Source organism: Methylocaldum sp. GT1BB (assembly GCF_051027545.1).
GTDB lineage: Bacteria > Pseudomonadota > Gammaproteobacteria > Methylococcales > Methylococcaceae > Methylocaldum.
In genome coordinates this window covers 692,318-920,000 of record NZ_CP194902.1, presented here as the reverse complement: position 1 = coordinate 920,000, position 227,683 = coordinate 692,318, and the positions used below count along the sequence as shown (strand labels likewise).

The 227,683-nt window shown below is 58.2% G+C and carries 198 protein-coding genes, 2 tRNA genes, 2 rRNA genes and 1 riboswitch (2 of these 203 cut by a window edge); of the genes, 100 read left to right on the top strand and 102 right to left on the bottom strand.

The features are described from left to right. Both ACR2TX_RS05330 and rrf read left to right on the top strand, forming a co-directional pair. Positions 1–525, top strand: a 23S ribosomal RNA gene (locus tag ACR2TX_RS05330) (it extends 2,366 nt beyond the left edge of the window). 95 nt (positions 526–620) lie between these two features. Further along, positions 621–733, top strand: a 5S ribosomal RNA gene (gene rrf / locus ACR2TX_RS05325). A gap of 494 nt (positions 734–1,227) precedes the next feature. Here the strand turns inward: rrf and ACR2TX_RS05320 are convergent. Both ACR2TX_RS05320 and ACR2TX_RS05315 read right to left on the bottom strand, forming a co-directional pair. Next, positions 1,228–1,413, bottom strand: coding sequence for a hypothetical protein (locus tag ACR2TX_RS05320; RefSeq protein ID WP_077732818.1), 186 nt, complete (start codon positions 1,411–1,413; stop codon positions 1,228–1,230). A 266-nt stretch (positions 1,414–1,679) separates the two neighbouring features. Beyond that, positions 1,680–1,868, bottom strand: a complete 189-nt coding sequence (locus ACR2TX_RS05315; RefSeq protein WP_077732817.1) for a hypothetical protein — start codon at positions 1,866–1,868, stop codon at positions 1,680–1,682. Positions 1,869–3,481: 1,613 nt separating this feature from the next. On the opposite strand from ACR2TX_RS05315, the gene ACR2TX_RS05310 reads away from it, so the two are divergent. Next, positions 3,482–3,940 (top strand): SRPBCC family protein, encoded by a 459-nt coding sequence (locus ACR2TX_RS05310; protein WP_434110622.1) that lies wholly within the window; start codon positions 3,482–3,484, stop codon positions 3,938–3,940. 157 nt (positions 3,941–4,097) lie between these two features. Here the strand turns inward: ACR2TX_RS05310 and ACR2TX_RS05305 are convergent, their stop codons facing one another. The 3 genes from ACR2TX_RS05305 to ACR2TX_RS05295 all read right to left on the bottom strand — a co-directional run bounded on the left by ACR2TX_RS05305 (position 4,098) and on the right by ACR2TX_RS05295 (position 5,911). After that, the gene (locus ACR2TX_RS05305; protein ID WP_133718036.1) at positions 4,098–4,445 is read right to left on the bottom strand and encodes a hypothetical protein; all 348 of its coding nucleotides are present in this window, start codon (positions 4,443–4,445) and stop codon (positions 4,098–4,100) included. A 321-nt stretch (positions 4,446–4,766) separates the two neighbouring features. Further along, positions 4,767–4,931 carry a DUF1328 domain-containing protein gene (locus ACR2TX_RS05300; RefSeq protein WP_077732814.1) on the bottom strand — a complete coding sequence of 55 codons (165 nt, stop codon included), beginning with the start codon at positions 4,929–4,931 and terminating at the stop codon, positions 4,767–4,769. Between the two features lie 176 nt (positions 4,932–5,107). After that, entirely contained in the window at positions 5,108–5,911 is an 804-nt protein-coding gene (locus tag ACR2TX_RS05295) for a hypothetical protein (RefSeq protein WP_077730803.1), read from the bottom strand. 749 nt (positions 5,912–6,660) lie between these two features. On the opposite strand from ACR2TX_RS05295, the gene ACR2TX_RS05290 reads away from it, so the two are divergent. Continuing rightward, positions 6,661–7,368 (top strand): CHRD domain-containing protein, encoded by a 708-nt coding sequence (locus tag ACR2TX_RS05290; RefSeq protein ID WP_434131475.1) that lies wholly within the window; start codon positions 6,661–6,663, stop codon positions 7,366–7,368. Between the two features lie 233 nt (positions 7,369–7,601). Here ACR2TX_RS05290 and ACR2TX_RS05285 read toward each other — a convergent pair whose 3' ends face one another. From ACR2TX_RS05285 to ACR2TX_RS05275, 3 genes are all read right to left on the bottom strand, one after another. Continuing rightward, the gene (locus tag ACR2TX_RS05285) at positions 7,602–8,771 is read right to left on the bottom strand and encodes a zinc-dependent alcohol dehydrogenase (protein ID WP_434110619.1); all 1,170 of its coding nucleotides are present in this window, start codon (positions 8,769–8,771) and stop codon (positions 7,602–7,604) included. 66 nt (positions 8,772–8,837) lie between these two features. Further along, the gene (locus ACR2TX_RS05280; RefSeq protein WP_434110617.1) at positions 8,838–9,719 is read right to left on the bottom strand and encodes an SRPBCC family protein; all 882 of its coding nucleotides are present in this window, start codon (positions 9,717–9,719) and stop codon (positions 8,838–8,840) included. A gap of 21 nt (positions 9,720–9,740) precedes the next feature. Next, positions 9,741–10,175 (bottom strand): GlcG/HbpS family heme-binding protein, encoded by a 435-nt coding sequence (locus ACR2TX_RS05275; RefSeq protein WP_077730808.1) that lies wholly within the window; start codon positions 10,173–10,175, stop codon positions 9,741–9,743. Between the two features lie 265 nt (positions 10,176–10,440). Here ACR2TX_RS05275 and ACR2TX_RS05270 point away from each other — a divergent pair, with 265 nt between their 5' ends. From ACR2TX_RS05270 to ACR2TX_RS05250, 5 genes are all read left to right on the top strand, one after another. Further along, a complete protein-coding gene (locus tag ACR2TX_RS05270; protein ID WP_077730809.1) occupies positions 10,441–11,466 on the top strand; it encodes a class I fructose-bisphosphate aldolase in 1,026 nt (341 codons plus the stop codon). 221 nt (positions 11,467–11,687) lie between these two features. After that, positions 11,688–12,215, top strand: coding sequence for a GbsR/MarR family transcriptional regulator (locus ACR2TX_RS05265; RefSeq protein ID WP_086133436.1), 528 nt, complete (start codon positions 11,688–11,690; stop codon positions 12,213–12,215). Between the two features lie 57 nt (positions 12,216–12,272). Next, a complete protein-coding gene (locus tag ACR2TX_RS05260) occupies positions 12,273–13,553 on the top strand; it encodes an NAD(P)H-binding protein (RefSeq protein ID WP_086133437.1) in 1,281 nt (426 codons plus the stop codon). Next, a complete protein-coding gene (locus tag ACR2TX_RS05255; protein WP_077730812.1) occupies positions 13,553–14,023 on the top strand; it encodes a DUF2269 family protein in 471 nt (156 codons plus the stop codon). The genes ACR2TX_RS05260 and ACR2TX_RS05255 overlap by 1 nt, the downstream gene beginning before the upstream one ends. Before the next feature lie 12 nt (positions 14,024–14,035). Then, positions 14,036–14,644: a DUF4166 domain-containing protein gene (locus tag ACR2TX_RS05250; RefSeq protein ID WP_077730813.1), complete on the top strand. Its 609-nt coding sequence runs from the start codon at positions 14,036–14,038 to the stop codon at positions 14,642–14,644. A gap of 55 nt (positions 14,645–14,699) precedes the next feature. On the opposite strand, the gene ACR2TX_RS05245 is transcribed toward ACR2TX_RS05250, so the two are convergent. The 3 genes from ACR2TX_RS05245 to ACR2TX_RS05235 form a co-directional block, all read right to left on the bottom strand. Further along, on the bottom strand, positions 14,700–15,578 hold the full coding sequence (locus ACR2TX_RS05245) for a general secretion pathway protein GspB (RefSeq protein WP_156881342.1): 879 nt from the start codon (positions 15,576–15,578) through the stop codon (positions 14,700–14,702). Between the two features lie 16 nt (positions 15,579–15,594). After that, on the bottom strand, positions 15,595–17,298 hold the full coding sequence (locus tag ACR2TX_RS05240; RefSeq protein WP_434131473.1) for an AAA family ATPase: 1,704 nt from the start codon (positions 17,296–17,298) through the stop codon (positions 15,595–15,597). 279 nt (positions 17,299–17,577) lie between these two features. Further along, the gene (locus tag ACR2TX_RS05235; protein WP_133718047.1) at positions 17,578–18,030 is read right to left on the bottom strand and encodes a hypothetical protein; all 453 of its coding nucleotides are present in this window, start codon (positions 18,028–18,030) and stop codon (positions 17,578–17,580) included. 252 nt (positions 18,031–18,282) lie between these two features. Here ACR2TX_RS05235 and ACR2TX_RS05230 point away from each other — a divergent pair, with 252 nt between their 5' ends. After that, positions 18,283–19,350 carry an extracellular catalytic domain type 2 short-chain-length polyhydroxyalkanoate depolymerase gene (locus ACR2TX_RS05230; protein WP_434131472.1) on the top strand — a complete coding sequence of 356 codons (1,068 nt, stop codon included), beginning with the start codon at positions 18,283–18,285 and terminating at the stop codon, positions 19,348–19,350. A gap of 206 nt (positions 19,351–19,556) precedes the next feature. On the opposite strand, the gene ACR2TX_RS05225 is transcribed toward ACR2TX_RS05230, so the two are convergent. Next, the gene (locus ACR2TX_RS05225; protein WP_077730818.1) at positions 19,557–19,979 is read right to left on the bottom strand and encodes a glycine zipper family protein; all 423 of its coding nucleotides are present in this window, start codon (positions 19,977–19,979) and stop codon (positions 19,557–19,559) included. Between the two features lie 318 nt (positions 19,980–20,297). Between ACR2TX_RS05225 and ACR2TX_RS05220 the strand changes: the two genes are divergently transcribed. Further along, positions 20,298–20,897, top strand: a complete 600-nt coding sequence (locus tag ACR2TX_RS05220; protein ID WP_086133441.1) for an OmpA family protein — start codon at positions 20,298–20,300, stop codon at positions 20,895–20,897. Between the two features lie 119 nt (positions 20,898–21,016). Here ACR2TX_RS05220 and ACR2TX_RS05215 read toward each other — a convergent pair whose 3' ends face one another. The 4 genes from ACR2TX_RS05215 to ACR2TX_RS05200 form a co-directional block, all read right to left on the bottom strand. After that, entirely contained in the window at positions 21,017–21,850 is an 834-nt protein-coding gene (locus ACR2TX_RS05215) for an OBAP family protein (RefSeq protein WP_077730893.1), read from the bottom strand. A 365-nt stretch (positions 21,851–22,215) separates the two neighbouring features. Then, on the bottom strand, positions 22,216–22,665 hold the full coding sequence (locus tag ACR2TX_RS05210; protein ID WP_077730820.1) for a cache domain-containing protein: 450 nt from the start codon (positions 22,663–22,665) through the stop codon (positions 22,216–22,218). Between the two features lie 335 nt (positions 22,666–23,000). Then, positions 23,001–24,134 (bottom strand): GNAT family N-acetyltransferase, encoded by a 1,134-nt coding sequence (locus tag ACR2TX_RS05205; protein WP_434131471.1) that lies wholly within the window; start codon positions 24,132–24,134, stop codon positions 23,001–23,003. A 672-nt stretch (positions 24,135–24,806) separates the two neighbouring features. Then, entirely contained in the window at positions 24,807–25,115 is a 309-nt protein-coding gene (locus tag ACR2TX_RS05200) for a hypothetical protein (RefSeq protein WP_077730822.1), read from the bottom strand. A 401-nt stretch (positions 25,116–25,516) separates the two neighbouring features. Between ACR2TX_RS05200 and ACR2TX_RS05195 the strand changes: the two genes are divergently transcribed. After that, positions 25,517–27,538: a PAS domain S-box protein gene (locus ACR2TX_RS05195; protein ID WP_434131469.1), complete on the top strand. Its 2,022-nt coding sequence runs from the start codon at positions 25,517–25,519 to the stop codon at positions 27,536–27,538. Positions 27,539–27,721: 183 nt separating this feature from the next. On the opposite strand, the gene ACR2TX_RS05190 is transcribed toward ACR2TX_RS05195, so the two are convergent. After that, positions 27,722–27,904, bottom strand: a complete 183-nt coding sequence (locus ACR2TX_RS05190) for a hypothetical protein (protein WP_077730824.1) — start codon at positions 27,902–27,904, stop codon at positions 27,722–27,724. Positions 27,905–28,901: 997 nt separating this feature from the next. Further along, positions 28,902–29,654 carry an aquaporin Z gene (gene aqpZ, locus ACR2TX_RS05185; protein WP_077730894.1) on the bottom strand — a complete coding sequence of 251 codons (753 nt, stop codon included), beginning with the start codon at positions 29,652–29,654 and terminating at the stop codon, positions 28,902–28,904. A gap of 190 nt (positions 29,655–29,844) precedes the next feature. Between aqpZ and ACR2TX_RS05180 the strand changes: the two genes are divergently transcribed. Continuing rightward, a complete protein-coding gene (locus tag ACR2TX_RS05180) occupies positions 29,845–31,029 on the top strand; it encodes a hypothetical protein (protein ID WP_434131468.1) in 1,185 nt (394 codons plus the stop codon). A 5-nt stretch (positions 31,030–31,034) separates the two neighbouring features. Here the strand turns inward: ACR2TX_RS05180 and ACR2TX_RS05175 are convergent, their stop codons facing one another. Next, entirely contained in the window at positions 31,035–31,319 is a 285-nt protein-coding gene (locus ACR2TX_RS05175) for a glycine zipper family protein (RefSeq protein ID WP_077730826.1), read from the bottom strand. Between the two features lie 23 nt (positions 31,320–31,342). Further along, the gene (locus ACR2TX_RS05170; protein ID WP_077730895.1) at positions 31,343–31,762 is read right to left on the bottom strand and encodes a Rap1a/Tai family immunity protein; all 420 of its coding nucleotides are present in this window, start codon (positions 31,760–31,762) and stop codon (positions 31,343–31,345) included. A 307-nt stretch (positions 31,763–32,069) separates the two neighbouring features. Here ACR2TX_RS05170 and ACR2TX_RS05165 point away from each other — a divergent pair, with 307 nt between their 5' ends. From ACR2TX_RS05165 to ACR2TX_RS05145, 5 genes are all read left to right on the top strand, one after another. Beyond that, positions 32,070–32,507: a MerR family DNA-binding protein gene (locus ACR2TX_RS05165; RefSeq protein ID WP_077730827.1), complete on the top strand. Its 438-nt coding sequence runs from the start codon at positions 32,070–32,072 to the stop codon at positions 32,505–32,507. Between the two features lie 10 nt (positions 32,508–32,517). Further along, on the top strand, positions 32,518–33,024 hold the full coding sequence (locus tag ACR2TX_RS05160; protein ID WP_434131466.1) for a DUF4396 domain-containing protein: 507 nt from the start codon (positions 32,518–32,520) through the stop codon (positions 33,022–33,024). A 36-nt stretch (positions 33,025–33,060) separates the two neighbouring features. Beyond that, positions 33,061–33,882, top strand: coding sequence for a class I SAM-dependent methyltransferase (locus ACR2TX_RS05155; protein ID WP_434131465.1), 822 nt, complete (start codon positions 33,061–33,063; stop codon positions 33,880–33,882). Between the two features lie 230 nt (positions 33,883–34,112). Beyond that, entirely contained in the window at positions 34,113–35,840 is a 1,728-nt protein-coding gene (locus tag ACR2TX_RS05150) for a copper resistance system multicopper oxidase (RefSeq protein ID WP_434131464.1), read from the top strand. A gap of 4 nt (positions 35,841–35,844) precedes the next feature. Beyond that, on the top strand, positions 35,845–36,558 hold the full coding sequence (locus tag ACR2TX_RS05145) for a copper resistance protein B (RefSeq protein ID WP_434131462.1): 714 nt from the start codon (positions 35,845–35,847) through the stop codon (positions 36,556–36,558). A 116-nt stretch (positions 36,559–36,674) separates the two neighbouring features. Here ACR2TX_RS05145 and ACR2TX_RS05140 read toward each other — a convergent pair whose 3' ends face one another. The 4 genes from ACR2TX_RS05140 to ACR2TX_RS05125 all read right to left on the bottom strand — a co-directional run bounded on the left by ACR2TX_RS05140 (position 36,675) and on the right by ACR2TX_RS05125 (position 40,596). Continuing rightward, positions 36,675–37,871 (bottom strand): hypothetical protein, encoded by a 1,197-nt coding sequence (locus ACR2TX_RS05140; protein ID WP_434131461.1) that lies wholly within the window; start codon positions 37,869–37,871, stop codon positions 36,675–36,677. 373 nt (positions 37,872–38,244) lie between these two features. After that, entirely contained in the window at positions 38,245–38,784 is a 540-nt protein-coding gene (locus ACR2TX_RS05135; RefSeq protein ID WP_156881976.1) for an IS630 family transposase, read from the bottom strand. After that, a complete protein-coding gene (locus ACR2TX_RS05130; protein WP_434111134.1) occupies positions 38,781–39,302 on the bottom strand; it encodes a helix-turn-helix domain-containing protein in 522 nt (173 codons plus the stop codon). Before ACR2TX_RS05130 ends, ACR2TX_RS05135 begins: the two co-directional genes overlap by 4 nt. A 43-nt stretch (positions 39,303–39,345) precedes the next feature. After that, on the bottom strand, positions 39,346–40,596 hold the full coding sequence (locus tag ACR2TX_RS05125; protein WP_434131458.1) for a glycosyltransferase family 4 protein: 1,251 nt from the start codon (positions 40,594–40,596) through the stop codon (positions 39,346–39,348). A 22-nt stretch (positions 40,597–40,618) separates the two neighbouring features. On the opposite strand from ACR2TX_RS05125, the gene ACR2TX_RS05120 reads away from it, so the two are divergent. The 3 genes from ACR2TX_RS05120 to ACR2TX_RS05110 all read left to right on the top strand — a co-directional run bounded on the left by ACR2TX_RS05120 (position 40,619) and on the right by ACR2TX_RS05110 (position 43,087). Continuing rightward, complete coding sequence (locus ACR2TX_RS05120; RefSeq protein WP_434131457.1) at positions 40,619–41,308, top strand: CDP-alcohol phosphatidyltransferase family protein; 690 nt, start codon at positions 40,619–40,621, stop codon at positions 41,306–41,308. 4 nt (positions 41,309–41,312) lie between these two features. Further along, entirely contained in the window at positions 41,313–42,062 is a 750-nt protein-coding gene (locus tag ACR2TX_RS05115) for a class I SAM-dependent methyltransferase (RefSeq protein WP_086133449.1), read from the top strand. A gap of 110 nt (positions 42,063–42,172) precedes the next feature. After that, positions 42,173–43,087, top strand: coding sequence for a methyltransferase domain-containing protein (locus ACR2TX_RS05110; protein ID WP_077730900.1), 915 nt, complete (start codon positions 42,173–42,175; stop codon positions 43,085–43,087). Positions 43,088–43,300: 213 nt separating this feature from the next. On the opposite strand, the gene ACR2TX_RS05105 is transcribed toward ACR2TX_RS05110, so the two are convergent. Together ACR2TX_RS05105 and ACR2TX_RS05100 are read right to left on the bottom strand one after the other, a co-directional pair. After that, positions 43,301–44,740, bottom strand: coding sequence for a sensor histidine kinase (locus ACR2TX_RS05105; protein WP_434131455.1), 1,440 nt, complete (start codon positions 44,738–44,740; stop codon positions 43,301–43,303). A 142-nt stretch (positions 44,741–44,882) separates the two neighbouring features. After that, positions 44,883–45,605 carry a response regulator gene (locus ACR2TX_RS05100; protein WP_434131454.1) on the bottom strand — a complete coding sequence of 241 codons (723 nt, stop codon included), beginning with the start codon at positions 45,603–45,605 and terminating at the stop codon, positions 44,883–44,885. Positions 45,606–45,823: 218 nt separating this feature from the next. Here ACR2TX_RS05100 and ACR2TX_RS05095 point away from each other — a divergent pair, with 218 nt between their 5' ends. Then, positions 45,824–46,321 (top strand): Spy/CpxP family protein refolding chaperone, encoded by a 498-nt coding sequence (locus ACR2TX_RS05095; RefSeq protein WP_434131453.1) that lies wholly within the window; start codon positions 45,824–45,826, stop codon positions 46,319–46,321. An 81-nt stretch (positions 46,322–46,402) separates the two neighbouring features. Here ACR2TX_RS05095 and ACR2TX_RS05090 read toward each other — a convergent pair whose 3' ends face one another. From ACR2TX_RS05090 to ACR2TX_RS05065, 6 genes are all read right to left on the bottom strand, one after another. Continuing rightward, positions 46,403–47,365, bottom strand: a complete 963-nt coding sequence (locus ACR2TX_RS05090; protein ID WP_434131452.1) for a class I SAM-dependent methyltransferase — start codon at positions 47,363–47,365, stop codon at positions 46,403–46,405. Beyond that, positions 47,320–47,694, bottom strand: coding sequence for a 6-pyruvoyl trahydropterin synthase family protein (locus tag ACR2TX_RS05085; RefSeq protein ID WP_077730838.1), 375 nt, complete (start codon positions 47,692–47,694; stop codon positions 47,320–47,322). Before ACR2TX_RS05085 ends, ACR2TX_RS05090 begins: the two co-directional genes overlap by 46 nt. A 17-nt stretch (positions 47,695–47,711) precedes the next feature. After that, positions 47,712–48,737: a zinc-dependent alcohol dehydrogenase gene (locus ACR2TX_RS05080; protein WP_077730839.1), complete on the bottom strand. Its 1,026-nt coding sequence runs from the start codon at positions 48,735–48,737 to the stop codon at positions 47,712–47,714. Continuing rightward, positions 48,737–50,050 (bottom strand): GTP cyclohydrolase II, encoded by a 1,314-nt coding sequence (gene ribA / locus ACR2TX_RS05075; RefSeq protein ID WP_346425849.1) that lies wholly within the window; start codon positions 50,048–50,050, stop codon positions 48,737–48,739. Before ribA ends, ACR2TX_RS05080 begins: the two co-directional genes overlap by 1 nt. Positions 50,051–50,262: 212 nt before the next feature. Continuing rightward, positions 50,263–50,700, bottom strand: coding sequence for a GlcG/HbpS family heme-binding protein (locus ACR2TX_RS05070; RefSeq protein ID WP_077730841.1), 438 nt, complete (start codon positions 50,698–50,700; stop codon positions 50,263–50,265). A 200-nt stretch (positions 50,701–50,900) separates the two neighbouring features. Continuing rightward, complete coding sequence (locus ACR2TX_RS05065) at positions 50,901–52,019, bottom strand: DUF3080 family protein (RefSeq protein ID WP_434131450.1); 1,119 nt, start codon at positions 52,017–52,019, stop codon at positions 50,901–50,903. A 20-nt stretch (positions 52,020–52,039) separates the two neighbouring features. Between ACR2TX_RS05065 and ACR2TX_RS05060 the strand changes: the two genes are divergently transcribed. The 7 genes from ACR2TX_RS05060 (at position 52,040) to ACR2TX_RS05030 (ending at position 57,640) form a co-directional block, all read left to right on the top strand. Continuing rightward, positions 52,040–52,975: a lysylphosphatidylglycerol synthase transmembrane domain-containing protein gene (locus ACR2TX_RS05060; protein ID WP_086133454.1), complete on the top strand. Its 936-nt coding sequence runs from the start codon at positions 52,040–52,042 to the stop codon at positions 52,973–52,975. A 256-nt stretch (positions 52,976–53,231) separates the two neighbouring features. Beyond that, the gene (locus tag ACR2TX_RS05055; protein WP_434131449.1) at positions 53,232–53,819 is read left to right on the top strand and encodes a DUF3450 domain-containing protein; all 588 of its coding nucleotides are present in this window, start codon (positions 53,232–53,234) and stop codon (positions 53,817–53,819) included. Beyond that, a complete protein-coding gene (locus tag ACR2TX_RS05050; protein ID WP_434131446.1) occupies positions 53,816–55,060 on the top strand; it encodes a MotA/TolQ/ExbB proton channel family protein in 1,245 nt (414 codons plus the stop codon). Before ACR2TX_RS05055 ends, ACR2TX_RS05050 begins: the two co-directional genes overlap by 4 nt. 50 nt (positions 55,061–55,110) lie before the next feature. Continuing rightward, positions 55,111–55,596: a MotA/TolQ/ExbB proton channel family protein gene (locus tag ACR2TX_RS05045; RefSeq protein ID WP_347258062.1), complete on the top strand. Its 486-nt coding sequence runs from the start codon at positions 55,111–55,113 to the stop codon at positions 55,594–55,596. Further along, positions 55,593–56,027: an ExbD/TolR family protein gene (locus ACR2TX_RS05040; protein ID WP_077730847.1), complete on the top strand. Its 435-nt coding sequence runs from the start codon at positions 55,593–55,595 to the stop codon at positions 56,025–56,027. The genes ACR2TX_RS05045 and ACR2TX_RS05040 overlap by 4 nt, the downstream gene beginning before the upstream one ends. Further along, positions 56,024–56,833 (top strand): energy transducer TonB, encoded by an 810-nt coding sequence (locus ACR2TX_RS05035; protein ID WP_077730848.1) that lies wholly within the window; start codon positions 56,024–56,026, stop codon positions 56,831–56,833. Before ACR2TX_RS05040 ends, ACR2TX_RS05035 begins: the two co-directional genes overlap by 4 nt. A 270-nt stretch (positions 56,834–57,103) precedes the next feature. Then, on the top strand, positions 57,104–57,640 hold the full coding sequence (locus ACR2TX_RS05030; protein ID WP_156881318.1) for a PepSY domain-containing protein: 537 nt from the start codon (positions 57,104–57,106) through the stop codon (positions 57,638–57,640). A gap of 56 nt (positions 57,641–57,696) precedes the next feature. Here the strand turns inward: ACR2TX_RS05030 and ACR2TX_RS05025 are convergent, their stop codons facing one another. Beyond that, entirely contained in the window at positions 57,697–58,491 is a 795-nt protein-coding gene (locus ACR2TX_RS05025; RefSeq protein ID WP_156881317.1) for a hypothetical protein, read from the bottom strand. Here ACR2TX_RS05025 and ACR2TX_RS05020 point away from each other — a divergent pair. Together ACR2TX_RS05020 and acpA are read left to right on the top strand one after the other, a co-directional pair. After that, positions 58,490–58,765, top strand: coding sequence for a hypothetical protein (locus ACR2TX_RS05020; RefSeq protein ID WP_240502546.1), 276 nt, complete (start codon positions 58,490–58,492; stop codon positions 58,763–58,765). The genes ACR2TX_RS05025 and ACR2TX_RS05020 overlap by 2 nt on opposite strands. Beyond that, the gene (gene acpA / locus ACR2TX_RS05015) at positions 58,749–59,999 is read left to right on the top strand and encodes an acid phosphatase (RefSeq protein ID WP_434131443.1); all 1,251 of its coding nucleotides are present in this window, start codon (positions 58,749–58,751) and stop codon (positions 59,997–59,999) included. The genes ACR2TX_RS05020 and acpA overlap by 17 nt, the downstream gene beginning before the upstream one ends. Before the next feature lie 252 nt (positions 60,000–60,251). Here the strand turns inward: acpA and ACR2TX_RS05010 are convergent, their stop codons facing one another. Next, entirely contained in the window at positions 60,252–61,745 is a 1,494-nt protein-coding gene (locus tag ACR2TX_RS05010) for a MinD/ParA family protein (RefSeq protein ID WP_077730852.1), read from the bottom strand. A 545-nt stretch (positions 61,746–62,290) separates the two neighbouring features. Here ACR2TX_RS05010 and ACR2TX_RS05005 point away from each other — a divergent pair. Together ACR2TX_RS05005 and ACR2TX_RS05000 are read left to right on the top strand one after the other, a co-directional pair. Further along, entirely contained in the window at positions 62,291–63,583 is a 1,293-nt protein-coding gene (locus ACR2TX_RS05005; protein ID WP_077730901.1) for a Ni/Fe hydrogenase subunit alpha, read from the top strand. Positions 63,584–63,611: 28 nt separating this feature from the next. Further along, on the top strand, positions 63,612–64,283 hold the full coding sequence (locus ACR2TX_RS05000; RefSeq protein ID WP_434131440.1) for a DUF2959 domain-containing protein: 672 nt from the start codon (positions 63,612–63,614) through the stop codon (positions 64,281–64,283). A gap of 609 nt (positions 64,284–64,892) precedes the next feature. Here the strand turns inward: ACR2TX_RS05000 and ACR2TX_RS04995 are convergent. Both ACR2TX_RS04995 and ACR2TX_RS04990 read right to left on the bottom strand, forming a co-directional pair. Beyond that, a complete protein-coding gene (locus tag ACR2TX_RS04995; RefSeq protein WP_434110562.1) occupies positions 64,893–66,263 on the bottom strand; it encodes a sensor histidine kinase in 1,371 nt (456 codons plus the stop codon). Between the two features lie 549 nt (positions 66,264–66,812). After that, a complete protein-coding gene (locus tag ACR2TX_RS04990) occupies positions 66,813–67,724 on the bottom strand; it encodes a bestrophin family protein (protein ID WP_434131437.1) in 912 nt (303 codons plus the stop codon). Between the two features lie 57 nt (positions 67,725–67,781). On the opposite strand from ACR2TX_RS04990, the gene ACR2TX_RS04985 reads away from it, so the two are divergent. Further along, positions 67,782–67,967 (top strand): YbdD/YjiX family protein, encoded by a 186-nt coding sequence (locus ACR2TX_RS04985; RefSeq protein ID WP_434110558.1) that lies wholly within the window; start codon positions 67,782–67,784, stop codon positions 67,965–67,967. 53 nt (positions 67,968–68,020) lie between these two features. Here the strand turns inward: ACR2TX_RS04985 and ACR2TX_RS04980 are convergent, their stop codons facing one another. The 3 genes from ACR2TX_RS04980 to ACR2TX_RS04970 form a co-directional block, all read right to left on the bottom strand. Next, positions 68,021–68,281 (bottom strand): hypothetical protein, encoded by a 261-nt coding sequence (locus ACR2TX_RS04980; protein ID WP_077730857.1) that lies wholly within the window; start codon positions 68,279–68,281, stop codon positions 68,021–68,023. A 285-nt stretch (positions 68,282–68,566) separates the two neighbouring features. After that, a complete protein-coding gene (locus ACR2TX_RS04975) occupies positions 68,567–70,138 on the bottom strand; it encodes a SulP family inorganic anion transporter (protein ID WP_434131434.1) in 1,572 nt (523 codons plus the stop codon). A gap of 67 nt (positions 70,139–70,205) precedes the next feature. Next, positions 70,206–70,874 carry a carbonic anhydrase gene (locus ACR2TX_RS04970; RefSeq protein WP_077730859.1) on the bottom strand — a complete coding sequence of 223 codons (669 nt, stop codon included), beginning with the start codon at positions 70,872–70,874 and terminating at the stop codon, positions 70,206–70,208. 112 nt (positions 70,875–70,986) lie between these two features. Between ACR2TX_RS04970 and nhaR the strand changes: the two genes are divergently transcribed. Then, positions 70,987–71,883, top strand: coding sequence for a transcriptional activator NhaR (gene nhaR, locus ACR2TX_RS04965; RefSeq protein ID WP_086133462.1), 897 nt, complete (start codon positions 70,987–70,989; stop codon positions 71,881–71,883). 443 nt (positions 71,884–72,326) lie between these two features. On the opposite strand, the gene ACR2TX_RS04960 is transcribed toward nhaR, so the two are convergent. From ACR2TX_RS04960 to ACR2TX_RS04905, 12 genes are all read right to left on the bottom strand, one after another. Further along, complete coding sequence (locus ACR2TX_RS04960; RefSeq protein WP_077730861.1) at positions 72,327–72,572, bottom strand: hypothetical protein; 246 nt, start codon at positions 72,570–72,572, stop codon at positions 72,327–72,329. Continuing rightward, complete coding sequence (locus ACR2TX_RS04955) at positions 72,572–74,326, bottom strand: Hsp70 family protein (protein WP_077730862.1); 1,755 nt, start codon at positions 74,324–74,326, stop codon at positions 72,572–72,574. The genes ACR2TX_RS04960 and ACR2TX_RS04955 overlap by 1 nt, the downstream gene beginning before the upstream one ends. Next, entirely contained in the window at positions 74,323–74,976 is a 654-nt protein-coding gene (locus tag ACR2TX_RS04950) for a nucleotide exchange factor GrpE (RefSeq protein WP_077730863.1), read from the bottom strand. Before ACR2TX_RS04950 ends, ACR2TX_RS04955 begins: the two co-directional genes overlap by 4 nt. Beyond that, the gene (locus ACR2TX_RS04945; protein WP_434131428.1) at positions 74,973–75,299 is read right to left on the bottom strand and encodes a J domain-containing protein; all 327 of its coding nucleotides are present in this window, start codon (positions 75,297–75,299) and stop codon (positions 74,973–74,975) included. Before ACR2TX_RS04945 ends, ACR2TX_RS04950 begins: the two co-directional genes overlap by 4 nt. An 8-nt stretch (positions 75,300–75,307) precedes the next feature. After that, a complete protein-coding gene (locus tag ACR2TX_RS04940; RefSeq protein ID WP_434131425.1) occupies positions 75,308–77,731 on the bottom strand; it encodes a tetratricopeptide repeat protein in 2,424 nt (807 codons plus the stop codon). 348 nt (positions 77,732–78,079) lie between these two features. Further along, on the bottom strand, positions 78,080–79,270 hold the full coding sequence (locus ACR2TX_RS04935; protein WP_434131422.1) for a methyl-accepting chemotaxis protein: 1,191 nt from the start codon (positions 79,268–79,270) through the stop codon (positions 78,080–78,082). A 92-nt stretch (positions 79,271–79,362) separates the two neighbouring features. After that, entirely contained in the window at positions 79,363–80,373 is a 1,011-nt protein-coding gene (locus ACR2TX_RS04930; RefSeq protein ID WP_434131419.1) for a quinone-dependent dihydroorotate dehydrogenase, read from the bottom strand. A 12-nt stretch (positions 80,374–80,385) separates the two neighbouring features. Next, a complete protein-coding gene (locus tag ACR2TX_RS04925) occupies positions 80,386–81,093 on the bottom strand; it encodes a (5-formylfuran-3-yl)methyl phosphate synthase (protein WP_434131417.1) in 708 nt (235 codons plus the stop codon). Then, the gene (locus ACR2TX_RS04920; protein ID WP_434131414.1) at positions 81,090–81,668 is read right to left on the bottom strand and encodes a DUF447 domain-containing protein; all 579 of its coding nucleotides are present in this window, start codon (positions 81,666–81,668) and stop codon (positions 81,090–81,092) included. Before ACR2TX_RS04920 ends, ACR2TX_RS04925 begins: the two co-directional genes overlap by 4 nt. Beyond that, positions 81,665–83,068 carry a DUF6513 domain-containing protein gene (locus ACR2TX_RS04915; RefSeq protein WP_434131411.1) on the bottom strand — a complete coding sequence of 468 codons (1,404 nt, stop codon included), beginning with the start codon at positions 83,066–83,068 and terminating at the stop codon, positions 81,665–81,667. The genes ACR2TX_RS04920 and ACR2TX_RS04915 overlap by 4 nt, the downstream gene beginning before the upstream one ends. A gap of 366 nt (positions 83,069–83,434) precedes the next feature. After that, positions 83,435–83,824 carry a type II toxin-antitoxin system VapC family toxin gene (locus ACR2TX_RS04910; protein ID WP_347259121.1) on the bottom strand — a complete coding sequence of 130 codons (390 nt, stop codon included), beginning with the start codon at positions 83,822–83,824 and terminating at the stop codon, positions 83,435–83,437. Beyond that, positions 83,821–84,018, bottom strand: coding sequence for a type II toxin-antitoxin system VapB family antitoxin (locus ACR2TX_RS04905; RefSeq protein ID WP_434131409.1), 198 nt, complete (start codon positions 84,016–84,018; stop codon positions 83,821–83,823). The genes ACR2TX_RS04910 and ACR2TX_RS04905 overlap by 4 nt, the downstream gene beginning before the upstream one ends. Positions 84,019–84,443: 425 nt before the next feature. On the opposite strand from ACR2TX_RS04905, the gene dsr1 reads away from it, so the two are divergent. Further along, the gene (dsr1, locus tag ACR2TX_RS04900; RefSeq protein ID WP_434131407.1) at positions 84,444–88,268 is read left to right on the top strand and encodes an anti-phage defense-associated sirtuin Dsr1; all 3,825 of its coding nucleotides are present in this window, start codon (positions 84,444–84,446) and stop codon (positions 88,266–88,268) included. Positions 88,269–88,735: 467 nt separating this feature from the next. On the opposite strand, the gene ACR2TX_RS04895 is transcribed toward dsr1, so the two are convergent. After that, on the bottom strand, positions 88,736–89,227 hold the full coding sequence (locus ACR2TX_RS04895; protein ID WP_434131404.1) for an REP-associated tyrosine transposase: 492 nt from the start codon (positions 89,225–89,227) through the stop codon (positions 88,736–88,738). Between the two features lie 152 nt (positions 89,228–89,379). On the opposite strand from ACR2TX_RS04895, the gene ACR2TX_RS04890 reads away from it, so the two are divergent. The 7 genes from ACR2TX_RS04890 (at position 89,380) to ACR2TX_RS04860 (ending at position 97,400) form a co-directional block, all read left to right on the top strand. Continuing rightward, the gene (locus ACR2TX_RS04890) at positions 89,380–90,387 is read left to right on the top strand and encodes a stage II sporulation protein M (protein WP_434131401.1); all 1,008 of its coding nucleotides are present in this window, start codon (positions 89,380–89,382) and stop codon (positions 90,385–90,387) included. Continuing rightward, entirely contained in the window at positions 90,377–91,882 is a 1,506-nt protein-coding gene (locus tag ACR2TX_RS04885) for a hypothetical protein (RefSeq protein ID WP_434131399.1), read from the top strand. The genes ACR2TX_RS04890 and ACR2TX_RS04885 overlap by 11 nt, the downstream gene beginning before the upstream one ends. 3 nt (positions 91,883–91,885) lie before the next feature. Continuing rightward, the gene (locus ACR2TX_RS04880) at positions 91,886–93,253 is read left to right on the top strand and encodes a DUF4350 domain-containing protein (RefSeq protein WP_434131396.1); all 1,368 of its coding nucleotides are present in this window, start codon (positions 91,886–91,888) and stop codon (positions 93,251–93,253) included. Positions 93,254–93,527: 274 nt separating this feature from the next. Continuing rightward, positions 93,528–94,511 carry an AAA family ATPase gene (locus tag ACR2TX_RS04875; protein WP_156881658.1) on the top strand — a complete coding sequence of 328 codons (984 nt, stop codon included), beginning with the start codon at positions 93,528–93,530 and terminating at the stop codon, positions 94,509–94,511. Positions 94,512–94,523: 12 nt separating this feature from the next. Next, on the top strand, positions 94,524–95,834 hold the full coding sequence (locus ACR2TX_RS04870; RefSeq protein WP_077730878.1) for a DUF58 domain-containing protein: 1,311 nt from the start codon (positions 94,524–94,526) through the stop codon (positions 95,832–95,834). Positions 95,835–95,860: 26 nt separating this feature from the next. Beyond that, entirely contained in the window at positions 95,861–96,667 is an 807-nt protein-coding gene (locus tag ACR2TX_RS04865) for a BPSS1780 family membrane protein (protein ID WP_434131393.1), read from the top strand. Positions 96,668–96,671: 4 nt separating this feature from the next. Further along, complete coding sequence (locus ACR2TX_RS04860) at positions 96,672–97,400, top strand: RDD family protein (protein WP_434131390.1); 729 nt, start codon at positions 96,672–96,674, stop codon at positions 97,398–97,400. Between the two features lie 125 nt (positions 97,401–97,525). Here ACR2TX_RS04860 and ACR2TX_RS04855 read toward each other — a convergent pair whose 3' ends face one another. The 4 genes from ACR2TX_RS04855 to ACR2TX_RS04840 all read right to left on the bottom strand — a co-directional run bounded on the left by ACR2TX_RS04855 (position 97,526) and on the right by ACR2TX_RS04840 (position 102,397). Further along, positions 97,526–97,741, bottom strand: coding sequence for a hypothetical protein (locus ACR2TX_RS04855; RefSeq protein ID WP_086133479.1), 216 nt, complete (start codon positions 97,739–97,741; stop codon positions 97,526–97,528). Positions 97,742–97,967: 226 nt separating this feature from the next. Further along, positions 97,968–99,014 carry a magnesium transporter gene (locus ACR2TX_RS04850; protein ID WP_347257810.1) on the bottom strand — a complete coding sequence of 349 codons (1,047 nt, stop codon included), beginning with the start codon at positions 99,012–99,014 and terminating at the stop codon, positions 97,968–97,970. Between the two features lie 1,247 nt (positions 99,015–100,261). Beyond that, a complete protein-coding gene (locus ACR2TX_RS04845) occupies positions 100,262–101,791 on the bottom strand; it encodes a hypothetical protein (protein WP_434131388.1) in 1,530 nt (509 codons plus the stop codon). 132 nt (positions 101,792–101,923) lie between these two features. Beyond that, positions 101,924–102,397: a hypothetical protein gene (locus tag ACR2TX_RS04840; protein WP_156881663.1), complete on the bottom strand. Its 474-nt coding sequence runs from the start codon at positions 102,395–102,397 to the stop codon at positions 101,924–101,926. Between the two features lie 814 nt (positions 102,398–103,211). Here ACR2TX_RS04840 and ACR2TX_RS04835 point away from each other — a divergent pair. From ACR2TX_RS04835 to ACR2TX_RS04825, 3 genes are all read left to right on the top strand, one after another. Then, positions 103,212–104,030 (top strand): EcsC family protein, encoded by an 819-nt coding sequence (locus tag ACR2TX_RS04835; RefSeq protein WP_240502549.1) that lies wholly within the window; start codon positions 103,212–103,214, stop codon positions 104,028–104,030. 116 nt (positions 104,031–104,146) lie between these two features. Further along, the gene (locus tag ACR2TX_RS04830) at positions 104,147–104,440 is read left to right on the top strand and encodes a DUF5132 domain-containing protein (RefSeq protein ID WP_077730885.1); all 294 of its coding nucleotides are present in this window, start codon (positions 104,147–104,149) and stop codon (positions 104,438–104,440) included. A gap of 2 nt (positions 104,441–104,442) precedes the next feature. Next, on the top strand, positions 104,443–104,919 hold the full coding sequence (locus ACR2TX_RS04825; protein ID WP_077730886.1) for an HMA2 domain-containing protein: 477 nt from the start codon (positions 104,443–104,445) through the stop codon (positions 104,917–104,919). Positions 104,920–104,977: 58 nt separating this feature from the next. Here ACR2TX_RS04825 and ACR2TX_RS04820 read toward each other — a convergent pair whose 3' ends face one another. Further along, positions 104,978–105,568, bottom strand: a complete 591-nt coding sequence (locus tag ACR2TX_RS04820) for an HNH endonuclease (RefSeq protein ID WP_077730887.1) — start codon at positions 105,566–105,568, stop codon at positions 104,978–104,980. Positions 105,569–105,937: 369 nt separating this feature from the next. Here ACR2TX_RS04820 and ACR2TX_RS04815 point away from each other — a divergent pair, with 369 nt between their 5' ends. Further along, a complete protein-coding gene (locus tag ACR2TX_RS04815; RefSeq protein WP_434131384.1) occupies positions 105,938–108,145 on the top strand; it encodes a primosomal protein N' in 2,208 nt (735 codons plus the stop codon). 141 nt (positions 108,146–108,286) lie between these two features. Continuing rightward, on the top strand, positions 108,287–109,039 hold the full coding sequence (locus ACR2TX_RS04810) for a rhomboid family intramembrane serine protease (protein ID WP_077730889.1): 753 nt from the start codon (positions 108,287–108,289) through the stop codon (positions 109,037–109,039). A gap of 35 nt (positions 109,040–109,074) precedes the next feature. On the opposite strand, the gene ACR2TX_RS04805 is transcribed toward ACR2TX_RS04810, so the two are convergent. Next, on the bottom strand, positions 109,075–110,556 hold the full coding sequence (locus ACR2TX_RS04805; protein WP_086133483.1) for a lipopolysaccharide biosynthesis protein: 1,482 nt from the start codon (positions 110,554–110,556) through the stop codon (positions 109,075–109,077). Positions 110,557–110,880: 324 nt separating this feature from the next. Here ACR2TX_RS04805 and ACR2TX_RS04800 point away from each other — a divergent pair, with 324 nt between their 5' ends. The 6 genes from ACR2TX_RS04800 (at position 110,881) to ACR2TX_RS04775 (ending at position 118,482) form a co-directional block, all read left to right on the top strand. After that, positions 110,881–113,259 carry a phosphoketolase family protein gene (locus ACR2TX_RS04800; RefSeq protein ID WP_077730891.1) on the top strand — a complete coding sequence of 793 codons (2,379 nt, stop codon included), beginning with the start codon at positions 110,881–110,883 and terminating at the stop codon, positions 113,257–113,259. A gap of 70 nt (positions 113,260–113,329) precedes the next feature. Next, the gene (locus tag ACR2TX_RS04795) at positions 113,330–114,529 is read left to right on the top strand and encodes an acetate/propionate family kinase (RefSeq protein WP_434131383.1); all 1,200 of its coding nucleotides are present in this window, start codon (positions 113,330–113,332) and stop codon (positions 114,527–114,529) included. Positions 114,530–114,935: 406 nt separating this feature from the next. Beyond that, positions 114,936–115,721 (top strand): bacterial ammonia monooxygenase, subunit AmoC, encoded by a 786-nt coding sequence (gene amoC / locus ACR2TX_RS04790; RefSeq protein WP_077732835.1) that lies wholly within the window; start codon positions 114,936–114,938, stop codon positions 115,719–115,721. A 136-nt stretch (positions 115,722–115,857) separates the two neighbouring features. Beyond that, positions 115,858–116,601 (top strand): bacterial ammonia monooxygenase, subunit AmoA, encoded by a 744-nt coding sequence (gene amoA, locus ACR2TX_RS04785; RefSeq protein WP_086132856.1) that lies wholly within the window; start codon positions 115,858–115,860, stop codon positions 116,599–116,601. A gap of 110 nt (positions 116,602–116,711) precedes the next feature. Beyond that, entirely contained in the window at positions 116,712–117,956 is a 1,245-nt protein-coding gene (amoB, locus tag ACR2TX_RS04780; RefSeq protein ID WP_086132855.1) for a bacterial ammonia monooxygenase, subunit AmoB, read from the top strand. Positions 117,957–118,406: 450 nt separating this feature from the next. Further along, positions 118,407–118,482 (top strand) — tRNA-Thr (locus ACR2TX_RS04775). Between the two features lie 34 nt (positions 118,483–118,516). On the opposite strand, the gene ACR2TX_RS04770 is transcribed toward ACR2TX_RS04775, so the two are convergent. The 12 genes from ACR2TX_RS04770 to ACR2TX_RS04715 form a co-directional block, all read right to left on the bottom strand. Next, positions 118,517–119,992, bottom strand: coding sequence for a RimK family protein (locus ACR2TX_RS04770; RefSeq protein ID WP_077730720.1), 1,476 nt, complete (start codon positions 119,990–119,992; stop codon positions 118,517–118,519). A 1-nt stretch (position 119,993) separates the two neighbouring features. Continuing rightward, complete coding sequence (locus ACR2TX_RS04765) at positions 119,994–121,103, bottom strand: GNAT family N-acetyltransferase/peptidase C39 family protein (RefSeq protein ID WP_086134663.1); 1,110 nt, start codon at positions 121,101–121,103, stop codon at positions 119,994–119,996. A gap of 130 nt (positions 121,104–121,233) precedes the next feature. Further along, positions 121,234–122,421, bottom strand: a complete 1,188-nt coding sequence (metK, locus tag ACR2TX_RS04760; protein WP_077730722.1) for a methionine adenosyltransferase — start codon at positions 122,419–122,421, stop codon at positions 121,234–121,236. Next, positions 122,418–125,558: a cation-translocating P-type ATPase gene (locus ACR2TX_RS04755; protein ID WP_434131380.1), complete on the bottom strand. Its 3,141-nt coding sequence runs from the start codon at positions 125,556–125,558 to the stop codon at positions 122,418–122,420. Before ACR2TX_RS04755 ends, metK begins: the two co-directional genes overlap by 4 nt. Before the next feature lie 132 nt (positions 125,559–125,690). Next, positions 125,691–126,992, bottom strand: a complete 1,302-nt coding sequence (guaD, locus tag ACR2TX_RS04750) for a guanine deaminase (RefSeq protein ID WP_434131378.1) — start codon at positions 126,990–126,992, stop codon at positions 125,691–125,693. A gap of 35 nt (positions 126,993–127,027) precedes the next feature. After that, on the bottom strand, positions 127,028–127,834 hold the full coding sequence (locus ACR2TX_RS04745) for a TIGR01458 family HAD-type hydrolase (RefSeq protein ID WP_086134664.1): 807 nt from the start codon (positions 127,832–127,834) through the stop codon (positions 127,028–127,030). Positions 127,835–127,964: 130 nt separating this feature from the next. Next, the gene (locus ACR2TX_RS04740; RefSeq protein WP_077730726.1) at positions 127,965–128,837 is read right to left on the bottom strand and encodes an HDOD domain-containing protein; all 873 of its coding nucleotides are present in this window, start codon (positions 128,835–128,837) and stop codon (positions 127,965–127,967) included. Between the two features lie 301 nt (positions 128,838–129,138). Continuing rightward, positions 129,139–130,539, bottom strand: a complete 1,401-nt coding sequence (locus ACR2TX_RS04735; RefSeq protein ID WP_168183850.1) for a diguanylate cyclase domain-containing protein — start codon at positions 130,537–130,539, stop codon at positions 129,139–129,141. A gap of 620 nt (positions 130,540–131,159) precedes the next feature. Further along, a complete protein-coding gene (locus tag ACR2TX_RS04730) occupies positions 131,160–132,500 on the bottom strand; it encodes a sigma 54-interacting transcriptional regulator (RefSeq protein WP_077730728.1) in 1,341 nt (446 codons plus the stop codon). Next, positions 132,497–132,883 carry a response regulator gene (locus ACR2TX_RS04725; protein ID WP_077730729.1) on the bottom strand — a complete coding sequence of 129 codons (387 nt, stop codon included), beginning with the start codon at positions 132,881–132,883 and terminating at the stop codon, positions 132,497–132,499. Before ACR2TX_RS04725 ends, ACR2TX_RS04730 begins: the two co-directional genes overlap by 4 nt. Then, positions 132,858–134,990 (bottom strand): PAS domain-containing sensor histidine kinase, encoded by a 2,133-nt coding sequence (locus tag ACR2TX_RS04720; RefSeq protein ID WP_077730730.1) that lies wholly within the window; start codon positions 134,988–134,990, stop codon positions 132,858–132,860. Before ACR2TX_RS04720 ends, ACR2TX_RS04725 begins: the two co-directional genes overlap by 26 nt. 43 nt (positions 134,991–135,033) lie before the next feature. Beyond that, the gene (locus tag ACR2TX_RS04715) at positions 135,034–136,590 is read right to left on the bottom strand and encodes a glucan biosynthesis protein (RefSeq protein WP_077730731.1); all 1,557 of its coding nucleotides are present in this window, start codon (positions 136,588–136,590) and stop codon (positions 135,034–135,036) included. A gap of 214 nt (positions 136,591–136,804) precedes the next feature. On the opposite strand from ACR2TX_RS04715, the gene ACR2TX_RS04710 reads away from it, so the two are divergent. The 6 genes from ACR2TX_RS04710 (at position 136,805) to ACR2TX_RS04685 (ending at position 143,321) form a co-directional block, all read left to right on the top strand. Then, positions 136,805–137,569 (top strand): Nif3-like dinuclear metal center hexameric protein, encoded by a 765-nt coding sequence (locus ACR2TX_RS04710; protein ID WP_086134671.1) that lies wholly within the window; start codon positions 136,805–136,807, stop codon positions 137,567–137,569. 6 nt (positions 137,570–137,575) lie between these two features. Further along, the gene (locus tag ACR2TX_RS04705) at positions 137,576–137,950 is read left to right on the top strand and encodes a GIY-YIG nuclease family protein (RefSeq protein WP_077730733.1); all 375 of its coding nucleotides are present in this window, start codon (positions 137,576–137,578) and stop codon (positions 137,948–137,950) included. Continuing rightward, complete coding sequence (locus ACR2TX_RS04700; RefSeq protein ID WP_168183851.1) at positions 137,944–138,444, top strand: GNAT family N-acetyltransferase; 501 nt, start codon at positions 137,944–137,946, stop codon at positions 138,442–138,444. Before ACR2TX_RS04705 ends, ACR2TX_RS04700 begins: the two co-directional genes overlap by 7 nt. 153 nt (positions 138,445–138,597) lie before the next feature. Continuing rightward, positions 138,598–138,972: a hypothetical protein gene (locus ACR2TX_RS04695; RefSeq protein ID WP_086134673.1), complete on the top strand. Its 375-nt coding sequence runs from the start codon at positions 138,598–138,600 to the stop codon at positions 138,970–138,972. A gap of 258 nt (positions 138,973–139,230) precedes the next feature. Continuing rightward, positions 139,231–139,695, top strand: a complete 465-nt coding sequence (locus ACR2TX_RS04690; RefSeq protein WP_077730735.1) for a metallophosphoesterase family protein — start codon at positions 139,231–139,233, stop codon at positions 139,693–139,695. A gap of 242 nt (positions 139,696–139,937) precedes the next feature. Beyond that, positions 139,938–143,321, top strand: a complete 3,384-nt coding sequence (locus tag ACR2TX_RS04685; RefSeq protein ID WP_434131371.1) for an EAL domain-containing protein — start codon at positions 139,938–139,940, stop codon at positions 143,319–143,321. A 9-nt stretch (positions 143,322–143,330) separates the two neighbouring features. Here ACR2TX_RS04685 and ACR2TX_RS04680 read toward each other — a convergent pair whose 3' ends face one another. Next, entirely contained in the window at positions 143,331–143,756 is a 426-nt protein-coding gene (locus ACR2TX_RS04680) for a hypothetical protein (RefSeq protein ID WP_434131369.1), read from the bottom strand. A 187-nt stretch (positions 143,757–143,943) separates the two neighbouring features. Beyond that, entirely contained in the window at positions 143,944–145,263 is a 1,320-nt protein-coding gene (locus ACR2TX_RS04675) for a M18 family aminopeptidase (protein ID WP_434131367.1), read from the bottom strand. A gap of 99 nt (positions 145,264–145,362) precedes the next feature. Between ACR2TX_RS04675 and ACR2TX_RS04670 the strand changes: the two genes are divergently transcribed. The 6 genes from ACR2TX_RS04670 to ACR2TX_RS04645 all read left to right on the top strand — a co-directional run bounded on the left by ACR2TX_RS04670 (position 145,363) and on the right by ACR2TX_RS04645 (position 150,595). Next, a complete protein-coding gene (locus tag ACR2TX_RS04670) occupies positions 145,363–146,982 on the top strand; it encodes a multiheme c-type cytochrome (protein WP_086134676.1) in 1,620 nt (539 codons plus the stop codon). A gap of 7 nt (positions 146,983–146,989) precedes the next feature. Further along, positions 146,990–148,009 carry a hydroxylamine oxidation protein HaoB gene (gene haoB / locus ACR2TX_RS04665; protein WP_434131364.1) on the top strand — a complete coding sequence of 340 codons (1,020 nt, stop codon included), beginning with the start codon at positions 146,990–146,992 and terminating at the stop codon, positions 148,007–148,009. Positions 148,010–148,096: 87 nt separating this feature from the next. Beyond that, positions 148,097–148,426, top strand: coding sequence for a PilZ domain-containing protein (locus ACR2TX_RS04660; protein WP_434131362.1), 330 nt, complete (start codon positions 148,097–148,099; stop codon positions 148,424–148,426). Between the two features lie 113 nt (positions 148,427–148,539). Continuing rightward, complete coding sequence (gene ccmA / locus ACR2TX_RS04655) at positions 148,540–149,169, top strand: cytochrome c biogenesis heme-transporting ATPase CcmA (protein ID WP_077730739.1); 630 nt, start codon at positions 148,540–148,542, stop codon at positions 149,167–149,169. 5 nt (positions 149,170–149,174) lie between these two features. Beyond that, positions 149,175–149,843 carry a heme exporter protein CcmB gene (ccmB, locus tag ACR2TX_RS04650; protein WP_077730740.1) on the top strand — a complete coding sequence of 223 codons (669 nt, stop codon included), beginning with the start codon at positions 149,175–149,177 and terminating at the stop codon, positions 149,841–149,843. Between the two features lie 5 nt (positions 149,844–149,848). Further along, positions 149,849–150,595 carry a heme ABC transporter permease gene (locus tag ACR2TX_RS04645; protein WP_077730741.1) on the top strand — a complete coding sequence of 249 codons (747 nt, stop codon included), beginning with the start codon at positions 149,849–149,851 and terminating at the stop codon, positions 150,593–150,595. 176 nt (positions 150,596–150,771) lie between these two features. Here the strand turns inward: ACR2TX_RS04645 and ACR2TX_RS04640 are convergent, their stop codons facing one another. Together ACR2TX_RS04640 and ACR2TX_RS04635 are read right to left on the bottom strand one after the other, a co-directional pair. Continuing rightward, positions 150,772–151,050, bottom strand: a complete 279-nt coding sequence (locus ACR2TX_RS04640) for an Lpp/OprI family alanine-zipper lipoprotein (RefSeq protein WP_077730742.1) — start codon at positions 151,048–151,050, stop codon at positions 150,772–150,774. A 122-nt stretch (positions 151,051–151,172) separates the two neighbouring features. Then, entirely contained in the window at positions 151,173–151,727 is a 555-nt protein-coding gene (locus tag ACR2TX_RS04635) for a L,D-transpeptidase family protein (protein ID WP_434131357.1), read from the bottom strand. A gap of 114 nt (positions 151,728–151,841) precedes the next feature. Here ACR2TX_RS04635 and ACR2TX_RS04630 point away from each other — a divergent pair, with 114 nt between their 5' ends. After that, complete coding sequence (locus tag ACR2TX_RS04630) at positions 151,842–153,476, top strand: alpha-D-glucose phosphate-specific phosphoglucomutase (RefSeq protein WP_156880143.1); 1,635 nt, start codon at positions 151,842–151,844, stop codon at positions 153,474–153,476. A 57-nt stretch (positions 153,477–153,533) separates the two neighbouring features. Here ACR2TX_RS04630 and rsmA read toward each other — a convergent pair whose 3' ends face one another. The 4 genes from rsmA to lptD are packed head-to-tail and all read right to left on the bottom strand — an operon-like array spanning position 153,534 to position 159,439. Then, positions 153,534–154,316, bottom strand: coding sequence for a 16S rRNA (adenine(1518)-N(6)/adenine(1519)-N(6))-dimethyltransferase RsmA (rsmA, locus tag ACR2TX_RS04625; RefSeq protein WP_434131355.1), 783 nt, complete (start codon positions 154,314–154,316; stop codon positions 153,534–153,536). Continuing rightward, a complete protein-coding gene (pdxA, locus tag ACR2TX_RS04620; protein WP_434131353.1) occupies positions 154,313–155,311 on the bottom strand; it encodes a 4-hydroxythreonine-4-phosphate dehydrogenase PdxA in 999 nt (332 codons plus the stop codon). The genes rsmA and pdxA overlap by 4 nt, the downstream gene beginning before the upstream one ends. After that, positions 155,308–156,657, bottom strand: a complete 1,350-nt coding sequence (locus ACR2TX_RS04615) for a peptidylprolyl isomerase (protein WP_086134684.1) — start codon at positions 156,655–156,657, stop codon at positions 155,308–155,310. Before ACR2TX_RS04615 ends, pdxA begins: the two co-directional genes overlap by 4 nt. Positions 156,658–156,673: 16 nt before the next feature. After that, complete coding sequence (gene lptD / locus ACR2TX_RS04610) at positions 156,674–159,439, bottom strand: LPS assembly protein LptD (RefSeq protein ID WP_077730748.1); 2,766 nt, start codon at positions 159,437–159,439, stop codon at positions 156,674–156,676. 217 nt (positions 159,440–159,656) lie between these two features. Between lptD and ACR2TX_RS04605 the strand changes: the two genes are divergently transcribed. From ACR2TX_RS04605 to ACR2TX_RS04595, 3 genes are read left to right on the top strand one after another with little or no spacing between them, the layout of a single operon-like run. Beyond that, positions 159,657–160,673: an aminoglycoside phosphotransferase family protein gene (locus tag ACR2TX_RS04605; RefSeq protein ID WP_434131350.1), complete on the top strand. Its 1,017-nt coding sequence runs from the start codon at positions 159,657–159,659 to the stop codon at positions 160,671–160,673. Continuing rightward, positions 160,670–161,371 (top strand): N-acetylmuramate alpha-1-phosphate uridylyltransferase MurU, encoded by a 702-nt coding sequence (murU, locus tag ACR2TX_RS04600; RefSeq protein WP_434131348.1) that lies wholly within the window; start codon positions 160,670–160,672, stop codon positions 161,369–161,371. The genes ACR2TX_RS04605 and murU overlap by 4 nt, the downstream gene beginning before the upstream one ends. Position 161,372: 1 nt before the next feature. Continuing rightward, the gene (locus ACR2TX_RS04595; RefSeq protein WP_205780787.1) at positions 161,373–161,723 is read left to right on the top strand and encodes a DUF4870 family protein; all 351 of its coding nucleotides are present in this window, start codon (positions 161,373–161,375) and stop codon (positions 161,721–161,723) included. Between the two features lie 128 nt (positions 161,724–161,851). On the opposite strand, the gene ACR2TX_RS04590 is transcribed toward ACR2TX_RS04595, so the two are convergent. Together ACR2TX_RS04590 and argH are read right to left on the bottom strand one after the other, a co-directional pair. Continuing rightward, the gene (locus ACR2TX_RS04590) at positions 161,852–162,478 is read right to left on the bottom strand and encodes a histidine phosphatase family protein (protein ID WP_240502538.1); all 627 of its coding nucleotides are present in this window, start codon (positions 162,476–162,478) and stop codon (positions 161,852–161,854) included. Next, entirely contained in the window at positions 162,475–163,872 is a 1,398-nt protein-coding gene (gene argH, locus ACR2TX_RS04585; RefSeq protein ID WP_077730751.1) for an argininosuccinate lyase, read from the bottom strand. The genes ACR2TX_RS04590 and argH overlap by 4 nt, the downstream gene beginning before the upstream one ends. A 208-nt stretch (positions 163,873–164,080) precedes the next feature. Here argH and ACR2TX_RS04580 point away from each other — a divergent pair, with 208 nt between their 5' ends. The 5 genes from ACR2TX_RS04580 (at position 164,081) to prsT (ending at position 171,932) form a co-directional block, all read left to right on the top strand. Then, a complete protein-coding gene (locus ACR2TX_RS04580) occupies positions 164,081–164,488 on the top strand; it encodes a bacteriohemerythrin (RefSeq protein WP_077730752.1) in 408 nt (135 codons plus the stop codon). A 169-nt stretch (positions 164,489–164,657) separates the two neighbouring features. Next, complete coding sequence (pgi, locus tag ACR2TX_RS04575) at positions 164,658–166,298, top strand: glucose-6-phosphate isomerase (RefSeq protein ID WP_086134686.1); 1,641 nt, start codon at positions 164,658–164,660, stop codon at positions 166,296–166,298. A gap of 209 nt (positions 166,299–166,507) precedes the next feature. Beyond that, complete coding sequence (locus tag ACR2TX_RS04570) at positions 166,508–167,191, top strand: O-methyltransferase (protein WP_077730754.1); 684 nt, start codon at positions 166,508–166,510, stop codon at positions 167,189–167,191. A 472-nt stretch (positions 167,192–167,663) separates the two neighbouring features. Continuing rightward, positions 167,664–168,563, top strand: coding sequence for a PEP-CTERM sorting domain-containing protein (locus tag ACR2TX_RS04565; RefSeq protein ID WP_156880141.1), 900 nt, complete (start codon positions 167,664–167,666; stop codon positions 168,561–168,563). 573 nt (positions 168,564–169,136) lie between these two features. Further along, positions 169,137–171,932, top strand: coding sequence for an XrtA/PEP-CTERM system TPR-repeat protein PrsT (gene prsT / locus ACR2TX_RS04560; RefSeq protein WP_434131346.1), 2,796 nt, complete (start codon positions 169,137–169,139; stop codon positions 171,930–171,932). Positions 171,933–172,135: 203 nt separating this feature from the next. Here prsT and ACR2TX_RS04555 read toward each other — a convergent pair whose 3' ends face one another. Together ACR2TX_RS04555 and ACR2TX_RS04550 are read right to left on the bottom strand one after the other, a co-directional pair. Next, on the bottom strand, positions 172,136–172,807 hold the full coding sequence (locus tag ACR2TX_RS04555; protein WP_434131345.1) for an acyltransferase: 672 nt from the start codon (positions 172,805–172,807) through the stop codon (positions 172,136–172,138). 70 nt (positions 172,808–172,877) lie between these two features. Then, complete coding sequence (locus ACR2TX_RS04550; protein ID WP_077730758.1) at positions 172,878–174,143, bottom strand: glycosyltransferase; 1,266 nt, start codon at positions 174,141–174,143, stop codon at positions 172,878–172,880. A 681-nt stretch (positions 174,144–174,824) separates the two neighbouring features. Between ACR2TX_RS04550 and ACR2TX_RS04545 the strand changes: the two genes are divergently transcribed. Continuing rightward, the gene (locus tag ACR2TX_RS04545) at positions 174,825–175,988 is read left to right on the top strand and encodes an ABC transporter permease (RefSeq protein ID WP_205780788.1); all 1,164 of its coding nucleotides are present in this window, start codon (positions 174,825–174,827) and stop codon (positions 175,986–175,988) included. Positions 175,989–176,020: 32 nt separating this feature from the next. Beyond that, positions 176,021–177,232 carry an ABC transporter permease gene (locus ACR2TX_RS04540; RefSeq protein ID WP_133717517.1) on the top strand — a complete coding sequence of 404 codons (1,212 nt, stop codon included), beginning with the start codon at positions 176,021–176,023 and terminating at the stop codon, positions 177,230–177,232. A 111-nt stretch (positions 177,233–177,343) separates the two neighbouring features. On the opposite strand, the gene ACR2TX_RS04535 is transcribed toward ACR2TX_RS04540, so the two are convergent. Further along, positions 177,344–178,114, bottom strand: coding sequence for an outer membrane lipoprotein-sorting protein (locus tag ACR2TX_RS04535; protein ID WP_077730761.1), 771 nt, complete (start codon positions 178,112–178,114; stop codon positions 177,344–177,346). 326 nt (positions 178,115–178,440) lie between these two features. Here ACR2TX_RS04535 and ACR2TX_RS04530 point away from each other — a divergent pair, with 326 nt between their 5' ends. Both ACR2TX_RS04530 and ACR2TX_RS04525 read left to right on the top strand, forming a co-directional pair. Further along, positions 178,441–179,118, top strand: coding sequence for an ABC transporter ATP-binding protein (locus ACR2TX_RS04530; protein ID WP_077730762.1), 678 nt, complete (start codon positions 178,441–178,443; stop codon positions 179,116–179,118). Positions 179,119–179,150: 32 nt separating this feature from the next. Further along, positions 179,151–180,593, top strand: coding sequence for a DUF1302 family protein (locus ACR2TX_RS04525; protein ID WP_434131342.1), 1,443 nt, complete (start codon positions 179,151–179,153; stop codon positions 180,591–180,593). 33 nt (positions 180,594–180,626) lie between these two features. Here ACR2TX_RS04525 and ACR2TX_RS04520 read toward each other — a convergent pair whose 3' ends face one another. Next, positions 180,627–182,609 (bottom strand): ThiF family adenylyltransferase, encoded by a 1,983-nt coding sequence (locus ACR2TX_RS04520; protein ID WP_434131339.1) that lies wholly within the window; start codon positions 182,607–182,609, stop codon positions 180,627–180,629. A gap of 108 nt (positions 182,610–182,717) precedes the next feature. Between ACR2TX_RS04520 and ACR2TX_RS04515 the strand changes: the two genes are divergently transcribed. The 6 genes from ACR2TX_RS04515 (at position 182,718) to ACR2TX_RS04490 (ending at position 189,409) form a co-directional block, all read left to right on the top strand. Next, positions 182,718–183,470 carry a PEP-CTERM/exosortase system-associated acyltransferase gene (locus ACR2TX_RS04515; protein ID WP_434131336.1) on the top strand — a complete coding sequence of 251 codons (753 nt, stop codon included), beginning with the start codon at positions 182,718–182,720 and terminating at the stop codon, positions 183,468–183,470. A gap of 375 nt (positions 183,471–183,845) precedes the next feature. Beyond that, positions 183,846–184,505, top strand: coding sequence for a GNAT family N-acyltransferase (locus tag ACR2TX_RS04510; RefSeq protein WP_077730766.1), 660 nt, complete (start codon positions 183,846–183,848; stop codon positions 184,503–184,505). 451 nt (positions 184,506–184,956) lie between these two features. Continuing rightward, a complete protein-coding gene (locus tag ACR2TX_RS04505; protein ID WP_434131335.1) occupies positions 184,957–186,102 on the top strand; it encodes an efflux RND transporter periplasmic adaptor subunit in 1,146 nt (381 codons plus the stop codon). A gap of 22 nt (positions 186,103–186,124) precedes the next feature. Further along, complete coding sequence (locus ACR2TX_RS04500; RefSeq protein ID WP_434132416.1) at positions 186,125–186,817, top strand: ABC transporter ATP-binding protein; 693 nt, start codon at positions 186,125–186,127, stop codon at positions 186,815–186,817. Positions 186,818–186,828: 11 nt separating this feature from the next. Then, positions 186,829–187,989 carry an ABC transporter permease gene (locus ACR2TX_RS04495; protein WP_077730769.1) on the top strand — a complete coding sequence of 387 codons (1,161 nt, stop codon included), beginning with the start codon at positions 186,829–186,831 and terminating at the stop codon, positions 187,987–187,989. 253 nt (positions 187,990–188,242) lie between these two features. Continuing rightward, positions 188,243–189,409 carry an ABC transporter permease gene (locus tag ACR2TX_RS04490; protein ID WP_077730770.1) on the top strand — a complete coding sequence of 389 codons (1,167 nt, stop codon included), beginning with the start codon at positions 188,243–188,245 and terminating at the stop codon, positions 189,407–189,409. Positions 189,410–189,492: 83 nt separating this feature from the next. On the opposite strand, the gene ACR2TX_RS04485 is transcribed toward ACR2TX_RS04490, so the two are convergent. Next, positions 189,493–189,978, bottom strand: coding sequence for a DUF5063 domain-containing protein (locus tag ACR2TX_RS04485; protein WP_434131333.1), 486 nt, complete (start codon positions 189,976–189,978; stop codon positions 189,493–189,495). Positions 189,979–190,387: 409 nt separating this feature from the next. Here ACR2TX_RS04485 and ACR2TX_RS04480 point away from each other — a divergent pair, with 409 nt between their 5' ends. Beyond that, positions 190,388–191,980 (top strand): hypothetical protein, encoded by a 1,593-nt coding sequence (locus ACR2TX_RS04480; RefSeq protein ID WP_434131331.1) that lies wholly within the window; start codon positions 190,388–190,390, stop codon positions 191,978–191,980. Between the two features lie 17 nt (positions 191,981–191,997). On the opposite strand, the gene ACR2TX_RS04475 is transcribed toward ACR2TX_RS04480, so the two are convergent. Further along, entirely contained in the window at positions 191,998–192,480 is a 483-nt protein-coding gene (locus ACR2TX_RS04475; protein ID WP_434101492.1) for an MEKHLA domain-containing protein, read from the bottom strand. 504 nt (positions 192,481–192,984) lie between these two features. On the opposite strand from ACR2TX_RS04475, the gene ACR2TX_RS04470 reads away from it, so the two are divergent. Next, positions 192,985–193,719, top strand: a complete 735-nt coding sequence (locus tag ACR2TX_RS04470; protein WP_240507063.1) for a hypothetical protein — start codon at positions 192,985–192,987, stop codon at positions 193,717–193,719. 29 nt (positions 193,720–193,748) lie between these two features. Here the strand turns inward: ACR2TX_RS04470 and fusA are convergent, their stop codons facing one another. From fusA to ACR2TX_RS04425, 9 genes are all read right to left on the bottom strand, one after another. After that, a complete protein-coding gene (fusA, locus tag ACR2TX_RS04465) occupies positions 193,749–195,803 on the bottom strand; it encodes an elongation factor G (protein ID WP_434131328.1) in 2,055 nt (684 codons plus the stop codon). A gap of 352 nt (positions 195,804–196,155) precedes the next feature. Beyond that, the gene (locus ACR2TX_RS04460) at positions 196,156–196,452 is read right to left on the bottom strand and encodes a hypothetical protein (protein WP_086134699.1); all 297 of its coding nucleotides are present in this window, start codon (positions 196,450–196,452) and stop codon (positions 196,156–196,158) included. Positions 196,453–196,691: 239 nt separating this feature from the next. Next, on the bottom strand, positions 196,692–198,494 hold the full coding sequence (gene atzF / locus ACR2TX_RS04455; protein ID WP_434131325.1) for an allophanate hydrolase: 1,803 nt from the start codon (positions 198,492–198,494) through the stop codon (positions 196,692–196,694). Then, positions 198,491–202,135 carry an urea carboxylase gene (uca, locus tag ACR2TX_RS04450; protein ID WP_434131322.1) on the bottom strand — a complete coding sequence of 1,215 codons (3,645 nt, stop codon included), beginning with the start codon at positions 202,133–202,135 and terminating at the stop codon, positions 198,491–198,493. The genes atzF and uca overlap by 4 nt, the downstream gene beginning before the upstream one ends. A 167-nt stretch (positions 202,136–202,302) precedes the next feature. Further along, a complete protein-coding gene (locus tag ACR2TX_RS04445) occupies positions 202,303–202,953 on the bottom strand; it encodes an urea amidolyase associated protein UAAP2 (protein ID WP_434131319.1) in 651 nt (216 codons plus the stop codon). 10 nt (positions 202,954–202,963) lie between these two features. After that, positions 202,964–203,695, bottom strand: a complete 732-nt coding sequence (locus ACR2TX_RS04440) for an urea amidolyase associated protein UAAP1 (protein WP_434131317.1) — start codon at positions 203,693–203,695, stop codon at positions 202,964–202,966. Positions 203,696–203,779: 84 nt separating this feature from the next. After that, positions 203,780–204,628 (bottom strand): ABC transporter ATP-binding protein, encoded by an 849-nt coding sequence (locus ACR2TX_RS04435; protein WP_434131315.1) that lies wholly within the window; start codon positions 204,626–204,628, stop codon positions 203,780–203,782. Positions 204,629–204,633: 5 nt separating this feature from the next. Further along, positions 204,634–205,458: an ABC transporter permease gene (locus ACR2TX_RS04430; RefSeq protein ID WP_434131312.1), complete on the bottom strand. Its 825-nt coding sequence runs from the start codon at positions 205,456–205,458 to the stop codon at positions 204,634–204,636. A gap of 64 nt (positions 205,459–205,522) precedes the next feature. Next, on the bottom strand, positions 205,523–206,518 hold the full coding sequence (locus tag ACR2TX_RS04425) for an ABC transporter substrate-binding protein (protein WP_434131310.1): 996 nt from the start codon (positions 206,516–206,518) through the stop codon (positions 205,523–205,525). Positions 206,519–206,581: 63 nt separating this feature from the next. Next, a riboswitch (guanidine-I (ykkC/yxkD leader) is annotated at positions 206,582–206,688 on the bottom strand. A gap of 353 nt (positions 206,689–207,041) precedes the next feature. On the opposite strand from ACR2TX_RS04425, the gene ACR2TX_RS04420 reads away from it, so the two are divergent. Continuing rightward, positions 207,042–208,343, top strand: coding sequence for a porin (locus tag ACR2TX_RS04420; protein WP_434131308.1), 1,302 nt, complete (start codon positions 207,042–207,044; stop codon positions 208,341–208,343). Positions 208,344–208,553: 210 nt separating this feature from the next. Here ACR2TX_RS04420 and ACR2TX_RS04415 read toward each other — a convergent pair whose 3' ends face one another. The 6 genes from ACR2TX_RS04415 to ACR2TX_RS04390 all read right to left on the bottom strand — a co-directional run bounded on the left by ACR2TX_RS04415 (position 208,554) and on the right by ACR2TX_RS04390 (position 218,440). Beyond that, positions 208,554–208,784 carry a hypothetical protein gene (locus ACR2TX_RS04415; protein ID WP_086134707.1) on the bottom strand — a complete coding sequence of 77 codons (231 nt, stop codon included), beginning with the start codon at positions 208,782–208,784 and terminating at the stop codon, positions 208,554–208,556. A 91-nt stretch (positions 208,785–208,875) separates the two neighbouring features. Continuing rightward, entirely contained in the window at positions 208,876–210,660 is a 1,785-nt protein-coding gene (locus ACR2TX_RS04410; protein ID WP_434131306.1) for an acyl-CoA dehydrogenase C-terminal domain-containing protein, read from the bottom strand. Positions 210,661–210,662: 2 nt separating this feature from the next. Beyond that, positions 210,663–213,002, bottom strand: a complete 2,340-nt coding sequence (locus tag ACR2TX_RS04405) for a 3-hydroxyacyl-CoA dehydrogenase NAD-binding domain-containing protein (RefSeq protein WP_434131304.1) — start codon at positions 213,000–213,002, stop codon at positions 210,663–210,665. 53 nt (positions 213,003–213,055) lie between these two features. Beyond that, entirely contained in the window at positions 213,056–214,192 is a 1,137-nt protein-coding gene (locus tag ACR2TX_RS04400; protein ID WP_434131301.1) for a thiolase family protein, read from the bottom strand. 177 nt (positions 214,193–214,369) lie between these two features. Beyond that, positions 214,370–216,088 (bottom strand): AMP-binding protein, encoded by a 1,719-nt coding sequence (locus ACR2TX_RS04395; protein ID WP_205780789.1) that lies wholly within the window; start codon positions 216,086–216,088, stop codon positions 214,370–214,372. A 42-nt stretch (positions 216,089–216,130) separates the two neighbouring features. Next, positions 216,131–218,440, bottom strand: coding sequence for an alpha/beta fold hydrolase (locus tag ACR2TX_RS04390; protein WP_434131299.1), 2,310 nt, complete (start codon positions 218,438–218,440; stop codon positions 216,131–216,133). Positions 218,441–218,596: 156 nt separating this feature from the next. On the opposite strand from ACR2TX_RS04390, the gene yjgA reads away from it, so the two are divergent. The 12 genes from yjgA (at position 218,597) to ACR2TX_RS04330 (ending at position 226,364) form a co-directional block, all read left to right on the top strand. Beyond that, a complete protein-coding gene (gene yjgA / locus ACR2TX_RS04385) occupies positions 218,597–219,115 on the top strand; it encodes a ribosome biogenesis factor YjgA (RefSeq protein WP_156880132.1) in 519 nt (172 codons plus the stop codon). Positions 219,116–219,124: 9 nt separating this feature from the next. Next, positions 219,125–220,393 (top strand): TIGR03790 family protein, encoded by a 1,269-nt coding sequence (locus tag ACR2TX_RS04380; protein ID WP_434131296.1) that lies wholly within the window; start codon positions 219,125–219,127, stop codon positions 220,391–220,393. Positions 220,394–220,451: 58 nt separating this feature from the next. Beyond that, on the top strand, positions 220,452–221,477 hold the full coding sequence (locus tag ACR2TX_RS04375; protein WP_434110451.1) for an MraY family glycosyltransferase: 1,026 nt from the start codon (positions 220,452–220,454) through the stop codon (positions 221,475–221,477). 12 nt (positions 221,478–221,489) lie between these two features. After that, the gene (locus tag ACR2TX_RS04370) at positions 221,490–223,370 is read left to right on the top strand and encodes a nucleoside-diphosphate sugar epimerase/dehydratase (protein WP_156880164.1); all 1,881 of its coding nucleotides are present in this window, start codon (positions 221,490–221,492) and stop codon (positions 223,368–223,370) included. 60 nt (positions 223,371–223,430) lie between these two features. After that, positions 223,431–223,859, top strand: a complete 429-nt coding sequence (gene rplM / locus ACR2TX_RS04365; protein WP_077730788.1) for a 50S ribosomal protein L13 — start codon at positions 223,431–223,433, stop codon at positions 223,857–223,859. 20 nt (positions 223,860–223,879) lie between these two features. After that, positions 223,880–224,272 (top strand): 30S ribosomal protein S9, encoded by a 393-nt coding sequence (gene rpsI, locus ACR2TX_RS04360; protein ID WP_077730789.1) that lies wholly within the window; start codon positions 223,880–223,882, stop codon positions 224,270–224,272. Positions 224,273–224,310: 38 nt separating this feature from the next. Then, positions 224,311–224,384 (top strand) — tRNA-Gln (locus ACR2TX_RS04355). 397 nt (positions 224,385–224,781) lie between these two features. Further along, positions 224,782–225,030: a BrnA antitoxin family protein gene (locus ACR2TX_RS04350; RefSeq protein ID WP_434132414.1), complete on the top strand. Its 249-nt coding sequence runs from the start codon at positions 224,782–224,784 to the stop codon at positions 225,028–225,030. Between the two features lie 235 nt (positions 225,031–225,265). Further along, entirely contained in the window at positions 225,266–225,502 is a 237-nt protein-coding gene (gene relB, locus ACR2TX_RS04345; protein WP_205780907.1) for a type II toxin-antitoxin system RelB family antitoxin, read from the top strand. 27 nt (positions 225,503–225,529) lie between these two features. Further along, positions 225,530–225,757 carry a type II toxin-antitoxin system RelE family toxin gene (locus ACR2TX_RS04340; RefSeq protein ID WP_434132411.1) on the top strand — a complete coding sequence of 76 codons (228 nt, stop codon included), beginning with the start codon at positions 225,530–225,532 and terminating at the stop codon, positions 225,755–225,757. A gap of 111 nt (positions 225,758–225,868) precedes the next feature. Next, positions 225,869–226,090, top strand: a complete 222-nt coding sequence (locus ACR2TX_RS04335; protein ID WP_156880129.1) for a hypothetical protein — start codon at positions 225,869–225,871, stop codon at positions 226,088–226,090. Positions 226,091–226,169: 79 nt separating this feature from the next. Next, positions 226,170–226,364: a hypothetical protein gene (locus tag ACR2TX_RS04330; RefSeq protein WP_434131295.1), complete on the top strand. Its 195-nt coding sequence runs from the start codon at positions 226,170–226,172 to the stop codon at positions 226,362–226,364. A gap of 712 nt (positions 226,365–227,076) precedes the next feature. On the opposite strand, the gene ACR2TX_RS04325 is transcribed toward ACR2TX_RS04330, so the two are convergent. Beyond that, positions 227,077–227,683 carry the 3' portion of an aldo/keto reductase gene (locus ACR2TX_RS04325; RefSeq protein WP_156880128.1) on the bottom strand. The gene runs 239 nt beyond the window's last position, so only the last 607 of its 846 coding nucleotides appear in the window; its start codon lies off the right edge, out of view — the gene reads right to left on this strand; the stop codon is at positions 227,077–227,079.

The following is a 227,683-nucleotide window of genomic DNA, read 5'->3' as shown; positions in this document are numbered from 1 at the left end:
TAGGTCCTAGTGATCCGGTGGTTCTGTATGGAAGGGCCATCGCTCAACGGATAAAAGGTACTCCGGGGATAACAGGCTGATACCGCCCAAGAGTTCATATCGACGGCGGTGTTTGGCACCTCGATGTCGGCTCATCACATCCTGGGGCTGTAGCCGGTCCCAAGGGTATGGCTGTTCGCCATTTAAAGTGGTACGCGAGCTGGGTTTAGAACGTCGTGAGACAGTTCGGTCCCTATCTGCCGTGGGCGTTGGAGATTTGAGGGAAGTTGCTCCTAGTACGAGAGGACCGGAGTGAACGAACCTCTGGTGTTCCGGTTGTCACGCCAGTGGCACAGCCGGGTAGCTATGTTCGGACAGGATAACCGCTGAAAGCATCTAAGCGGGAAGCCCCTCCCAAGATGAGATCTCCCTGGGACTACGAGTCCCCTGAAGGGCCCTGGAAGACCACCAGGTTGATAGGTGGGGTGTGGACGGTCAGTAATGGCTGAAGCTAACCCATACTAATGGCCCGTGAGGCTTGACCATATAACACCCAAACCGTTTGGGTGATGACACAAACGCCGTGTACGTTGTCCGAGTGAAGAGCTAAAAAATAAAAGCTCGACTCAAAACCAGTTTTGCCTGGTGGCCAGAGCGAGCGGGAACCACCCGACCCCATCCCGACCTCGGAAGTGAAACCGCTCAGCGCCGATGATAGTGCAGATCCCTGTGCGAAAGTAGGTCACCGCCAGGCACCTCTTACCCAAAGCCCCGTCGCCTAAATGGCAACGGGGCCTTATTCTTTTGTCGCTGCTCAGTGTCATTGACACGAGACCGTCTACCGGTGACGCCAATGTATTGTTAGCTAAACTATCGACGCGATGCATTCGTGTGGCTGCTGACAGGCGATGCAGTCACACTTACCTCCATCGCAGCGAGTTGAGCATTCGGGTGTGAACGTATAGGGATAAAAGGTATCGCTATTAGCGCAGTTGATCGAATAAAATGCTGTTCAGGGAAGATCGATGTTTTTCATTAATTGACCGGTCCATACTCCTTCCCCAAATTTCTTACACTATAGTCGTTTCAAGCTTCGCCCAAATCGGCAAGCATTGTTACCGGCGCGGAATTTTGTCGCATTTCCGGATGCTGCCGCGCGAGACGTATTGCAGACAAAAAACCCGGTCGAAGCCGGGTTTTCTGCGTACGCCGGTCGTCTCGAATACCTTGATCAGCACTGCTCCACAGTTATTTTGTTTGTTGCTCAACCTCTTTTTTGGTCTCCTCATAAGCATCATAAGGCACGCTAGACATTTCTCGACCTTTCAACAAAAGAACTCCAACAATCACCACGATAATCAATCCGCCAATGTAGAACCAGAAATAATCTTTCTTAGGTTGTTCCGGCTGCCCTTGTCCTGGTTGTTGTGCCATCTTGCTAACCTCCGCTGGTACAAAAAAGAAAAATTGATCACACCCAATTGCTCGGTATGCTGCACTCGGCTTGCTCACGTTGACAGAGACTATTACCCTACGGAATTCGCTGCGACGCAACTAAGTAGAATTGCTTACAGGACGCCGAAGAAGTAGGGAAAAGCTCAACTACTTCGCTTTTCGCTTAGTCCTTCGAAATGCGCGATCCGGAGCCAATGGCTGGAAGAATTTCGCTCGAGCCCGCAACGTGAGTCGTTCCGGGGCAGCTAATCGGCCGAAAACATCGAATAAAGGCCGTAAGCCAGTCCCACCCACGCCAGAGTTCTTACGATTGGCAGCCCCAAAAGAACCAAGCTACAGATGACAACCAAGCTCAAACCGCTCCAGGTGCTCTTTTCCGTTAGCCGATTCACAAGCCAATGGGAGGGGGCGGATTCAGATCTTCTTTCTGCCATGGTTTTTCTCCTTGTCGATTGTGTCGCCATTTTTTGCAAAACCTTTTGGGACTTCCGAGTCACCAAAAGGAGCAAAAACTTGGCGACAAGTTATTGCCTGCGGCGCCCCGGACGCCCTGCGTTCGACCGGTCCCGACCCGACAAGGGGTCGGAACCTGGCTCCACAATGGCTCGACGCCCGGTCGCGATGCCTTGTGGATGGCCTACGACCGTTGCTAACGCAACGACCTTCGGCCATCCACCCGGCGCTCGGGCTTCCGGGGACTACTCGACTCGCTCGCATTCGCATCGCTCCATGTCTCGCAGCGGCTGTATTTAAGCTCAGATCGAAACTTGAGCGTGGCACCGCGTTAAGAGCCAATTTTGAAAATCTTAGGCATCCATTTAGGGCAAAATGCGAAAGGCGTAAAGAGACGAGACGGAATATGCGAAGCAGCAAACCAAACCGGATTTTCGGAAAGCCACGTACAAATAATCACCTCGTACGACTCTTTCGCAATTGTAAATATGACCTCGGCTAGTCAAGGTAGTTGCCCGAGCGTTTCACCCTATGAATCCGAAAATGCTCTGATCGGAGCTGCTTTCGACACCGGATACAAGAACTTAGTGAAGCTACCGATGTCACTTTAGATGAGGCAATGCATCGCTTTTTAGGGATGGAGCTTCACGATCCTCAATCTGAAAGGAGATAAGCTTATGAAAAAGCTGATTGCCGTTGGCCTAGTTTGGCTTTCGCTCGCCTTCGGTGGCTGTCAGAACGAGACAACTCCAACCAGTCCCGGCGGTCCCGGTGGCGGCAGCCCAGCCGAGCCGCAGCCAGGACAAGCTCCAAGCGAGCGTTAGTCCGAATCGTTGAGTTTCAATTGAAAAAAAACAGAATTCACCGCTTTGAGACCTGCTGTTTACAGCGGGTCTTTTTTTGTCTATCGATATCAAGAATAGAGAGTTCTTATACCCGAGAACTTATTAAAATTACTTCGCCAGTTATCTGGCGAGCTTATGCCGGAAGCAATGGTGGCAGTCAGGGCATCTGAAGATCAGTAGCCGGCGCCGGACCATCATCGGCAGGCTGGGGCCGGGGTGCGGTGTCGCGCACTTTTTCCCCGGCGGGCGGATTTCTGCCGAAGGTGTTGTAGAAAGCCGAGCGTGACCATGGTCAGCAACGTGTGATGATGAGTGATGAGGTTTGATAATGAGATTGAGTCCATCAAGGTGGTGTAAATTCCGAGGGTGAACCCAGTGTCGGTTATGTGTTGGTTTAAGCGGGCAGTGCCGCGAGGTCGGCGTTCCCCGGGGCCAATTAGACCGTGCAGATAAACCGGTGCCAGTGCTGCCGGGATTCATGTCCTAACGTATCCCAAAAGGGAAGCAGTCAATCCGCTATTTCCTGTTCCCAATGCGTATCCATAACCAGATCAACCGGATGGTTGAATCAAAAATCTGGCGAAGTAGTGCTAGGAGATATCGGATTGGCGTATAAGAATCTGCATGAACTGCCTTTGCACTCGCTAGGTCCAACTTTACGTCCACGGGTTCGGCAGGATCACCGTGTGTCTTTAACGTAGTAGGGTTGTTACATTGAATTCAGCCGACTCAATCCGAGGAGACCGGACATGGCTAGTCTGCACAAGTCCATCGAGATCGATGCGCTGGCACAGGTCGCTTACCACCAATGGTTGCAGTACGAAGAATTTTCCGAGTTTATGGACAACGTCCAGGAAGTCCGCCGTATCGATGACACGCATCTACGTTGGCGCGGCGTGATCGCCGGCAAGCCGATAGAGTGGGTTACTGAGGTTGTCGAGCACGTGCCGGGAAGGCGCATCGTCTGGCGAAATTCGGAAGCTGCCGATACTCATGGCGTAATTATGTTCGAACCTCTGAATATGGGGCGTACCCGGATGACTTTGGACATCGAATACCAACCCGAAAGTCTGGAAGAAAAGATCGGCGACGTCCTCGGCATAGCGGAGGCTAACTTGGAGGATGATCTTCAGAACTTCAAGGAATTCGTCGAATCTCGTGGCAGATACACTGGGGGTCCAGACCCGAACTCCGTCAGTCCGGCCTGATTCTGAGGCTAATCGTATTATTGACCGTGCTGGTGATGCTCTACCGGGTCGGAGCGCGAAGTCGACGCCTTTGCGAGACCGCGGTGACATGTTTGTCCGTGCGCGGTCACGCAAAGGCCCCAAGATCAGTAGGCTGTCGATAAATTGATCCGCCGACCTATATTACCGTCGAGAGAAATCCGAACGTGAGCAGCGTCTTATTTCCTTCCCGGCCAACGCTTAGGGCCGAGAATAGGTAATAATCGTGATAGTCGTAGAGCTCCAAATCGTGCTCAACTGTAAATGAACTGGGTATGCGGTCGAGTTCGATTGCTTTCGTAAAGTGCTCTTCTTTAGCGGGATTATTCAAGAGCATTAGTTCACCGACAATCAGCGCGACGCCCAGAGCCAAACGCCGTAATTTTTGTTTTTCGGTGCCGAAACGGGTGAGCGTACCGCATTTTCGACATTGAAAAAGTTTTTCATAGTTTCGGTGGCCACATTCTTTGCATTCTACGAGGGACATGCACTCAATACCTCAAGCCAAACAAACAGCAAAATTTTTCCTCGTTCGTGAGGAATACCGGCCAGAATCCGCAGAAGGCTAATGAGTTAGCGGAAGCCGGCGACACGCCAGTTTAGCAGGAATGTAGACGCTATGTGGCACTGGGAGGGTTATTACGACCGCGACGAAGTGCAGCGCCCATTCGGACGCACGTAATGTATGGTCGCTGGCGGCTGATATTCAGCTGTGATGAGTTGTGGGTAAATTCCGCAACGACTGTACGCTGGGCAACAGCCGCTGGACGGGCAGCGGCTGCCAAATAAAGGTTCGAAGTCCCCGCGTCTAGACAGGGGGACGGCGGCCCATCAAGAAAAAGACCAGAGCTAAGATCAGTCCGACAACGAACAATATCCAAGCGATATTGACCGCCGTGCCGGCTATGCCGCTGAATCCCAGAAGGGCGGCGATAATGGCGATGACGAGGAAAGTAACTGCCCAACCTATCATGGCATATCCTCCGTGGTTGGTTATTGCACTTCACCGGGCGATGAAATGTGGATGCAATAAATAAGACAAGCGTAAGGCCCGCTTTGCTCAATCGATATCTTTCCGGCACGTGGCCCCGTTCTGACAGAAATCATGCGATAAGCCGACGAGGCCGACCGAGTCGGTACGGTCGGCCCCTAAATTCGGGATACCGCTGTTTGCACCTCATCAAGCCGATTCGCCGCCTTGGCGGAGATCCGTCGGTTTTCGGTGATACCCAAGAAAATGTCTCGGAACATCACGTAATTCACGGCGATCCAGAAGCCTTGAACGATGGGAATGAGCGGATACAGCCCGAATGCTGTGAAAACCAGTACGCTCGCAAAAGAAAAGGCGGCTATCATGAGAATCGAGCTCCGATTCAGCGCGGCGCCATGTTGTCCGTATGCGAGCGCCCTGATGAAGCCTGCACCTAGACTCCGCAATGGATAAAGAAAGCCGAGGCCGACGGGTAAGATCATTGCCCATTCGATAAGATTATTTCCGCTTTCTTCATAAACGTGCGCGAGTTGCGTCGACAAATCGCTTTCACCGTAAGTGTTTGCCGTTTTGGCAGAAACGACTCGACTGCTCTCATTGGCCACGGCTGCCGCTTTGCTGGCGGTGATAGCCATGTTCAGGGGAATGGTCGTCAGAAACACGAACATGCCTACCTGAAAGGCGAATTTGACTGCGTCGCGGAACAGCGAACCGAAACGCGAGCTCATTCCTATCCAATCGGACTCATGATCCACCACCACCGCGAGATTGAACCCGAGCGCGAGTGTCAGATATCCCGCAATCGGTTCCGCAGCGCCCGCGGCGCCGGTAACCAGGCAGCACACGGTCATTACGGCAATCCATACCGGCCATTTCCGCGAAACCAGCTCAAACCCCTGCTTGATCCAGTTTCGCCACGCATCGGGAGACGCCTGTCTGGGTTGGATAAAACCGTTCGCCATGAATAAACCTCGCGCAAGAGCATCGTAGAAAATTGGCGGCACAGTTTACAACACGCCTGGCCCGGTCAACGACGTGGTAACACAGTATTGTTAATTGGTGATCGATCGGCATTCCGTGGTGGCGCTCCAGAGCGGCGTCTTGCAATTCACCAAGGCTGGGTCAACGAATTTCGCGTGCCATGCTTGGAGAAAGCGGCCTGTCCTCGCGACGAAACCGCAGATTTGTGTTCGCGCGATCGGCGGCTTCGGAGCCGAAGTATATTTCGACGCTCGATAGTTCATGCCTATCGGAACCGATTCTTTCAATCTCGCGCATTTGTCCTTTCACCTCTCGCGTGATGATGGGGACAATCGTGGCCGAAACGCCGACAGTAATTACCAACCTTATCCGTTCGCAACCGGTGCAATTGTGATCGTGCGTTATTACCCCGCGGAATTGCCCTCCCGGTGCGGCCGATGTTCGTCATTGCATCGCAGCGGAAAACAGCGCCGACAATATTGCCCGATATCTTGGAACGCAGCGGTTTGGTCCAATGACATATCTACCTCTGTCTCAGATAATTTACTAATAAGAAAAACACTGTTTCGCAAATGAGGAAATCTGTGTCGGAACGGAAGCACCTGTAGCAACATCGAATCACAGAAGAACAAGAGGGCAGGTCCGTAAGTCTGGATTTACTTACAGAGTTGTAATCGTTCTCGAAGTGGTGTGTCACCGGGAACAGAGGATTTACACGGAGGATAGGGATATGATCATGCGCAAAAAAGCGATATCGATTTTGTTGGCCGGATTATTTTCTGGCACTGTCTATAGTCAAGAAGGACAGGGACCGTTTGTCGCGAATTTGACGGGCCAGGAAGAGGTTCCGCCAGTCGAGTCCACAGTCCGGGGGGTGGGAATCTTTACCCTCAATCAGGATTCGACACAATTAACTTACCACGTCAGCGTGCAGCAATTGCAACAAGTCGACACCGAAGATGGGACAAGACTGACCCAGGCGCATTTGCATTGCGCTCCACCGGGGCAAGCCGGTCCGATAGTCGTAGACTTGTTGGGAATGGTCCGAGGTGGCTTAATTGCACCACTTGAACTTAGAGCAACCGTGTCGGATGCCAATATCGTTCAGGAGGCGGACCAAATGACTGCTGAACAGATGGGCTGCTCGACTACAATTGGCACCCCGATCACCAACATGTCTGAGTTGATTCAGGCCATTCAGGCCGGAAACATCTATGTGAATGTACACTCGGAGCAGAACCCCCAAGGGGAAATTCGCGGCCAGCTCACATCCATCACCGTGGGTGCACAGCCGCCGGGTGCACAGCCGCCGGGTGGACAGCCGCCGGGTGAACAACCGCCGGGTGAACAACCGCCGGGTGAACAACCGCCGGGTGAACAACCGCCGGGTGAACAACCGCCGGGTGAACAACCGCCGGGTGAACAACCGGCTCAGTAGTTGGGCCGAGAGGAGCGAAGTGAAGAACGATCGCTTGTCGGCAAAGACCGCAATCCATCGGATTTGGTCGGCGGGTGAATTCGAGCATAAAGCTCAATGAGCCTGACGATTTAACCGACCATCAGCCAACGCGGAAACTGTCCCTCAATTTTAACCGTTATCTTAAAAAGGCCTGCTTCCCGGCAGGCCTTTCTTTTTGGAAGTCTTCACTTGGAAGACCTGCTCATTCCTACTCACGGCTTCAGCACGACCTTGATGCATTCGTCCTGCTTGTGCTTGAACATCTCGTAGCCCTCGGGCGCATCGTCGAGCGGCATCTGATGCGTAACGATGAAGCTCGGGTCGATCTCCCCGTTCCGGATTTTCTCGAGTAGCGGCTGCAGATAGCGTTGCACATGGGTTTGCCCGGTCTTGATGGTCAGCGACCGGTTCATGACGGAACCCATGGGAAACTTGTCGATAAATCCGCCGTAGACTCCTGGAACCGAAACCGTACCCCCGTTGCGGCAGGCCATAATGGCCTCGCGCAGCACGATGGGCCGGTCGGTCTCCAGCATCGTCGCCTGCTTGGCGCGGTCGTAGGCGTATTGAATGCCGTGTCCGTGCGCTTCCATGCCGACGGCATCGATACAGGCGTCCGGTCCACGGCCTCCGGTCATGCCCATGAGCGAATCGTAGACATCGACCTCCTCGTAATTGAGCGTCTCCGCCCCCCCTTGTTCACGCGCCATGCGCAGCCGATCGGGGAAACGGTCTATCGCGATGACCCGCTCTGCGCCAAGCAGATAGGCGCTCTTGACGGTGAGCTGGCCCACCGGTCCGCATCCCCAAACCGCCACGGTATCGCCGGGCTGAATGTCGCAGGCTTCCGCCGCCATGTAGGCGGTTGGGAAGATGTCGGAAAGAAACAGAACCTGCTCGTCGGTAAAGCCGTTCTCGATTTTGATCGGGCCGACATCGGCGAAGGGGACTCGCGCATATTCGGCTTGCCCGCCGGCATATCCGCCGACCAGGTGCGAATAACCGAAGATTCCCGCCGGCGAATGCCCCCAGAGCTTTTCGGCCATCACCGCGTTCGGGTTGGAGTTTTCGCATAGCGAATACTGCTTTTTTTGACAGAAGAAACAGTTGCCGCAAGAGATGGGAAAAGGGACCACCACGCGATCGCCGACCTTCAGGTTCTTTACGCCCTGTCCGACATCGACGACTTCGCCCATGAATTCGTGGCCGAGGATGTCGCCCTTTTCCATCGCCGGGATGAAACCGTCGTAAAGGTGTAAATCGGAGCCGCAGATTGCGGTCGATGTGATTTTTACGATGGCATCGCGTGGGTTGAGAATTTCCGGATCGGGTACCTGTTCCACCCGAAGATCGTTCTTGCCGTACCAACAATTCGCTTTCATGACAGTGTTCCTTGTCCGAATCGATGAGCCGCTGAGCGCTATGAAAACGGGCGGCGGAATTTAGTGTCACGTTTGGACGATTTCGTCGTACTTTCTCGACAGGCTGCGAGCCCGCCCCGCGGGTTGCCCCTCGGTGGTTGCGATCTCGCCGGTTTCCATGAGCTGCTTCAAGCGGTGCAAGTCCACGGCGATTTGCTTCTCGGGCGCTTCGCCGAACAGCCTCGCGATCTTGGCGCCGATGATGCCGCCCGGCGGCCGATAATCCATCTCTATCTTGACTACCGTGCCGCGTCCGCCCGGTGCACGCTCGAAGCGTACCGACCCGACATTGTCCACATCCGCGCCTTCGAGCGAGCGCCAGGCAATCAATTCGCTCGGCCGGTCTTCGATCACTTCCGAATCCCATTCGACATGCATTCCGGCAGGTGCCTTTGCAACCCAATGGGAACGGCCCGGTCCGATATCCCGCACGGATTCGATGTGATTCATGATGCGCGGAAGGCTCTCGAGATCGCGCCAGAACCGGTAAATATCCTCGGCCGGGCGGTCAATCGTGATGCTTTCCCGCACATGGATGGTGCCACTTTTGGTTCCGGTGCTCTGGCTCAGTTGTTCACTGCCGATGATGTCCAGGGCCGTCACGCCGGCTACCGCTGCCATGGCCGCCGCCGCTCTGCCGCGTTTCGGGTTGTCTTCGCCCAGAGCCGATCCGAGCAAAGCCAGGTCCAGCGCGTCGCCGGCAACCCGCGCCTGGAGCCAATTGGGATTTCCGGGCTGCATGAGTATGCCGATCCCGGTCGCGATTTCGCGAAGTCCGAACAGTTGCACAATGCCGTGCCGACCGTCGAGGCCGACCATATCGGCGACTTTCCTCGGTGCCGCGACTTCGGCAAGGCCCAAACCGATACTGAACCAGCCTAAGCTTTTCGCCATTTGTTTCTCGTCCATAGCGTTCCGCTCCTCTGATTTTCAGGTTCGCCAGGGATGTTCCGGTAGATCGGACACACCGATCACCTCGCACCCAGCCATTGCAACCCTGTGATCATTCTCGACCGTACTGCCGCTCGCTCCGATAGCGCCGATCAGAACGCCATCGGCATTCACAATAGGGAGCCCGCCGGGAAAGGTGATCAAGCCCTCATTGGAAACCTCGATTCCATACAACGATCCTCCGGGCTGCGACATCTTGCCGATCTCGCCGGTCGGCATGCCGAAGAAACAGGCAGTCCGTGCCTTTCGGATCGCGATGTCGATGCTGCCGACCCAAGCGTCGTCCATCCGGGCAAACGCCTTCAGGGTTGCGCCGGAGTCCACCACGGCGATGCAACTGCGTGCGCCGATTTCCTCGGATTTTTTAAGTGCTGCGGCGATGGCGCGTTGTGCTTCTTCATAGCTGACGTGCATGGCTTTTCCCTCCGTCGATTCGTTAAATCTGTTCGACAATCCGAACAGTGGGGCGTTGCGCCTACAATGCGGGAAAACGGGCAAGTTTGCGGCTGATCATAATGCGGGAAGCGACGGACCGGAGCGGACCTTCGGCAGTTTAAATGCAGGCAGGCGTGGAACGATTGGCACCCTCCGCGATGCGCTCGGTCTAAGGTCCTATGTACGGCTGATCTCCAACTTGGGTTAGCCGAACATGAATTTCCACGCTAAAGAAGGAGGGCTTATGTCTGATGAGTTGGCACAAATAGCCGCGCGCATGGTTGCGCCGGGCAAGGGACTGCTCGCCGCAGATGAGAGTACCGGCACCATCGAAAAACGATTCAAGAAGCTCGGGATCGAATGTACCGAGGAGTCTCGTCGGGACTATCGCGAGATGCTGTTTACCGCGCCGGAACTGGAAAAATACATCAGCGGCGTGATTCTGTACGACGAAACGATTCGCCAGCGCGCATCCGACGGCAAGCTTATCCCGGAACTCCTCGCCGAAAGAGGGATCATTCCCGGCATCAAGGTGGACAAAGGCTTGGTGGACTTGCCGTTCTTTCCCGGCGAACGGTTTACCCAGGGGCTCGACGGACTCGCGGGTCGGCTGGACGAATACCGCCGGATGGGGGCGCGCTTCGCCAAATGGCGCGGGGTAATCGCCATCGGCGAGGGCATACCCACGTCCCAGTGTTTGCGCGCGAACGCCGAGTCGCTGGCTCGTTATGCCGGACTCTGTCAGGTCCATGGGCTGGTGCCCATCGTGGAGCCCGAAGTGCTGATGGACGGAGCGCACGATATCAAAACCTGCCGATGGGCGACCGAGGCGGCACTGCATGAGGTTTTCGATGCGCTCACGCGTTACCGCGTCGGGTTCAAGGACATGATCTTGAAGCCCAACATGGTGCTATCCGGCGCGGACTGCCCTCGTCAGGCGCCGCCTGAAGAAGTTGCCGAGATGACGCTGGCCTGCCTCAGGCGAACCGTACCGGTGGCAGTCACCGGCATTGCCTTCCTGTCCGGCGGCCAGAGCGATACGGTCGCCAGCGCCAATCTCAACGCGATCAATGTGAAGGCCCAGGCCCTGAAAACGCCTTGGACGTTGACCTTCTCGTTCAGCCGGGCCTTGCAGGCATCGCCGATGGCGATCTGGCGCGGCCAGGCGGAAAACAAGACCGCAGCCCAGCAAGCTCTCATCCGGCGTGCACGCTTCAACGGAGCCGCGGCGTTGGGGCAATACGATCCTGAAATGGAGCAGGCGGCGTAGCGACAGTCGTTGGTTCATCAGTTCGATGGGCCAAGACGCAGCGTTGCGGCCGCTTGGGCGTATTGAATGCTTCCCGAGGAGAGACTGAAAGCATTATCGCCTCAAACCTGGCGGTCCGAGTCGTTCCGGCGGTAAACGTTAGCCGACCAAAAACGAGTTGACTGCAAGATCGGCTCGTGGTCTATTATTTCCGTCAGTTCTGAAAATTCAGATAAAAAGATATGAAACTCACGCCGGTCATGGAAAAATACGTTCTGCACTGGGGGGAAATGGGGTCGCGATGGGGCGTCAATCGCACCGTGGCGCAGATCCACGCTCTGCTGTACCTCGCCGGGAAACCCTTGACCGCCGACGAGATCGCCGAAACTCTGGGGGTGGCGCGCTCGAATGTGAGCACCAGTCTTAAGGAGTTGCAGAGCTGGGGCCTGGTCAAGCTGCTGCATGTCAAAGGCGACCGCCGTGATCATTTCGAGGCCCTCTCGGATTTGTGGGACACCTTTTTCGCCATTGCCGAGAACCGCAAGCGCCGCGAGTTGGACCCCACGCTGACCGTACTCCGGGAATGCGTCCTCGACGCCAATGAGGACGAAAGCGGGCCCGAAGTGCAGCGCCGTATCGAGGCGGTGGCCAAGTTCCTGGAGCGGTTGCTTTCTTGGTACGACCAGATACGGCGCTTGCCGAGGCCGGCATTGATCAAGTTGCTGGATCTGGGCGCCAAGATCGAGAAATTGTTGGGCTCGAAGAGCTGATTTTTTGCGCTTATCTTTCTGTTAAGACTGAAATATCAGAAATAAAAGGAGATCGCGATGCGAGTTCTTGTGACCGGAGCTTCGGGATTTATCGGACGCCATATCGTGCATGCGCTGGCGAGGGATGGGCATGAGGTGATCGCGGGGGTGCACCGAGCATCGCCTTCCCGTGATGCGCCGGGAGTCCAATCGATTTCCATCGACTTTGCTCATCTTTTGAAGCCTGTCGACTGGCTGCCCCATTTATACGGGGTCGATGCGGTGATCAACGCGGTCGGGATCATTGCCGAGCGTCGGAACAGCCGGTTCGACGACGTGCATCGCGATGCCCCGATAGCCTTGTTCGAGGCGTGCCGCCGGGCCGGCGTACGGAAGGTCATTCAAATTTCCGCTCTGGGTGCAGACGATTCGGCGTTCAGCCGTTATCACCTCAGCAAAAAGGCCGCCGACGATTTCCTGGCGACGACGGATCTCGATTGGTCCATCCTTCAGCCTTCGCTGGTGTTCGGACCCGGCGGGCAGAGTTCGGCTCTTTTCTGCGCGCTCGCGGCCCTGCCGGTCATCCCGTTGGTCGGCGACGGCGGACAGAAGATTCAGCCGGTACACGTGGACGACTTGACGCGGACCGTGCTGCGGCTGCTGAAATCCGGTGCGCCGGCTCGCCTGCGGCTTCCCGTGGTCGGGCCGGAGCCCATGACATTGCGCGAGTGTCTGGGCGTGCTCAGAAATTGGCTAGGCTTGGGGGAAGCGCATTTCATTCCGATTCCCTATCGCTGGCTGTTGGCCATTGCCGACCGGCTCGGCGCGATGACGGCGACTCCTTTCAACGGAGAAGCATTGCGCATGCTTCAGCGGGGCAATACCGGGGACCCGGACATTTTGTCCGCCCGCCTGGGGCTTCGTACCGAAGGCTTGGCATCCGCTCTCCGAAATCGACCCGGCACGTCGGCCGAACGGATCTACGCCCGGCTGTTCTTTATCATCCCGGTCCTGCGGTACGCTTTGGCGCTGCTGTGGATCTGGTCGGGGCTGACCTCGGCGTTGTTTTTTCCGGAGAGCGAAAGTCTCGAGCTTTTGGCGGCCACGGGCATTACCGGTTCGGCGGCTCCTTGGGTGCTGTACGGTGCCGCCTCCCTGGATGTCGTGCTCGGAGTCGCTCTGCTGACGCGTTTTCACGTGGTCCTGGTGGGCCTGCTTCAGCTCTTGGCGATGCTCGCTTATACCGCGGTCATCACCGTAAGCTTGCCCGAATTTTGGCTCCATCCCTTCGCGCCGATCGCGAAGAACATTCCGATTCTCATCGCTACCTTGGCGATTATGGCCGCGGAGAAACGCTGATGGACGTCCTGATCATCAAATGGGTTCATATTCTGAGTTCGATGTTCCTGTTCGGCACCGGTATGGGAACCGCCTTTTTCAAGTTCACCACCGACCTCAGCCGCAATGTGCAGGCGATGGCGATCACCAACCGGCGTGTGGTGCTGGCCGATTGGCTGTTCACGACGCCGACCGTCGTCGTCCAGCCGGTCTCGGGGTTCGCGCTTGCGGCGCTTTACGGTTATCCGCTGGATTCGCCGTGGCTGGTCGCGTCCGTGCTGATGTATATCATCGCCGGGGGCTGCTGGCTGCCGGTCGTGTACCTTCAAATCCGCATGCGAAACGACTGCGACCGGGCGCTTGCCACCGGCGAGCCGTTGCCCGAGCGTTATTGGCGAGATCTGAATAAGTGGTTTTGGCTGGGGGTGCCGGCCTTCATCGCCATGCTAGCTACGCTGTATCTGATGGTTTGCAAGCCGACATTCGTTTGAAAAGGGGGATTTATGACCGTACGCCACATGCCCGTCGTTCGGCGGGTTCTCGGAGAAGAGCACTGGGCGCGGCTGGCTCCTGCCGTGCGCCGGCACTACGACCTCTCGCCATCATTTGCAGAAGACATGACTCTCGATGGTGTGATGGACGAGATTCGCCATGCGCCCCTGGTCAAGCCCTGGCTGATGCTTGCCCGTTGGTTCAAGGCCTTGGTGCCTTATCCGGGCGATAATGTTCCCGTCAAGGTTCGGAATAGAACCGACCCGACGACCCCCGACTCCCTCTACTGGCATCGCACCTTCTCTTTCCCGGACGGCCGAGTTACCGAATTTCTGTCCCGAATGGAACCGGCCGGCAGAGGCCAGATCGTCGAGATTCTGCGCTTCGGGGTCGGCATCCGCATGAGGCTCAGCGTCGAGGACGGGGCGCTGGTGTTCACCGGATTGCAGCACTGCTGGAAACTGGGGCCGATGATGATCGGAATTCCCAATTGGGCACTGCTCGGGGATGCCGTTATCGTCGAGAGTCCGGTATCCGATGACGAAGTGCGCCTGGATTTCGAGATCGTTCACCCCTGGTTCGGGCGAACCTTTTCCTATTGCGGCCGGTTTCGGATGTAACGTATGCGGGCATGGACGCTCATTGTTCGCCGGTGGCCCGGCGGGACCGAAGGCGTTACGGCCGCGGAATGCGGAATTTACGCCCTTCCGTCCGCAGCACCAGGCTGTCGGAGCGAATCTCCAGGAGTTCCGCGCCGCCTTGGATGCTGTCGCCCACCCGGTATTTTTTCATGTCGATGATCGCAAACCGCTCTTCCGGCTGTTCGGAGTAGGCGAATACGTTGATCGTGATAGGGCCCACCCGCTGCTGAAAATCGATGGGCAAGGCATGGATGAACGGAATCGCGGGTTCGTCCGCGAGAGGCTGGGGCGGCAGGTCGCGAGTTTCCGGCGCGCTTGCGGGAGCCCGAAAAGCGACCGGAGGGTTGGCGTTTTCGCTCGCAGCAGATTCCGTTAGAGGTTCCTGATCGATTGGTTGCCGGGTTTTTTCCGCCGGTTTGCCGAGCCGCTTTTCGGTTATCGGCGTCGGGGAGCGTTCCGTAGATTCTGAGGGTGCGGATTTGGGTTTGGAAGGCTTTGGGGGTGTAACCGGCGGATTGACGGGATTGTCGGCCTTCGCTTCTGGGCGTTGGGCTGCCGGTGGCATATCTCTCGCGGGCTGAGGGATTTCCTCTGGACTCGATATCACCGGGGCTGAATCCGATGGAACCGCCGTGACGCCGGGTGCGGCAGCGTTCTTAACCGCGGCGGGTTCAACGGTTGGTCCGGCCGATTCGGCCGCGGTGGGCTGCGTTACCGGTCCATTGTTTCCCCATCGAGTGAGCCAAAGATAGCCCAGGACGGCGCCGTTAAGCACGATGAGAAACGCTGCCGACCACGCCAGACCGCGGCGCCGCGGCGGTGCTTGATCGAGCGGGATGGGAACGGGCGGCGCGGCTTGGCCCGCTTGCCGTTCGCGTTCCGATTTTCGGAGTGCTTCGAGAATGTAGGACATCGGCGCTGTTCCGGTTTTATCGAGGACCTGAGGTTAACCTGGGAATGCCTGGATCATCGGCTCTCTTGGCAAGATAAATCATGGTATAGGGACCCGCTACGCCGTCCGGATTCAGCCCGTGTTCCACCTGAAAGGCGACCACGCGGGCCTTGAGTTTTGTGTCGAAATAGTCGTCGGCTCCGTCTTCAGCCGGTGCACGCAGCATCCGTCTCAACCACCTCACGGCTTCACCTTTGCTGCCCGCGACTAACGTTCTGGCGTCGCCCTTGGGCGGCTTCCAGAGCAAAGCGGCACCGCCCCGCCAAAATGGAAGAATGTCCGCGAGTTCGAAAGCATGGCGTTGAGTACCGAAGCTCAGCTCGATCTTGTCGTCGCGGATGCCGACCAGGACCGCATAGCGCTTCGTGCCGTCCGGCACTGCGAATTCCAGTACGGCCGGATGATCGAGGCTTCGCAGTTGGAACCAGTTGCCGTTGGTCGACAGACAGTGCAATCCCTTTTGTTCGGCAAATTGGCAAAAGTCGGTCGCGTCGACCGGCGGCTCGATTTGCCACAAAGCCAGGAGTCGGGCAAAAGCCTTGTCGCGGGTCAGGCCGGAGTCTGACATCAACTCGGCAAACACCGGCTCGGGAGCGCGCGCTGCGGTGGGGGGCGCGTCTGCGGTTTTCTCGGGCTCCGGGGCGCTTTTCGGCGCGGTTGAGGGCGCTGAAGGAACCGGGGCATCCGGCTTCGGCTGAACAATGGGCGGATCGTCGGCCAAAAGCGGACCCAGCAGAGCCGATAAGTGACGCGGTATGACAGCCGGGTCGGAACGGAGCGCAAGGCCTGCATAGATCGACCCGCAAACGGCGAGTACGGTCAGAAGGCCAAACGGCGTAACGGCTGAAAAGCGTACGGAGCGTGTAATGTCGGCTTTCGGCATCAGCTCGTTGGCGGCTTTCCGGGCAATTGCATAGCCCGCTTTGCTTTTTCCAAGGGTGTAAACGCCCAACAATGCCCGGTCGCAAATAAGATTAATGAGACGCGGAATTCCGCCCGACCGGCGACAGATTTCACCGACCGCCAGCCGGCTGAACAGCGTGTCTCTGGCGCCGCTGACGGCCAGGCGATGCCGGATGTAGGCCATCGTTTCCCGGAAATTCAGCGGACGCAGGTGAAACCGCGCGGAAATCCGTTGCGAAAGCTGCCGCAAGTTCGGCTGAGCCAAAAGAATGCCGAGTTCGGGTTGTCCGACCAGGATGATTTGCAGCAGCTTGGCCTGGTTGGTTTCGAGATTGGTAAGCAGCCGGATCTGTTCCAGCACTTCGAAGCTGAGGTTCTGCGCTTCGTCGATCAAAACGATGGTCCGTCGCCCCCGTGCGTGGATTTCGAGCAGATGCCGGTTCAGCAGGTCGATCAATTGCTTCAGGCTGGCCCGCTCTTCGGGATAAGCAATGTGCAGTTCGTCGCAAATGCTGGCGAGCAGTTCGCGGGGGTTCAGCCGCGGGTTGAAAATCAGGGCGAGATCGACGTCTTCGGGCAGTTGGTCGAGCAGACAGCGGCACAAAGTGGTTTTTCCCGTGCCGACTTCGCCCGTCAGCACGACGAATCCCCCGCCGACACTGATCCCGTACAAAAGATGAGCCAGCGCCTCTTGGTGCTGGGGACTCAGATAGAGATAGCGCGGATTCGGGGCAATGGAAAAGGGGGGCTCGCTGAGCTGAAAATACGGCGCGTACATGATGGTGAGCGAGTTCCCCTAGTGCCATTTGGATTGCGATTCTGATCCGACGATATCATTGCGTCGAAGGGGACTGTCAAGTTTATGTACCCCAAACGGTGCTTCCCCGGAAATCCTGGTCTTAGAGCCTATCTCAGTAGGCCGTTCGCTCTGAGCCCTTCGACGGGCCTGTCCTGAGCCCTTCGACTTAGCTCAGGACAGGCCCGTCGAAGGGTTTGGGACTTACTGGCATAGGCTCTTAGCTCTGAGCCCTTCCACCCGCTCCGAGATTCGAAGCTTCTACGGCTCGGAACCCGAAGATCGAGCCATCATCCAGATCAGCATCTCCTCGCTAACATCGTCGGCTGCCGCTGATTCGGGTGATTGCTGAGTAACTAATGATTCCGCCTTCCGCAATTGCAGGAGGTGCTCGACGGCCTCGTTGATCGTCATTCGCTGTTCCTTGGCCAGCTTGGCCAAGGCGGCGTAGGTGCTTTTCTTGAGGCTCAACCGCTGCAAGTTCTCCGAGCACCGGCGCTGGTTCAGGGCGTTCTGCAGGCGTTTCCAGCCGGTGTCGTTCAGATGGCGTCCAATCCACGCGTTCAATTGGTGGTGATCCGAACAGAGATCGAGCTGTTCGGCTGCGACGCGATCGTGAGTTACTAATATTTCCGGCGCCTTATCGGGTTCTTTGAGCATACGCCGCAAGTAACTCAGCGCCGCCGCGTATTTTTCCGGTTTGAGTCCGCGCATGGATAGCCCTCATTAGTTACTCATTTTTGTGGAAACATTCCAACTGAAGCCGTGAGTTCAAATTTGTGAGTAACTCATGAGTATTAAGGCCAAGTTCGGATGAGAGGTCAATCCTCCGCTTAAACAGGGCCGGGAAAAAACGGCCTTCGTGGCTGTCGTATAAAGAATGGCGCAGCGGGCGCCAAAATCGGGCTAATCCGCCGTATCGTGCTGTGGAGAGCGACCGAATACGAGCACAGGGAGAACGACATCATGGACGGTTTCAGCGTGTTGCGAAATATTGGCGGAATGCTATTGACTGCCGGGCTGGCCATCTTGAGCGTGGGCGCGGATGCCGAAGCGGAGCGTCTACCCGCCTACGGCGTCGATCTTGAACAGACCTCGGTCTCGGGGATTTCCTCGGGCGCTTATCTGGCGGTGCAGTTCCATGTCGCCCATTCCGGTATCGTCCGCGGCGCCGGGGTCATCGCCGGCGGACCGTATTACTGCGCCGAGAACAACTCCGGCAGGGCAACACGGAACTGTATGAAACCCGATGAAACCCATCCTGTCCCCGATGCCGCGCATCTCAAGAATCTTACCGACCAGCTTGCGCAGTCCGGTGCCATCGACGATCCCGTTCAACTTCGGGCCGACCGGGTGTGGTTATTTTCCGGTACCGAAGATCGGGTCGTCGAACAGCCGGTGATGGACGCCTTGTTTCGTTATTACCGGTCTTATGTGGGCGATGACGGGATCGTCTACAAGAAAGACCTGGACGCAGGGCATGCCATGATTACGGAAACCGACGGAGCCGCCTGCTCCTATACGGGGCCTCCGTTCCTCAACGACTGCGACTACGATGCGGCAGGAGCTCTGCTGGCTCACAGCCATGGGCCGCTCGAAACGCCCGCCGCCGAGCCCGGCGGGCGTTTCGTCGCGTTCGATCAGAACGAATTTCTGCCCGACCGGAAGGCCCACGATCACAGCATGAGCGATTCGGGGATGGCGTATATTCCGGATTCGTGTAATACCAGGCGTTGCCGGGTGCATGTCGCCTTCCACGGCTGTTTGCAAAACGAGGATAAAGTCGGCGACGCCTTTTACCGGCAGGCGGGCTACAACCGCTGGGCCGACACCAACGATCTGATCGTCCTATATCCGCAGACGGAAGCGCGCTATGGCTGGGGATGGCCGTTCTGGACTTTGAATTTCGTATGGAATCCCAATGCCTGTTGGGACTGGTGGGGGTATGACAGCGCCGATTATCACACCAAGAACGGACCGCAGATCGAAGCGATCCGGGGCATGCTCGATAGACTGGCGGAAACGCGGCCGTGACGATGGGCGAGTGTATTATTAATCAGGCCCGTAAATACCCTCCTGGTATTTCGGGCCGCCGCCCAGGCCCGGTACACGCCCGGCCTGGACTCACGCGGCTTGTCGCCGCGCCGGGGCATCCCTGCCCCGGATTAACCCGGCCTATATTTATAGGCCGGGTTAATAAATCTTCCAATCATCGGCTTTCTGAAGGGAGAACCCGACGATCAGTCCCAACCGACGACGTCGTAACCGCGTTCCTGCAAGCATCGGTTCACGAACGACTGATAAGCGGGATCCGGCCCCGAGCGGCCGAACATGGATCGAATCAGCCCTGCCGCCGCGCCGCTCGCGGCGCCGATAGCAGAGCCGGCGCCGGCCGACCCGACCACGGCCCCGCCGACCGCCCCGGTCGCCGCGCCCATGGCGGCGCCGCCTACCGTGTTTCTGGCGGCCCGGCCGGCGCCGGTTGCGCGAGAGTCTGCGCCGGCCGCTTCGGCCAAGGACTTGCACTCGGCGATATCCTGATCGGCGGCAACTTGTCCTACATTCTGAAGATGCTCGTTGGGGTAGAGTACCGGTCTCGCGGTGGCGCAGCCGCCCAAGGCCGTCACCAGCGCGAGAACGATCAATCCAGCGGCGGGTTTCATACGTTATCCTCCATAGTCGGGCATTCCTTGCGGACCCAATGCGCTTTCTCGCCGTCCGTCATCTTTAGAGGGAGACAGTATTGTCGGTGCTTAATTCCCTTTCATTAAGGTCCCGCAATCGGGTCTCGAGACCGAATGGGAGTGTTCATGATTGTCGGATGATTCTTCCCATCACTTGGCGGGCAACTACGAGCCCCTGAAAAGGTCTGAACACAATGTAAGCCCTTGAAACGAATGTTGAAAGGAGATGCCGGAACGGTTGACCGATGTCGGCGATGTCCGACGATCCATCGAATACCGAGGTGACAGGAGGTTGTTATGAATAGGCGATGGCTTGCAATAGGCTTGTGCTCATTGATGGTGGTGGGCTGTGCGACCGATCCGCACACTGGTGAGAAGCGTCCGTTGGGCAAAGTCGTGGGCGTGGACCGCTCGGGACGAGCGATACGGCTGGCGCTCGAGGATGCCGGTGTAGAGGTGCAACGTACCACGGAAAACACTCTCGACTTGGATGTCCCGTTCGCATTCGGGTCCGCCAGCCTGACGCCGCAGGTGCAAAGCACGCTGAAATCGGTGGCCTCGGTTCTGAACCAATACCCTGAATCAACCGTCACCGTCACCGGACATGCCGACGACATCGGCTCGGACAAGGGCAACCAACGGCTCTCCGAGCAACGTGCCGGCACGGTAGCGGGTTACCTGACATCCAACGGAGTGAACGCCGCCCGCATTTCGCAAGAAGGCATGGGGGAGAGAATGCCGAAAACCGCGAGCACAGACGAGGCCGTCCGGGCGCAAAACCGGCGCGTGGAACTGACGATCGTAACCCATCGAGACGTTGGGAAGGAGACTTCAGCGCGTCCGCCTTCGGAAAGTCCGGCCGCGCCAAGGACTTATCCGCCGTCGGGAAGCGAATGAGTTATTCCTGCTGAACGGCTTGGCTTGTGGCTGAAGGGCGGTGAAGCCGGAGCGACTCGATCCGCCTCACCGCTCGTGTGAAGGCTCTCTGCGTACGACGGACGCTTTCACGCTTACGGTCAATTTCTGTCTGATAATCGGCCGTCCGGGTTCTTTTTTCTGGACAGCTTACTGTTCTTGTTTATAACGCCCGGAATGGATTTGGTCGGTCTCGGGAACTTCTTTTTCAAAACGTCTACGCCGCTTTGAGGTTTGGCCAAGGGAACAAGATCTTTTCGGTTGAGGCGTTCCTGAACGATGTCGGTCCCCATACGCCGGTCCCGCTCTTCGACCAAGCCGGGTAACGCCTCGCCGTCGCGATTGAACGACCATTCCAGGACAGGGCCGCCCAGAGGCATCCTGTCGCCGCGTTTTCCGAACGGCGCCGAGTTCCAGACATGCCAGGTCTTGCCGTAGCTGTTCATTTTTCCTCTCATGAGTTCTTTCTCGGCTGCGTCGGGTATCCCCGGCGCCGTGAGCTGGCCGGAAAGGATCTCGTAATTGTGGGGATGCCAGTATCTCTTTTCCTGCGCGGGCAGAGACTCGAACAGCGTTTCCGAGATAATGTACTCGATGCCGATCAGATTGGCGTCGGCGGTGTTGCCGTCGAACAGCACGCACTGGGCAAAGTCCTCGTTGACTTGCCGGCAATAATGATGCGCCTCCATCTGATGGGATGGGTCCCTCTTGGCGACGTGGAAACCCGATAGATAGATATCCATCGGACGCAGGGGCGATTGGGTTTGCAGCATGGCAGCCCCGGATTCGAGCGCTCGGGTTTTTGTGGTTTTTTCCCGTCCTTCGGGTTGCACGCCGGGGGGCTTTTTCTTCGTGCTTTCACAGCCGGATATCACGGCTGCGAGTCCGAGCGCTGCGAGTATACCAATAGCATTGCCCAATGCCGGTTTGGCCATATTGTCCCTCCCAAAGAATTCGCCGATAACCCCCATGGGATTGTTCCTTTTCCCTCCGGATGGCAACAATAAGTGAATATACCTAAGATTGATATTTAGCCAGCGGCTTTTCACTGTCTGATCAGCTATTCGTCTCCGTCGCATGCCTGACATGCGAATGCCAGCGTCAGATAGGAAAGAAGTACGTCCGCAAAAGCTCGTAACAGAAAATCTTGCCTGCGCCGCAATGGCTTAGCCGGCCAGGAGGGACCCGCCTTGGACAGGCGCTTGCGGCCCCATCCAAGTTCCTCGCCCTTTGTGCTAGGTGGCGACCCCCATAGAGACGGCATGGCACGCTCTCCTTTCGGCGAGTTTGAGGCGACTCTTTATTGCTTGTAATAACCGACTCCACATACCTGGTCGTCCACCTTGGTCACGTAGCTCACTTTCGGAATCGACTGGGTGCCAGGAGCGCGCGGCCACACATAGGTCACTTCCTTGATCTTGCCTTCCTCCGCGATCTTGAACATTTCCGTGCCGAAGGGTTTGCCGTTCTGATCCTTCATCTCCTTGAGGTTCGTGCCGACTTCCGTTGGGTGGGCGGTAATGCGGCCATCCGGGCCGGCGCAGAACGGATAGAGGTCGCGATCCCGAAAACCGGCCTCGGCTTGGTTGAACTTGGCCAGAGCATCGGCCTTGTCCTTCTTGAGCTCGGCGACAGCCCTCTCCAGCATGGCACGGGCTTCCGCGGCAGTGCCATATTCCGCGGCGAAGGCGGCGCTCGATGCGATCGAGCCACTGAACAATGCTACGTATCCTAGGTGCTTGAGTTTCATAAGTCCTCTCCTTGAGTGGATAACGAAAAAGGCCTCTTGAGACTGATTGAAACGGCCGGTCACGTTTAGAGACCGATTGGTATGAGGGTTATCCCTGAGCGCATGCACCAGATCTTTGACCGGTTTACTCAAGAGGACGCACCGAGCCAAGCCGCCGAGATTGACCACCATCTCGTGAAACCAATCGATCCGAGGCTCTCACGCAAAGCGCGGGTAAAGCGGGCAGGACATTCCGTGCCCACCTTGCTCGGCTGGAACACGCGGGGTAGCGGCCACGGTATCCATCCGAACCTGTCTTGGGGGAACGGTCGTGGAGGATCGACGGTGCGATCTGCCTACCAGGGCTCCGGAGAGTTCACGTCCCAGGCATCCCCATCGGCATCGCCGAAGGTGAGATACCAGTTGCCAATGCTGGAGACGAAAGACCGCTCAAACTGCTGCTCCCACTTGCAGGCCATAAACGGCTCCGGTGTGCGTGCCCGCAGGAAGCCGGCGCGCCTAAGCTGTCGGATGAACGGTGGGTAGGTGCACATGATCTCCGCACAATCCACTCCGCTTCGCTTGAAATCCTGGAGGCACTGGTTCAGCAATCCCTCGAACGCTTCCGGCTCCCGAGGATCCGCGAGTATGTCGAGGATTTGGCCGCGGAGACGGTCCCCCGTTTTCGCTCGCTTGATCACGGCATACCCGCAGAGGGTATCCTGGTTATTGAACGCAGCATACCGCCGGTAGTTACTGAACGGACGCTCGACGAATTTCCAGTTGAGATACCAGTGGTCCCGGACGACCATCAGTCCGAAGGCGGGAGACACCCTAGAGAAAAACTCATCGAAGCGCTCGTCGAAATGCATCATGGGGATGATGGCTATCCGCCGCGGTATTCTGGCGCGAAGGGCGAGTTCCCCCACCCGAAGCGCACTCCGGGCCAGCAAAGAGAGTGTGGTGCGGGAAATGCGCCCGCCGACCCGTTGCCGGATGAAGGGTGCCGGATCGAGTATCTTGAAGTAGGGATAAAAGTCCGGGACGGGAAGCCATCCAGCCTTGAGGTAGAGGTGGCGATTGGGCTCGTTGAACCAGAGGGCACCGGCGAAATCGGTGGTCTGTTCGGCCACGCCACGAAGCAGGACCTTTCCGAGCCCCTTCCCTCGATACGCCTTTGCCAGCAGGTCGTCATGCGCCAGATATCCCGTCATCTGACGGCCTCTCAGAGAAAATCTGAGCGGCATGTGTCCGTGCATGCCGACGACCTGCCCGCCGTGAGTGAGGAGATAGTAAGGCGTACGCCCCTCCCGGAACGGATTCCTCTCGGTCAGCCATCGGAACAGGATCTGCCTCTTCTCGATGTGGTCTTCGTCGAAACGTTCCCGCCACAGCCGGACAATGCTTTCCAGATGCATTTCCTGGGCGCCGCTGCCCAGATATGGTTTCACGGACAGATCCACTCTGGCGAAATCTTGACTAACGGCCATTTTGCTCTCCTTCCTGGATGAGAAATGGGAAATCCAATCGGCTTGGCCACCTATTCGGCCGATGATGCGCGCGAGGCCATGTGCTTCCATTAAGCGCGATAGGTCTGGACTGACATTTAGAGCTACCCTTCGGCTTCACTTGAAACGGCAGACGCCGGGAGCATGCGATTTATCCGCTCCTCGGTCTTCGTAGGCGGCTAGGTCGAGAATGAAAGCGTCCTTGATCATCTGTCGCTCCCTGCCCAGAGCTCGGGCATCTAGTTGATCGCGGTCGTCTTCACCTGCTCCGAACGCCTCGGTCCACGGCTCGAAACGCCAGCCGAAGCGAAACGATGCCTTTTCTTATCGGGTTAGGCGTCACGATCTGGGCGGCGTCCTTCGCTTATCCATAGCGTCCTTTGGAACAAGTGTCGGCGGCCGGTCCCGCCGATCAGACCGACCCGTCAATCGAAGCGGGTGCTTGGTCGGAAAAGAACGAAGCCAGAACCCGAACGGCTGGTTGGGGCGGCGGTTCGGCCGGCCGGCTCGTCCTCCGGCGCGTGTCCCGTGGGAGCCCCATTAGACCGAATCTGATTCAGCCACAAAATAAGTACAAATCCTTGTCTCTCTGATAAGCCTTCGTAACAGACCAAGAAATCCGGCCGGAACCGGGTTCTGGCCGTGGAGCGAGGCTTATCGGTCGAACGTCTCCACGGTAATGCTGATTGCGGTGGTTGCGCCGAGCAACCAAATGGAATCCGTCATCTCGCCATGCTCACGAATCACCACGTCAATCGCGCTATCCAACTGCGCTTGGGTATCGCAGGCCCCGAGCGAGATGCCTTTCTCGAAATACCTGACGCCATGATGATCGGCCACGGGTTCGAGCCAGTAATAGCCGGGGCCTTCGAATTGCGCGTGCAATGGCGCCCTGTAGCAGCCGGCGTCATACCAGATACCGCCGACCCTGGCTCCATCGGTTCTGACCGTAATGGTGTTCATGACATTTACTCCTTTGAATTGGTGGACCGCTTTTCTGAGTCCGATTGATTTTTGACAAGCGCTCTTACCGAACGTTGGGTGCTTTTTCCAAAGCCATTCGGGTGACAGTACAGATAAGTATCCGATCGACGCAGCTCCGATTCGGCTGGGTGAAATCCGATCACGCGGGCTGCCGGCTATCCCGCCCAAGGTTTGCTCTGGAAACATTCCGGCAATGGCCGTTCGTGAAATTCAATTTTTTGAGTCCAATCCCCGGCGATCAGTGCAACCGTGGCCTTGAAACGAGTCTAAGGAGAACTTTTCAGTCCGCCGCCTCCTGGGGGAAGAACGGTACCCGTTGGGTGCGGCGGAAGTGGCTGGGATGCCCATGACGTTACTTAAGAGGAGACGGGGATCCCAGAATGACCACCATCAAAGACTTATCGGATGCCAAGCTTCTTCATAGCCTGGCAGCGTGCCGGGACTGCAGCGACGTTCAGCGGCTTCGAAACGAGCTGACGCGGACGATCCGTGAACTCCAGGCACAGGTGCGGGAATTGGAGGCCCAGAACCGCGAACTTCAGGAGGCCCAGCGGGCCCTTAAACGGTCCCGCAACCGCTATGCCGAGCTCTATGACGGGGCGCCGATCGGCTATGTGAGCCTGAACTCTGAGGGGGTGATCCGAGACATCAATATGGCCGGGGCGACAATGCTCGGCCGGGAGCGCACGCATCTGGTGGGCTCTCCCTTGCGCCGCTACGTGGCTCCCGAAGACCAATCCACACTTCTAACGCATCTCAAAGGCTGTCTGCAGCAGGAGCAAGCCATGGCGGAGCTGACCCTTCTAACATCAACGGGAGACCGCCTCGCCGTCCAGCTCGCCAGCCGGAAAACCTTCACCCATGACGCGGAGGAGGTCCGGTATTTGACGGCTCTCACCGACCTTACCGAGCGGATGCGCACGGATGCCTTGCAGCGCCAATGGGCGGCCATCGTGGAGTCTTCCGACGATGCCATACTCGGCAAGACCCTGGATGGAGTCATCACCGGCTGGAATGCCGGCGCGGAGCGGCTGTTCGGCTACGCCGCGGACGAAGCCATCGGCCGCCCCATCAGCTTCATCATTCCGCCCGAACGGCAGGCGGAGGATTTGGAGATTCTCATGAAAATCGGCCAGGGCCAGCGGGTTGATCACTATGAGACCGAGCGTCTCGGCAAGGACGGCCGAAGGATCGCCATCTCGCTCACCGTCTCGCCGCTGCAAGACGAACAGGGCCGAATCATGGGCGCGTCCACGATTGCCCGCGACATCACCGCGCGCAAAGCGGCCGAGCAGCAGCTCAAGGAGCGGGATGCCTTCGCCAAGAAGGTCCTGATGTCCTCTCTGAACGGCCTCTACATCTACGATGTGAAAGCCGGGCGGGATGTCTTCATCAATGCCCAGTGCACCGAGCTGACGGGCTATACCCTCGAGGACCTCCAGAGCCTGAGCGGGAAGGACTTTTTCAATCTGTTTCACCCTGACGACCAAGGCCGCATCATCGCCCATTTCAAGGCCTTGCTCGACACGGCCAATGGCGAAACACTGGAAATCGAGTACCGGATCAGAACCGCTGACGGCCGTTGGATCTGGTGTATTTCGCGAGATGGGGTGTTCGCCCGCGAGGCCGACGGATCGGTCCTGCAGATCATCGGCACCTTCCTGGACATCACCGAGCGCAAGCGAGCCGAAGAACTGCGCCTGGAATACGACCGCCGGAAGGATGAATTTCTGGCGATGCTGGGGCATGAGCTCCGCAATCCCTTGATGCCGATCCGGAATGCCGTCCACATCCAGCGCAAATTCGGCGCGTCGGAGCCCAAGTTGATCTGGGCCTGTGAGGTGATCGACCGTCAAGTCACCCAGTTGATCCGGCTGGTGGACGATCTCTTGGATGTGTCGCGGATCGTCCAAGGCAAGCTGGCACTGAAAAAAACGCCGGTGGAGCTCGCCGCCGTGATCGCCCAAGCCGTCGAAACCGCGCGGCCCTTCGTCGAGGCGCGGCGCCACGCCCTCACCATTTTCATCCCGGAAGACCCGATTCAGGTGGAGGGGGACAGCGTGCGCCTGGTTCAGGTCGTGTCGAACCTGCTCAACAACGCAGCAAAGTACACCTCGGAAGGCGGTCGGATCTGGCTGAGCCTAACTCGGGAGAACGGCGAGGCGGTCGTTTCGGTTCGGGATACGGGCGAAGGCATACCCGGCAAGTTGTTACCTCACCTCTTTACGCCCTTCACCCAGGCCGAGCGCACCGTGGACCGCGCTCAAGGCGGGTTGGGGCTCGGTCTGACCATCGTCAAGCGCATCGTAGAACTGCACGGCGGGTGGGTCGAAGCCGAAAGCGGAGGCTCCGGCCGAGGGAGTGAATTCATCGTGCGACTGCCCCTTTACCCCGATGTTTAGAGAAAGACAGACGCATGGCACCGTTCCGTATTGAATCCGCAGTTTGAAACCTCAGGCAGAGGTTCGGTAATCCCGACTTTTCATGCCTGCCGATCAAGTGATGGAAAATCCGGCCGTAGCCCGACCATAGGTCTTGCAGCTCGGGCTTGCCTTCGAGCCGACACTCGTTATGGATTGGCACGATCAGTCGATGGAAGCCACACCGTCGTGTAGCGCCAGGCATGCGCTGCAACCGCAGTCCTCGCCATCGCAGGGATCGGTACACTCCGCCGTGCACGTACAGGCGTGCGGCTGGGTCATGTACTTGGCTTGATACAAGCCGTTGGGCGGGTATCGCTTTTTCCCTTCGTCGGTCGGACCGTTCATGCCTCCTCCACAGTCTCCACAAAGGTCGATAACTTAGGCCCAGCGGGGTTTTCTGACTATCCGTAAGGTTCCATACCGAGAGTCGTTCGCTCGGCAACCGCCATGCCTTTGGTCTTGACTGTTATGGCAGTCATCACCTGCTCCGTTTGCTTAAACTCGGGAGAGATCGATACTGATGCAGCGTTCGACCCTAGAGCATTTTCCGATTCGGTGTCAGAGCGCCCGACAGGTAGGTCGGCAATCCCTTGCCGACCTACCGGCGCCGGAAAGCGGGCTTGGCCGAGAGAGGGAGAACATTGAGAACGTCCCCCGACGGGATCGGCCAAACTCGGTGAATGCAAGTTGGAGGCTTAGATCTGTTGCCGGATGGGTTTATGGCCTGCGGGAGCCGGTTTCAATCAACTCCTATTCCAGATCGCTTTCGATCAGAAATTCGTGTTTTGTAGGGTGGGTTAGGCGCCCATCAGCACTGACCGACCGCCGGTCACTGCACTTCGCGTGCGCCGTAACCCACCGAGCGACTTCCAATCGGTGGGTTACGCGGAGCCTGTCCCGAGCCCTTCGACGATGCTCAGGACAGGCTTGTCGAAGGGCCTGTCCCGAGCGGAGACTAGGGGCTAACCCACCATCGATGGGTTTCGCTTCGCTCTACCCATCCTACGATGAATATTCACTCGAATGCCGAATGGAATTACATGCGAACGGAAACCGCTCTAATTCCGGTGCGGCTTCACCCGTGTTTGAATAAGCTGGGGTGCTGCCTATGGCGGGTTGTGAACCGGTGGATCTCCGCTAAGCTGAAGATTAACCTCGATGTCAGTCCAGACCTGCGGGGATACCCGGCTCCGGCCGGGTTTTTTTATGGATTTCGGAGATGAATCGTCCCATGAATCAAAGCAAACGGGGATGGAACCGGGGCAACATCCTTGTGCGCCCGGCTGGCTTTAGAACTGTGCCGAAGTCAGCCCAAGCCGTCCGATTTTTGGGCCGCCTGCAGCTATGGAATCGTCTTCGGTCCCCGGGTTGCGGCGGCCGCCTGCCAATCCTCGCGATGGATGGTTGCCGACAACCAGCGGTGGACCAGTCCGGCGAGAACGGCTCCGATCAGGGGGGCGACCCAAAAGAGCCAGAGCTGGACTAGCGCCCAATCGCCCACGAACAACGCGGGGCCGGTGCTTCGGGCCGGATTCACCGAAGTGTTGGTCACCGGAATGCTCACCAGGTGAATCAGGGTGAGGCCCAAGCCGATGGCCAGCGGCGCGAACCCTTGAGGAGCGCGCGAGTCGGTGACGCCCAGTATGATCATGAGGAACATGAAGGTCATCACGACTTCCGTTAAAAAGCCCGCGCCCATGGAATATTCTCCGGGCGAATGTTCGCCGTAACCGTTGGCGGCGAATCCCGCGGCGACATCGAATCCGGCCTTTCCGCTCGCGATCAGATACAACACGCCGGCGCCGAGGATCGCGCCGAAAACCTGAGATGCAATGTACGGTGCTAGGTCGGACCCCGGTATGCGGCCTCCGGCCCAAAGACCGACGGAAACCGCCGGATTGAAATGGCCGCCGGAAATATGGCCCACGGCATAGGCCATGGTCAGCACGGTCAAACCGAATGCCAGGGATACGCCGAGCAATCCGATTCCGACATTCGGGAAGGCGGCGGCAAGAACGGCGCTGCCGCAGCCGCCGAAAACCAGCCAGAACGTTCCGATAAACTCCGCTGTACAGCGACGATAAATCGACCACATGATCAGTCCCTCCAAGGTTTTTTTCAAAACGAGCCGATTTCCGTTCCCGCCTCGAAAGCGGGGCGAGCGGTTACCTTTTTAGATCGCGGTTCGACCGCTAACTCACAGCATCCGACGAAAAATTTTCAGCGTCAATGTGATACCGTAGTTCCGGACAAAAAGTTCACCACGGCTATCAAGGGACGGTGGAATGGATCGACAGGAACCGGATCACGGCATTACACATTTGTTCGTGGGCAAGGACCCGTTCTTTCGCCTGCAACGGGCGATCGGGCTGGCACCGTCCCATGATTTGGGCGTAAAGCGGCGCGCCTTGTTCTTCGCGCTGTTGTGCTGGGTGCCCATCGTCGTCCCGGCCTCGCTCGCCGGTCGGGCATTCGGCGGCGAAATCTCGGAACCCTTGCTCCTTCACTTCGCCATTCATTCTCGTTGCCTGATCGCGATACCGCTCTTCATCATCGGCGAAAGCGCCCTTTTGCGCCTCGAATCGCTGATTCGCCATTTTGTCGTCTCGGGACTGGTCGGCGAATCTTCGATGCCGAAGTTCCGCGCGGCTTTGAATACCGCCGACCGCTTGCTGAATTCCTGGTGGATCTTCGCGATCCTCGTCAGCCTCGTGACAGCGAACGTGATTTTTGCCGTGCAGCAGTTCGAGCGGCTGCACGAGGCATCCTGGGCCATCGACCGGGATACCGACCCGATCGGGCTCATCTTCGCGGGATGGTGGTATCTCCTCGTGCTGCGCCCGATTTTCAGCTTCCTGATAGGGTTGTGGGTATGGCGCGTCGTGGTATTCGGGATTCTGTTGCTACGCGTTTCCAAGCTGGACCTCGAGCTCGTTCCGGTTCATCCGGACCGGGCCGGCGGCCTGGGTTTTCTCGGCATGGCCCCGCAGGTGTTTATTCCATTCATATTGGGCGTATCCATGGTGCTGGCCTCGCACTTCGCGCACAGCGTTCTTTACCACGGTGCGCGCGTGGAGTCCTTGAGGATGCCCATGGCGCTTTATGTGATGCTCGCACTGTCTCTGTGTTTAGGCCCGCTGCTGGTGCTCATCGGCAAGTTGAAACGCCTGCGGCGCAAGGCCCTGCTCGATTACGGCGCCTTGGCGGGACAGCACGGGAGACTGGTCGACCGCCGCTGGATCCGAGGAGAAACGGTTCGCGACGACGCTCTGCTCAATGCTCCGGAACTCGGCCCCGTGGCGGACGTGCGTTCCATGCACGAAGCCGTGAGTGCCGTTCGCATGGTGCCCATCGGCCGGCAAACCGTCATCACTCTGTTTGCGGCGGCGGCCTTGCCGATGGTGCCGGTGCTGGCCATCGAAATTCCCGTTATCGATCTCTTGAAAATGTTGGCGGGATATTTGTTTTGAGCCGGTCAAGGTGCGGTCGGGGCTGGTTGCTGGCGCCCCTGCTGATAACCCTGGCGGTAGGCACGCTCCTCGGCCTGTTTGTGCTGGTCGTACAGATAGCTGCCCACCAGTCCTGTGCCCGCGCCGATCGCCGCGCCCAGGCCCGCATTCCCGGCAATGGCGCCGATTGCCGCGCCTGCCGCCGCGGAACCGGTAGTGCCGCTCAACATCCGCTGCTCGCTGGGAGACATGCCGGCGCACCCCGATAACAAGGCTGCGCCCAAAAGACTCAAGAAAATTCGCGATTTCATCGCGGCCCTCGCTTGTCTGTGGATCAATCGGTCATGCCGGATCGAGCCGTTTTTTTACACGGCCATTTTTGGGTCATGAATCGGAACATCACATCCACCGGGCGCTCGTTGTTGTATTCCGGGTGAGCTTGCGCCCAGGAGACGAATTCCGCGATCGCCTGCTGCCGGGTCGGCTTCGGATCGGGAGGGCACACCAAGGGTTGGCTGTCGGGCCCGGAGTGCATGGACTCGTGATAGTGATATGCGCCCACCAGATAACCTGTACAAAAATGCACGGCGGCAACGTTCAGCGGATCGTCCCGGGGCGTGGTGCAAAGGTCGATCAGATCCTGGACGTTACGGACCAGGAAGTCCTCTTCCTCGGTGGCGGCCGAGGCATTCTGCAACTGGATCAGGGTTGCCAACAGCACCATTCCGGTGCTCACCAATCGCTTGAATCGCATGGATAAACCTCCTTGAAGCCATGTCTCGCCGGATATCGATCTCGGCCGGTATTCCGCTTCGAATCCGCCGGCCGCTGCGCATTCCTTCATCCGTAAACATTTCGACTTTTGTGGCGCCGGTGGAGTTCGAATAGCCTCGGCCCGACATGCGGAATTCCGAAGGCGAAAGCCGCGCCCAAACGAAATCGAAATCCCGTTCCGCCAAATCTCCCCGAATATTTGTAAATACCGCGACGGACGCTTGACTCTGGACTTGGGTCCAGGGTTTACGCTATCGACGCATGCACTGAGAAGAGGAGGGTGCTCCATGCTCACCATCGGGAAAGCTGCGGCTCAGGCCGGGATCAGCATCGATACGGTTCGCTTTTACGAGCGCGCCGGCCTTTTGAAAAAAACGACGCGCACGGCGGCCGGCTACCGGCTTTACCAGCCCGACGACGTGGATCGGCTGCGCTTTATCCGCCGGGCCAAGGCGCTCGGGTTTTCGCTGGAAGAAATCGCCGAACTGCTGGCGCTAAACGACGGCGTCGGCGAGCGCAGCGCGGTTCGGGCGATTGCCGAGCGCCGTCTCGCGGAACTGGAGCAAAAGATCGCCGAACTCGACCGGGTCCGCCGGACCCTGGCCGAACTCGTCCATGCCTGTGACGGCGCCGGTCCCGTATGCGGATGCCCGATCATCGAAGCGGTCCTCGGGGACAATACCCTCGAATCAAAGCGCGACAATGCCACGACATCAACATCATAAGGAGCGACTCATGAGCCATGATATTCATCACATACCCCTTCACGGCGGTGCCAGTTTTTCCACGGCGCACGCTCACCATCATGGAGCCAGCCGCTCTTCGCCGACGCATTTGGCGACTCACGCGACCGTTCATTGCCTGAGCGGTTGCGCCATCGGCGAATTCGTCGGGCTGGCCATCGGGGTGAGCTTGGGGTTGAATCCGTGGACCACCATGATGCTCGCCACGGTTCTGGGTTTCGTCAGCGGCTACGCCTTGGGCTTATGGCCCTTGGTCCGTCAAGGCTTCGGCTGGATTCGGGCGTTCCGCACGATCTGGATCGGCGAAACCGTGTCCATCGCGGTCATGGAGCTGGCGATGAATCTGACCGATTATCATCTAGGCGGCGTGCAAGCGGCCTCGATGCTCTCGTTCCGGTTCTGGCTGGGATATCTGGCGGCGTTGCCGGCCGGGTTCATCGCCGCATGGCCGGTGAACTACTGGCTTTTGGGCCGCAATCTCAAGCAGCGGTGTCATTAGTACTAATACAAGCTCAACCAAACTAGGGGAACAAACATGGTCACTCCTGACGAGGCAAAACACCGGGCGGCCACGGCCTATAACGCCGCCGCCGACCTATTCGATGCGCCGGAACTGGGATTTTGGGATTACCATGGACGGCGAACGATCGACCGGCTGGGTTTGCGGCCGGGAGCACGGGTGCTCGACCTCTGCTCCGGCAGCGGCGCCTCGGCCCTGCCGGCTGCCGAGCGGGTGGGGCCGGACGGCTTCGTTCTGGGCATCGACTTGGCCGAAAGGCTGTTGACGCTCGCCAGGGCCAAGGCCGCCAAGCGTGGACTAACCAATATTGAATTTCGGACTGGCGACATGCTCGACCTCGGTTTGCCGGCCGCCAGCTTCGACGCGGTGGTGTGCGTGTTCGGCATCTTTTTCGTGCCGGACATGGCGCAGGCGGTGCGCGAGTTGTGGCGCCTGGTTCGTCCGGGCGGCAAATTGGCGATAACCACCTGGGGACGGGACTTTTTCGAGCCGGCCGATAGTCTATTCTGGGATACCGTGCGCTCTGTCCGGCCGGATCTCTACAAGGGATTCAATCCCTGGGACCGGATCGACGATTCCATCGGGCTGCGCGCCATGCTCGCCGAAGGCGGTATCCGCGAAGCCGAGATACATACCGAAAACTACTCTCATCCGCTAAAGTCGCCCGACGATTGGTGGACCATCGCGCGCGGATGCGGCTATCGGGGCACGATCGATCTGCTTTCGCTCGAAGAGCAGGCGTTGGTCAGGGAAAGCAATCTGGGCCTACTTCGCGAGGGCAAAGTCTCCGGTATCGAAGCGAGTGCCTTGTACGCCATCGCCGTCAAGCAGAGTTAGAGATAGGCCGAAAACATGGTTCCGATTCCGTTTTCCGATATAGGGTGGGAGGCGCGCACTGCCACGAACCATGCCGTATCCGCCGGAGATGCCGAAGAAACTTTGCTGGTTACGTACGATGCGTGCCTAACCTGCTCTACATTGAAAGCTTTTTCGAGTTGAACGCGATGCTGTTGGCGGCCAAATCCCGAAGCGTTGAAATTCCCGAGAACACTTAGAGGCGAAAATCCGTGCAAACCGTAAATGCCATTATCCGGCAATGCCGAATCGCGGCCTTCTGGTTCGCGGTTCTGTCGGCGCCGCCGGTCCAGGCCGGAAGCTATGAGCTGGTCATAGACAAGAAAGCGGTGAATCTGACCGGACGGGAACGGACCGCCATCGCGGCCAACGGCTCATTGCCGGCGCCCACGCTGCGCTGGCGGGAAGGCGAGGAAGTCGCCTTGCGCGTGACCAACCGATTGGACGAGCCGACTTCTATCCACTGGCACGGCATCGTGCTGCCCTACGACATGGACGGCGTGCCCGGCATCAGCTTTCCCGGGATTCCGCCCGGCGAAACCTTTAGCTACCGCTTCAGGCTGAGCCAGAGCGGGACCTACTGGTATCACGGCCATTCGGCGATGCAGGAGCAACTTGGGCTGATGGGCGCGATCGTCATAGAGCCCGCGAAGGGCGAAGCTCACGCTTACGACCGCGAGTATACGGTGATGCTGTCCGACTGGTCCGACGAGAACCCGCACCGCGTGCTCGCGAAGCTGAAGAAGCAGAGCGACTACTACAACTTCCAGAAGCGCACCGTGTTCGATTTCTTCCGGGATCTGTCCGGCAAGGGCGTCAAGGAAACCATGGCCGACCGGCTGGCCTGGGGCGAGATGCGGATGGACCCTACCGACATCGCCGACGTCACCGGCTATACCTACACCTTCCTCGTCAACGGCCAAGGTCCCGAAGCCAACTGGACGGCTCTGTTCAAGCCGGGCGAGCGCATCCGGCTCCGTTTCGTCAACGCCGCGGCGATGACCCATTTCGACGTGAGAATACCGGGACTCAGGATGCGGGTCATCCAGGCGGACGGCCAGGACGTGGAGCCGGTCGAGGTGGACGAATTCCGTATCGCCGTCGCGGAGACCTATGATGTGCTGGTCGAGCCCCGCGAAGCGAAGGCTTACACCGTTTTCGCGGAAGCCATGGACCGCAGCGGTTATGCGAGAGCGACCCTGGCTCCCCGGCGCGGCATGAGGGCGGAGGTTCCGGCGCTACGGCCACGACCCTTGGTGACTTTGGCCGAGATGGCGGCGGCCCACGGCATGGAGCACGGTTCTGCGGCCGGCGGGCCGCACGCGGCCATGAAGCATACGCCGGAAAAGGAACATCGGACGAACGGGCATGAAGGTCACGATATGGCGGGCATGGATCATGCCGCGATGCCGGAGATGAATCACGCCATGTCTTCACACGCCGGTCACGAAGGCCACGCCATGGCGGAGCATGTCGAAGAACGCGCCGGCACGGGCCATCGGGTGCTATCGTATGCCGATCTCAAGAGCGCGGAGAAGCATGCGGACTGGCGCGAGCCCGACCGGGAAATCATTCTGCGCCTCACCGGTACCATGAACCGCTACATTTGGTCCATCAACGGCCAGAAGTACTCCGAGGCCGAGCCGATTCGCCTCAAGTACGGCGAACGGGTGCGCTTTACCTACATTAACGAGACCATGATGAACCACCCTCTGCATCTGCACGGCATGTGGCAGGACCTGGATAACGGCAAGGGGCCGTTCAATCCGCGCAAACACGTCGTAAACGTCAAGCCGGGCGAGACCGTGCACGTCGACGTGCCGGTCGACGCGCCGGGCGAGTGGGCGTTTCATTGCCATCTGGTCTATCACATGGAAACCGGGATGTTTCGAAAGATCATCGTGGAGCCTCCCGATACAGCTGCGAAAACGGGAGCTTGAGAAGGTGATTCCGAGTCTCGAACACCACCGTGTCCGGCGTTCCGTTCCGGTTTGTGCCGCGGCCATTTTGATGATGTTCGGGAGCGGCCGTGCGACCGCTCAGATGGACGATGCGATCTACAACTATCTTAGGTTCGAACGGTTCGAGTACGAGGGGAACGGGGACATTCACCTCTTCAAATGGGACATCGAAGGCTGGACCGGCAGCGACTACAACAAACTGTGGGTGAAAAGCGAGGGCGATTACGTCTTCGAACAGGACATTTTCGGGCGGGCCGACCTTCAGTTGCTCTACAGCCGCAACATCGCCACCTTCTGGGACGCCCAGATCGGCATCCGCCGCGCGTTCGAGCCGGAACGCACCTTCGACGGCGTCATCGGCATCCAGGGGCTCGCGCCTTATTTTTTCGAGACCGAGGCGGCGATGTTCATCAGCGAGAACGGCAATGTGCTCGGCCGCTTCAAGCTGGCCTATGAGCTTTTACTAACCCAACGCCTCATCGCCCAGCCACGCATCGAAATCAACGTGTCCGCGGACGACATCGAGAACCGCGGCGTAAAGGCCGGCATCACCGAATTCGAAGCGGGACTCAGGCTGCGCTACGAAATCGTGCGGGAATTCGCGCCTTATATCGGCTTCGATTACGTCGAGGAGCAGTCGCTTAGAGAGCACAAGCACAGCGTAAGGGCGGTGGCGGGTATAAGGGCCTGGTTTTAGAGCGTTAGTTTGGCGGTGATGATCGGGAAATTCGTAGGTCGGCAATCCCTTCCCAATCGCAAACGGTCGCTTTAGTCGCGACCCTTCCGACAAAGCCCCTTGCCAACCCAGCTACATTACTTGGCAATCGTGATGCTGGGTACGCCGAATTGGGGCAGTTCCGTTACCGTCATTTGGAACAATTGGGACAGCAAGCGAAAAGCTTCCCGGTTCCAGGGATAACCCAGGTCCGGACGCACGGCATAATAGCGGCCCTGGTATTTGACCGCCAAATCCACACCCGAGGGCGCGCTCTCCGACTCCAACACGCCCATGGCGCTGACCGGGTTCTCCGCTACCTCCGGCGTCCTAGTGTCCTTGGGCACGTCATACTCCTGCTCGTCCGCGATCCCGCGTCCCAGGAAATTCAGGACATTGTGGAAACTGCGCAACCGGAACTTCCCTTGTATGGGATATTCGCCGCCGGGATAATCGGCGCGAATATCGACGGTCAGTTCGTCGGACGCGCTGGTCTCCGCCGCTTCGTTGAGGCGAATGCGCTCGTCATTTGAAAGAAGATTAGGATCATAGTTCGTGATCACGATCCGTCCGGTCACCGGCTTCGACAGACGGTACAACTGTTTCGAGGCGTCATAATCTACCGCGAACTCCTTCTGCAACGCGGTCAGCGCTTCCGGCGTCACCTGATCGGCCGGATACTCAAAGCTTTGTCTGAACTGTAAAGGTTCTACGTAAAGCGCATTGCGATCCTGAATCGAGGACAGATGGAGAACGAGGCGTCGGAATGGCGCATAGCCCCGGTCGGACGGCCGGTTGTAAAACGCAACGACCTCGCCTTGGCGATACATCCGGAATTCGCTCGTGATGAGCCGCAGCACGAGATCGATGTCTGTCCCTTGCCGCAGGGGCATCGTCAGCTTGTTTTCCTGGATGGGCGTCAGCAGCCGTCTGGTGAATTCCTCACCCTCGATCGGCACGATGCTGATGGTCGGATTTTCCGCGGCACTGCCTCCGAAGAGGGGCATTAGCAAGCCGCCGTTATTGCCGGTCAGGGCCGGAGTAACGCCGGCGTTCACCTGAAAATTGAAGGTCGCCGCGATGTTCGAGACTCCGGTAAAGTGAATGGGATGATGATGGCGCGCCCGAGCGATATTCAAAAGCAACTGCCGGGAGAGGAGATCGGTTGTGACCTCGTCGTAGGCCATGACCGCGTGATTCAGTGTGACCGGAGACAGACAACCGGCAAGACCTCCGACTGCGAGGGCGACCAGAGCATACTGACCCAGCCTGGCTGGCCACGAAAAACAAAGCATATCACTCCCCCCTGAACGATGCATTTAATGGATAATCTAGAGCGTTTTCATCTCTGATGTACGCTCCAATAAGGAAGCTGCCTTCGGCAGCAAGTCAGTTTGAAGCGGGTCTCGCCCCGCTGGCGAGTTACTTTTCTTTGCGTGCCCAAAGAAAAGTAACCAAAAGAAAGGGCACCCGGATGGCGCGCTGATCCTGCGCGTCGCCGGCTGGAGCCGGGGGCGACAGAAGGCACTTCCTTGTGCCTCTGTCGCCGCACGCGATCCTTCGCGTGCCCCTACGGGCGATTCCGGCTCCAGCCGACGATGCTCGGGCGCGCCATACGGGAAAATTCAGTAATGCCGTACACCTGATTAGAAAATGCTCTAAGTACATTCATGAAACTTTTACGGCATAGGAACCGATAATCGAGAGCACCAGCTGTGGAGAGCGGTTGTGACGGTCGAAGAACTCGCGGGCGGCTTGGAGCAAGGCGGCTACCGTCTCGAAGAGTTCGCAATGGGTCACTTCGCGGCGGAAATGGCGCCACAGCATCTCGATCGGGTTGAGCCAAGGGCTATAGGTCGGCAAGTACAGCAGGACCAGTCGCCCGGCGGCTCCGCGCACGACCGCTTCGATCTCGTCGTCTTGATGCGTGTCGGCATTGTCCCACGCGACGTAAATCGTCCCCGTGGGATGCTGGTCCACTATGGCTTGCAGCAGTTCGGCCACCTCCCGACGGCGCTTGTGTCGTTTGAATAAGACCACGGTTTCACCGGTATGGTAATTCACCGCTCCCAACCCATAGCGCTTCTTAGGCTGACCTGGGGTCGGAATCATAATTTGCTGGCCTACCGGGCTCCACAACGCCGTCAAGGTAGGCAGCCAACTGAGGTTAAACTCGTCGGCGTAGTAAAACACATCGCCCGGTTTCAAGTGATCGCGGGTGTCTTCGACCGCTTTTTTTTCACCGCATAGTCTGGATCAGGGCTGCTGATCTTATGCTGCGGACGACTGAGCACAATCCCTTCGCGCTTCAAGGTTTGGCGCAGGGTTTCCAGAGCGATGCGAATCCCGGTTTGCTCGGCCAGGTAATCCACCAGCCGTTGCAGGGTCCATATGGAAAACGGCAGGTCCAAACTGCGCGGACGGCGCCGTACCGCCGCCACCAGGGCGGCCCGATACGCCGCCGTCACTTTGGCTTGCCGTCCCGCTCGCGGCGCATCTTTCAGCCCGTCCACGCCTTCGCTCTGATACCGTTTCAGCCACCGCACCACGGTGTCCTCGCTCTCCCGCACGATCCCCGCGATCTCCAGCGCTTTGAGACCCCGCTCGGCCGAGAGCAAGACCATCTGGGCACGAGTTCGGAGTCGTGGGTCCTTGGTCTTTCGATACAGGGTGTCTAACTCACTCTGTTGCGCTTTGCCCAACGGGGGGATCAGGATGGCTTTCATGCCTCCAGTGTACGCCCTTTCCGCAGAACTTTATGGGATGTACTTAGATTTCTTGGACATAGGCTGTTCTACCACGCGATCGGAGTGCAACAGCCTCGACGGCATTCCGGAAGTCAACGAAAGCGGCGTCCCAGGTACGGGGCGTATTCCGCAGCAGCCGTGAGCGGTAACGGCGTCGCAAGTCGCGGTCCGACAGCAGTCGCTCCAGGCCATTCCGAAAAGCCTCGCGGTCCGCGAGGGGTACAACGAAGCCGGTCTCTCCGTGCCGCACGATGCGCGATGCTTCGCCGACCTCCGTGGTCACGATGGGCAGGCCAACGGCCGCCGCTTCCGCCAAAGCCATGCCGTACGCTTCGAATCGGCTGGCGAAGGCGAAAACATCCATTCCGCCGAGAAACCGCGCCAGTTCCGGCGTATCCAGAACGCCGTGAAGGAAAATCCGGGTTTGCAGTCCGAGATCCGCGACGCGTGAGCGGAAGCGCCCGGCATAGTTCGGGTCGATTCGGTCGTAGCCCGCAACGTGCCAAGCCCAGTCGCAATATCTGAGTCCGGCCAGGATTTCGAGCAGTTCAGTCAGCCCTTTTGCGGGAAGCAGGTTGGCGACGGTCGCGATTTGAACCGGCTGGTCCGTTGACCGCTTGCCCGATGCTTGTCTCGCGGCAAGAAACGCGGCATCGACTCCGGGTTCGCATAGGAAAGCCGGCTTACCGGGGTAGCGCCGTTCGAGGAGGCATCGAATCGATAATCCGGTCGCGATGAAGAACCGGACGCGCTCCGCCGCCCGCTCGAACCGATCTTCCTCTTCTTTCCGCCGGTCCGCGTCGAGCAGCGGGTTCAGAAAGGGGACATAATGCACCAAGAGCCCGTGCACTGCTTCATCCCCGGCTAGAGCGTTTTTCATCCCGGTGTACGGCTTCGTGTCGGGCGGGAAGAACGTAGGTCGGCAATCCCTTCCCAATCGCAAACGGCCGTCCTGGGAGCGCCAGGACGCCCCTTCCGACGAAGTCCTTTGCCGAGCCGATAAGTCGGCAAGGGATTGCCGACCTACCTGTCGGGCGCTCTGACACCGAATCGGAAATTGCTCTAGCGGATAATTCGACAAGTCTTCCAGAAGCAGGCTGTCCCATAGAATAATCGCGTTGCGCGGCAAATAGGGAATCGCGCCGTCCGGCGGGACTTCCGCGGCTTCGAGCGGAAAGCTTGTTTCTCGCGCCTGGCGGATGATTTGGCGGTTGAAGACATTGCCGCCGGAAGGGCAGGCATCGAGCGGCGGATGAATGAACACGAGTCTCATCGTATCAACCGAAATAACCAGAATGAGTCATAAGCTATCTCTTGAATCCCGATTGGTCGAATGGAGCGAACGCCATGCGATGCTGATGGGGCTCGCGATCGGAGGTCTGTGGTTTAAGTCCCCGCCGGAGTTTCTCGCAGCGATGGCCGCTGCATCTTTTCTTGCCCTGATCCATCAGTTCCGGCGGGAATGGACGCCTTCCGGGGCGTTCGGGGCGGCTAACGCGATTACCTTGATCCGTTTGATGGCAACGCTCTTTCTGCTGCTTTTTCCGCTATCGAACGGCTGGTTTCTAGCGTCCTTCGCCCTGACCATTTTATACGCCGACCACTGGGACGGCTGGCTGGCGAGACGCCGCGGCCTGACCTCGGCCTTCGGCGATTGCTTCGACAAGGAAGTGGATGCGTTCTTTTTTCTAACTCTATGCCTGCTTCTTTATAACCGCGGCCATGTCTGCATTTGGATTCTGTTTCCCGGCTTGTTGCGCTATCTGTTCGTGCTGTTCGTCAAACTGGCGGGGCCGCCCCGGCGCGTCGCGGCGGGCAACTGGTTCACCCGCTCCGTCTCGGTGATCGCCATCGTCGTATTCGTTCTGTGCCTGCTGCCGGTCGAGCTCCACTGTACGGGTTTCGCCGTGGCGGCGACGTTCGCGCTATGCGCCTCGTTTCTGTACTCCCTGTTTCAGCTCTATCGGCCGCAACGCCCGGCATGATGCCATGAGTCTTCGCACTACGCCGATAAAAGGCTTGGACGACGTTCGGGCGTTTTTCGACCGTCTGGCGCCGGTTTACCGCGATTGCCACGGCAAGGCGGAAAAGCTTTTGCGCTACCGGCTCGGCATAATAGATCGCCTGCTGGAACGCGCCGGTCACGGTTCACTGGTCGAAATCGGCTGCGGCACCGGGATGCATCTTTTTCCCCTGGCCGCCCGATTCGAGCGCGTGCACGGCACCGATCTTTCGCCCAGCATGATCGAGCAGGCAGAGCATCTTCGTCTTGGACACCCGCATGGCGAGCGCATCCGTCTGAGCGTGGCGCCCGCCGAAAGCTTGAGCTCGGTGGGCGATGCCGAAGCGGATGCGGTGCTGTGCGTCGGCGCCTTGGAGCACATGCTCGATCAGCGGCAGGCGCTACGCGAGGCTTGCCGCGTTCTAAAGCCGGGCGGCGTCTTCGTCTGTCTCACGCCGAACGCGGAATATGTCTGGTACACCCGAATTGCGCCTTGGCTGAGGCTCAGCACCAAGCATCTGAGCACGGACCGTTTTCTCGGGAAGAAAAAATTGACCGATTTATTGGAAACCGCCGGATTCGAGGTCGAGCGCATCGGCTCCTGGACCTTCATCCCGCGCGGCGACATGCCGCCCTATCTTGCCCGGATTCTGACGCTGCTGGACGGCGTCGGACGTCTGTTGCGCGTCCCGTCCTTTCGCGGCGGACTCTATTGCCGTGCGGCAAGACGCGGCTGATCCGTATCCTTCGGGTTATCATTACGCCCGCTTCCCGGCCGGCGCGCCAACCGAACGTGCCGGACATCCGAACCGATTTTCCGTTTTTGACTGACAACTATAAAAGACCGATGTCGTACTATCTCGAACCGAACAAAGATTACCGCAACGATAGCCTGCGCCACGGCGCCGAGTTTTCCGAGGAAGACATTCGCGTAGACACCGCGAAGCATTACGACGACTGTTATTGGGATTACCGGACGGCGTGGTTCGACAACGAGAATCTAGCCTTGCATTACGGTTATTGGGACGAGAATACCAAGACCCACAGCCAGGCCTTGCTGAACAAGAATCGCATACTCGCCGAAATCGCCGGCATCAAGCCGGAAGACCATGTCCTGGATGCGGGCTGCGGCATCGGCGGCAGCTCGATCTGGCTGGCGAAGCATATCGGCTGCCGCGCCACCGGCGTCACGGTCAGTGCCCGGCAGGTCGAGCACGCCAAGCGGAACGCCGAGCGCCACGGGGTGTCCGATAAAGTTGATTTTCAGCAGGCGGATTTCTGCAAGACGCCGTTCCCGGACGAATCCTTCGACGTGGTTTGGGCGGTCGAAAGCAGTTGCTATGCGACCGACAAGCGGGATTTCTTCCGGGAAGCCTACCGCCTGCTGCGCAAGGGCGGCACGCTGATCGCCTGCGACGGCTATGCCACGCGCCGGGAATTCAACGAAGAGGAATGGCAGGCGGTCATGGATTGCCTGAACGGGTGGGCCGTGCCGAACCTCGCCAGCGTCGAGGAGTTCCAGGCCGGCATGGAGGAATGCGGCTTCCGCGACGTGCACATCACCGAGGCCACGGCCGAAACCATGCCCTCGTCCCGCAGAATGTACCTGACTGCCCTGTGGACCTATCCGATGCAGTTGACCATGCAATGGCTGGGACTCCGCAGCAAGGCACAGACCGCGAATTTCAAGGTCGCGCTCGCCCAGTACAAGGTGTTCCGCGACAAGATGGTCCGCTATTGCATTTTCCGGGCAAAAAAGTGATTGGTAGGGCGGGTTAGGTGCGCCCCCACGACCCTCTCGTAGCTCAATGAGTCTGGCGTGCACCGTAACCCGCCGAAGCGAACGGCAAGGCACCGCGCGTTTCGGCGGGTTACGGTGCACGCTTAGCGCAGCGATCAACGGCCGCGCCGTACCGATGTGCGCCTAACCCGCCCTACGAAGTCGTAGGTCGACAATCCCTTGCCGACAAATGGGTCAAGTCCTTGGCCGGCTTCGAAACACCGGCAAGCGCACCCGCGCTTCGAGGCCGCCTTGCGGGCGGTTGTGGAGGCTCAGCGTTCCGCCCTGAGCGCCGAGCAGGTTGGCGGCGATCGGCAGACCCAGGCCGGTGCCGCCGGTTTCCCGCGAGCGCGAGGTTTCCAGGCGGAAAAACGGCTGCATCACTTCGCCCAAATACTCTTCCGGGATGCCGGGGCCGGAGTCCCGCACCCTTATCAGCCAGTGGTCGCCGGAGCGTTCCAGGCTTACATCGGCCTCCCCACCGTATTTCACCGCGTTGTCGATCAGGTTGAGAAAGCTGCGCCGCAGGGCTTCCGGCCGGCCCGAGATCAGCGCGCCGTCCGGTCCTTCGAAGCGAGCCTTGCCGCCAGCATCGACGGTATCGTCGCAGAGGCTTTGCAGCAGGGCGCCGAGATCGATCGTTTGCTGCGGCGGCTCCGAGTCCAGGCTGCGCGCCAGGTCCAGCCCCTCGTCGACCAGCGCCTGCATGGCCGCCACGTCCTCCGCCAGCCGGGCGCGAAGCGGCTCGTCCCGGCACTGCTCCAGCCGCAGGCGCAATCGGGTGAGCGGCGTCTTCAAGTCGTGGGTGATAGCGGCGAGGATGCGGGTTCGCTCTTCGATATGGGAGCGCAAGCGTTCCCGCATCCGGTTGAAGGTCCGGGCGGCTTGCCTGACTTCGACAGGTCCCGATTCGTCCATGGAGGAATGTTCCGGATCGCGGCCGAACGACTCGGCGGCTTGAACCAGGCGCCGCAAGGGTTGTAGGACCAGGCGGACGGCGAACCAGGCCACGATCGCCAAAAAACCCGCCAAAATCGAAAGGCTCGTGACGAATCCCTCGGCCCTCGGTTGTCGTGGCGGCGGGAGTTCGCGGCGCGCTTCGATCAGAACCCGTTGTCCGTCGGCAAACCGGACCTGTGCACCGACGGTCCGGGACGGCTGGCAATCGGCCGGTTGGTCCCGGCAGTCAGAGTTTCGGGTTCGCCATGCTGCTTCCACCGCAATCGATGGTCCGGCTGCTTCGCTGAGAGCGGCGGTGAATGAAGGGTCATCCGGGTGCTCCAATCGCAAACGGGCATCCAGGGAGTGCCTGGATGCCCCTTCCCCGGATGACCGGTTGCGATTGAACGGCAGAGGTGGCGTCGGCTCCGCCGTTCCGTCCGCAGGTTCGATGCGCCATTGCCCGGACGGCAAGGCCTGGACTGCGGCGAGGCGCTGTTCCGGCGGCAGGGAAGCGAGCAGATGGAGGATATCGGCGATGCGATCGGCCGCGCTTTGTTCCCGAAAGCTGTGCACGATGTGGCTGCGCTCCCGCAATGCCAGGCTCACGGTAACGAAGACCGCCATCAGCACCCCGGCGAGCAGCAGAAGAAACAGCCGGACGGCAAGCGAGCGGGGCGGAAAGGAGACGCTCATGGACACCTCGAAAAACCGTCGCGAGCGCCCCGAGTGCAAGGCGTCCGGAGCACAGGAACCGGAGTGTACGCGGAGTACATGAGGATTCCGAGCACCGCGCAACGCAGCAATCGGGACGCGCAGTAGGTTTTTCGAGGTGTCCTCATGATTCCTGCTCCACCACGGCGGCCAGTACATAGCCCTCGTTCCGCTGTGTTTTGATCAGGTTTGGCGCCCGTGCGTTATCACCCAGCTTCTGGCGCAGCCGGCTGACCCGGAGGTCGATGGAGCGATCGAAGGGATCAGCCTCTCGGCCGCGGATCAGCTCCATGAGCTGATCGCGGGTGAGCACCCGGTTGGGATGGGTGAGAAATACCTCCAGCAAGCGGTATTCGGCTCCGGATAGCGCGACTACCACGCCCTGGGGAGAGGTGAGTTGGCGCGTCTGCCCATCCAGGGTCCAGCCGGCGAATCGCCAGCGATGCGCCGAGTCCGAAACACCCCTGTTCGGCAGCGAACGGGCGCGGCGCAGGATATTGCGGATGCGGGCCAGGAGTTCGCGCGGTTCGAACGGCTTGGCGAGATAGTCGTCGGCGCCCATTTCCAACCCCAGCACCCGGTCGATCGGCTCTCCGCGGGCGGTCAGCATCAGCACCGGAAGGTCGGAACGCGCGCGCAGGTCGCGACACAGGCTCAAGCCGTCCTGGCCGGGCAGCATCAGATCGAGGACGATCAGGTCGATGCCGCTGCTTTCCAATATTTCGCGCATCTGCCGGCCGTCGGCGGCCAGGCTGACGCGGTAGCCGTGCTGTTTAAGATAGTCGCCGACCAGCACGCGAATTTCGCGGTCGTCGTCGACGACGAGGATATGCTCTGTGGTTTCCATGGAGGCTTTTTACCGCGGTTGCCGGCCCGAGTCATGGGCTTTTGTATCGTTTTGTATCGCCTGCTGCCGACGATAAAAAACGATACAAAATCACCGCCGGCCGGACACATATCCGATACATGGCCGGTGTGAAATAGATTCCGAAGACGGCGGGACGGTCCCGGCGGTCTAAACAGAATCGGCTTCGGCCGACGTTTCACAAAACCGGAGGAATCCACATGAAATCTTACCCCAAAGCACTCTTGATCACTCTTGCCCTGCTCACCCCCGTAGCCGCAATCGCCGAGTCCGGAGAAGCCAAGCCTGAATCCGGCGCTTACAGCCAAGGTCCCGCCGGTTCGCGGGCGGAGCGGCGGGAGCGCTTCATGGAGGAACGGATGGCGGAACTGCGCAAGGACTTGAAGCTTACGTCGGCGCAGGAAGCCGACTGGAACACCTGGTCCGCCAAGATCAAGGAAATCAAGGAAAAGAAGAAACAGTCCCGTCCCGACCGCGAGGCCATGAAGAACCTGCCGGCCCCGGAGCGTCTGGAAAAAATGATCGCCCACAATAAGGCAAAACAGACCTATCTCGAAGAAGCCCTGGCCGCGACCAAGACCTTCTACGCCACGCTGACCCCGGAACAGCGCAAAGTCTTCGATGAGCTGACCCCGTTCGGCGAGCGCGCTCACAAATGGAAGCACCACGGCGGCCCGCGTCATCCGGGCGCGAAGTAACGAGCTAATTCTAATTCGGAATCCATAGGCTCGTAGGGCGGGTTAGCGGGCACCCCCGCGTAACCCGCCGAATACCGAAGATCAAACCTTCTCCGCCAACAGATCGATCTGATGAATGATCAAGCCGAGTTCTCCGGCCGTCAATCGCTCGGAGCGTTCCCGGTACCATCGGTCGAGCGAATCCGTGGAGAATTGTCCCGATCTTAGGGCTTCGTCCCGGATCATGTTCAGCAGGGCGGCCAGGCAAACGGCATCGCGGTTGCGATAAATGCGGCGGAGCGGGGTGATGTTCCAGTCGGAGCTGCCGTAGGCGATCGGTTCGAAGCCGGTTTCGCCGAGGACGCGGTGCAGCCGTCTTCCGGAGCGTGCGCCGCCGCTGTTTTCGTCCCATACCCGGCGCTCTTCCATGGAAGCGTCGTATACGGCAAGGATGGAGTTTTCGAACGCTTCATCGGCATAGACCGGAAACAGCACGGTCTCGCCGTCATAGTTGACACTGCCGTAAAAGATTCCCTTCGGCCGCAGCCAGCGCGCGATCCGTCCGGTCATGGTCCGGAGCGGCAGAAGATCCATCACCGCGTGGGCAATGACCGCGTCATAAGAGCCGGGAGCTTCATTCGGTTCGAAGTGTCGTAGGTCGCTGCAGACGAAATCCACGGCGATTTCACGGCCGTTTTGCCGGGCGCGGATGCCGGCCGGTTCCACCGAGACATACAAGCCTTTCTGCCGGAGCAGATCAGCCGTTCTTTCTCGGGCGGTGTACAAAAGGGTCCCGTCCCGATCCACGGCGGTGATGTGCAAATCGGTTTCGGGGGCCAGCTTCAGAAGCCGCAGCACGGAAGCACCGGTACCGGTGCCGAGGTCGAGGCAGGTCAAGCGCGGTTTGCCCGATAGCCACCGAGCAAACTCGGTTTGGACCTCGCGGTTCAGGCTGCGCTCGTCCAGCGCGAACTTGGCTTCGAGATAGTCGTGGAAAGGAATGTCCACGGCCGCCGGAGTTAAAGCGTCCCGCCGAAGGCCGCCCAGTCCCGGTCGTTCTCCCAAAGCTTGATCGTCATCTTTACGCCGTGCAGCGTCACCCGATCTCTGAGCCGTTCCCAGAAGATGCGGGCAAAGCGTTCGAGGCTGGGGTTGAGGCCGCGAAAAGGTTCGAGATCGTTGAGTACGCGGTCCTTGAACTCTCCGATCAGCGCCATGGTCGCCTGCTCCAGATCCACGATGTCGATCAGATAGCCGTGCCGGTCGAGCTGTTCGCCCTCGATCAGTACTTCCGCCTTGTAGTGGTGGCTGTGCTCATGATTCTCGGCGCCCCAGTCTCCGCCGATCAGGAAATGGCGGGCGATGAAGTCGCGGGTGATGGCTAGCTGGTACATCGCGGTTCCTCGGATCGTCAGGTGTACTCGAAAATCGGCTGCAACACCCCAGCCCGCTTGCTGTCGACCAGCTCGAAGGCTTCCTGGCAGGCACTGGGCGCAAAATGATGGGTGATCAAACGTTCCGCGCGGATTTCGGCCAGCCACTCCCAGGCGAGGTCGAGCCGCCGCTTCTTGCTCCAACGTCCGCAAAGGCGCGGGTCGATCGTGCTCACCTGGCTCGAAACCAACCGGATGCGCCGCCGGTGAAAATGGCCGCCGAGATCGAGCGGCGCCTCGCTTTGGCCGTACCATGAACCGATCACGATACGGCCGGCGAAACCGGTCAGTTCGATGGCCTGGTTCAGAGCGGTCTGATTTCCCGAGACTTCGATGGCGGCATCCAGCCCGTCGGCGCCGTCGTAGAAAAGACACTCTTTAAGCGCCGCGACTTCGCGTTTGACGGCCGGGTTGATGGCCAGGGCCGCGCCCATCTCGGTGGATTTTTGTCGGCGGAACGCGAGAGGATCGGCCGTGATCAGTTCTCCGAGCGGAAATCGGCCGAGGACGGCGGTGGTGAGCAGTCCGACGATGCCCTGCCCGAAAACCATGATCCGCTCTCCGGGCAGCGGCGCCGCATCGAACACCAGATTCAGCGCCGATTCCATATTGGCGAGAAACAGGGCGCGCTCCGCCGGAACGCCCTCCGGCAGGACCAGGCAATCCTTCTTATCGACGACGGCGTAGTTTTGGTGGGGGTGGTAGGCGAAGACCCGGCGGCCCAGCCAGTCCCGGTCTTCGTCCGCTCCCACGGCGGCGACTTCCCCGACCAGGGCATAACCGTACCGGAACGGATAGCTGAAGTTTCCTTGCAGACTGCCGATGCTCGTGTCCCGAGGCAGATCCTCGGGCACCTCGCCCCGGAAGATCAGGGATTCGGTGCCAGGGCTGATGGCCGAGCACAGGGCTTTGATCAGTAATTCTCCGGTCCGTGGGGCGGGCAGATCGATTTCCTGCACCGCCACCGATTTGGGGGCTACATGACAAACGGCTTGTACTCGCATCAGACGTATCCGACCGGGCCGAAGGCGATGATGTCGGAACCCAGGACATGGTACTGGCAGTCCGTGATGCTTAAAGGGGCTTGCTCGCCGGAGCGGCACAGATCGTCGATGGCTTTGAGCCCGCCTATGATTTTTGGTGTTATTGTAATCACGCAGTAGTTCACTAAATGATGTTTGAGAAAGGTGCCGATGATCTTCGATCCCCCCTCGACCATGAGGGTGCGGATACCGATTTGGCGCAGTTTCGTCAGGGTTTCTTTCAAGTCGACGCAGCCGTCCTCGCTTGCTCCCACCACGAGAATTTTCGCGCCGGCCGAGAGCAGCGCCTCGCGCTTGGCCGGGTCCGATTCGCCGGTGGTCACGATGACGGGCGGCTTTTTCGACTGCTTCAGAACGCGGCAGTCCGGCGGCGTCCGCAGGTTGCTGTCGAGAATGACCGGCTGCGGATCTTCGCCTTCATAGTAACGGACGTTGAGCTGGGGATCGTCGCTGAGGATGGTGTTGACCCCGACCAGCAGCGCGTCGTGGTGCGCTCTCAGGAAATGGGTGAGCGTCAGCGACTGCCTCGAACTCAGGGCATAGGGAACCTGGCTGTCGACGGCGATGCTGCCGTCGACGCTTTGGGCATAGGTCAGGGTGACGAAAGGGCCGCTTTCCGCCGGGGCATGGGCCAGCGACAGCTGGTCTATCAACGGCTCGATGAATGCGAATTCGCGGTGGAACGGCGTGCTTTCCCGGAATGTCAGCAAATGGGCCAGCTTTTCGGCCTTGGAACGCAGATAGCCGGCATTGTCGTCATGATGGCCGACCTCGATGGGAATGCGCGCCTCGACCTCGATCCCGTATTCGGTGAGTTCGTCGACTTTACGGGGGTTGTTGGTGATGAGCCGGATCGAGCGAACGCCCAAATCCTTGAGCATCAGCGCGGCGACGCCGTAATTCCGTTCGTCAGGCTGATGGCCGAGGCTGATATTGGCCTCCACCGTGTCGAGGCCGCGGTCCTGGAGATTATAGGCTTCCAGCTTTTTGCGGAGGCCTATGCCGCGTCCTTCCTGACGCAGATAAAGCAGTACGCCGCAGCGGGAGCGTCCGAGATATTGAAGGGTGTGTTTGAGCTGATCCCCGCAGTCGCAGCGCCGAGAGCCGAAGACGTCGCCGGTCAGGCATTCCGAATGGACCCGGACGGGGACGCCGCTCTCACCGTTTACGTCCGATTTCACCAAGGCAAGGTGGTCCTTGCCGTGCTCGGTGTAAAGATAAAGGGTGAATTCGCCGTAGCCGGTCGGAATTCGAGTCTTGACGAGGTTCTTCACTACAGGTTTTTTGGGGTTTCGCGGTAAAAAAGGCAAACAGTATAAACACCAATATTGCCGAGTCGATACCGAATAAGTTGTGTGTGCCGGGTTCGGTCGTTCTGTCCGGAAAATGCCGCTGCACCGACGGAGCCCGGCTTGTGCCGAACAAGCCGAGACCGCCCCGCCGGCCACGCCACAGCCGGACCGGGAACGCAAACGCCAGTATATCGTTATTTCTTCCCATAATCCGGGATTAGGCCGACGGCATCGATTCCCGCAATCGCGCAACTTTCGTCGAGATCGGACAAGTCGCCGCTGATTCCGACCGCGCCAACGATCCGATTGTCCGCCGAGCGGATCAGCACACCGCCTGGCACCGGCATGAGCCGGCCATCCGCCACTTCGGTCAAGGCCGTCATGAAATGGGGACGTTCTTTCGCCATTTTACCCAATTCGCGCGAGGATACGCCCATCCCTATGGCTCCCCAGGCTTTGGCCAAGGCGATGGAACCTCGCATGAAAGATGCGCCGTCCTGCCGCTGCATCGTCTTCAAGTGACCGCCTTCGTCCAAAACGGCCACTGCCAGCGGTGCCAATCCTAAGTCCCGCGCTTTTCTGAATGCGCCGTCGATAATGGCATTGGCGATATCGAGTGTCAGAGTGCTCATGGGTTTTCCTTGTTGTATCAAATAAACGCCGGATCTTGGTAATGCCGAGGAGCGGTTGCCGTTCCGCGTCGCCCTCGTCAGAACAATTTTATCCGTCTTTTCCGACATGTCATTCCGCGCGGGATATGTTCGCCTCCCATGAAATGGCATCAGTCGTCCCGTCGCAGAATTCGGGCAAGTACGAAATCTGACCTACTTGCTTAAGCCGCGGGTCCCCCCGGCATCATTCCGCAGGGTTTCAATACTGCCTGCCAGGCGCGGGTGTGGCGTTGCAGTGCGGCGTTGAAGCGATGCCACAGGCCTTGCTCGGTTGCCGGGTCGAGCGTCGCGGCGTAATAGCTGTCGAATGCTGGCGGGATTTCGGCCCTTTGGCTTTCTTTCAAATGCCGCACGCTTTCGATCAATGGCGACGCGGTTTGATGAAGCCGGCTGATGTAGGGTTGCACTTCGCCGGCGTAAAACTTGACGAATACATTGAACAGATACTCGGCCCGCCGGGTTTTTTTGCCCATGGGACACATTCGCCCGGTCGATGCGGTTTGTTCCAGAAGCAGCCCGACCCGGTCCAGATAAAACCCGCTAAGGCTCAGGGCGCGTACGATTTTGCCGCCGGTCTTATCGGTTTGAAGTTCGAAATAGTGCTGTTCGAATTCGCTTGGAGGTATCGAAGGCGCTTCCTCGAGTTTCGCGCCCAGCGAAGCGAGATACCGAATCGGCCTTTCGAAGCGGGCCACGGAAATCTTTTCGCTCCGCAGAAGCGGGGCGGTTGCCGTATCCATGAAGACGCGGAATTCCTTGGCCGCGAAGGTCGCGTTCCAGAATGCCTTGGGTAAATTGTCGGCTTTCGCTTGCCGGAGGGACTCTATCTTGCGGCCGAATTCCGGGTCTTCGCCCGGTCCTCCAAGTCTCGCTTCGCACTCGGAGAGTTTCCGAAACAGATTCAGCTCGTAAAGGAAGCGGCCGCTTTCCCGCTGTACTCGTCCGAGAGAGCTGTTCCGCGCGCTGATTTCGCCGACCAGCCCGCATCGGGTCATTTCGAGATAAGTGATGACGCCGATTCGGATATCATCGATCGGGAGCACGATGTCCCGTAGCCGCGGATAAGGCGGCACGGCGGGCGGTGCAATAGCTTCGTCGATGTCGACCTCGGTCACGTTCGCGAGGCGGTCGAGGTAATTCTCGAACATGGCTTCCGGCGAATCGCCGGAGCAGCCGGGCAATCCCAGTGCGAGAACGATGACGAAAAAACCGATGAAAGATGCTCTAAGACTACGCGCGGGGTTCGATTTCACGGCGCCCGAGCCGACGATGATCTCCATATAAATAAGGCATCAAAGTAGTGAAACAAGTTCTCCTGAAATCGGGGGCGTGGCTCAATCGCCGGAGCGTGCGCTTTATCATGATGCTGGCGGTCTTGACCTTCATTTTCGCCAAGATAGACCGCTCCGCGCTGATAACTCAACTCAGCCGCTTCGATCCCGCCATGGGTGTCGCGATCGTCGGAATCTTCCTGCTCTCGATAGCCGTGTTTGCGCTGCGCTGGTGGTATATCAGCCGTGCCTTGGGAATCTGTGCGCCTTTCAAGGACTTCATCCGTGTCCTCTGGATCAGCCAAAGCGTCAGCGAGTGCGGACCGCCGCTGGTGGTCGGCGAACTCGCGCGGTTTCAATTGATGCGGGGCAGCGCCGAAACCTGGCAGCTCATTATCGGCCAGGTCATAGACCGGTTCTCCGGCAAGATCGTCCTGCTGCTCATGGTGCTTGGATTGACGCCGGTTTACCTTGGGTTGTACAGCGAATTTCCCGGATTTCAGATCGGCTTGTTCGCCCTCATCCTGATCGCTGCGGTGAGCGTCGCCGTGCTCGTCTTCCGAAGATTCTGGCCGATGGCGCGGCTGCATGCCGGCGTCGTGCTCGCCATTTGCAATCCGCTGCGCTCGCCTCGACACTACGGGTTGTCCGTGCTGATCCAGCTACTGCTGGCCGCGAATTTCGCCTTGGCGGCCGTCGGGCTCGGCATTTCCGGCGACGCTCTGACCGTGCTCATGCTCGGGCCCCTGTTATTGCTGGGCGTCAGTTCGCTGCCGGGGCTGGTTTCCGACTGGGGCAAGCGGGAGGCAGCCGCGGTGTTTCTCTTGGCTCCCGCCGGATTGACGCCCGAGCAAAGCCTCGCCGTATCCCTGATCTTCGGTGCCCTGCATCTATTGACGGCCTTGCCGGGAGCACTCTTGCTTCTGCTGGTGCGGCGTCGAGCAACGGTTTCCGTTACCGAGTAAATAGCGCGCTCAAGTTCGGGAAGCATGGTTTCCCGAAGACTACCGATTAGGAACCGATCCATGACCGCGAGACGGCGTAGCATTCACATCGGAAGTTTGCGGCAAGAGAAATGTCCCAACGCTCCGGTCGGGAAGTTTTCCCGTTGCTTGCTGATGAAAAGCCTGTGATATCCTGCGGCCAATACAATCCTGGACATCGGTCCGACCCAAGGTGTTTCTTCGCCGAAGTGCGCAATTCGTTTTCGCCGTCTGCCTGATGGCCGTCGCTCCGTCCTTGGCCTTGGCGGCGCCATCTCAGCCCACTAACGGGCCAGGGGCGAGTTCGTCCGAGCCGTCGGCATCGCTGGACGCGGCGGAAGCGAAGCTTCAGACGCTTTCCGAGCTCGACCAGCGATTGAACGGCATCTTGTCCGACGCTGTTTCCGCATTGAAGCAAGGGATCGAAAATGGCCCTCCTTTCCTGCTCGAAGAACGCCGCGATCGGCTCGATAGGCTGGAAAAACTGATCCGCGATCCTGCCGCGTCCGCGGCTGAGAAATATCGGCGCGTTCAGGAAGCCTACAGGGTCGAGCTCGACTATGCGAGGAGCGTGGAAGCTTACCGGGCTGTTCTAAAGATAGGGAACGACGAACGCCTGGTGGATTTCCTAAGCATCGGTCGCCTGGCGCTCTACTACCAGACCCTGGATGGCCACGAATCGGGCATCTGGCGCAACGATCTGCGGCGCTGGCAGCGGCTGTCCGGCGAGGAGAACGAAGCGATCGCCCGCGGGCTGCGCACGGCGCGCAAGCTGGAACCTCCGCAACTGATGGTGCTGCCGCTGCCGGGGCCTAAGTCACCGTGACGCCGCTTTGCGTGCTCCGCATCCTGGGATTTGCGGCCGTTTGGGCGCTGTTCGGGCTTATCGTTCCGTCCGCCTTGGCCGAGTCCGCCGCGTCACCCGAGGCGAAAGCCGAACAGCCGGCCCCGCCGTCGGAAGTGGAGGCTGAACTGACGACGGTGCTGGCGGCCAAGGAGGAATTGTTCTTAAGCATCCGCGAGAGCGCCGCGAATCTCAAGCCCTATTATGTGCAGCAGGTTCTGGCGGGCGATCCTTCGCACCAACGGGAACTGATCGACCGGCTCGCCGATAGCCGCCATATGCCGAACGCCCACGAACTGACGCAGCTGTTCGCCAGCTTGCAGAACCAGCTCGACGCCCTGGGCAGCATCGCAAGCTTCCGGGCTCCGGTTTACGCACCGAGCGGGCAGGCAGCCGAGAAAGAAGTGCTTCGTCTGGGAGGATTCAGCTTCCTCTCCGAAGGACGTTACCTGGTTTATTCACCCGAGGTCGACCGCTTGATCGAACTGCCCAGGCAGCCGGCCCCGAACCTCCTCGATTTGGCTCGGGAGTATGCCCGCGTGGAGGCGCCGTCGCTGGCGCCGGTGGCCATCGATCCCTCGGCTGGGCAAACCTTGCAGTTGTTGGTGCAGGTTCCGACTCTGCGCGAACGCATAGCCCAGGGAGGCGTCGTCGGCTACCTGGTCCTGGTGCTTGCGGGCGTTGCCTATGCACTTGCCGCCTACCGCTTCGTCGAGCTGACGCGGATCGGGCAGCGTATCCGAAACCAGCTACAGTCGTCGCGACCCCGGCTCGACAACCCTCTGGGTCGGGTGCTCGCGCGGCTCGAACAAGCGAACACGAACGAGGAGGAGGTCCTGTACCTGACCGTGGAAGAGGCATTGACCGGCGAACAGGCACACTTGGAGCGGGCTCTGCCTTTCCTGAAATTGGTGGCCGCCATTGCGCCGATGCTGGGCTTGCTCGGCACGGTGACCGGCATGATCAAGACCTTCCAGGCGATCGCCCTGCATGGCTCGGGCGACCCGAAATTGATGTCGGGCGGGATTTCGGAGGCCTTGGTCACTACCGTGGAGGGGCTGGTTACCGCCATTCCGATCCTGCTGTTGCACAGCCTGCTGCTGGGGAAGAGCCAGACCCTCGCCGCCTTGCTCGATGCGCATGCCTCGGCCGCGCTCGCGGCTCGCCTCGAACGGCGGAATGCCCCGGCGGATGGGGACATTCCGCCGAAGAACAGGGTCTAATTCGCCCACGAAGAGGAGGCACGATGGGCAGCCGGGTGTTCGAAACTTTCTTGAGCTTTCTTCATAAATCCGAGCAGCACGTCGAAGATCTGATGGATTTGGGCGGCCCGGTGATGTGGCCGTTGCTGGCCGTCTCCCTGCTGCTGTGGACCTTGGTCTTGGAGCGCTACTGGTTCTTTCTCCGCACATTGCCCAGGTTCTTGGAGCGACGTGTGCCGCTTGTGCGTTCCCCCGCCGCGGTGATCGAGATGAAAATTGCCCTGCGCCGCCATCTGCGCCTGATCAAGACCCTTTCCGGCATTCTGCCGATGTTGGGCCTCTTGGGCACGGTGACCGGCATCATCGAAACCTTCGACCTGATCCGCGTATTCGGCAGTGCGGAAACGCGCATCGTCGCGCGAGGCGTCTCCCAGGCGCTGATCACGACGCTGGCGGGCCTGGTGATGGGACTTTTCGGCGTAGGGGTCGGCTACAACCTCAACCGCCGCGCTAGGGCCTTCGAGCGCCGCTATGCCGACCGTTTGCGGCAGCCATGAGAAAACGCAGCCTGTTCACGCGCCGCACCGACGGCGGCGACGAAAGCGCCGATGCGATCAACCTGACGCCGCTCATCGATATGGTGTTCATCCTGCTGATCTTTTTTCTGGTGACGACCTCCTTTATCCGCGAGTCGGCGGTGGCGGTTCAGCGTCCCAAGGCCGCAACGGCGGTGCCGCAGCAGAATGCGGCGGTGATCATCACCATCACCGCCGACGAACAAATCTGGCTGCACGATGCTTCCATCGACATACGCCTGTTGCGCGCCCGGCTCGAACAACTGGGCCTCGCCAATCCGGCCCAAGCCGCCATCATTCTGGCAGACGCCCATACCAGCACCGGCTTGCTGGTCAAAGTGATGGATCAGCTGCGCCTCGCCGGTTTCGTCAACATTTCGGTCGCGGCCAGTACGGCTCCAGACACGCCATGAAAACCTCCCTTGCCGGGATCTCGAGCCGCTCGAGATGGGTCCTGGCCGGAGCCTTCGCCGCGGCGGCGGTCATTAATCTGGCCTTGCTGTTATTGATAGGCGCCCTGATCAGTCACCGTGAGACCAGGCTGATATCGACGCCCAATCCGCAGCCGGTCGATTTCATTCGCATCATTCCGAAGACCGAGGAGTCGAAACCGGTTCCGCCGCCCGCGCCCAAGCCGATGACCGAGGTCGCGCCGGAGTCCCGGCCGTCGACCGGGCGCCCGCCATCCGGTCCCGCCAAGCCTTCCGGCAAAGCGCCGGCGCGCGGGTCCGGCCGTACCGGCGCCCCCAAGCCTCGGAAAGCGCCGGCCCCTGCGCCGGGCGTACCGGCCCCTCGGCTGGATATTCCCGAACAGGGCACGGGCGCCCCGCTTAGCCCTGTGTCGGGCTCCGACTCACGCCTTACGGCACCCCCTGGGCAATGGAATCCGGAAAAGAAGCCGACCGGAGAGGGGAATGGCTCGACCGGCGAAGGTGGTTCCGGCGCCGGGGATCTGGTCGTACTCTCCCGTGTATTGCCGGAATATCCGCCCCGAGCCCGCGCGCAAAAAATCGAGGGTTGGGTGCGGATCGAGATCGACGTCAGCCCTTCGGGTACGGTGAGCGCGGCGAGGGTGGTGGCGGCCAGCCCCGAGCGGGTATTCGACGAGGCCGCGCTCAAGGCGATCCGGCGGTGGCGCTTCAAGCCCGCCTTCAGCGAAGGCCGCGCCGTGGCCCAGCGCGCCACGCTCACGATGAAATTCAGGCTCGAGGAGCGCTGAAGGGCGATATCCCGAATGTAGGCGGTTTCACCTGCTCGTGCGATAGCTTGGATTCTCGACGCGAGTCGAACACGCGCCGGCCGATCAGCGGCGACGCGGGTACCGAAAAGAGTCCCTTACCGGATGTAGGGGGTACGGCATGTTATTGTTAATGAATAAGAAGGCTCTTATACTCGAACCCGGCATCCGATTTGAAGAACAAACGCGGATCGCCGGATCAAATCCTCTAGGGAGTCCGATGTTCCCGCCAGAAGCCAACGGAGGCAAACGATGAAAACACGCATCACAATAACAACATTCACCGCACTGTTTTTGTCCTTGGGAGCGACCGCGGCATTCGCCGAAAAAATCAAAATGCCGAAAACCAAGGTCAGCATGGAAAAATGCCTGGAGGCGGCGCTGGCCAAGAAAGACGGAGAGGTCGTCAAGCTCGAGTTCAAGAAGGAGCGTGGCGCCCCTACCTATGAATTCGAGATCGCCGGCACGGACGGCAAGGACTGGGAATACGAATGCGACGCCAACACGGGAAAAATTACCGAGGAGGAACAGGAAGTCGACAGCGCCGACGATCCGCTGTTCAAGGCCAAGATGAAGATCAGCGAAGAGGAGGCCAAGAAGATCGCCCTCGAAAAGCATCCGGGCGAGATCGTCGAGACCGAGTACGAGATCGAGTCCAACGGCGATGCGTCCTATGAATTCGACATCAAGACCGCGGACGGAAAGGAACTGAAGATGGAGGTCGATGCGGCGACCGGCAAGATCGTCGAGGACGACGAAGAAGAGATTTACCAGATCGGCAAAGAGTGACACTTTCCGATCCGACCCATCCTCGAACGGGCTCCGCGGAGCCCCTTTTTTTGCCCTCAGTACATCGAAAGCTTGAACCGGTTCTGCTTCAGGACCGGCTGCGAAGTGATTTGTCGATGGCCGAACAGGTAGCGTTCGGCGGGACAAATCGCGCGCAGGCGGATCGACTCCGCCAAGGGCGGATAGGCAATGGAAGCGGACCGATCCCAGGCCGGCCACTGTGAAAACAATTCGCGCCAGACTTCCGGCTGCCGGCGGCGCAGCATATGGATCGGATCGAAGCCGTACCAGGTGGCCGGCGGCTCGATCAAGCGGATGCCGTATACCCTCGCGAGCTGCCGCATTTCTTCCTGGCAGCGGTTCACACGATCGAACAGCACCGGCCACGCGATTCGGTGCGCCGGGAAGAAAGTCCTGCGCAACAATTCGAACTTCCAGGGATTAAGCCGTTCGACGCTTTCCAGCGGCAAGGCCATCAAGGCGATTTCGGCGCGTTGCTCGGCCAGCCGGCTCAGGCAGGCTTCGACCCAGGCGAGCAGCTGCGGAACGGTGACGCCGTAAACCAGATCGTTGCCGATATCGGTCACGGCCGCGAACGGTGGAAGACTGTCCGAACCGTGTTTCCGCAGAGCGGTCCACAGCCCGCACCGGACGATGCCGGGAAGCGTTCGGCCCAGCATCCGGCTCCAGAGCCCGTAAGATCGGCCATGCCCGAACGCCGCCAGCACGTCCAAAGGCTCCCGCAATCCCGCTCGCAGACCGTTCACGACCAAGGGAAAGGCCCGTGCGAGATTGCTCGCTCCGATCAGGATCACGGGCCGAGTCGGCTGCTTATCGACTTTGACAGTCATGTTTCTATCGCTGCGGGCACTCGGGCGATTTGGCTTGGGCATCAGTCTGAGCGGATTTGTCACGCGACGTAACACTGGACTGCGTAAAATAACCGGTTACGAATTTGACGGCATCAGCGACTTAAGTCTTTCGAACATCCGCGATGAAAAAAACAGCCTGCCTGAATGTCCTCCTGATATTTCTGATTCTCTCGACGCCCTTATCTGCTTCGGCCAAATCGAGCCGGAACCCAGGATTGGACCGGATTCGCCACATCGTGGTGATTTATCTTGAGAACCACAGCTTCGACAATCTCTACGGACTGTTTCCGGGAGCGGACGGATTGGCGAATGCGCCGGAGGAAACGATGCGGCAGACCGATCGTCAAGGCGGGGTCTACGCCACCCTGCCCAGGGTAATGAATACCGAAAAGAAGCCGCCTGTGCCCGACGAGCGCTTTCCTTCGGATTTGCCGAACCGTCCGTTCGAGATCAGCCAGTATGTTGCGATCGATCAAAAAATCGGCGATCCGCTACATCGATTTTATCAACACCAGGCCCAAATCAACGGCGGGCGCATGGATCGTTTCGCGGCCGTGTCGGATGCCGGCGGCCTGGCCATGGGGTATTACGACGGCCGCAAGCTTCCGTTGTGGGAGTACGCAGAAAAATACACGCTGGCGGATCGTTTCTTTCAGGCCGCTTTCGGCGGGTCGCTCTTGAATCATTTTTGGCTGGTCTGCGCCTGTACGCCGCATCACGACGACCCGCCGGCCGAATCGACCGTCGTCTTGAACGAGAAAGGCGAGTTGATCAAGGACGGCGTGTTTACGCCCGACGGCTATGCCGTGAACACCATTCAGACGATGCAGACGCCTCACAGTCCGAAGATCACCGATCCGCGCCGGCTTTTGCCGCCGCAAACTTTTCCCACGATCGGCGATCGCCTGTCGGAGAAAAAGATTTCATGGGCGTGGTATTCCGGCGGCTGGAATGACGCGATCGCAGGGAAAGCCGACGAAAGTTTTCAGTACCATCATCAGCCATTCGCGTATTTCGACCGCTACGCCCAGGGAACCCGCGAAAGGGCCAGGCATCTCAAGGACGAAACGGATTTATTGAAGGCCATCGAAAAAGGAAATTTGCCGGCGGTTTCCTTTTATAAGCCCATAGGAGCCCATAGCGAGCATCCCGGCTATGCCGATCTTCTGGCCGGGGAGATGCAGGCGGTGGCGGTGATCCGCAAGATCGAACAAAGCCGGCTGTGGCGGAACAGCGTGATCATCGTCACTTACGACGAATACGGCGGGTTTTGGGATCATGTCCCGCCGCCTCCGGGCGACCGCTGGGGACCGGGCAACCGCGTGCCGACCATCGTCATTTCCCCGTTCGCCAAGCGCGGGTATGTCGATCACACCTTCTATGACGGCACATCGATCCTGAAATTCATCGAAACCCGGTTCGATCTGAAACCGCTGGGCGAGCGTGACGCCAAAGCCAACGACTTGCTGAATGCGCTGGATTTGTGATCGCTTAAAGTTCTATCGGCGCCGCGCCGGTGTATAGGCCGAAATAAGCTCTTGTAGATCGGCAATCCATTGCCGACACATCCGTTGCGTCGGGAAAGGATTCCCGACCTACTTGGCGACACAGATTTGTAGGTCGGCAATCCTTTGCCGACGATTCGTCGTGTCGGGAAAGGTCGCGACTAAAGCGACGTTTGCGTTGCGATTGGGAAGGGATTCCTGTTAGGCAAAGGCTAACAGGATCGAGAATGGGCTTTATTTTCGCTGCGCCAGTTCGTCCAAGCGCATTTTGGAATCCCGAACCGGCCGCAAGGCTTCCATCAGGATCTCGGCGCTGGCTTGCAGCGCCGCTTCCCGCTCCCCCAAGGCGCCGATCTCGATTCTAAGCTGTTCGATCAGCCGGTCCTTTTCGTCCGCGTAGGGTTTCCCGAAGCGGATTCGAAACCATTCTCGGGCTTTCTCGAGCAAGCGCTCGAAATCCGCCTCGGTGAAAGCCTCCTCGGAAATCCAGCGTTCCATCTCGACCAGAGGATCGATCAGTTTGCATCCGAACTGCCGCTCGTAGCTCGATCTGAGGAATTCCGCGAGTTGGCGGGTCTTTTCGTCCGACCCGCGAGCGTTCGCCAGCAACTGAACGATCGTGCTGTCGGGACTTTTGATAGGCCGTTCGTAGCGTCGCTCGTAAATGGCTTCCAGCGTCGTGCAAATCTCTTTTAAATCGATTTCCGGAAATCCCTTGACTTCGAGATCCCGATAAAGCATTTGAATCGTATCGAACGGAAAAGCGCTGAACCGTTTGAGATAGGTTTCGATCTGGGATTCTATGGACTCGCGCGTCGGCGTTGGGACGAATGGCGCGCGCTCGGCCGCAGGCGCATCGTTCTCCGTGCTTGGCGGTCGATCCGGGTTGCCGTCAGCGTCCGTGACCGGCGGTTCCGGTGCCTGCCGGGACAGATCGGTTTCCACCTTGTCCCAGTAGCGGCTGAAGTTCGATGCATCCCCTGTGGCCGGCAGCCGCTCCCGAATGACTTCGGCAATCTGTTTGATGGCCCAGCTCGCCGGAGAACTCGGGTGGGTCTGCGTCACCGGCGTCTGCAAGCTCACGGCATCTAGCAGAGCCTCATCGAGCGGCACATAGCCGAGATAATCGACGTCCAAGCCCAGGTAGTTCTTGATCGCGCCCCGAAAGCGGTTGAACACCTCCAGGCTGCTGGCGCGGTCTTTGGTCATGTTGACCAGCACGTGAAAATCGATCTCGGCCTCGCGGTTTTTCAGGATCTTGATCAGCGAGAAGGCGTCGGTCAGCGACGTGGGCTCCGGCGTGATGACCAGAATCGCCGTGCCCGCCGCCAGCAAGAAATCCTGCACGTTGTTTTCCACGCCGGCCGGCGTATCGATCAGGATGTAGTCGTAGCTCGAATCCAGATCGGCCAGGCCGAGAATCAGCCGGTGCCTTTGCTCCGGTTCGAGATTGGCGCACTCCGCGATGCCGGATGCGGCGGGAACGATGTGGAAATTCTCGCGGTAGCGGAGTATGACGTCGTCCAGACGCTTTCGCCCCTTCAGGCAGTCGGCGAGAGTGGCTTCGGGATGTACGCCCAGCAGCACATTGACGTTGGCGAGACCGGTATCGGCGTCGAACAGACAGGTCTTTTCCGCGTGCTCCGACAGCGCGCAGGCCAGATTGACGGCCAGATTGCTTTTGCCGACGCCGCCTTTACCGCTGGTGATGGCGATGACACGAGCCATGAGTGAGGGGGCCTTTTGGGGTTTTCGATCTTAAAAGTGTAGCCGTGGATGAATGCCGGTGTGACGCTTTCAAATCGGTTTTCGAAACGAGTTCTATGCAAGGTGGAGCGGCGGTAGTAACCTAGTTCCGCTCCGATGGAGCCTTTTGGCGTGCTTCGGTTTGCCGCGACCCGGTCGATGACCGGAACGGATATTTTCATGGACGTTACAGGGAGTGTGACATGGCCTCTCGGTCGCTGTTTTTGCCAAGAAGGGTTTTTTTGCGATCTTTTTCCGTTCCCGGTTTTTTCGGAGGAGCGGGGCGATGAGCGGTCACGGCGCTTTCGCGTCGAACTGCTTTCGAGCGAGGCTTGCGCGCTTTGGCACCGGACAAGGGGGTATCGTCGAGGACCGCCGGGCATGCGGTCGCTCGCGCGGAAGTTCCGCCGCGGCGTTTCTACCGGAATTGGCTTGCAGGGAGGGTGAACCTAGCCGAAACATGTGTCTCCGCTTAAATCGATCGCCATCACTTTTTACGAGGTAGCAAGGCGATGGCAATCGAATTCATGAGTGAACAACAAGCTGTCGATACCGGATCCGGACCCGCGCGGCTGGACGGGGATGCCATCCTGGACTTGCGCATCCGCAACGCGCGGATCGAAAGCCTTGCGCTTCACATCTTCGAGCAGTCCCGGCTGCTCTCAGCATTTCTCGAAGGACGGGCATGTTTCGACGTGCCCGACACGCTGGCGCGCATCTGCGGGACCGGTCCCGTAGCCTATCAAATGAGCGCCGTGCAAGGCCTCGAATCGGCTTTGGACTGCCGTCCGACAGCCTGGATTCAGGCGATGCGGCGGGTGATGTGCTGCGGCGAGTGGATCGCGAGCCATTCGCTGCACATTCATTTGCTCGCCGCACCGGATTTCCTTGGGTTTTCGAGCCTCGCGGAAATGTCTCGGGATTTTCCGGACGAAGTGCGTCGCGGACTGCGTCTGCATAATCTGGGTTGCGAGTTGATCCGCCTGTTTCACGCCTCGTCTTCCCGCGCGGCGGGAGTCCGCATCGGCGGATTTCACCATGCGCCGTCCAAGGCCCAGGTCAGGCAATCGGTCGAGCGGCTGCGCGCGGCCTTGCCGGAAGCGGAGTCCTTGGTGGCTTGGACGGGCGGCATCGATCTGCCTTCCAGCGAACAATCGTTCATCAACGTGGCCCTGCGGCATCCGGACGCGTACCCGATGTGTGGCGGCACCATCGTTTCCAGTACCGGCTTGGACATAGCCGTCGAGAGTTTCGAAAGGTATTTCCAAGTGCACCGGGATCCGCATTCCAAGACCGATTATTCATTGATCGAGGGAAGGCCTTATCTCGCGGGGCCCTTGGCGCGGCTGAACCTGAACCGGGACCTGTTGCCCGGTCCGGTGGCCGAGGCTCTGCGCAAAGCCGGCATCGCTTTTCCCAGCCGAAATATTTTCCACAGTATCGTGGCGCGAGCGGTGGAGGTGTATTTCGCCATAACCGATGCCATTCGCCTGCTGGACGGCTATGAGCCGCAGGCATCGTACGTCGAGGCTCGAACTCGTGCCGGGACCGGATTCGCCTGTACCGAAGCTCCGCAGGGCATTCTCTGGCACTGCTACGAAGTCGATGCCCAGGGTCGCGTGATGCGCGCACGGATCGTTTCTCCGGCCATGCATAACCAGGCGTGTATCGAGGAGGATCTTTTCGGAGCGCTGCAATCGTTCGGCCCGGAAAGAACCGATGAGGAATTGCGGCAGTACGGAGAGCGGGTGATCCGCAATTACGATCCGTGCATCGCCTGTTCGAGCGATTTTCTCGATCTGAATGTAGTACGATCTTGAGCCTGTTCGTTTTCGGAGCCGCTTTCCCATGCCCAACCATGTACAGCTCGTCGCGCGGCGGAGCTTTTTCCTGCTCCTGCTCCTGTTCCTCATCCTGACCGGTTGTTCTTCCGCTTATTACAGGGCGGCGGAGTCGCTGGGCTTTCACAAGCGCGACATTCTCGTTCACCGCGTAGAAAAGGCCCGCGACAGCCAGGAAGAGGCCAAGACACAGTTCAAGAACGCGCTGGATCGGTTTACCGCGCTCACCGGCTTCAAGGGCGGCAGCCTGGAAGAGAAGTACCGGGAGCTCGACGCCGAATACGAGCGCAGCCGGGCCAAGGCGGACGAGGTTCGGAAACGGATCGACGACATCGAGGACGTTTCGGAAGCCTTGTTCGACGAATGGGAAAATGAACTCTCCCAATACCAGAACCCGTCGCTCAAGCGCAGCAGCCAGCAAAAGCTCACGGGGACGCGCCGGCGCTACGATCAGCTCATCGCCGCCATGAAACGCGCCGAATCCAAAATGGAGCCGGTATTGCTGACGTTCCGCGATCAGGTTCTATTCCTGAAGCACAACCTCAATGCCCAAGCCATCGCCTCCCTGCGGGGCGAACTCGACAGCCTCCAAACCGATATTTCGGCGCTTATAAGGTCCATGGAAGTGTCGATCCGGGAGGCGGACGAGTTCATCAAGTCGGTTGGTGGTCCCGCCTGACAAGACATTGAGTCTGTCCAGTGGGCCGTTCGCCCTGAGTTCGTCGAAGGGCCTGTCCTGAGCGTGTCGAAGGGTTCGAGGGCCTGCTGGTACAGGCTCTTTGCTATGTCTTCGAAGGAATCCGCGTGCGCCCGGCAGCAAAACCGGTTATTCCCTAATGAACAGCCGTCCTCGGGGTGCGATAGATCTATGGTGAAAGTCGGAGAGTTTCATGGAGTGTCTTCCCATCGATAACTTGACCCAAACCGACTCTTGACTGGTATAGGATGCTGCCGACGATAGGAGGCGCATCGGTCGCGATCGATGGGTTCATGCCGGACAATCCCTGTCCGGCACCCTATGGGCGGCCTCGCCACGCTACGCTGTCCCGCTTCGCTCGCGAGTCCGGGGCAGTTCAGATCGATGCGCTTCACTTTGTTCAGCACATCCTATGCCCTGAAACTCGCAGGTTTGGATAATCTCAGCTAGTGTAGGGCGCATTAGCTTTAGCGTAATGCGCCGAATGGAAGGTTCCCATGCGGCGGCGGGTTGTCGGGGCACTACCCGGATGACCGTTTGCGATTGGGATACGCTATTCCGCCCTACATAGGTTATATGGGCTGCTTTTACTTAAGAAACCTCCACCAGCGGAAGTTCGACCCGGATGCGGGCGCCCTGTTCGTCCTGCCGCGGTTCGATGCTTTCGACTTTTCCCTGGTGATTGGCCACGCACTCGCTCACGATCGCCAGCCCCAAGCCGGCACCCTCGGTGTCGGTCATGTGGGCCGCCTTGCCTCGAAAAAACGGCTCGAATATCCGCGTACGCTCCGTGGTGTCTATTCCGGGACCGTCATCTTCGACCTCCAGTTGCATACCGGTTCCCAAGTCACGAAGAATGATCCGGATCTTGCCCCCTTCCGGAGAAAACTTGATGGCGTTGGAGAGCAGATTGTCGACAATCGTCCGCACCTGGTCGGGAACACCGAGGAATTCGACCGGCTGGATCAACTCCTTGATGGTGAGGGACTTCGCATTTAGGGAGTCCCGATAATCTTCGATCACCGATGCCAGCAACGTCTTCATGTTCACCGCGTCCTTCGGTTGCGGCGATGGATTGTCCTTGACCTGGCCATAGTGGAGCGACTCATCGAACAGGTTTTGCAGTTTCTGAACGTCCTGGCTCAGCCGCGCCAACAGGTCGCGTTGCTTCGGATTCAACGCCTCGGCCATAAGCAGGCCGGTGCTTTCGAAAATGCCGGAAAGCGGCGTTTCGAATTCGTTCGAGACTTTGCTCATGAACTGTTGCTTCGACTCTTCCCGACCCAGCAAACGGGTGCGCAGCCAGTCGAGCCGATCACCGAGAAGCCGAAGGTTTTTCGGTCCGGTAACCCGGATGGGTTTGCCGAAGTCTCCCGCTCCCAGTCTTCGGATGGATTCGTCCAGTTGCCGGACCGATCGGGTAAACACGGCCAGCAGACCCGAGCCGAAGCCAACGCAAATGAGCAACAGAATGCCCAGAATGGCCCCCTTGACCAGAAGGTCCTGCCGAACCGCTCGATCAATTCGGCTCAAACCGTCCTGCCAGAACCCGTCCACGGCATCCTCCAACCCGTAAAAGGTTTCGTCTATCGACAACCTGGCTTTAGCCTCGGCCCCAAAGTCGGCGATTCGGTCATAAAACCGTTTTTTCTTTTCCGATAACTCGTTGACGAGAGGCGTCAATTTATCGTCGTCTTCGGCCCTGAAGAGTTTGTCCAATGCCTGCTCGACCGATGCATGAATGTCTTGCAGCGCAGCAGGCAGGGGCGTAACGCGATCGGCAAGTCCGCCGAACCCGCCGTGGCTTTGCACGAGCACGAGCCCGAGAGCGCTAAGGCCGAGGAGCGCCGCAAGCACGAGACGCCATCTGGTCCGCACGGGTTTTCCGGATTTGTGTACCTTGCGCACTTCTCCGGGCACCGAAACCCGATCCTTCCAATAATCCTGATCTTGCACCACCATAGGACACTCCTTGAGCAGTAAGTCCTGAGAGAGTTCAGTGACGGAAAATTGACACTAAACGGGTGTAAAGGTCAACCTGTCGTACCGAGTGCCCGTGACACGGGCACTTCGAACGGAAAACTTCAGGGCCGTTTTTGTCTCGGCGGCGAAATACTGTCGATATCCGGCTTGCCGGCGAACTGCAAGACACAGTCAGACCTTTGTTGTTTGCTTCTTGAAATGAAAGAAACCAAATTCAAAAAAGTAAATGCCTGACCCTAGAGCATTTTCCGATTCGGTATCAGGGAGCCCGATATGTAGGTCGGCAATCCCTTGCCGACGTATCGGCTCGGCGAAGGGCTTTGTCGGCAAGGGATTGCCGACCTACGTGCTTCCCGCCCGACACGAATCCGTACACCGGGATGAAAAATACTCTAAAGAGCCAATGGCAACCGGCGCGGTGTAAGTCCGACCAAATGGGACATCATCACCCAAACCTTCCCCGCAGGCGCATAAACCGACGCAAGGCCATCGCCTCGCGCCGGGAAGCGGACGGGTTCGTCAAAACCGTCAATGCGCCGAGGTGACCGATGCGCGGGATCCGAGATCGGTGTATTTCGGTACGCTGGAGCCGACGGTCGCCCGCTTTCGCAGCAAGATTTCGCTCACGTTGGAGCCGATCATCTTAGCCAGTTCTTCCGTGGGGAGGTCGTTGGCATCGTCGCCGAAGGGATTCTCGATTTCTTCCGCGATCAGCTCCAGGCTGCCCAGAACGAAGAACACGAAAGTAGTGAACAGGATCGTCCAGTACCCGAATTCGTGTACGAAGCAGAACGGCATGGTGACGATGTAGACGAAAATGAACTTCTTGATGAAAAGGCTGTAGGAGTACGGGATCGGCGTTTTCTTGATGCGTTCGCAGGCGCCGCAGATGTCCGTCAGCGAGGTGAGTTCGCTGTTGATGTTCAGATAATGTACTCCGGCGAGATCTCCGCCCCGGTGCAGTCGGTCGATTTCCCTGAACAGGCTGTTGGCGATAAGATTCGGCCGGTGCACGCCGGCCGGTCGGCGTTGCAGCGGTTCGGCATCGCGGAGATGCTCGTTCAGCACCGAGGCATAAGCGGCAATATGTTTGGCGATGATGAGTCTGGACGGATGGTTTTGTCGAAGGAATGCGTTGCACTTCAGGGCCAGATTGCGGGACGTATTGACCAAGGTTCCCCACTGCCGCCTGCCTTCCCACCAGCGCTCGTACGCCGTGTTGGTTCGAAAAACCAGCAGCAGCGAGATGACGAAGCCCAGTAGGGAGTGAACCAGATTCGTGCCCTTGAATTCCTCGGGCAGCAGATCGCGATCGATATAGGCTATGGCCGCGGTGAATAAGGCGACCGAACTCATGGCCGGCAACAGCCTTCTGAACGTGTCGCTTTTATGAAATTTGAAAATGAGGCCCCACCACGATTTGGGGTTGTAATTGATCACGCTGAACTCCTAAGCGGCTTTCGATCTCGGGAGTGAATTGCCGAAGTGGATTATTAAATGATGAAAACAGTCAAGACGCTATGGCATCTGCTGCGGGAAATGACCGGCGACGATGCCTATGAAAAGTATCTGGCGCATTGGCGTGTCCACCACGCCGGCGAGGGCGGGGAGCCTTTGAGCCGCAAAGAGTTTTTTAATGCCGAGCTGCATCGGCGATGGAGCGGCGTCAAACGCTGTTGCTGACGCGGCGGCGCATCCCGCCTTCGCAGGCGGGATGCCGAAAGATGCGGTGGCAGTTATATCCGGCTCTTGATCCGTTCGTAGGCGCTTCTTACTTCTTCACCGAGCATTTTGACGCTGGTCCAGACATCTTCCGAGGCGTCTTTGGCTTCGTCGGCGACTCCGGCGAGCTTGCTCTTGAACTCTTCCAGCTTTTCTTCCGTCTTGTTCCACTCTTCCTGAGCCTCGAGTTTCGCCAAGTTGAGCTGCACCCGCAGTTCGTCCCGTTGCTGAAGTAAGCCGTCCCGAAATTTTTCCAATTCTTCTTTAATGTTCATGATGATTTCCTCAATGTTGGTTCGCCTTGACCTCGCACATACAAGGCCTCCTCCGATTTCCTTAGGTTTGACTTAAACGGCGCGGTATTGCGAGGATTCGTCACAGCAAGCTGTACGAACGCATGGTAACAATCTTGAACGGAACTCTTCCAGTCCATCATTGTTCTGCGTCCGATGGAGTCCTGTCGGACTTCCCTCAATAGCTGCAACCCGGATGGAACGCGTCGCAGCCGGTCCGCGGAATCCTTCGGCAAACTCCAGGCCACGGCCCATCAGGATGGACCTTCATGCGGCCTCGATGCGCCGTTCTCCCCAGGCGTGCTGCTGGAAGACGGCGCGCAGTCTGTCCCAGTCGATGACCAGTTCGCCGCCGGCTGCCTTATGCTGTTGTTCCCAATTGATCAGAAGATCCAAGCAGGCATGATCGATATACGTCAGTTCGTGGAAATTCACGTGCACGTGCGCGTCGGGACGGACCCGCTCCAGGGCCGCCGCGAGCTTCGGCAGACGGATGAAGGTTGCGGCGCCTTTGAGGCGGATCGTGGTCCGGACGCTCCCTTTTTCCTCTTCGACCGCAACCTCCAGATGCGAGAAGCTACACAGCAATCGGACCAACGCCAGAGCGATTCCGACAGCAATGCCGGTCAGGAGGTCCACCACTACCACGGTACCGAGGGTCGCCGCGTATATGCCGGCTTCCGCCCGGTCGGTGCGCCACAGTGTGCGCATGGCTTTGGGATTCATCAGTTTGACGCCGGTGTAGACCAGCACCGCCGCTAGGCTGGCCACCGGAATCAAGCTCAGGACGCCCGGTAGAAGGGTGATGAACACCAACATCCAGACGCCGTGCAGGATCGTGGACAGCCGGGTTCTCGCACCGGCCAGCACATTGGCGGAACTGCGGACGATCACGCCGGTCATCGGCAATACACCGGCCAGTCCGCACAGGATGTTGCCGACGCCCTGGGCGGCTAGTTCCCGATCGTAGCGGGTACGCGGCGCATGCCGCTGCATAGAGTCCACCGCGGTGGCGGTCAGCAGCGATTCGGCGCTGGCTACGAAGGCCAGAGACAGGCCCGCCAGCCAAATCGCCCGGTCGGAGAGAGCTCGAAGATCGGATCCGCCGGGCCAGCGTAACGCTTCCAGCAGATTGTCGGGGACCGGCACGTACTTGAGGTCCGCCTGCAATATCGCGGCGCAGGAGGTGCCGACCGCGACGCCGAGAAGGGGGGCCGGCAGCAGCTTGAGCTTTTGCGGCGTGAGCCTGTTCCACAAGAACATGGTTACGATGGTGAGCAGCCCGATCAGGGCCGCCGGCCGGTGAACCGTTTCGGAAATTCCTTTCCATACCGCCTGCGGCAAGGTCCACAGATTGATGATGCCGCCGAATTCCTTGCCGGTCCCGGGAGGCATATCGTCCACCATGACATGGAACTGGGAGGCGAAGATCAGAATGCCGATCCCTGCCAGCATGCCCTGGATCAACGACGGCGACACGGCCCGGAACACCTGGCCCAGCCGCAACAGGCCCGCAGCCAGTTGCACCAAGCCGGCGAGCAGCACGATGACGCCCAGGGTTTGGAAGCCGTGTTCCTGAACGAACAAAGCGACCATCACCGCCAAGCCGGCCGCCGGCCCGCTCACCTGAAGCGTGCAGCCGGACAATGCTCCGGTGACGACACCGCCGATGATGGCGGTAATGAGGCCGGCCGAGGCGGCGTGCGCCATAGGCACGCCGGAAGCGATGGCGATACCCATGGAGAGCGGCAGGGCCACCAGAAAAACCACGATAGAGGCGGGGAGGTCCGTTTTCCAGGCGGCGCGAAAAGCGGATAGTCGCAAGGTCTGTGCGTTCATAACACGATTTGCCCTTTGGGCGGTCGGAAGTTCAGGAAGAGCTTCAACGATAGAAAAATGCGGGGACTTAGATTTCCGTTGCAATGAGTGTGCGTTCGTGTACGGACGGCATGGGGCGCTGCTCGGTCAGCCGCAAAAACTGCCCGCTTCCCGCGTCATAGCCGAATACTTCGCCGGTCTCGATCTTGTAGACCCAACCGTGCAGTTTAAGTTTGTTCTGGGCCAACCCGGAGGCCACCACCGGATGGGTGCGCAGATTCTCCATTTGCGCCAGCACGTTCTCCTGAATGGTGATATTGAGCAGGGAAGCGCTCTCCAGGTCTACATACTTATCGTGAACGACACGGCGGGTGGATTCCGCATAGGAGAGCCATTGGCTCAGGGCCGGAAAGTCGCGGGTCGATGGCCGTTCCAAGAGGCCTTTCATCGCGCCGCAATGAGAATGTCCGCAGATGATGATGTCCTTGACCCCGAGACCGGCCACCGCGAATTCGATGGTGGCGGCTTCGCCGCCCATGACCGCGCCATAGGGAGGCACGATGTTGCCGGCGTTGCGCAGAATGAACAGTTCGCCGGGTTCGGTCTGGGTGAGCAAGTTCGGATTGATGCGCGAGTCGGAACAGGTGATGAACAGCACTTCGGGCTGCTGTCCTTTTGCCAGCCGCTCGAACAGCTCGCGCTGAGAACCGAAAAGGTCGTTCTGAAATCGGTGTAGCCCCTGTAACAGTTTTTGCATCGTTGATTCACGCTGAAGTTGACTGACGGAGCATAGCCTATAGATTGAGCTTATTATAATAAAATAGAATGTTTGAAATTCAGTTATAGATAAAATCAATAAATCTGTTCGTATGGGGCGCATCAACTATCAGCATCTGTTTTATTTCTGGAATGTAGCTCGCGAGGAAAGCGTGACCCGCGCTTCCGAGAAGCTGCATCTGGCGCAGCCCACCATTAGCAGTCAATTGGCGGTGTTCGAAAAAACCATCGGAGAAAAGCTGTTTTACAAGAATGGCCGCAAACTGGTACTGACGGATACCGGCCGCATCGTGTTCCACTATGCCGATGAAATCTTTTCCCTTGGTCAGGAGCTGGCCAACACGCTCAAAGGCCGGCCGACCGGGCGGGCGCTCCGGCTGGTGGTGGGCGTGGCGGATGCTTTGCCCAAGCTGGTCGCCTGCCGCCTGATCGAGCCGGCCTTCCGCCTGCCGGAGCCGGTGCAGATTCTTTGCTATGAGGATAAGGCGGAACGCCTGTTGGCGGAGATGTCGCTGCAGGGCATCGATTTGGTGCTGTCGGACGTCCCCGTCACGCCGGCGAACGGTGCCAAAGCTTTCAACCACTTGTTGGGAGAGTGCGGAGTCACGGTGTTCGGAACCCCCGAGTTAGCCAGTGCGTACCGCCCGGACTTTCCCCGTTCCCTCAGCGGAGCGCCTTTCTTGCTGCCGACCGGCAATACCGCGCTCCGCCGCTCGCTGGATCAGTGGTTCGACGCCGAGAACATCAGCCCGAAAATCCAAGCGGAAATCGAAGACAGCGCCTTGCTCAAGACCTTCGGCAGTGGCGGAACCGGGCTGTTCGTCGCGCCCTCTGCGGTCGAGGAGGAGATTCAACGTCAGTACGACGTGGAAGCCATAGGCCGGATCGATTCCGTGCGGGAACGGTTCTACGCGATCACCGAACGCAGGAAACTCAAGCATCCCGCCGTGAGCGCGATCCTGGAAAATGTCGGCAAGAAGCCGCTCTGACCCGCAGCCAGTTCCGGCATCGCCGTTTCCTTTTATCGAACGACCAGACAAGGTGGTTAAAAGGTAGGCGGGGATAAGCCCGTCCCGGTAATTCCTAAGACCCTTCGGTAGACCCGGCCGTTGGGCCAACGGGTTCGTCGGAAGGGTGGCTTCGGCGCTCCCGAAGACACCGTTTGCGATTGGGAAAGGATTGCCGACCTACGACTTTCCGAGGAATTCATTCTTGTAGGATGGGTAGAGCGAAGTGAAACCCATCGATGGTGGGTTAGGTGGCGAGGCCGTAACCCACCGAACGACTTCGGACCGGTGGGTTACGCTTCGCTAACCCACCCTACGATAATGTTCACTCGAATGCCGGATGGAATAAGCGGTCAACCGCCGTTCCTTAGGTTCAAAGGGGGCCGGGCGATGTTCCTTGCAAAGGATCGCCTCGGTCGAAAGGCTCAGCGCCCGCGGCGAGCCAGAAATCCCCGCAGCAGCAGGGCCAGGGGCGAGCGTTTGAGCTGCAGCGATTCCTCCAGCGCCTGCCGGGCCGCGGCGGCGTCGCCCGCGCCGAGCCGGGCGACGGCCTGGTGCAGCTTCGCGCACGCCTGTGCCTCGGCGGCGAGCGGGAGGCTCAAATCGGTCCGGCAGCGGGCGCACACCGGGTCCTCCCGCAACCGGGCCTGGCAGGTGGGGCAGCGCTCCATCAGGTATCGAGGTAATAGAGAATGTCGGCGAGACGCTCCACCGCCGTCTCGACGGCCTGGAGATCGCCGGCGGCGATGCCGTCCCTGATATCTTCGATGAGGTCGATCATGTCCTCGCGGTCTTCCTCGGACGCTTTCTCCAGCAGGCGTTCCGCCTTTTCCACCAGAGCCCGCGCCTTGACCTCCGTATGATGCCGCTCCGAAGCCGCTCCTTCCACAAGCGTTTCGGCTCCGGCCGCCGGCCCGAACAGGGCGTCGATGCGGGCCTTGGCCGCCCCCATCTCCTCTCCCTGGAAACGGGCGATGGCATTGTTGATGGTGATGGACTTGGAAAGGCCGGTGTCCTTCTCCCGAGCCGAGACGTGCAGGATGCCGTTCAGATCCAGATCCAGGCTGACCGTGACGGTGTTGCCCGCGGGCACCTTGCGCAGGCCCTTCACCCTGAATTCGCCGATTTCGATATTGTTCAGGGCGTCCGGGGCCTCGCCCTGGTAAATCCGGACGTCCACTTCCTGCTGACCGTCAAAGCTGGTGTAAAAGGCCTCGGTCTTGCTCACCGGCAGCGGGGTGTTCTTGCGGATGATGGGGACATAGACGTAGGGGTAGAGTTCGCCGTCGAGTTCGGCTATGGCGGAGGTCCCATAGGTGTAGGGCGTGATGTCGACCAACACCGCGGATACCGATTCTCCCGCGATCACCCCGGCCTGGACGGCCGCGCCCATGGCGACGCACAGATCGGGGTCGATGTTCCGGTGCGGCTCCTTGCGAAGCTCGCCGAACAGCCGCTCGCTGACGACGGGCGTGCGGGTGCTGCCGCCCACCAGCAGGATTTCGTCGATGTCGGAAGCGGTCAGGTTGGCGCCGCGCAGGGCGATGTGCACCGCTTCCAGGGTTTCGTCGATATAGCCCGCGATCATCTGCTCGTACTCGTAGCGGGACAGCTCCAGCGACAAATGGATGGGCGTCCCCTCCTTCTCGAACAGATATTCCTCGTCGATGCGCACGAAGGGCTGGTCGGACAGGGTTCGCTTGGCGCTCTCCGCGGCCCGGTTGATACGCGCCATGATCTGCCGCGACTCGGTGATGTCGAAGTCGTGCTCGCGCTTGATGTGCTCGACCAGATGATCGACGATCCGGGCGTCGAAATCGTCCCCGCCCAGCCGGTTGTTGCCGTGGCTGGCCAGGACTTCCACCACATCGTCCTCGATGCTCACCACCGACACGTCGAAGGTGCCTCCGCCCAGGTCGTACACCAGTATCCGTTTGCGCGTTCCGGTCTTGGCCTCGTAAGCCAGCGCCGCGGCCGTGGGCTCGTTGATGATGCGCACCACGTCGAGACCGGCGATCTCCCCTGCTTCTCGGGTGGCCTGGCGCTGGGCGTCGGAAAAATAGGCGGGGACGGTGATCACCGCCTTTTGCACGCTCCGTCCGAGGTAGTCCTCGGCGGTCGCCTTGAGACGCTTGAGGATGATGGCGGAGATTTCCTGCGGGCTGAAGTGCTGGCCCGCCAGCTCCACCCTGAGATCTTCGCCCATGTGGCGCTTGATGGACTTGACCGTGCGCTCCGGGTAGAGAATGTACTGATTGTGCGCCGGTTCGCCCACCAGGACGTCGCCGTGCTCGCCGATGCCGACGAAGGACGGCAGGATCTTGCGTCCTTCCCGGTCGGGGATGACGGTTACCTTGCCCTCCTTCAGAATCGCCACTTCCGAGTTGGTCGTGCCGAGATCGATGCCGATGATGATGTCGCTCATAGTTTGTTGGCCCTGACTTCCGCTAAACGTAAGACTTCGTCGCCCCAGAGAAATCCCTTGCGCAGTTCCGCCGTGACGATGCCGTTTTCGAGATCGGGCTGCCGGTCCAGTTCCAGCACGGTCATGGTGTGGGGATCGACGGGCAGACCCATGACCTCCAGCGGCCGGACCTCGTGGCGCGCCAGGATTTCCTCCAGCCGTCTGAGGCTCATGCCCTGGCCTTCGCGTATGCTCTCGATGAAGCGCCGGTCCTCCGGACGCGACTTGATGCGGAACCAGCCCTTGACCGGACGGTAGTTGCGCAACGCATTGAGACCCGCGGAGAGCCGGTCGTGCACATCCAGAAGATCCAGCAGCGCGGAACGCAGGGCGCTGCGGCGCAGGGTGGAAAACTCGCCCTGAAACCGCTCCAAAGTCCGATTCAGATTGCTCTGGCTGTCCCTGAGCCATTCGTGCGCTTCGCCGACCGTATCGAGAGCGGTGCGGAACTGGCGCGACTCGGTCCGGACCTCGGTGCGTAGCGCCGCCAGCTCACCGAACAGGGTGAAAAGGTCGGTCTGCCTCGCCGCGTCTTCCTCGAAACCGGCGGGCGTATCGAGGTACTGCCGGAATTCTTCCAGCAGACGGATCTTGTTCGCTTCGTCCATCATGTATCGGTGTGCGTCTCGGACAAATGCTCGGCCAGGCCCTCGGTGAGCGTCCGGATCAGGGTGCCGGCATCCGGCCGTTCCGGCCGGCCCGGTCGCAGAATCTGGCGCAGCAGGACGGAAACGTCGGGCTTTTCCCGATGGAACAACCGGTATTCCCGGCGCTTCTTGTCGGTCTCGATGAGCTCGTAAGCGCCGCGGATGCGCCGGAACTCCTCGGCGTTCCGCTCCGGCGGGAATTCCCGGACCTTGCGTAGATAAGCCTTCTTGATTGCCTCGTCGCCGGCGTCTTCCTCCACGCCCAGCACTTCGTAAGGGGTTTCCATGGACTCTCCTAGGATTTTTTCGTGTTCTTGGATTTCTTGCCGCGGCCGGGCAGGGGCAGTCCGTCCAGAATCCGGCTCGCGTCCACACCCAGGCCGCCCAGCAATTTGTCGAGAATCAAACCCAGCGCATCCTTCTCCGATAGCTTCTCGAGCTGCTCGGGGGGATAGTCGCCGAGCAATTCCTTCGCCCGTTCCTCGGGGGACAAGCGGTCGAGTTCCTCGATGCGCTCCGCGAACCGCTCGGCCGCCTCCTCGTCGAGACTGTCCAGCCCGTCCGGAAAAGCCTCATGAAAATCGGGTTGCAGGGATTCCTCGTGCTTGCGCAGAAATTGATCGATCAAGGCCGCGGTGCGGCGGTCGCCCGCCTGGTGCGCCTGGTCCAGATTCATCTGTAGCCGGAGCCCATCCATGGGCAGCAGCCTGCCCGCATCGCCCCGGCATTTCGCATAAACCTCGAAATACGCGAACACCGGCGCGTAGCGGCACCGCCTCGCCGCCTGTTTCGCGCATTCGGCCAGGAGCTCGTATTGGCCGGCAGCGGCGAAGCCCTGGCAGAGGCCGAAGAAATCCTCCTCGGACAGTTCCGCCTGTTTGAAGCTCCGCTTCAGCATCGGCGCCAGCTTGTGGAGAGCCTGCGAGAGATTCTGCCGCCCCTCGCCCCGGTACAGGCCGAGCAGCCTGACCAGAGTCAAGAGCTCCGCCTTGTCCGCCGAATGCTGCTTGTCCAGCCCCTGGACCAGGCTATCGGAACCCTTCAGGGGCATATCCGCCGCGAGCACTTCCATTGCCCACTGAAACCAGGCCGCCGCGCCGCCGCCCGCGGCGGTCCATGCCTCCTGCCAAAGATTCCGGCAGCGTTCGTTGTCGGCCTGCCAGAAGGCCGATAGCCCCTCGAGCCAGAGCAGGGCCGCGCTGCGCCGCTGGGGATCGAGCTTGCGGGCCGCGGTCAGCTCCGCTTCCGCCAGATCCGTGCGTCTGGCTTTCAGTTGCTTGCGGGCGTGGCCCAGATGGGCCTCCAGCAGAAAGCGGCGGGCATCGCTGTTGATGGGGTCGATTTCAAGGAGGGTCTTGGCATAGTTCGCCACCTTCTTGAACGCCTTGCGGCGCTGGGCCGCCCGCATCGCCGGAAGCAGAACCTCCGGGTCCCGCGGATAGCGCTTCACGGCGCGGTCCAGCCAGGACAGTGCGGCCTTGGCGTCGTCGAACTGCTCCAGCAGTCCGATCAGCCTTAGGTAGGCCGCCTTGTCGTCCGGGTCCAGTTCCAGGCTCTGCTCCAGGCAAGCGATGGCCAACTCGGGGAATTCCTTCTCGGCCAGGTCGGCCACATGGCGGAAAATCAGGGCCTGGGTGAGAGGTTCATCGCGGCCCTGCGGGGCATTCTTCAAGAGAGCGATGCATTCCTGCCAATACCGGCTGGCCTCTGGATAATCGAGTATCTCTTCGGCGTGGAGCGCCTTGATGCGGCATTGTTCGAAGGGAGTCAGCTTGCCGAACGCCCGTTCGTAGAGCGGTATGGCCTCCGGGGAATCCGCCAGGGCCGCGAGACAGAAGCGGCGGCTTTCGGCCTCGCCCAGTTCGGCGCGGTGCCGCAGGACCGCCTCCAGGAGCGGCCGGGTGCCCTTGGATTGAGCGGCGTTCTGGATGTCCCGCAACAGCGCGAGCTCCTTCTTATCATAGCCTTTCAGCTTGTCGACGACGGCACGCAGCTTCGGCGGAAGCTTGAGATAAGCCGCCACGTCCGGCGCAGGGGTTGCCAACTGTTCGCGCAGAGCCGCGGCCAGATTCCGGCAGGCCGAATCGGGATCGACGCGGTCCAGGACTTCCGACGCCCTGTCGGGATCGCGTTCCACTGCAAGGAGGCCCTTGAGCAGGGTGCGCAGATTTCGGTACGGCGAGCGGGACGATACCTGCCGCAGGCATTCCTCCGCTTCGGCTTCCCGGCGCTCCGCATAAGCCGCGAGGGCTTTCCGGAGCAGCGGCTGCTGTCGGACGATGGCATGCTCCCTGGGCAGGGCATCGAGCAGCTTGTCGTTTTCCAGGGCCAGCAAAGCCGCGGCCTCGACCAGACGCCGCCCGGTCGCGGAGGCGACAAAGTCATCGGGGACCGCTGCGAGCGCCTGGCCGAGCTTCACCATCTGCCCGGCCTTGAGCAGCCAGGTCAGGTACTCCCCCGAAAGCGGCGTGCCGGGGCGAAGACCGGCATGGTTCTCCCACAGCATCGCCGCTTCCTGGAACATGCCCTTCCCGGCCAGTTCGCGGGCACGTCCCAGATAGGCCTCGGCCAGCAAGTCTTCCGACTCCTGCCGGCGCTCCTGTTTCAAGAGGTCCTTCAGAGACGCGATCGCGTCCTTGAAATACCCGCTCTGGAGAGCGCGCTGGGCCGCGGCTTTGAGTGCCGGCACGGATTTCAGCGGTGAAGGTTTGGATTTCATCGGCAGGATTGGAAAGCAGGGGACGAGATGCGAACGGGGATTATCGCAAAAAATCTCCATTCGCGATTCAAGGAGATGTACGGATGCGGTATCGAATGAATCCCGTCAGCCGATCGGCTCAGCGGCGACTTCCCGAATTCGACGCCGGTTCGGACCGGCACGGTCCCCGGCTCACGGTAGAAATCGGGTTCAGCACGCAGGATGGGCAAAGTCCTTAAGCCGTGCCCATCCTCTTCGGGAAAGTTGGGGTGGGAGCTCGTAGGTCGGCAATCCCTTGCCGACCTACTGAGGATCACGCCGGTTACGGGTAGCAGGTATCCCGAACCGAAATCGATCGGCGGCGGACGGCTAGCGGATCTTGAAGCGTTCGACCTGTTCTTGGAGATGCGAAGCCAGTCGGGCCAGTTCCTCGCTGGCGGCTGCCGTCTGCTCGGAGCCTTGAGCCGTTTCATGGGAGATTCCGCTGATGTTGACTACATTGCGGTTGATTTCTTCGGCGGTGATGCTTTGTTCCTCGGCGGCCGCCGCGATTTGGGTGTTCATGTCCTTGATGGTGTCGATGAAGCGATTGATGATTTCCAGCGATTCGCCGGCGTTGATCGCTTGATCGACGCTGGTCTTGGCCGCGCTCTTGCCCTGCACCATCGCGGAGACGGCCTGGTTCGCGCCGGTCTGGAGGCGTTCGATCATGCCCTGGATTTCCTGGGTCGATTGTTGCGTGCGGCTTGCCAGAGTGCGGACTTCGTCCGCCACCACCGCGAAGCCGCGGCCTTGTTCGCCGGCGCGGGCCGCTTCGATGGCGGCGTTGAGCGCCAGCAAGTTGGTTTGCTCGGCAATGCCCCGAATCACGTCCAGAACGGCGCCGATGGCGACGCTATCCTCTTTCAGCTTGTTGATGGCTTCGGAGGTTTTCTCCACTTCGGTCGCGAGGCCATTGATGCTTTGGATGGTGTGCTTGACGACCGAGGTGCCGTTCTTGGCCTGTTCGTTGGCGTCCTGAGCGGCTTCGGCGGCGCGGGATGCGTTCTGGGCGACCTCGTGGACGGTCGCCGACATTTCCGTCATGGCCGAGGCGACTTGCTCCGTTTGCTCGTTCTGGTTGAAGACGCGCTGCCGGCTTTGCTCGGTGATCGTCGACAATTCTTCCGCCGCCGCCGCCACCTGTTCGGCATCCTTGACGATATCCCGCACCATGCCGGCCAGGTTTTTGATCACCGTGCTGCATTTCCAGGCCATCCACGAGAATTCGTCCTTGCCCTCCAGGGAAATGTTCTTGGTTAAGTCGCCGGCGGCCATAGCGCTCAGCGCGTCCACCAGTTTTTCGGCGCGTTTTGCGGAGTGCCGGCCCAAATAGGCGGCCAGTGCCAGCATCGTGACCGATGCCGCGACCGCGGTAATGATGACGCCGGTAATATCGTCATTTTCGCCCGCCGTCTTGACGCTCATGAAAGTCACCGAGGCGACGCCGACGATGCCGACGCCCATGGCCAGGTACATCTGGCGGGATAAATTCAGGTTTTCTACGAAGGATTTCAGCATGGCTCGATCTCTGGGTTAATTATTGTTTTGTAACCTGAGTCACAAGTTTAGTCAGAAATTTTCGAGCCGTAGGGAGAGACGCGGGGCGGCTGTTATAAAGCGTCGACGATCTCCCCAATCAAAGCCGGACCTCGGTAGATGAAGCCGGTGTAGAGTTGGATCAAGTCCGCGCCGGCCTCGAATTTCCGGCGAGCGTCCTCGGCGCCGGCGATGCCGCCGCAAGCGATGATGGGAAGGGCGCCCTGCAAAGCCTGCCCGAGTCGGGCGACCACATCGGTTGATTTGCAGAACAAAGGACGGCCGCTGAGTCCGCCGGTTTCTTCGCCGTGAGCGAGTCCTTCGACGCCTTCTCGGGATGCGGTGGTATTGGTGGCGATCACTGCATCGATTCCGTATTTGACCAGGGCGTCCGCCGCCTGCTTGATCTGCTCCGGTTCGAGATCGGGCGCGATCTTGACGGCCAGCGGAACGCGTCGGCCGTGAGTCTGGGTCAGATTCTCCCGCTCCTGCCGCAAGCCGGACAGCAGATGGTCCAGGTTTTCGCCGGCCTGGAGGTCGCGCAGGCCGGGCGTATTGGGGGATGAAATGTTCACGGTGACATAGCTGGCATGACTGTATACCTTGCGCAGGCCGATCAGATAATCGTCGAGCGCCCGATCCAATGGGGTATCGCGGTTCTTGCCGATGTTGATGCCCAGTATGCCGCGGTAACGCGCCTTTTTGACCTGCTCGACCAGGTAGTCCACACCTTTATTATTGAATCCCATGCGGTTGATGATCGCTTCGGCCTCGGGCAGGCGGAACAAACGCGGCTTCGGATTGCCCGGTTGCGGGCGGGGCGTCACCGTGCCGATCTCGATGAAGCCGAAACCCAGAGCGGCCAGGCCATCGATGTATTCGCCGTTCTTGTCGAGCCCCGCTGCCAAACCTACCGGATTCGGGAAGCTGAGGCCCATCACCGTTCGCGGCTTGGGGGCGGCCGAATGATGAAGAGGATTCAACGATCCCAGCCGGCTAAAGCCTTGAAGAGCGGCCAGGCTGAGATGGTGGGCGGTTTCGGGGTCGAGTCGAAACAGCAGAGGACGGAGCGAGTCGTAGAGCATGGGTTTTCGAAATTACGCGGTGATTCGCGGGTATGCGTTAACGCATTCGCCATGGACCTGGTTCAAAACGGTGAGTACGGACTCGGGATCCAAAGCATCGGTACGATCCCCGCCGCACAGAGCGCCCCGAAAGCCCAGGTAATCGGGTTTCAATGCCAGGAGAGGCGCGATATCCGGCACGCGAAGCGATCCGGCCAAGCCGCACAGCAAGCCGTGCGAGCGGGTTTCGGCAACGAATGCCCGAAGATAATCATTCCGGCATACTTGCCGCAACGATCCCTTCTTTTTATCGCACGTGTCCAGCATCGCTCCGGCGAAACCGGCCGTAGCGAGTTCTCGGACCCAATGCAGCTCCGGCGATTCGTCGCCGAACAGGACGGCGACGAGACGGATGTCGCGGCGGACGAGAGAGGACAGGCTACGGATGACCCCAGCCCAGTCCCCGCCGGGGAAAAAACCGATTTTCACGTAATCGACGCCGGTCGCCGCCATTGCTTCCGCAGCGGACGACACGACCTCGGGGTCCATCGGCAGATCGCCGACGGTGGCGCTGACCGGCCGGTCGCGGCCCAGTTGGCTGACGATACGGCCGACATCGGCAACGGGCAGGGCACCCAGGGCGCCTTCGGCGGGGTTTTTCAAATCGATGATGTCGACGCCGATTTCCCGAACCTGCCGGGCTTCGGCAAGGCTGGCGACGCTCGCGAGCATGCCGGTCATGTGGGAGCCGCCTTGTCCGTCTTGCCGTGTTTGAACGCTTCGACCGCATCCATCAGCCAGCCCCAAGCCTCGAATTCTTTAGGTCCCGCCGTCTTGTCCAGGCCGATGCGGAGATAGGCGAGCTCCGATTCGATCTTGTCCCACGGCAGCCTAGCCAGGCGGCTGACCAGGATCGCCGCTTCCAGTACCGAATATTGCGCCCGGTTGAAGCCGCGGAACGGGGCGTGATTCGCTTCGTGGACGACTCGGCAGTAAAGCTTCGGCCGCAGTTCGTCCTCCTCCCAGCGCAGCAGTTCCAGTTCGGCGTGGGCAAGGGCTTCGGCCAACCGCTGGCCGGGGATGCTTTCCGCCGGAAGCAGCGGCCAGTCGCGCCGGCCGGTCAGGCAGCCGGCGAAGACGCGCACGTCGTCGGTGTAATTGATGACGGCCGTGCGGGTGGCCAGAACGTTATCCAGGGTCGTGGACGGCCGGAAAGGCATGATGAGCAGTTCGTCGTCCAATACGTGCACCCCCATGGGCGCGATATGTGCGGCGCCTTGGGGCGAGCAGCTCGTGATGATGGTCTCGCGAATCATTCTTCGTCTTTCGGTGTTTTCTGCAAAGTCGATCCGGCCGGTTTGTAGGCGTGCGGATCGATGGTCGGCTCGGGCGCTTCCACGTGGCAGCCCCACTGCAAGGGCTCGTCCTGCGAGTAACGCTTGCCGAGCTGCCAGGCAATCTGCGCCCGGGCCAGTTCGACCCCCAGATAAAAGGCATGGCCGCCGTCGGTTTCCACGCCCAGCTTCGGATACAGCTCGAACGGGTCTGCGGCGGTGTGAAAGCCTTCGCGGTTAAAGATATGCACGCCCTCGGGGCTGATCAGGATGCGATAGCTCGGGTCCTTGATTTGCCGGTAGATTTCGTCGATTTCATCGCGGCTGAGCGGAAATGGAGCGCGTTCGTGCAGCGCCATCAGCCGGTCGTCGATATGCTTGGGCAGAGTATTCAGTTCGCGCGCGGCGAACAGGATGCGGCGCGCCAGATCGGCTTCGCGCACAGCCTTGCGGGCATGCTTGCTGACCTGGGTGGCGAGAATCTGTTTGATGTGCAGTTCCGAGCAGATTCCCAATAGGGTCGCATTGATGCCGGCGGTGTCGGCATGGGTGAGCTCGGTCAGATTGCCGACGCCCATCATGATCTCGGCATCCGGGTGGCGTCTCCGGACCTCGTGATAGCGGACCAGCGACTCGGTGAATCCGAAATGGATGGGGTCCAGGATCGGATCGACGATAAAGGTGCGGCCCTTAGGCCGCATGGCTTCAATGGCCCGGTCCAGCGAATCGAGGTCGCCGTGCTTGGCGGGAATCAGAATCGGGGTCGAGGATACCTGATCGGCGATCCACAGCGTTTCTTCGTGCAGGCTGAGCAGATAGTCGGCGCCCGCCGTGCCGCCTCTCAGCAGATCGTCGTTTTCCAGCGAATCGACGCTGACCTGAAACCCCTCGGCCTTGAGCGCACGGACCGCTTCCTCCAGACGCGGAAACGGCGTCTCCGGCAAACAGCCGACATCGATCACGTCGGCCCCGTCCTTCCGATAGTCCCGCGCCTGGCGCAGAATGCCGTCGATGTCCATCCGGGGCGCGTCGACGATTTCCGCGAAGATGCGGAGTTCGTAACGGCTGATGTCCGGCTTTTTCTTCTTCTTGCCGAAAAACTCCGGCAGATCGTGCAATTCTTCCGGCCCGCGCTCGATGGAAATGCCCATGTCCTTCGACAAGGCTTCCAGATCGCCCCGGCAGCGCCCCGGCACCAGCACCCGGTCGGCCCCGAAAGTATCCTTGAGCCGCCGCCGGATCATGTCCGCCGTCATCAGCGCCGCCACCGTCAGTCCCAGCTGATGCACGGTGTACCCGAACTCCGGCTCCATCTCCTCGAGGGTGCGGCGCAACTGCTTTTCCGCCAGCTTGCCGGTGAGAAACAGGATGTGCTCGGGCATTTAAGGGTGGGGAAGGTGGTGGAATGGACGTGCTTGAGACTTGGACCGCGGGATTATAACAAAGATCGGAATGAGGTCCGTCGAAAGCTCTCGGCACTCCGGAGCGTCGCGACGCTCCGGAAAATGCTCCCGGAGGAGTGAGGCGGGGATGAATTGAAGGTCGATGCCCATGTATGCAGGGCAGACGCGCCGACCCATTGCCTCAATGCCGTTAAGTTAACTCGTCATTCCGGCAGGGATTGCCGGAATCCAGAGCACAGGGAAGTGACAAGCCTCTGCCATCCATGGCTTCTGGACCCCGGCATTCCCTGTCGGGGTGACGTCATTCGCCTTAACTTAACGGCATTGCCCACTGTCTCCCGTGGCTTATTGTTTTCCGCCAGCCTGTTCAGCTTTCGGTTGATAGGCGCACCCTATATTCTCGGCGATGGCGGCCAGCCGCTTGTCTCCGGTCCAAAGTCGGGCGCCGGACAGCGTTGCCGCCGCGAGCAGGCAGGCATCGACGTAACCGATGCCTCGCCCCATCAAGCGATGCCGATCGATGAAGAACAGCACTTCCTCATGGGTCGCTGGTTCGCATTTCGGCAGAGCGGACAGCAACGAGAGGATTTCCTGGCGGTTTTTGAGATTGCCGCAGGCGATTTCCCCAATGACGAAGTCGTGGATCGCCGCTATATCGCGTTCGAGAAGCCCGGCGAGATGGGCGTTGCCGGATCGCAGATGGTCGATCCAGATTGAGGTATCGACCAGAATCACTCAGCGGGCTCTCGGCGTCGGGGAATGTCTTTGAGCTGCGGCTCCGTGCCGCCCAGCCGAATGAGCCGGCGGGCACTTTCCCGTTCGATGAGTGCCCGAAGCGCTTCCTTCAAAAGCGCACCACGATCTGTCAGGCCACTCAGACGTTCGGCTTGGCTGAGGAGTGCATCATCGAGGGTTACGGTTGTTCGCATCGCATCACCACAAACGGAGCATCGAATGATGCAATTATAGATGCGAAGGTTGGTGTCGGTACCCTTTGGATTGTAGATTAGGGTCAGTTCTCATATTCCAGCATGCTGGAATATGAGAACTGACCCTAATCTTCGAGGGCGGGCTGGGCTGACTTGCGATGCCCTGTTGCAGGAGCAGGGCTTCGTAGCGATGGGACAACTCGGTGGGAGGGACCAGCTGGCGGGGATATCCAGATCAGCCTATCTTGCGGTACGGGACAATAGACAGAAGGATACACCATGAAAATCGAGGGCGCGTTGTCTGGCGGGAGGATGTTTGGTAAAAGCATCGCGGATGATAAACAGAAACCGCTCAATTATTTGTTAGACCCTCTGAGATCTCAGTTGCTCGCATGCACGTGCGCGCTGGGTAGGAAGCTGAAGGAATGCAATTCATCACCCACGGTCCTGATATTCCGGATGCGCTCTTGCAGGCGCACGAGGAAGGACGTGTGGTGTTTTTCTGCGGTGCAGGTATCTCGTACCCTGCCGGCCTGCCGGGCTTCAAGGGGCTGGTGGAGGAGATCTACCGGCTGAACGGTACCGCGCCTACGGACATCGAGCGCGAGTCCTCAGACCGTGGGCAGTTCGATGCCACGCTCGACCTGCTTGAGAGGCGCCTGCCGGGGCAACGTCTGGCTGTTCGCCGTGCGCTGGCACAGGCACTGAAACCGAGCCTGCGCCGCAAGGGCGCCACTGATACTCAGGCAGCGCTGTTGAGGCTCGGCCGCAGCCGTGAGGGCGCGTTGCGGCTGGTCACTACCAACTTCGACCGCGTCTTTCATGCGGCGGCCAAACGCACGGGCCAAGCCTTCCAGGCCTATGCAGCGCCGATGTTGCCTATCCCGAAGAACAGCCGCTGGAATGGGTTGGTCTACCTGCACGGCCTGCTGCCCGAGAAGGCGGACGACACGGCCCTGAACCGTCTGGTGGTCACCAGTGGCGATTTCGGCCTGGCCTATCTGACCGAACGCTGGGCTGCTCGCTTCGTGAGCGAGCTGTTCCGCAACTACGTGGTCTGCTTCGTGGGCTATAGCATCAACGACCCGGTGCTGCGCTACATGATGGATGCTCTGGCCGCCGACCGGATGCTGGGCGAAGTCACGCCGCAGGCCTGGGCGCTGGCCGATTGCGAGCCAGGGCAGGAGCGTGGCAAGACCATCGAGTGGAAAGCCAAGGGCGTTACACCCATCCTTTACCACGTACACACCGCCAGCAATGGCCATTCAGCGCTGCACCAAACCCTGCACGCTTGGGCGGACATATACCGCGATGGCGCACTAGGCAAAGAGCGCATCGTCGTCAGTCATGCCCTAGCACGGCCTTCGGCGAGCACACAACAGGACGATTTCGTGGGCCGGATGTTGTGGGTCTTGGCGGATAAGTCTGGGCTGCCGGCCAAGCGTTTTGCCGACTTCAACCCTGTCCCATCGCTGGACTGGTTGCTGGAGGCCTTCTCGGACGAGCGCTTTCGTCACCGCGATCTGCCCCGCTTCGACGTGCCGCCGCGCGACGAGACAGACGCCAAACTGCGCTTCAGCCTGATTCGCCGGCCTGCGCCCTATGACCGTGCGCCGCCGATGCTGCTGGCTTCCGGTGGTGTCGTCGGTAGCCAGTGGGACGACGCGATGTTTCATCTGGCCCGCTGGCTCACGCGCCATCTGGATGACCCGAGGCTGATCCTCTGGATTGCGCAACGTGGCGGCCGGATGCACGATCGATGGCTATGGCTAATCGAGCACGAGCTGGATCGTCTGGCCTCGCTGGAGCGTGACGGCAAGACCGCCGAACTGGATGAAATCCGCTCGCAGGCGCCCAAGGCTATTCCTGGCCTCTTGATGCGCACGTTGTGGCGCCTGCTGCTTAGCGGCCGGGTGAAATCATCGTGGCACGACCCCGATCTCTATCGCTGGAAAGATCGGCTGAAGCGGGAGGGGCTGACCACCACGCTGCGCCTGGAGTTGCGCGAGCTGCTCGCACCCCAGGTGGCCTTGAAGAAGCCGTTTCGCTGGGGCGATGAAGAAGAAAGTGCGGACGAACCCATGCGCTTGCGGCAACTGGTGGATTGGGAGCTGGTGCTGGCCGCCGATCATGTGCATTCGGCCCTGCGCGACCTTGCCGACGAGCACTGGACATCCGCCTTGCCGCAGTTGCTGGAGGATTTCCAGCAACTGCTGCGCGATGCGCTGGACTTATTGCGCGAGCTGGGCGAGGCCGATGACCGCAGCGACCGATCGCACTGGGATCTGCCATCCATTACGCCGCACTGGCAGAACCGTGGTTTCCGCGACTGGGTGAGCCTGATCGAACTGCTGCGCGATGCGTGGCTGGCGCTTCGCGCCAACGACAGTGCGCGCGCGACGCGCATTGCTCAGTCCTGGTTCGAGTTGCCGTATCCCACCTTCAAGCGACTGGGTCTGTTTGCCGCCAGCCAGGATCACTGCGTCCCGCCCGAACAATGGGTGGACTGGCTGCTAGCCGATGGCGCGTGGTGGCTGTGGTCCACGGATACGGGGCGGGAGGTGTACAGACTGTTCGTTCTGCAGGGGCGACAATTGACAGGGGCCACTCAGGAACGTCTGGAGTCCGCCATCTTGGCCGGCCCGCCGCGCGAGATGTACCGAGATGATCTGGAACCGGAGCGGTGGCAAGATTTGGTGGCTCGCTCCGTCTGGCTGCATCTGGCCAAACTGAACGCATCGGGCCTCGCTCTGGGAGGACCTGCGGCGGCACGCTTGGCGGAACTATCCAATGCCTACCCGCAATGGCGGTTGGCAGCCAACGAGCGTGACGAGTTCTCCCGCTGGATGAGTGGCACCGGCGATCCGGACTATGAAGAAAGCCGTGATGTCGACATTGCACCTCGAAAGCGGCATGAGCTCGTTCAATGGCTCACAAAGCCGCTGCCCGAACGGCGACCTTTCTACGAAGATACGTGGCGCGACGTTTGCCGCACCCGCTTCTTTCACAGCCTGTACGCGCTATGTGATCTGGCACGGGATGGCGTGTGGCCCGCCGGCCGATGGCGCGAGGCCCTGCAAGTCTGGAGCGAAGAAGGCATGGTGTTGCGGTCCTGGCGATACGCCGCGCCTTTGGTGCAGACCATACCTGATACCGTTCTTCAGGAAGTTGCCCACGGCGTGACGTGGTGGATCGAAACGGTTTCGAAGTCGATCAACCAGCACGAGGAAATTCTGCTGAACCTGTGCCGCCGAGTTCTGGCCCTGCCACTCGAAGCAGGCACCGGCATGACTCGTAATGGGGAGCCGATTGACCATCCTGTCACCGACGCCATCAATCACCCAGTCGGGCATGTCACGCAGGCATTGATCAACCTCTGGTTCAAACGCAATCCGAACGACGACGATCAGCTTCCAGCTGACGTCGAGCCATTCTTCACTGAAATCTGCGATGTGCAGGTGGCCAGATTCCGGCACGGCCGTGTGCTGCTGGGTTCGCGCTTGATCGCACTCTTCCGCGTGGATCGAACCTGGACCGAGCAATACCTACTGCCGTTGTTCAGATGGGACAGCCCCGGCGAAGCGAAGGCAGTGTGGGAAGGTTTCCTTTGGTCGCCACGTTTGTACCAGCCCTTGTTGATTGCCTTCAAACCGCAGTTCCTGGAGAGCGCAAACCGCTACGCCGACTTGGGTGAACACCGTCAGCAGTTCGCGGCCTTCCTGACTTATACAGCACTCGGCCTAACCGATGGCTACACTGTAGATGAGTTCCGAGCCGCAATTGGAGCGCTGCCTCAAGAAGGGCTGGAAGAGTGCGCACAAGCGCTATCGCAGGCACTTGAAGGTGCCGCCGACCAGCGCGAAGACTATTGGAAGAATCGCGTCCAGCCGTTCTGGCAACACGTTTGGCCGAAGTCACGCGAGCTCGCCACGCAGCGAATCGCCGAATCATTGACCCGGCTGATCATTGCTGCCGGCTCTGAGTTCCCAGTTGCACTGGCTGCGATGCAAGACTGGCTGCAACCCATTGAGCATCCGCATTACGTCGTACATCTGCTGCACGAATCAGGTTTGTGCAGCAGATACCCAGCGGACGCACTGCACCTGCTGGATGCTGTGATTGCCGACCAACAGTGGGCTCCTCGGGAGTTGGGGCAATGTTTGGACGAGATCGAGCAGGCGGCGCCACAGCTTGTGCAAGATGTCCAATACCAGCGGCTACGAGAATACTTCCGGAGGCGGGGGATGTGATAGCGACATGAGGCATGCCACGCAATCATTAGAGTCTAACCGGGTAACCGGGGGTTTCTAACCCCCAGTCCCCACACCACCACGGCATACGGGTCCGCACCGGGCGGTTCACGAGAAGGGAGCACAAGAAGTCTTACGCATATGACGGGGTCAGGCTTCTATTTTTTGACTTCGGCTGCGTCCATTTCAGCAAATATAGTTTCGCTCGTTCCCAAGCTCCCGCTTGGGAACTCTCCCGTCGAAGCTCCTGCGTCATGGTCAACTCACCACGCCCGCACCACTTCGATCAAACCTTCCTGGCTGGCATAGTTCCGCGCTGGAATCGCGCCAATGCTCGAGCATTTTCCGGTGTGGTGTGCGACCCAGGCTGCCGTAGGTCGGGAATCCCTTCCCGACGTCTTTGCCGGCAAAGGATTGCCGACCTACAACCATATTTGTGCCTGCATTCAGGGTGCCGAGTTCCCAATTCACACCGCTATGCTGCGGCGAAAAACGCTCTCGGCCTGATCCACATAGCCGCGTTTGACGGGGTTCTGGTGGATGTAGTCCATTTTTTGCCGCATGACCGCTTCCGATTCGATGAGTTGCGGGTGATTGCCTTCTTCCCAAATCTGATAGGTGCTCTCGGTTTTGTGATGTCGCTTGAATAGCGCCAGCAGTTCCAATATTTTGGCCGATCCACGCTGCTCAAGGTACGCGACGATTTGCCTGGCCGTGTAGGACTTGAAGCGCTGCATATCCCGGCTCAGATTGGGCGAAGCGGCGACGAGATGCAGGTGGTTTTCCAGTATGACGTAGCCGTAGAGCTGGAGGCCGGATTCTCGTTGCAGGAACCGCCAGCAATCCAGCACGATATTCACCGTTTCCGGGCGGGTGAACGGCGGCAGCCAGTGGTTGATCGTTGCCGTTAGGAAGTGGGGCGATTGATTTTGCAGGATATGGTAGCGGCTACGGGGCATGGGTTTGAGTTTAGTCGTTCATTTAGGGGGCTAGTGGAAGCCGGAGCTTCCGAGGCCGGGTTCCCAAGCGGGAGCTTGGGAACGAGCATGGTCGGCGGCCAAGATCGCCCACCTGGACTAAACTAAGCCTTCAAATCTTTTCGGACCGGGATGTGAAGGAATATCAATTCATCGAAACGCGGCGAGCGGATTGGGACGCGTGGGATCGGTGGCTGGCGGGCGGGCTTCGCGGAAAGGGGGAGCGGAGCGATGCTTCGGGTGCCGAGCCGGGGCCGGCGGCGATCACGGTTGAGAGTTTGCCGCGTCAGTTTCGGGGGCTGTGCCGGGATTTGTCCCTGGCGCGGGACCGCCGCTATTCGGAGCCTCTGCTCGATGCGCTGCGCGACCGGGTCTTGGCGGTCCATCAGCGCATTTATGGCGCCCGCCGGGCGGGGGGAGGCCGGTGGCTTCGTTTCGTGTTGCACGATTTGCCGGTTCTGGTCCGGAGCGAGGCCCGGCTGGTCTGGGCTTCGGCGGCGCTGTTTTTCTTGCCTTTGTTTCTCGCTCTCGCCGTGCTTCAGTTTTATCCGGACGGCGTGTATTTCCTGCTCTCACCGGAAACGGTGGGTTCCGTGGAAGAAATGTACGCCCCGACCGCGGAACGGCTGGGGCGGCCTCGGGATGCGTCCGACGACGTGATGATGCTGGGGTTCTACATTGCCAACAATGTGCGCATCGACTTCCAGTGCTTTGCGGGAGGCATCGCTTTCGGCCTCGGGAGCGTATTTTTCCTGATTTATAACGGGCTGGTGATCGGCGCGGTGGCGGGGCATCTGACGCAAGTCGGCTATATCGAGACGTTTTGGGGCTTCGTCGCGGGGCATAGCGCGCCGGAACTGATAGGCGCCGTACTCTCCGGTGCGGCCGGCCTGAAAATCGGACTGGCCCTGATTGCGCCGGGGAGACTCCGCCGCGCCGATGCGGTCAAGCGGGCGGCGCAGCGGGCGGTGCATCTCCTTTACGCAGCGGCCGGACTGACTTTTTGCGCCGCTTTCGTGGAAGCGTTCTGGTCGCCGATCCGAACGCTTCCCGTGGAGCTCAAATACGGCGTCGGGATGGCATTCTGGCTCTCGCTGCTGGCCTATTTTTCTCTCGTCGGACGAAGCCGCCGTGCAGCTTGAGCGCCTCTGTCTGGATCTCCGCCGACGCACGCCCTGGGAGGCCCTGGATCTGGGATTGGTTGTGCTGCGGCACTGGCATCGGCCGGTTTATCGTGCCTGGTTCGCCACCATGGTGCCGTTCGCTCTGATCGTGTTTCTTCTCCTGTGGCAGTGGCCCGCCGTTGCCGCGATCAGCGTGTGGTGGTTCAAGCCGCTGTTCGATCGAATACTGTTGAAGGTCTACGCGGAAGCCTCGTTCGGACGGGCGCCGAGCACGCGGGAGATTTGGCGGTCGCTGCCGGGACTCATCCGGAATTCCGGCTTGCTCATGGGGCTGACCCTAGGGCGTTTCAGCTTGGCCCGTTCGTTTCATCTTCCCATCGCGCAACTGGAGGGCCAGCGCGGGCGAGCGGCGGCGGCTCGGCGCCGGGCGCTCGATAGCAAGACGCGCGGATGCGCGGTGTGGCTCACCTATCTCTGTGCGCATTTCTCGGCATTTCTCCAGATTTCGCTGATCCTTTCGATCGAACTGTTTCGGCCGCGGGAGATCGAGCCGCTTTTCGACTGGGCGGCTCTTTTTCACGGCGAATCGGACGCCTGGCTCTTGGTGCTGTCCGACCTCGCGTATCTGGCGGGGGAGACTTTGATCGAGCCGTTCTACGTCGCCGCCGGCTTCACGCTGTATCTCAATCGCCGCAACGAACTCGAAGGCTGGGACATCGAGCTGGGTTTTCGCCGTCTGAGCCGGCGCATCGAGGCGGAATCGGAAGGGCGGGAGGAGACTCCACGGAAAGCGGCCCTGATGATGGCGTGTCTTTGTTTCGCCGGCCTGTTCTGGTTTCAAGCTCCCGGTGAAGTCTTCGCGGACCAGCCTCCCGCGAGCGTCGCCGAGACCGGCGAAGCGGAACGGGCGATTCGGGAGGTGTTGGCCGATCCGGTATTCGGCCGGGAAGTTCAGGATTGGACGTGGCGCTACCGCGATTCGGAGAGCGAGTCGCCATCGGACGATTCCAGTGCGCTGGAGCTGTTGAAGACGTTTGCCGAGTGGATGGCGAAGGCGATCCGAAGCCTCAGCTTTGTCGCAGCCGCTGTTCTGGCCGCGGGCCTGATCGTTTTGCTTTATCGCTACCGCGAGAGATGGCTGATCCGGAGTCCTGCCGTCCGCAGCGTTCCTGAAACCCTGTTCGGACTGGACGTGCGGCCGGACTCGCTGCCGGCCGATCTGGTCGCCGCAGCGAAACGGCACCTTGCAGCCGGAGAACATGCCGTCGCACTTTCGCTGCTTTACCGCGGGGCGCTGGTTTCCCTGATTCATCGCGCTTATGTCGACTTCCGCCCGGGGGATACCGAAGGCAACTGCCTGGACCGGATACGGGGGCGCATCGACGAGGCCGGCGAGCGTTATTTCGCCGAGCTGTTGCTGGCCTGGAAGCTCGCGGCTTACGCCCATGCCGCGCCGCCCGTGCCGCAACTCGCCGATCTCTGCGACCGCTGGTCTGATCACTTCGCGGACTAATATATGAGAGGCAGTAAAAAAACCTACTGCGCGACCCAAGTCCGCGCCTGCGATGCTCAACGTACCCCCTTGTACGCCTCCGCTTCTCGGCGCGGACTCCGACCGCTCGCGACGGTTTTTTCACTACCTCTGAGCCGAACGGTGATCTGGAGTTCGACGGGGGTTCTGGTGCTGGTCGCGCTGAGCGCCGCCTGGTTTTTTTCCAACTTCGATTACGTACCGGTCACGACTTGGGAGAAACCGGGCAAGGAGGCTCGGCGCGACCCTTATTTGGCTTTCGACCGTCTCATGGGGCGGCTCGGGCGACCGGTGGCGCGGGTTAGCAATGCCTTGGTATTGGATGAGCTGACGCCGGGCGGGGTGTTGCTGCTGGATCGCGGCCGCCGCATCTACGTCAATGCTCGCCGCGCCGACGCCCTGTTCGATTGGGTGAGCCGCGGCGGCTATTTGATCGTTGCGGCGGAATACCGCCAAGTCGACGACCCCATCCTGAAGCGTCTGGGGATCGGATGGTACGAACCCCCGAAGATCGAGCCCAAGAAAACCGCCGCTACGGAGGAAGACGGCGCGGAGGACGAACAGGATGGAGCGCAGATGTGCGAACCTTCGGATGCGCGGTCCGACGACGAGCCGGATACGGTTGAAGTGCGTCTTCCGGCGCGGGACCAGCCGTTGCGGCTGCAAAGGACGTTCGGGTCAAACGGCTGGGGTCTGGTGCCGACCGACCCGGCACCGGTCTGGAAAGCGGGAGTGGTCGATACGCGCAGCACCGTGCTGCATTACGACTATGGCCAAGGCCGGATTACGGTACTCGACGGCTTCACGTTTCTCTCCAATCGGCGGATCGGCGAGCACGATCACGCCGAACTGATCTGGGGGCTGATGCGGCATTACCAGCCGCAGGGCGAAGTGCGTCTGGCTACCAGGCTCGAGGTTCCGACGCTTTGGGAATGGCTGGCCGAATCCGCGTGGATGGCGCTGATCAGCGGCGCGCTGCTGATCGCGGCCTGGCTTTGGCGTATCGTGCCGCGGTTCGGCGGGATGCTGCCGTCGCCGAATCCGGCGAGGCGCAGCCTGATCGAGCATCTTTCCGCCGTCGGACGCGCCGTCTGGCGTCGCGGCGAAGACGGGCGGGCTCACTGGGACAATGTGGTCAGGCAGGAGTTACGTAGACATGTTCTTCAGCGGCATCCGCACATCGCGCAGGTCTCCGAGTCGGAACAGGCGAGAATTCTCTCCGGTATGAGCGGGATTCCCGAGAACCGGGTGACGGCGGTCTTGGCCGCACCGGACAAGCTTTCGCCGCGGCATTTCGTCGATCGCGTGCGCACGGTGCAAGAACTAGCCCGTATTTCTCACACCCCTTCGTAGCGAGGGCGTTGAGATGCCGCTGTGGCGTGCCGCACGGACCGAGCGGCGGCGAAGGCGTAGCTGACACTACGTCGAGCCGGCGCGCCAGGGCTGTAGGATGTGCCGACGAAGGAGGCGCATCGCTCGCGAACGATGCGGTTCGTTCCTCACCGCATCCTATGGCCTCTGTTTGCAACTGGGACGGCGTCCGCAGTAGGCAGGGTTGCGATTAAAGCAACCGTTTGCGATTGGACGGGTGTGAGAAATATGGGCTAAACAACGATTGTGAGGATTTATGGCGGTAACCCGTTTGCTCGATGAACAAGTGGATAAGGCCGGAGTGCTGCTCCGGTCGATTCGTGCCGAGCTCCGCAAGGTGCTGATCGGCCAGGAGCGTATGATCGACGAGGTGCTGATCGGTTTGCTCTGCGGCGCGCACGTGCTGCTCGAGGGCGTGCCCGGTCTGGGCAAGACGCTGCTGGTGAAGGCGCTGGCGAAGACCTTTTCCGGACGCTTCGCGCGGATTCAGTTCACGCCCGACCTCATGCCTTCGGACGTGGTCGGCCATACCTTCTTCGATATGGGCAGCAGCCAGTTCATTACCCGCGAAGGGCCGGTCTTCACCCATCTCCTGCTGGCCGACGAGATCAACCGCGCTCCGGCGAAGACCCAGGCGGCGCTGCTCGAAGTGATGCAGGAAGGCCAGGTGACTCTGGAAGGCCGCTCGATGGCGGTCCCTCAACCGTTCATGGTGCTGGCCACCCAGAATCCGATCGAACAGGAGGGCACCTATCCTCTGCCGGAAGCGCAATTGGACCGGTTTCTGCTCAAGATACGCATCGATTACCCCGATATGGAGGAAGAATTGGCGCTCACCCGCCAGGTGATCGAGCGCCGGTCCGGGGGCGAATTGGCCGTGGATAACGTGGCGGTCCTGATCGGCCCGGAACAAGTGGCGGCGCTGCAGCGGTTGACGGCCCACGTGGAGGTGGACGACCGGGTGCTCCGCTATGCCGTTTCGATAAGCCGAGCTACCCGCGAGCATCCGCGCCTGTCCATCGGCGCGGGTCCCCGAGGCAGCATCGCTTTGGTCCGCGCGGCCCGCGCCAGCGCACTGCTGTCGGGGCGGAGTTACGCCACGCCGGACGATATCAAGGCGGTGGCTTTGCCGGCGTTGCGCCATCGCGTGGCGACTTCTCCGGAGGCGGATATCGAGGGATCGAGTGCCGACACGCTGCTCCGGGCGCTGCTGGACCAGGTTCCCTCGCCGCGCTTCTGACCGGGGTTTCTCGTGCTCCTGCCTCATCGCGTCCTTTTGATCGCGCTCGCCGCCTGGTTCGGTCTCGCCGTGTTCGTGGCGGTGTGGCCGTCATGGCTTGCGGTCTGGCAATTCGCCGGGGCGGCGCTGCTGAGCGCGGCACTGGCGGACGGGTGGTTGGCCCTCAGTCGCCGCAATCCGGTGCGGGTCGAGCGGGAAATCGAGGATGCATGGCCCGTAGGGGTAACGCAAACGGTCCGTCTCCGCCTCGCCAGCCCCGAGCGCAGCGTCGCGGGCTGGGTGTTCGACCGCCATCCCGAGACGTTTTCCGCAGAAGGCTTGCCCTTGTTTTTCAAGCTGTCGCGCGGCCATTGGGCGAAACTCGGCTATATGGCGCAGCCCCTGGAACGGGGGCCCCATGTCTTCGGCGGGATCGAGTTGCGGCTTCTTTCGCCGCTGCGCCTATGGCTGACCCAGTACCGGGTCGGCGGCGATGAGACGGTGCGGGTTTACCCGGATTTCGAAAAAATCACTCGATACTCGGTGTTCGCGACCGATAACCGCTTGTCCCAGATCGGCGTTCTGCGCAGGCGGCGGCGCGGCGAGGGTCTGGACTTCCACCAGTTGCGGGAATACTGCCGCGACGATGCCTTGCGGCAAATCGATTGGAAAGCCACCGCCCGCAAGCGCAAGCCCATCGCCCGCGAGTATCAGGACGAAAGAGACCAGAACATCGTGTTTCTGCTGGATTGCGGCCAGCGCATGCGTGCCAAGGACGATGCCCTGTCGCATTTCGACCATACGCTGAACGCGCTGCTGCTGTTGTCCTACGTGGCTTTGCGCCAGGGCGACGGCGTGGGGCTTTCGACTTTTGCCCAGGCCGAGCCGCGCTACTTCGCTCCCCGCAAATCGCTCGTCACGGTGCAGCGCTTGCTCAATGCCGTGCACGACCTTCAGCCCTCGCTGCAAACGTCCGATTATCTGATCGCCAGCCAGGCCCTATGCGAGCGCTTGAGCAAACGTTCGCTGATCGTGCTCCTCACCAATCTGCGCGACGAAGACGAATCCACGCTGCCGCCGGCCCTCGCCATTCTGCGGCGGCGGCATCTGGTGCTCCTGGCGAATTTGAGGGAAACGTCCTTGGACGCTCTCCTCCATGAGCCGGTAACCGATTTGGATGGCGCCTTGGCCTATGCGGCGGCGGTGGATTACCGCCGCGAGCGCCGGCGGCAATTGGCCGCCTTGCGCGCCCAGGGTGTCGCCGTACTGGATGTCGCCCCGGCGGAACTGCCGGTGGCGCTCGTTAACCGCTACTGGGACATGAAGCGTAGCGGCGTTTTTTAACTAAACCAAAAAGAAGAGAGGTTCCTATGGACACAACGGGTCGTGATCCGTCTTCCGACGATGCTTCCCACAATCCTTTTCAGGCTCCCAGGTCGCGAGTGGCCGATCCCGTTCCGGAGAATTCCGGCGTGCTTCTGGAAAAGCCGAATCGGAACGATGCCGGGCGCGGCTGGACATGGTTGAGCGAAGGCTGGGGATTGTTCAAGGAGGCACCTGGAACCTGGATCGGAATTGTCGTCGTCATGTTCTTGCTGAGTATCGTCATCAACTTGATTCCGGTCGTGAATCTGCTGTCCAGCCTGGTCTACCCGGTGCTGACCGGCGGGTTGATGCTGGGATGCCGTTCTCTCGAACAAGGGCGGGGACTCGCCTTTGGCCACTTGTTCGAAGGATTCCAGCGCAATTTCGGAAAGCTCGCGCTGGTCGGTTTGCTGTACCTTTTGGGAGCCCTTGTGGTCGCGGGGGGAGTGTTCGTGGTCGTACTCGGCGGCTCCGGTACGATGAGCATTTTCGCGGGAACGCCGCCGGACGCGTCGAATATCATGATGGTGCTCGTGGCTTCCTTGCTCGCATTCGCCCTTCTGGTTCCGCTGCTCATGGCCATGTGGTTCGCGCCGGCCTTGGTCGTATTTCATGACAAGAGCGCCGTCGAGGCCATGGGGCTCAGCTTTCGGGGGTGTCTCCGCAACATCATGCCGTTCCTGGTCTACGGTATCGTGGGCTTGGTTGCGGCGATCGTCGCGACGCTTCCCGTCGGCTTGGGTTGGTTGGTCCTAATGCCGGTGTTGATCTGTTCGACATACAAGGCTTATCAAGACATCTTCATCGCTTGACGCCATGACCGTCTCCGCCGCCCCGCTCGACACCGTCCGATCCGTCGCCACCCCGGAGGGCTGCGAGCTTCGACTTCGTGTCGCCGGGCCGGCGGCGCGGGCGCGCGCCTTTATGATCGACGCCCTGATACGTCTTCTGATTTTCGTGTGCGCCGTGGTGCTGCTGCGGTATTTCGGCGCATTGGGGCAGGGTCTTGTCATACTGACTTATTTCGTCCTCGGCTGGTTTTACAACATCGCGTTCGAGGCCTTGAACGACGGCGCTACGCCGGGAAAACGCCTGTGCAAATTGGCGGTGTTGCGCGAAGACGGAACGCCGGCGGGCTGGGATGCCGCCTTCATCCGCAACACCTTGCGCTTTGTCGACGCTTTGCCGGTCGGCTACGCGTTCGGGCTCATCGCCATGGGGTGCAACGCCGACAACAAACGGCTAGGCGACATCTCGGCCGGCACCGTGGTGGTCTATCGGCCGGATGCCGGACAATCCGCCGTCATCGACGACTATTCCGAGGCGGAACCCCCGCCTTTTTCCCTTACCCCTTCCGAACGGCACGCACTGATCGAGTACCGGCGGCGTTGCGCCACGCTCACACGAGAGCGCGCGGAAGAACTGGCGGAATTGGCTTTCCCTCTGACTCGGGGGCTTTCTCCGCCCCAAGGACGGCAGAAGCTCTTTCGCATCGCCAATTTTCTGATGGGGCGAGAGGCATCGGCAGCCCGTAAGACGGATTAACGGGCCCGTGATCGCCGATCGGCGAAACCGGCGATAAACGCGAATGCCCCATTCCCGTGGAGCAGCCTGTCACCTCGATTCCGATAACGAGGCTGCATGCCGCACGGGCTTCGCGACAACCATTTTCACCGGTCCGACTGGGCGAGATCTCGCAGGATTTCAAAGTGGCCCTGGATAAGATGATCGACGAATTCGGTCCACGCCATCCGGCGGGTGGGTTCGACCTCCTGCGGCCAGGCGGTTTCTTCGTAGTGGAGCAGTACCGTGTTGGTGTCCGCGCTGAGCTCGATGATCTGAAAGCGGTAGCCTGTGAGATGATCTAGACCGATGTGTGGATGCATACATTGTGGCTCCGGATTGCCAAAAGATCAGCTGATGGCCTTGAGACCGATCCTTGACGCTGTCGATCCCGGAGGGTCATTAAAGCGTTATTGCCAAAAGATGAACAGCGTCGTAACGGAAATAAATCGTAGCCTGAGCAAGATCGTCGGTTTCGCAACCGGCGGAGGGGGGTGGCAAGGTCGCTTAAGCCGGGTTGAGCGAAGTCACTGCATTCCCTGCCGCTTTCTAAAATAAAAAGAGGTTGACCGCGGCGAAATAGATCAAAAGGCTCATGACGTCCTGCAGAATGGTTGCGAGAGGGCCGCTGCCGTAGGCGGGGTCCGTTCCCAACTCCCCCAACAGCCACGGAAGAAAGAGCCCGATCGTCGTCGCCACGCAGCCGGCCGAAAACAACGCCACGGCAACCGCCAGCGCCAGATAAAAGTCCCCGAAGATCAGCCAGATTATAGGGAGAGTGACGGCAGCCAAGGTAAGGCCGATCAGTAGGCCGGTCCGCATTTCCCCGCCGAGCAGCGAGCGGAGGTTCGCATGAGAGAGCGATAGCCCGCGTACGGCAATGGCCTCGGTCTGAGTGCCGATGGCATCGGCGATATAAACTAAACCCGGAATGAAAAAGGCGATAGCGATCCGGTCCTGCAATTGTGCCTCGAATTGCGCAACGACCTGGGTCGCCAAGGCGCTGCCCACCAGTCCGAGCATCAACCACGGCAACCGGTCCCGCGCTCGCCGCAGCGGGGCCGATTCCATAGCTTCCCGCGCCTGATGCGTCTCGCGTTTGATCCCGGCGAGGCGGTGCAGATCTTCCACGTGCTCATGTCGCAAGATGTGCATCAGCGCCAGGGGCGGTACCACGCCGAGGAAATGTCCGCCATGGTCGACGACGGGAACCGCGGTCAGCCGATGGTGCAGCGCCAAGGACGCCAGTTTCTCTTGATCTTCGTCTACGCGAACCATGGGCAGTGCCTTAAGAACGTCTCCCATAGGCGTCTCCGCGGGCAAGGCGATCAAATCCTCCAGAACGACACACCCGAGCAGCCGATCTTCCGGATCGGTGATACAGATCAATTCAGCGTGATCGAAGCGGTGTTCTCTTAAGCGAGTTTGAACGGCCGCCGCGGTTTCGTTCGAATAGGCGCGGGGTACGCTGGCCGTCAGGTGGGTGCCGGCCGTTTCGCCCTGGCGGTGATTTCTCTTTCGAGATTTCGTCGGGCGTCTTTTCTTTTCGATGGCTTTTTCCATATTCGCTTTCTGCATTTGTTCAATTTGGGGCATGACTCGGAGTCCAGCGCGACCAAGGCCGGCTCGTTCGAGTTTATCGGCGCACTTTCCCTTGCGACCGAATACCCGTCAAGTCCCGCTGCGGGGTATCGGAATTAATCCCCAAGCCAGGTTATACGTGTACCGGGGCGATCCTATGCGCATTTCTTGATGTTTCCGTGAACTACATTTCGTCACGTGTCTCTATCGGCCAATGGTCAAGGCCGAGAGAAAAGCGGCATTCCGGTACCGGGGCCTTGGATGATCGCTATTGGAGACTTCGATAGTCCGATAAACACGTTCAAGGATAACCATGGAGTGTGATCAAAAGATTTCGAAGTTGATGCGGAACTGTTACGCCGCGCTGCGGGCTGCCATCCCTATAGCGGCCGCCGTGCCGACCACGGCGCAAGCTGGCGCGCAGCGCCTATGCCGTGGCTTCGTGACAATGATGTTCGCAGAGTTTTGATGTCCTATTCACTCGCTTGCTTTGAGACCGATCGCCCATCATGGCTAAGAGGGTTGTACCCACACGGATTGACGCCGATAACTTTGCCGGCAGCTCGCGTGCCGCTTGTAGCGATTGGCGCTCCGTGCGCAGATTCCATGTCGGCACGGGCCACCAAGAGCCCACTTCAAGATGCCGGATATACGACTGCATGCGCTTCCTTGTCGCCATCCCTATCGATCGGTTTCTTGCGCTCGGGGAGGAGTCGATATACGCACAGTTAGGCTTGGGCGCTGACAGGCAGGGCTAAGTACATTCCGCAAATATTTGCGGAATGTACTCAGCGAGTAGGTCGGGAATCCTTTCCCGACGACACGTCCCGCCGAGCGTCTTCGTCGGAAGGGTCGCGACTAAAGCGACCGTTTGCGATTGGGAAAGGATTGCCGACCTACGAATGCTTGAATCCATTCACCCGAGCCGAAGGCGCCAACGACGTCCGCCAAGCCTGTTTTGCCGTACGAGCGAGATGAAAACGCTCTAAGTACATTCAGGGAAGTCTTGCGGCATAGGCAACCTGCAGGACAACCCCGCCAATCAAGCCAATCAGTCGAGATTCCGCAAATATTTGCGGAATGTACTCAGGGGAGCTAAAAGCTAGAAAATGATGAAGGAGATACTGTGCGCTGCATACGGTTCGACGATGCAGGGTGCACGCAACGCACCCTACATCGAAAGTGAAACCGATGTAGACGTGACCGTCCGTTTCGTGCGCGGACTTTGTGTCCTGCCTGTGGTGGCTTTCCGAGGCCCTCGGTTACTCGCTATCCTTACTCAGGGTCGGCTGGCCCATTCGCTGCACTAACTCCTCCACCCGTCGCCACTCCTCCTCAAGGCGGGCGCGGTCGATCTTCGATGGCTCTTCTGGAGATGCCATCTGTCTGGCTCGTAGCTGGTCAATCTCTTTGCTGAATAAGCCTTCCTGTTGCGCCGCAAGCTGAAGCCTTAATTCAGAGTTCCCCTTCCAAAAAGTGCTATTTTCCGGGGGCTGATTGTACGACTCTGGGTGCCGATAATAACCCTGCTCATCCGCAGGCTTTTCTTCCACTACTATTAATGGATGTGCTTGCGCCCAAGAATCCTTGCGAATGCCTGTTACCTGCCAAGAAACTTTCATCCCCGACTTACCTCCCGCAATATTGAAGCGATTGTTTGAAATCTCCCGAGCGACATGAAGGTTAGGGGCAGGCTCGCCAATAGAGGTGAGCTGATAGCGGAAGTCGCAATTGAGGGCTTCAAACCATTCAGGAAGCTCCACAAAACACTCCCCATTCCCGTCAAGAGCCGCAACCCCGTCATAAACATTCTTCATCTCGGCCGACTCGACAAATGAGTGAGCAAGGTACTTGTGCGCCGGCTCAAGGGGGTGATCGATCCTGAAGCCACCACCGGACTTGATTAAAGGACCAAAAACCTCGACTTTTCCATCGAGAAATGCTGCCCATCCATCTCCACCCCCTCTGCCGTACACGCCAATGCCCCTTTGAGCAGAACTTGTACCCCACACACCAACGCTGATGAAACCACCGCTGCTATCGCCACTCACACCGGCGCTGAAGAAACCACCGCGGCTATTGCCACTCACACCGGAGCCAGAGGCACTATCGCCACGCACGCCCGTGCCTTCTCCCGCTACGCCAGATACGCCGGTGCCGGTATTAACTGCTGCTCCGGCTACGCCAATGCCTCTTGTTCGCTCTGTGCCGGCTAAGCCGAACACACCCACTAGAGAGTTGCTGGAGCCCACGACGCCGAACCCGGCATCGCAGAGTCCGCGTACGCCGGCTTCGAAGCCGCCGGTAGGTACACCGAAACGTTCACCAAGTACGCCATCCCCATCGCCGCTAGTCCCGCGGACGCCGGTACCCCTGATGCTACTTCCCACCACGCCGGTGGCCTCGCCGACGAAGCCGGTCACGCCGTTACCACCGGTAGTGCTGGAGCCGAAGACACCGGAGGCGTCGGGAGTTGGAACAAATGTAACGCCCAATACGCCGGTGCCGGTTGCACTTCGGCCAAGCATACCTAGGCTCTGCAAGCTTTCGCCCGCGACACCTTCGCCCTCGATGCTGCGGCCAAATACTCCCGGATTTTGGATGCTGTGGCCTTCCACCCCGGCGATGTTAGTAGGGATGTTCGCTACGTTAGGAGGGAGAGCGCCGCTCGTGCCGAACACGCCTACTCCGGTGGTGGAGTCGCCCCACACGCCCACGGCGACGGGATTTCCATTAGCATCTACCGGCACCTGATCGCTATTCGCCGGCTCAAATCCTTCTACTCGTGCCATATTGTCCTCCTTTCATGGTTTCGCTGCGGTTGCCGTTATCGCTGTTTGTGCAGGAACTAAAGCTTGCGGTCATGACAGTGTTGATGTGAAGAGTCATTCAGGAGATGCGATGCCATTATCGAGCGGCTCTAGCTACTGCCGCTTGGCGGTAAATCCGGCGACCGTGAGGGTGGTGTTGATGAATCGGATCTCGCGATTGCGGTCGACGATCACAAACGCGACTGTCGAAGGCCCATCAAAGGCCGTTCCCGAGAACTCGGCGACACTGGTACCCGTGCCATCGGGATTGACCGAATGGGTGCACGTCTTGGACGTGAGAGGTCCGAGGATAGTCCCGTTGATATTGACAGTCGTGGTGACCGCGCAGCCTCCGTGGCCATCAAAGATCACCGTGCCAAGGGCGGCCGTTGGCACCGCTTGAGGGGCAGCGGGGGGCACAATCATCCCGAACTCCCCCGAAAATCCCCACCTTCCTTCGATGCCGCGTTCGGTAAATGCTGGTCTTGGAGCGTCCGCTCTCGAAGATGAGGCTAATGCCACAAAGACAAGCAATACTGTCAACGGCTGTAGGACTACCCCATACACGTTGCGATTGTGTTTCGTCATAGTCACCTCCTACGCGAAACGCCTCTTCGCCATAACGCATTTGATGAAAGAATCGGATTTGCCAGAATCACAGGTTATCGCGGGTGTGGCCGACGAATCATTGAAATATTTGGATGCCGAGGATGAAAGTGGCTGTCCGTCATTTCGATCCAAATATCGGCTCCCTTATGGGGCGGGAGGAGACTAAACCGATATTCGAAGGACACCTTGTCCAAGTAAAAAAGGGGGTAGGGATTGTATGTCTGGAGAACTGCCATTTGAGCCCTTATTAATCAGGCCTGTAAATACCCTCCTGGTATTTCGGGCCGCCGCCCAGGCCGGTACACGCCCGGCCTGGGCTCACGCGGCTGGTCGCCGCGCCGGGGCATCCCTGCCCCGGATTAACCCGGCCTATATTTATAGGCTGGGTTAATAATAAGGCCCAGCAGCTTTGGGTACTAAGCGCTACGTGGGCAATATCAAAAGCTGACGTTCAGGCAAAGTCGCAATCATCAATCCGCGATCTTCCGCTTTAGCCGAAAATCAGGCGCATGGACGACCGCTACGAATGGCAGCTTCGAATCGGGAGTGGCAGTTCAAACCATCTGACAGTGTTGGTCGGATCTGGCCGCGGCAACCTCAATGTACGATCAGAATGGTTTTGGGATTTGCTCTCGCCTTATTGAAAAGCGTTCCATGAGGCGGCACGGGAGCGGTAATAACATGGCCCTCGACGGCTGCCGTCATATAACTGTAATCTCGTGCGGCTATTTTCACGCTCTTTGCAAACAGCGGTTCGGGCCGAGCGAGCGATCGGATTATGAGTGGCAGACCCATGGCTTTGTCGCACCAAGACTATTTGAGTCTCAAGCGGGCATATCGGCATCTAGAATATCCCGCCTTCGCCGTCAGGCTTGCCGATGCGGTCGGCACACCCTTGGAGAAAGGGCTTAAGCTTTTGCCAACGCCATGGTACCGGAGACTGCATCGCTGCGCCGAGAATGCCATTTGGAAGGCTTTGGGCGTGGCGGTCACGAGCTTGGACAATAAGCCGGGGACGCCATCCCGCGACGTGTATTACAAGTTGCTCAGCATCGCGAGCGGCGCGGTCGGTGGTTTTTTAGGCGGTCCGGCCTTGCTGGTGGAGCTGCCGTTTACGACCGTTCTCATGCTGCGTTCGATTGCCGATATCGCCCGCAGCGAGGGCGAAGATCTCGACGATATCGCGACCCGTCTGGCATGTCTCGAAGTGTTCGCCTTGGGTGGGCGTACTAAGGAAGATGATGCGGCTGATGCCGGGTACTACGGGTTGCGTCTCGCTTTGGAGCGGCCCGTTGCGGCAGCCTCCAGCTATATCGCTCGGAACGGCCTAGGCAATCGGGCCGGCGCGCCGATGTTGGTGGATTTTATTATGATGATCTCGAGCCGTTTCGGCATAACGGTCTCGGAAAAAGCCGCGGCGGAAATCGTCCCGATTGTGGGGGCGGTCGGCGGCGCTTTGGTCAACAGCGTGTTCATTCAGCACTTTCAAGTTATGGCACATAGCCACTTTACGATCCGCCGTCTCGAGCGGAAGTACGGCCCGAGGCTCATTCGAGCGGAGTACGATAAGCTGCGGACCCCCGAGTACAGGCTCTCGTACGCGTCAGTTTAGCTTTCCCTTATTTAAACTTTTCGTGGTTCTTGGCCCGCTGGCATAATACCCTTGGCTTTTTATGCGGCCGAGGTTTTTTCTTATCAATGGGGTTTCTGGAATCCAGGGAGGTAGCGATGGCTGGTTTCGGCGATTTTCTTGAAAACGGTGTGGCCAAAGGCGTTGTGATCGGGCTTGGCATGGTGGCGGCCGGTGTCGTTCTTGCGCCGGCGCTGCGGCCAGTTGCACGAGCAGCCGTGAAGACCGGCATCCTGCTGTTCGAAAAAGGCCGCGAATGGGCGGCTGAAGCCGGCGAAACCTTCGAAGATCTGGTGGCCGAGGTTCGAGCGGAGCTGGCAGAGCAGGCGGCCGCAGCGGAAGGATTCGAAGCCGCCGAGCAAGCCGCTGCGGAAAGCGATATGAAAGGCTAAAGATGGTCTCGGCCTTTGTCGTTCATGAGCTAGCCGGTCGATTACGGCTGAGAATTCCCGAAAAGCGCAATGATTCGGCCTTTTTTGCCGCTCTCGCCGAACGTTTAGCCGAATGTCCGGGCGTTACCAGCGTCAAGCTCAATGCGTTTACCGGTAGCGTTTTGCTGCTTCACGCCGCGGAAACGAGTGCAATCGATGTTGCAAGGTATGCGGAGCAAGCCGCTTTATTTTCCGTTAAACCCTTGTCGGCCACACCCGTCCGCACGCTGGGTCAGCACGCAACCAAGGGTCTCAATGCATTTGACCGCAGCCTTACCACCGCGAGTGGCGGGCTAGTGGATTTGCAGTCGGCCTTTTTTCTTTTGTTGGTGGGATTGGCTGTTTATCAGGCGAGACGCGGGCAGATTCTGGTGCCGGCGGTTTCCATGCTTTGGGAAGCGATCAGTCTGGTCGGTTCGGACAAAATCGGCAAACACTAGCCGGAAGCGCGCGTACTCTTTGTCGGATGTTGCAGACCATCTGAGGGAGCTGAAGGCGCTAGCTTAACCGCTGATGCAAAGGGCTTTTGCGGGGAAAATGCGCTTTCAAGAATTCCATTTGATCGCTCAATACCCGGCGTCCTTGTAGGTAGACATATTCCGCGTGGGTTGGGGTGAACGGAATGGCTAGGAGTTGCATGCCGGCTTGTTCCGGGGTTCGTCCGGCTTTATGGTTGTTGCAGCGCTTGCATGCGGTTACGACATTGTTCCAGGTGTCGGCGCCTCCGACGCTGATCGGAGTGATGTGGTCGCGGGAAAGGTCGCTATGGTGAAATCGGTGGCCGCAGTAGAGACAAAGATTGTTGTCGCGGCGGAATAGGGCAGGATTGCTTAAGGGCGGAACGTAGTTGGGATCGATGCCGTAGCCGTTGTTATGGTGGTGGTGTGTGGCGATGATCGAATTGACTTCGATGAGACTGCGGCGCCCCGTCTTGGCATTAATGCCACCCCGCAGCGTATACAGGTGGGTACCGCAGCTATAGGCTACTTCACCTAGATGATAAAGCTTTGCCGCCTCTTGGTAGCCTATCCATTCCAGCGGCATGCCAGAGGCATCGGTACGTAACACCTGTAGATGATAAATCTCCATAGATCCTCCATCGTTCGATTGTTGTCTTTCATTGCAGAATGGTTAAACACTTGATTTCCGGTTGCTGTCGTCGGTCGACTTATGCACAGTGTATTCAATTTGTTTGTCAAGGAAAAATTTGAATCAGTGCTGCCGCGATTAGATTTTTTTGTGACCAAATAAGGCATTGATAAAATTATAAAAAATAAGTTTTGGTCAAAATCTTTACAATTTAATGAAAGTCTAGTCTTCATGCATTTTTCGGCAACATCCCGACATTTATTCCACAAAGTTATCCACAGAAACTGTGGATAAGCAAGATTTTGCTTTTCTGCTAAGCGTGTTGCGGTTTTCCCGATTCTACCCGGGATTTGTGGCAGTTCGTTGAACATGACGAAAATTCTTAAGATCGCTGTTTCGGTGCCTTTGCGACGTCTGTTCGACTATCTTCCTCCTTCAGCTTCCGATATTCAGAGTTTGAAGCTTGGCGTCCGCGTCGAAGTTCCCTTCGGCCGTCGCCGAAAAATTGGCGTATTGATGGACATTGCGGAAGAATCGGAGGTGGACCGTGGACGTTTGAAGGAGGCGTTAGCGATACTCGACAGCGATCCCTTGCTGTCTTCCGACGATCTCCGGTTGCTCAACTGGGCGAGCCGTTATTATCACCATCCTATCGGTGAGGTCGTCGCAGCGGCTCTGGCCGTCCTGTTGCGCAAGGGCAGTGCGGCCGAGCTCGCGGGAGAAAGGGTTCTTCGCCTGGTCACGGAGGACTATGCTTTCGCGGCGCAGTCATGCAAGAGAGCCCCTCGCCAAGCGGCGTTGATCGGATTGCTCCGCGAGCATCCGAACGGCGTTCCTCATAGTCTTTTGAGCGAACTGGATTGGGACTGGCGCGGTGCTGTAGACGGCCTGGTTCGGAAAGGTTTGGCGTGCTGGTGCCAGAGCCGGGAAGCGCAAGTACCTGCCCACAATTCACTCAAATCTCCTCCTTTCGATCTCAACGAGGACCAGCAGCGCGCAATAGCCGCCGTTCGGGAGGTCATGGGCGCGTACGCCGCTTTCTTGCTGGAAGGCGTGACCGGCAGCGGTAAAACCGAAGTGTATCTGCAATTGACGCAGGAGGTTTTGGCGCGAGGCGAGCAGATCATGATCTTGCTGCCGGAAATCAATCTGACGCCTCAGTTGCAAGCCCGCTTTCGCAGCCGCTTCTCGGTTCCGGTCGCGATATTTCATTCCGGGCTCACGGAAACCGAGCGCTGCCGTTCCTGGCTACAAATGCAGCGAGGGGAGGTGAGTATTCTGCTCGGTACCCGTTCCGCCGTCTTCACCCCGATGAAGTCGCCGGGGATGATCATTCTGGACGAGGAGCACGACACTTCATTCAAGCAGCAGGATGGCTTCCGCTTCTCGGCGCGCGACGTGGCCGTCATGCGAGCCCGTCTGTTCAACATTCCTATTCTGTTGGGGTCGGCCACGCCGTCTTTGGAAAGTCTCTGCAACGTATCGCAGGAGCGGTATCGGCATTTGCGGCTTCTTCATCGCGCAGGCGGGGCGCTCCAACCCGGTTTCCGATTGCTCGATATTCGAGGGCATCGCTTGCGGGAAGGGCTTTCGCCGGCACTGATCGCGTATATTGCCGACACATTGAGCCGCGGCGAGCAGGCGCTGTTGTTCGTCAATCGGCGCGGTTTTGCGCCGACTTTGATTTGTCACGCCTGCGGATGGGTCGCCCGTTGCCGACGTTGCGACGCGAACTTGGTCGTTCATGCCGGTGACGGGCGTCTGCGTTGCCATCACTGCGGGTTCGAACAGTCCTTGGCCCGTTCTTGTAACGGCTGCGGCAGTGAAGACCTTCGCCCCTTGGGGCTCGGGACCGAGCGCGTGGAGAACGCGTTGGCAGAGTTGTTCCCAGGCGCCCGCATAGTGCGCATTGACCGCGACAGCACGCGGCGCAAAGGACGATTGGAAACGCTTTTGAACGACATTCACGAAGGCCGGATGGATATCCTGATCGGCACCCAGATGCTGGCGAAAGGCCATCATTTTCCGCGGGTCACGCTGGTCGGAATCACGGATGTGGATTCCGGCCTCTACAGCACCGACTTTCGTTCCGGCGAACGGACTGCGCAATTGATTATTCAAGTAGCGGGCCGCGCCGGGCGGGAAGAACGAATGGGCACCGTCGTTTTGCAGACTCGGCACCCTGGCCACCCATTGCTTCATGTGTTGATCAGGGACGGCTATTCCGGTTTTGCAAAAGCCTGTACGGACGAGCGCCGAGCGGCGCAGTTGCCCCCCTTTACCTATCAGGCGCTATGGCGGGCGGAGGCGACCGACATCGATGCGCCGCGAAGCTTCTTGGGGCGAGTTGCCGATCTTGCGAACGAGCGACCGTCGCCCGAATTGTTGGTGTTGGGGCCGGTTCCCGCACCGATGGCGCGGCGAGCCGGACGGCAGCGTTATCAACTGCTGTTTCAATCCGCCAGGCGCAATCTGCTGCACGGACTTATCGAGTCACTGCTGCCGTTGATTTCGGAACTTGATGAAGCCAAGCGAGTCCGTTGGTCTATAGACGTCGATCCGGTCGACCTTTATTGATAGCGGCTAGTGGCGCCGTTTACAGGTTCGCTTGATCTTGGCTTCTTTTTCTCCCGGACTCCAATTAGCATGGCGCTGGAGTCGAGTGTCGCGACGGCCTTGGGTTTCCCAAATACCACTCACAAGACATGCGAGGAATCTATGTTCCCATTACGAGACGAAAATCCGATTGTCAGGAGGCCAGTGGCGACGATTGCGATAATCGGCCTGAATATCGCCAGTTGGGTTTTTGTTCAAGGCTTGGGTAACGGCGAGCCGCTGGCGTGGTCCTTGTGCAATTATGGCTTGATCCCGGGTGAGCTGTTCGATCGTGTACCGGCCGGAACCGTCATTCCCCTCGGAGAAAATCTGGGCTGCGAGCTGACCGGGGACACGTCCGTCCTGACCCTGGTGACCCATATGTTCCTCCACGGCGGGTGGTTTCACATCATCGGAAATCTCTGGTTCCTTTGGGTGTTCGGCGACAACGTCGAAGACTCGATGGGGCCGATACGGTTCGTTATTTTTTATCTCGCATGTGGCTTGGCCGCCGCCGGCGCTCAGATCTTCACCGATCCGGCTGCGGCAATACCCATGGTGGGTGCGTCCGGCGCGATCGGAGGGGTAATGGGAGCGTATGCTCGGCTCTATCCGAGGGCCAGAATAGTGACGCTGATCTTCCTCGGATTCTATGTGACTACCGTGGCTTTGCCTGCCATTGCCATGCTGGGATATTGGTTCTTCATCCAGATCGCAGGTGGACTCCCAGCCCTGCAAGAGGCTGGCGGTGGCGTGGCGTTCTGGGCACACGTGGGGGGATTTCTGGCTGGCCTGATTTTGGCTGGTCCCATGCATCGACCGGATTATCTGGCTCAGCATCTTCGGCATGCGGCGGGGCCGTATGACCGCTACTGATTTTCAGTCTGTCGACGTTCTGCCGAGAGCGAGCCTTACGCCGGCTGCCGTTTTCTGAGCATAGGGCGCATATCCACCAGGGCGACGATCAGGAGGTAAAGCCCGAGGAATGCCGTGCCGACCGTCCAGGACGTCAAGCCGCACGACTCCACCAGATCTTTGTGTCCGCCGTACAGCAATAATCCGAGCAGGAGATAGCCCACGATCTTTCCTAGCGGATAACGCACCGGGTAATAGTATTGACCGAGAGCGTAGGAAATGACGGTCATCGTGGCATAACACGCCAGCGTCGCCCAGGCCGAGCCCATGTAGCCCATGATCGGAATCCACCATATATTCAGGCCGATGGTGAGCGCGGCGCCGATCAAGGATACCCATGCCCCCATCAGGGTTCGATCGGTGAGTTTGTACCAGATCGACAGGTTGACGTAGATGCCCAGGAACAGATTGGCCAAGAGCAAAACGGGCACGACGTGAAGCCCTTCCCGGTATTCCACGCCGACGAAGTACTTGAATACGTCGATGTACAGGGTCACCACCAGGAAGATGAATACGCAGAAGATCACGAAATAATTCATCACGAGCGCATAAGCGCGCTTTGCGTCCGCCCGTCCGGCATATGCAAAAAAGAAGGGTTCGCCTGCATAACGGAAGGCCTGTATGAAGAGCGACATCAGGATCGACAGCTTGTAGCACGCGCCATAGATGCCCAGCATGCGCAGATTGGTTGCAAGATCATAGGGCAGCAGAAATTTCAGGATGGCGCGGTCGAGCATTTCGTTGACCATCCCCGCAAATCCGATCACCACCATCGGCAGAGAGTAAGCCAGCAAGCTTTTCAGGAGTCGCGAATCGAGCCCATGCCGCAAGCTTTTGAATTGCGGCAGGAGCAGCAGGAGCTTGAACGCGCTGGCCGCAAGATTTGCCAGGAAGATATAGCCGACACCGATAGCCGGATCGTACAAACGCGCTCCAAGCGAGTTCGGCCAAAGCTCCTCGGCCTTTTTGCAATAAACCAGGAAGAACAGGTTGAGTCCTATGGCGAGTACGATTTCGATCAGTTTGATGCCGGCAAAGCGCCAAGCCCGGTTTTCGGAGCGCAGTTTGGCGAACGGCAGTGCGGAGATGGAATCGAGCGCCAGAATCGCGCCGAACCACACCAGATATTCCGGATGCTCCGAATAGCGGAGCAGCGCCGCAAGCGGTTCGCGAAATACGACGATTCCGGAGACAAACGCCAGGTTCGCCAATATCAAGAAGACGAGCGCCGTCGAGTATACGGTGTCCGACCGGAGTTCTTCCCGGTTGCTGAAGCGGAAAAAGCCCGTTTCCAGGCCGAACACCAGGAGTACGGCGAAAAAGCCGGCGTAGGCATAAAACTCCGAAACGATGCCGTATTCCTGCGCCGGAAACGTATAGGTGTACAGCGGAACCAGCAGATAGTTGAGGAATCTGCCGATGATGCTGCTCAAGCCGTAGATGACGGTTTGCGAGGCAAGCTTGCGGAGAGGGTTCAAAAGTTGATGCGCCGGCGATGTTTGAAGGCCGTCATTTTATGGCGAGTCCGGATGGACGCCAAAATCGTGTGCGGTTTCTCATGCGTTCCAACCCGTGTCACGACGTTCTCGTTTAAGAGTTGCCGTTTGTGGGAAGTTTTCGCGAATTCATAGATGTTCGCGTCGGCATTTGCATGGTTTTTCGGATAAAAGTAATCAAATTATGCTCATCTAAGCTTGTCAAACTAAAATTGGTTGTTTTCGAAGCAAAGTCAATGATGAAGGCCGAGTTTTAATCGGCCTTGTTTCTTAAGTTCATCAGCTAACAAACAGCGAGGTAAGCCCATGGCGTCTTTTATCGCGGAACACCCACTCGAGGCCGACGAGCTGCAAAAACTCGATGCCTACTGGCGGGCGTGCAACTACCTTGCGGTGGGCATGATTTATCTGAAGGACAATCCTCTGCTGAAAGAGCCTTTGCAGCCGGGGCATATCAAAAAACGCTTGCTCGGTCATTGGGGCTCCAGTCCCGGCTTGAGTTTCAGCTACGTTCATCTCAATCGCCTAATCAATAAGTACGATCTTGATGCGATTTTCATCACCGGCCCCGGTCATGGAGCGCCAGGCGTATTGGCGCCGGTTTATCTCGAGGGTACGTACTCCGAAATCTATCCGAATAAAAATGAAGACGAAGAGGGGATGCGTCTGTTCTTCAGGGAATTCTCGTTTCCAGGCGGAATCGGCAGCCATTGCACGCCGGAAATGCCGGGATCGATCCATGAAGGGGGAGAGTTAGGTTACAGCATTTCCCATGCCTTCGGTGCGGCGTTCGATAACCCCGATCTCTTGGTTACCGTAATGGTCGGCGATGGCGAGGCAGAAACCGCAGCTCTCGCAGCCTCCTGGCATTCGAATAAATTCCTCAATCCGGTTCGGGACGGTGCGGTACTGCCGATCCTCCACCTCAATGGATATAAGATCAATAATCCGACCGTCCTGGCGCGCATTTCCCATGAGGAACTGGAGCAGCTGTTCGCGGGATATGGATGGACGCCCTATTTTGTCGAGGGCAGCGATCCGGAAACCATGCATCAAGCGATGGCGGCTACTTTAGAACATTGCGTGCTCGAAATTCGTCGGATTCGGCAGGAAGCCCGCCAGGGCGGTGGCCTGAGCCGCCCGCGGTGGCCTATGATCGTGCTGCGCAGCCCGAAGGGGTGGACAGGACCCAAGACGGTCGACGGCCACAAAATAGAAGGTTTCTGGCGTTCGCACCAAGTGCCGCTCGCAGGAGTCGCCCAGAATCCGGAGCACCTCAAGATGCTCGAAGAATGGATGCGAAGTTATGAGCCGGAGAAACTGTTCGATGCCACCGGCCGCCTCGTTCCCGAGTTGAAGGCTCTGGCTCCCAGGGGGAATCGGCGCATGAGCGCCAATCCCCATGCCAATGGTGGCTTGCTCCGTAAAGCTTTAAGGATGCCCGATTTTCGCGATTATGCGGTCGAGGTGCCGAAACCTGGTTCCGTGGAGTCGGAAAATACGCGGCCCCTCGGACGCTTTTTGCGCGACATTCTGGCGCTAAATCCTAGTAACTTCCGGGTATTCGGTCCGGACGAGACCACTTCCAACAAGCTGGATGATGTGTACGAAGCCAGCAAAAAAATGTGGCTGGCCGACTACTTGCCGGAGGACGCCGACGGCGGCGAATTATCGCCGGAGGGGCGTGTTATGGAAATGTTGTCGGAGCACACGCTGGAGGGCTGGCTCGAGGGCTATCTGCTTACCGGGCGGCACGGATTCTTCTCGACCTATGAGGCCTTCGTCCACGTGATCGACTCGATGTTCAACCAGTTCGCAAAATGGCTGGATATCGCCAACGACATCCCCTGGCGCGCTCCCGTATCTTCCCTGAACCTCTTGATCACCTCTACCGTATGGCGACAGGATCATAACGGCTTCACTCATCAGGATCCGGGGTTTCTCGATCTCGTGGTCAACAAGAGCCCCGAAGTGACCCGTATTTACCTGCCCCCCGACGTCAATACGCTCCTATGCGTGGCGGACCATTGCCTCCGAAGTACCTATAACGTCAACGTGATTGTTTCGGACAAACAGAAGCATTTGCAGTATTTGGACATGGAAGCAGCGATAAAGCATTGCATCAAGGGCCTGGGAATCTGGGATTGGGCGAGCAACGACCAGGGTTCGGAGCCGGATGTCGTCATGGTGGGTTGCGGCGACATCCCAACGAAAGAGGCGCTAGCGGCTGTCATGCTCCTGCGCGAGCACTTCCCGACATTGAAGATCCGTTTCATCAATGTGGTCGATTTGTTCAAGCTGCAGCCTGCAAGCGAACACCCCCACGGCCTTAACGACCGCGATTTCGACAGTCTCTTCACCTTGGATAAGCCGATTATTTTCAATTTCCACGGGTATCCGTGGCTGATCCATCGCCTCTCTTACAGAAGAACCAATCATAAGAACCTGCACGTGCGAGGGTATAAAGAAAAAGGAAATATCAATACCCCGCTGGAATTGGCCATCGAGAACGAAATCGACCGTTTCAGCCTGGCGATCGATGTGATTAATCGCGTGCCGGGGCTGTTGGTTGCGGGCGCCCATGTCAAGGAAAAGCTTCGCGACATGCAGATCGAGTGCAGCAATTATGCGTATGAGCACGGTGTGGACAAGCCGGAGTTCGCCAATTGGACATGGCCTCAATAATGAGCGAGCGACGATGGCGCGGCCCGGAAAGGATTTCGTAGACGCACTCCCACAAGCTGGCTGAGAACTCATGCAGAGGAAGCTTTTGGTCCTCAACTCGGGTAGTTCGTCCGTAAAGTATCGGTTGTTTGATCTGAGTGACGAACGTGTCCTGCTGTCAGGCATTATCGAACGAATTGGAGAGACTCACACTTCTTCGCCTGAAGATGGTGGTGAGGGGCATGGATTCGCTGACCACCGTCAAGCCTTTGCCGAAGTGATGCGGAGGCTCGACGAGTCTGGCGAGTTGCCGGACCCGAACGAGCTTTTTGCAATCGGCCACCGTGTGGTGCACGGAGGGGAGACTTTCCGTTCCGCTGTCGTCGTCGACGATTCGGTCATGGCGGCGATTCGAGCGGCTGTTCCGCTCGCGCCTCTCCATAATCCGCCAAATTTGCTGGGCATTGAGGTTTGCCGCGCACTCTGGCCAGGCGTGCCTCAGGTCGCTGTGTTCGATACGGCCTTTCACCAATCCATGCCGCCTCACGCCTACCATTACGCGCTGCCGAAAAAATTTTATCGGGACGATCGAATACGCCGGTACGGGTTTCACGGAACCTCGTTCGCGTACGTCACGAAACGAGCCGCCGCCCATCTGGGGCGACCGCCGGAGTCGTGCAACTTCATCGCGTTGCACTTGGGTAATGGGGCGAGCGCTACAGCCATTAAGCACGGCCGTAGCGTCGATACATCGATGGGCATGACGCCTTTGGCGGGCTTAATCATGGGTACGCGGTGCGGCGACATCGATCCCGGCATCGTCCTCCATTTGATGAACTCCCGCAATTATTCAGCGAGAGACATAGAGTGCCTTCTAAGCAGGAACGCCGGGCTCAAGGCGCTCGTCGGGGCGAATGATATGCGCGAAATTTTGCGGCGTGCTGCGGTCGGCGGCGAAGACGCCCGGTTGGCCGTCGAAATGTACTGTTACGCGATCAAAAAATACATCGGGGGCTACTTGGCTGTGCTGGGTAACATCGATGCGTTGATCTTTACGGGCGGTATCGGTGAGCATGCCGCTCCCATCCGCTACAAAATCTGCTCGGGTCTAGAGCCGTTCGGAATCGTGATCGATGTACGCAAAAACGCAATGGACGCGTCTGAAACGTCGGAGCTGCAAGCCTCCCATAGTCGAGCCAAAATCCTAATCGTGCCGACAGACGAGGAGCTGGAAATCGCCCGCGAGGCCGCGGAAGTGATTGATGCTCGGTCCGTCGGTTCAATCGAATAGTCTCGGAAAACCATTGGTACGTGTTTTTTCACTCCTTTGCGGCTTCTTCCATTTCTTTTGGTACTGAGCTTTCGTGTTCTCTGAATTCCGGGCGGCAGGCTCGTTTGGAGTGCCCATTCCTGGCCTTTCTGCAAGAGCGCGAACGCGTGCCAGTCTCTTTTCTGTGTGTGTGCTTTTGCCCTGATTTATCGCGGCCTCAGAGCTCCAGTCGGAAAGGCAGTAGGAATCGTCGGATATAGCCTTGACAAGGCATGAATGAGTGATAGACTGCAACGCACCCTAGGAGTGGGGCATTTTGTCGCAGGGGCCCTTGGGCCAGGGGCAAGAATGAAGAAGACAAGGATGCACGACGAGGTAGCGGGGCGGCGACGCACCGCGAATGAGTACTAACTTTGGAGGTAAAACTATGGCTGCAACAACAGTTGGTGGCGTAGCAGCGCAAGACAAGCCGCTTTTGGACATGAAGTGGCTGACCTTTGCGTTCATGCTGTACACGGTCTTTTATATGTGGGTTCGGTGGTATGAAGGGGTCTACGGCTGGTCCGCCGGTCTGGATTCGTTCGCACCGGAATTCGAGACGTACTGGATGAACTTCCTGTACACCGAAATCGTACTGGAAGTGGTCACCGCCTCGATTCTGTGGGGCTACCTGTGGAAGACCCGTGACCGCAACCTGGCGGCACTGGCGCCGCGGGAAGAACTGCGCCGGAACATGACGCACCTGATTTGGCTGTTTGCGTATGCATGGGCCATTTACTGGGGTGCGAGCTACTTCACCGAGCAGGACGGCACCTGGCACCAGACGATTGTTCGCGACACCGACTTCACGCCGTCGCACATCATCGAGTTCTACCTGAGCTATCCGATCTACATCATCACGGGTGGTGGCGCGTTCCTGTATGCGCATACCCGCCTGCCGCACTTTTCGGCTTCGAAAGGCTTGTCGCTGGCGTACCTGATTCTGTGGACCGGTCCGTTCATGATTCTGCCGAACGTTGGCTTGAACGAATGGGGTCACACCTTCTGGTTTATGGAAGAGTTGTTCGTAGCGCCCTTGCACTACGGCTTCGTGATCTTCGGCTGGCTGGCATTGGCCATCATGGGCGTGTTGCTGCAGGTGTTTGCGAGCTTCTCGAACCTGATGGGCAAGGAAATCTGTGAAGCGGTGGATCAAGGTCTGATCGCGAAATAAGTTTGGATGGGTTGCGGCGGGGCGGCGACGGTAACCACCGATCGGCGCGGCCGCTGCGACCGGCACTGGACGTGACGATGACCACCCGGCGGGCGGTCATCTAAAACGACAATAAATGAACTTTTGGAGGTAACTCATGAGCGCACTTCAATCTGCGGTTCGGTCTCATGCCGAAGCAGTGCAAGTCTCCAGGACCATTGACTACCTGGGGATCTTCATTTTCTTCTTTGTAGTGTGTGGTTCGTATCACATTCACGCCATGTTGACCATGGGTGACTGGGACTTCTGGTCGGACTGGAAAGACCGTCGTCTGTGGGTCACGGTGACCCCGATCGTGTTGGTGACCTTCCCGGCGGCGATCCAGGCGTGGGCCTGGGAAAAGTTCCGCAACCCCTGGGGCGCGACCATCGCGGTGTTGGCGTTGCTGTTTGGTGAATGGGTCAACCGCTACTTCAACTTCTGGGGCTGGACCTACTTCCCCATCAACTTCGTATTCCCGGCGGTTCTGGTTCCGGGTGCGATTTTGCTCGACACCTTCCTGATGCTTTCGGGCAGCTACCTGTTCACGGCGATCGTGGGCGGTATGGCGTGGGGTCTGGTGTTCTATCCGGGCAACTGGCCGATGATTGCGCCGCTGCACGTGCCGGTGGAATACAACGGCATGCTGATGTCGATTGCCGACATTCAGGGTTACAACTATGTCCGTACCGGTACCCCCGAGTACATCCGCATGGTTGAAAAAGGCACCCTGCGTACCTTCGGTAAGGACGTAGCGCCGGTATCGGCTTTCTTCTCGGCGTTCATGTCGATCCTGATCTACTTCATGTGGCACTTTGTGGGCCGTTGGTTCTCGACCATTCGGTTCTTGAAGCAGACCTAATCGGGACCGGAATCGGACGTACAAGCAAAACGCACCCAGCCTTTGAAGCGCCCTGACGCGGGGGCTTGAGAGGCGGGTACAACAGAATAGACTCGAGAGAGGAAGAACCTATGAAACTACTCAAAGACAGGATCGCCAAGTGGTCCATGGTCGGTTTGCTGGCCACGTTTGCCGCGACCAGCTTCTACGCGCCGAGCGCCTCGGCCCACGGTGAGAAATCGCAGGCGGCGTTCATGCGTATGCGTACCATCCACTGGTACGATCTGAACTGGTCGAAAGAGAAGGTGAAGGTCAACGACACCGTCGAAATCACCGGTAAATTCCACGTGTTCGAAGGCTGGCCGGAAACGGTCGCCGAGCCCGATACCGCGTTCTTGAACATCGGTATTCCGGGTCCGGTCTTCATCCGCAAAGAATCGTACATCGGTGGCCAGTTGGTGCCGCGTTCGGTGCGCTTGGAGATCGGCAAGACCTACGAGTTCAAAGTTGTGTTGAAAGCGCGCCGTCCGGGTGACTGGCACGTGCACACCATGATGAACGTCGAAGGCGGTGGTCCGATCATCGGCCCCGGCAAGTGGATCACGATCGAAGGCTCCATGAGCGAATTCAAGAACCCGGTGACCACCCTGACCGGTCAGACCGTGGATCTGGAGACCTACAACGAAGGCAACACCTACTTCTGGCACTTCTTCTGGTACGCCATTGGCGTCGCCTGGATCGTGTACTGGGTCCGTCGTCCGGCCTTCTTGCCGCGCTACCTGATGGTGGAAGCGGGCCGTGCGGACGAGCTGGTCTCGGCGGGTGACAAGAAAGTGGCGATGGGCTTTGCCGCGGCGACGATCCTGATCGTGATCTTCGCGATGTCGAGCGCCAACAGCAAATACCCGATCACCATTCCGTTGCAGGCCGGCACCATGAGAGGCATTCAGCCGATCGAAATGCCGAAGTCGACGATTTCGGTGAAGGTTGCCGACGCCACCTACCGGGTACCGGGCCGTGCGATGCGCATGAAGCTCACCGTCACCAACAACGGCAACAAGCCGGTGCGGTTGGGTGAGTTCTACACCGCGTCGGTGCGTTTCCTGGACAGCGATGTCTACCGCGACACCACCGGTTATCCGGAAGACCTGTTGGCGGACGATGGGCTTGAAGTGAGCGACAACAGCCCGCTGCAGCCGGGTGAGACGCGGACGATTGACGTTACCGCCAGCGATGCGGCGTGGGAAGTCTATCGTTTGTCCGACATCATCTACGATCCGGACAGCCGCTTTGCCGGTCTGTTGTTCTTCTTTGACGATGCGGGCGGCCGTCAGGTCACCCAGATCGACGCTCCGCTGATCCCGTCCTTCATGTAAGACCAAGGGGGCGCCGGGTCCCGGCGCCCTCGAGGCTTTACGACCGACGGTCGGCACTGAAAAGCCCTCCTTCTCTGAAGGAGGGCTTTTTTCTTTGTTTAGATCGGAGATTAATTCGGATCTCGGTGCGCTGTGTGCGGCCTAGAGAGCTTATGACGCGGAAGGTGGCTTATTTGGGCCCAGCTGATTATCCCTCTATATTATTATGAGGGCAGGGTGTTCCCCTTAAGACTATAGGTTCCTATATCTCGGTGGGTCATAGGTTTCGCATCGCTTGTGCCGGTTACCGGCTAAATGCTTCCGAATGATGCCCACGCTAGCGCCGAAAATGTACCAGCCGGTAATTTACCTAAATTTTACTCACTACAGAGCCAGAATGAACTGAAGACAACCTTCAACTCCTTTCCGGCTTCTAGTGATATAATTTATGCCGTTTTATCCATATCCATTGCTGGCGTAGCTCAGTCGGTAGAGCAGCTGATTTGTAATCAGCCGGTCGGGGGTTCGAATCCTCTCGCCAGCTCCATTTCGCTATCCATTGCCTTGAATCCGGGTATCGCTCAGCGGCTCTCGCGACGGATATCTAAGCGGCGTACGAATTCGCCGATGATGATTTGATAGAGTCTGTCACCGAGGACGTGATCCTCGATGCCGGCATCGATGTTCGGGTTATCGTTAATTTCGATCACGTAGACACCGTTCTCGGTTTGTTTGAGATCGACTCCGTAAAGACCGTCCCCGATCAGTTTGGCGATGGCCAGCGCGGTATCGACGACAGCGCTAGGGGTCTCTTCGATTGGTAAAGTCCGAAAGTTTCCCTCTACGGCCTTCCCGGACGACCGGTGCCTGACGACTTGCCAATGCGCACGAGACATGTAGTACTGGCAGGCGAACAAGGGTTGTCCATTGAGTATGCCCACTCTCCAGTCGAACGACGTATAAACGAATTCTTGGGCGAGGATCAGATCGGATTCCTTGAACAGTTTTTGCGAAAGTGTTCTAAATTCACGCTCGTCATCGGCTTTGTATACGCCCCGAGAAAACGAGCCGTCCGGGATCTTAAGGACGACGGGGTAGCCGATGTTGCCATTCATCGATTCGACGTGCCCCTTTTGGAGAATTTTGCTTTTCGGTGTGGGAATGTGGTGCGCGTCCATTAGTTCGGCCAAATAGACCTTGTTGGCGCACTTCAGGATGGAATCGGGATCATCTATGACCACCATGCCTTCAATCTGCGCTTTTCTCGCGAAGCGATAGGTGTAGTGATCAATATTGGTGGTTTCGCGAATAAATAGAGCGTCGTATTCCGCCAAGCGCTCGTAATCTCTCTTCTCGATCAGTTCGACATCGACCCCTTGTTTTTTTCCGGCTTTGACGAGCTTTTGCAAAGCGCCGGCATTGGAAGGCGGCATGTTCTCGGCGGGATTACGCAGCACCGCCAGATCATAGCGCGACGTGCTCCTGGCGCGGGGCCTCCGCCATGGTTTCGCGAGGTAGCTGTTCAGTCCGTCGATGAAAAGTTGCCGGTTCGGTTCGCACATCGAGCTCGTGAGGTGCATCGGCTTTACGGTGTCTATATGCCACTTGCCTTGATAGCGGAACTCGACTTTAAGCAACGGACATTGAAATAGATCGAAGATCTGCCGGGAAAGGTCCTGCATATTCGGATCTTCGCAGCGACCGAAAAAAATCGGAAGCTCGAAGGTCTCATCGATTTTGCTCTCGCGCTTCTTGAAGCGTTTCTGGATTATGCCGTTGAGATCCTCGATGTTAAGGCTGTAAATGGATTTACTGCTGAGGCTGGTGAGGGTTCTCACGGTTGGAATGACCCGATGGCTGCGCGGCTCCGCCAGCAAAGAGCAAAAATACCCCATGCTTAAGTAACGATAACTGCGGCACAAATTGATGACGCGGACATCCTTCGTTTTTAGGTACTCGGCCTTCGATAAATAATCGCAGGCTGCAACCACGGGCACGCGCGGATAGTCCGGCTGCCAGTCCTTTAGACTCTCGACAACGACGATGTGGACGGACATATCAGTGGCGCCGGCGCGACTTTGATTTGCGAAGGATCAGTACAGACTTTTGTCCGGTTTTTCCGTAGCGGGCCATGCGTTGAAAATCGGTCTTGAGAATGGGCATGTTGATGCAGTCGGTGGCTGTCTTTCCGGCTGAATAATCGACATAGGGATCGTGCACGTAAAAATAATGTTCGTCGAAGCCTGTCACCACGATCCAGTGGGGAAACTTTTCCTGATAAAGACGATAGGAACTGATCAGCACAACCGGTATGCCGCCTTGCTCCATTTTTTCCTGCAACTCATTGCAGTTGAGGGCGGCATACACGATCTTGACCGGTAGTCTTTTCAGTTCATCCAAAAAATCCTCCTGTACGACCTGCATCACCACCCGTTTCTCTGGATCACGTACCGAGGTAATGAAAAGTGCGCCTTCATCATTGACATAAACCTCGACATCGAACCCGCGGTGAAACGCCGAAAGCGCGAGTCCATAAGGCCCGCACCCGCCGTGCCCGGAGGTCATGAAAACAGTGGTCGATTCGCGCCATAGCCGCAACTCGAGTTTTCGGTCCAGCTCTACATCGGATTGCAGGGTCTTCATGGCCATCATCAGGGATGCCGGACCGCAGGTGAAATCGAGAGTCTGCTGGTAATACGGCACCCGAGCCAGTTCCGGATTCAAATGAGGTGCCAGCATTTTCTCGAACCGCAAGGCCGAGGCGTGGTCTTCGTAGTAGTCGGGAACGCTTTCCAGATAACGATAGCCGAGATTTTCAAACAGTTTGATCGAAGGTCGATTATCGCGCCGAACTTCGAGCCGCAAGGTCACGCATTCGCGGTCCAGGGCCAATTCTTCGGAGGCTATTACCAGAGTCCGGCCTATGCCCTGGCTGCGATACGGCGGGTCGACCGCGTAGGAATACAGGCGCGCCAGCGAGGTGCCGGTATGGAATAGCACCATCGAATATCCGCGAATCACCCCTTCATGATCATCCACGAGGGTCGCCGCATTCGCCTTGGTAAGGAGATACCGGAAGTTGCGCCGGGAAATACGGTCCGTATCGAAACATCGGTCTTCGATCCGAACGAGGGCGTCCAGATCGTCCAAGTTGGCTGCGCGAATCATCAACGGTAGTGGGGGATAGGTGTCGGAAAAGATACTAGGCAGTTGTATGCCGACATCTTACCCGAAAATAGGTGGGCATTGTGCTCGCGGGGTCAAGCGCGGGAACAAGCCTGCGCTTGTCTGATGCCGATCAGCGGAGCTTGCTCTCGATATCAATGCGTTCCCAAGGCAGTTCGGTGAATGACGCGCCCATGTGGCCGTGTGCCGGTAGCATCCGGTAAAACATCCCTTTGTATTGCGCGGGCAAGTAGCGAAGTCCGAATTTCCGGATGATCGCTCCTAGCCGGAAATCGATGCATTCTTCGAGTCTGTTCTTGATCGTATTTTCGTCGACGCTGCCGGTACCGAATGCCGACACTTGAATGCTGACCGGCCTGGACTGCCCGATCGTGTAGCTCAGCTGGACTTCGCATTCGTCGGCGAGCCCGGCCGCTACAACGTTTTTGGCGGCGTAGCGTGCGGCATAGGCGCCGACGCGGTCGATACGGCAGGGGTCTTTGCCGGACAAGGCCGATCCGGAATGCCGCGCGTAACCGCCGTAGGTATCACTCGCTGTCTTTCGTCCGGTCATGCCCGAGTGTGCGGCGGGGCCGCTTTTCGGGAAAGTGCCGCGCGGATTGATGAAGATGTCTGTCTGATCGTCCGGCCGAATCGATTCGTTCGCAAAAGCGGGATTGATAACGTGGTCGAGAAGATCGGCGCGAAGCTGGGCTGCGTCGATTTGATCGCCCCCATGAGGCCCCGCGATCAGGGTAATGCTGTGAATCCTGTTCGGTCTGCCGCTTTCGAATTCCACGCCGACCTGCGTGGTACAGTCGGGCGATAAGTAGGAAACGGTTTTGTTCTCGCGCGCCACGGTCAGTTGCCGGGCCAAGCGGTTGGCCATGGTAATCGGAAACGGCATCAGCTCGGTCGTTTGATTGCAGGCGAAACCGAACTGAGTGATTTGATTGCGGACGGTGATTCGGTCGAGCTCCTTGTCGGTCAATTCCCGCTCGTCCCATTCATACCGTTGATCGAGAGGTTGCGCCATAAGGCTGGTGACCACGGTGCATTCGGCGGCGTTGAAATCTTCCTTGCGATAACCGACCGCGCCGACAACCTGCCGCGCCAGATCCGGAATGTCCACGGTCGCTTTCGAAGCAAAGCGGGCGGCGACGAACACGATTCCTTTCGACAAGGCGCATTCGGTCACGATATGAGAGTAAGGATCCTGCTGGAGAAACCGGTCAACAATCGCGTCGCTGATGGTGTCGCATAACCGATCGGGGTGCCCTTCGGCCACCGATTCCGAAGTGAACAAAAAGCTCTTTTTCATGATCGCCGCTCCTTTTGTTGCGAGTCGGTTTTTAACCGTTTAATCCCCTCATTGATTAAAAACGGCGTGGTTGCTCCGGCCCCGATCGCGACCCAATCGAGGGCGCCGATGGGCGAAAGTCGGAGCAAATTGCGCAACGGAGGCAAAAAGGCCGCGCCGATTTGAAGAGCGGCTGAACCGAACAAAGCCGCACTCAATAGCCGGTTGGTTGGCCGTTTCTCCCTATCGAACACGCCGGTGCGCTCGGACCGGCAACTGATGGCGTGGAGCAACTGACCGAGCGTGATAGTCATAAAGGCGCCGGTGCCCGCTTTTGGCCCCAAGCCATACCGGGCAACGCTATATCCGTAAACAGCCATGGCGCCGCCGGAGAGAAGCAGTGATTCACGCATCAATCTGGCGGCATCGGAGCGGCGGATGATTGGCTCGGTTGGGCTGCGGGGCGCCTGTTTCAGCACGTCCTGCTCGGGCGGCTCGAGCGCCAATCCGAGGCCGGGCAGGATGTCGGTCAATAGGTTGATCCACAGCAGTTGGATCGGGTTCAGCACTTCGCCGGCACCAAGCGCCGTGCCGATCAGCATGATCTCGACTTCGCTCAAGTTGCTGGAAAGCAGGAAATGCAGGCTCTTTCGGATGTTCAAGTAAATCGTTCGTCCCTGCTCAACGGCAGCGATCATGGTGTGCAGATTGTCGTCTTCCAGAACGATGTCGGCGACGGACCGCGCCACCTCGGCGCCCCCACCGCCAAGCGCCACGCCCACGTCGGCTGCCTTTAAAGCAGGGCCGTCGTTGACGCCGTCGCCGGTCATCGCTACGACGTGTCCGGCCTTTTGAAGCGCCTGGACGATGCGGAGCTTGTGCGCCGGGCTGACCCGCGCGAACACTGTCGTATCATTCACGATGCCCGCGAGCAGGTCGGGGTCGAGTTTGTCCAGGCTGGTGGAGTCGATGATTTCGAGAGCCTTAACGCCGTTCAGCCCCAAGCGTTTGCCGACGGAGAAGGCTGTGGCGCTCTGATCGCCAGTAATCATTACGGTACTGATTCCGGCTCCATGGAATTTGGCCATGAGTTCGGCCATCCCGGGGCGGACCGTGTCTTCCATCCCTATCAATCCTAGCCAGACCAGGTTTTGGCTTACGGATGCGGTGCCAATATCTTCGGAATATCCGAAGGCGACGCCCAGAACCCTCAACGCGCGGCCGGCCAAGCCTTCGTTCTGTGTCATGATCGCCGCACACTGCGTTTCGTCAAGCTCTACGTACTCGCCGTCGCGGAGCCCGTGCGTGCACAGCCCGAGCACGTCGGTCGGACTGCCCTTGACCGCGACCAGGTGTTTTCCATCAGTGTTCTTGTGAACGGTGACCATATACGGACGATCCTCCGCCCGATGTACCGTCTTGACGAGCGGATGCCGTGCCCGCAGTGCCTTGAAGTCCTCGCCCGCGTCCAGTGCGATCTCCACCAAAGCCGATTCGGTCGGTGTTCCGTCGAGCTGGCGCCCGCTGCCGTTTTCGACCAGCTTGACTTCGCTGCACAGGCATACGATCTGGAACAGGCGTTCGAGGTCATTCTGCTCAGCCAGATCGAACGGTTCTCCGTTCATCAGCAACCTGCCGTTCGTGCGAGTGACGGAGATTGCAGGCATTTCGATCGTGACGGCCCGCATCCGGTTCTCGGTTAGCGTGCCGGTTTTATCGAGGCAAAGGGTCCTCACCGAACCGAGGCTTTCCACGGCGGGCAGCTGACGGACCAGCACGTGGTGGCGCTGCATTCGCCGTATGCCGAGGGCCAGGGTGGTGGTCGCCACCGCCGGCAAGCCTTCCGGAACGGCCGCGACGGCCAGAGATATCGAGGACTTCAACATTTGCAGCCAGGCGAACCCGCGCAGCAGGCCGAGGCCGAACATCGCCGCGCAGATACCGCCCGAAAACAGCGCGAGCTGGGTGCCCATATGGTCCAATTGGCGCTGCAACGGCGTCTCCGGCGGTTTGACCGATCCAACCAGGGATTGGATCACGCCGATTTCGGTGTGGCGGCCGGTCGACACCGCTACGGCCGTCCCGCTGCCGCCGGTGACGACGGTGCCGCGATGAACCATATTCTTGCGATCGGCCAGAGGGGCGTCCGCAGGAGCCAGATAGTTGTGGTGTTTGCCGACGGGAAGGCTTTCGCCGGTCAGCGCCGATTCGTCGACAGTCAACCGGTTGCTGGCGATCAGACGTGCGTCTGCCGCTACAAACGATCCCGGCTCGAGCACCAGAATGTCGCCTGGCACGACGTTTTCGACCGCTATTTCCGTCTTTTCCCCATCCCGAATGGCAAGCGCCCGGGTTGGTGTCAGCTTGGCCAGCGAACCGATGATTTTTTCCGCTTCACTTTCGGTGAAATAGCCGATGCCGGCATTGATCAACACGACGCTCAGGATGGCTAGAGCATCCGCGACGCCTCCGGTGGCGATGGAAATTACCGCCGACACGCCGAGCAACGCGACCGGCGGACTCATGAGTTGTCCCGCAAACATCGCCATGGCCGAGCGGGGTTTTTGCTGGCTCAAGGTATTCGGTCCGTGACGAAGAAGACGCGCCGCGGCAAGCTTTCCGGTCAAGCCGTCCGGTCCGGACCCCAGGGCCGTCAGCACCTCTTCGTCCTCGATTGCGTGCCAGACTCGCTTGCGGGAGGGGGCCTCTAAATCCGGATTCTCGACGATTTGGAGTGGCGGTTTTCCAAAAGCAGCCCTCCGGGCTTTCCAAAAGCCGATCTTGAGCGCATTGGAGTGCCTCGTGCCCTGGTGTCCGACTTTCGTCCGGGGTCCGCCGATCGCGGCATTGGTTTTCCAGTGTCTACGGGCACAAAGTTCGAGCTCGTCGATGATGAGGGCAATCGGCAGATCCAGTCTGAACCGGACCAAGGCGCTTCCGGTAAGCGGATTGGCGCTGACCGAGTCGAGCCACCGGCTCTTGGCCGGAAGTTCTTCAAGCGCCTTCTTCATGATTTCCGAGCGATAGAGTCCACGAACCTTGACCCGGATTCGCCCGGGAGCCCCGCGATGGGCAAGCGTGATCAAGATCGGTCCGACAGGGCTCGAATGGGAGGAATGATTTTGGCGGCGGGCGCTTTGATCGAACGTATCTTTCATCGGAAAAGCCGTTCCGCGACGGGGGATGACGGGCACCTGTCGCGATGAAAAGTTACTATGCTTCTGCGTATCCGGTCTCGGACGTCAAAAATGAGCTTACCTTAGCGTGGTTACCAAAATGTGACCCTGCGGCTACGATCCGTTACGGGATGCAGCCATATGCCCATGAACGTAGGTCGACGCTATGTGCCGCTCATCCGCCAGTTGCAATAGGGAGAACAGCTGCTCTACGGCGTTTTCGCAGCGACTTAGTCGGGCAGCGAGGTATTGGTCCTCTTCGTAATCGAGCACAAAAAAATCGGCGCTCTTGCCCGGCTCGAAGTTTCCCGCTTCACTCTCAAGCCCGAGTGCCTTTGCCCCGCCCAGGGTCGCGAGATAGAGCAACTGATCGGCATTCAAGCAGAAGTCCTGCAACTGCTGCACTTTATAAGTTTCGGATAGTTCCCGCCACACGGAGAACTGCGTACCGGCACCGATATCCGTGCCTACGGCTACTCGAATGCCGCGCCGTAAATGTCGCCGTAATGGAAACAAGCCGCTCCCGAGATAGGAATTGCTGGTGGGGCAGTGGCACACGGTGCAGTCCGTCTCGGCCATCCGATCCATTTCCGGTTCCGTGGTGTAGATACTGTGCGCCAGCACCGTGCGTTCGGTGATGAGCCCGAAGCTATCGTAAACGTCCAGGTAGTCCCGCCTTTGGGGGAATGCGGTACGCACCGCGGCAATTTCTTCGCGCGTTTCGTTGATGTGGGTCTGGAGGTAGCTTTCCGGGTGGCTTCTCAGCAGCGAACCGCACAGCTCCAGCAACTCGGGTGAGCACGACAGCGCGAACCTGGGCGTAACGGCATAGTGGAGCCGTGGGGCGTGCCGGCACAATCCGATGAGCTTTTCGATCGAATTGACAGACTGTTCCGCCGTTTGCAGCAGCATCGGCGGTGCGTTCCGGTCCATCAAGGTCATGCCGGCAATCAGGCGAATGCCGGATCGTTCGGCCGCCTCGAATAGTGCGAGGTTTGCGTCGTAGAACTGAGAGCCGAACACCATGGCGGTGGTCGTTCCGCAGGTTAACAGGCGCTCGATGAATTGTTCCGCCGCCGCCCTGGCAAAGGATTCGTCGGCAAAGCGAGCCTCGGCCGGATAGACGGTGTTCTCCAGCCAGTCCAGCAAACCGTTTCCGAATCCGGCGGTCGCGTAGAACTGAGGGAAATGCAGATGTGCATCGATCAGGCCGGGGATGAGCCAAGCATCGCCATGGTCGACAAGCTCGCTCTCCGGAAAGGCGTCGAGCACGGCATCGCGTTCTCCGAGCAAGGCAACTCGGCCCGATGGGTCTATCGCCAACGCGCCTCGCTCGATGATTTCCAGAGTGTTTTCTCCGGCAAACGGATCGCCCCTCAAATGGGCGACCGTGCCGGCGTGTATCGTATCGGTCATCGCTGGCGTACCGACTCTTTGCCTCGTGATGTCTATTAGAGACCCAACAGCGCCGGCAATTCGTTGACGGAATCGATGATCTTGTCGGGCCGAATCGATGAGGCGTTCACATAACTTTCCCGATACTTGCCGGTTTTGACCAATATTCCGGTCATCCCGGCTTTTTGGCCACCGCCGATATCGAAATCGATATCGTCGCCTACGATGGCTGTTTCTTCGGCTCTCAGGCCCATATCCTGCAGCGCTATCCGGTAGAAATCCGGAGACGGTTTTCCCATTACCGTGGCTTCGACGCCGCTGCAATACTCGAGCGCCGCGACGAACCCGCCGATATCCATTCTAAGTCCCGTTTCGGTTTGCCAGAATCGATTCTTGTGGACGGCGACGAGCTTGGCACCCTGCATCAGTCGGTTAAATACTCGGTTGAGCAAGTTGTAAGACCAGTTTTCGCCGATATCGCCAAGGACGATATAGTCCGCCTGCTCGATGTCCGCTTCGGCGATATCGGCGAAGTCGCGTTTTACGTCTTCGGCCAGTAACAGAGTGCAAGGCCGGGAGCCACGTTGTTTCAGGTAGCGCAGAACCGCCTGCGGGGCACTCAGAATTTCATTGAATTCGATGTCGAACCCCAGTTTCACCAGTTTGTCGTGCAGCGAAGCCAGCGACCGAGTGCTGGTATTGGTGATGACACGAAGCGGATAACCCGCTGCGCGGATACGTCTTACGGTTTCCGGAGCGCCTTCGATGGTATGTGAGCCGACGTATAGCACGCCGTCGAGATCGAGCAGGATGCCTTTGATGTTGGAGAAAATGGCGGTTGACGAGCTGCGCTGGGAATTCATGGGATATCGGAGAGATTGTCCACGCTCGCCTTTATGGTCCGGTATTGCGCGTTATTCCGCAATTGCAGAACCGGCGATCGAATGCGCTATGACAAGCGAATTCGCGAAACTACGTATCTCCGTTAGGCTGTCAATGTATGACAGCGAAACTCGGCTTGATGATTTCGAAAACCTCGAAGGTCTGGATCCAGGCATCTTGAATGATGTTAGGGACCGTGTCCAAGGACAGTTCGAGCAGTTCCCAGGCGCCCTTGTCGACTCCCGTTTTTTCGGTGCTTAACACATCTTCCAGATTCACGCTGGGTTCGATATGGCTGGCCAGGGCGCTGGCCACGTGGATGAGCGCCGCATTTTTTCGATGATCCGCCGGAGCCTTGTTGGGCTCTAAATAGTGTGCCACGGCCCTTTGCAGGCGTTCGGGAAGTCTCCAGTTTCTCAATAGTTCGGCGCCGAGCTCGGCATGAGTAAAGCCGAAAATTCGCTGTTCCGCCTCGTTGATGGCGTCTTCGCCGCGTTCGCTGAGTTCCAGAACGCTCCGGTATTGATCGGGACGGCAGGAGTAGAAGACCAGTCTGCCTACCTTGTGCAGCAGTCCGGCTATGAATAGGGGTTCATTTTCGAAGATCCGGCAGCGGAAGGCCAAGGAGCGCGCAATGACGCCGCAGGCGATGCTATTGAGCCAGAACCGTTCCATGTCCACCCAGTGCGGCGGAATTCCCCTGAACGTACTCGCCACGGACGTCGCCAGCACCAGATCCCGGACGGCATCTCTACCGAGTAATGAAATCGCCTGGGAAACCGTTTCGACCTTGTGCGGCACGCCGGCAAAAGCGCTGTTCGCCAATCTCAACAATCTTGCGGTCAAGGCCGGATCGTTGACGATCACTTCACCGATCGCGCCATTGGTCGAATCGGGAGACTCCATGAGCTGAGTCACTCTCAGAGTCACTTCGGGCAGGGATGCGAGCGTCTTTACTTCTTTGACGAGCGTTTGGGCAGTCATCGGTTTAACCTGATGTTCTTGGCGCTGGTGCGTCACTATTTTTTTACCGGAAATGCGGCGTTCGAGCGGACTCTCCGCTCGAATAGCGCAACCCCTAGGGCTAGAAAGATCTGATTTATCTTGTGGGGCGGCACTGTAGAAGTGTAGTCGTCCTGAGAAAACCGTCTTGCTCGTTGAGATAAGCGGAAGGGAAGGACTTATCGAGGCTGGAATGAACGCCAGCCGTGGAAAATCGACATCAAATCAGTCCCGGACGAATCGACATGTCCGAGGCTCTGGCGTCGATCGGCAGAGGCGACCCTCAATAATGCCGATAAAGCTTTTTGGTCGAATCGCTTAGCGGTGCAGTCTCGCGCTTCAGATGATAACGGTTCTTGCCGGTCCGTTTGGCGTAATACATGGCCTCGTCGGCGGCTTTGACCAGGCTGTGGTTGTCGGTGCCGTGAATGGGGAAAATCGCGATGCCTATGCTGGAGCAGACGGCGATCTCCGAGCCGTTCACCTCGATCGGACGAGCGACCGCGCTCAGAATCTTTTCCGCGACGATGCAGGCTTCCTCGGCTCCGGAAATTCCCGGAAGCAGCACGAGAAATTCATCTCCGCCGATGCGGGCGACCGTGTCGCTCTCACGGAGCGATTGCGAGATCCTAAGCGCGGCTTGCTGCAGTACGAGGTCTCCCACATTGTGTCCGTACGTATCGTTGATTTCCTTGAAACAGTCCAAATCGACGAATAGGACGGCAAACTGCTGCCCATATCGGCTGGCGAAGGACAGGGCATGGCTGATTCGGTCGTTGAACAGAATCCGGTTCGGGAGACTGGTAAGCGCGTCATAGTGCGCCAGGTAGTAAATCTGCTCCTCGGCGGTTTTGCGCGAGGTGATGTCGAGGCCTACACCCAGAAGGCAATCGCTCTGTCCCAGTTTGGCTTTTGTGCTGGTGAAGAAAAACGGGATTCGCTGCCGGTCCTTGGTCAGGAAATACGATTCGGCGAGGGACCGTCCCGAGGTGAACATTTCGATGATATTGTCCCCGACAAAAGCGTGTTTGTCGTCTTCGGGAACGAAATCCAGCGGGTGTGCACGTTTCAGTTCGCCCGCCGAATAACCGGACATCTCTTCAAAATTAGCGTTCCAGCGTAGAAATCGCCCATCCTTGTCCGCCAGATAGAAGATGCCGGGCAAACTTCTTATCAGATCGTCGGCGAATCGGACTTCATTCCGGAGTGTCTCCTCGGTGTTTTTCTGTTCCGTGATATCGGCGAAAGACCACACGAACTTTCCGTCGTCGATCGTCCGGACGCTGACATCGACCGTTAAGATGTTTCCGTTTTTGTGCCTCACTTTCAGCGTGCTTCGCGCGATATCGCCGGACGTCAGCGCGTCCAGGCGTAACAGTTGAGCGGAGCAGTCCTCTACAATCACGGCTTCGACATCGATTTCACTGTGCTCTCCGAACCGGTGGCCGAGTAAGTCGCAAGCGGCGCGATTGGCATAGACGCAACGTAGGCTGGTCTTTTCAGTCACGCAGATGGCGGCAGGTGACAATTCCAGAATCGTTTCGAGATCTTCCCGGGAAGGTGGGGGAATTTGTCTTGTTTTTGTGAAGCGTTTGCCAAGAATGGCAAGCAATGCGATGAGCGACAGCGGCCCGACGAAGCCCAAAAGCTGAAAATTTTCGAAAGCGCCTCCGTCAAGACGCAAAAATCCTTCGTTTCCGAGTATTGGAAGCGAAGGAGCAATAAGCACAAAAAGGCCCGCCATCCAAGGAAGCCAGCTTAGTACGGGAAATGATAGTCCTTTCATCCCTACGATCCAGTATCCGTAAAAGATTACGCGGAGCGAACTGCATTCGTCCCAGCGATATTCCGATTTCCGTAGTATGGGATGACGAGTACGAAACACCATAAGTATTTCTACTCATACAGAGGTATGAATCGCGGTCGAGATGGCGGCGGTTTCCGCCGGTTTGAGATGGCTGTGATTACCTACAGGAGTTCGGTATTTCGAGCAGTGTTGGGTTGGCCGGTGTCGATATCTGCGTATTCGCAGAACGATGGATGAGGCTTTGATTCGAAGCTTCGGTTGTTGGGCTGGGGTGGGTGAAAATTCCGTGCGGGGTCCAAGGCAGCGGACAAACCGTGTTGCTTGCGATGCCAGTCTGTTTGGCTGAAAGCACGGGAAATTCTCGTCGGCAGTGGAGTAGCAAAAAAGTAGGGGCTCGGGGCGGGAGCAGGCTCAGCCCGCGATGAACGGACGTGAGCAGACCGTTCCTGAAAAGGCGCAATTCCTTTGGCGCCTCTTTCTTCAGGACAGGGAAACGGTCACTCGGAATCTTCCTTGAACTGTCCCGGCTCCAGATTGTGCCGGCGCAGCAGCGAATAGAATTCGCTGCGGTTGCGCTTCGCGAGCCTCGCGGCATGGGTGATATTGCCGTGGGTCACTCTGAGCAGGCGGATGAGGTAATCCCGCTCGAAGCTCTTCTTGGCGTCATCCAGAGACACCATCTCGCCGGCCTGTCGCTGCAAGGCCCGTTGGACCAGGGAAGCCGGTACGATCTCGACGGTGGCGAGGGCGACGATTTTTTCGATGACGTTCAGGAGTTGCCGGATATTGCCCGGCCAGGGGCAGGTCAGCAGCAGGTCCATGGCCTCCGGGGCGTAGCCGTTGATGGTCTTGCCGTATTTCCGAGCGAGTTGCGCCGTGAAATGCCGGGTGAGCAGCGGAATGTCGTCGACCCGCTCCTGTAGCGAAGGAAGACAGAGATTCACCACATTCAGTCGGTAGTACAGATCCTCCCGGAACCGCCCTTCGGCGATTTCCTTTTCCAGATTGCGATGGGTTGCGGAGACGATCCGCACGTCCACCGGCACGCTTTGCAAGGCCCCGACCGGCCGCACCGTGCGCTCTTGAAGAACGCGGAGGAGCTTCACTTGCAGCGGCAGCGGCATGTCTCCGATCTCATCCAGGAAGACGGTCCCGCCCTGAGCCGCTAGGAACAGCCCCTTGTGATCGCGGACGGCGCCGGTGAAGGCACCTTTGACATGACCGAACAGTTCCGATTCCAGGAGATTTTCCGGGATCGCACCGCAATTGACGGCGATGAACGGTTTCTGCGCTCTGGGACTGGCGCGGTGTATGGCCTCTGCCATCAGTTCCTTGCCGGTGCCGGAGGCCCCGGTGATCAGTACGCTGGCATCCTGAGCGGCGACCATGCGCGCTTCGGTGAGCACGGCTTCCATCCCGGCATTGCGGGTGATGATGGTGTCCGACCAGTCGAATTCGGGGGGCGCCCCGCTCTGCTCCAAGGCTCGCTCCACTTCGGCCAGCAAGGCCTCGGCCTCGAACGGTTTGGACAAATAGCCGAACACGCCCCGCCGTACGGCGTCCACCGCATGGGAAACGGAACCGTGGGCGGTGAGAATGATGACCGGCAGGGCCGGATGGATGTGCTTCAGGGAGTCGAACAGGGTCAGGCCATCCATGCCGCCCATCTGGACATCGGTAATCACCAGCTTCGGCCGATGGGTGGCCGTTTTCGCCAGGGCCTCCTCGCCGCTGCCGGCCTCGATGACGGCAAAGCCTTCGAGGTCAAGGCGCATGGCCAGGAGCTTGAGCAGCGCAGGGTCGTCATCCACGATCAGGATTTCCGGCCTTTGTCTCATGGCTGCGACTCCGCGGGGCCGACCAGGAGACTGCGGATCGTCTGCAGCAGTTCGGCGTGTTGAAATGGCTTGATGATGAAGCCGGAGGCGCCTTCGCTCAAACAGGCTTCCCGTTCGCTGGGCGCGGCGCTGGCCGTCAGGAAAACCAGGGGAATGGTGGCCGTTTCGGGACTCTGCATCAACTGTCGCAGGACCTCCCAACCGTTCAATTCGGGCATCAGAAGATCGCACAGCACCAGGTCCGGCGGTTCGGCCGCAATGGCCTCCAGTGCGAGCCGGCCGTTTTCCGCCTGGATTACCTTATAGCCTTCCAGTTCCAGCAACTGCGACGTCAGCATCCTCAGTGCCGGATCGTTTTCAACCACCAGGATTGTTTTCATCATGCTCCCCCCTTAACGGTATCCGCACCAGAAACCGGGTTCCTTTTCCCAATTCGCTGGTGTAGGTGATGTCGCCGCCGTGCAGCTCTATGCATTTCTTGACGATGGCGAGTCCCAACCCCGTACCCTGGATATTGTTGACATTGCGGGCACGGTGAAAGGTATTGAAAAGATTCGCCCGGTCTTCCGGCGGGATGCCGACCCCCCGGTCGGCTACTTCGAAAACGAGTCCGGCGGCGTCGCGGGTGCAGACCAGACTGACGGTGGACCCCTTGGGTGAAAATTTGACGCCGTTGCTGATCAGATTCAGGATGATTTGGCGCAAGATGTGGGTGTCAACCAAGGCCGGCGCGGGATGCCCGGTCGCGGTGAACTCGATGTCGTGTTCCCGGCCGACCCCGGTTCTTACCTCCTTGAGCAATTGCTCGCAGAAGTCGTCCACATCGGTCGGCTGCGGATTGAATTGCAGATGGCCGGTATCGGACTTGCCTATGAACAACACCTCTTCCAGCATTCGGGTCATATTCTTGACGGCCGTTTTGATCATACCGAGCAATTCGGCCTTCTTATCCGAGGCGAGGCGCTCGCCATAGGCTTCCAGCAGTTCGGTGGAGGACAGAATGGCGGTCAGGGGCGTGCGGAATTCGTGGGAGGTCATGGACACGAAGCGGGATTTGAGTTCGTTGAGTTCCTGCTCCCGCGCCAACGCTTTCCGCACTTCGGCCTCGGCCTGGCGAAGGTCCGCTTCCGCCTGGGTCCGGTTTGCGGCTTCGAGGGTGAGCGCCACCAAATTGCCGATGGACAGGGCAAAACCGACTTCCTCGGCGGTCCATGTACGCGCAGTTCCCATGTGCTCGTGGCAAACCACCGCCACGACCCGCCCGTCCAGCCATACCGGGACGTCGAGCATGGAGGTGATCCCCAGGGGTGCGAGGTAATGGTCGCGGAATTCGACGGTTGCCGGATCGGTCCAGGCGTCATTGGCCACCACCGGCCGGTTGGAAATGATGGCGGCATAGTACTGCGGATATCCGCTCATCCCGAAACCGCCGAGTTCCGATTCCGGTACGGTATCGTCGGACTCGGCGCGATAGATGATTTCCGGCCGCAGAGCCACGTCGTCCTCGCGCTCTTCGAAGCGGCCGAATACCATTCGCCCCAGACCCAAGGTGTAGGCCGCGGTTCTGAGGATGCGCAGGAGCGACCCCTTGTAATCGGTCTTATCCATGCGCGCCAGTTCGAACAGCACCGTGCGGAAGCGGAGCGCCCGCTCCGCCGTTTCCGCAGCGCCCTGCATGGCCCGCTTGCGCTCGGTGATGTCGCGCAGGAAGGCGCTGAAGCGATACCCTTCCGCGCAGCGTACCGGCCACACCGAGAGTTCGATGGGGAATTCCTCGCCGGCGCTATTGAGAGCCGAGAGCTCGATGGTCCGGTTGAGTACGGTGCCTTGTCCCGTGGCGAGGAAGCGCTTCAAACCGGCCTCGTGAGCCTCCCGGTAGCGATGCGGAATAATGAATTCGGACAGTCGGCCGCCGATCATTTGATCGCGTGGCCAACCGAAAATGCGTTCGGCCGCTCCGTTCCATTCCTTGATGATGCCATGCCGGTCAATGGTGACTACCGCTTCCGCGGAGGACTCGATCATCAACCGCATCAGCTCGGTGCGCTCGGCGATGCGCTCTTCCAGCTCCCGATTGAGCCGGTACAGTTCGTCCTGGGCGGCGCGGCTGTCGTAACCGCCGGCCGCCTCGGCCAAGATCCAGTCCACCCGGCCGGTATCGTCCCGCACCGGCCGCAGTGACAGATCGACCTGTAGCCAATGGTTTCCAGCACTGCGTACCGTGGTAATGAGCCGTATGGTTTCACCTGCGGCGGTTCGGGCGATGGCTTCCCGGATTTCCTGCTGTTTTGCGGGATCGTCGTACCACCAGGGGCCCTGCCAGAACGGCTTGCCTACAGCCGCTCCCCGACCGACCGGAACGGATTCGAAGGCTGCGCGGTTCACTTCCGCGACCACGCCGTTTGGCCGCAACACGGCGGTCAGCACGAAACCGGCCTCGAAAAAGCCGCCCGGTGCGGGTTGATTTTCAAGTTCAATACGTTTGTGCAAGTTCGGTATGGATTTGGATCAGGATTTAGTGCGCCGCCGCTTTTTATGCTGCCGGCGTCCATTGATAAAGCCAGGTTTCGGTCAGCGCGCCCAGTTCGTCCCGAAGATAGCAACGTAGGTCGACCGGCTCGCTGCCGTCGCTTATCAAGTCGAAATTGCAGCGCCAGGCGTTGGTACCCCTTAGCGGACGCGCCGCCGGCTCCTTGATTTGTCCACGGGAGGTCGTGATGATCGGCTCGACCTTGGCGGTTTCCGGCAGGTCGCTCAATCGGCCGCCTTCGAAGTCGATGACGAACTTGCGAGATGGAATGCGGTTCTTTTGTCCGGGAATGCCGCCTGCTCCGATACGGGTGGCAACCACCTTGGCCGCACGGGAACTGACCGGGGGCTCGCCCCAGTGCAATCGATATTTGAATACTCGCTCCTGGCCCGGCTGGAATAGTTCCTCCGGACTCCAAAAAACGACGATGTTGTCGAAGGTCTCGTCAGCCGTCGGGATCTCCACCAACTGCACGGCACCTCGACCCCACCCGTCGAGCGGTTCCACCCAAGCGGAAGGACGTAGATGGTAGTTGGCGCCATCGTCCAGATAATGGTCGAAGTTGCGATCCCGCTGCAACAGACCAAATCCTTTTGGGTTGTTGTCCACGAACGAATTGACGCGCACCACAGGGCTGTTGACCAGGGGGCGCCAAATCCATTCGTCGGTGCCGGCCCATAAGGCCAACCCGTCGCTATCGTGGATTTCCGGGCGGAAGTCGTCGGACACCCGGCGGTCGTTCTCGCCGTGCTGATACATGGATGTCAGCGGGGCTATGCCGATCCGCTCTATCGATTTACGCGGGAACAGATGGGCTTCGATTTCCATGACTGTCGTATCCCCCGGATTGACTTCGAAGGTATACGCGCCGGTGACGCTGGGGCTGTCGAGCAGCGCGTGGATGGTTACGAACTCGGCCTTGGGCGACGGTCGCTCCAGCCAGAAACGGCGGAATTCGGGAAATTCTTCGGGGCGCGGCAGCCCAGTGTCGACGGCCAATCCGCGCGCCGACAGGCCGTACTGCTTGGTGCCGCCGACGGCGCGGAAATAGCTCGCCCCGAGGAAGGCGAACATATCGCGTTCGAAGTCCGGCTCGGCATTGACGCGGAATCCGGCAAAACCGATGTCGCCGACTTTTCGGGGCCTTTCGAGTTTCGACCCGAACTCGAACAGGTCGGTCGAATACTCGATGGGTTCAGCCACGCCGTGGACGACCTCGTAGATCTCGACGGGGTGTTTGAAGAACAAGCCAAGGTGGAAAAGTCTTGCTTGGAACGGCAGATCTTGCTTGGCCCAGATCGAATGCTTGGTTTTGAAGCGGATCGATTGGTAGTCATCCCAATCCAGATTGGCGATCCAGGCCGGCAATTTTTCTTTGGGCGGATCGAAAGGTTTCCGGGAAAGCCGCTTCGCTTCCTCGATAAGCCATGCCTTGCTGAATGGCTTGGGTCCTGCTTTGCCTTTAGCTTCCGCGAGAGGCGTATAAAGCGCCGCCGGGCTGAGCACCCCCCATGCCGCCAGAGTCAGCAAACGCGCCAATAAGTCTCTTCGAGTCATCATGCTGTTACATCAATGAGAAATGAAGGTACGCAATCTAACGATCTTCCGACCTTACGTCCAGAGCCCAGAAAGCCCGTATGCGCCTGATGAAGAATGCGGTAGCTTCCCTCGGGCTGAGCTAATAGCGCTATCATGGGGAGCACGGCCGCCGCTGACGGCAGCGGTTTGCAGAATCGAGAACGCAGGAGGGCCAGTCAAAGATGGGGGCGTGCCAATGGTGATGCGAGATGATTTGGAAGCATTCTTGAAAGAACTCTTAAAACCGCAGGATTTCGCGGACTACGGCCCCAATGGCCTGCAAATCGAAGGGAGCGAGCGGATCGAGCGTATCGCGTTTGCCGTTTCGGCTACGGCGCACTCGGCATTCGCTGCGGCGGAACGAGGCGCTCAAGCGCTGATCGTGCACCACGGACTCTTCTGGAAGTTCCATGGCCCGAAAACCCTGACCGGCCCTTTCGCCCGGCGCGTTTTCCCGCTGGTGCGCAACCATGTCAGCCTGTTCGCTTATCATCTCCCGCTCGATGCCCATCCGGAAGTGGGCAATGCCGCCAGCCTGGGGCGGGCCATCGGTCTTGGCGAGCAGCAATCTTTCGGTGATTACCAACGTTGCCCGACCGGCATCAAGGGAGTGTTTGCCGAGCCGCTAAGCGCCGCCGCATTGCGGGACAGATTGGGCGCGGTGCTCGACCATCCGGTGCTGTTCGCAACCCCCGATGAAAGAGCGATTGTTCGGTCGTGCGGGATCATTACGGGCGGTGCGAACCGGGATTGGCCCTTGGCCTTGCAAGACGGGCTCGATGCCTACGTCACCGGCGAGATGAGCGAACACGACTGGCACGAGGCGCAAGAGGCCGGAATGCACATGTACGCGGGCGGCCACAACGCTACCGAACGCTTCGGCGTTCAAGCCTTGATGGAAAGGGTGCAGGATACTTTCGATGTCGAGTGTTTCTTCATTCCCAGCGACAATCCGGCATGATCGATCATGGCGTTTTCGACCTACCAGTTACTGATTCACGTCTCCGAAAACCTCCGAATCCGGATAGGGCAACTCGGCACCTTCGATTTTCCCACAGGCCGTTACATTTATACCGGGAGCGCGAAACGTAACTTCGAAGCGAGAATCACGCGGCATTTGGCCAAGAGCAAACGGCTGCGCTGGCATATCGACTATTTATTGGCCGCTTCCGGCGTCGATGTCGTGGACGTGCTAAGGTTTGACGCGTCCGAATGCGAGGTCAATCGTCGCACCGCAGGTCGCGTTATCGTCAACCGCTTCGGAGCCGGCGATTGCCGATCGGGTTGCGGCAGTCACCTCAAGTATCGAGCGGCCGGAGAGACTGTTGGGGAGCCATGCTGAGCATCGTTTCTGCCCAACCCGAAGATGCCGAAGCCATCGCCGAAATGGCTCTGGATATATGGCGACGCCATTATTATCCGGACGTGCTGACCCAGGATGAGATCGAGCATTTTTGGAATCGCATGTATCGGCCTGAAGCGATACGAAGCGAAATGGAGCGCGGAGTCGTTTACGAACGGATCATGCTGGACGGTGAAATGGTCGGTTTTCTCGCTTATCACCACCATCTGGAGCAGATGCGTATGCGGCTCAACAAGCTTTATCTTTTGCCGCAATTTCACGGGCGGGGATACGGCGCGTCCGCGCTGGCGCACGTCAAGGCCGTCGCGGCGCGCTTAGGGGCCCGCGAGATTTATCTTTACGTGTTCAGGAAGAACGATAGGGCAGTCCGTGCCTATCTTCGGGCCGGTTTCGTCATCGTCCGCGCAGAAATAGCCGAAGGCGGCGATGGTTTCTATTACGATGACTACGTGATGTGCTGTACGCTTGATTGAAGCGGGCGGTCCGCGGCTAAGCAACTGGGCATCCAGAGCACCGAGATGTGAGCTGGGCCGACGCCATCCTTGGCTTTTGGATTCCGAATCACAAACGGTTGCTTTAGCTGCAACCCTATTGTCTTCAGCCGCTCGTTATTGCGCGGGCGTTCCATGCTGCATCTGTTGGCCGCCCTGCATCGGTCCGCCGTGCTGCATTTGACCGCCGCCATGCTGTCTCATCTGCTGCATGTGCTGCTGCATCATTTGCTGATGCTGCGCGTGGTGTTCTCGCATGAGTTTCCGTTGTTCTTCTTTCAGTCGCTCCCGTTCTTTGTCGTCTTTGGCGGCGATGATCTGGTTCATGAGTTCGTGCATTTTCAGCATGTGATCCTGGGCTTGCCGAATGTGCTGTTCTCGTTGTTCCTCGGTCATGTTTCCCATCATGCCGCCCATGCCCCCCATCATTCCACCCATACCCCCCATGCCACCCATTTGGTGCTGACCGGTAGACTGTTGAGACGCGTGTTGTTCGGCGAAGCCGGTTGAACAAATCGGAGAAATCAACAATGCGGCAGCGATGCATTTCAAAGTTGTTTTCATAATGATCTCCTCCTAACGATGAGCTGATTAAACTGTCGACTCTGGTCCGCCGTCTTACGTGACATACGTTCCATCTTTTCAAAGTAGCAGCTAATGGACGGATGCACCATAGGCGGGAGCGGTTCGGAAACCGTCGTCCCCAAATAACATGAGGACATCATCTGAGCCGGCCGAGTTCAAGTCTGGAACCTATTTGGAACCCTAATGCGTTTTATCGGCGTTATTTCGGATACTCATGGTTTGATGCGACCTGAAGCGATAACCGCGCTTGGAGGCTGCGATCTGATTCTTCATGCCGGCGACATCGGTCGTCCCGAAGTGCTCGATACATTGCGATCCATTGCGCCGGTCGTCGCCGTTCGTGGAAACGTCGATAAGGGGGCATGGGCGGAGCCGCTTCCGGAACGGGAAGTTGTTCGTATCGATGGCCGTTGCATCTATCTCTTGCACAACCTGAAAGAGTTGAATCTGAACCCGGCGGCAGCCGGATTCGCCGCCGTGGTTTCAGGGCATTCCCATCAGCCGAAGATCCGTAAAGAAGGCGGGGTTTGTTATCTGAACCCCGGGAGTGCGGGACCGCGGCGGTTCAAATTGCCGGTTTCGATCGGGCGTTTGGTGCTCTCGGACGGAGAACTGTGCGGTGAGATCGTTGAACTCGATGTTTATTAATCAGGCCCGTAAATACCAGGAGGGTATTTACGGGCCGCTGCCAAGACCGGTGTACAGGCCCGGCCTTGGCTCACTCGGCTTGCCGCCGCGCCGGGGTATCCGTGTCCCGGATTAACCCGGCCTATGTTTATAGGCCGGGTTAATAAGACGGTTTTTATCCGTCCATGACAGCTTTTGCTATCTTCTACCTGCCGGAGTAACTATTATGTCGCCGTTGCCCGACAACAACAAGAAACAACCCGATGGCAGAGCTTACTTATATTTCCCCCCTCCGGCTCATAGATCTTTATATTTTCTATGGCTTTTCTTTCCTGACTCTGTCGATTGTCGTCTTTTTGCAGCCCAGAAGCGATCGTGTTCTTCCTTTTGCCTCGGAGTTTTGGCTGTTGGGGATATTCGGTTTTCTCCACGGCATCAAGGAATGGCTGGATGCCTGGATGTTGCTCAATCGAGCGGACGGCGCGGGGCTGCGTTGGTTGAATGCTTCCATATTGGTGTTTTCCTATCTGGCGTTGTTCGAGTTCGGGCGCCGATTGGTGCTGCTCTGCGCGGCTTCCCGGAATGAACGGCAACCGGTTTGGCAACCATGGCTCGGCGCCTGGATTTATCTTCCCTTCTTGACTGGCGTGTTCGCACTGACTTGGATCGCCGATGATGCCATTCGTGGGGTAAGTGCCGGCGGAAGGATTTTTTTCGGTTTCAGCGGCAGTTTGATAAGCGGTGCGTTGTTGGTGGTGAAGCGGGGCCGCGTATGCGGGTGGCCAACCTTTCCCGAGACCAGACCTTATTTCTATGTCGCCGCGGGGGCGCTGTTCGCCTATGGAGTCGTCGCCGGATTGCTGACCGAGGGCGATGCTGCATTTCCCGACTGGATACCTACCGCGAACTCGTTCCTCGCCTCTACGGGCATTCCCATATATGTCCTCAGAGGGTCTTGCGCGTTCGTGCTGGCTCTGGCTTTGGCAGTCATTACGCGAGCGGCAAACATTGCCGCGCGAAAACACGAGGAGGCAGCGCGCGCCGAGGCGGCGGCGCTCAATATCGGTCTTGCGCGACGGGTGCGGGAAAGTACGGTTTCGCTCGAAGAGGCTAACTGCAAACTTCAGGAGGAAGTCGACGAAAGAAAACTCATCGAGCAGGGACTGCGGGAGCGTGAGGCCGATTTGCGGCGTGCGCAGTCGGTCGCCCACGTCGGCAGTTGGCATTTGGACGTTCGGAATAATGCGCTCCGCTGGTCTGCCGAAACTCACCGAATCTTCGGTGTTCCCGAGGCTGAGCCCCTCGCGCTCGAAAATTTTTTGAGATTGATTCACCCGGAAGACCGTGACTTTGTCGAAAATTCCTGGCAGGCCGCCTTGCGCGGCGAGCCCTATGACATCGAGCATCGAATCGTGGTCTCGGGGCAGGTGAAATGGGTACGGGAAAGGGCCAAACTCGAATTCGATCCCAGCGGCCGCCCGGTTTCCGGTACCGGCATCGTTCAGGACATTACTCAGCGAAAGCAGGCCGAAGAGGAACTGAGGCATGCCAAGGAGCTGATCCAACTGGTGGTGGATTCGATACCGGCGTATGTATCGTTGGTGGATCGAGAGCACCGCTATGTCTTGGTCAATCGAGGTTATGAAGAGTGGTTTCAAAAATCGCGCGGCGAGATCATCGGCAAGCATATGTCCGACCTCATGGAACCGGACATTTATGAACAGGCGAAGCCCCATGCCGATAAGGCTTTATCCGGCGAGGTCGCGCGCTTCGAATTGCCGGCCAGGAATCAAAAAGGCGTGCAGCGCTGGCTGGATATTCAGTATCTGCCACGAATCGGTGGGAACGGTTTGGTATCGGGATTCTTTGCGCTTTGCTTCGACGTTACACACCGCAAGCATACGGAGCAGCGGTTAAGACGGGTACTGGAGCGATTGCGGCTTTCCGAGAATCGGCAGCGCGAGCTGGCGAGACTCGCGCAGCAAGAGCATGGGCGGATGGGTGCGTTGTTGTCGGCCATGAGCATCGGCATTTTGTTCGAAGATCGAGGGGGGCTGATCGAGTATGTCAATCCGGCTTTCCACCGCATGTGGGCGATAGACGAAGATTTTCAACTGGTGGGGCGCACTACCCGTGATGTCCTGGAGCATTCGACACACCGGTTCGCCCGGCCGGATCACGCGTCCAAATACGTGTTGCATGTGCTCGACACTCACGAAATCAGCGAGCGATTCGAGCTCGATCTATACGACGGCAGGGTTCTGACGCAAATATCCTATCCGGTGACCGATGACGACGGGCGGACCATCGGGCGCTTGTGGATTTATGAGGACATCACCTACGAACGTCAAACTGCCCAGCAACTCCTTTATCTGGCCGAGCGCGATCCCTTGACCGGCCTGTTCAATCGTCACCGCTTCCAAGATCAGCTGGAACGCCTGATCGCCACTTCGGTGCGTACCGGCAGCCGATTTTGCCTGATCTATTTCGACCTGGACGAATTCAAGTACATCAACGACACCTTCGGCCACAAAGCCGGCGACACGGTGCTCGTGCGCATCGCCGGTGAAATATCGACTTTGGTGCGCCATGAGGAAACCTTCGCCCGGCTTGGCGGCGACGAGTTCGCCATTTTGAGCACGATAACCCCGAGCAGCGACCTCGAGGCTCTCCCTGGGCGTATCGCAAACGCGATTTCGGCGATCCCGTTCCGGTTCCGCGGCACCAATATGCGCGTTACCGGGAGCGTGGGCGTGGCGGTCTTTCCCGACCATGGGGAAAACGCGGAGGATTTGGTGGCGCATGCCGACGCCGCGATGTATCAGGCTAAAGGGCAGGGCAAGAACACTTGGGCGATTTACGACCCGACACGCGACAGCTCGGAAGCCATGATGCAGCGCCTGTCGTGGAACAGGCGCATCGCGGAGGCGCTTCAGAAAGATTTATTCGAACTTCATTTCCAGGGGGTTTACTCCGTCGACAGCGGCGCATTGAGTCATTTGGAGGTTTTGGTGCGCATGCGAAATCCTGTCGATCCCGCATGTCTCATCATGCCGGGGCAATTCATTTCCATCGCGGAGAAGAGCGGCCAAATCACCGAGATCGACCGCTGGGTGTTACGGCACGGAATCGAACTGTTGGCGCGGAATCCGTCGATTCCGCCGCTCGCCATCAATATTTCCGGCCGTACATTCGACGATCCGTCCCTGCCGCATTTCATTCGCAGTCAACTGAAGCAGAACGGCGTCGATCCTGCACGGCTCATCATCGAGCTGACGGAAACGGCGGCGGTTTCGGATATTCAGGATGCGCAACGGTTCATCGAGGCCATCCAACAGGCTGGTTGCCTGGTTTGTTTGGACGATTTCGGGAGCGGATTTTCGACTTTCGGCTATCTCAAATACTTGGGTGTCGAAGTGCTCAAAATCGACGGGTTGTTTATCCGGGACCTGCCGAACAATCGCGATAATCAAGTTTTTGTCAAAGCGATGGTCGACGTGGCGCGCGGACTGCAAAAAATCACTGTCGCCGAATATGTCGAGGACGCCGCGACGCTGGAGATGATCCGTGGTCTCGGCGTCACCCTGGCTCAAGGATACTATCTCGACCGGCCAGTAGCCGACCATCCGGCCTTACTGGAGAAATGAGGCTTTAAACTACGTAATCGATTTGCTGAACCGTGCCGGCGCTTGCCGGGTTATCCGGCTTGCCTCGGGCGGCGTGTAACCGATTTCCGTCGATAGTTTCCTCGTTCCCTCGAGCTTCCTGTACAACTCTTCCGGAGACCGGATTACCGCATCGTGACCGGTAACGGCCTTTACCATGCGGCGGACGATATCGGCGATCAGGCGGTCTTTGGGACTGAGTCGGATATCAACGGGCCGATCGGCTTTTTCGGTGTCTCGGACCGACGCGGCGTCGGATGTGAGCGATACCCGGTCCATTTTGGTTAGCGGTTCGGTGGATCGACGGGACTCGCCTGTCCGCTTTCCAGTCCGAAGATCGAGCGACTCACGGCGGGCTAATACCTGTGAGGACTCGCGGTAGGCATTCATGCCGACGGAAAATGACGCTATTCGCATGCTAAACGCTCCTCTTGCGGGAAAGAACCGTCGGCATTGCTCGGATGGCCGGGCGGGAATTCCACGGCTATAAGAGTTGTATCGGCTCGGCATGCAAAAACCTGAGCCCTCGGGTGTTTCTCTCGGGAAACGGGCGCAGGTAATCGGCTGTCGTGTAGTTTGGGAGGATAAGAACAGGTTCAGGGCGTCACGCACACCGAACCGCAGGCTCGGCAAAGAACGTTTTCAGGACGGCCGCCAAGTATGCTTGATCGAGAACGCCCGCGCTTTCCCGAATGCTGTGCATCGCCCATAAGGGGCAACCCACGTCGACCGTAGGGATGCCCAGCCGAGCGGCGGTCATCGGGCCTATCGTGGAGCCACACGCGAGATCGGTCCGGTGGGAATATTTCTGGTAGAGTACATCCCCCTGCCGGCACAGCTCGATGAACTTTGCTTCCGTCATGCTGTCGGTAGCGTAACGCTGGTTCGCGTTGACCTTGATCGCGGGTCCCAGGTTGACCGCGATGCGGTGCAGCGGCTCGTAAGCGTTGGGGAAATTGGGATGATAGGCGTGAGCCGCGTCGGCGCTGATCATAAAACTGCGGGACAGGGCTTGCTTGTAGCCGGATACGTCCGCATCGGCGGCGTAGGCGATGCGTTCCAGAACATCCGAAATGAAGCTTCCCATCGCACCCCTGTTGCTTTCGCTGCCGATTTCCTCATGGTCGAAAAAAGCGCCTACGCAGGTGCTTTCCGATGCTTCGGTTTCCAAAAGCGCTACCAAGCCGGCATAGCAAGAGCTGAGATTATCGAGTTGGCTGTCGGCGACGAACTCGAGCTGAGGTCCCCAGAAAGAGCCTTTTTGGGTATCGTAGACGTTCAAGTCCCAACTGAGAATGTCGCTGGGCTTACACTCAGCCTTATCCGCCACAAGATTGAGAAATTTATGCTCCGGCGTTTCGGCGTCGCAAAGGCCGCTGAACAACAACGGCAACTCGTTTTGTTTATTGAGCTTCAATCCGTCTTCGTTCACGGAGCGGTTCATGTGAATGGCCAGATTGGCCAACCGCACCAAAGGCTGTTCGAAATGAATCAGCCGGCTCTGCAGCATCGAGTCGCTTCTGACGCAGATTCGTCCAGCGAGGCTCAGGTCCCGGTCGCTGAAGGTGGCTAGGATTGGCCCGCCGTACACTTCGACGGCGAGACGCATCATGGTTTCCGTCTGGTGCGGGGCCTTGGGTTTAAGGCGCAAACCGGGCGAGTCCGTATGAGCGCCGACAATGCGAAAGCCGCTTTCGATCATGGGCCTGGAGCCGACAATAAAAGCAATCAGCGAAGACCCGCCGCGGATGACGTAGTGTCGCCCTTCCGGACGCAAACTCCAGGTTTGACTTTCCTCCAGGCGTGTGAAGCCCTTCTCGCGCAAGCGTTTTTCCATCGTGGCAACGGCATGCCACGGGCTGGGACTGGCATCGATGAAGTCGAGCAGCCCTTGAGCGTGTCTAGCAATTTCGGGAGGAATCATGCTGAAGAATCTCAATAAAACGTTTGACGAGACTTGGTTCTGAATCGATACTATGTGGTGGGTGTCCGTTACAGACGGGGCCCTAACGGAGGAGTGACGATGCTAACAAAGATTCTAAAAAGCGTGATTTTCTTGCTTGTCGTGCAAGCGTTTACGGCAGTCGCCTACGCGAAGCAGGAAGACACCAGCTTTCAACAACTAAAAGACAAATACTATCAAGATCACCCCGGAAAGGGAAAATTCGGGGACCTTTGGGAGCCGATTCCCATCCAGAAATATTGGAATCCGAAGGACTTTTATAAGCCGCCTACAACCGTGACCGGCGAAGTTACACGCGAGCAATGCGTTGTCTGCCATCAGTCCGTAACGCCCGGTGCGTTCCATGCCTGGCAAAATAGCAGCCATGCGAACTTGGACAAGATTCGCAACATGCCCAATGCTCAGGACCCGCGCTTCTATAAGAAAGCGAAGCTAGCCGAAGTCGAGCAGCAACTGGTCAAGCAAGGGCTGCTCAAAGACGGCGAACAGCTCAAAGATGTTGGCTGTATCGACTGTCACGGCAGTGTCGGCGCCAGCTCCATTCAGCACGACAAAGATTTGGTGATGCCGGATCGGGCCAAGTGCGGAACCTGCCACACGACCGAATTTGCCGAGGCCGAGTCCGAAAAGGATCAGGAGTGGCCGCAAGGCCAGTGGCCTAAAGGCCATCCGTCCCACGCGATGGACTGGAAGGCTAACGTGGAGACCGCGATTTGGGCGGGAATGGCGGAGCGCGAAATCGCCCAAGGCTGCGATATGTGCCATTACCAGCAGAACAAATGCGACGGCTGCCACACGCGGCATACGTTTTCTGCGGCCGAGGCGCGCCAGCCGGAAGCCTGTTCGACCTGCCACAACGGCGTGGACCACAACGAATGGGAAAATTATCTGCTCTCAAAGCACGGCACGGTTTATCTGACCCAGGGCAAGCAGAAATGGAATTTCGAGGTTCCGTTGAAAGACGCCATCACCAAGGGCGGTTATACGGCGCCGACTTGCCAGACTTGTCACTTCGAGTTCGAGGGTGAATATTCGCACAACCTGGTACGCAAAGTGCGTTGGGCATTCAACCCGACCCCGGCGATCGCGGATAATCTGAATCACCCCTGGTTCGAGCAGCGGAAGGATGCTTGGCAGCAAACCTGTGCGAACTGCCATTCGCCGAGCTTTGCCGAGAGTTATCTCACCGCGGCGGACAAGGGCACGATCGCTGGCCTGAAAGTCGAGCAGGAGGCCAAGAAAGTCGTCGAAGCTTTGCATAAAGACGGCCTGTTGCCCGGACAAAAGACCAATCGGCCGGAGCCGCCGAAACCGGAGAAGGATGCTGCAGGCGGGTTCTTCCAGCTGTTCTGGGCCAAGGGAAACAACCCGTCTCACGTGGAGCGCGTATACGCCGACATGTGGGAGCACGACGTGATCAAGCTCTACAAAGGGCTGTTCCACGCCAATCCGGGCGGTTTCACCTACACCGAAGGCTGGTCGGAACTGATGCGTGATTACGCCATCATCATGGATGAGAACACCAAGCTTCGGGAAGCAGCCGGGAAAACCGCGCAAAACGGCGAATCGTCGACCCGGGTGGCATTGCGGGAGTTCAAGGATGCCGCCACCAGCCGATACGTGCTAGGTTCACTCCTAGTCGCCGCCGGCATCGTGGTGATCCGTTCCCGCAAACGCTAGGAGCGGCATGACGCAGCTTAACGAAGACACCCGGCGGAGCAGCAAACCGAGACTGTTTCTAGGCCTTGGATTGCTGCTTGCCGGGATAGCCATCTTCTTTTTGGGATTGCCGCACTTCTTTTCCGAGGAATTGCGGTTCGAAAAGATCAAGGAGATGAAGCCCGGCGATCCGGGTTTCCCCACGCTGGACGGGCAGTTTCAGCCCGAGAGCCTGGGGGAATACGAGATCGGCCGGGCGGATCAGGTGATGGTCTCTTTGCACGCCGTAAGCTACAGCGACAAAAGCGGCGCATTGCGGCGTGCCATTGTTTTTCCGCCTTCCGATCAAGGTTCATCGGCACCGCAGGGTATCAGGGACGGAAATCAGGTACGGCATGATCTCTGGGCGAACGCCGCGAAAGCGATTCGCCAACACACGGATGAGAATGCCTTGTTCGTGTCGTGGTGGGATAACGCTCAACGGATCCACTTCTTGTCCGGGCGCGACGCCTGGGCGGCGCAGCCGGTGGGCGATGCATTTCCTGAGCCGCGATCAAGAGGCTTTTGGGGTGAAATTGCCGGTGGTTTTGCCGAAGACGAGCAGCCTCTACGCCAATTGGCACGCTGGCTGACCATGGACGCCGACCAAGCACTTGCCGAGCTTTCAGAGCGTCTACCGAAAGACAGGCCGGTTTTCTGGGCCGTTTGTTTGGACGATCTGGCAAGGCTTTCGGAGATCGAAGCCTTGAGCGGCGTTAGCCTTCCCTTAGAGGCAAGGTTCTTTCCGGCCGAAGCGAATATCCACGCCCAGATTTCAGCGGTAAAACGCTGGGCTGAAGAAAAAGGCCGCGCCAGTTATCTGGTTCATCCGCTTCCTGGCGGCGGCATTCGTGCCTGGCGCATTACTTCGGAAGAGGGTGGAAAAACTCTTTTAGCCCGACTATTGCCTTTCGTCGGCTCCGTGGGGCGTACTCCCGAGCAACTGCAGCTGGTCTACCAATCAGAGCAAGGCGCTTACCTAAGTATTTTTAAGTGGATTGCGCCATAACCGAGCAAACATTGCAACGCGGAAAGCGGACGTTTTTTGAGCGTTGGGATTGACTGTCATTCGTTGAAATTATCGCTTCGATGTCGCATGCCTCTATTATTCTGCAATAATTTGACCTCGACTTTGTGGCAGAATGGGGGAGGGATGAACGATCAACGAAAATACTTGCGGACGCCACTCAACGCTAAAATATCGATCATGCATGAGTCGCTCGGTACAATCGAACTGACCACAGCCGATATCTCGGACGGTGGGTTATTTGTCCAAACGGCGGGTCGTCCGCGATTTGTTGCCGGAGACGAGGTAACAGTCCAGGTTTGCGGGATGGAGGACGCACCCATTATTCGAGCGGTTGTAGTAAGACTGACGACTAACGGAGCGGGGCTCCGGTTTCTCGACGATCCCGAAGCTTTCTAGTGCTTTCAACTTAATGTCCCGCTGGTCAGCGAGATCATCATACGGCGCCGTTGCCGCTTCGTCCGATCTCCCTTTAACGCATTGAGCATTCAAAACGCATTCCCGACCGATAAATGAACGATCCAGAGCCTACGCTTCAAGCGCGGGGATTGGAGTGCGTGCGCTCCGATAGCCTTTTGTTCAGTGACCTGAACCTCAGCGTCAGAGCCGGGCAAGTTCTTCAAATCGAAGGCCCTAATGGTAGCGGCAAGACCAGTCTGCTGCGGATACTCGCTGGCCTTACTCCGCCCAGCGATGGTGAAGTGCTCTGGCGCGGCGAAAATATCGCACGGCGGCGCTCCGCGTTTCTTTCCGAAGTCGCTTATTTGGGGCATCAATTGGGACTGAAAGCGGAACTGTCCGTAGAGGAGAATCTGCGTCTTTCTCTCGCCCTTAATGGCCTGTCTTTTTTACACGAAAGTTTGGCTGAGGCTTTGCGAACAGTAGGGCTGACGGGCCGAGAGGATACTCCCGCCCGCGCGCTCTCGGCGGGGCAGCGGCAACGCATTGCTTTAGCTCGATTGATCATGTCGTCCGCGAAGCTTTGGATTCTCGATGAACCTTTTACGGCCCTTGATGTCGGCGGCGTTTCCTTGGTGGAGACATTGCTGGAGGCTCATTTGAGCTGTGGCGGGTTGGCTGTTCTCACGTCTCATCAAACCGTGCGGATCGACCGTAGGCTCGTTAAGCTGCCTTTGGCGTGAGACAGATGATCGGTCCTTTCTTGGCACTACTTAAGCGCGATCTATTATTGGCCTTTCGGCATCGGGGCGAACTTGCGAATCCGTTGTTGTTTTTCTTGATCGTGGTGACGCTTTATCCGCTCGGGGTTAGCCCGGAAGAGGCTCTCCTCCGGAAGATTGCGCCGGGAGTGATCTGGATCGCGGCTTTGTTGGCTGCGTTGTATTCCCTGGAAAATATGTTCCGCTCCGACTTTGACGATGGTTCGCTGGAACAGATGGCCTTAAGCCCTTATCCTCTTTCGCTGCTGGTGCTCGCGAAAGTGCTGGCGCACTGGCTGGTGAGCGGATTGCCGATGCTGTTGCTGGCGCCATTGCTGGCTTTGTTTCTGGCTATGCCTACGCCGGCCCTGACCGTACTCGAATTAACTCTGCTGATCGGCACGCCGCTCTTGAGCTTGATCGGGTCCATCGGGGTGGCGTTGACCGTCGGGCTTAGGCGCGGGGGTATCCTGCTGACGTTATTGGTCCTGCCTTTGTATATTCCCGTCTTGATTTTTGCCACTAATGCCGTTTCGGCCGCTGCCGCAGGAATGGCTGTTACCGGCCAGTTATATTTTTTAGCCGCTATGCTGGTTCTGGCGCTAACCCTAGTCCCGCTGGCAACGGCTGCCGCTTTGCGAATTAGCTTGAGTTGACCCTTATGTGGACGTTCTTCCATAAACTGGCTTCGCCGAAACATTTTTACCGCATTTCCGGATATTTGATTTCATGGCTAGGATTGATAACGGCGCTGTTGTTATTGGCCGGTCTATACCTGGGCTTATTCGTTGCTCCCCCTGATTATCAACAGGGGGAAAGCTATCGAATTATGTTCGTGCACGTGCCTAGCGCGTGGATGTCTCTTTTTATTTACGTCTTTATGGCCGTGCTTAGTGCCATTTACTTGATTTGGAATATCAAGCTGGCCGATGTGATGGCGAGCAGTTCGGCGGCCCTCGGCGCGTCCTTTACATTTCTTGCGCTGGCCACGGGGTCTCTCTGGGGCAAGCCAATGTGGGGTGCTTGGTGGGTATGGGATGCGAGGCTCACATCCGAGCTGATTTTGCTCTTCCTCTATCTGGGCTATATCGCTCTGGTTTCCGCGATCGAAGATCAGCGCTCGGCGGCTCGGGCGGGCGGTGTTTTGATTTTGGTCGGGGTGGTCAATATTCCGATCATCCATTACTCGGTCGAATGGTGGAGTACCCTTCATCAGGGGCCTACGGTAACCAAATTCGACAAGCCCTCCATTCATATCAGCATGCTGCTGCCTTTGCTGCTCATGGCCGCAGCGTTTCAGCTCTATTACTTCACGGTGCTTCTAATCCGCGCCCGCGCCGAAGTTCTCGATCGTGAAAGGCGCAGTGCCTGGGTGCAGGAAGCATTCTCGGGCACTGAGCCCCGTTAGGTGCCGGCTTTTTAGCTCGTCATCCGCATACCGCCTGCTGGTAAGGTTCCCGTTTATCTCGGCGCTCTAACCGCTCCTCAAGCCAGCTTATGTCGTCCTTTCGCCCATAAAAAACCCCGGACGACTTGCGTCGACCGGGGTCTCGTAAACTGTTCGCGACTTTGAGAGACGCGAGATTACTTCATCATCGATTTTCTGAACATGCGATCCAATTTGCTGTTCACTTCCTCAGAAGAGGCAGCGGCTCTGCGAGCAGCAGATTCAGCGCTGGCAGCTTTCGATTCAGCAGCCTGAGCAGCAGACAACGCTTCGTCGGCGGTGCTCTTAACAGAGGAAACCTCCGCTTTCAAACCGTCAACCTGAGTCTGCAGGTTGTTGAGGTCGGATTTGCTGGCGCAGCCTACGGTCAAACCAGCAGACAACAGTAATACGCCCAATTTGGTTGCTTTCATCATCGTTTCTTTCCTTTTTTATTGACTGAAATGCTTGGCGAGATCATCCGTCCCGAAGAACAAATGGGTGACATTTGAAGTGTGCCCCGGAATGGATAATCTTTCCAGTATTATTTTGGCACAAATTACCGAATTACCACTAGGGTGCCTTTTTTCACCCAGGTACTGAGTCTATCGATTTGCTCGTTAGTCATCGCTATGCATCCTTGAGTCCAGTCAAAAAACTCGTGAACGGCGAGATTGGCTCGCCCCAAACCGTGAATTCCGATTTGTCCGCCGAGCACTGTGTTTTGAGGGGGAATGGCCGCGCCGATGCTGGTGCGCAAAATCGTGCGATAGGTATCCGGCCCGATTAAGCCCGTCGTAAAGGCACGCTCAGCGTTCTCCCGATTGGGATATGTAAAGCCGAAAAACTTATGGTATCGGCTGTTTTCGTTGATCCAGCCGATATGATATTCACCCAGCGGGGTTTTGTAGTCTCCCCGTTCTTTGAATAGGCCGACGCCTCTGCGCCCGATTGCAATTCTTTCGAAAACTTCCAAATCGTGGTCGCCTTCCATTACCTTCAATACATGCGGTGCGGTTTCGACTAGCAGCCATATGCTGTCGTCTTTCATATTTGCTTCCGTGTTCAGTGAGAGCAGCGCCGGAAGTAGGCCGAGAACAGATCGCAGTTTCACGTGTTGTCTCCTAGGTTTTTGTATCGTAAAGCTTACGCCAAAAAAATTTGCTCGACTGTTAAGTGGACTGAGTAGAATAAATAGACGATTTCAGCCATCTTGAAAATATTAGCCATGCCAATTGAAACCCGAAAGACAACTCCGTATTCCGATCAAAAGCCAGGAACCTCTGGATTGCGCAAGAAGGTGAAGGTTTTCTTGCAAGAGAACTATTTGGAGAATTTTGTCCAGTCGGTTTTCGATACCTTGGGCGATACGGCCGGGAAAACGCTGGTCCTGGGCGGCGACGGACGCTATCTCAACCGCCAGGCGATCCAGACTATCGTCAAAATGTCTGCGGCCAACGGCGTGGGGCGGTTGTTGATCGGGCAGGGCGGCTTGCTGTCGACGCCGGCCGCATCCTGCGTGATCCGCAAGCACAAGGCGCTGGGCGGTTTCGTTCTTTCCGCCAGCCACAATCCCGGCGGGCCGGAGGAAGACTTCGGGATTAAATACAATGTAACCAACGGCGGGCCCGCGCCCGAGAGCTTTACCGATGCGGTCTTTGCGCGCAGTCGAGTCATCGATCAGTACAGGATCGTCCGTGCTGACGACATCGATATCGACAAGATCGGCGAAACACGGCTGGGCGACATGACGGTTCAGATCATCGATCCCGTGAGCGACTATGCTCAGTTGATGGAGCATCTGTTCGATTTCAGTTTGATCGAATCGGGGCTGAAATCCGGAGCGATCACCCTGAGCTACGATGCGATGCATGCCGTCACCGGACCGTACGCTAAGCGTATTTTGGAGGAAAGGCTGGGTGCCGCGATCGGCTCCGTGATGAACGGGGTCCCCTTGGAAGACTTCGGCGGCGGCCATCCCGACCCCAATTTGACCCATGCACGGGAGCTGGCGGACCTCATGTTCGGGGCGCGGTCTCCTACGCTAGGCGCAGCGTCCGACGGCGACGGCGATCGCAACATGATCATGGGCAGCCAGTTTTTCGTTACACCGAGCGATAGCCTTGCCGTCTTGGCGGCGAATGCACATCTTCTTCCGGGTTATAAGGACGGCTTGCGAGGTGTGGCGCGTTCGATGCCGACCAGTCAAGCGGTCGATCGGGTGGCACATGCGATGGGTATCGAGTGTTACGAGACGCCCACCGGCTGGAAGTTTTTCGGCAATTTACTCGATGCTCGCAAGATCACGTTGTGCGGAGAGGAAAGTTTCGGGACCAGCTCCGATCACGTCCGCGAGAAGGATGGTTTATGGGCGGTGCTGTTCTGGCTCAACCTGATCGCCGTTCGCAAACAGTCGGTAGCCGAAATCGTCCGCGAGCACTGGCGCCGGTTCGGTCGCGACTATTATTCGCGCCATGACTACGAAAGCATGCCGGCGGAGATCGGCGACTCGATCATATCTCGCCTCCGCGCACAGTTGCCCGGTTTGGTTGGGAAGACTTTCGGTCCTTACCAAATCAGCGTCGCGGACGATTTCAGCTACCATGATCCGGTGGATGGAAGTGTCAGCGAAAAACAAGGGATTCGGATCATCTTCGAAAACGGGGCGCGGATCGTATTCAGGCTGTCGGGCACGGGAACGGACGGTGCAACCTTAAGAATCTATATCGAGCGTTATGAGCGCGATCCCGCGGAGCATAACCAAGATCCGCAGGAGGCGCTCAAAGACCTGATCGAGTTGGCCGAGAGTCTTTCTGAAGTGAAAACGCGAACCGGCATGTCCGGGCCGACGGTGATCACCTGAGCGGCAAGCGATTTCCGCGGCCGCCGAGTTGCCGGCGGCCGTTTTCGATCGGTCGCCTTATCCTGCTTTTCCTGTAAGCGCGCGGGCCAAGCGAGCATAAGCCTCCAAGCCCAGCGTTTCCGCCCGAGCCTGTGGGTCTATCCCGAGATCCTGGATTTCTCCCTCTTCAAACAGGTGCTTGAGAGCGTTTCGGAGCGTCTTGCGGCGTTGCGAGAAGGCCGCGGCAACGACCTGCCCCAAAGGCCCCGGATCGACATCCACGGGCCTGGTTTCGTGCGGTACCAGACGGACGACGGCGGACATGACTTGCGGTCGAGGAAAGAAGCTCTCGGGAGGAACCTCGAAAAGACCGTCCGCGCGACAATAGTATCGAGCCATGATGCCGAGCCGCCCATAACTCTTGTCGCCGGGAACGGCGCACAGCCTGTCGACGACTTCCTTCTGCAGCATGAAGTGCATGTCCGCTATGCATTCCGTCTGCGCGAAAAGATGAAAAAGCAGCGGCGTAGAAATGTTGTAAGGCAAATTGCCGACGACGCGAAGCTTTTTTCCGTAGCTTAACTCGCAGAACCGGAATTTGAGTGCATCTGCACGATGCAGGCGGAACTTGGTGTTACCCGAAAATTTTGTTTCCAGCGAGGCAGCCAAATCTCGGTCGATTTCAATCGCGTCCAAGCGTCCGCAGAGCGGCAACAACGCTTCGGTCAGGACGCCTTGGCCGGGACCGATCTCCACGAGGTGATCTTCGGGATCCGGGGCTATTCCGAGGACGATACTCCGCACGACGGTACTATCGCGCAGAAAATTCTGGCCAAACCGCTTGCGGGGCTGGTGATTCATGACATCTCACCGAGTCTGCAACGCATTCTGGACGCCATGCCGATAGCCTCATCGATTGCGGCCGCCAAGCTTCCCGCATCGGCTTTTCCTGTTCCGGCCAAATCCAAGGCCGTGCCATGGTCAACCGATGTGCGGATGACGGGTAGCCCCAATGTGATGTTCACCGCGCGCCCGAAGCCCGCGTATTTCAGTACCGGCAGTCCCTGATCATGGTACATGGCGAGTACGGCGTCGGCACGCTCGAGATATTTCGGAAGAAAAAGAGTGTCCGCCGGCAGCGGGCCGACCACATTCATTCCTCGTTGTCTGAGCGACTCCAGCACGGGCTCGATAATCTCGATTTCCTCGCGCCCCAGATGACCGCTCTCGCCGGCATGAGGGTTGAGGCCGCAGACGAGGATGCGCGGTGCGGCAACGCCGAAGCGGGCGATCAAGTCCCGATCGAGGGTGGTGAGTACTGCGGACAACCGTTCGCGCGTGATGCTGCGGCTGACTTCGGCCAGCGGCAAATGTGTCGTTGCCAATGCGACGCGAAGACCCGGTGCGGCGAGCATCATGACCGGGTGGCCTCCGCTGATGTTCGCGATGAACTCGGTATGGCCGGTGAAGGCGACGCCGGCCTCGTTGATGATTCCCTTGTGTACGGGGGCGGTGACCAAGGCATCGAAGCGCCTTTCCAGGCACGCGGTAACGCCGCTGGATATGGTTTCGAGAACATAGGGAGCATTGGCGGCATTCAATCGTCCGCAAGCCCGGTCGACGGCGTTGGCCGTAGGCCACACTTTGAGTGATCCGGCTCGGTGCGGCTGGACGTCGTCGGTGCCCGGCGTTCGAATTTCGAGATTAAGTCCCAGCCGCTGCGCTCGTTCCGCCAACAGCCGGGGATCGCCGATTACCGTGAGATCGCAGGCAAGTTCCCGCTGGGCGATCTGCACGCACAAATCCGGGCCGATGCCGGCGGGTTCTCCTGTAGTCAACAGTATTCTGGTGATCATTGGAATGATGGCATGAAGGACGTCGTTTCCGGTTCGTTCAAGCGAATTTCGACATAGGCCTCGTCGCGAATCCGGCGCAGCCAAAGCTCGGTTTCCTCTTCCGCTTTACGTTTGAAGATTTCTTCGCGGGCTTTGTTCTTCAACAACTCGTCGGTGTCGCTGGACTCTTGCCGTTCCAGAACTTGAAGGAGATGCCAGCCGAATTGGGTTTGCACCGGATCGCTGAGCTGGTTGACCGCTAACCGGTTCATGGCTTCCTCGAAGGGTGGAACCAAGGCGCCCGGCTGGACGAAGCCGAGATCGCCGCCCTTGATCGCCGAACCTTTATCGTCGGAGTGGCCCCGCGCCAGTGTGGCAAAGTCTTCGCCGCCTTCAATGCGCGTTTTCAAATTCAATAGCTTTTGCTTGGCGTCCTCGTCGGACAGTACTTCGTTGGGCTTGATCAGGATGTGACGCACGTGAGTTTTGGTCATGCGCTCGTCCTCGCCGCCTTTGACTCCGAGCAGTTTGATGATATGAAATCCGCTCGGGCTTCGAATAGGACCCTCGATGCCGCCTTCCTTCATCGCGGGCACCAGATCGGCAAACAGTGACGGCACCTGGCTTAACTTGCGCCAGCCGAGATCGCCCCCGCTCAGGGCTTGCGGCGAATCGGAAGAGCTGAGGGCAGCTTGCTTGAAATCCAAGCCTTGTCTGAGCTCGTCGACCAATCTCTCAGCTTTTTCTTTGGCCTTTTGCACCTCGGACGGCGACGCCGCTTGAGGGGTCGCGATCAGAATATGGCCCAGCAGATATTCGCTATCGCGATTGACATCCGATTTTCCATGGGTTTCCAGATAGTGTTGCACTTCGTGATCGCTGACCTTGATCTGGCTGTTGACCTGACTGCTTCTCAGGCGTCCTACGGTGATTTCGTTGCGGATCTGTTCGATGAAGGCGGCGTAATCGATCCCTTCTTGCCGCAATGAGCGGCGAAACTCTTCCAAACTCATGTTGTTGCGCTGGGCGATTTGCTGGACTGCCTGCCTGAGGGTTTCGTCATCGACGCGGATGCCTGCTTTTTCGGCCAAATGCACTTGAATTTTGTCGACGATCAGGCGCTCGAGGACTTGGCGGGTCAAAATTTCGTCAGGCGGAAGCTGTGTGTTGTTTTGCAGTAGGCTGGCTTTGATGGATTCGACTTTTTGCCGCAATTCGCTTTCCAGAATCACGCCGTCCTCTACGACGGCCACGATGCGATCGATCGGTCCATCGGCGAGTACCGCCGACGGCAATAGGAAAAGCGACAGAAAAAAGACCCTGCCGAACCGGGTGCTTCTGGAAAGAAAAAATGAGATCTTGAACATAGTCGGTCGTATTCGATCAATCGTTCTCAAGCCGGTAACCGCTGATGCTGCGTTGCAAGAACCGGTCTACCTGGTCGCCGAAACGGGTCAAGCCTTTCAACTCAAGCTGAACGAAGACCCCGTTGTTGGCGACATTGCCGCCGTTTACGCCAGTCCGTACGTCGTTGATGTAATGCCGTCCAATGAGACTGAAACGCCAGCAACAGGTTTCGCGCTCGATTCCCAAAAAGCTTTCCAGCGTTACCTGATCCAGCAGCGAGTATTGCCAGCGGCCGATAGCATTCCACCCTTTTGCGAAGGGCAATCGGAAAGACACATCGGTCAGGTCCAGGCGGACGAAGTCGAAGTTTTGATCGCGGCGAAACCGATAGGCGATGTTGAGCAGATGATTGTCTCGGTCGTCGTACTGCAGGGCCACTTGGCCGCGGTCGATCGTGCCGCCCTCCGGATTCCACTGTCCGCCGGTACGAAGTGACCAGGTATTGGTCAATCTGGAATAGACTTCGGCCACGAAGTTGGATTTGTCCCCGGTTTTTGCGGGGATATTGGGCAACGTCACATCGTGATCGTCGAAATAGAAAATTTCGCCGATGCTGGCCCGGAGGCGCTCCATCCCAGACACCTGGTCGATCAGTCGGGAGGTAAGCGCCAACGTGACCTGATTGGCGTCGCCTAGCCGATCGGCACCGGTAAACCGGTTCTCGCGAAACAATTGATAAAAAGTGAAGTCATATTCGCCGGTATCGAATACGGGAAGGTTTTCTTGGTTCTTGTCCGGAATGTAAAGGTAGAAGAGTCGAGGCTCCAAAGTCTGAAGCAGCGGCGTTTCGGCCAGCTCGAATTCGCGCTCGAAGAACAGTCCGCTGTCCAGGGAGAAGATCGGCGCGGTTCGGCTCAGGCTGTCATTGAGGCCGGGGGTTTGATCCTGCAGCCAGTATTGGGTGTGCTGCAAGCTCAGGCTCGGAACGACGAAACCGGCGGCGGTTCGCCAGGGGTACGAGATCCGCGGTATTACATTCAGCCGTTGGCCGGTGACTCGGCCGCCGGTGTGATTGAAATTGGCGATCTCACTAAAGCCGTTGAAGACTAAGCCGGTATTGCCCAGCCCTTGCCCGTAGTTGAAACTCACCTGCGGAAGCCGGTAATACGGTCTCCCTTCCGGGGGAATCGTGGGGTCGATCGTTTGATAGTAATCGGCCAGCGTCGAAATGCTGTAGTTCGAACCGACGTAATTCAGCTGGCCATAGCTGCGGATATGCCGCCGGTCGACGATATTCAGCGTGTTGCCCAACTCGTTCAGATAGCGATCGTCGGACACATAGTGCGCATCCACGCGGGAATACAAGTTTTCGGTGAACCGTGTATCGTTCAAGAAACCGACCTGGCCTCGGCTATCGCCTCGCACATCATCTTGGGGCATGTACTCGGCCAGCACGCGGCCCCGAGTCATTTCGGTCAGATACCGGAAATCGCCGCGCAGCAGCAGGCCGCGCTTGGTGAGGAGTCGTGGCGTGAAGGTGGCGTCATAATTGGGCGCTAGATTGAAGTAATACGGCGCCGTAAAGTCGAAGCCCCCCACCTTGGTGTTGCCGAAAGAAGGTGTAAGGAAACCGGTCATCCGGCGGTCGTCGACCGGGAAGCTCATGTACGGCGTGTAAAGTAAGGGTACGCCTTTGAATTCCAGCCAAGCGTGTTTCGCCGATCCACGGCCGGTTTCCTTATTGATCTTTACATTGCGGGCGTGAAGCATCCAATCCTGGTCGCCGGGCGGGCAAGTGGTGTAGGTGAATTTCTCGTAGCGCGATAAAGTATCGCTGTCGAAATGAGTTAAACGCGAGGTGCCTCGCGCCGGGATTGTCTCCAAAATGAACTGGGCGTTACGAAGAACGCCACGGTTCGTATCGAGCTCCAGGAAGCCGGTATCGCTGGAGAAGGTGAGTCCCTTCTCTTGATAGATGACATTGCCCTGTGCGTTCAAGGTTTCTGAAACGGTATTGTGGGTGACGAAATCCCCCCACAGCTTTTGATCCGCACGTGTCAGTTCGGCCGAACCGGTAAAGGTTGCGATTTCGTCGTCCACCATTTCGGCATAGTCGGACCGAATTTCCAACGGTTGCTGTTCACGCGCCAGCCTGTCTTGAGGAGTCAGCAGAAATTCGGTCATAGGCGCCGATTCGGACTTGCCGGCGCACGCTTGAGCCCAGGGATTGGCCGGCAGCAAGGCGGTCAAGTTGCGGAAGCGCTGTTCGTCTTCCTCGGTAATCGTGGTCGTTTCCGCCCAATTTTCGACCTTTTGGCTCTCTTCCGAGACCACGTGGGGAAGACCTTTGGGGTCGGGGCCGACTAAGGAGCAGTCCCACTCCTTGCCGGTTTCGCCAGGGCGGCAGTTCCAGCCGGGAGGTTTGGCCGCCGCGACCGATTTCGGTGGTAATGGCTGCACGGGTTGGTCCACAGGTTTCTGCTCCGCGTCTCTTTGAGACCGCGCGGGCTTGGCGGCCAGCGCCGGTTCTCGGGTCTTCGGTGGACGGACCGGTTCCGGCTCGGCAGTGGCGGGTGCCGATTCCCTCTCCTGTGTCGGCCCGGCCTTTTCAATCTCCGGCTCGTCAGGAGTCGTGGCGGCGGTATCGGGTTTGGATTTCTTGGTGATACAGACCCACTCCTTATCGTCCTTGCTGCGCTGGCAATCCCAGTCGGACGTGGCTCCCAGCAGATAGGAAGGGCTCAGTCCAAGGCACAGGATAAACACCCATCGACCACGATTGAGATGAATCAGAAACACCATGCTGCGGCTGAGGTACTTTATAACTGAGAGGCGAGTCGCAAAGTGGCTGCCACACAATTTAAGCTTGTGAACGGAGCGGCAAGAGTGGCGACAGGGGCGGAATCGCGGAAGGCATTATCTTCAGGCTGTTCTTTATGGTGAAATATCCGGTCCAATCGCCGCATTCTACCGTAAGATCCACGTTATTCGAGTACTTTTCGACACAGGGACCGTCAATATGACAATACAGAAAGATGAACGGCTCGAGGCGCTTTCCGACTGGTTGTCGAAAACCCTCAAACTTGGGGTCAGGGCTATAGAGCCCGCCTCGAGCGATGCCAGTTTTCGTCGTTATTTTCGAGCCTATTTCGATGGGGCTTCGCGCATTGTGATGGATGCGCCGCCGCCCAAGGAGAACGTGCGCCCTTTCGTCAGGGTGGCCGCGCTCCTGCGAAGTGCCGGCGTTCAAGCGCCCGAGGTGATCGCGGCCGATGAGGACCAAGGTTTCTTGTTGCTCACCGATCTGGGAGCCCGATCGTATCTGGACTGTTTGAATCCCGCATCCGTCGATCGTCTCTATGAAGACGCTCTGGACGCTCTGCTGCGCTTGCAGTATGGCGTGGATCCCGAAACTTCCGGGTTGCCTCCGTATGACGAACGCCTGCTCGGGGTCGAGCTGGATTTGTTCCGCGATTGGTTCCTCGGCCAACTTTTGGGGGTGGCGCTGGATCCCGAGGAATCCGTCGTCTTCGATGAGCTGAAGCGGCTTCTGATCGCATCCGCGCTGGAACAACCCGGGGTCTGCGTGCATCGGGATTATCATTCCCGCAATCTCATGGTCACCGAACGCCTCAATCCGGGCATTCTGGATTTTCAGGATGCGGTCGTCGGTCCCATCACCTATGACCTGGTCTCGCTGCTGCGGGATTGTTATGTTTCATGGCCGATTTCCATGGTGGAGGTTTGGGTGATCGATCATTACACGCGCCTTGCCGAAGCCGGATTCCTCTCTTCGGTCGGTCCGGACCTATTCCGGCGGTGGTTTGATCTCATGGGAATGCAGCGTCACCTCAAGGCGATCGGCATTTTTTCCCGGCTCAAGTTGCGCGATGGCAAGTCCGGCTATCTCAAGGATATCCCGCGTACCATGAGCTATGTGATCGAGGTCTGTAAGCAATATCCGGAACTTACCGGCTTCCTGCACTTTTTGGAAAATCGGGTCTTGCCCCGAATGACTTTGGATAAGGTGACATGAAAGCCATGATTTTGGCGGCCGGGCGCGGCGAGCGGATGCGGCCCCTCACCGACCGGACACCGAAGCCGCTGTTGACGGCAGGCGGTCGGCCACTGATCGAGCATACGATCGAATCTTTGGTCCGGAGCGGGTTCGTCGATATCGTCGTCAACACCGCCTATCTCGGAGATCAGATCGAAGCCCACTTGGGACACGGGGCCTCATTAGGGGCGAGGATAGCCTATTCTGCCGAAGGCGAGGCGCTCGAGACCGGTGGCGGTATTTACCGGGCATTGCCGCTATTGGGCGAGGATCCGTTTTTGGTGGTCAATGGCGACGTCGCTACCGATTATCCTTTCGGGCGGTTGCGGAGCCAGCCGTCCGGGTTGGCTCATCTGGTGCTGGTCCCCAATCCGTCTCACCATCCGCGGGGCGACTTCGCTTTGCAAGACGGGATGGTTTTGGATTCCGTGGATTGCCGCTTTACCTTCAGCGGCGTCGGTGTTTATCGTCCCGAGTTGTTCGCGGGCTGCTCGCCCGGCAAGTTTCCCCTGGCGCCCTTGCTGAGACGAGCAATGGCGGACGGGCTGGTAAGCGGAGAAGTGTATGCGGGCTTTTGGATGGATATCGGCACCATCGATCGGCTCCAAGCATTCGATGAGTACTTGAGGTCTAACCGAAAAATGAATGCCTCGATTGGTCTGAACCTGGAGGTTTGAGATGCAGGGCAAAATGTTCCCGGAATCAGATGCAAGAGATCTCAGCAAAGAGAAACGGCTTACCCAAGTTATTTATGCCTTGCAGGCCGCGTCTTTTTTGGTTGGGATCACCTACATCGTCGCAGCGGTGATTAATTATGTGAAATGGCCGGACGTGGCGGGGACTTGGCTGGAGACCCATTTCCGTTGGCAAATCAGGACCTTTTGGTACGGCATCCTGTGGGGAATCGTGGGTGGGCTGACTTTGTTCGCTTTCGTAGGCTACGTTATTCTTACGGCCAATACGATCTGGATTGTTTACCGTATCGCCGTGGGGTGGATGGCGCTAAGCGAAGATCGGCCGGTGAGCTGACGAAATTGTGAAAAAACCTACTGCGCGGCCCGCCTCTACCTCTGCGATGCTCAACGTACTCCTTTGTACGCTGCGCTTTTCATAGCGAATATGGGCCGCTCGCGACGGGTTTTTCACAACCTCAAAGGTTAAAGTGCGTGCAGCGAACCGCTGTGAAAAACCAGTTGCCCCAGAAACTCTTCTCCCTGCTCCAGGCATTCGATCCGTGTGATTCCTGCGGTGGCGACCTTGATTCGAAATAGGTTCGACAAAGGGATGTCCAAAATATGGGCGAGCACCATGCGAATGGTGCCGGCGTGGCAAATAATGAGAATATGCTTTCCGGCGTGGCGGTTCAGAATGTCGTTCCAAGCCGAAACGATGCGGCTTCTGAATTCTGCGAGCCCCTCGGCATCGTCCGGGCGATTGGTCATCGGATCGCGATAAAAACGCTGGATCAGGCCGGGATCGTACTGAGTAATTTCCTCCCGCGTCTTCCCTTGCCATACACCGAAACCGATTTCCTTCAATCGCGGTTCGATTTCCAGTGGAATGCGGCTTCGCTCGCTCATTTCTTCGGCAAAGGCTTGGCAGCGGGCGAGAGGGGAGGTGACGATGACCTCCCATGGGTGATGCTGACCGACGGCTGCGCGCATCTGCGACCAGCCCTTGTCGCTTAGGGGATCGTCCATCTGTCCGCGGTAACGGCTTCCGCCCACGGGCTCGCCGTGGCGCATCAAGTCGATGAGAGTTGAGACGCGCTCGTCGGTAATCAAGTCTTAGCCACCTCCTCGAGACGCTGCCGAGCTCGCTTTACGGCCGCCCTGACCTGTTCAGGAGCGGTTCCGCCGAAGTGTTTGCGTGCGCTGACGGAACCTTCCAGCGTCAGTATTTCGAAAACATCGGGTCCGATCGTAACAGACAATTGTTGCAATTCGGTCAATGACAACTGGGAAAGATCGCGTCCGGTTTCGATGCCCAAGCGCACGGCTTTGCCGACGATCTCGTGGGCATCTCGGAACGGAACCCCTTTCCGAACCAGGTAATCCGCCAAATCCGTGGCCGTTGCGTAGCCCTTCTGCGCTGATTTGTACATGCCGTCACGATTCGGTCGAACGTGGGGCATCATGTCGGCAAAAGCCCGCAGGCAATTTCGTAAGGTGTCCACCGTATCGAACAGAGGTTCCTTGTCCTCCTGATTGTCCTTATTGTATGCCAAGGGCTGACTTTTCATCAGTATCAGCAGGCTCATGAGGTGTCCGAAGACGCGCCCCGATTTGCCCCGGACGAGTTCCGGTACGTCCGGGTTTTTCTTCTGCGGCATGATGGATGAGCCGGTGCAAAAGGCATCCGGCAAATCGATGAAACCGAACTGGGCCGATGTCCATAGAATCAGTTCTTCGGAGAATCGCGACAAGTGCATCATGATGAGGCTGGCACAGGCCGTGAATTCGATGGCGAAATCGCGATCGCTGACCGCGTCCAAAGAATTCGCAGCCGGTCGGTCGAAGCCGAGCAGTTCGGCGGTATAGAATCGATCAAGCGGAAAGGTTGTGCCGGCCAGGGCTGCCGCGCCCAAAGGCATGACGTTGACGCGCTTTCGACAGTCGAGCAGGCGCTCGTAATCTCTCGCCAACATTTCGCACCAAGCCAATAAATGATGGCCGAAGGTTACCGGCTGGGCCACCTGGAGATGGGTGAATCCCGGCATGATGGTATCCGCTTCGCGTTCCGCCAAATCGAGCAAGGCCTGCTGAAACCGAAGGATTTCGCCGGTGATCCGGTCGATTTCGTGGCGCAGATACAGTCGGACGTCCGTGGCTACCTGGTCGTTGCGGGATCGGCCGGTGTGCAGCTTCTTCCCCGCTTCGCCGATACGCTCGGTAAGGCGGGCCTCGATATTCATGTGGACGTCTTCGAGCTTAACAGACCAGGAAAATTCGCCGCGTTCGATTTCCGCAAGGATTTGTTCCAATCCGTCCGTAATGGTTTCGCATTCCTCTTCGTTTAAGACGCCGATCCGTTTCAGCATCGAGGCGTGGGCAATGGAGCCTCGAATATCGTACGGGGCCAGACGTTTGTCGAAGTCAACGGATGCGGTAAAAGCTTCTACGAAGGCGTCGGTGGCTTCGGTAAAGCGGCCTGCCCAAGGTTTTGGTTCGCTGCTCATCGGGATCTTGTTAAAAGAGAACGGCTTTTGTTCCAGTCATTATAACCGGAGTGGTTATTCTTCGAAGATTTTCAGTTGACTGATACGGAAAGTAAATCGCCAAGACTTGACTTAAGTCAAAAGTACGTCTACGCGGCCGTTATACAGTTCTTCGGCCTATTCGGCATACAGATCACTGAACAAATTCAATATTCAGGAGACAAATCCGATGGCCCTAATAGAGTGGACTAAAGAAGCATTTGGAACAAACGTCAGTGAAGCCGACCATCAACATCAGGAAATTTTCGCCATGTTGAACGGCTTGCACGATACCGTCGCATCGGGTGATCGGCAGGCAGTCGGGCGTCAACTCGATGCACTGATCGATTATGTAGCCATGCATTTCAAGACCGAAGAAGATTTGATGCAGGCTCACGGATACCCGGATTACGCTGCGCATAAAGCCAAGCATGACGAGCTGGTGCAGACTTGTCTCGACGTTCAGAAGAAATTCCACGCCGGAGCGCTCGACATTACCCCGGAAACGACCACGTTCGTCAAAGACTGGCTCGTCAACCACATTCCGAACATCGATAAGCATTACGGTCCGTTTTTTAACGGCAAGGGCGTTGCCTGACGCCGGCAGACAGACTTAAGGGCTGCGTTTTTCCTCATTTCGCAGCTTAAGGCTCGTCATCCTAAAGATTGCCGGCCTCGATGCCGGCAATCTTCGTTATTCATGATTTATTCACTTCGTTGCCTGTAGTAGCATTTTGGGGAGAAAATAACGAACTCGGATCTTGTAGATGACCCAATCTTCCTGCCTTCCGGCTTGGCAGTCGCTCAATCGACATTACCGTGAAATCAGCGATCTCCATCTGCGGGATCTGTTCGCTGAAGACCCTCACCGTTTCGAGCGTTTTTCGCTGCGCCTTGACGACCTGCTGTTTGACTATTCTAAGAATCGAATCGCGGAACAAACCGTGATGCTATTGCTCGATCTGGCCAGGCAAGCCGGATTGAAAGAAAAAATTGCCGCCATGTTCCGTGGCGACAAGATCAATGTCACCGAAAACCGTGCCGTATTGCACGTGGCCTTGCGCAACCGCTCCAACCGACCGATTTTCGTCGACGGCAAGGATGTCATGCCCGATGTCAATCGGGTTTTGACGCAGATGCGTCGGTTCAGCGACTTGGTGCGTTCCGGTGAATGGCGGGGATGTACGGGCAAAGCCATCACCGATGTGGTCAACATCGGCATCGGCGGGTCCGATTTGGGGCCGAAAATGGTGGTGAAGGCGCTGTTGCCCTATATGCAGCCCCGGCTGCGCGTTCGCTTCGTATCCAATGTGGACGAAGCGGATCTTGTCGAGAACCTGAAGGACCTCAACCCCGAAACCACACTGTTCTGCGTTTCATCCAAAACCTTTACCACGCAGGAAACCATGACGAATGCCCGATCGGCGCGGGAATGGTTTCTGGCCAAAATCAACGATGAAGCCGCTATTGCGAAGCATTTCGTGGCGGTCTCCACCAATGCCGAAAAAGTGGCCGAATTCGGCATCGATACCGCCAATATGTTCGAATTCTGGGACTGGGTGGGCGGCCGGTATTCGCTGTGGTCGGCCATCGGCCTGCCGATCGCCTTGGCCGTCGGCATGGATGCTTTCGAAGCACTGTTGGCCGGCGCCCACAAGGTGGACGAGCATTTCCGAACGGAGCCCTTCGAGCGGAATATTCCGGTGATCATGGGGTTGCTCGGCATCTGGTACGCCAATTTTTTCGGCGCCGAATCATATGCCATTCTGCCCTACGATCAATATCTGGAAGATTTGCCGGCCCATCTTCAGCAGGTCGATATGGAAAGCAACGGCAAGATGGTGGATATCGAAGGCCATCTGATCGCCTACAGCACCGGCCCGATTATCTTCGGCCAACCGGGCACCAATGGACAGCATGCCTTTTATCAGTTGATCCATCAAAGCCGAAAGCTGGTTCCTTGCGATTTTATTGCTGCGGCGCAAAGCCATCACGGTCTCGGCCGGCACCATGAGACACTGATTTCGAATTTCCTCGCTCAACCGGAGGCGTTGATGCGTGGCAAGACCACCGAGGAAGCGACGGCCGAGCTCGAAGCAGGGGGCGTTACCGGTGAGCAACTGACGGAACTCGCTGCTGCGAAAACTTTCCCCGGCAACAAACCATCCAATTCAATTCTTTATCGAAAACTGACCCCGGAAACTCTGGGATCGCTGATCGCCTTGTACGAGCACAAGATATTCACTCAGGGCGCGATCTGGAACATCAACTCCTTCGATCAGATGGGGGTCGAGTTGGGCAAACGGCTGGCGAGAACCATTCTTTCGGAACTGACCGACGACAGTGCGGTTTCGTCTCATGACGCTTCCACCAACGGTCTGATCAATTACTACAAGCAATTACGCTAGGGTGACGGTCATGAACCCATCCACGCGATGTATTCCCGTCAAGAGAAAACGACCCATTCGTCCTTTCTCTTGACGGAGAGCGGACCGTGCCGGTTCCGAAAATAAGGGTCTACTCTCAGGAACTACGCGTAAGTCTGATCTGATCGAATAAACAATGGACTGCACCAGGGGGCGGCGACTCTCTTCAGCGTGTTTAAAGGAGTTACGGCATGACCGACCTCAATGATCCTACGGCAAGCAATCCAAGCGTGCTAACGCCGGTACATCCGGACATCGAACGTTACTTGACCACTCTCGCCGGTTCGGCCGACACCCCGGTTCTCGTGGAGATGGAAGAGTTGGCTCGTCAGCAGAACTTTCCCATCGTCGGGCGTCTGGTCGGATTGTTTCTGAAGGTCCTCGCCAAAAGTATCGGAGCGAAGCGCATTTTCGAATTCGGCAGCGGTTACGGTTATTCCGCCTACTGGTTCGCAGAGGCCGTCGGGCCGGACGGGCGGGTGATCTGTAGCGATGGCGATCCGAACAATCTCTCCAAGGCGGAACATTTTCTCAGCCAAGCCGGGCTGTGGGACCGCGTCGATTTCCGAACCGGCTTTGCCCAGACCGTCTTCCAGGCTACCGAGGGCGAGTTCGATATCTGCTACAACGACGTGGACAAGGGCGACTATCCCGAAGTGTGGCGCCTTGCCCGCGAGCGTATCCGGCCAGGCGGGCTTTATATTGCGGACAATGTCTTGTGGCACGGCCGTGTTGCTGCCGAAAACCCCGTCGACATCGTTCCCGGCTGGACCGACGCTATCCGCGAACATAACCGACTTATCTTCAACGATCCGGAATTCGATGCGTCCATCAACCCGACCCGAGATGGCGTGGTCGTTGCCCGAAGAAAATAGAAGGCAAAACTCTTGGGATCGGTCAGATCGCGTGTGGAACTATCCATACCGACTGAGACCGATTTGGCCAACGTTTATTGCTGGTTGCATTGGTCCCTGATAAGCGTTCTGGCGCGCGTCACTTTCTGGTGGCGATATCGTAAAGTACATTGACACTAGGTTTCCTCGCTGCGAGATGTCCATCCGAGTCTTAAGCCTTGATAGTGAATACAGAGCCGTTTGTTGGACTTGAGGCATTCCTTCTGTCGCGCTTTGTGTCGGTAGATCACTATATCTGTCAGTAATTTTTACACTTCTAGCGGAAAATGTTACGTGGGCGTTGCTCGTTGCGTGTAGGTGATTGATTATAAATAATCTTTATGCCTTGGCACAAAAATCGCAGATACGTCGGTGCGATTAGGCCGACGTTATTAAGTCAGACTTCGGCATAACATTAACTTAATACTCTGATGCTATCTGGGAGCGACATATCATGAAGATTTATTTGAAGCATATCGTAGGCGCGGCCGCGCCCCTGCTGTTTGCGCTGAGTACGTCGGCTTACGGCGGCACGGTTGATCTTTTTAGTGAGGGAAATCAGTCCGCCATCGATACTACTAGCGGGGCAGCATGGAACGGCGATTCCACGACTCTTCCCGGTACCGGGGTGGCTAGCAGCACGGGCACCGGCTTGTCGACTGTGCTGGGCGGTCAGCGTGACATTTGGGCAAACTGTATCACTGGTTGCGATGATACTGTTTCCCGGTCGTTAGCCGTCGTCAGCGGTGGTCAATTCAGATTCAGCAACGATTCGGGTGTAACGGGCGAAGCTATTGTCCAGTGGGACGGCAACGATCAGGATATCGCGCTTAATACCACAGGTTTAGGCGGGTTCGATTTAACTTCGGGCGGCACCATTCATGCCTTTCAATTAACCACGATCGAATCGGATCTCGGATGGTTCTTCCGCATCGAAGCTTTCACGGATGATGATGAGTGGACCAAAATTACGCTGGCCGCTACCTGTGTGGACGCTAGCGGTCCGCTCGATCCCGGTTGCGTACCTTCTCCGCACACGTCTACCATTCCCTTTGCGGCCTTTATGGATGGTTCTCTATGCGGATTTACCGGAACGTCGCCCTATGTAGATGGCGTAGTCGCCATCGAATGCGGCTCCGGCGGTACGGCAAATCTTGCTAACCTCGGCGCACTACAGGTGGCACTGAATACCGGTGATGACGTTGCTGGCGGCTCGGCTCCTAGAACCGCAAACCTGGATCTACGCTTGGATAGCGTCGAAACGATTCCTGAGCCCATGACGCTGGGACTGCTTGGTATCGGCCTGGTTGCGGCAGGACTCTCTCGCCGGAACGGCAAGGTTGTCGCAGTATAACACCAACCGGTAAATGCCCGGCGTTATCGGCTGGGCTCTGGTGATAAGTTAAGCGGTTCTGTCATTGCGGCAGAACCGCTTTTTTTTGTGCTTGCGGTCTGTGGACATGCTGGCTTTTTTCGGCTTTCGGCCTGGCTAAGCATTCGATAAAGGGATTGCATTCTCAATGGATTCTTTTCTTATTTACCGCCTACTAAACACCACCATTCGGATTGTGCTTGAACGGGACGAAGTATCTTCCGACTTCGGAAGAGTTCTGTGCTGAGTCAGCGAACGCTCCGTGCGAGATTTGGCGCCAATCTCTTTTCTCAATATTGCTGTTTGAGCCCTAATTGCTCCGATTGCCCAAAAGATGCCTTACAATCATGTGACGAATCGGATTGGGGTTAATCCGGGGCAGGGATGCCCCGGCGCGGCGACAAGCCGCGTGAGCCCAGGCCGGGCGTGTACCGGCCTGGGAGGCGGCCCGAAATACCAGGAGGGTATTTACGGGCCTGATTAATAATTTCAGTCATTTTCCCAATAGGTCTTTAGCCTCTAGGTCATTTGTAAACCGAACATTGGAGATGCTTCATGACTCTTATTTTTCTCGGACGAAGATTGAAAATCCCGGTCTTTTCGATTTTGCTGCTGTTGTCTGCCTGCGGCGATATTTCTCCGGCACAGCGTCTGAAGCAGGCTGACGAGGCGCTCGCAAAAGGCGATGTGCGGTTGGCGGTTATCGAGCTGAAGACCGTCCTTCAATCCGAACCGAACAACATGCAAGCTCGGCTGTTACTAGGGCGTGCCTACGTACAGGCTGGAGATTGGGCAGGCGCCGAAAAGGAATTGCTGCGTGCCCGAGAAATGGGAGCCGGTGAAGTTGACTTGGAGCCTTGGCTGGCGACGAGCTTACTCGAGCAAGGGCGGCTTGGCGATGTCCAAGTGCTTGAAATTCCTGAAAACGCGTCGAATGAGCTCCGAGGTAATCTGCTCGCGATCAAAGCCGAGGCATGGCTGCGCAGCGGAGAAAACTCCGAATCTGAAAAGCTCGCGCGTGAAGCCTTGGACGCAGTACCTAATTTCGCCCCTGCGCTGCTGACGATGGCTCGTCTGCATGGGAGGCAGGGGCAAATTCCCGAGACACGGGAATGGATTTCCAAAGCGCTCGCCGCCGACCTGAAATACGGGCCGGCCTGGGAGCTTCTCGGTTACATCGAAACCCAGGAGAGTCACTTTGAAGCCGCCGAGGAGGCGTATTCCAAAGCGGCGGAGGACCGCATTCTGCGTGCCCCGGCTCTCGTCGCCCGAGCCATAGCGCGTATTCATTTAAAAAAATACGATGAGGCCGCGGCGGATCTCGACGAAGTCGGCAAACGGCTTAAGGATTCTGCGGCACTTCATTTCGCCAGGGGGCTGCTGAATTTCGAACAAAAGCGTGTCGCCGAGGCGCAGGAAGCTTTCGATGCGGCTTTGGCCGTGGATTCTTCCCATTTCCCGTCTTTGCTTTACGGCGGCGCGGCTCACGGCCTACTGGGGCATAGAGCCCAGGCAGAAGATTATCTAAGAAAATATTTGAGCCATGATCCGAGCAATGTAAAGGCTCAGTCTCTATTGGTGCACTTGGAAGTACAGAATAGCGATCCTGCCAGCGCCGAAAAGCTGGCCAGAGAGGCGCTGAAACAAGCGCCAAACGATGTCCAGGTGATGAATTTGCTGTCGGACGCTTTGAAGGCGCAAGGCAAGCAAGGTGAAAGTATTGAGTACCTGAAACAGGTTGTCTCCGCGCAGCCGGAATCGGCCGAGGCACGTACACGCCTGGCCGGGGGGCTTGTTCAGGAGGACGACCTTCAGGGCGCCATGACCGAGTTGAAAAAGGCGCTAGAGCTTGATCCGGAGTTCGAGGGTGCCGTACGTGGCGTCGTGACCTTGCACCTTCACAAGGGGGAACTCGATCAGGCGCTGGATGTCGCGACCGAATATCTCAGTCGCCATTCTGATTCAACAGGGGCAAATACGCTGGTGGGTTTGGTGCATCTGGTCAGACGAGAGACCGACAAGGCGTCTGCCGCTCTGCGGCGCGCGATCGAATTGGACCCGGCTAATGTGCCGGCTACCAATGCGCTGGCGGCAATCGCCGTTCAAGAGAAAGATTTCGAAAAGGCGAGGCGATATTTCCGGCAAGCGTTGAAACATCATCCGGATGATGTGGGCGTGTTAACGAATCTGGCTAAACTGGAAGCAACCCAAGGAAACATCGAGGCCATGGCCGCGGCTCTGGAGGAGGCGGTCAAACGCGATCCAAAGGCGCTGCTGCCGCGACTGTACCTTGGACGCCACTATCTCAAAGCTAAGAATCCCAAGAAAACACTTGAACTCTTATCGGAAGTTCGGTCGACGTATCCGAAAAGCAAGGAGCTTCTGGGCATGCTGGCCGAGGCCGAACTAGCAACCGGCCGCTGGTCCGATGCCGTGTCGAGCCTGAAGAGCCTTGAGAGTCTCGGGCATAAGAAACCCGAAGTGCATTTCCTTATGGCGCAGGCCTATGACCGTCTCGGCGATCGAAAAATGGCACGCGATGCTTTGGAAAAGACTGAAGCTCAGGATCCTTCCTTTGTCCCTGCGCGCATTGCCTTGGCCCGTATGGCTATTCAGGAAAAACGCATCAAAGATGCCGAGACACGGGTAAAGGAACTGAAAAAACGTTTTGGTGGAGATGTTCCGGAGATCGTTCTGGTGGAAGCAGAACTGGCCGAGTTGGCAGGGCGCTATTCCGAAGCAGCTTCTGCATATCAGCGGTTGTTTGAGCTTGCACCGGCTAACAAAACCAGTATTAATCTTTTGCGGCTGTCGCGCGCGCGCTGGCAGGCGGGGGAAAAGGAGGCGGCCCTTCAAGAAGTGGTACAGTGGGTTGAAGAGCATCCCGATGATACAGTATCCCTAGCTGAGTTAGGACAGCTTTACATGAAGTTGCAACGCTCTCAGGATGCTGTCGCCAAATTCAAAATGTTGGCGGAAAAATACCCCAATAATTCATTATTGTTGAACAATATTGCTTATCTCATGCGTGAGACTGACCCCGCAGAAGCGTTGAAGCATGCAGAAAAAGCGCATTCTTTAGCACCCGAGGATCCGGAGGTGCTGGACACGCTTGCAATGACCCTGTTGAGCAACAAGGACACCAAACGGGCTATGGCCAATATTGATCGGGCCTTGGCTAAGCAGCCGGAAAATGTTTCTTTTCTCTTCCATCGGGCTCAAATATTAAGTGCTGATGGACAGCGTCAAGAGGCAGCGAAAATCCTGGACAAGATTCTGCAAAAGGAAGACAAATTTGCGGAGCGTTCGGATGCCGAGGCTATGCGCAGGCGCTTGGCCTCGAACCCGTAGCCGAGTAGATGTTTATTGATCGGAGGTCTGTCACTTTGTTGTAGCGTCGGCGAGGATAGAGGGCTCAAACAAGTTGAGTATCCATATGAGCCTCGTCACGGTTACGGCTCTTCGGATTACTTCATAGCAGAGATGCAGGAGAGGATTATCGGGCACCGACGAATCTGTACCGGCGTTGTAGTACGGCAATGAGGGAATTGGAGTTATAGTGAAGGATCGATGTTTTTGATCTTTTTGGCAGGAATGCCTCCCCAAAGCTCGTATTTCGGAATTTTTGTATTCAGTGTCACAACTGAACCGGCTGCGATCGTTGAACCTTCGCCTATTTCGGTCCCGGACATTATTACTGCGTTGACCCCTACGGTAGCTCCGTTTTCGATCCTGACCTCGCCCAGGATTAGCTTGCCGCTGGTTATCGTGTGTGCCGTGATCACGGAATCTTGCCCGATAATAACCTCGTCGCCGATCGAGATGAGCTGGGGATCGACTAATCGGCCTCCCAGCGCGATATCCTTGCCGATTTTTGCTCCGAACCAGGCGGCAATCAGCGGCTTAGCGAATACCACCGAAAACGGCAAGCAGGCGCCCCGGCCGAATTCGCACACTACGGTGAACAGCTTCCAGTAAGTGAAGATCGGGTCATCCATTGAATAGCAGCCGGGCTGGAACGGCTTGATTCGCAGCATCAATCGAGCCGTCAAACCGGAGAAAAAGCCGTAGGCCAGAAGAAACAGAAAAAAATCCGTGAGGACGTTATAGGGGGCCAATTCCCGGGTCAGAGGCGCGAACAGCTTGGCAACGGAGAAAAGGCTTACGGAGAAGAGCAAGGTAAGGATAAGGCCGGATAAGACGAAATCGATCGGTCGTGTTTTCATGCGAATTACCCCCGTTGGCATGAAGCGCTACGCGGCAAATTTACAAGGTCGCGATAGCAAGGTTGGAAAATTATCTCAGCAGCTCGTCCGTAAAGGCGGCGAATCTAGCAGAGGCATCGTATTCTCGGTATGCCCGTCCGAGTTTCTCCGCAGCTGTTTTGTACGATAGATTTGTCAGTATTTCTCTGACCACTTTGACGATCTCGATGCCGGAGATCGTTCCCGCACGCAATAGGCGTCCTGCTCCATTTTGTTGCACCGCCTGCATGTTAAGGTATTGATCTAGGTTCGCGCATATGCCGAGTATCGGGACGCCTGCGCTCAATGCCTGATTGGTTGTCGGGCTTCCGCCGTTACAGATCACCAAATCGGCAATCGCTGCTGCGTCGTCGCCGGGTAAGTAATCGCTGCACAATACATTAGGTGGTAGATTCTTCAGCTGAAACCGGCCTGCCGTCGCGACAAGCAGCGTTACCGGTAGGCTCGAGAGCTCCGCAACGAGCTCCGGCAATCGGCGAGTTTCGCCGGAGCTTCCGAGCGTCAGGTAAATTATGGGTTGGTGTCTTTCTAGCCGTGACCACCAATCGGGTTTAAAGGTCTCGGGCGACCATAGGATAGGTCCGAGATAGTAGTGGTTGGGCGGTAGTTCGGTCGTTTTGACTAGCCCAGGTATATCCGCGTAAAGAACATAATCCCCGTCTGTGTACGTCACTCGGAGATCCGATCCGAGCGATGTTAGCCCGAACTCCTTTCGAATCCGATTGAGAGGTAAGGTGTGGGAGGCGAATACGAGCGGCCGCATAAAATCGAAAAGGGGTTGAGCGAGCGCTGGACCGAGCAGGCGCACCATAACATGCTCGGGCACAGGGTATGTCTGGACTGCGTAGGGGCTCCAATAAATATTGGTTATGTTGGCGTAAGGGACTTTTGCGAGGCGGGCGCTTACAGTCAGTGAAAGACGAAAATCGCCGACGATAAGATCGGGGTTGACGTGCTCGATGAGCCTTAGATCGTCTTTAACATATTGCCGTAGCGTAGGTGTATCGTAAACCGGTTTACCTTTGGCAAGTGCATCGAGAAAGTCGGGGGGAGAAATTGACCGTATAGACACCTTGGCAAGCTTAGAATCTGAGAAAAGAGCATCAAAGCGGCCGTCGCAGGCGAAGTGAACATCATAGTCCCCAGAATCCAAGCTGCTGGCGAGAACATAGGGACGGGCGACGTGGGCGAGCGTCACAGCCTCGGCAATAAAGAGAATGCGTTTTTTTGGCTTGAGGTGCTGTTGAGCGCTTCTAAAAGAATCGGATTTGTCAAAAATCTTTACAGTCTTTTTCATCGATTCGGTCAGGTCACTGGACTTAGGGCGAACTGACGGTGGCTCGGGTTGGAAGCGCGGTCGGGATAGCGACAGTTCAAACCGGCTATCTCGATTCAACCTTCAGTCGAAAACAGTATTGCAGATTATCCATGGATCGCTGTGTTGTTTATTCGCCCTCAATCACTTCTCATGGATTAACATTAACCGAGAAGCGAAACTAAATTTTTGGCCAATTGGCTATTGATGCGTCGATTGTCCTGTTGTAAGGCGGCGAATTAAGGAAGGACAGCGCAATGTTAACGCCTTTGAGCGCACCCCCAGGTCTGTGGTGTCGTCCAATAGGCTCGTTCTAGAGCCTGCATTTCGGCAATGTTCGCCGTAAGGGATTTTGCGGGCGAGGATGAAATGGAAAGGGTAAGCCAAGCCATCACGCGGCATTCCCTTGCCTTATACACTAAAATAGTCGCGACAGGCAGTTACTATCGACCATCCGCCCATCTTGGTTCGTTAGGGAACCTCTGATTTATTCCAAGATGTAGTGATTATTGTCATCCTAAAAACGCTCCTCATTGTGTGTTTTTGCGATTGGATCAGAGCTTCCTTAGAAATCTTTTTTGCAAAAAGAGCTTCTCGCCCATGAAATCAAGTCTAGAGTTGCCGTTACGTAGCCTTTGGAGGCAACCGAGACGGACCTCGATCATGCTCTCGGGGATTGGTGTAGGCATCATTGCTCTGCTGCTTGCGGGAGGATTTATCGAATGGATTTTCTGGGCAATGCGGGAATCAACGATTCTTTTTCGGCTCGGCCATATCCAAGTCGTCAGGCCTGGCTATTTGGATCGGGGCGCGGCGGATCCGTACAGGTTTCTGTTGCCGCATTCCGTCGATGAGCTTGAAGTGCTGGCGAAACTGCCCGGCATAAAGGTGGTGGCGCCACGGCTTAGTTTCAATGGGCTGCTTAGTCATGGGGATACAACGATTGGTTTTATTGGAGAAGGTATAGATCCCGAGAAAGAGAAAGCATTTAAACCGGATCTTTCCATTCAAGAGGGCGTGGGGCTCGATCCGAATCAACCCTTAAGCGCAGTTATCGGGAACGGTCTCGCCGCTAATTTGGGCATAAAATCGGGCGACAAAGTGGTTTTGCTGGCAAATACCGTTTCCGGAGGGATAAATGCGGTGGAGCTTAATGTCGTTGGGGTCTTCTCGACGGCGAATAAGGCGTTCGACGATTCCGCTTTGCGCATACCTTTGATTACGGCAGAGAAACTTCTTAGAGTGTCGGGGGCTCACCGATGGACCGTCTTGCTTGACGACACATCAGATACTAAAAAAATACTCAAGCGAATTCAGCAGCTTTTCATCGAAAAGACCGGAGAGTTCCAGCTCATTCCTTGGTACGATCTCGCCGATTTCTACAATAAGACCGTGAGGCTTTTTTCCCAGCAAATGAATGTGTTGGGAGGCATTATTGGATTCATGATTTTGCTGGGTATATCGAATGTGCTGATCATGAATGTAATGGACCGTACAAGCGAAATCGGCACATTGATGGCCTTGGGGCTCAAACGATTGGAAATCGTCAGGCTTTTTCTCGCTGAAGCGCTTATGTTGGGAGTTATCGGTAGCGTGTTGGGCGTTTCGATCGGTTGGGGTTTGGCTGCGATCATATCGGCAATTGGTATTCCCATGCCGCCGGCTCCAGGCACGAGCACCGGTTATACAGCTGAAATATTTATCACCGGGCCGTTGATCGCCAAGGCCGTGCTAGTCGCCCTGATATCCACTTTTCTGGCCAGTGTATTTCCGGCGTGGAAGGCCTCCCGGCTTGTCATAGTCGAGGCATTGAGAAAGTCACGTTAACCGGATGGCGCCTCATCTCGCTGATTTAATCCATGCTGACATTCGCGCTTAGAAATCTATTTCGACAGACCGTAAGATCTATTCTGACGCTGACGGTAATTGCCTTAGGCGTCGCGGGTATCTCATTAGTCGGCGGATTTATCGAAGACATTTTTGTTCAACTGCGCGAGTCGACGATACATTCTCAGTTAGGACATTTGCAGATATACAGAAGTGGGTTCTCGACCATCGGCCGCCGCGATCCTTATAAATTCCTGATGGAGGATGTTGACGGGCTCGTTGACCGATTCCGCACGTGGCCGGAAGTTGCCGAGGTTATGAAACGTGTAAGTTTTTCGGGCCTTGTGAATAACGGACACTCCGATTACCCGATTTTGGGGGAGGGCGTCGAGCCAACCAAAGAGAAACAGGTTGGAAGTATGTTGTCGATTGTGGAGGGGGAGCCGCTGAGCGACTCGGACCCGATGGCCATTTTGGTAGGAAAAGGTCTTGCCCATGCACTCAAGGTCAAACCGGGGGATCCACTGACACTCCTCGTCAATACGCCGGAGGGTGCTCTAAACAGCCTTGAATTTACCGTCGTTGGAGTATTTCAAAGTTTTTCGAAGGATTTCGATGATCGCGCCGTTCGGATTTCCCTAGGTTCTGCCCAGGATCTTTTAGCAACCCCGGGAATCCACGCACTGGTGTTCGCATTGAATGATACGGCGGATACTGATCGTGTTGTCAAAAGGTTAATGGCGGAGTTATCGTCAGAGCAATACGAGGTAAAACCTTGGTTCGTGCTCGCGGATTTCTATCAAAAAACGGTCGATATGTATCAGCGACAGTTCACCGTTTTGGAAATCATTATTTTGGTCATGGTATTTTTAAGCGTGGCCAATAGCGTAAACATGGCGCTTCACGAACGCATAGGTGAGTTTGGTACGCTTATGGCTCTCGGTAATAGACCATTAGATGTTTTTAAGTTAATTGTTCTGGAATATTCCATTCTTGGGCTTATAGGTGCGGCGGTCGGAGTCTTTGTCGGCGTTTTACTGGCTGGGGGAATATCTGCTTTCGGTATCCCAATGCCGCCGCCGCCCAACTCGGATATGGGATACACGGCTATCGTACGCGTTGTTCCGAATGTGCTTGGCGTAGCCTTTGTGGTTGGGTTTTTGGCGACGGCTCTTGCTGTCGTGGTGCCTGCGCGAAGGGTTATTCATACACCTATAGTAGAGGCTTTACGGAGCAATATTTAGAACCTATCCCGGTAGGTCATAAAACCCTTCGACTCGGCTCAGGGCGAATGGCCTACGGAGACAGGGCTCTTAATGGATTTATAGAGGCTACAGTGTGGGGTTGGATGGCGATCACTCCTGAACTTTCTTTAAATAGTCCTTTGTGAAAACCTTGTCGGGCAAATCTCTGAGCTTCATTTTTCTGTAATCCAAGATCGATCGTTCATCCTTTTTCAGAGCATTTTCCATTACTAGCTGAGTAGGGCGTACTTCTCCCTCCATTGATTCGAATTTTTGAAATCGGCAGGTTTTAAATAGCCGGTTTGACAAGGTGTAGAATTCTGCTTTGTATGGGTTGTAGTTTTTCTTATCAACCCAATACAGCACCCTCGGATAGGTGACGCCTCTATCTACGGCGCTAAGTTCAAGCACATAATATTCTCGGCCGTTGATTTCTTCGATTCTTGAAAGTTTTGGATTATAGTCGCCGGTAAAATTCGCTCTGGCCAAATCGCCATTTGCCACCTGGCCTGTCAACTTTTGTGATAAGGGGAGACGAATCGGTTGCGATACGGAGGGCATGAAAGCCCAAAAGTCGCGCCCCCGCATGAGCATGATTTGCCCGCGGTCGGCGGCCGGTGCGGTCGTTAAAATCACGGTGTTTTCGTTACCCTTCGATAAAACACGATATTCGCGCACATCGGGTTCGCTGTCCGAGGTAGTCGTGGTGATGGAGATATCGACCTGAAATCCTTCTTGAGGGAAGCGAATGCGATCTGCCGCTGCCACAATCTCGGCCGGGTCCGGTACGTCGTCGGCTCGAAGCGAGCCGGACAATATTATGTTTGACAATAGGGTAACGGCTGCGGCAAAAGCGAATCGTCGGGCGATAGAGGTTTGCATGTTGTTTCCTAGATGTTGCTAAGCTCGGCTATGCTTTATGAACGGTGACGGTCTAAGCTGGTCGCTTCGGAAGCGTTAGGATATCGGGGTGTTCCCCCGTCGGATTTACGCTTGTCGCCATCCGTCCCGGAGAAATCTGGGAAATAATCTCACTACTTCTATTGATAAGAATTTTTGAAGGATATCCGCATTTTTTTACTTAATTCGAGTACCTTCTACTAGCGCTAGGGGTGCCTTTTCAAAAAGCTTGTTGTTTGACCTTATCGGACAATGTTCGGATACGATAAATATAGTAGGGTAACTTCACACAGACTATAACAGCTAACATGACTAAGGTTCGCGTGGAACACGTATGGAAGGAGTATAAGTTAGGAAAACAGACGGTCGAAGCTCTTAGGGACGTCTCCATGGGGGTTGGGGAAGGCGAGTTCATGGCGATAGCCGGGCCGTCCGGGAGCGGAAAATCTACCTTGCTAAACTTAATCGGTTGCATCGATACCCCGACGCGGGGAGAAATTTACATCGGCAATGAAGAGGTGAGCAAGAAAACACCTAACCAATTGGCCGATCTTCGAGCTCGAACCCTCGGTTTCATCTTTCAGACCTTCAATTTACTACCGGTTCTCTCCGCGTGGGAGAACGTCGAATATCCTCTCTTGTATAGAAAGGATATTCCGCCCAAGGAGCGGCGCCGGCGTGTAGCCCATTACCTGGTCGTGGTGGGGCTTGCTGATTTCGCTAAGCACAAACCTTCGGAACTTAGCGGTGGCCAGCGCCAGCGGGTCGCGATTGCACGAGCCCTGGCCGGGCATCCTGTCATCGTGCTGGCGGACGAGCCGACCGCTAATCTTGATTCCAAGACCGGTGAAGGCATCTTGCAGTTGATGAAGCAACTCAATCGGGACGAAAAAACGACCTTCATTTTTTCGACCCACGACCATCGAGTTATGGAAATGGCGGACAGGGTCGTGAGAATCAGTGACGGCCGGATAATAGTTCCATAAACGCGTGCTTTCCCGATTTGGAGAATTCCCTCGTGCAGTACCCGCGATCATCTCGTCTCTGTCTGTACGGCATCTTGGCTCTTACTTGGCTTTTCAACTCGACAGACGGCGTTTCTGCTGATCTGGAGAAGGAAGCGCCGGTTTCCGTAGACGAGCTATTTGATCTAAAAGACGAAAAAACAGAAAACAAAGAACCGGCATCGGTTGATGAGTTGTTTGAGGTTGAGCGGAAGACGGGTGATGATGCGCGCCCGCTCCGTTGGCCGGATTTGAACGGCTTTTTTCAGAGTGAACTCGCTTACACCTATGCGTCGCCCGACCATTGGTCGAAGTTTCGTAACCTCCTGGAACTGGGAACTCACGGTAGCTGGGGTGCCAGTCTGAAGTGGAAGGCGAGCGGCCGGCTTATGTATGACGCGATTTACGATTTGACCGATTTTTATCCTGAATCGGTGCGTCACGACCAATGTTTCGAGCCGATGTTTCGTGAAACCTATCTCGATTATTCCGCCGGGGATTGGGATTTCCGCTTCGGACGTCAGCACATCATCTGGGGCGAAATGGTGGGATTGTTTTTCGCCGATGTCGTCTCTGCGAAGGATCTGCGCCAGTTCGTGCTTCCCGATTTTGATTTACTACGAATTCCTCAGTGGGCCATGCGGGCCGAGTATTTCAAAGGAGGATTCCATGGCGAAGCGATATGGATTCCTTATATGACCTACAACGATATCGGCAAAGTCGGTTCGGAATTCTTCCCTTTTAATCCACCTCCGACGCCGGGATTCACGACGGTAATCGAGAACGACCAGCGGCCCAACAATACCTTTGAAAATACCGCTTACGGATTAAGGCTATCTTATCTTCAATCTGGCTGGGATACTTCGCTTTTCTATTACAGCGGTCTGGATCTTTCTCCTGCCTTCGCGCGTAACATCGTGCTGGCTCCTGCGCCGACGATTACCTATCGCTCCGTTCACAAGAGAATTCATCAGGTCGGTAGCACGCTTGCCAAAGACTTTGGTCCTTTTGTATTGAAAGGCGAGGCTGTTTATACGGTGGATCAGCCTTTTTTGACGACTCGGCTCATGGATTCGGATGGACTGGTGTCTCAGGATTTTCTCGATTACATCCTCGGGCTCGATTTCAGCTTTTTGGAAGATACGCGCCTCAACCTGCAGTTTTTTCAACGCTGGTTCAGCCACCACGATCAGCACATGATTCCTGACGAGTTAGAGAGCGGTGTATCCGCATTGGTCAGCACGCGGTATTTTCATCCGAAAGTGGAGCCGGAGGTGCTTTTCATACACAGTCTCAATCGGTCCGATTGGAATGTGCAGGCTAAGGTGACTTGGGAGTTTCTGAGGAACTGGCGAATGGTAGTCGGCGCCGATATTTTCGGCGGCCAACCTACCGGACTGTTCGGGCAGTTCGATGCCAAAGACAGGGTATACGGCGAGTTTCGGTATTCGTTTTAATCTCTTGGCGCTGCGACTTGCCCGATCGATCAATCACGCTACCAATCGCGTGTTGATATTCCCTGTCACCAGAAGCTCGGACAAGGGTTTGCGGATCGAGCGTGCTTTTGGCGGTTTTCCTTCTCCAATCCGGCCCATAAATACCGCTCTTTCGACACACTCATCTCCCAAAAGAGCAGTTAGCTCGTTTGCCAATAGTTTTGCCTTTTTCTCGACAGCGTCCACACGAGTGAACTTGATCGATTCTCGGATGTAGCCGGCAAAGATCAAGGGAGTCATTTCCGGCTGTAGCTGCAAACCAAGTTGCGTGGCCGTCAACCAAAAGCGCTGCAAAGCGCGACCTGCGGAAAGATAGTCCCCGACTGAAGTTGGCGGCTTATCCGCAATGAGAGCGAAATGCCCGGCGCTAAAGATTCCGGGGATCAAGTCCAATTCCAGCCTCGGCAGAACGGTTCCGGCGAAATAGGTGTTAAGGAAATTGACCGTCGACCAGCTCCTCATGGCCCATCTCATGAGTCCGAGAGCTAGCGGGTTTAATCCTACGGCCCGGTCGGGAATTCGATCTTCGCTATACTGAGTGTTCCATTCAATGACGTTCTTATGAACCTCATACGCCTCCGGCATCGTAAGCCGAACTTTTCCGTTTCGAAACATCAGTCGCGCAGTCCGTAGCCGATCTTCAGGTTTATCCAGCCACAAGACCGTGTAATCGTTACCTAGGCTTTCGACTAGCCGCATCTTTTCTTGGGGATAAAGTGGCCGCCGTTTCATCGCCCTGCGTTGAGTGGCGCGAATGGGAATATAAGCAGCAAGAGGACTTGGCTTGAGCGCCGGATCGGGCGAAAAATGAACGTCGATCGTCGGCGCTGTTTCGCTGGACTCTGGACGTAGAGACCAGTTGGCGGCTAACCCGTGGCTGCTGGCGGCGATAACGAGATTTTCAAGAAGAGCGCCGATCGCAATTTGGCTGGCCCGGCCCTTAAGGTCGTAAACACAATGATCGCGGGTATCAAACCCATGAATGACGACGCGGTTATCCGAGACTATCTCGAACCGCCAGGGCTGAGTGTTGTCGCCGCTGGGCGCCCACCGGGCAAGTTCGAGAATGCGTTCGAGAGAGGAACGTTGTGGTTCGGTTTGCGCTGAAGGGCACTCGGACAGCTTCGCCATAAATTTTTTTCTCGCAATCCTTAATCCGATTCGTTGCAAGGGGTTTCGGTTTCCTCCGGGTCTCCAGGTACGTACCAGTTTGTTGCGGTACGCGTCGAAATGAACGCCCCATGGTGCGGAGAATACTTTGCCTCTTCGGAGTAGGATTTTCAAAGCTTCTGTCGCTGCAACTCCGGCACACAGTTCGCATCCCATGGCGGTTGAGGGCCCACGATGCAGGGCTAGATTGACGGCGTCGGGGGCGACCAAATACGGTGTCTGCAACATCGCCGGCGACAGCCCCATCAGGAAGCGAACGGTTTTTTCGTTTTCCGGCTGGTTTTCCAGTCCGAAATACTCTTCGAACGTCATTTGGCCGGGAAGGAAATTGAGCAGCGCTACGCCCATTCCGAGCGGCGCTGCCGTGATCGCGGGGATACCCCGTGTTGCGCAAGCGGCAAAGACTTTGGCTCGCATATCTAGCGCGAAAAAGTCCAGCCCGTCGATGTAAAGGTCAGCGTCGTCCAAGAAAGACGTTAAGTTGGATTCGGTAACACCTTCGGGAAATGATCGCAGATCGAGGGTCGGATTGATTTCACGCGCCTTTGCCGCCATCACTTCGGCTTTCGACAGCCCGATCGCATTGAGATCGGCGCCGGCCTGTCGATTGAAGTTTGCCAATTCGAAAGTGTCCATATCGGCGATACTGAAGCCGCCAACGCCGAGGCGCGTTAACGTCAACAGGTGGCTTCCGCCGACACCGCCGAGTCCCGCTATGGCGACGCGTTTGGACCGTAAAATCTGCTGTTCTTCCCAAGTTATCCAGCCGATATTTCTAGAGAACGCGGACAAATAATCGAAGTTCATAAGAGCCTGTGTGATCCGAAGCGCAATTTCACTTAATGTAAAGCCAGTCCGTTCTATTCAGCTAAGCTTATTCTAGACTGAAATTATTAGGCTAATTAGGAACCGGCCATGACAAAAGAAAACTGGTTTGATAGCTTTAATCGGCATTTCGAGGTTATTCCGGCAAATACAGATGAACTGATCAAACAGGTTAAGGCTTTACGGTTCCAGATATATTGCGTAGAGCATCCCTTTGAAGATAAAACTACTTTTAAGGACGGTCTGGAACAAGACCAATACGATCAAAGGGCCGTTCATTCCCTGGTTCGGCATCTAAAGTCAAAACCTGATGAGGCGGCAGTGGCCACAGTAAGGCTGGTTCTTTCCGATAACCAGAACCCACAAAACGGCTTTCCGATCGAGGACCATTGTTCGATTTCTCCGGAAGACAGATCAAGCATCTCACTTAAATTCGAGCGAAAGCAGATAGCCGAAATCTCCCGCTTTGCCGTATCGAAGCAATTTCGGCGCCGCGTTGGGGAGTCCGAGACCATCCATGGTATTGCTGAGCACAAAGTTCCCGTCATCGAGAAGGACGACCGGAGATTGGTTCCTCACATCACTTTGGGGCTGTTTCAAGCGATAGTGCAGATGAGTGCCGAAAACAATATCAAACTTTGGTATGCGGTTATGGAAACGCAGCTGCTGAGATTGTTAAAACGGTTCGGAATTCGGTTTACTCAAATTGGCGAGCCGGTTAATTATCATGGCTTGCGAGTCCCATGCATTGGTCCGGTGGATGAAGTGATGTCCGGCATCAGGCGCGACTGCCCTGCAGTCTGGGAATTCATTACCCAGAAAGGCAGGCTATGGCCGTATTGAGGAATGCTTTTGTAGCGGTAGCGTACCGATCAACCCTGACGCCGATAAGAGACACCGAGAAGCGAGATTTTTCAAGGGAATACAGTGAGTCACCGAATTGTGTCGCGATTCGGCGACACCTCGCTGTGAGGAATTTCTGAGTTTACTCCAAGAACTATCAGTCGAAGCTATTAATTCCGGGTTATTCCGCCATTGGCGTCTTTCTTGCTTATACGCATCCTGGTGTTTCGCATGCTCATTTTGCTGAGCGTCGTCTCAGCGAAGAGCTGCGTACTCTCAGGGCGCGATGAGTCGCGGTAAGGCACCTGAGATCAAATCTGTTCGTTCGATAGGCCGACTCTGCTTGACTTAAGTTGGATTTAAGGAGAACGCGTGATGTTTGATGCTCGCTACGAGGTCGTATTGGCGGATACCCCGGAAAGTAAAGAGATTCACTTCAATCTGAGGTACAAGGTATTTTGCTTGGAAAAGGGATTTGAAGATGCGAGTAGATTCACTTCCGAAATGGAAAAAGATCAGTACGACGACCGGGCGATTCATTTCTTGGTCAGGGAGCCGCTGACAAACAGATGGATTGGCGCTGCGCGCTTAGTGATAGATAAGGTCTCCGCTTTGCCGATTAATCACATTGCTGATATCGAGGTTCCGTCGAACGAAAAAGATGCCGTAGTCGCAGAGTTTTCGCGGCTTCTGGTACTCGACAACTTTCGCCAAGCCCAAACGAAATTGGCTGCGGAACCCGAAATATTATTAGGGCTTATCCGTGCTGCCCGAGACTATTGCCTCCGACAGGATATAAAAAGCGTACTGTTTTTGTGCCGCCGCTCTATTCACAGAATCTTGGGGAACGCAGGCGTCGACATGCTTCAAATCGGCGCCCCCTGTATTCACCGCGGCGTGAGAGCGCCTTATCTTGTGGACTTGGAAAGAGGATTTGATCGGGTTTTTCGTCCGTATAGCCGGGCTTATCAGATGTTTTCCAGGGCACACAGCTACTATTACTACTCGGATCTCTATAGTCGCCAAGTAGCATAAGCCATTCACGATGACCCGGCGATGGAATTCGCGATCATTGTGGAGCTATTTGGAATCGCTAGATCCGTCTTTTCTTCGAAATTCATCCTTTCCATTATGTCGGCTTAAACGTTTACGGCTGCCGCGCAAGCCGTTGACGCTCCGGGAGCGTCGTACCGTTTGAAACGATGACGCTTTCAGGCGCAAGCGCGCTTTGGTGTTTTTGCGCCGTAATCGACATTCAATATGACGCGGTAAGCATGCGTTTGGAGTATGCTAACGGCATTCGGCAATTGCTAACTTCATTCCGTTAAATCCTCATTTCGTCGGGCGTAATGGCTTCCGATCGAAATGGTGCTCTTAGCTGTCAATCAGTCATATCGTGACAACGAATAACCTTTCTAAACTACGGATCGATCGGCCGGCGCGAGAGATTTCGGCTCCCCCTCGCATCGGAGTCCTTCGCAAGCGCATGGGACTGCTTGCGATGCTGATCGCGATCGCTGTGGGGGGTCTGGTTTATTCGAAACTTCGTAGCGCCGGCATCGAGACCGAGGTCGCCACTGTTTCAAAAGTTTTTCCTTCTCAAGCGTTTACCTTGCTGAACGCAACCGGCTATGTGGTGCCGCAAACCAAGGCGGATGTGGCGTCCAAGGCAACCGGGCAGTTGGAAAAGCTCGACGTTGAGGAAGGAAGCTACGTCAAAAAGGATCAGATCATCGCACAGCTCGAAAATCGCGATCTGATGGCGAGTCTTAACCAGGCTGCGGCCAATGTCGCGGTCGCAAGAACGGATCTGCTGAAAGGGGAAGCGGAGTTGAAGGAATCTACCCTGGCTCTGAATCGTGCCCGCACGCTCGTGCAGAAAAAGTTCGTTTCGCAGGAAATCTATGATGCCGAGGTTGCCCGGCACGAAAAGGCCGTGGCCGCTGTGGAAAGCGCAAAATCGGCGATCGCCGCGGCCGAGGCGGCATATCAGGGGGCTCGAGTGTCCTTGGATTACACCTTCATTCGAGCGCCTTTCGACGGCATTATCCTCAGCAAGAATGCGGATATCGGCGACATTCTGGCGCCTTTCTCCTCGACGATGCTGTCGAAGGGGGCCGTGGTCTCCATGGCCGATATGAATACCTTGGAAGTCGAGGTCGATGTGGCCGAGTCGAATCTTAATCAGGTACGTGTTGGTCAGCCATGCGAAATACAGCTCGATGCGTTTCCGGACGATCGATTCCGTTGCTCGGTCGATCGCATCGTGCCCACAGTGGACCGCACCAAGGCAACCGTGCTGGTCAAGGTGCGCTTTATCGATAAGGACGAGCGCATCCTGCCGGATATGAGCGCCAAAGTGGCGTTTCTGTCGCGAGAGCTTGCCGCCGATCAGCGGAAGCCCATTTCCGGCGTACCTCCCGCGGCGATCGTGACGCGCGGTCCGGATAGCGTCGCCTTCGTGCTGGACGGCAATCGGGTCAAGGAAGTCCCGGTCGATACCGGAGAACGTATCGGCGAGTGGGTGGTGGTGAAGAACGGGCTCAAGGCCGGCGACCGAGTCGTACTCAGTCCGTCCGAAAAAATCAAGGACGGTACGGAGATCCGTGTCCGCGAAGCCGAAAGATCTTAGGGCTGCCGGCCCGGTTCGTTACATGAACCCGATCGTCGAAATCGAGAATCTCACCAAACACTATTGGAAGGGCGATCAGATCGTCCCGGTACTCGCCGATATCAATTTGGTCATCCAGGAGGGGGACTTTCTCGCGCTCATGGGGCCGTCCGGCTCCGGCAAAAGCACGCTGCTCAATCTGATCGCGGGCCTGGACCGGCCGACCGGCGGCGTTCTCAGGGTTGGCGGAATCAATATCGCCGAGTTGCCGGAATCCAGTCTCACCGATTGGCGCTCGGAGCATGTCGGATTCATCTTCCAGTTTTACAATTTGATGCCGGTTTTGACGGCGTTCGAAAATGTCGAGCTTCCGCTATTGCTGACCGGCTTGTCGAAGCGGGAACGACGCGAGCACGTGGAACTGGTCCTGGAACTGGTCGGTCTGACGGATCGCATGGATCATTATCCGTCCCAACTGTCCGGCGGACAGCAGCAACGCGTCGCAATCGCCCGCGCTCTAGTTGTCGATCCCGCCTTGATCGTGGCGGACGAACCCACCGGCGATTTGGACCGCGTATCGGCGGAAGAGGTACTGGAGCTCATGGAGCATCTCAATCTGAACCTGGGCAAGACCATCATCATGGTGACTCACGACCAACGCGCCGCTGCAAAGGCGCATGCCATCCGGCACTTGGATAAAGGGGTCCTGACCGACGATCCATCGGGCACGGACTAAGTCTCCGATCGATGCTGTTTTTCCTGCGTCTCGCACTCCGAAATCTTTTTCGGCACAAACTCAGGACCAGCCTGACCGCGCTTGGCATCGTCATCGCCATCGTCGCTTTCGCTCTCCTCCGAACCGTGGTCGACGCCTGGTATGCGGGCGCGGAGGCGACCTCGGCCAATCGCCTCATTACCCGAAACGCCATCTCCCTGATATTTCCGCTGCCGATCAGCTATGCCAATCGCATCCGGCAGATAGACGGGATTACCGGTCTGAGCTATTCGAATTGGTTCGGGGGCGTGTATATCGACGAGCGGAATTTTTTCCCCCAGTTCGCCATAGAGCCGAAAAGCTATCTCGAGCTTTACCCCGAATTCATTCTATCGGAAACGGAGAAAACGGCTTTCATAAAGGACCGGAAAGGCGCAATTGCGGGCCGAAAGCTGGCGGAAGAGTACGGGTGGAAGATCGGCGATGTGATTCCGTTGCGCGGAACCATCTATTCGGGGAGTTGGAGTTTCGTCTTGCGAGGCATTTATCGCGGGGCGGAAAGAAAGACCGACGAGACCTTATTCCTGTTTCATTGGGACAACCTCAACGAAACCCTGAAGAAAACGGATCCGAGCCGGGCCGAGCGTGTAGGCGTCTTTGTTCTCCGGATCGATAGGGGCGGTCGCGCGGCGGAACTTTCCGATGCGGTCGACCGGCTTTTCGAGAATTCGCTCGCGGAGACTCTGACCGAAACCGAGGAGGCATTCCAGCTCGGCTTCGTCGCCATGACGGAAGCTATCTTGGTCGCCATCAAGATAGTTTCCTTCGTGGTCATCGCCATCATCATGGCGGTAATGGCGAACACCATGGCGATGAGTACCCGAGAGCGCCGGCGCGAGTACGCAACGCTGAAGGCAGTCGGGTTCGGATCGCGCTATTTGCTCGCGCTTATTTTGGGCGAATCTCTGGCTCTGTCGATCGGTTCCGGAATTCTCGGCATCCTGGCCGCTTTCCCGGCGGCCGGCATCTTGGCGGCCAAGTTCGGCACGCTGTTTCCGGTGTTCGAAATATCCTCGCGAACCATACAATTCGGCTTGTTCGCTTCGTGCCTGATCGGGCTGACGGCGGCGGTATTCCCCGCCTGGCGCGTCATTACCTTCCCGGTCAGCGAGGGACTGCGCAGCATCGGCTAGCGAGAGCGCGACCATGAACCTAGAAACGGCAGTTGACCGCTTAGAAGGAACAGAAAAGCCATATGAATTCTGGCCGTCCTATCTTCTATCGATCTCACCGTTTAGGTGAAGCCGCTACGCACCCGATTGCACGGCTGACGGGCCACCTGGCGGCGTTGCTCCTTCTTGTGGGGGGCGGCCCCACGGCGTCGTCGCGCCTAGCCATCCGGCCCGTCAGCCGCACACTCGGACGCGTCCAACTGCCGTTTCTAGGATGAAGATACCGTTCTCTTATTCGTGGAAGAGCTTGTGGGCGCGCAAGGCTACGTCCGTCTTGACGGCGGCGGGGATGGCTCTGGTCGTCTATGTATTTGCAACCGTGCTGATGCTCACCGAGGGTCTCAGGCAGACCTTGGTGGCGACCGGAAGCGATGACAACGTGGTGTTGATCCGGCAGGGGGCGGAGACGGAAGTTCAAAGCTCGATCGAGCGGGAGCAGGCTGCGATCATCGAGAGCGCGCCGGAAATCGCCTATGCGCCGAACGGAACGAAGCTTGCCTCCAAGGAGGTCATGGTTTTGATGACGCTGCCGAAACGGGGCAGCGACAAACCCTCCAATGTGACCATTCGGGGGCTGTCCGAGAAAGGGCTGACGCTAAGACCGCAGGTGCGTTTGGCCGAGGGACGGATGTTTCGTCCCGGATCGTCCGAAATCGTTGCCGGCAGGAAAATCGCAGAGAATTTCAAAGGTGCCGGCATCGGGGAAACGATACGCTTCGGCCTGCGCGATTGGACCGTCGTCGGCGTGATGGACGCCGGAAACACCGGCTTCAGCTCCGAAATCTGGGGCGATGCCGATCAGTTGATGCAGGCTTTTCGGCGGACGGCTTATTCCGCGGTCGTCGCCAAGCTCGCCGATGTTTCGTTGTTGGAGCGCTTCAGGGTCCGTATCGAGGCCGACCCGCGGATGAAGGTGGAAGCCAAGCGGGAAACGGTTTTTTACGCCGAGCAATCGGAAATGCTGGCGAATTTCCTGAAGATACTCGGCATGACCCTGAGCGTGATTTTTTCGCTGGGCGCAATCATCGGAGCGGTTATCACGATGTACGGCGCGGTGGCGAGCCGGACCCGCGAAATCGGAACGTTGCGAGCGCTGGGTTTTCGGCGTGGCGGTATATTGAGCGCCTTTCTTTTCGAATCAGCGCTTTTGGGATTGATCGGCGGTCTCGCCGGTGTCGCGCTGGCTTCCACCATGCAACTTTTGACGGTTTCCACCCTCAATTGGCAGACGTTTTCCGAACTGGCATTCACGTTTACCCTGACGCCGACGATCGCGTTTCAGTCACTCGTGTTTTCGCTGTTCATGGGCCTGCTGGGCGGCTTGCTCCCCGCCTTTCGAGCCGCCAGGATGGATTTGATCGATGCCTTGCGATCTGTCTGAGAGGCTTTTTTACAAACTCTGAAGGAGCATGCCGATGACCTTGAATCGATATGCGAATTTCGAAATGGCGGCGCTTTGGCCACTCATCCGGCTAAACGGATAAGGTTGAGACGTTTCCGCGCCTCTTTCAGATGTTGCTGCCAATAATTGCGATAGCCGTTCGACCAGATCCGCTGTGCCGACTGTTCCCCGATGGTTCCGGCTTCGTACGAGGCCAGTCCTCGTCTGACTTCGAAATAGATATCGGTCAGGTTTTCCGAAAGATTTCCGAAGCTCAGGTCATAGAATTCGGCAGGGTCCGGCCCCGGTGAGAGTTCGTCGTAGTGGTCCAGGTAACGTTTAAGGCGAAGATAGGACTCGAAACGCGCATCCAAATCGTGGGCCAGTTTGTACGCGTGGTAGGGTTCTTGAGAGGCGAGTCGCCTGACGGCGGTATCCAATTTCAGTAATGAGCTTTGCACGCAGCTCAGCCAGTCCGCCAGATGATTGGCTCTCACGTGCTCGATCAAGCGGCAATAGTCATGTGCGGCTTCGGCTACCGCTTCGAGCGGGGTTTTATCGTCAATCACGTTTTTTGATCGGTTAAAGTCCAATTGACTCCAAATCGTACCAGCATCTTCAGCGATCAATCGTGCCGCTCCGAAGTCATTGCGTTAGAGGTTCGAAAGCCGATCGCTCGCTGCAAGCCAAAGCGCATCGTGAACAAGTCTAGTCAATCCGGGGCGATTCGCTTGCGGCGGCGGTGTCCTCGTAGCGCATGGAACGTCCATCGCTATGCCGGAAAGGAGTTCCGGAATGGCTGTTCAAGGCCAGAATTCCCTCGGCTGAGGAATGCCTGCGCGATCCTTTGAAGTGCTCGATTTTGAGATCAAGATCTCAAAGATATCGTAACGGGTGAATATACTCTCTACAGCCGAATTGTAAGAAGCCGACTTAGGGCTAAACTCAGGTAAAGTCACAAGTCCTATCTCTCGATTTATGGATCACGATCCGGCTCTGCCTTTCAAGCTCGATATCGAAGCGGCCTCGGTTTGGCTGGATGGATTGCCCGTGGCCAATATCCGTGAAAGCTGCCGTGTACTTTATCCGGTATTGCGGGCGTTGAACGCTTCCGCCATCGAGCCGCGCCTTCGTTTTGCGATCCTCGAGAAATGCCGAGCGACAGTGACGGGGCTTGATAAGGGGCTCCTGTCATATTTCCTTGACAAGCCTTTTCCATTGGATGGGAAGACACGGAAAATCGCCAGTCTCTGCTCCAGATTTCATAGCGAGCTGGCCGCGGGTTATAGGCAACTCGTGGAAGCGGAGACATCTACCGGCGTTTTTAATCCATCAGAGCAGGCTTTGATCATCGGGCGCGCATTCGAGTACTACGCCAACAGCCTTCTAAGATCTGCTCAGATTTATGAGGCGCAGCCCTCGGCTTTTTGGTCGTTCGTCTTCGGGCTTTTCCGGCTGGCGGAAGAGCGGGGACTCTGTCATTCGTCCCCGGACGACAAAGCCTTGGGAACGGTTTCCGTCCCCCTGTTCTTTAAGGTCATACTCTTGTTCGGGATAGCCGCTCCAAGTAGGCTCAGCCAGCAGGACATGCAGCGGCTGTTCGATTTTTTGGTGGCTCATGCGGATCTCGTGAGAATCGAGTCGACGCCCGTCAGTAATGGGGCGCGTGCCGTCTTGTGTTTCGATTTGTCGGTCGGCGGACCTATCATGCCGGTGCCCGCGCCTGCCCCGGTCGACAAGCCGGGGCTTAGGTTTTTGTTCATGGAACGCTTGCTCAATGAATTTCGCAACGAGATTCGGACGGACGGCAAGCCAGAGGAAAATCCGCTGGCCTTGGTTCTCCCCAGACTCGGCGATCGTCTGCCGAATCAGCCGGAACTGACCGCGCGGCGTGCCGTTGTCAGTTTGGGAGTCGAGGCAATCGCCGCAACAGTGGGCCGTATCGAGTCACGCCGAATCAGCGGCGCCTCCCAATCCCTTTGGTCGAACCTGGACCAACTCGAATTGGCGCCCCTGAGTTCGGATATGCGACCGGAGATTCTCGGCTCAAAATCCACAGGCACTTTTGCCGCCGCGCTGGTTTCGGGTTCGGGAGCCAAGGACGAGACCCTAGGCATTGGTTTCGGGGACATGCGTTCCGTAAAGGTCTACCGTAGCGAGCTTCCTGGTTTTTATATCATCGATTCCGGTGGGCAGGTCTTTCGCATAGGCGATCTGCTCGCATTAAACACCGACGATGAGATTATCCAGGTGGGGGTCGTGCGGGGCGGACAAATATACAACGGCCAGTTTTGCTACAACGTCGAACTGTTTGGAAATCGTCCGTGCTTTGTCCGATTTTTCGCCGACTCGCCCGGAAGCCGTGCGCATAAAGGTTTGTTGTTCAAAATGGGCACGGATGTGCCGGATAGTTTAGTCATTCCGCCTGTCAAGCTACGTTGCGGCGATACCGTCCTCGTGGAGGAGCAGGGAGAGAAAAACACCTTCCGAGTAGCCCGGCTTATCGAAGCCAATTCGAATTTCTGCCAAATAGCGCTTACGACAGTCGAAGCGCCAGCATCTTCCGTTTGAATACGCCTCGCTCGCGCTCAGACGAAACTCCAATCGGAGAACCTCGCCGCTTGGCCGCAGTAGACGCCTCTGGCATCGAGCAGATTCCAGATGGTTGTGTGCTCGATCAAAAAGCGACGCCCGTGTTTCGAGATGCGAATCCCCCGATAATCCTCGATATAGCCGCGAGCGGCGACTTCGGCTAGAAGGCGTTCCCGATTTTCCTGGTTCTGGCGCTCGGCGGAAAGGCGCGAGGGAAACGCGGTAAATTCCTCCCACTCCATGCCGAACAAGCTCATCGCGGTTTGATTGGCGTAGTTGAAAACCGGGTCCTTGGCCGTATCGTGAGAAAGCACCGCGAACGGGGCGGAAAACAGATACCGCGCCGCTTCGTAGTGATTCATTCTCGGATCGACCAGCTCGCGCCCCGTCCAATGTCTATAGCTATCCCGCAAAATGGCTACGTGATCGGCCAAGAAACAGTTCTCTTCGCTGGGTTTGGGAAAAGCGGTCATGGACATGTACGGCTCTCAGGACGTAAATTAAGCCGCGCTTTGTAGGCGTAACCCGATTATAGCCCGTACCGAAGGCATTCCCGAATGGCCGATAGCATCACTATTGCGACGGTGCCCGCTGGCACTGCCTGAATCGGCCGTTCGTCAAAAAAGAAGGACACCAGAGTAACAGGGGGAAATGGCTTTTGCGGTTAACGGAGGGATACAGTAGGCAGTTATGGAGAATATGTCAGCTGTCCCCTGGTGTCCGAAAGAAGAGGTTATGCAAAGATGTTAACGCAATGGGCGTGCCACGATTGAAAAATCAGTTAAAACAACGATATGCTCGTTTCGTCTGTGGGGTTGCAATCGGATTCGGGGCATCTGCCTCAATCCTGTGCGGGAAAACGCGCACCATACCTGTTCCGCCCGATCGGACATGCCTCGCGTTTCCACTGGAATTTGGCTCGGTCTGAAGTCATTGCGATGCGGAAGTACGGCGGTACCCTTGTCCATTGCTGCAGAGATGAAATGGGCCTCATCGAGGTTGTCGAAACCTGCGGCGTTCGCTCTCTTCATTTCGGCACCCATCCCAAACAGAGCGCCATGTCGCTCGCCGAACCCGATAAATTGGAGCTTTCTTATGCGAGGGCGATGCTCGCGGGACTTCTGTTCAAACCCGAGCCGCGCAAAATTCTTCTGCTGGGATTGGGGGGCGGTACGCTCGCGAGATTCCTGTTCAATCACTTCCCCGAATGCCGAATCGATGCAGTCGAGTGCCGACCGGCGGTCGCCGAGATCGCTTACGAATATTTCGGTCTTCCGAAGGATGCGCGACTCACCGTTCATGTTTCGGACGGAAACGAATTCGTCTGTGCCGAAGCCGACCGTCGGGAGGCGGAGTACGATCATATTCTGGTGGATGTCTTCGATCATCAAGGCCTTGCGGAGGCCGTAAATCAACAGGATTTCTTTTCGGCAAGCCGCCGGCTTTTGCACCCGGAGGGCATTCTCGCCATAAATCTGTGGGGAACGGAGACCCAGTCGCTGCGGCAGTCCATGGGACTGCTCAATCTTTATTTCGAAAGACGCACGATGCGCTTGCAGGTTCCCGGCCGGGGCAATGTGATCGGATTCGGTTTCGGAGAGCGACTCGAACACGCCGAGATCGCCGATCTGAAGCAGCAGGCGAAGACAATGGAGTTGCTCATGGGCGTCGAGTTTCCGCGTTTCTTGCGTCTGCTGTCCTATTCCGGCTGGCGGTGACGCGGTTTGCCTCGGTAGGTCAAGGGTTCTCAGTCTTCCGGACGAGGCTTGTATTGCCCCATGAGCTGTTGCTGAATCTGCGGCGATACCGGTTCATAGTGGCTGAATTCCAGCGTATAGGAACCCTGGCCGGCCGTAAGCGATTTGAGCCGTGAATGATAGCTGCTCAGTTCGGCCAGAGGCGCGCGGGCGGCGACCGTCGTCATCCCGCTTCGCGATGGCGCCGTGCCGGTAACCTGGCCGCGTCGCGACGAGAGATCTCCGGTGACATCGCCGATCGTCGATTCCGGAATACTGATTTCCACGTTGACCACCGGTTCCAGCACGATGGGTCGCGCTTTCGCCACGGCATCCTGGAAGGCCTTCTTGCCGGCCGCGACGAACGCCACTTCCTTGCTGTCCACCGGGTGCGCCTTGCCGTCGTAAACCACGACGCGGACATCCTGTATCGGGTAGCCCGCCACGGCGCCGGTTTCCAATGCTTGTCGCACGCCTTTTTCGACCGCCGGGATAAATTGTCCGGGAATCGCGCCGCCTTTGACCTCGTCGACGAACTCGAAACCCGCCCCCCTCGGCAGCGGTTCGATACGCAGGAAAACTTCGCCGAATTGGCCGGCGCCGCCGGTTTGTTTCTTGTGTCGGTGGTGCCCCTCGGCCGGCGAGGTGATCGTTTCGCGGTAAGGAATTTTGGGCGGATGAGTGTCCACTTCCAGCTTGTACTGCTGTTGCATTTTTTCCAGCACCCTTTGCAAGTGGAGTTCGCCCAGACCGTGCATCACTTCCTCATGAGTCGTGGCATCGTATTCCACGTCCAGGGCGGGATCTTCCGCTTCAAGCTTGTGCAGGACCTCGGATAACTTGTGTTCGTCGCCCCGGCGCTTCGGAGTGATCGCCAGACCAAACACTGCATGGGGAAAGTCGAGAGGTTTCAAGTGGATATGGTCGTCCTCGGGCGCATCGTGCAGCACCGCATCGAACTCGATTTCATCCACCTTGGCTACGGCGCAAATGTCGCCCGGTATGCACCGCATCGCGGGAACGTGCTGCTTGCCCTGGAGCATGAACAGATGCCCTGCTTTGAAGGGCTTGCGGGACTCGCCGATGAACAGTTGCGTATCGGGGACGACGGTGCCTTGATGGATGCGGAATACCGAGATCTTGCCGACATACGGATCCATTTCCACCTTGAATACATGAACCAGCGCATGCTTGGACGCATCGGGTTCCGACCGGAACGGCACGGCGTTCTTGCGCTCGGTGCTGGATGGCCAGCGTTCGAACAGGGGCGGGTTGCCTTCCTTGGGATTCGGCAGCAGTTTTACGAATGCGTCCGCCAATTCCGGAACACCGACGCCGGTGCGGGCGGAAACGAAACAAATGGGAACCAGGTGGCCGTTGCGTAGCGCCTCTTCGAAAGGGGCGTGCAAGGTTTCGGGAGCGATCTCCCCCTGTTCGAGGTATTGCGTCATGAGCGCTTCATCGACTTCCACCACCTGATCGATCAGCGCGCGATGGGCTTCGGTCGGTGACGAAAAATCGGCCCTGCCGTCCCCGTTGAAGAAGCAATCGATGACCCGTGTACCTTTGTCGGCAGGCAAGTTGATCGGGAGGCATTCCTTGCCGAAGGCATCGCGAATCTCATTTACGAGTTCCGGCAGGTTCAGATTGTCGCCGTCGATTTTGTTCACGACGATCATTCGACACAATCCTCTTGCCTGGGCCCATTGCATCATCCGGCCGGTGGTGAATTCGATGCCGTTGGCGGCGTTGATGACCACGGCCGCGGTTTCGACCGCATCCAGCGCGCACAAGGCTTGGCCCATGAAATCGGGATATCCCGGAGTATCCAAAAGGTGAATGCGGGTAGCTTTGTGGTCGATGTGGGTGACGGCGAGTTTCTGGGAATGCTGATGGGCTTTTTCGAGCGGATCGTAGTCGCAAACAGTGGTTCCTTTCTCCACACTGCCCGGCGTATTGATCATTCCCGTCTTGTACAGCAGTGCTTCGACCAGCGTCGTCTTTCCCGCGCCCGCGTGTCCGACCAGTGCGATAGTCCTGATGTCTTCGGTCGAGTATGCGTTCATATCCGTCCTCACTCTCGCGATTTGGGGGTTGAGTTCGAGTGTAGGGGAGTACGAGGGGTGAGTTCAAGTTAGCTTATGTTCTCAAAATGGACCTGAGTTTCGCCGATTCGACCTTGAGAACTCGGAGGTGCGCTCCCGTCGGATGGAGCCGTTCACCATTTCTCGTACGGCAGAAATATGCTGATCACGGCGGCGCCGATCCGATCTCCTTGAAATCTATCGGTTGGTGCGGATGCTTGATTACAGCGCGCAAGGAAAAAAATGATGTCTGTGTTACCTGTCCTTTCTTGCCTGCATTGATTGTTCCGTCGTTCCTCATCTCGGTTTAAGCGCAAGAACTGCCGATCGATTGCTAATCGCACCGATAAGCAGCGCCATCGGCTACGCCATTGAGCACTCCGAGCTCCTTGAAGCTTTTCCAGACCACATGTGTGGCGCTGATCCCTTCGGCCTTCTTCAAGGCCCGAACCTTTGCCGCGTGCCGCCAATTCATGTCCTTCCCGTATCCCGAAGAGCCTTTTACATTGGCGATAAATCGGCAATCCTCCACGTCCGGCTGGAAAAGCTCTTTCGGTTCGGCGTTTGAATCGCCCAACGAAATTCCAACGACAACGAATGCCGCGATGACGCGGAAAGCGATAGACATCATGACGACTTCCTCCGGCAAAGAATGGCAGCGGTTGACTCCCGATCTTCAAAGCTTGTGCGTGAAACGCTAATGAAGAACTCTTGACGTATCAAGCTGCAACTTAGATTTAAAGGGCGATGCAGGGTTCGCTTGATGTTTGCCGAATGGGGCGCCGGCAGCGTTATGCCGCAAGCATTGGGCGCAAGTCGTCGTTGTTGAAACTGCGGTAAGAAAACAATTGGATCCCGTTTCGTTCGTGCCTATGTCGGGTCACAACCCCTCAAGTAGCTTTTCCACCCGCCGTGCCCGGTGATGTCGAGCGCGTCTGCCACCGCATAGGCTTCGCAGAGGAAGCCTTGCACGCATTCGCCGTCCTCGAGTTCCAGGGAGCCTATCCCTAAGGGGGCCGGGATTTCCGCGACAAAGCCGCCGAATTCCGCCACCGGCAGCTCCCAGACCTCGACTTCGATGGCGGCACCGGGCGCTTGCCGCAGCAGCCCGGGACGCTTGCCGTCCGGAAGGGCATAGAGGCGATAGCTCGGCGCCGTGCGGGTTACCTTAACCAGCCTTCCTCTACGGCGGGTCAGTTGTCCGTTGAGCGGGAGTCCGGACAAATGGGCGCCGCAGACGGCGATCCGGACATGGCCCGGTTTTTCCCGCTCGGGTTGAGAAGAAGGCGCCGGCAAGGGCTGGCCGGTGGCGCCCATCGTCAGTCCAGCGGCGTAATGCAGCCGTTCGGCCAGATTCAGCAGGGCGTGATCGCTGCCGGCCGGGGCAAACAGCGTGATGCCGAACGGCAGGCCGCCCGGATTGAACCCCCCCGGCACGGCGACGGCGGCGAGGCACATCAGATTCATGAAGTTGGTGTAATAGCCGAGATTGCTGTTGAGCCGAACGGGATCGGCCTCGACCTCGGCAATCCGGTAGATCGTTCCCGTGGTCGGCGTCAGGATGATGTCCGCTTGCATCCAAGCTTCCTCCGCGGCCCGCTTTAGAGCCATGAGGCGATAGAAGGCGGCGAAGGTATCGCTCGCCGAGTGGTGCTTGCCGCGCTCGATGATCGAGCGTGTAACCGGGTAGACGGCATCCGGGTCTCTATCCAGCAGATCGCGTATCGCCAGATAGCGCTCCGCGACCCAGGGACCTTCGTACAACAGGCGGGCCGCTTCGAGAAACGGGGCAAAATCGATTTCGGTCCGTTGTCCGCCGAGGATTTCCAGCCGTTCCGTCACGGCCGCGAACAGCCGCTCAGCGTCCTTGTCGCCGAAGAATTCGAGCTGATCGTGCCGCGGCACTCCGAAACGGAAACGCTCGGCGAATTCGGGCCGCGCCGTTCCATCGCATCGGGCATAAGGATCGGACGGGTCAAACGCCGCCGCTACCCGGAACACCCGCCGCGCATCGCCGGCAGTCAAGGCGAATATCGACACGCAATCCAGCGAACGGCAGGCCGGCACGACGCCCGAGGTGCTGATGACGCCCGGCGTGGGTTTGAGCCCGACGAGATTGTTGAACGCCGCCGGCACCCGCCCGGACCCGGCGGTATCGGTGCCCAGGGCGAAGCTGACCCATCCCTTGGCCACGGCCACCGCCGAGCCCGAGCTCGAGCCTCCCGAGATATAGTCCGGATCGAAGGCGTTCGGGCAGGCGCCATGGGGCGAACGGGTGCCGGTGAGGCCGGTCGCGAACTGGTCCAGGTTGGTCTTGCCGATGGGAATCGCGCCCGCCTCGATCAGCTTCCGGACGGCGAAGGCCGATTGCTCCGGATGGTAGGCGTAGGCGGGGCAGGCGGCGGTGGTCGGGGTTCCCGCCAGGTCGATGTTGTCCTTGATGGCGAAGGGAATGCCGTACAAGGGGAGTTCGGCCGGCGAGCGCTGCTCCAGCACATGGGCATATCGCAGGACTTCATCCGCCGGCAGACGGTAGATCCAGACGGGCTGCCCGGGTTCGGCGTCCAGCCGCGCGAGCAGGGCCTCGATCAAGCGGACCGGCGTGATACGGCCCTGGCGGTAGGCCGCCGACAAGCTATCGATATCGAGACTGGCCGGAAAGTCATCGGTCATTGCTTATCCTCCGTTTGCAGCACGAGCAGGTCTTGCCCGGCGGCCACCGGGCCGCCTTCGGTGCAGAAAACGCCCCAGACGGTGCCGGCGGCCGGGGCGTGAATGTGAATCTCGGTTTTCATGGATTCGACGATCACCAGGAGATCGCCGGCCTCCACCCGGTCGCCCGTCCCCACCGCGATTTTCCAGACGCTGCCGGCCACATGGGATGCGACGGCCCGTGCGTCGGGCGGCAGATCGAGCTCGGTATCCGCCGCCGCTTCGGCCACGGCATGATCGTCGGCAAAGCTCCGTTCCGAACCGGCCCAGCGCTCCCGTTCCGCCTCGAATGCCGCCTGCTGTTTCGCCTTGAATGCGGCGATTTCCTCCCGATGGGTCTCCAGAAACCGGTTGTACTCCGTGAGGCTGAAGGTTTCTTCGCGGATGTCCAGCTTCAGGCGTCCCCGGATGAAATCCTCGCGGTAGCGCGTCAGTTCGTCCGCCGTGACCGGGAAGAAGCGGATCTGATCGAAGAAGCGCAGCAGCCAGGGCTTTCCGTCCCGAAAATCGGCGGTTTGACGATAGCGGTTCCACATTTGCACGGTGCGCCCCACGAACTGGTAACCGCCCGGACCTTCCATGCCGTACACGCAGAGGTACGCACCGCCGATACCGACCGCGTTTTCCGGCGTCCAGGTGCGGGCCGGGTTGTACTTGGTCGTCACCAGCCTGTGGCGCGGGTCGACCGGCGTCGCCACCGGCGCGCCCAGGTAAACGTCGCCCAGTCCCAGGACCAGATAGCTGGCGTCGAACACGATCCGCTTGACCGCCTCGATGCTGTCGAGGCCGTTGATGCGGCGGATGAATTCGATGTTGCTGGGGCACCAGGGCGCATCCTTGCGCACCGATTGCATGTACTTTTCGATGGCGAGCTGCGTGGACGGATCGTCCCAGGAGAGCGGCAGGTGGACGATGCGGGTCGGCGTTTCCATGTCGTCGATCGCCGGCAGTTCGCTCTCCGCGGCTATGAGCAGATCGAGCAGCCGTTCCTGCGGGATCGCGCGATCGTCGAAATGCAACTGGAGCGAGCGGATACCCGGCGTGAGGTCGACGATGCCGGCGATGTTTCGCTCCTTCAGCCACTCCATCAGGGCGTGAACCCGGAACCGGAGATTCAAGTCGAGAACCGGCGGACCGTATTCGATGAGCAGGTTGCAATCGCCGGACCGGCGATAGACCGCCGTGGGACAGGAGTCCTCGCCGGACCTTTCGTAAAGCACCGGGCTGCAGAGTGCGCGCGGATTGTCCCCGTGAAGTGTCGTCTGTCTTCGCGGTTCCGCCCGCGTAACAGTGCCGCCGTCGCCGATGCGGGACAGGGAAGCGTCGATCTCGTCCGCCAGTGCGCGGGCCTGGTCCGGGGTGATAGGCCGGAAGCGCACTGTATTGCCGGGGCGGAGTTGCCCCAGCTTCCACAGCTCGGCCTGGACGATCGTGACCGGACAAACGAAGCCGCCGAGGCTGGGGCCGTCGGGGCCCAGGATGACCGGCATGTCGCCGGTAAAGTCGACGGCGCCGACGGCGTAAGCGTTGTCGTGAATGTTCGACGGATGCAGCCCCGCTTCGCCGCCGTCCTGCCGGGCCCATTCGGGTTTTGGGCCGATCAGACGGATTCCGGTGCGGCTGGAGTTGTAGTGTACCTCCCAATCCGTGGCGAAGAAGGTTTTGATATCGCGATGGGTAAAGAAATCCGGTGCGCCGTGGGGCCCGTAAAGCACGCCGATTTCCCAGGCGTCGGTATAACCCGGGATCAGGTCCGCCGGGGGGCGAATGCCTGCTGGCGTCGTTGCGGCCGGCTTTTCGAGATGCAGCACGTCACCGGTGCGGAGCGCGCGTCCGGCGTGGCCGCCGAAGCATCCGAGCGTGAAGGTCGATTTGGAGCCGAGATAATCGGGCAGGTCGAAGCCTCCGGCGACCGCGAGATAGGCGCGGCAGCCGTGGCCGTCGACCGGGCCGATACGGAGGACTTGCCCCGCTCTGACCGAATGCGCGGTCCACAGGGGCAGCGGTTCGCCATCCAGTTCTGCGCGCATCGCCGCGCCGCACAGCGATATCAGCACGTCGCAGTTGAACCGCAGGGTCGGACCGGTGACGGTCAATTCGAGCGCCGCCGTTCCTTCGGCGTTCCCGACCAGTCGGTTGGCGATTCGGAAGGCGAGGGCGTCCATGGGGCCCGACGGCGGCACCCCCACGTCCCAATAACCGAGCCGGCCAGGATAGTCCTGTATCGTGCTTTGGGTACCCGGTTCCATCACTTCGAGCGTGCGCCGGCGATATTCGAAACCGGCGAGATAACCCGTGGTCTGGCTGCCTTCCCGGAATACCCCGTCGTCCGCGATCTGGCGGAGATAATCGAGGTTGGTTTCGATGCCGGCGAGCCGGGTTTCGGCCAGGGCTTGTTTTAAGATTGCGATGGCGCGGTCGCGATCCGCGGCATGCACGATCAGCTTGGCCAGCAGGGGATCGTAGAACGCGGGCACCTCGAGTCCGCGCGTTAACCAGTGATCCGTCCGCACGCCTTCCGGAAACGATACTTCGGTGAGGAGCCCGGAAGACGGCTGAAAATTCTTGCCGGGGTCCTCGGCATAAATCCGAACCTGTATCGACGAGCCTTCGGGCTGGTGCCGATAGCGCTCGAAAAACGCCCGTTCGCCCGCGGCCAGCCGCACCATCCATTCGACCAGATCGACCCCGGTGACCGCTTCGGTGACGCCGTGCTCCACCTGCAGGCGGGTATTGACCTCGAGGAAATAGAATTGGCCCGTCGCCGCGTCGTACACGAATTCCACCGTGCCCGCCGAGCGGTAATTCACGGCGCGACCCATGGTCAGGGCATGCGCATAAAGCCGTTCCCGCACCTCGGGACTCAAACCCGGCGCCGGCGTTTCCTCGACCACCTTCTGGTTGCGGCGTTGCAGCGAGCAGTCCCGTTCGCCGAGATGCAGAACGCCCCCTTGTCCATCGCCGAAAATTTGCACTTCGATATGGCGGGCGCGTTCGACGAATTTTTCCAGATAGAGCCCGGTGTCCTTGAAATTGGCGGCGCCGAGGCGCTGAACGGAATCGTAGGCATCCACGAGTTCGGATTCGCTCCGGCACAATCGCATGCCAATCCCTCCGCCGCCCGCGGTGCTTTTCAGCATCACCGGATAGCCGATGCGTTGAACCTCGGCCAGAGCGTGCCGCACATCGGACAGGAGCCCGGTTCCGGGCAGCAGCGGAACGCCGTTCGCCTCGGCGATTTCGCGCGCCGTGTGCTTGAGGCCGAATCTCCGGATCTGGTCCGGCGTCGGGCCGATGAAGGCGAGGCCGCGTTCAGCGCAGGCTTCGGCGAAAGCGGCGTTTTCGCTCAAGAAGCCGTAACCGGGATGGATGGCCTCCGCGCCGCTGCTTCGCGCCGCATCGAGGATGCGGTCGATGCGGAGATAACTTTCGGCGGCGGGCGGCGGGCCGATGCAGACGGCTTCATCGGCTTCTTCCACGTGACGGGCGTGGGCGTCGGCCTCCGAATAAACCGCCACGCTGCGGATTCCCAAGCGGCGCAGGGTACGTTGAATACGGCAGGCGATCTCGCCGCGATTGGCGATCAATACCTTGTCGAACATCGGTGTTCTTGCTCTTTCAGGATGGGGGGCGGGCCGTCCCGCCGTTTTCACGAGCCACGGGTCGTCCCGCGGTGAATCGAATCATGGTTGATGGCATGCCCCGAGGCTGGGTGCCTCATGGCTGGCGCGATGCTTCGGCAACATGGGAAAAGTCCCGGCGCGGTCGCTCATCCGTTCCATATCAGCAGCCGGATCGGCGTCGGGTTGTAGGCGTTGCACGGGTTGTTGAGCTGCGGACAGTTGGAAATCAGCACCATCACGTCCATCTCGGCGCGCAGCTCGACATATTTGCCGGGTGCCGAAATGCCGTCGGCGAAGCTCAGGCCGCCTTCGGGAGTTACCGGCACGTTCATGAAGAAATTGATGTTGGCGGTGATGTCGCGCTTGCTCATGGCGCGCTGACGGGCGCAGTCGCAGTGCGACAGGGCACGCAGGAAGTTGTCGCGGCAGCTGTGCATGGGGCGCTTGTCGAGAGCATAGCGCACAGTGTTGCTTTCCGCGGCACAGGCGCCGCCCAGCGTGTCGTGGCGGCCGCAGGTGTCGGCGACGATGGTCAGCATGGGCCGCCCCTCGCTGGAATACAAAACCGAACCGACCCCGAGATAAAGATTGCCCTGGCGGCGGATGGTATCCACGGCGCTGTAGCGCTCTTCGGGATCATGGGCATTGTAGAACAGCGTGTCCACCGCCTGGTTGCCCTCCAGGTCGAGGATGCGAAAGATCTGGCCTTTCTTCACCAACCCGGTCCATGGTTCTCCGGCCGGGCAAGTTTCGTCGAGAACGGCGTTTTCCGGGGCGAGTGTGCTTTCGATCAACATGGGTGTCCTCCTAGCAGGCGTAGAAACGCTCGGTATTGATGAAACCGCGCCGGTTCTGCTCGCACGAGGTGCGGCAGAGGTCGCTTTCGCCGGCGGGCCCCGCATGCCAGGCGGTCAGCTTCACCGCGGCCGGCCGGTATTCCGGGTTCGGGTCCAGCGGGTGCGGTGCGGTCGAAAGCACCACCAGCACGTTCATGTCGAAGCGCAGATCGACCGCGTCGCCGGCCCGGCTGTGCCCGGAATGGAAGCGAAGTCCGCCGTCCGCATCCGCCGTCACCTTGCTGAAGAAATTGACGTTGGCGGCCAGGTCGCGCTTGCCCAAGCCCCATTTGCCGAGTTCGATCAGGAGGCCGTCCCGGCCGCTGCGGTACATGTCGTTGCGGTGGGTCTGGAAAGTGGCGGTGCCGAATTTGTCCAGAATCGACGCGTTGTCGCTGGTGCCGCACACGGTATCGTGCCAGCCGACCGAATCGTGGATGATCGAGCACAGCACCCGGCCCATGTCGGAGTAGCACACGTGGCCGGCGGTGAGGAAGGCGGTGTGCTGGGCCTTCAGCGTATCCGGCATGTTGTAGCGTTCGAGCTTCTCCTCCTGGTTGTAGAACAGCGCCGAGACGTTGGCGCCGCCATCCAGGTCGGTGAGGCGCAGCGCCGAACCGCGCCGCAGCAGGCCGGACCAGTGATTGCCGCCGGGAACCGTCTCTTCCCAGAGGACTCGGTCATGGGTGAAGGTGATCGTCATGCTTGACCTCTCATCATCGAAAAATGAACACAAAAGAAGCGCCGCCGTTCTTGGCCGCATAGCTCGCGTCGGAACCGGCTGCGCTCATGCGGCGGCCCCCGGTCTTACCGTGGCCGTGAGTTTTTCCAGCATTCCGCGGTCGGTTTGCATCCCCGAGGTGGCGCGGATGCGGGACAGGATTTCCCGTTTCAGCTCGGTGAATTCGGGAGATAGCTTCATGTCCTGCTCGCGTTCCGGCGGCAGCGGAACCTGGTAGATCGAGTCGATCCGTCCGGGACGGGGCGCCATCAGGACCACCCGGTCGCCGAGATAGATCGCCTCTTCCACATCGTGGGTGACGAACACGATGGTGGGCTTTTCCAGCGCGAACACATGCAGGATGAGATCGTGCATCACTTCGCGCGTCTGTGCGTCGAGCGCGCCGAACGGTTCGTCCATCAACAGGATGTCCGGCCGGTTCATCAGTGCGCGGGCGATGGCCACGCGCTGCTGCATGCCCCCGGAAAGCTGGTTGGGATAGGCGTTTTCGACCGGGGCGAGCCCCATCAGCCCTATCAAGGCGTCGGTACGTCCGGAAGCGATTTCCACGTCGGCCGAAGTGATCTCTTCGCGCTTGATCTTGAGCGAGCGGCAGAAGCGGATGTTTTCGCGTACCGTGAGCCACGGATACAGGCTGTAATGCTGGAACACCATGGCGCGCTCGGCTCCGGGGCCGGACACCGGCCGGCCGTCCACCCGGATTTCGCCCGAGCTGAGGTCCTCCAGGCCCCCAATGCTGCGCAGCAGGGTGGACTTGCCGCAGCCCGAAGCCCCCACCAGGGTGACGAATTGGTTGGCGCGAATGTCGAGGTCGACGTTCTCGAGCGCGGCGATGTGCCGTCCCCCGGTGTCGAACAGCTTGTTGGCTCGTCTGATTTCGATCTTGGCCGTCATGTTGATCACTTGAAGTAAAGCCAGGGGAAACTCTTGCGGTGCAGCCAGCGGAACGACTGGTCCATCAGCAGCCCGAACAGCCCGATCAGGAGAATGCCGGCAAAGATCTTGTCGGTTTGCAGGAAGCGCTGCGCCTTGAGAATGGCGAAGCCCAATCCTGAATTGGCGGCCACCAGCTCGGCCACGACCAGGTAGGTCCAGGCCCAGCCCATGGTGACGCGCAGCGTGTCCAGCAGCGCCGGTTTGGCCGACGGCAGTATCACCAGCCGGATCAGTTCGCCGCGCGTCGCGCCCATGGTCTGCGCTGCCTCGATCTGGGCCATGGGCACGCGGCGGATGTCTTCGGCCATCATCAGCACCATCTGGAAAAAAGTGCCGATGAAGATGATGGCGATCTTGGCGCTCTCCTCGATGCCGACCCACAGCATCACCAGCGGAATGAAGGCCACCGCGGGCATGTAGCGGATGAAATCGGTGAGCGGTTCGAACAGCGCCTGCAGCGGCCGATAAGTGCCGATCAGCAGCGCCAGCGGCAAGGCCAGCACGGCGGAGATGGCGAACCCGGCCGTCACCCGGTAGACGCTGATCCAGATGTCGCCCAGCAGGTCGTCCTCGGCGAACCAGCCGTAGATCCGGGTAACCACTTCTTCCGGCGCCGGCATGAACACCTTGTCCACCCAGCCGCTGTGGGCCAGACCCCACCACGCCGCCAGCGGGGCCAAGAGGCCCAGCAGCGCGAGGATCAGATATTCGCGGCGGCCGATCTGTCCCCGTATCGCCCACCATCGCTGGCGCGGGTTCGGGATGCCGCTGTCGCATTGAGCTGCCATTCTCTTTCCTCGATTGAAGCCGTTAAGAAAACGTGGAGCCTCCCCGGCGGAGGCGGGCTGTTACCTATTTCTTGTCCGCAACTTCTTTTATCAGCGAGCCGTCCACGCCCTGGGTGAAGTCCACGGTGCCTTCCATCAGCCGGTTGTCGAGCAGGAAGTCGGAAATGGCGGGCGCTACGTTCAGCAGCGACCGGGATTGGTCGGGCGGGCCGAAGGCTTCGAGGTTATCGGCCTCGGCGAAGAACTTGGTGCCGGGCAGAAAAATCTTGTACTCGTCGGTCTTGAGGCCGACGACCTTGGACATGATCTTGACTGCTTGGTCAGGATTTTCGCGGATGAACTTTTCGACGTCGTACCACGCCTCGATCATGCCGAGGAAATCCTTGCGGTGGGCGGCGAGGGATTTTTCCTGCACGACCAGGAGGTCGGGAATCAGTCCGGGGATGTCCTTGGAGCTGAACAGCGCTTTTCCCTTGCCCGACAGCTCGATCTTGTTGACCCAGGGGTTCCATACCACGGTGGCGTCGACACGACCGCTCAGGAAGGCCGCCGCGGCGTCGCCGGCGGACAGGTTGACGATCTCGACGTCCGCCTGCGTCATGCCGTTCTTGGCCAGCGCGGTCACCAACAGGAAATGGGAGACGCTGAACTGCTCCAGCGCGATCTTTTTGCCCTTGAGGTCGGCGAAGCTCTTGATCTTGGGGCTGACCATCAGGGCGTCGTTGCCGGCTGAATTGTCGTTGACCAGTATGGCCTTGAGCGGAATGCCCTTTGCCAGAGGGGCCATGGTGTCGGACCAGGTCTGGCAATTGCCGTCCAGCTGGCCGGCCGACAACGCGGAAATGGAATCGGTGTAGTTGGCGAACCAAACCAGTTTGACTTTGGCGCCGTGCTTTTTGAAATAGCCGTTTTTTTCGGCCACGTACCAGGCGACCCAGCCCGGCCAGTCGCTGACGCCGATCTTGACCTCGGCAGGAGACGGCAGGGGAAGCAGAAGAAGGCCGATCAAGGCCGGGAAAGCGAGAAAACGTCGCAAGGCATGAGCGAATGGGGACGACATCACGGGGCTCCTTTTCGGAAATTACACGGCGAGAGGGCGAACCGGTTCTTACGAACCGTCACGACCTCCCGGGCTTTTATCCCGCCGTGTAACCCCGCGAGCCACGGGGCCGGAAACTCTCGGACCAGACGCCCCCGAGCGGAGGGGCCGGAACCCTAGTCGCCATTTGTGAACGGTGCCGCCGAATGGCGCACCTCTCGTTACGAACGAGAACCAGCAGGATGCGTGCCAGCCTCGAATTCAGCGGCTTCGGCAAGATTCGGAACTGAATTGCGCGCGATTTGGACCGATTTCGGGGCGAGAGGTCGGTCTTGTGCTCCGAAATGGTGCGGAAAAGCCGGGTTCGGCTATCGCCCAGAGTCTTTCATTGCTGCCGGAAGCAGATGTCCGTTCAGCCGATCCGGGAAGACCAACGTTGTTTATTGTTTTTTTAAGAGGTATGGCGCACTTCGTGCTTTTATAGTCTTTCGACGACTCACAGGGCTCCGCTGTTTAAGCGCAAGAAACACAGGAGCCTGAACTCATGAAAAACATCAAATCGAAGCGTCATCTGGCACTCATCGCGGGCGGGCTGATGAGTATCGGTGACCCGAGCCGGGCAGAAGAGACATCCGGTTTATTGGGGGGATTAAAGGTCATCAACGAATCAGCCTGGATGAAATCCCTGGGGCTGACCCTGACCGGCTGGATAGACGCGGGTATTACCTACAACGCCAACGATCCGGCGGACAACTACAACGGTCCCGTGATCTTCAACGATCGGGCCGGCGAGTTTCAGCTCAATCAGTTGGTGGTGGACTTGTCCCGAACCGTGAACGTCGAGGGCAGCGATTGGGACGTGGGCGGAAAGGTGACTTTCATGTTCGGTACCGACGCCCGGACCAATACGATCAACGCCTACGGCGACGGCCACTGGGATAACGACTTGATCGGCGACGACACGCGGTTCTACAAAATCGCGCTTCCCAACGCCTATATCGACGTGTTCGCGCCGTTCGGCAACGGAATCACGGCACGGCTGGGCCGTTTCTATACCATCATGGGCTATGAAACGGGTTTGTCTCCGGACAACTTCTTTTATTCCCACCCGTATACCTTCCAGTACGGCGAACCCTTTACTCATACCGGGGCCATGTTCACCTACCCGGTCGTCAGCAATCTGTTGGTCACCCTCGGGGCCGTCACCGGAGGACACAATCAGTTCGGCGGATCGCTGGACGGCAATGCGGGCTGGGACGGTTTCGACAAGAATATGGAGAACTGGAATTTTCTGGGCGGCGTTTTCTGGAATACCGACGATAAGGCTACGTCGGTCGGACTCTCGATCATCACCGGGGATGTCAACGCCGATAACGACCTCGACGATTTTCGCCGGGAAACGGGCATCGACAAAAAGGACAATCGCACCTTCTACAGTTTCGTTTTCAAACAGAATTTCACCGATCACGTGCACTATGTCTTCCAGCACGATCACGGTATAGAGCAACAGCATCCTTTGAACAATTTCAAGGACGCTCAGTGGTACGGCATTCAGCAGCAGCTGATCTACGATGTCACCGATACCGTGGGCGTGGGATTGAGGGGCGAGTGGTTCCGCGATGACGACGGCGTGCGGGTTGCACAAATGTGTCCCGGCTGCGCCGTTCTTGCTTCCGGACCCGCCAGCTATTACGGCGTTACCCTTGGCTTGAACTGGAAACCGCTGGACTGGGTCGCTGTTCGCCCTGAGGTCCGATACGACTGGGCTGACGGAATAGACAACTACGACGCGCGCAAGAAAAGCGATCAGCTTTTATTCGCTATCGACGCAGTCATCAAGTTCTGAGGAGTTCCATTCTCCGCCGCGGATCGAGAGCATTGATCGTAGGGTGGGTTAGCGGAGCGTAACCCACCGACCCTTCGACTTGGCTCAGGACAGGTCCGAGGTCGCTCGGCGGGTTACGGCCTCGCGGCCTAACCCACCATCGATGGGTTTTGCTTCGCTCTACCCATCCTACAAACTACAAACAGTGGCGCTGTCGGCAGCATTTCCTGCTTAGTGCAGCAAAGTCAGTTCCCACCGGCTGTCCCGATCGTTCTGGCGGATGGTGTAGATGTGGCAATCGTCGCCGAGCACCTTGAAGTAGCGGTGCTCCGGCGTGGTCCAGCGGTTGAGGATTTCCACCTTGACTTTGCGGTCGTCGATCAACATCCGCCGCGGTTCTTCGTCGCCGCGATAGCCGGCATAACAGAACACCCTGATTTCGGAAAAAGATTCACGTTTCATGCGCCTTAGAACTGTCCAAAGGGTAACCTTTCTTAGACAGTTCCAGGGCGTTTGTATCGTCAAAGTGACGTGGAGTGGTTCCGGATTCGGTCTAAAACGCCTCGTCCTTGAAATCCATGATGCTCCCGCTGCCGGAAAGAATGGCGGAAAAGAGCCCCGAGGTTCTGGGCAAGATGCGCTCCATGAAGAAGCGGGCTGTATCGAGCTTGGCCTGATAAAAGCCGGTCGTATCGTCCTTGATTTTTTGCTGGGCGATTTCCGCCATGCGCGCCCAGCAATAGGCCATGGTGGTCAAGCCGAACAGATGCAGGTAATCATAGGCTGCGGCGCCGGCCTCGTTGGGATCGGCGAGACTGCGCTCGGCGATGAAGGCCGTCGCGCGTTGCAGCCGGCCGAACGCCTTGGCCAGCGGTTCGGTGACGAAGGCCAGTTGAGCTTGTCCGGCGCGTTCGTCGAGATAACGCTGGACCGGGTGGAAGAAGCTGCGCAAATACCGTCCGGCGTGCGCGGGCAGCTTGCGTCCGACCAGATCCAGGGCCTGGATGCCGTTGGCGCCCTCGTAGATCTGGGCGATGCGCGCATCGCGCACGAACTGTTCGATGCCGTGTTCGCGGATGTAGCCGTGCCCGCCGTATACCTGCATGGCCAGATTGGCGGTTTCGAACCCGAGATCGGTGAAGAAGGCCTTCACTACGGGCGTCAGCAGGGCGACGAAGTCCTCCGCCTGCTGGCGGATTCCGGGGTCCGGGTGCCGGTTTTCCTTGTCGAGTTGTGCGCCCACCCAGGCCGACATCGACCGCATACCCTCGGTATAGGCCCGCATGGTCAAGAGCATGCGCCGCACGTCCGGATGGACGATGAGCGGATCGGCCGGCTTTTCGGGATTTTTCGGGCCGGTCAGGGCGCGGCCTTGCAAGCGCTCCTTGGCATAGGCCGCGGCATTTTGATAGGCCACTTCGCCGAGCCCCAGCCCCTGCAATCCGACTTCGAGGCGGGCGCTGTTCATCATCACGAACATGGCGCGGAGTCCTTTATGGAGATCTCCGATCAGATAGCCGGTGGCGTCTTCGAGGCTCAGGCTGCATGTGCTCGAGCCCTTGATGCCCATTTTGTGCTCGATGGCCGTGCAGAAGATGCGGTTGCGAGGTCCGAGGCTTCCGTCCGGGTTGACCAGGAACTTCGGCACCAGAAACAGGCTTATGCCCTTGACCCCAGGCGGGGCGTCGGGTGCGCGCGCCAGGACCATCTGGATGATGTTTTCGCTGAGATCCTGCTCGCCGCCCGAAATGAAAATCTTGTTGCCGGTGAGCCGATAAGTGCCGTCGGCTTGCGGAACCGCCTTGGTGCGGAGCAGGCCGAGATCGGTGCCGCATTGCGGCTCGGTCAGGCACATGGTGCCGGTCCAGCGTCCTTCCACCATGTTCGGAAGATAAAGATTCTTGATCTCCTCCGAGGCCGTCTTGAGCAGCAACTGATAGGCGCCGTGGGTCAGCTTGGTGTAGATGGCGAAGGACAGATTGCTGGCCGACATCATTTCCGAGGTCAGCACGTAGACCGTTTCCGGAAGTCCCTGCCCGCCGTATTCGGGGCGGCTGGTCAACCCCGGCCAGCCGCCTTCCCGGTAGCGCTGATACGCGTCCTTGAAGCCGCGCGGAGTGTGCACCTCGCCGTTCTCGAGCCGGCAGCCTTCCTCGTCGCCGCTCCGGTTGAGGGGGAACAGAATGTTTTCGGCCACCTTGGCCATTTCCTCCAGGACCGCATCCACCAGCTCGGGCGGCACGTCCTCCATGCCGGGCATGTCCTCCAAGTGCTGGTCGGCCAGGAACTCGTGGTAGATGAAGCGCATGTCGCGCAAGGGTGCTTTGTAGGTGGCCATGGCTAGTTCCTCAAAGGCTTGCCGGTTTCCAGCATGTGTTCCATGCGGGCGATCGTTTCCTTTCGCTTGACCAGGTCCATGAAGGCGCGCCGCTCCAATGCCAAGAGATCGTCTTCGGACAATGGCTTGCTGATGTCGGTATCGCTTCCAGTGAGTACATCGGCCAAGGCTCCGGCGACAACGGCGTCGTGGGCCGTGGCCTTGCCGAGCCGCCGGTACTGGCCGATGGCCATGTCCAGCGCGGCCTTGCCCGAAGGCCCTGGGAGATAAAAGACCGGCGGCTCGGGCGGCGCGTAGCTTTCGCTCAGCGCCAGCGCCTTTTCCTTGGCGTCGAACAGCAGCCGGTCGCGGTTCATGGTGATGCCGTCGGTGGGGCGCAGGAACAGAAGGTCTTTCGCTTCCTGGGCCGATTTCGACACAGTGGCGACGCTGACGGTTTCGAAGACGCGGGCGACCGGCGCCATCGGGCCTTGGGGAGATTTCTTGTCGGCGAAGGCGCGCAGCAGCATCTCCTTGCAGCCGCCCCAGCCGGGAATCACGCCGACGCCGGCTTCCACCAGCCCCATATACAATTCGGCATGAGCCTGGACGGCATCGCAGTGGAGCAGAATTTCGCATCCGCCGCCGAGGGCCATTCCCGAGGGCGCGCCGACCACGGGGAAGGGCGCGTATTCGAGTGCCTTGAACGCCTCCTGGCCCTGTTTGACCATGCTCTCCACTTCCGGCCACAGCGCGATGTTGACGCCGAAGAGCAGCACCCCGAGATTGGCTCCGGCGGAGAAATTGTCGGCTTCGTTGTAAATCACCAGCGCGCGGTAATCGCTCCGCACGATGTCGACAGCCTTGTGGACCAGCTTGAGCACCAGAGGATCGAAGGTGTTCATCTTGCTCTGGAATTCCAGGCAGACGACGCCGTCGCCCACGTCCCAAAGGCTCGCCGAAGGATTCTTCGTCAGAGGCTTGCTGCGCCGCTTGACGTCGGCCAGCAGCAAGACGCCGGGTGGCCGGTTCACCGCTCGTAGAGTGGGCTTGGTCCCGCCCGTGCCGGGGAATGCAAGCCCGTGCAGCCGCCCGTCGACGACTTGGTAAAGCGGTCCGTCGTGTCGGAGCAGATCTGGCACGGGCTTGCCCATGGCTTCGAGCATCCGGACCAGGTTTTCGTCGCCGATCCGGTCGATCAGTTCGAACGGGCCGTACTGCCAGTTGTAGCCCAGCCGCATGGCGCGGTCGACCGATTCCAGATCGTCGGCGACGTGCGGCGCCACCTCGGCGGCGTAAGCCAGGGTCTGGGCCATGACGCTCCGGGCGTATTCGGCGGTCTTGTCGTGGAATTGCAGCAGCCCGGCCAAGCCGCCCGCTTTCATCGCCGCGATGCTGGCGAGTTCCGGTTTGGTGCTGACCCGGTACGTGCCGGTTTGGAGGTCGAGAGCTTCCTTGATCTTTCCGCCTCCAGCCCGGTTCAAGCGATAAAATCCGCCCTTGCCTTTGCGTCCGGTATAGCCTTCCGCGATCATCCGCGTCACCCGTTCCGGCACTTGGCTGATGGCGTGGAACGGATCGTTCGGCGGAAGCGCCCGATCCATGCCGGGAACGATGTGGGGGACGAGATCGAGACCGACCAGGTCGAGCAGGCCGAATATGCCGGTTTTCGGGATGCCGAACGGACGGCTGATGACGGTGTCGGCTTCCTCGACGGTGAGCCCTAGGCGCAAGGCTTCCAGGAGCCCCAGCTGCAGCCAGAAGATGCCGATGCGGTTGGCGATGAAGCCCGGCGTATCGTTGGAATGCACGATGCTCTTGCCGAGCCGCCGGTCGCCGAAGTCGACCAGCGCGGCTAGCGCATCGGGCCGGGTTTCGGGGCCGTAAACGATTTCCAGCAGCCGCATGTAGCGCGGCGGATTGAAGAAGTGAGTGATCAGGAAGTCGCGCCGGAAATTCTCCGGCATGTCCCGCGTGAGCTCGGCGAGTGGGAGGGTGGAGGTGTTGGAGGAAACGACGGAACCGGATTTGCGGACACTGTCCAGGTTGCGGTAGAGCCTGTGCTTGATGTCCGGTTTTTCGATTACCGCCTCGACGATCCAATCGGTCTCGGCGAGTTTTTCGAGATCGTCCTCGATGTTGCCGGGCGTGATCCGCGCGAGATTCTTGCGGTGCATCAACGGGGGCGGATCGGTTTCCTGAAGCTTCTTCAAGGCGTTCTTGGCAACCATGTTCCGATCCGTTGCGCCTTCGGGCACGATGTCCAGCAACAAAACCGGGACGCCGGCGTTGGCGGCCTGGGCCGCGATAGCCGATCCCATGACTCCTGCGCCGATGACAGCCATTTTTTCTATTTTCATCATGTCGGCCTCACTTGACTTGGAGACGGGCCATCCGAGGCCCGCCTTTTCAAAGTTCAAACCGCTTCCAGAATCGTCGCGATGCCTTGTCCGCCGCCTATGCACTGCGTCGCCAGGGCGTAGCGCTTCTTTTCCTTTTTCAGCAGCGACGCCGCTTTTCCGGTGATGCGGGCTCCGCTCGCGCCCAGCGGATGGCCCAGGGCGATGGCGCCGCCGTGGAGATTGAGCTTGCTCTCGTCGATGCCGAGTTCACGGATGCACGCCAGCGCCTGGACCGCGAAGGCTTCGTTCAATTCGATGATATCGATGTCCTCGAGAGCGAGCCCTGCGCGTTGCAACGCCTTGCGGCTCGCGGCGACCGGACCTATGCCCATGATCTCTGGGGCGCAGCCGGCCACCGCGATGCTCTTGACGCGCGCCAGGGGTTCGAGTCCGTGGCGTTCCGCGTAATCCTCGGAGCAGACCAGGACCGCGGCGGCGCCGTCGGTGAGGGGCGAAGAGGTTCCGGCCGTGACCACGCCGTTCTCCCTGAAGGCAGGTCTAAGACCGGCCAAGCCCTCCGGAGTGGTTTCGGGACGTGGGCAGCCGTCCTCCGTTACGGTGCCGTCGGGTGTTTCGATCGGGATCAGTTCGTCGTCGAATTGGCCTGCGGCTTTGGCTTCCCGCGTTTTGCGCTGGCTGTCGAAGGCGAAGCGCTCCTGATCGGCGCGGCTGATGCCGTACCGCTCGACCAGGTTTTCCGCGGTTTCCCCCATGCTCATGTAGGCTTGCGGATATTCCTGGTAAAGCCTGGGGTGAGGCATCGGATTGAAGCCCGTCATCGGCACCCGGCTCATGGATTCGACGCCGGCGCAGATGAACGCCTCGCCGGCATTCAGTTGAATGGCTCCCGCCGCCTGGTGTATGGCCTGCATGGACGAGCCGCAGAACCGGTTGATGGTGGTGCCTGCGACCGACTGCGGGAGACCGGCCAGGAATACCACGAGACGGCCCAAATTGAAGCCTTGCTCGGCTTCCGGAAAGGCGCAGCCGAGGATCAAATCCTCGATGTCTTCGGGTTTGGCGCCGGTTTTGCGCAACAAGGCTTTCACCACTTGCGCGGCCAATTCGTCGGGGCGGATGCCGCTGAGCTGCCCTTTCTTGGCCGGGGTAAACGGCGAGCGGCAGTAGCCGGCGATGACAACGTTTTTCATGGTCTGCCTCCTGACAGGAAACGCCACAAAGGACAGGAGATCGCTCGATCTCCGAAACGGAAACAACAATTAAATACAGAAATGGCGGCGTATCGCCTGTGGCCGCCTAAATCGGCCGTGTCATCCGAAATTCTTAGACGCAGCGGGAATTAAAGGAACGTGCTGCGTGTCGTATTGTTAAGTCAGTTTCCGCAACTCGCGGCGAAGAATCTTGCCTACGGCGCTCTTCGGGAGTTCGTCGCGGAATTCTATATACTTAGGCACCTTGTAGGCCGCCAAGTTCATACGGCAGTAGCGGCGGACGGTGTCCGCATCCAGGCTCTCGTCCTTGCGCACGATAAAAACCTTGACCGTTTCTCCGGTCTTGTCGTCCGGCACGCCTATCGCGGCACACTCCCGAACAGCCGGGTGGGTACTTAAGACGGCCTCGAGTTCATTGGGATAAACGTTGAAGCCCGAGACGAGAATCATGTCCTTCTTGCGGTCCACGATATAGAAGAATCCGTTTTCGTCCATCCGGGCGATGTCCCCGGTACGCAGCCACCCGTCCGGCGTCATGACGTTTTCGGTTTCGTCCGGGCTGTTCCAATAACCCTTCATGACCTGCGGTCCGCGCACGTACAGCTCGCCAGCCGTCCCGACCGGCAGCGGACGTCCGTCGTCGTCCCGAACGCTGCATTCGGTGGATGGCACGGGAAGCCCGATGCTGCCGTTGAATTCCGTCAATCCGGGCGGATTGACGGAAACCACGGGAGAGGTTTCGGTCAAGCCATAACCTTCGGTGATCGGGCAGCCGGTCACTTGCTGCCAGCGGTTCGCCACGGCTTCCTCGGTCGGCATGCCGCCGCTGATGACGAACTTGAGCGAGCTGAAATCCAGTTCGTCGAAGCCGGGCGTGTTGAGCAATCCCTTGAAGAGCGTGTTGACGCCGGTTATGACGCTGAAACGCACCTTGCCGAGCATCTTAATGAGACCTTGCAGGTCTCGCGGATTGGTAATGAGATAGTTCAACCCACCCAGTTCGGTGAAGCACAGCAAATCCACGGTCAGGGCAAAGATGTGGTAGAGCGGCAGCGCGGTGATCACGACTTCCTCGCCTTTGACCATCGCTCGTTCCGGGGGAAGTCCGCCGACAATCCACTGGGTGCACTGCTCCACGTTCGCAAGCAGATTGCGGTGCGTCAGCATGGCCCCTTTGGCGATGCCGGTGGTGCCTCCGGTGTATTGGAGAAAGGCGACGTCTTCCAGTTTCAGATCATGCCTTTCGAAAGAAAGCAGGCTGCCTTCCTGCAGGGCCGTATTGAAGGAGACGGCCTCGCTGATGTGGGTGCCGGGGTTTCCCGTTTTGAACAGGCGCACGTACCAGTTGATCAGATAGGAGCGGGGAAACCGCAGCAGGTCGCCGAGTCCGGAAATGATGATCGCCTTGAGCTTTAATCTTGGAAGCGCGGCCGCTACTGCCGGGACGAAATTCTCGAGCATCACCAGGGCTGCTGCCCCCGAGTCTTGGAGTTGATGTTCCAATTCGCGGGCGGAGTAGAGGGGATTCGTGTTGACGACGATCAGCCCGGCGCGCAGCGCGCCCCATAAGGCAACGGGTTGCTGCGAGACATTCGGCAGCATGATGGCGATCCGTTCACCTCGTTCCAGGCCTAGGCGTCGGTTCAGGAAACTGGCGAAATGCCGGCTCAGCTCCTCGAGTTCGGCATAGCAAAGAGTCCGCCCCAAATTGGAAAGTGCCGGCCGTTCCCGATAGCGGGCGGCCATTTCTTCGAAAAAATGCGCCAGCGAAGAGTATTGCGGTTCGCCGATGGTTTCCGGGACGCCCGGCGGATAGCTCTTCAACCAGGGCTTTTCCATGACGTATTGCGACAAGGTGCTTTGAAGGTTTCGCATGGCGCTCTCCGCTGCACAATAAATCACTTGAACGGGTTCGACTCAACCCGCCGGGGCGTCCCTGGTCAAAAAGCGAATCACGATGTCCCTTATACCACCAATATCCTCCGCGAGCATATTGTGGCGATCGGCATGCACGGACCGGAGAATCCTGTTCTTCGAGCTCAGGGCCTTATAGATCATCCGCGCGCTTTCCGGATCGAGAATCGGATCGTGATCGGCCTGTGCCAATAATACCGGACACTGCACGTCCGCGAGACTTTCCTCCAGTTCCTGGATCAAGCGGCGCAGTTCGTAGAGCGTACGCAGAGGCACTTCCCGATAGGCGTATTGCGGATATTCCGGCGTTCTTTCCACGAACGGCCGGCTGTTTCGCCGAGACATCCAGCGAACCAGAATGTTTGGGCTGCGGAGCAGCGGAGCCATGGGACCCGACGCGCTGAACTTGAAGGGCGGCGAAATCGCGGCTATCCCTGCCAAGCGCTCAGGCTGTTCGCTGGCCAGTTGCAGCGCCAACAGACCGCCGATTCCGGTGCCGACGATGTAAATGTGAGACGCATAAGCCTTCATGATCTCGTACCCGCGGCGCAAGGATTCGAGCCAGTCCTCCCAGCGTCGGTCTTTGAGGTCGTAGGGCGAAGTTCCGTGGCCTTTCAAACGGACGCCGAGGGCGTGAAAACCGAGATCGGCCAAGCGTCCGCCGAAGTCGCGCATTTCGGCCGGCGAAGACAAAAGTTCGTGGATCAGAATCACGCCGGCACCATTGCTCGATCGCGCCTTCAGAAAGAAGGGGCGAGGGCTCGCGGCCGCGGTTATCGCAGGAGACGTCAAACTTGGAGCGTGTTTGGCATAGTGTTTCGAATCCCATCGCCATGACCTGACCTCATCGTCGAACTGAAGATTTGCCAGTTCGAGAGCGCTTAGCTTCTTTTCCACCGATAGGGCGCGCTTGACTGCCTCCGTAATGCCGGAAATGGGTTCGATCTCGTTGGCATAAACCGAGATTACGTTTTCGATGCGAATTTCATCGAATTCGTGTTCGTGAAGCAGCTTGGGCAGCAACCGATAACGATCCGGATGAACTTCGATCAGCCCGCTGGCTTTCGCGGTATCGATCAATTCTTGCAGACCGGAATGTTCGCCTTCCAGCAGGTTTCGATATTCCTCGGGGTCTTGCAGGCTGCGGTGAAGATGCACGTGCGGCAATCGCTGGGTGTATTTGATGGCCAAATACAGGCTGCGGAAAAATTCGGCCCGGTCGATCTCGATCCGGTTACGTCTTGCGCGATACAAAATCAGTGTCGAGGCGAGGTGGCTGAGATTCACCGTCACCGCCTGATACATCTCGCGCATATATTTGTTGCGCACGATCTGGGCACGCTGGCGCAGCCGGCCGGCCAGGAGCCGCTCTTTCGTGTTGGCGGGTTTCCGGGTTACGGCGAAGACATCGTCGATTGTCCCGATGCGCGGCGCTACCCATTTTGCCAGCCAGGTTTCCCAGTGGTGCCAGGACTCCGACGCGATAATCGGATGTCCGAACTGGATATCCATATCGGTGTTGCGCAGCAGGATATTCCCCTCGATCAGGATTTCTTCCGCAGCCCGCCGGCTCAGCCCACGGCTCAGCAGTTCGGCGGCGCTGCTCAAAATATGTTCGTTGATGCGTATGGGATAGAAGGTAATGTTCGCCGGAACCACGATGGTGGGTTGGTGCGCGGCGGCCAGCAGGGCTTCGCGGCTCTCCATCCCGAGCGCCTCGGACCATGATGTCAGACGCTCCTGCTGCCCTTGGTGCTCGGCGCGGCGCACGGCCATTTTGAAGATTTCAAGACCCATCGCCAGAACGGCGGCCCCGGTATGGTGTTTGCGCCTATCCATGCTGACTCGGGAGTAAATGCTGTAGCGGCCTCTTTTGTCGAGAACCCGGCGGTCCTTCACCATGCCCCCTTCGGGAAAGATGACGACCTTGCGGCCGAGCAGGATTTGTTCGGCGAGCCAGGGCAGAAGTCTCGGGTAGTTGTTCGGGATGACGCCGACGTCGCGCAGGAATCCCGCCAGGACACTGTCTTCCTCCTCGAAGAATTCCGCCGAGGCCACCGAGCAGCAGTAGACCTTTCTGGCCTCGTACATCAGGTATTGGGGGATGAAGGTCTCGAATCGGGCGAAGTGGTTGAAAAGGAAGATATGGCCGCGATCAATGATGTCCGGGCTGCCGTGCAAGGTGATGCGGACCTTGAGCAGCTTCTTGATCTGCCGGAAAACGCGCACCGACCAGTCATAAGTCGAGGTGTTGATGCCATATTCCGGATCTGCGTTCGGATGGCCTTCCATGTGGCGTTGTTTGAGAAACATACTTTTTCTGTCGGGTAGCGTACTCTCTCTTTTCATTTAGATCCATCTGTGCCGATTGATTGCTCAATCGGCCGTCACCACCGTTTTGGTGGGACGAGTGGTATAGTAGGCCGAAAATTCAGTGCCGTTATCTGGCCTTTTTGTAGTCGCTTTCTCATGACGTGGACGGAAGATCCCGAAATTTCGCCGGATGAGTATCCGGAGCGAATCAGTAAATCCCAGTTGAAGCGCGAAAGCGCAGCCTTGCAGGATCTTGGAGAAGAGTTGATCGGCTTATCCCGCGAACAGCTCGAGCGGCTGGACTTGCCTGTAGAGCTGATGGAAGCGGTGCGGCTCGGACAGTCCATCACCGAGCGCGGCGCCCTCAAGCGGCAGCGCAAGTATATCGGCAAAGTGCTGCGCCATATCGACGCTGAACCCATTCGGGCAGGGCTCGTGGCCCTCAGGAACGAGAGCGCTGAAGCGGTGCACCGGCAGCATGTCATCGAGCGTTGGCGCGATCGCATGATAGCCGAAGGCGATGCCGCGATTAACGAATTCTTGGCAGCCCATCCGGGAGCCGACCGGCAGAAGTTGCGGCAGCTGTCCCGAGACGCGCGCCGGGAGCGCGATGCGGCGGCTGCCCCCAAGTCTGCTCGCTTGCTGTTTCGGTACTTGCGGGAAGTTCTGGAGTGAGGTTGACCCGTGAAGTATCGGATTAGGTCGGTTTTTCTGCCGATCCTTTTCGCAGTCTTTGCCGCCGTATTTCAGGTTGCAAAGGCCGAAGAGAGTATCGATCGGCTGCTGTTTTCGCGGAGGTCGCTAGGGCCGGCGGAGTTGGCGGTCATCGTGAACGAGGCCGACCCGTCGAGCGTCGCCATCGGCAATTACTACCAAAAACGGCGAGGCATACCCGAGGAGAACATGATACGGGTGAGTTTTCCGCCGGGTACCGACAACCTGCCGCGCGCCCAGTTCGAATCCGTCAAGCAGGCGGTGGACAGTCGGACGCCGCCGGGGGTTCAAGCCTATGCGCTCGCATGGATGGCGCCGTTCAGGGTCGATTGCATGTCGATCACCTCCGCTTTCGCGCTAGGTTTCGACCAAGCCTATTGTTCGAGCAAATGCGGCGAAACCAAGCCCAGCGGATACTTTCATTCCACCAGCCGCGCGCCTTATACCGATCACGGCATTCGGCCCGCGATGATGCTGGCCGGGCGCACGGTCCAGGATGTCCGCAAACTGATCGATCGCGGCATCGCCTCCGACCGGACCTATCCGGCCGGTACCGGTTACTTGCTGAACACCTCCGACAAGCACCGAAGCGTTCGGGCTGTCACGTTCGACAAGACGGTCGATATGCTCGGCGCGGCGATCCGGCTGCATCGGGTTGAAGCGGACTTCATCAGCGGCAAGCAGGATGTGCTGTTCTACTTTACCGGACTGGCGAAGGTGCCGGATCTCGACACCTTGGGTTTCGTGCCCGGGGCGATGGCGGATCACCTGACCTCGTTCGGCGGGAGGCTGACCGAAAATGCCCAGATGAGCAGCGTGCGTTGGCTGGAGGCGGGGGCTACGGCGAGCTACGGCACGGTGACGGAACCCTGCAATATCCTGAGCAAGTTTCCTCATCCGGCCGTGGCTATGTGGCACTATCTGGAAGGCGATACGGTACTCGAAGCCTATTGGAAAAGCGTCGCCCGGCCAGGGGAGGGCGTTTTCATCGGCGAGCCTTTGGCGGCGCCCTTCGCGCCTCAATTGATCCAGCATAAAGGCCTAGTCACCGTCAAGCTGTTTTCCCCGAGGTCGCACATGCTGGCATTACAGGCCGCGACCAGCGCTATCGGACCCTACCGTTCGGCGGTCAAAACCTATGTCCTCATACCCGGCTATAATGAACTGTCCTTCCAATTGCCGGATACCGCCGCATTTTATCGATTGGCCTATCCGGGCAGCGAACAAACCAAGAAATAGTTCAAAAGAATTCGTGCCGGTTTTCTTTCGGCTGCCGAGCGGCGCAGCAAAATAACTGATGAGTCTTTTTTCGTTAGGGTTTTTGGTCATCTCCGTGCTGCTGGTTTCCGGCATCCTGACGGGAGCGGTGCGCGGTTACGCGACCAAACGCTTGCTGGATCTGCCCAATGCCCGCAGTTCCCACCAGGTGCCGACGCCCCGCGGCGGCGGTTTGGCGGTCGTGCTGTCTTTCACGCTCGTCGCGGCCGGTCTCCACTGGCTGGGACAAATCTCATTCGAGCTTTTTATGCTCGTGCTCGGGGCACTGCCGATAGCTGCCATCGGTTTCTGGGACGATCACGGACACGTACCTGCAAGATGGCGTCTAATCGTGCAGATCGCTTGCGCCGGCTGGGCGCTTTATTGGCTGGGCGGCTTCGAATCGATCCGGTTCGCCGCCGAAATTTACGAATTGGGCTGGCTCGGCCCCGTTCTCGCCGGTTTGCTGGCGGTCTGGCTGTTGAACCTGTTCAACTTCATGGACGGCATAGACGGCATCGCGGGAATCGAGGTTGTTTCGGTGGCGATATCCGCGTACGGGCTTCTGGCCTATCAGTCGCCGCTGTTCCCAGGGGATGCAAATGTTTTATTGTTAGCTTTGGCGGCAGCGGCGGGCGGCTTCTTATGTTGGAACTGGCCTCCCGCGAAAATCTTCATGGGGGATGTTGGGAGCGCGTTCGTCGGGTTCGTTCTGGCCGTTTTCGCGCTGCGTACCTCCGTCGAAGGTACGCTGTCCCTGGCGGTCTGGCTGATTCTGTTCGGCGTGTTTTTCGTGGATGCGAGCGTGACGCTGGTGAGGCGTATGCTCAGCGGACAGCGCTGGTACGAGGCGCACCGCAGCCATGCGTACCAGCGTGCGGCGCGGCGCTGGGCCAGTCACAAGCGGATCAGCCTGTCGGTCTTGGCCATTAATCTGTGCTGGTTATTGCCTTGGGCCTTCGCGGCGGTGCGCTGGCCGCAGCTGGAGCCGGTCTTTCTGGCGTGCGCCTATGCGCCTTTGATAGGCTTGGCGCTATGGCTGGAGGCAGGAAAACAGGGGGGGTAAGCGATGCAGGACATGCTTTCGAAAATGCGCTCGGGAACGATCATATTCATTCATGATTTGATCATGGTGGCGCTCGCCTGGCTCGGCGCTTATTGGCTGCGGTTCAATTTGTCGTTGCCGCCCGAACTCGAAACGCGGACTTCGCTGCACTGGCTGCCCCTGGTCCTCGTCGTCCAAGCCGTGTTTTTCCGCCGCTTGGGACTGTATCGCGGCATCTGGCGGTTCGCGTCCATTCCCGATCTGGTCCGTATCGCCAAGGCGTCTTGCCTCGGGATTGCCACGATCGCCATCATCCTGTTTTCCGTCAATCGGCTGGAAGGCGTGCCCCGTTCCGTCATTCCGCTCTATGCGGTGCTGCTGCTATTTCTGTTGTCCACGCCGCGGCTGATCTACCGCATCTGGAAAGATCGCGGCGCGCCGATGTCGGCCGGGCGGCGCGCGCTGATCGTCGGTGCGGGCAAGGCCGGCGAAATGCTGGTGAGGGACCTGCTTCGCGCCGCCGGGACCGAGTTCGCCCCGATCGCGTTCGTGGATGACGATCCGAAGAAGAAAGGAAGCGAGATTCACGGCGTGAGAGTGAGGGGACGTTGCGAACAGATTCCGCGGCTCGTCGAGAAATTGGAGATCGAGACGATTCTGATCGCGGTGCCATCCGCCACGGACAAGGAGATGCGGCGTCTCGTCGAAATTTGCGAAGGAACCGGCGTCCCATTTCTGACCTTGCCGTCGATGCAGGAAATGCTGTCGGGCCAAATGTCGGGGCACCTGCGCGAAGTCTCCATCGAGGATTTGCTCGGACGCGCGCCGATCAAGCTCGACCGGCAGGGCATTCAGGCCCATCTCGGCGGAAAGCGGGTTCTGGTTACCGGCGGAGGCGGCTCGATCGGCTCGGAGCTCTGCAAGCAAATCGCACAATTTTCCGTTGCCGAGCTTATCGTTTTCGAGCGCTGCGAATTCAATCTGTACCAGGTCGAACGGGCGCTCAGGCGGAGCTTCCCCGGATTGCGCCTGTCCGCGATACTCGGCGATGTCACCGACAAGCTCGCCGTCGAGCAGGTGATTTCGCAATATCGGCCGGAAGTCATCTTCCATGCGGCGGCGTACAAGCACGTCCCGTTGCTGGAATATCAGGTCCGCCAGGCAGTTCAGAATAATGTTCTGGGTACTTATACGGTGGCGGAAGCGGCAATCGCGGGCGGCGTCGACGAATTCGTGCTGATCTCCACCGACAAGGCCGTAGCCCCCGAAAACGTCATGGGAGCGACCAAGCGGGCGGCGGAAGTCTTGGTGCAGAGCATGAACGGCGTCGCCGGGACTCGTTTCATCAACGTGCGTTTCGGGAACGTGCTGGATTCCGCGGGCAGCGTGGTGCCTCTGTTCCGCGAGCAAATCAGGGCCGGCGGACCAGTCACCGTGACTCATCCCGATGTCACCCGCTATTTCATGACGATACCCGAGGCCTGCCAATTGATCATGCAGGCCGCGACCATCGGAAAAGGCGGAGAAGTCTTCGTGCTGGACATGGGCGACCCGGTCAAGATCAGCTACCTGGCGGAACAAATGATTCGCCTAAGCGGCAAACGCCCCGGACAGGATATCCGGATCGAATATGTCGGACTCCGGCCCGGCGAAAAAATCAGCGAGGAATTGTTCAACGACCACGAGGGACCCACGCCGACCGAGCACAGCAAGCTCTTGCTGGCCCATCCCCTGACCGTCGACTATCGGATGGCCAAGAAAGCCGTGATCGAACTGGCCGAGGCTTGCCGGTCTTTCGACGAGGCCGCGATCCTGCACAAACTCAAGTGGCTGGTTCCCGAATACGTCCAGCGTACCGCCGCCGAGTATGGAGAAGACGATCGGTCCGCCATTCAGCGATCGCTTGTTTTATAATGTGTTGTCGGGTACCATACCCGCTTTTTCGAACAACGCCAGAGTTTGGAGCGTGCAGTAATGAAGACCTTTAGCGCAAAACCGGCCGAAGTAAAACGCGACTGGTACGTCATCGACGCGGAAGGAAAGACGCTGGGGCGCCTTTCGACGGAGATCGCGCGTCGTCTGCGCGGTAAACACAAAGCGGAATACACGCCCCATGTCGACACCGGCGACTACATCATCGTCGTCAACGCGGAAAAAGTGCGTGTTACCGGCAATAAAGAGCAAGACAAGATCTATTACAAGCACACCGGTTACATCGGCAACATGAAGTCCGTGGCCCTGGGCAAGCTGCGCGGAACTCATCCGGAACGCATCATCCAGACCGCCGTAAAAGGCATGTTGCCCCGCAATCCTTTGGGCCGCGCCATGTTCAGCAAGCTGAAAGTCTATGCAGGGCCCACGCACAATCACCAGGCTCAACAGCCCAAATTGTTGGAAATCTAATTTAAGAAGCTGAATCAACCATGGCACAAGCGCAGTATTACGGAACAGGTCGCCGCAAAAGCGCGGTCGCACGCGTCTACGCAAAATCCGGAACCGGTCGTATTGTCGTTAACGACAAACAACTGGAAGAGTACTTCGGCAGAAAGACCGACCAGATGGTCGTGCGCCAGCCGCTCGAACTCGTCGCTCTGGGAGAGAAGATGGACGTGTTCGTCAAGGTCGCAGGCGGCGGTCCCACCGGCCAGGCCGGAGCCATCCGCCATGGCTTGACCCGTGCGCTCATGAGCTTCGACGAAACCCTGCGCCAGCCGCTGCGCAGAGCCGGCTACGTCACCCGCGACGCGCGCGAAGTCGAACGTAAGAAAGTCGGCCTGCACAAAGCAAGACGCCGTCCGCAGTACTCCAAGCGTTAATGCAAGGCACGCCGGCTTCCCCGGCGTGCTTTACTTACTGGGGGATCGTCTAGCGGTAGGACTACGGACTCTGACTCCGTCAACCCTGGTTCGAATCCAGGTCCCCCAGCCAACAATTCAAAGGGCCATACTTCGGTATGGCCCTTTTTTGTTGCCTGACGCAAATAGAGCTTTGAATGGGTGCTCAGAGCGGCTGTCGGATTGGTTTACGGCTCGTGGGAGCGGGCTTTAGAGCATTTTCTGATTCGGTGTAAGGGAGCCCCATATGTAGGTCGGCAATCCCTTGCCGACGTACCGGCTCGGCAAAGGGCTTTGTCGGAAGGGCAGCTCTGGCGCTCCCAGAGATGCCGTTTGCGATTGGGAAGGGATTGCCGACCTACGTTCTTCCCGCGCGAACACGAATCCGTACACCGGGATCAAAAACGCTCTAGTCGTTGTACATACGCCGCGTGGGGATCGGACGCGCCTAATTTCGGCCCGAAAGGCCAGCCCAGAAGAGTGTGAAGCTTATACGTGACGAATACGGTTTCAGCAAAGGCCGACGCGGACCAGTGATTCCTTCGCCAGGGAAAACCCGAATTACGATTTTCCTGGACGACGACATCATTGAAGCTTTCCGCACGAAGGCTGAAGCGGAAGGAAAAGGTTATCAAACGCTGATTAACGAAGCGCTACGCGCAGCCATTCAGCCGGAGAATGCGCCGATCACCCAAAAAACCCTACGGCGGATTATCCGAGAGGAACTGCATACGGCCTGATTACCCGATGTTTGAGAAGGTGTCAGGGTTCGATGGCGACGAAACCTTGGCTCGACATACCGAATAACGCCGGCGACAAGGTTTCGCGATCCGCGACCAGAACACTCAAAATTCCCGAGCGCCCTTTGAAGGATTGCAACAAAACAGGAACACGCATTGACCAAGAAGTCATGAACTGCTACGAAGTTCATTACGAAGCCGTTCGGTAACGGCCAGCTACCTTCCGACCCATTGAATGAGTAACACCATGATCACCATCGAGCTTTCACCCGAACTCGAGAACCAACTCGACACCGTTGCCAAAGAGCACGGGAAAAGCAAGGAAGAATGGACCCGAGAAGTGATTCTCGAATACCTGCAAGACTTGCACGATCTTAAGGAGGCCGAACAAGTCATGAAGGACATCAAGGAAGGGCGGGAGAAAACAACATCCCTCGAAGAAGTCATGAAAGAACATGGCCTGGAATGTTGAGATACCGGACAAGGTGTAAAGAAGCAGCTGAAGGAACTGGATGCGCTGATCAGGAAACGAATACTGAAGTTTCTGGATGAACGGATAAGAACAGCCGCAAATCCTAGAGCACTAGGCGAAGCCTTGCACGGCTCGGAACTTGGAAATTTCTGGAAATACCGCATAGGCGATTACCGCCTTATCTGCCATATCGAAGACCAAACCGTCACGGTGACGGTCATCAAAATCGGACATCGACGAGACATTTACCGATAGCAGCAACTATGGCAGTGGCATGTCAACAACGTGTCAACGCCATAGCGACTTTGGGCAAGGGGCAGCTTTGATTGTCGGACTAATGCACCGCGGCTATCACTGTTAGAGGCCTTGACGCAAGCTACCGCACTTTCCGATAAAAAGGGAAAAGATGTCAGGCTTTCGTTGTTTGATAACGTAAATGATAGCGAGGAATCCGGCGTGGTGGAGATCCATGAATATTTCATTACCGATGCCGATGGAAGGGGTAAGGCTGTGGTCATCGACATCGAGAAGTATCAAACGATTCCGGAATCGCTTGAGGAGCCGGAGGCGATCCGAGCACACAAATAGCGTCAGTTCTCACATTCCAACACTCCCCCTGGCGCCCCAAAAAACAGCCGCCAACCTTTTCGCAAGCATGGAGTCAGTCTTGATCACGCGAAAACGGGCTTACGCGGTTCATGATCTGAACGGCGAATGCGGGCGGGCCGTTCGGAATTTCGATGCCGGCTCGTTCCGCTTCTTTCCTAATTCCGCCGTAGCCGCTCTGTCCACGCTTCACATCATCGAATGGGCACTCATGACGCCCTGCGCGTCCTCGATACTCCAATTCCGAACGCTTTAACTGACTAGTGAAACTCCGTCGTTCGGCTTACGGACTCGGCTGGAGCGAGTGCAATGCTTGCTACCGCGCAGGCCGGCGGACGACGACAAGCTCCACTTCCTACGTTCGGCGGGGGTCAAGTGCGTTAAGGCTTGGTTAATGTCGGGAGGAGTAGAAAGGAGGCGCGGAACGAATTGCATGATCGGCCGTAGAGAAACACGGCGTATCTGGATCAGGCAACTCCGCTTGTCTTTGTAATGGGTTAGGGGAGTTTCGATACAGATGAACGCATCAGCAAAAAAAATTTGGCGGATAGCAATGTTGCTAACATTGATGATGGCACTGGACGGGTGCTATAGAGTGGTACACCCCCATCACCACGGCCATGCGTATGGCCACAGACACCACTACCATGGCGATGGCGGGTATCACAAGGGCAAACACGGGCACGGACACCGCCATCACCACCATGATTAACGGGCTTTACGTATTCCCTGGCTACGTGATCTATGGATGCTATGGGTTTTTCACACTGCCGACGCATACGCCGACCGCCAAGGCACGTGTCTTGGCGGTTGATCACGGGGTCAGGTCTCGCATTCCGACGTAAAAACGAGCCCGGTAGGGCGGGCGTGAACCATCGCCGCTAAAGCTGTCAGGCTTTGGGGATTCGACTGATGTCCCATGGCTGGCATGTTGGTTTCCTCCCCTCGGCCATCAGCTGTCTTTAAAATCAAAGCAAGGTGGTCACCGCATCGCACTCGCCGGTCGTCAGCTCGAAATCGAAGATCGCAAGATCCTCTCGCATGTGGGCTTCCGAGGCGGTGCCGGTCAGGGGAACGATGTCGATCTGGGTCAGATAGCGGAAGAAGATTTGCGAGGGCGTACGCTGGTACTTTGCGGCCAAGGTCTGCAAGGCGGGGTGTGCGATGACCTGGGGATTGGCGGTGAGCGTCCAGAAGCTCTGATAGACGATTTGGTGTTGCCGGCAGAAGGCGCGAATCTCGCGGTCGTAACGGGTCTCGGCATAGAAGCGGTTCTGGATCAGCGCCGGCTTGATGGCCGCCTGCCGATACAACCGCTCGAGCTGTTCGAGCGCATAGCAGTTGCTGATTCCCAATTGCTTCACGGCGCCAGCCTCGAAGATCGCTTCCATCGCCCGCCATACTTCCATCGTGTCTCGCTCGTTCGCTAGAGGGGAATGCAGTACCAGCCCATCGAGATACGGGCTCTGAAGATTTCTCAGTGAGCTCTCGCACGATTGGGCGACTTGCTCGGCCAAGCTCGCCTTCGGATCGTACGGTATTCGGGTGGGATCCTGCCCATTCACGGGCGTGAAT

Excerpts from the sequence above, each read along its gene's own strand:
- ACR2TX_RS05320 (WP_077732818.1), bottom strand. The coding sequence starts at position 1,413 with ATGGCACAACAACCAGGACAAGGGCAGCCGGAACAACCTAAGAAAGAT.
- ACR2TX_RS05315 (WP_077732817.1), bottom strand. The coding sequence starts at position 1,868 with ATGGCAGAAAGAAGATCTGAATCCGCCCCCTCCCATTGGCTTGTGAAT.
- ACR2TX_RS05310 (WP_434110622.1), top strand. The coding sequence starts at position 3,482 with ATGGCTAGTCTGCACAAGTCCATCGAGATCGATGCGCTGGCACAGGTC.
- ACR2TX_RS05305 (WP_133718036.1), bottom strand. The coding sequence starts at position 4,445 with ATGTCCCTCGTAGAATGCAAAGAATGTGGCCACCGAAACTATGAAAAA.
- ACR2TX_RS05300 (WP_077732814.1), bottom strand. The coding sequence starts at position 4,931 with ATGATAGGTTGGGCAGTTACTTTCCTCGTCATCGCCATTATCGCCGCC.
- ACR2TX_RS05295 (WP_077730803.1), bottom strand. The coding sequence starts at position 5,911 with ATGGCGAACGGTTTTATCCAACCCAGACAGGCGTCTCCCGATGCGTGG.
- ACR2TX_RS05290 (WP_434131475.1), top strand. The coding sequence starts at position 6,661 with ATGATCATGCGCAAAAAAGCGATATCGATTTTGTTGGCCGGATTATTT.
- ACR2TX_RS05285 (WP_434110619.1), bottom strand. The coding sequence starts at position 8,771 with ATGAAAGCGAATTGTTGGTACGGCAAGAACGATCTTCGGGTGGAACAG.
- ACR2TX_RS05280 (WP_434110617.1), bottom strand. The coding sequence starts at position 9,719 with ATGGACGAGAAACAAATGGCGAAAAGCTTAGGCTGGTTCAGTATCGGT.
- ACR2TX_RS05275 (WP_077730808.1), bottom strand. The coding sequence starts at position 10,175 with ATGCACGTCAGCTATGAAGAAGCACAACGCGCCATCGCCGCAGCACTT.
- ACR2TX_RS05270 (WP_077730809.1), top strand. The coding sequence starts at position 10,441 with ATGTCTGATGAGTTGGCACAAATAGCCGCGCGCATGGTTGCGCCGGGC.
- ACR2TX_RS05265 (WP_086133436.1), top strand. The coding sequence starts at position 11,688 with ATGAAACTCACGCCGGTCATGGAAAAATACGTTCTGCACTGGGGGGAA.
- ACR2TX_RS05260 (WP_086133437.1), top strand. The coding sequence starts at position 12,273 with ATGCGAGTTCTTGTGACCGGAGCTTCGGGATTTATCGGACGCCATATC.
- ACR2TX_RS05255 (WP_077730812.1), top strand. The coding sequence starts at position 13,553 with ATGGACGTCCTGATCATCAAATGGGTTCATATTCTGAGTTCGATGTTC.
- ACR2TX_RS05250 (WP_077730813.1), top strand. The coding sequence starts at position 14,036 with ATGACCGTACGCCACATGCCCGTCGTTCGGCGGGTTCTCGGAGAAGAG.
- ACR2TX_RS05245 (WP_156881342.1), bottom strand. The coding sequence starts at position 15,578 with ATGTCCTACATTCTCGAAGCACTCCGAAAATCGGAACGCGAACGGCAA.
- ACR2TX_RS05240 (WP_434131473.1), bottom strand. The coding sequence starts at position 17,298 with ATGTACGCGCCGTATTTTCAGCTCAGCGAGCCCCCCTTTTCCATTGCC.
- ACR2TX_RS05235 (WP_133718047.1), bottom strand. The coding sequence starts at position 18,030 with ATGCGCGGACTCAAACCGGAAAAATACGCGGCGGCGCTGAGTTACTTG.
- ACR2TX_RS05230 (WP_434131472.1), top strand. The coding sequence starts at position 18,283 with ATGGACGGTTTCAGCGTGTTGCGAAATATTGGCGGAATGCTATTGACT.
- ACR2TX_RS05225 (WP_077730818.1), bottom strand. The coding sequence starts at position 19,979 with ATGAAACCCGCCGCTGGATTGATCGTTCTCGCGCTGGTGACGGCCTTG.
- ACR2TX_RS05220 (WP_086133441.1), top strand. The coding sequence starts at position 20,298 with ATGAATAGGCGATGGCTTGCAATAGGCTTGTGCTCATTGATGGTGGTG.
- ACR2TX_RS05215 (WP_077730893.1), bottom strand. The coding sequence starts at position 21,850 with ATGGCCAAACCGGCATTGGGCAATGCTATTGGTATACTCGCAGCGCTC.
- ACR2TX_RS05210 (WP_077730820.1), bottom strand. The coding sequence starts at position 22,665 with ATGAAACTCAAGCACCTAGGATACGTAGCATTGTTCAGTGGCTCGATC.
- ACR2TX_RS05205 (WP_434131471.1), bottom strand. The coding sequence starts at position 24,134 with ATGGCCGTTAGTCAAGATTTCGCCAGAGTGGATCTGTCCGTGAAACCA.
- ACR2TX_RS05200 (WP_077730822.1), bottom strand. The coding sequence starts at position 25,115 with ATGAACACCATTACGGTCAGAACCGATGGAGCCAGGGTCGGCGGTATC.
- ACR2TX_RS05195 (WP_434131469.1), top strand. The coding sequence starts at position 25,517 with ATGACCACCATCAAAGACTTATCGGATGCCAAGCTTCTTCATAGCCTG.
- ACR2TX_RS05190 (WP_077730824.1), bottom strand. The coding sequence starts at position 27,904 with ATGAACGGTCCGACCGACGAAGGGAAAAAGCGATACCCGCCCAACGGC.
- aqpZ (WP_077730894.1), bottom strand. The coding sequence starts at position 29,654 with ATGTGGTCGATTTATCGTCGCTGTACAGCGGAGTTTATCGGAACGTTC.
- ACR2TX_RS05180 (WP_434131468.1), top strand. The coding sequence starts at position 29,845 with ATGGATCGACAGGAACCGGATCACGGCATTACACATTTGTTCGTGGGC.
- ACR2TX_RS05175 (WP_077730826.1), bottom strand. The coding sequence starts at position 31,319 with ATGAAATCGCGAATTTTCTTGAGTCTTTTGGGCGCAGCCTTGTTATCG.
- ACR2TX_RS05170 (WP_077730895.1), bottom strand. The coding sequence starts at position 31,762 with ATGCGATTCAAGCGATTGGTGAGCACCGGAATGGTGCTGTTGGCAACC.
- ACR2TX_RS05165 (WP_077730827.1), top strand. The coding sequence starts at position 32,070 with ATGCTCACCATCGGGAAAGCTGCGGCTCAGGCCGGGATCAGCATCGAT.
- ACR2TX_RS05160 (WP_434131466.1), top strand. The coding sequence starts at position 32,518 with ATGAGCCATGATATTCATCACATACCCCTTCACGGCGGTGCCAGTTTT.
- ACR2TX_RS05155 (WP_434131465.1), top strand. The coding sequence starts at position 33,061 with ATGGTCACTCCTGACGAGGCAAAACACCGGGCGGCCACGGCCTATAAC.
- ACR2TX_RS05140 (WP_434131461.1), bottom strand. The coding sequence starts at position 37,871 with ATGCTTTGTTTTTCGTGGCCAGCCAGGCTGGGTCAGTATGCTCTGGTC.
- ACR2TX_RS05130 (WP_434111134.1), bottom strand. The coding sequence starts at position 39,302 with ATGAAAGCCATCCTGATCCCCCCGTTGGGCAAAGCGCAACAGAGTGAG.
- ACR2TX_RS05125 (WP_434131458.1), bottom strand. The coding sequence starts at position 40,596 with ATGAGACTCGTGTTCATTCATCCGCCGCTCGATGCCTGCCCTTCCGGC.
- ACR2TX_RS05120 (WP_434131457.1), top strand. The coding sequence starts at position 40,619 with ATGAGTCATAAGCTATCTCTTGAATCCCGATTGGTCGAATGGAGCGAA.
- ACR2TX_RS05115 (WP_086133449.1), top strand. The coding sequence starts at position 41,313 with ATGAGTCTTCGCACTACGCCGATAAAAGGCTTGGACGACGTTCGGGCG.
- ACR2TX_RS05110 (WP_077730900.1), top strand. The coding sequence starts at position 42,173 with ATGTCGTACTATCTCGAACCGAACAAAGATTACCGCAACGATAGCCTG.
- ACR2TX_RS05105 (WP_434131455.1), bottom strand. The coding sequence starts at position 44,740 with ATGAGCGTCTCCTTTCCGCCCCGCTCGCTTGCCGTCCGGCTGTTTCTT.
- ACR2TX_RS05100 (WP_434131454.1), bottom strand. The coding sequence starts at position 45,605 with ATGGAAACCACAGAGCATATCCTCGTCGTCGACGACGACCGCGAAATT.
- ACR2TX_RS05095 (WP_434131453.1), top strand. The coding sequence starts at position 45,824 with ATGAAATCTTACCCCAAAGCACTCTTGATCACTCTTGCCCTGCTCACC.
- ACR2TX_RS05085 (WP_077730838.1), bottom strand. The coding sequence starts at position 47,694 with ATGTACCAGCTAGCCATCACCCGCGACTTCATCGCCCGCCATTTCCTG.
- ACR2TX_RS05080 (WP_077730839.1), bottom strand. The coding sequence starts at position 48,737 with ATGCGAGTACAAGCCGTTTGTCATGTAGCCCCCAAATCGGTGGCGGTG.
- ACR2TX_RS05070 (WP_077730841.1), bottom strand. The coding sequence starts at position 50,700 with ATGAGCACTCTGACACTCGATATCGCCAATGCCATTATCGACGGCGCA.
- ACR2TX_RS05065 (WP_434131450.1), bottom strand. The coding sequence starts at position 52,019 with ATGGAGATCATCGTCGGCTCGGGCGCCGTGAAATCGAACCCCGCGCGT.
- ACR2TX_RS05055 (WP_434131449.1), top strand. The coding sequence starts at position 53,232 with ATGGCCGTCGCTCCGTCCTTGGCCTTGGCGGCGCCATCTCAGCCCACT.
- ACR2TX_RS05040 (WP_077730847.1), top strand. The coding sequence starts at position 55,593 with ATGAGAAAACGCAGCCTGTTCACGCGCCGCACCGACGGCGGCGACGAA.
- ACR2TX_RS05035 (WP_077730848.1), top strand. The coding sequence starts at position 56,024 with ATGAAAACCTCCCTTGCCGGGATCTCGAGCCGCTCGAGATGGGTCCTG.
- ACR2TX_RS05030 (WP_156881318.1), top strand. The coding sequence starts at position 57,104 with ATGAAAACACGCATCACAATAACAACATTCACCGCACTGTTTTTGTCC.
- ACR2TX_RS05020 (WP_240502546.1), top strand. The coding sequence starts at position 58,490 with ATGTTTCTATCGCTGCGGGCACTCGGGCGATTTGGCTTGGGCATCAGT.
- ACR2TX_RS05025 (WP_156881317.1), bottom strand. The coding sequence starts at position 58,491 with ATGACTGTCAAAGTCGATAAGCAGCCGACTCGGCCCGTGATCCTGATC.
- ACR2TX_RS05010 (WP_077730852.1), bottom strand. The coding sequence starts at position 61,745 with ATGGCTCGTGTCATCGCCATCACCAGCGGTAAAGGCGGCGTCGGCAAA.
- ACR2TX_RS05005 (WP_077730901.1), top strand. The coding sequence starts at position 62,291 with ATGAGTGAACAACAAGCTGTCGATACCGGATCCGGACCCGCGCGGCTG.
- ACR2TX_RS05000 (WP_434131440.1), top strand. The coding sequence starts at position 63,612 with ATGCCCAACCATGTACAGCTCGTCGCGCGGCGGAGCTTTTTCCTGCTC.
- ACR2TX_RS04995 (WP_434110562.1), bottom strand. The coding sequence starts at position 66,263 with ATGGTGGTGCAAGATCAGGATTATTGGAAGGATCGGGTTTCGGTGCCC.
- ACR2TX_RS04985 (WP_434110558.1), top strand. The coding sequence starts at position 67,782 with ATGATGAAAACAGTCAAGACGCTATGGCATCTGCTGCGGGAAATGACC.
- ACR2TX_RS04980 (WP_077730857.1), bottom strand. The coding sequence starts at position 68,281 with ATGAACATTAAAGAAGAATTGGAAAAATTTCGGGACGGCTTACTTCAG.
- ACR2TX_RS04975 (WP_434131434.1), bottom strand. The coding sequence starts at position 70,138 with ATGAACGCACAGACCTTGCGACTATCCGCTTTTCGCGCCGCCTGGAAA.
- ACR2TX_RS04970 (WP_077730859.1), bottom strand. The coding sequence starts at position 70,874 with ATGCAAAAACTGTTACAGGGGCTACACCGATTTCAGAACGACCTTTTC.
- nhaR (WP_086133462.1), top strand. The coding sequence starts at position 70,987 with ATGGGGCGCATCAACTATCAGCATCTGTTTTATTTCTGGAATGTAGCT.
- ACR2TX_RS04960 (WP_077730861.1), bottom strand. The coding sequence starts at position 72,572 with ATGGAGCGCTGCCCCACCTGCCAGGCCCGGTTGCGGGAGGACCCGGTG.
- ACR2TX_RS04955 (WP_077730862.1), bottom strand. The coding sequence starts at position 74,326 with ATGAGCGACATCATCATCGGCATCGATCTCGGCACGACCAACTCGGAA.
- ACR2TX_RS04950 (WP_077730863.1), bottom strand. The coding sequence starts at position 74,976 with ATGATGGACGAAGCGAACAAGATCCGTCTGCTGGAAGAATTCCGGCAG.
- ACR2TX_RS04945 (WP_434131428.1), bottom strand. The coding sequence starts at position 75,299 with ATGGAAACCCCTTACGAAGTGCTGGGCGTGGAGGAAGACGCCGGCGAC.
- ACR2TX_RS04940 (WP_434131425.1), bottom strand. The coding sequence starts at position 77,731 with ATGAAATCCAAACCTTCACCGCTGAAATCCGTGCCGGCACTCAAAGCC.
- ACR2TX_RS04935 (WP_434131422.1), bottom strand. The coding sequence starts at position 79,270 with ATGCTGAAATCCTTCGTAGAAAACCTGAATTTATCCCGCCAGATGTAC.
- ACR2TX_RS04930 (WP_434131419.1), bottom strand. The coding sequence starts at position 80,373 with ATGCTCTACGACTCGCTCCGTCCTCTGCTGTTTCGACTCGACCCCGAA.
- ACR2TX_RS04925 (WP_434131417.1), bottom strand. The coding sequence starts at position 81,093 with ATGACCGGCATGCTCGCGAGCGTCGCCAGCCTTGCCGAAGCCCGGCAG.
- ACR2TX_RS04920 (WP_434131414.1), bottom strand. The coding sequence starts at position 81,668 with ATGATTCGCGAGACCATCATCACGAGCTGCTCGCCCCAAGGCGCCGCA.
- ACR2TX_RS04915 (WP_434131411.1), bottom strand. The coding sequence starts at position 83,068 with ATGCCCGAGCACATCCTGTTTCTCACCGGCAAGCTGGCGGAAAAGCAG.
- ACR2TX_RS04905 (WP_434131409.1), bottom strand. The coding sequence starts at position 84,018 with ATGCGAACAACCGTAACCCTCGATGATGCACTCCTCAGCCAAGCCGAA.
- dsr1 (WP_434131407.1), top strand. The coding sequence starts at position 84,444 with ATGCAATTCATCACCCACGGTCCTGATATTCCGGATGCGCTCTTGCAG.
- ACR2TX_RS04895 (WP_434131404.1), bottom strand. The coding sequence starts at position 89,227 with ATGCCCCGTAGCCGCTACCATATCCTGCAAAATCAATCGCCCCACTTC.
- ACR2TX_RS04880 (WP_434131396.1), top strand. The coding sequence starts at position 91,886 with ATGAGAGGCAGTAAAAAAACCTACTGCGCGACCCAAGTCCGCGCCTGC.
- ACR2TX_RS04875 (WP_156881658.1), top strand. The coding sequence starts at position 93,528 with ATGGCGGTAACCCGTTTGCTCGATGAACAAGTGGATAAGGCCGGAGTG.
- ACR2TX_RS04865 (WP_434131393.1), top strand. The coding sequence starts at position 95,861 with ATGGACACAACGGGTCGTGATCCGTCTTCCGACGATGCTTCCCACAAT.
- ACR2TX_RS04860 (WP_434131390.1), top strand. The coding sequence starts at position 96,672 with ATGACCGTCTCCGCCGCCCCGCTCGACACCGTCCGATCCGTCGCCACC.
- ACR2TX_RS04855 (WP_086133479.1), bottom strand. The coding sequence starts at position 97,741 with ATGCATCCACACATCGGTCTAGATCATCTCACAGGCTACCGCTTTCAG.
- ACR2TX_RS04850 (WP_347257810.1), bottom strand. The coding sequence starts at position 99,014 with ATGCCCCAAATTGAACAAATGCAGAAAGCGAATATGGAAAAAGCCATC.
- ACR2TX_RS04845 (WP_434131388.1), bottom strand. The coding sequence starts at position 101,791 with ATGGCACGAGTAGAAGGATTTGAGCCGGCGAATAGCGATCAGGTGCCG.
- ACR2TX_RS04840 (WP_156881663.1), bottom strand. The coding sequence starts at position 102,397 with ATGACGAAACACAATCGCAACGTGTATGGGGTAGTCCTACAGCCGTTG.
- ACR2TX_RS04835 (WP_240502549.1), top strand. The coding sequence starts at position 103,212 with ATGGCTTTGTCGCACCAAGACTATTTGAGTCTCAAGCGGGCATATCGG.
- ACR2TX_RS04830 (WP_077730885.1), top strand. The coding sequence starts at position 104,147 with ATGGCTGGTTTCGGCGATTTTCTTGAAAACGGTGTGGCCAAAGGCGTT.
- ACR2TX_RS04825 (WP_077730886.1), top strand. The coding sequence starts at position 104,443 with ATGGTCTCGGCCTTTGTCGTTCATGAGCTAGCCGGTCGATTACGGCTG.
- ACR2TX_RS04820 (WP_077730887.1), bottom strand. The coding sequence starts at position 105,568 with ATGGAGATTTATCATCTACAGGTGTTACGTACCGATGCCTCTGGCATG.
- ACR2TX_RS04815 (WP_434131384.1), top strand. The coding sequence starts at position 105,938 with ATGACGAAAATTCTTAAGATCGCTGTTTCGGTGCCTTTGCGACGTCTG.
- ACR2TX_RS04810 (WP_077730889.1), top strand. The coding sequence starts at position 108,287 with ATGTTCCCATTACGAGACGAAAATCCGATTGTCAGGAGGCCAGTGGCG.
- ACR2TX_RS04800 (WP_077730891.1), top strand. The coding sequence starts at position 110,881 with ATGGCGTCTTTTATCGCGGAACACCCACTCGAGGCCGACGAGCTGCAA.
- ACR2TX_RS04795 (WP_434131383.1), top strand. The coding sequence starts at position 113,330 with ATGCAGAGGAAGCTTTTGGTCCTCAACTCGGGTAGTTCGTCCGTAAAG.
- amoC (WP_077732835.1), top strand. The coding sequence starts at position 114,936 with ATGGCTGCAACAACAGTTGGTGGCGTAGCAGCGCAAGACAAGCCGCTT.
- amoA (WP_086132856.1), top strand. The coding sequence starts at position 115,858 with ATGAGCGCACTTCAATCTGCGGTTCGGTCTCATGCCGAAGCAGTGCAA.
- amoB (WP_086132855.1), top strand. The coding sequence starts at position 116,712 with ATGAAACTACTCAAAGACAGGATCGCCAAGTGGTCCATGGTCGGTTTG.
- ACR2TX_RS04770 (WP_077730720.1), bottom strand. The coding sequence starts at position 119,992 with ATGTCCGTCCACATCGTCGTTGTCGAGAGTCTAAAGGACTGGCAGCCG.
- ACR2TX_RS04765 (WP_086134663.1), bottom strand. The coding sequence starts at position 121,103 with ATGATTCGCGCAGCCAACTTGGACGATCTGGACGCCCTCGTTCGGATC.
- metK (WP_077730722.1), bottom strand. The coding sequence starts at position 122,421 with ATGAAAAAGAGCTTTTTGTTCACTTCGGAATCGGTGGCCGAAGGGCAC.
- ACR2TX_RS04755 (WP_434131380.1), bottom strand. The coding sequence starts at position 125,558 with ATGAAAGATACGTTCGATCAAAGCGCCCGCCGCCAAAATCATTCCTCC.
- guaD (WP_434131378.1), bottom strand. The coding sequence starts at position 126,992 with ATGACCGATACGATACACGCCGGCACGGTCGCCCATTTGAGGGGCGAT.
- ACR2TX_RS04745 (WP_086134664.1), bottom strand. The coding sequence starts at position 127,834 with ATGAATTCCCAGCGCAGCTCGTCAACCGCCATTTTCTCCAACATCAAA.
- ACR2TX_RS04740 (WP_077730726.1), bottom strand. The coding sequence starts at position 128,837 with ATGACTGCCCAAACGCTCGTCAAAGAAGTAAAGACGCTCGCATCCCTG.
- ACR2TX_RS04730 (WP_077730728.1), bottom strand. The coding sequence starts at position 132,500 with ATGAGACAAAGGCCGGAAATCCTGATCGTGGATGACGACCCTGCGCTG.
- ACR2TX_RS04725 (WP_077730729.1), bottom strand. The coding sequence starts at position 132,883 with ATGATGAAAACAATCCTGGTGGTTGAAAACGATCCGGCACTGAGGATG.
- ACR2TX_RS04715 (WP_077730731.1), bottom strand. The coding sequence starts at position 136,590 with ATGATGACTCGAAGAGACTTATTGGCGCGTTTGCTGACTCTGGCGGCA.
- ACR2TX_RS04710 (WP_086134671.1), top strand. The coding sequence starts at position 136,805 with ATGGTGATGCGAGATGATTTGGAAGCATTCTTGAAAGAACTCTTAAAA.
- ACR2TX_RS04705 (WP_077730733.1), top strand. The coding sequence starts at position 137,576 with ATGGCGTTTTCGACCTACCAGTTACTGATTCACGTCTCCGAAAACCTC.
- ACR2TX_RS04700 (WP_168183851.1), top strand. The coding sequence starts at position 137,944 with ATGCTGAGCATCGTTTCTGCCCAACCCGAAGATGCCGAAGCCATCGCC.
- ACR2TX_RS04695 (WP_086134673.1), top strand. The coding sequence starts at position 138,598 with ATGCTGCATCTGTTGGCCGCCCTGCATCGGTCCGCCGTGCTGCATTTG.
- ACR2TX_RS04690 (WP_077730735.1), top strand. The coding sequence starts at position 139,231 with ATGCGTTTTATCGGCGTTATTTCGGATACTCATGGTTTGATGCGACCT.
- ACR2TX_RS04685 (WP_434131371.1), top strand. The coding sequence starts at position 139,938 with ATGGCAGAGCTTACTTATATTTCCCCCCTCCGGCTCATAGATCTTTAT.
- ACR2TX_RS04680 (WP_434131369.1), bottom strand. The coding sequence starts at position 143,756 with ATGCGAATAGCGTCATTTTCCGTCGGCATGAATGCCTACCGCGAGTCC.
- ACR2TX_RS04675 (WP_434131367.1), bottom strand. The coding sequence starts at position 145,263 with ATGATTCCTCCCGAAATTGCTAGACACGCTCAAGGGCTGCTCGACTTC.
- ACR2TX_RS04670 (WP_086134676.1), top strand. The coding sequence starts at position 145,363 with ATGCTAACAAAGATTCTAAAAAGCGTGATTTTCTTGCTTGTCGTGCAA.
- haoB (WP_434131364.1), top strand. The coding sequence starts at position 146,990 with ATGACGCAGCTTAACGAAGACACCCGGCGGAGCAGCAAACCGAGACTG.
- ACR2TX_RS04660 (WP_434131362.1), top strand. The coding sequence starts at position 148,097 with ATGCCTCTATTATTCTGCAATAATTTGACCTCGACTTTGTGGCAGAAT.
- ccmA (WP_077730739.1), top strand. The coding sequence starts at position 148,540 with ATGAACGATCCAGAGCCTACGCTTCAAGCGCGGGGATTGGAGTGCGTG.
- ccmB (WP_077730740.1), top strand. The coding sequence starts at position 149,175 with ATGATCGGTCCTTTCTTGGCACTACTTAAGCGCGATCTATTATTGGCC.
- ACR2TX_RS04645 (WP_077730741.1), top strand. The coding sequence starts at position 149,849 with ATGTGGACGTTCTTCCATAAACTGGCTTCGCCGAAACATTTTTACCGC.
- ACR2TX_RS04640 (WP_077730742.1), bottom strand. The coding sequence starts at position 151,050 with ATGATGAAAGCAACCAAATTGGGCGTATTACTGTTGTCTGCTGGTTTG.
- ACR2TX_RS04630 (WP_156880143.1), top strand. The coding sequence starts at position 151,842 with ATGCCAATTGAAACCCGAAAGACAACTCCGTATTCCGATCAAAAGCCA.
- rsmA (WP_434131355.1), bottom strand. The coding sequence starts at position 154,316 with ATGAATCACCAGCCCCGCAAGCGGTTTGGCCAGAATTTTCTGCGCGAT.
- pdxA (WP_434131353.1), bottom strand. The coding sequence starts at position 155,311 with ATGATCACCAGAATACTGTTGACTACAGGAGAACCCGCCGGCATCGGC.
- ACR2TX_RS04615 (WP_086134684.1), bottom strand. The coding sequence starts at position 156,657 with ATGTTCAAGATCTCATTTTTTCTTTCCAGAAGCACCCGGTTCGGCAGG.
- lptD (WP_077730748.1), bottom strand. The coding sequence starts at position 159,439 with ATGGTGTTTCTGATTCATCTCAATCGTGGTCGATGGGTGTTTATCCTG.
- ACR2TX_RS04605 (WP_434131350.1), top strand. The coding sequence starts at position 159,657 with ATGACAATACAGAAAGATGAACGGCTCGAGGCGCTTTCCGACTGGTTG.
- murU (WP_434131348.1), top strand. The coding sequence starts at position 160,670 with ATGAAAGCCATGATTTTGGCGGCCGGGCGCGGCGAGCGGATGCGGCCC.
- ACR2TX_RS04595 (WP_205780787.1), top strand. The coding sequence starts at position 161,373 with ATGCAGGGCAAAATGTTCCCGGAATCAGATGCAAGAGATCTCAGCAAA.
- argH (WP_077730751.1), bottom strand. The coding sequence starts at position 163,872 with ATGAGCAGCGAACCAAAACCTTGGGCAGGCCGCTTTACCGAAGCCACC.
- ACR2TX_RS04580 (WP_077730752.1), top strand. The coding sequence starts at position 164,081 with ATGGCCCTAATAGAGTGGACTAAAGAAGCATTTGGAACAAACGTCAGT.
- pgi (WP_086134686.1), top strand. The coding sequence starts at position 164,658 with ATGACCCAATCTTCCTGCCTTCCGGCTTGGCAGTCGCTCAATCGACAT.
- ACR2TX_RS04570 (WP_077730754.1), top strand. The coding sequence starts at position 166,508 with ATGACCGACCTCAATGATCCTACGGCAAGCAATCCAAGCGTGCTAACG.
- ACR2TX_RS04565 (WP_156880141.1), top strand. The coding sequence starts at position 167,664 with ATGAAGATTTATTTGAAGCATATCGTAGGCGCGGCCGCGCCCCTGCTG.
- prsT (WP_434131346.1), top strand. The coding sequence starts at position 169,137 with ATGACTCTTATTTTTCTCGGACGAAGATTGAAAATCCCGGTCTTTTCG.
- ACR2TX_RS04555 (WP_434131345.1), bottom strand. The coding sequence starts at position 172,807 with ATGAAAACACGACCGATCGATTTCGTCTTATCCGGCCTTATCCTTACC.
- ACR2TX_RS04550 (WP_077730758.1), bottom strand. The coding sequence starts at position 174,143 with ATGAAAAAGACTGTAAAGATTTTTGACAAATCCGATTCTTTTAGAAGC.
- ACR2TX_RS04545 (WP_205780788.1), top strand. The coding sequence starts at position 174,825 with ATGCTCTCGGGGATTGGTGTAGGCATCATTGCTCTGCTGCTTGCGGGA.
- ACR2TX_RS04540 (WP_133717517.1), top strand. The coding sequence starts at position 176,021 with ATGCTGACATTCGCGCTTAGAAATCTATTTCGACAGACCGTAAGATCT.
- ACR2TX_RS04535 (WP_077730761.1), bottom strand. The coding sequence starts at position 178,114 with ATGCAAACCTCTATCGCCCGACGATTCGCTTTTGCCGCAGCCGTTACC.
- ACR2TX_RS04530 (WP_077730762.1), top strand. The coding sequence starts at position 178,441 with ATGACTAAGGTTCGCGTGGAACACGTATGGAAGGAGTATAAGTTAGGA.
- ACR2TX_RS04520 (WP_434131339.1), bottom strand. The coding sequence starts at position 182,609 with ATGAACTTCGATTATTTGTCCGCGTTCTCTAGAAATATCGGCTGGATA.
- ACR2TX_RS04515 (WP_434131336.1), top strand. The coding sequence starts at position 182,718 with ATGACAAAAGAAAACTGGTTTGATAGCTTTAATCGGCATTTCGAGGTT.
- ACR2TX_RS04510 (WP_077730766.1), top strand. The coding sequence starts at position 183,846 with ATGTTTGATGCTCGCTACGAGGTCGTATTGGCGGATACCCCGGAAAGT.
- ACR2TX_RS04505 (WP_434131335.1), top strand. The coding sequence starts at position 184,957 with ATGGGACTGCTTGCGATGCTGATCGCGATCGCTGTGGGGGGTCTGGTT.
- ACR2TX_RS04500 (WP_434132416.1), top strand. The coding sequence starts at position 186,125 with ATGAACCCGATCGTCGAAATCGAGAATCTCACCAAACACTATTGGAAG.
- ACR2TX_RS04495 (WP_077730769.1), top strand. The coding sequence starts at position 186,829 with ATGCTGTTTTTCCTGCGTCTCGCACTCCGAAATCTTTTTCGGCACAAA.
- ACR2TX_RS04490 (WP_077730770.1), top strand. The coding sequence starts at position 188,243 with ATGAAGATACCGTTCTCTTATTCGTGGAAGAGCTTGTGGGCGCGCAAG.
- ACR2TX_RS04480 (WP_434131331.1), top strand. The coding sequence starts at position 190,388 with ATGGATCACGATCCGGCTCTGCCTTTCAAGCTCGATATCGAAGCGGCC.
- ACR2TX_RS04475 (WP_434101492.1), bottom strand. The coding sequence starts at position 192,480 with ATGTCCATGACCGCTTTTCCCAAACCCAGCGAAGAGAACTGTTTCTTG.
- ACR2TX_RS04470 (WP_240507063.1), top strand. The coding sequence starts at position 192,985 with ATGGGCCTCATCGAGGTTGTCGAAACCTGCGGCGTTCGCTCTCTTCAT.
- fusA (WP_434131328.1), bottom strand. The coding sequence starts at position 195,803 with ATGAACGCATACTCGACCGAAGACATCAGGACTATCGCACTGGTCGGA.
- ACR2TX_RS04460 (WP_086134699.1), bottom strand. The coding sequence starts at position 196,452 with ATGATGTCTATCGCTTTCCGCGTCATCGCGGCATTCGTTGTCGTTGGA.
- atzF (WP_434131325.1), bottom strand. The coding sequence starts at position 198,494 with ATGACCGATGACTTTCCGGCCAGTCTCGATATCGATAGCTTGTCGGCG.
- uca (WP_434131322.1), bottom strand. The coding sequence starts at position 202,135 with ATGTTCGACAAGGTATTGATCGCCAATCGCGGCGAGATCGCCTGCCGT.
- ACR2TX_RS04445 (WP_434131319.1), bottom strand. The coding sequence starts at position 202,953 with ATGTTGATCGAAAGCACACTCGCCCCGGAAAACGCCGTTCTCGACGAA.
- ACR2TX_RS04440 (WP_434131317.1), bottom strand. The coding sequence starts at position 203,695 with ATGACGATCACCTTCACCCATGACCGAGTCCTCTGGGAAGAGACGGTT.
- ACR2TX_RS04435 (WP_434131315.1), bottom strand. The coding sequence starts at position 204,628 with ATGACGGCCAAGATCGAAATCAGACGAGCCAACAAGCTGTTCGACACC.
- ACR2TX_RS04430 (WP_434131312.1), bottom strand. The coding sequence starts at position 205,458 with ATGGCAGCTCAATGCGACAGCGGCATCCCGAACCCGCGCCAGCGATGG.
- ACR2TX_RS04425 (WP_434131310.1), bottom strand. The coding sequence starts at position 206,518 with ATGTCGTCCCCATTCGCTCATGCCTTGCGACGTTTTCTCGCTTTCCCG.
- ACR2TX_RS04420 (WP_434131308.1), top strand. The coding sequence starts at position 207,042 with ATGAAAAACATCAAATCGAAGCGTCATCTGGCACTCATCGCGGGCGGG.
- ACR2TX_RS04415 (WP_086134707.1), bottom strand. The coding sequence starts at position 208,784 with ATGAAACGTGAATCTTTTTCCGAAATCAGGGTGTTCTGTTATGCCGGC.
- ACR2TX_RS04410 (WP_434131306.1), bottom strand. The coding sequence starts at position 210,660 with ATGGCCACCTACAAAGCACCCTTGCGCGACATGCGCTTCATCTACCAC.
- ACR2TX_RS04405 (WP_434131304.1), bottom strand. The coding sequence starts at position 213,002 with ATGATGAAAATAGAAAAAATGGCTGTCATCGGCGCAGGAGTCATGGGA.
- ACR2TX_RS04400 (WP_434131301.1), bottom strand. The coding sequence starts at position 214,192 with ATGAAAAACGTTGTCATCGCCGGCTACTGCCGCTCGCCGTTTACCCCG.
- ACR2TX_RS04395 (WP_205780789.1), bottom strand. The coding sequence starts at position 216,088 with ATGCGAAACCTTCAAAGCACCTTGTCGCAATACGTCATGGAAAAGCCC.
- ACR2TX_RS04390 (WP_434131299.1), bottom strand. The coding sequence starts at position 218,440 with ATGTTTCTCAAACAACGCCACATGGAAGGCCATCCGAACGCAGATCCG.
- yjgA (WP_156880132.1), top strand. The coding sequence starts at position 218,597 with ATGACGTGGACGGAAGATCCCGAAATTTCGCCGGATGAGTATCCGGAG.
- ACR2TX_RS04375 (WP_434110451.1), top strand. The coding sequence starts at position 220,452 with ATGAGTCTTTTTTCGTTAGGGTTTTTGGTCATCTCCGTGCTGCTGGTT.
- ACR2TX_RS04370 (WP_156880164.1), top strand. The coding sequence starts at position 221,490 with ATGCTTTCGAAAATGCGCTCGGGAACGATCATATTCATTCATGATTTG.
- rplM (WP_077730788.1), top strand. The coding sequence starts at position 223,431 with ATGAAGACCTTTAGCGCAAAACCGGCCGAAGTAAAACGCGACTGGTAC.
- rpsI (WP_077730789.1), top strand. The coding sequence starts at position 223,880 with ATGGCACAAGCGCAGTATTACGGAACAGGTCGCCGCAAAAGCGCGGTC.
- relB (WP_205780907.1), top strand. The coding sequence starts at position 225,266 with ATGAGTAACACCATGATCACCATCGAGCTTTCACCCGAACTCGAGAAC.